At 51.3% G+C, this 230,686-nt stretch carries 210 protein-coding genes, 2 tRNA genes and 3 riboswitches (1 of these 215 cut by a window edge); of the genes, 85 read left to right on the forward strand and 127 right to left on the reverse strand.

The window, feature by feature from the left end; all coding sequences use genetic code 11:
- Positions 1-307: 307 nt before the first annotated feature.
- From H8S18_RS11005 to H8S18_RS11065, 13 genes are all read right to left on the reverse strand, one after another.
- Positions 308-1,417, reverse strand: coding sequence for a sugar ABC transporter substrate-binding protein (locus H8S18_RS11005; protein ID WP_186858325.1), 1,110 nt, complete (start codon positions 1,415-1,417; stop codon positions 308-310).
- 18 nt (positions 1,418-1,435) lie between these two features.
- The gene (locus H8S18_RS11010) at positions 1,436-2,974 is read right to left on the reverse strand and encodes a sugar ABC transporter ATP-binding protein (RefSeq protein ID WP_186858326.1); all 1,539 of its coding nucleotides are present in this window, start codon (positions 2,972-2,974) and stop codon (positions 1,436-1,438) included.
- Positions 2,975-2,984: 10 nt separating this feature from the next.
- Positions 2,985-3,959, reverse strand: coding sequence for an ABC transporter permease (locus H8S18_RS11015; protein WP_186858327.1), 975 nt, complete (start codon positions 3,957-3,959; stop codon positions 2,985-2,987).
- 14 nt (positions 3,960-3,973) lie between these two features.
- Positions 3,974-5,506 (reverse strand): xylulokinase, encoded by a 1,533-nt coding sequence (locus H8S18_RS11020; protein WP_186858328.1) that lies wholly within the window; start codon positions 5,504-5,506, stop codon positions 3,974-3,976.
- Between the two features lie 107 nt (positions 5,507-5,613).
- Positions 5,614-6,387: a DeoR/GlpR family DNA-binding transcription regulator gene (locus H8S18_RS11025; RefSeq protein ID WP_186858329.1), complete on the reverse strand. Its 774-nt coding sequence runs from the start codon at positions 6,385-6,387 to the stop codon at positions 5,614-5,616.
- Positions 6,388-6,638: 251 nt separating this feature from the next.
- The gene (locus tag H8S18_RS11030; protein ID WP_186858330.1) at positions 6,639-7,367 is read right to left on the reverse strand and encodes a hypothetical protein; all 729 of its coding nucleotides are present in this window, start codon (positions 7,365-7,367) and stop codon (positions 6,639-6,641) included.
- Complete coding sequence (gene deoC / locus H8S18_RS11035; RefSeq protein WP_186858331.1) at positions 7,360-8,073, reverse strand: deoxyribose-phosphate aldolase; 714 nt, start codon at positions 8,071-8,073, stop codon at positions 7,360-7,362. The genes H8S18_RS11030 and deoC (H8S18_RS11035) overlap by 8 nt, the downstream gene beginning before the upstream one ends.
- Positions 8,060-9,586: a xylulokinase gene (locus tag H8S18_RS11040; RefSeq protein ID WP_186858332.1), complete on the reverse strand. Its 1,527-nt coding sequence runs from the start codon at positions 9,584-9,586 to the stop codon at positions 8,060-8,062. Before H8S18_RS11040 ends, deoC (H8S18_RS11035) begins: the two co-directional genes overlap by 14 nt.
- A gap of 10 nt (positions 9,587-9,596) precedes the next feature.
- On the reverse strand, positions 9,597-10,613 hold the full coding sequence (locus H8S18_RS11045) for a LacI family DNA-binding transcriptional regulator (RefSeq protein ID WP_186858333.1): 1,017 nt from the start codon (positions 10,611-10,613) through the stop codon (positions 9,597-9,599).
- A 420-nt stretch (positions 10,614-11,033) separates the two neighbouring features.
- Entirely contained in the window at positions 11,034-11,414 is a 381-nt protein-coding gene (locus H8S18_RS11050) for a metal-dependent transcriptional regulator (protein ID WP_186858334.1), read from the reverse strand.
- Positions 11,411-13,156 carry an ABC transporter ATP-binding protein gene (locus tag H8S18_RS11055; RefSeq protein WP_186858335.1) on the reverse strand — a complete coding sequence of 582 codons (1,746 nt, stop codon included), beginning with the start codon at positions 13,154-13,156 and terminating at the stop codon, positions 11,411-11,413. The genes H8S18_RS11050 and H8S18_RS11055 overlap by 4 nt, the downstream gene beginning before the upstream one ends.
- Positions 13,153-14,934, reverse strand: a complete 1,782-nt coding sequence (locus H8S18_RS11060; RefSeq protein WP_186858336.1) for an ABC transporter ATP-binding protein — start codon at positions 14,932-14,934, stop codon at positions 13,153-13,155. The genes H8S18_RS11055 and H8S18_RS11060 overlap by 4 nt, the downstream gene beginning before the upstream one ends.
- A 55-nt stretch (positions 14,935-14,989) precedes the next feature.
- Positions 14,990-15,979 (reverse strand): helix-turn-helix transcriptional regulator, encoded by a 990-nt coding sequence (locus H8S18_RS11065; protein ID WP_186858337.1) that lies wholly within the window; start codon positions 15,977-15,979, stop codon positions 14,990-14,992.
- A 390-nt stretch (positions 15,980-16,369) separates the two neighbouring features.
- On the opposite strand from H8S18_RS11065, the gene H8S18_RS11070 reads away from it, so the two are divergent.
- Complete coding sequence (locus H8S18_RS11070; protein WP_186858338.1) at positions 16,370-16,576, forward strand: heavy-metal-associated domain-containing protein; 207 nt, start codon at positions 16,370-16,372, stop codon at positions 16,574-16,576.
- 77 nt (positions 16,577-16,653) lie between these two features.
- Here the strand turns inward: H8S18_RS11070 and H8S18_RS11075 are convergent, their stop codons facing one another.
- The 7 genes from H8S18_RS11075 to H8S18_RS11105 form a co-directional block, all read right to left on the reverse strand.
- Positions 16,654-17,265 carry a class I SAM-dependent methyltransferase gene (locus H8S18_RS11075; protein WP_186858339.1) on the reverse strand — a complete coding sequence of 204 codons (612 nt, stop codon included), beginning with the start codon at positions 17,263-17,265 and terminating at the stop codon, positions 16,654-16,656.
- A 23-nt stretch (positions 17,266-17,288) separates the two neighbouring features.
- Positions 17,289-17,558: a hypothetical protein gene (locus H8S18_RS11080; protein WP_186858340.1), complete on the reverse strand. Its 270-nt coding sequence runs from the start codon at positions 17,556-17,558 to the stop codon at positions 17,289-17,291.
- 181 nt (positions 17,559-17,739) lie between these two features.
- Positions 17,740-18,303 carry an alkyl hydroperoxide reductase subunit C gene (ahpC, locus tag H8S18_RS11085; RefSeq protein ID WP_186858341.1) on the reverse strand — a complete coding sequence of 188 codons (564 nt, stop codon included), beginning with the start codon at positions 18,301-18,303 and terminating at the stop codon, positions 17,740-17,742.
- Between the two features lie 243 nt (positions 18,304-18,546).
- Complete coding sequence (locus H8S18_RS11090; RefSeq protein ID WP_186858342.1) at positions 18,547-18,732, reverse strand: hypothetical protein; 186 nt, start codon at positions 18,730-18,732, stop codon at positions 18,547-18,549.
- 526 nt (positions 18,733-19,258) lie between these two features.
- A complete protein-coding gene (locus tag H8S18_RS11095) occupies positions 19,259-19,534 on the reverse strand; it encodes a hypothetical protein (RefSeq protein ID WP_186858343.1) in 276 nt (91 codons plus the stop codon).
- A 172-nt stretch (positions 19,535-19,706) separates the two neighbouring features.
- The gene (locus tag H8S18_RS11100) at positions 19,707-20,132 is read right to left on the reverse strand and encodes an EamA family transporter (protein WP_186858344.1); all 426 of its coding nucleotides are present in this window, start codon (positions 20,130-20,132) and stop codon (positions 19,707-19,709) included.
- Between the two features lie 183 nt (positions 20,133-20,315).
- Entirely contained in the window at positions 20,316-21,260 is a 945-nt protein-coding gene (locus tag H8S18_RS11105; protein ID WP_186858345.1) for a CPBP family intramembrane glutamic endopeptidase, read from the reverse strand.
- Between the two features lie 302 nt (positions 21,261-21,562).
- On the opposite strand from H8S18_RS11105, the gene H8S18_RS11110 reads away from it, so the two are divergent.
- Positions 21,563-22,876 (forward strand): DUF1254 domain-containing protein, encoded by a 1,314-nt coding sequence (locus H8S18_RS11110; RefSeq protein ID WP_186858346.1) that lies wholly within the window; start codon positions 21,563-21,565, stop codon positions 22,874-22,876.
- Positions 22,877-22,971: 95 nt separating this feature from the next.
- Here the strand turns inward: H8S18_RS11110 and H8S18_RS11115 are convergent, their stop codons facing one another.
- From H8S18_RS11115 to H8S18_RS11155, 9 genes are all read right to left on the reverse strand, one after another.
- The gene (locus H8S18_RS11115; protein ID WP_186858347.1) at positions 22,972-23,961 is read right to left on the reverse strand and encodes a carbohydrate kinase family protein; all 990 of its coding nucleotides are present in this window, start codon (positions 23,959-23,961) and stop codon (positions 22,972-22,974) included.
- Complete coding sequence (locus tag H8S18_RS11120) at positions 23,954-24,655, reverse strand: D-lyxose/D-mannose family sugar isomerase (RefSeq protein ID WP_186858348.1); 702 nt, start codon at positions 24,653-24,655, stop codon at positions 23,954-23,956. The genes H8S18_RS11115 and H8S18_RS11120 overlap by 8 nt, the downstream gene beginning before the upstream one ends.
- The gene (locus H8S18_RS11125) at positions 24,652-25,716 is read right to left on the reverse strand and encodes a uroporphyrinogen decarboxylase family protein (protein ID WP_186858349.1); all 1,065 of its coding nucleotides are present in this window, start codon (positions 25,714-25,716) and stop codon (positions 24,652-24,654) included. The genes H8S18_RS11120 and H8S18_RS11125 overlap by 4 nt, the downstream gene beginning before the upstream one ends.
- Positions 25,716-26,741, reverse strand: coding sequence for a uroporphyrinogen decarboxylase family protein (locus H8S18_RS11130; RefSeq protein WP_186858350.1), 1,026 nt, complete (start codon positions 26,739-26,741; stop codon positions 25,716-25,718). The genes H8S18_RS11125 and H8S18_RS11130 overlap by 1 nt, the downstream gene beginning before the upstream one ends.
- A gap of 37 nt (positions 26,742-26,778) precedes the next feature.
- A complete protein-coding gene (locus H8S18_RS11135; RefSeq protein WP_186858351.1) occupies positions 26,779-27,933 on the reverse strand; it encodes a uroporphyrinogen decarboxylase family protein in 1,155 nt (384 codons plus the stop codon).
- Between the two features lie 34 nt (positions 27,934-27,967).
- Complete coding sequence (locus tag H8S18_RS11140) at positions 27,968-29,032, reverse strand: uroporphyrinogen decarboxylase family protein (RefSeq protein WP_186858352.1); 1,065 nt, start codon at positions 29,030-29,032, stop codon at positions 27,968-27,970.
- 13 nt (positions 29,033-29,045) lie between these two features.
- Positions 29,046-30,527, reverse strand: coding sequence for a sugar ABC transporter ATP-binding protein (locus H8S18_RS11145; RefSeq protein ID WP_186858353.1), 1,482 nt, complete (start codon positions 30,525-30,527; stop codon positions 29,046-29,048).
- A 10-nt stretch (positions 30,528-30,537) separates the two neighbouring features.
- Positions 30,538-31,536: an ABC transporter permease gene (locus H8S18_RS11150; RefSeq protein WP_186858354.1), complete on the reverse strand. Its 999-nt coding sequence runs from the start codon at positions 31,534-31,536 to the stop codon at positions 30,538-30,540.
- Between the two features lie 110 nt (positions 31,537-31,646).
- Entirely contained in the window at positions 31,647-32,723 is a 1,077-nt protein-coding gene (locus H8S18_RS11155) for a sugar ABC transporter substrate-binding protein (RefSeq protein WP_186858355.1), read from the reverse strand.
- Positions 32,724-32,854: 131 nt separating this feature from the next.
- Here H8S18_RS11155 and H8S18_RS11160 point away from each other — a divergent pair, with 131 nt between their 5' ends.
- Positions 32,855-33,748 carry an AraC family transcriptional regulator gene (locus H8S18_RS11160; protein ID WP_186858356.1) on the forward strand — a complete coding sequence of 298 codons (894 nt, stop codon included), beginning with the start codon at positions 32,855-32,857 and terminating at the stop codon, positions 33,746-33,748.
- A gap of 138 nt (positions 33,749-33,886) precedes the next feature.
- Here H8S18_RS11160 and htpG read toward each other — a convergent pair whose 3' ends face one another.
- Entirely contained in the window at positions 33,887-35,785 is a 1,899-nt protein-coding gene (gene htpG, locus H8S18_RS11165; protein WP_186858357.1) for a molecular chaperone HtpG, read from the reverse strand.
- A gap of 463 nt (positions 35,786-36,248) precedes the next feature.
- A complete protein-coding gene (locus H8S18_RS11170) occupies positions 36,249-36,647 on the reverse strand; it encodes a helix-turn-helix domain-containing protein (protein ID WP_186858358.1) in 399 nt (132 codons plus the stop codon).
- Between the two features lie 273 nt (positions 36,648-36,920).
- On the opposite strand from H8S18_RS11170, the gene H8S18_RS11175 reads away from it, so the two are divergent.
- Positions 36,921-37,832, forward strand: a complete 912-nt coding sequence (locus H8S18_RS11175; RefSeq protein WP_186858359.1) for a hypothetical protein — start codon at positions 36,921-36,923, stop codon at positions 37,830-37,832.
- 92 nt (positions 37,833-37,924) lie between these two features.
- Here the strand turns inward: H8S18_RS11175 and H8S18_RS11180 are convergent, their stop codons facing one another.
- Together H8S18_RS11180 and H8S18_RS11185 are read right to left on the reverse strand one after the other, a co-directional pair.
- Entirely contained in the window at positions 37,925-38,464 is a 540-nt protein-coding gene (locus H8S18_RS11180; RefSeq protein WP_186858360.1) for a hypothetical protein, read from the reverse strand.
- 793 nt (positions 38,465-39,257) lie between these two features.
- Positions 39,258-39,334: transfer RNA gene (locus H8S18_RS11185), tRNA-Arg, on the reverse strand.
- A gap of 480 nt (positions 39,335-39,814) precedes the next feature.
- Between H8S18_RS11185 and H8S18_RS11190 the strand changes: the two genes are divergently transcribed.
- The 5 genes from H8S18_RS11190 to H8S18_RS11210 all read left to right on the forward strand — a co-directional run bounded on the left by H8S18_RS11190 (position 39,815) and on the right by H8S18_RS11210 (position 43,971).
- Positions 39,815-40,372, forward strand: coding sequence for an ECF transporter S component (locus tag H8S18_RS11190; protein WP_186858361.1), 558 nt, complete (start codon positions 39,815-39,817; stop codon positions 40,370-40,372).
- A complete protein-coding gene (locus H8S18_RS11195; RefSeq protein WP_186858362.1) occupies positions 40,365-40,802 on the forward strand; it encodes a DUF1893 domain-containing protein in 438 nt (145 codons plus the stop codon). Before H8S18_RS11190 ends, H8S18_RS11195 begins: the two co-directional genes overlap by 8 nt.
- Positions 40,799-41,944: an aldo/keto reductase gene (locus H8S18_RS11200; RefSeq protein WP_186858363.1), complete on the forward strand. Its 1,146-nt coding sequence runs from the start codon at positions 40,799-40,801 to the stop codon at positions 41,942-41,944. The genes H8S18_RS11195 and H8S18_RS11200 overlap by 4 nt, the downstream gene beginning before the upstream one ends.
- Before the next feature lie 34 nt (positions 41,945-41,978).
- Positions 41,979-43,100 carry an aldo/keto reductase gene (locus H8S18_RS11205; RefSeq protein ID WP_186858575.1) on the forward strand — a complete coding sequence of 374 codons (1,122 nt, stop codon included), beginning with the start codon at positions 41,979-41,981 and terminating at the stop codon, positions 43,098-43,100.
- A gap of 331 nt (positions 43,101-43,431) precedes the next feature.
- Positions 43,432-43,971: a phosphatase PAP2 family protein gene (locus H8S18_RS11210; RefSeq protein WP_186858364.1), complete on the forward strand. Its 540-nt coding sequence runs from the start codon at positions 43,432-43,434 to the stop codon at positions 43,969-43,971.
- Here H8S18_RS11210 and H8S18_RS11215 read toward each other — a convergent pair.
- Positions 43,950-44,156: a heavy-metal-associated domain-containing protein gene (locus H8S18_RS11215; protein ID WP_186858365.1), complete on the reverse strand. Its 207-nt coding sequence runs from the start codon at positions 44,154-44,156 to the stop codon at positions 43,950-43,952. The two genes, H8S18_RS11210 and H8S18_RS11215, sit on opposite strands and share 22 nt — an antisense overlap.
- Before the next feature lie 158 nt (positions 44,157-44,314).
- Between H8S18_RS11215 and H8S18_RS11220 the strand changes: the two genes are divergently transcribed.
- Positions 44,315-44,707, forward strand: coding sequence for a Fur family transcriptional regulator (locus tag H8S18_RS11220; RefSeq protein ID WP_186858366.1), 393 nt, complete (start codon positions 44,315-44,317; stop codon positions 44,705-44,707).
- Positions 44,708-45,125: 418 nt separating this feature from the next.
- On the opposite strand, the gene H8S18_RS11225 is transcribed toward H8S18_RS11220, so the two are convergent.
- The 10 genes from H8S18_RS11225 to H8S18_RS11270 all read right to left on the reverse strand — a co-directional run bounded on the left by H8S18_RS11225 (position 45,126) and on the right by H8S18_RS11270 (position 53,249).
- Positions 45,126-45,620 (reverse strand): RbsD/FucU domain-containing protein, encoded by a 495-nt coding sequence (locus H8S18_RS11225; protein WP_186858367.1) that lies wholly within the window; start codon positions 45,618-45,620, stop codon positions 45,126-45,128.
- An 11-nt stretch (positions 45,621-45,631) separates the two neighbouring features.
- On the reverse strand, positions 45,632-46,552 hold the full coding sequence (gene rbsK / locus H8S18_RS11230; protein WP_186858368.1) for a ribokinase: 921 nt from the start codon (positions 46,550-46,552) through the stop codon (positions 45,632-45,634).
- Positions 46,553-46,571: 19 nt separating this feature from the next.
- Positions 46,572-47,270 (reverse strand): deoxyribose-phosphate aldolase, encoded by a 699-nt coding sequence (gene deoC / locus H8S18_RS11235; RefSeq protein WP_186858369.1) that lies wholly within the window; start codon positions 47,268-47,270, stop codon positions 46,572-46,574.
- 353 nt (positions 47,271-47,623) lie between these two features.
- On the reverse strand, positions 47,624-48,523 hold the full coding sequence (gene pfkB / locus H8S18_RS11240) for a 1-phosphofructokinase (RefSeq protein ID WP_186858370.1): 900 nt from the start codon (positions 48,521-48,523) through the stop codon (positions 47,624-47,626).
- 8 nt (positions 48,524-48,531) lie between these two features.
- A complete protein-coding gene (gene srtB, locus H8S18_RS11245; protein ID WP_186858371.1) occupies positions 48,532-49,350 on the reverse strand; it encodes a class B sortase in 819 nt (272 codons plus the stop codon).
- Positions 49,351-49,356: 6 nt separating this feature from the next.
- Positions 49,357-49,776 (reverse strand): hypothetical protein, encoded by a 420-nt coding sequence (locus H8S18_RS11250; RefSeq protein WP_186858372.1) that lies wholly within the window; start codon positions 49,774-49,776, stop codon positions 49,357-49,359.
- Positions 49,777-49,789: 13 nt separating this feature from the next.
- A complete protein-coding gene (locus H8S18_RS11255; protein WP_186858373.1) occupies positions 49,790-50,533 on the reverse strand; it encodes a hypothetical protein in 744 nt (247 codons plus the stop codon).
- Between the two features lie 10 nt (positions 50,534-50,543).
- Positions 50,544-51,800, reverse strand: a complete 1,257-nt coding sequence (locus tag H8S18_RS11260; protein WP_186858374.1) for a diaminopimelate decarboxylase — start codon at positions 51,798-51,800, stop codon at positions 50,544-50,546.
- Between the two features lie 24 nt (positions 51,801-51,824).
- Positions 51,825-52,598 (reverse strand): metallophosphoesterase, encoded by a 774-nt coding sequence (locus H8S18_RS11265; RefSeq protein WP_186858375.1) that lies wholly within the window; start codon positions 52,596-52,598, stop codon positions 51,825-51,827.
- A 108-nt stretch (positions 52,599-52,706) separates the two neighbouring features.
- Positions 52,707-53,249, reverse strand: coding sequence for an SLOG family protein (locus H8S18_RS11270; protein WP_186858376.1), 543 nt, complete (start codon positions 53,247-53,249; stop codon positions 52,707-52,709).
- A gap of 126 nt (positions 53,250-53,375) precedes the next feature.
- On the opposite strand from H8S18_RS11270, the gene H8S18_RS11275 reads away from it, so the two are divergent.
- The gene (locus H8S18_RS11275) at positions 53,376-53,552 is read left to right on the forward strand and encodes an Arc family DNA-binding protein (protein ID WP_186858377.1); all 177 of its coding nucleotides are present in this window, start codon (positions 53,376-53,378) and stop codon (positions 53,550-53,552) included.
- A gap of 890 nt (positions 53,553-54,442) precedes the next feature.
- Here the strand turns inward: H8S18_RS11275 and H8S18_RS11280 are convergent.
- The 3 genes from H8S18_RS11280 to H8S18_RS11290 form a co-directional block, all read right to left on the reverse strand.
- Positions 54,443-54,784 (reverse strand): TIGR04076 family protein, encoded by a 342-nt coding sequence (locus tag H8S18_RS11280; RefSeq protein WP_186858378.1) that lies wholly within the window; start codon positions 54,782-54,784, stop codon positions 54,443-54,445.
- Between the two features lie 63 nt (positions 54,785-54,847).
- Entirely contained in the window at positions 54,848-55,642 is a 795-nt protein-coding gene (locus tag H8S18_RS11285; protein ID WP_186858379.1) for a dihydropteroate synthase, read from the reverse strand.
- The gene (locus H8S18_RS11290; RefSeq protein ID WP_186858380.1) at positions 55,639-57,381 is read right to left on the reverse strand and encodes a bifunctional homocysteine S-methyltransferase/methylenetetrahydrofolate reductase; all 1,743 of its coding nucleotides are present in this window, start codon (positions 57,379-57,381) and stop codon (positions 55,639-55,641) included. The genes H8S18_RS11285 and H8S18_RS11290 overlap by 4 nt, the downstream gene beginning before the upstream one ends.
- Before the next feature lie 156 nt (positions 57,382-57,537).
- Between H8S18_RS11290 and H8S18_RS11295 the strand changes: the two genes are divergently transcribed.
- The 7 genes from H8S18_RS11295 to H8S18_RS11325 all read left to right on the forward strand — a co-directional run bounded on the left by H8S18_RS11295 (position 57,538) and on the right by H8S18_RS11325 (position 65,381).
- Entirely contained in the window at positions 57,538-59,433 is a 1,896-nt protein-coding gene (locus H8S18_RS11295) for a fructose-1,6-bisphosphatase (RefSeq protein WP_186858381.1), read from the forward strand.
- 509 nt (positions 59,434-59,942) lie between these two features.
- On the forward strand, positions 59,943-60,734 hold the full coding sequence (locus tag H8S18_RS11300; protein WP_186858382.1) for a YdcF family protein: 792 nt from the start codon (positions 59,943-59,945) through the stop codon (positions 60,732-60,734).
- 446 nt (positions 60,735-61,180) lie between these two features.
- Positions 61,181-61,462 (forward strand): FeoA family protein, encoded by a 282-nt coding sequence (locus H8S18_RS11305; RefSeq protein WP_186858383.1) that lies wholly within the window; start codon positions 61,181-61,183, stop codon positions 61,460-61,462.
- The gene (gene feoB, locus H8S18_RS11310; RefSeq protein WP_186858384.1) at positions 61,459-63,456 is read left to right on the forward strand and encodes a ferrous iron transport protein B; all 1,998 of its coding nucleotides are present in this window, start codon (positions 61,459-61,461) and stop codon (positions 63,454-63,456) included. Before H8S18_RS11305 ends, feoB begins: the two co-directional genes overlap by 4 nt.
- Positions 63,457-63,462: 6 nt before the next feature.
- Positions 63,463-63,627 (forward strand): FeoB-associated Cys-rich membrane protein, encoded by a 165-nt coding sequence (locus H8S18_RS11315; RefSeq protein ID WP_186858385.1) that lies wholly within the window; start codon positions 63,463-63,465, stop codon positions 63,625-63,627.
- Between the two features lie 100 nt (positions 63,628-63,727).
- Positions 63,728-64,636 (forward strand): DUF5996 family protein, encoded by a 909-nt coding sequence (locus tag H8S18_RS11320; protein WP_186858386.1) that lies wholly within the window; start codon positions 63,728-63,730, stop codon positions 64,634-64,636.
- A 19-nt stretch (positions 64,637-64,655) separates the two neighbouring features.
- Positions 64,656-65,381: an alpha/beta hydrolase gene (locus H8S18_RS11325; RefSeq protein WP_186858387.1), complete on the forward strand. Its 726-nt coding sequence runs from the start codon at positions 64,656-64,658 to the stop codon at positions 65,379-65,381.
- Positions 65,382-65,705: 324 nt separating this feature from the next.
- Here H8S18_RS11325 and H8S18_RS11330 read toward each other — a convergent pair whose 3' ends face one another.
- Positions 65,706-66,410, reverse strand: coding sequence for a Crp/Fnr family transcriptional regulator (locus tag H8S18_RS11330; RefSeq protein WP_186858388.1), 705 nt, complete (start codon positions 66,408-66,410; stop codon positions 65,706-65,708).
- A gap of 157 nt (positions 66,411-66,567) precedes the next feature.
- Here H8S18_RS11330 and hcp point away from each other — a divergent pair, with 157 nt between their 5' ends.
- Together hcp and H8S18_RS11340 are read left to right on the forward strand one after the other, a co-directional pair.
- A complete protein-coding gene (gene hcp / locus H8S18_RS11335) occupies positions 66,568-68,118 on the forward strand; it encodes a hydroxylamine reductase (RefSeq protein ID WP_186858389.1) in 1,551 nt (516 codons plus the stop codon).
- A gap of 114 nt (positions 68,119-68,232) precedes the next feature.
- The gene (locus H8S18_RS11340) at positions 68,233-68,712 is read left to right on the forward strand and encodes a pyridoxamine 5'-phosphate oxidase family protein (RefSeq protein ID WP_186858390.1); all 480 of its coding nucleotides are present in this window, start codon (positions 68,233-68,235) and stop codon (positions 68,710-68,712) included.
- 647 nt (positions 68,713-69,359) lie between these two features.
- Here H8S18_RS11340 and H8S18_RS11345 read toward each other — a convergent pair.
- Positions 69,360-69,812, reverse strand: coding sequence for a hypothetical protein (locus tag H8S18_RS11345; protein WP_186858391.1), 453 nt, complete (start codon positions 69,810-69,812; stop codon positions 69,360-69,362).
- Positions 69,809-70,093, reverse strand: a complete 285-nt coding sequence (locus H8S18_RS11350; RefSeq protein ID WP_186858392.1) for a hypothetical protein — start codon at positions 70,091-70,093, stop codon at positions 69,809-69,811. Before H8S18_RS11350 ends, H8S18_RS11345 begins: the two co-directional genes overlap by 4 nt.
- Positions 70,094-70,279: 186 nt before the next feature.
- On the opposite strand from H8S18_RS11350, the gene H8S18_RS11355 reads away from it, so the two are divergent.
- The 3 genes from H8S18_RS11355 to H8S18_RS11365 all read left to right on the forward strand — a co-directional run bounded on the left by H8S18_RS11355 (position 70,280) and on the right by H8S18_RS11365 (position 72,891).
- Positions 70,280-71,179 carry a YitT family protein gene (locus tag H8S18_RS11355; RefSeq protein ID WP_186858393.1) on the forward strand — a complete coding sequence of 300 codons (900 nt, stop codon included), beginning with the start codon at positions 70,280-70,282 and terminating at the stop codon, positions 71,177-71,179.
- A gap of 76 nt (positions 71,180-71,255) precedes the next feature.
- Positions 71,256-71,966, forward strand: a complete 711-nt coding sequence (locus H8S18_RS11360; RefSeq protein WP_186858394.1) for an ATP-binding protein — start codon at positions 71,256-71,258, stop codon at positions 71,964-71,966.
- Between the two features lie 283 nt (positions 71,967-72,249).
- A complete protein-coding gene (locus tag H8S18_RS11365) occupies positions 72,250-72,891 on the forward strand; it encodes an HdeD family acid-resistance protein (RefSeq protein WP_186858395.1) in 642 nt (213 codons plus the stop codon).
- A 45-nt stretch (positions 72,892-72,936) separates the two neighbouring features.
- Here H8S18_RS11365 and H8S18_RS11370 read toward each other — a convergent pair whose 3' ends face one another.
- From H8S18_RS11370 to H8S18_RS11385, 4 genes are all read right to left on the reverse strand, one after another.
- Entirely contained in the window at positions 72,937-74,253 is a 1,317-nt protein-coding gene (locus H8S18_RS11370; protein WP_186858396.1) for a Na+/H+ antiporter NhaC family protein, read from the reverse strand.
- Positions 74,254-74,590: 337 nt separating this feature from the next.
- Complete coding sequence (locus H8S18_RS11375) at positions 74,591-76,858, reverse strand: bifunctional diguanylate cyclase/phosphodiesterase (RefSeq protein WP_186858397.1); 2,268 nt, start codon at positions 76,856-76,858, stop codon at positions 74,591-74,593.
- A 198-nt stretch (positions 76,859-77,056) separates the two neighbouring features.
- Positions 77,057-77,788, reverse strand: coding sequence for a nitroreductase family protein (locus H8S18_RS11380; RefSeq protein WP_186858398.1), 732 nt, complete (start codon positions 77,786-77,788; stop codon positions 77,057-77,059).
- 13 nt (positions 77,789-77,801) lie between these two features.
- Positions 77,802-78,689 carry an amino acid kinase family protein gene (locus H8S18_RS11385; RefSeq protein WP_207721753.1) on the reverse strand — a complete coding sequence of 296 codons (888 nt, stop codon included), beginning with the start codon at positions 78,687-78,689 and terminating at the stop codon, positions 77,802-77,804.
- Between the two features lie 141 nt (positions 78,690-78,830).
- Between H8S18_RS11385 and H8S18_RS11390 the strand changes: the two genes are divergently transcribed.
- The gene (locus tag H8S18_RS11390; RefSeq protein WP_186858399.1) at positions 78,831-79,697 is read left to right on the forward strand and encodes an MBL fold metallo-hydrolase; all 867 of its coding nucleotides are present in this window, start codon (positions 78,831-78,833) and stop codon (positions 79,695-79,697) included.
- A gap of 377 nt (positions 79,698-80,074) precedes the next feature.
- On the opposite strand, the gene H8S18_RS11395 is transcribed toward H8S18_RS11390, so the two are convergent.
- From H8S18_RS11395 to H8S18_RS11405, 3 genes are all read right to left on the reverse strand, one after another.
- The gene (locus H8S18_RS11395) at positions 80,075-80,515 is read right to left on the reverse strand and encodes an OsmC family protein (protein WP_186858400.1); all 441 of its coding nucleotides are present in this window, start codon (positions 80,513-80,515) and stop codon (positions 80,075-80,077) included.
- 491 nt (positions 80,516-81,006) lie between these two features.
- Positions 81,007-82,989, reverse strand: coding sequence for a transketolase (tkt, locus tag H8S18_RS11400; RefSeq protein WP_186858401.1), 1,983 nt, complete (start codon positions 82,987-82,989; stop codon positions 81,007-81,009).
- Positions 82,990-83,179: 190 nt separating this feature from the next.
- Positions 83,180-83,389 (reverse strand): Arc family DNA-binding protein, encoded by a 210-nt coding sequence (locus H8S18_RS11405; protein ID WP_243165136.1) that lies wholly within the window; start codon positions 83,387-83,389, stop codon positions 83,180-83,182.
- 132 nt (positions 83,390-83,521) lie between these two features.
- On the opposite strand from H8S18_RS11405, the gene H8S18_RS11410 reads away from it, so the two are divergent.
- The gene (locus H8S18_RS11410; RefSeq protein ID WP_186858402.1) at positions 83,522-83,725 is read left to right on the forward strand and encodes a hypothetical protein; all 204 of its coding nucleotides are present in this window, start codon (positions 83,522-83,524) and stop codon (positions 83,723-83,725) included.
- Here H8S18_RS11410 and H8S18_RS11415 read toward each other — a convergent pair.
- From H8S18_RS11415 to H8S18_RS11440, 7 genes are all read right to left on the reverse strand, one after another.
- Positions 83,698-84,039, reverse strand: a complete 342-nt coding sequence (locus H8S18_RS11415; protein WP_186858403.1) for a hypothetical protein — start codon at positions 84,037-84,039, stop codon at positions 83,698-83,700. The two genes, H8S18_RS11410 and H8S18_RS11415, sit on opposite strands and share 28 nt — an antisense overlap.
- A 114-nt stretch (positions 84,040-84,153) precedes the next feature.
- Positions 84,154-87,264: an isoleucine--tRNA ligase gene (gene ileS / locus H8S18_RS11420; RefSeq protein WP_186858404.1), complete on the reverse strand. Its 3,111-nt coding sequence runs from the start codon at positions 87,262-87,264 to the stop codon at positions 84,154-84,156.
- Positions 87,265-87,695: 431 nt separating this feature from the next.
- Complete coding sequence (locus tag H8S18_RS11425) at positions 87,696-88,289, reverse strand: pyridoxamine 5'-phosphate oxidase family protein (RefSeq protein ID WP_186858405.1); 594 nt, start codon at positions 88,287-88,289, stop codon at positions 87,696-87,698.
- Positions 88,286-88,909, reverse strand: a complete 624-nt coding sequence (locus H8S18_RS11430; RefSeq protein ID WP_243165137.1) for an ECF transporter S component — start codon at positions 88,907-88,909, stop codon at positions 88,286-88,288. The genes H8S18_RS11425 and H8S18_RS11430 overlap by 4 nt, the downstream gene beginning before the upstream one ends.
- An 80-nt stretch (positions 88,910-88,989) precedes the next feature.
- A riboswitch (FMN riboswitch) is annotated at positions 88,990-89,107 on the reverse strand.
- 150 nt (positions 89,108-89,257) lie between these two features.
- Positions 89,258-89,389 carry a hypothetical protein gene (locus H8S18_RS14860; protein ID WP_279288465.1) on the reverse strand — a complete coding sequence of 44 codons (132 nt, stop codon included), beginning with the start codon at positions 89,387-89,389 and terminating at the stop codon, positions 89,258-89,260.
- A 131-nt stretch (positions 89,390-89,520) separates the two neighbouring features.
- Positions 89,521-89,901 carry a hypothetical protein gene (locus H8S18_RS11435; protein WP_186858407.1) on the reverse strand — a complete coding sequence of 127 codons (381 nt, stop codon included), beginning with the start codon at positions 89,899-89,901 and terminating at the stop codon, positions 89,521-89,523.
- Between the two features lie 116 nt (positions 89,902-90,017).
- Positions 90,018-91,334 (reverse strand): replication-associated recombination protein A, encoded by a 1,317-nt coding sequence (locus H8S18_RS11440; RefSeq protein WP_330598768.1) that lies wholly within the window; start codon positions 91,332-91,334, stop codon positions 90,018-90,020.
- A 316-nt stretch (positions 91,335-91,650) separates the two neighbouring features.
- On the opposite strand from H8S18_RS11440, the gene serC reads away from it, so the two are divergent.
- The 4 genes from serC (at position 91,651) to H8S18_RS11460 (ending at position 95,184) form a co-directional block, all read left to right on the forward strand.
- On the forward strand, positions 91,651-92,736 hold the full coding sequence (serC, locus tag H8S18_RS11445; protein ID WP_186858408.1) for a 3-phosphoserine/phosphohydroxythreonine transaminase: 1,086 nt from the start codon (positions 91,651-91,653) through the stop codon (positions 92,734-92,736).
- Between the two features lie 454 nt (positions 92,737-93,190).
- Positions 93,191-94,354: a phosphoglycerate dehydrogenase gene (locus H8S18_RS11450; protein WP_186858409.1), complete on the forward strand. Its 1,164-nt coding sequence runs from the start codon at positions 93,191-93,193 to the stop codon at positions 94,352-94,354.
- A gap of 1 nt (position 94,355) precedes the next feature.
- Positions 94,356-94,565, forward strand: coding sequence for a hypothetical protein (locus H8S18_RS11455; RefSeq protein WP_186858410.1), 210 nt, complete (start codon positions 94,356-94,358; stop codon positions 94,563-94,565).
- Between the two features lie 100 nt (positions 94,566-94,665).
- A complete protein-coding gene (locus H8S18_RS11460; protein ID WP_186858411.1) occupies positions 94,666-95,184 on the forward strand; it encodes a DUF6125 family protein in 519 nt (172 codons plus the stop codon).
- A gap of 134 nt (positions 95,185-95,318) precedes the next feature.
- On the opposite strand, the gene H8S18_RS11465 is transcribed toward H8S18_RS11460, so the two are convergent.
- Entirely contained in the window at positions 95,319-97,484 is a 2,166-nt protein-coding gene (locus H8S18_RS11465; RefSeq protein ID WP_186858412.1) for a penicillin-binding transpeptidase domain-containing protein, read from the reverse strand.
- Between the two features lie 324 nt (positions 97,485-97,808).
- Between H8S18_RS11465 and H8S18_RS11470 the strand changes: the two genes are divergently transcribed.
- From H8S18_RS11470 to H8S18_RS11485, 4 genes are all read left to right on the forward strand, one after another.
- Positions 97,809-99,236: a 3D domain-containing protein gene (locus H8S18_RS11470; RefSeq protein ID WP_186858413.1), complete on the forward strand. Its 1,428-nt coding sequence runs from the start codon at positions 97,809-97,811 to the stop codon at positions 99,234-99,236.
- 122 nt (positions 99,237-99,358) lie between these two features.
- On the forward strand, positions 99,359-100,201 hold the full coding sequence (gene rsmA / locus H8S18_RS11475) for a 16S rRNA (adenine(1518)-N(6)/adenine(1519)-N(6))-dimethyltransferase RsmA (protein WP_186858414.1): 843 nt from the start codon (positions 99,359-99,361) through the stop codon (positions 100,199-100,201).
- A gap of 157 nt (positions 100,202-100,358) precedes the next feature.
- Positions 100,359-101,942, forward strand: coding sequence for a phosphoenolpyruvate carboxykinase (ATP) (pckA, locus tag H8S18_RS11480; RefSeq protein ID WP_186858415.1), 1,584 nt, complete (start codon positions 100,359-100,361; stop codon positions 101,940-101,942).
- Positions 101,943-102,028: 86 nt separating this feature from the next.
- Positions 102,029-102,676 carry an HAD family hydrolase gene (locus tag H8S18_RS11485; RefSeq protein WP_186858416.1) on the forward strand — a complete coding sequence of 216 codons (648 nt, stop codon included), beginning with the start codon at positions 102,029-102,031 and terminating at the stop codon, positions 102,674-102,676.
- 55 nt (positions 102,677-102,731) lie between these two features.
- Here H8S18_RS11485 and H8S18_RS11490 read toward each other — a convergent pair whose 3' ends face one another.
- The 3 genes from H8S18_RS11490 to spo0A all read right to left on the reverse strand — a co-directional run bounded on the left by H8S18_RS11490 (position 102,732) and on the right by spo0A (position 105,269).
- Positions 102,732-103,790, reverse strand: a complete 1,059-nt coding sequence (locus H8S18_RS11490) for a hypothetical protein (RefSeq protein ID WP_186858417.1) — start codon at positions 103,788-103,790, stop codon at positions 102,732-102,734.
- Positions 103,787-104,134, reverse strand: coding sequence for a PadR family transcriptional regulator (locus H8S18_RS11495; RefSeq protein ID WP_186858579.1), 348 nt, complete (start codon positions 104,132-104,134; stop codon positions 103,787-103,789). The genes H8S18_RS11490 and H8S18_RS11495 overlap by 4 nt, the downstream gene beginning before the upstream one ends.
- Before the next feature lie 364 nt (positions 104,135-104,498).
- A complete protein-coding gene (gene spo0A, locus H8S18_RS11500) occupies positions 104,499-105,269 on the reverse strand; it encodes a sporulation transcription factor Spo0A (protein WP_186858418.1) in 771 nt (256 codons plus the stop codon).
- Positions 105,270-105,449: 180 nt separating this feature from the next.
- Between spo0A and H8S18_RS11505 the strand changes: the two genes are divergently transcribed.
- Complete coding sequence (locus tag H8S18_RS11505; protein ID WP_330598770.1) at positions 105,450-106,820, forward strand: TrkH family potassium uptake protein; 1,371 nt, start codon at positions 105,450-105,452, stop codon at positions 106,818-106,820.
- Positions 106,821-106,836: 16 nt separating this feature from the next.
- Entirely contained in the window at positions 106,837-107,502 is a 666-nt protein-coding gene (locus H8S18_RS11510; protein WP_186858419.1) for a potassium channel family protein, read from the forward strand.
- Between the two features lie 46 nt (positions 107,503-107,548).
- Here H8S18_RS11510 and H8S18_RS11515 read toward each other — a convergent pair whose 3' ends face one another.
- From H8S18_RS11515 to H8S18_RS14710, 6 genes are all read right to left on the reverse strand, one after another.
- The gene (locus H8S18_RS11515) at positions 107,549-107,818 is read right to left on the reverse strand and encodes a hypothetical protein (RefSeq protein ID WP_186858420.1); all 270 of its coding nucleotides are present in this window, start codon (positions 107,816-107,818) and stop codon (positions 107,549-107,551) included.
- The gene (locus H8S18_RS11520) at positions 107,815-108,180 is read right to left on the reverse strand and encodes a class I SAM-dependent methyltransferase (protein WP_186858421.1); all 366 of its coding nucleotides are present in this window, start codon (positions 108,178-108,180) and stop codon (positions 107,815-107,817) included. Before H8S18_RS11520 ends, H8S18_RS11515 begins: the two co-directional genes overlap by 4 nt.
- A complete protein-coding gene (locus H8S18_RS11525; protein ID WP_186858422.1) occupies positions 108,171-109,793 on the reverse strand; it encodes a putative polysaccharide biosynthesis protein in 1,623 nt (540 codons plus the stop codon). The genes H8S18_RS11520 and H8S18_RS11525 overlap by 10 nt, the downstream gene beginning before the upstream one ends.
- A 466-nt stretch (positions 109,794-110,259) precedes the next feature.
- The gene (locus tag H8S18_RS11530; protein ID WP_186858423.1) at positions 110,260-110,412 is read right to left on the reverse strand and encodes a hypothetical protein; all 153 of its coding nucleotides are present in this window, start codon (positions 110,410-110,412) and stop codon (positions 110,260-110,262) included.
- A gap of 436 nt (positions 110,413-110,848) precedes the next feature.
- Positions 110,849-114,634 carry an MBG domain-containing protein gene (locus H8S18_RS11535; protein WP_186858424.1) on the reverse strand — a complete coding sequence of 1,262 codons (3,786 nt, stop codon included), beginning with the start codon at positions 114,632-114,634 and terminating at the stop codon, positions 110,849-110,851.
- Positions 114,635-114,691: 57 nt separating this feature from the next.
- Positions 114,692-115,126 carry a hypothetical protein gene (locus tag H8S18_RS14710; protein WP_243165138.1) on the reverse strand — a complete coding sequence of 145 codons (435 nt, stop codon included), beginning with the start codon at positions 115,124-115,126 and terminating at the stop codon, positions 114,692-114,694.
- 336 nt (positions 115,127-115,462) lie between these two features.
- On the opposite strand from H8S18_RS14710, the gene H8S18_RS11545 reads away from it, so the two are divergent.
- Positions 115,463-115,678 (forward strand): DUF6485 family protein, encoded by a 216-nt coding sequence (locus H8S18_RS11545; RefSeq protein ID WP_186858425.1) that lies wholly within the window; start codon positions 115,463-115,465, stop codon positions 115,676-115,678.
- A gap of 83 nt (positions 115,679-115,761) precedes the next feature.
- On the opposite strand, the gene H8S18_RS11550 is transcribed toward H8S18_RS11545, so the two are convergent.
- The 5 genes from H8S18_RS11550 to H8S18_RS11570 all read right to left on the reverse strand — a co-directional run bounded on the left by H8S18_RS11550 (position 115,762) and on the right by H8S18_RS11570 (position 128,026).
- The gene (locus tag H8S18_RS11550) at positions 115,762-116,334 is read right to left on the reverse strand and encodes a C40 family peptidase (RefSeq protein WP_186858426.1); all 573 of its coding nucleotides are present in this window, start codon (positions 116,332-116,334) and stop codon (positions 115,762-115,764) included.
- 116 nt (positions 116,335-116,450) lie between these two features.
- Positions 116,451-117,605, reverse strand: a complete 1,155-nt coding sequence (locus H8S18_RS11555) for a DUF5050 domain-containing protein (RefSeq protein WP_186858427.1) — start codon at positions 117,603-117,605, stop codon at positions 116,451-116,453.
- Between the two features lie 14 nt (positions 117,606-117,619).
- Entirely contained in the window at positions 117,620-118,111 is a 492-nt protein-coding gene (locus H8S18_RS11560; protein WP_186858428.1) for a hypothetical protein, read from the reverse strand.
- Between the two features lie 84 nt (positions 118,112-118,195).
- A complete protein-coding gene (locus tag H8S18_RS11565; RefSeq protein ID WP_186858429.1) occupies positions 118,196-118,771 on the reverse strand; it encodes a hypothetical protein in 576 nt (191 codons plus the stop codon).
- A gap of 57 nt (positions 118,772-118,828) precedes the next feature.
- Entirely contained in the window at positions 118,829-128,026 is a 9,198-nt protein-coding gene (locus tag H8S18_RS11570; RefSeq protein WP_186858430.1) for an RHS repeat-associated core domain-containing protein, read from the reverse strand.
- 398 nt (positions 128,027-128,424) lie between these two features.
- Here H8S18_RS11570 and H8S18_RS11575 point away from each other — a divergent pair, with 398 nt between their 5' ends.
- The gene (locus H8S18_RS11575; RefSeq protein WP_186858431.1) at positions 128,425-129,372 is read left to right on the forward strand and encodes a sugar ABC transporter substrate-binding protein; all 948 of its coding nucleotides are present in this window, start codon (positions 128,425-128,427) and stop codon (positions 129,370-129,372) included.
- A 504-nt stretch (positions 129,373-129,876) separates the two neighbouring features.
- Here H8S18_RS11575 and H8S18_RS11580 read toward each other — a convergent pair.
- Positions 129,877-129,968, reverse strand: a tRNA-Ser gene (locus tag H8S18_RS11580).
- Between the two features lie 140 nt (positions 129,969-130,108).
- On the opposite strand from H8S18_RS11580, the gene H8S18_RS11585 reads away from it, so the two are divergent.
- Together H8S18_RS11585 and H8S18_RS11590 are read left to right on the forward strand one after the other, a co-directional pair.
- Positions 130,109-132,391, forward strand: coding sequence for a pyruvate formate lyase family protein (locus H8S18_RS11585; protein WP_186858432.1), 2,283 nt, complete (start codon positions 130,109-130,111; stop codon positions 132,389-132,391).
- 4 nt (positions 132,392-132,395) lie between these two features.
- Entirely contained in the window at positions 132,396-133,280 is an 885-nt protein-coding gene (locus H8S18_RS11590; RefSeq protein ID WP_186858433.1) for a glycyl-radical enzyme activating protein, read from the forward strand.
- Here H8S18_RS11590 and H8S18_RS11595 read toward each other — a convergent pair.
- The 5 genes from H8S18_RS11595 to H8S18_RS11615 form a co-directional block, all read right to left on the reverse strand.
- Positions 133,267-133,935, reverse strand: a complete 669-nt coding sequence (locus H8S18_RS11595; RefSeq protein WP_186858434.1) for an ABC transporter ATP-binding protein — start codon at positions 133,933-133,935, stop codon at positions 133,267-133,269. The genes H8S18_RS11590 and H8S18_RS11595 overlap by 14 nt on opposite strands.
- A gap of 12 nt (positions 133,936-133,947) precedes the next feature.
- Positions 133,948-135,468, reverse strand: coding sequence for an ABC transporter permease (locus tag H8S18_RS11600; protein WP_186858435.1), 1,521 nt, complete (start codon positions 135,466-135,468; stop codon positions 133,948-133,950).
- A 21-nt stretch (positions 135,469-135,489) separates the two neighbouring features.
- Complete coding sequence (locus H8S18_RS11605; RefSeq protein WP_186858436.1) at positions 135,490-136,992, reverse strand: ABC transporter permease; 1,503 nt, start codon at positions 136,990-136,992, stop codon at positions 135,490-135,492.
- Positions 136,993-137,157: 165 nt separating this feature from the next.
- Positions 137,158-138,627, reverse strand: a complete 1,470-nt coding sequence (locus H8S18_RS11610; protein WP_186858437.1) for an ABC transporter permease — start codon at positions 138,625-138,627, stop codon at positions 137,158-137,160.
- Between the two features lie 14 nt (positions 138,628-138,641).
- The gene (locus H8S18_RS11615) at positions 138,642-140,015 is read right to left on the reverse strand and encodes an ABC transporter permease (RefSeq protein WP_186858438.1); all 1,374 of its coding nucleotides are present in this window, start codon (positions 140,013-140,015) and stop codon (positions 138,642-138,644) included.
- Positions 140,016-140,219: 204 nt separating this feature from the next.
- Between H8S18_RS11615 and H8S18_RS11620 the strand changes: the two genes are divergently transcribed.
- Both H8S18_RS11620 and H8S18_RS11625 read left to right on the forward strand, forming a co-directional pair.
- Positions 140,220-142,247: a hydantoinase/oxoprolinase family protein gene (locus H8S18_RS11620; RefSeq protein WP_186858439.1), complete on the forward strand. Its 2,028-nt coding sequence runs from the start codon at positions 140,220-140,222 to the stop codon at positions 142,245-142,247.
- A 606-nt stretch (positions 142,248-142,853) separates the two neighbouring features.
- The gene (locus tag H8S18_RS11625) at positions 142,854-143,864 is read left to right on the forward strand and encodes a uroporphyrinogen decarboxylase family protein (RefSeq protein ID WP_243165139.1); all 1,011 of its coding nucleotides are present in this window, start codon (positions 142,854-142,856) and stop codon (positions 143,862-143,864) included.
- A 372-nt stretch (positions 143,865-144,236) separates the two neighbouring features.
- Here H8S18_RS11625 and leuS read toward each other — a convergent pair whose 3' ends face one another.
- A complete protein-coding gene (leuS, locus tag H8S18_RS11630; RefSeq protein WP_186858440.1) occupies positions 144,237-146,648 on the reverse strand; it encodes a leucine--tRNA ligase in 2,412 nt (803 codons plus the stop codon).
- A gap of 315 nt (positions 146,649-146,963) precedes the next feature.
- On the opposite strand from leuS, the gene H8S18_RS11635 reads away from it, so the two are divergent.
- Entirely contained in the window at positions 146,964-147,389 is a 426-nt protein-coding gene (locus H8S18_RS11635) for a VOC family protein (protein WP_186858441.1), read from the forward strand.
- A 44-nt stretch (positions 147,390-147,433) separates the two neighbouring features.
- Here H8S18_RS11635 and H8S18_RS11640 read toward each other — a convergent pair whose 3' ends face one another.
- Complete coding sequence (locus H8S18_RS11640) at positions 147,434-148,726, reverse strand: ATP-binding protein (protein WP_186858442.1); 1,293 nt, start codon at positions 148,724-148,726, stop codon at positions 147,434-147,436.
- Between the two features lie 18 nt (positions 148,727-148,744).
- Complete coding sequence (locus H8S18_RS11645; RefSeq protein WP_186858443.1) at positions 148,745-149,506, reverse strand: LytR/AlgR family response regulator transcription factor; 762 nt, start codon at positions 149,504-149,506, stop codon at positions 148,745-148,747.
- A gap of 223 nt (positions 149,507-149,729) precedes the next feature.
- On the opposite strand from H8S18_RS11645, the gene H8S18_RS11650 reads away from it, so the two are divergent.
- The 5 genes from H8S18_RS11650 (at position 149,730) to H8S18_RS11670 (ending at position 155,279) form a co-directional block, all read left to right on the forward strand.
- Positions 149,730-150,125, forward strand: coding sequence for a hypothetical protein (locus tag H8S18_RS11650; RefSeq protein WP_186858444.1), 396 nt, complete (start codon positions 149,730-149,732; stop codon positions 150,123-150,125).
- Between the two features lie 141 nt (positions 150,126-150,266).
- On the forward strand, positions 150,267-151,517 hold the full coding sequence (locus H8S18_RS11655; RefSeq protein WP_186858445.1) for a polysaccharide deacetylase family protein: 1,251 nt from the start codon (positions 150,267-150,269) through the stop codon (positions 151,515-151,517).
- A gap of 32 nt (positions 151,518-151,549) precedes the next feature.
- Positions 151,550-153,517 (forward strand): leucine-rich repeat domain-containing protein, encoded by a 1,968-nt coding sequence (locus tag H8S18_RS11660; RefSeq protein ID WP_186858446.1) that lies wholly within the window; start codon positions 151,550-151,552, stop codon positions 153,515-153,517.
- Between the two features lie 99 nt (positions 153,518-153,616).
- Positions 153,617-154,117, forward strand: a complete 501-nt coding sequence (locus tag H8S18_RS11665; RefSeq protein ID WP_186858447.1) for a hypothetical protein — start codon at positions 153,617-153,619, stop codon at positions 154,115-154,117.
- Between the two features lie 70 nt (positions 154,118-154,187).
- The gene (locus tag H8S18_RS11670; protein WP_186858448.1) at positions 154,188-155,279 is read left to right on the forward strand and encodes a hypothetical protein; all 1,092 of its coding nucleotides are present in this window, start codon (positions 154,188-154,190) and stop codon (positions 155,277-155,279) included.
- Between the two features lie 184 nt (positions 155,280-155,463).
- On the opposite strand, the gene H8S18_RS11675 is transcribed toward H8S18_RS11670, so the two are convergent.
- The 3 genes from H8S18_RS11675 to H8S18_RS11685 are packed head-to-tail and all read right to left on the reverse strand — an operon-like array spanning position 155,464 to position 158,114.
- Complete coding sequence (locus H8S18_RS11675) at positions 155,464-156,555, reverse strand: peptidoglycan DD-metalloendopeptidase family protein (protein ID WP_186858449.1); 1,092 nt, start codon at positions 156,553-156,555, stop codon at positions 155,464-155,466.
- 30 nt (positions 156,556-156,585) lie between these two features.
- Positions 156,586-157,059, reverse strand: coding sequence for a metallopeptidase family protein (locus H8S18_RS11680; RefSeq protein WP_186858450.1), 474 nt, complete (start codon positions 157,057-157,059; stop codon positions 156,586-156,588).
- Between the two features lie 5 nt (positions 157,060-157,064).
- Positions 157,065-158,114 (reverse strand): endonuclease/exonuclease/phosphatase family protein, encoded by a 1,050-nt coding sequence (locus tag H8S18_RS11685; protein ID WP_186858451.1) that lies wholly within the window; start codon positions 158,112-158,114, stop codon positions 157,065-157,067.
- A gap of 209 nt (positions 158,115-158,323) precedes the next feature.
- On the opposite strand from H8S18_RS11685, the gene hxlA reads away from it, so the two are divergent.
- From hxlA to H8S18_RS11730, 9 genes are all read left to right on the forward strand, one after another.
- Positions 158,324-158,959: a 3-hexulose-6-phosphate synthase gene (hxlA, locus tag H8S18_RS11690; protein WP_186858452.1), complete on the forward strand. Its 636-nt coding sequence runs from the start codon at positions 158,324-158,326 to the stop codon at positions 158,957-158,959.
- 17 nt (positions 158,960-158,976) lie between these two features.
- A complete protein-coding gene (locus tag H8S18_RS11695) occupies positions 158,977-159,741 on the forward strand; it encodes a DeoR/GlpR family DNA-binding transcription regulator (protein ID WP_186858453.1) in 765 nt (254 codons plus the stop codon).
- A 75-nt stretch (positions 159,742-159,816) separates the two neighbouring features.
- Positions 159,817-160,914: a zinc-binding dehydrogenase gene (locus tag H8S18_RS11700; RefSeq protein ID WP_207721756.1), complete on the forward strand. Its 1,098-nt coding sequence runs from the start codon at positions 159,817-159,819 to the stop codon at positions 160,912-160,914.
- 599 nt (positions 160,915-161,513) lie between these two features.
- Positions 161,514-162,692, forward strand: a complete 1,179-nt coding sequence (locus H8S18_RS11705) for an iron-containing alcohol dehydrogenase (protein WP_186858454.1) — start codon at positions 161,514-161,516, stop codon at positions 162,690-162,692.
- Positions 162,693-162,795: 103 nt separating this feature from the next.
- Positions 162,796-163,371: a manganese efflux pump MntP gene (locus H8S18_RS11710; RefSeq protein WP_243165140.1), complete on the forward strand. Its 576-nt coding sequence runs from the start codon at positions 162,796-162,798 to the stop codon at positions 163,369-163,371.
- A gap of 78 nt (positions 163,372-163,449) precedes the next feature.
- A riboswitch (cobalamin riboswitch) is annotated at positions 163,450-163,629 on the forward strand.
- A gap of 375 nt (positions 163,630-164,004) precedes the next feature.
- Positions 164,005-164,715 carry an ABC transporter ATP-binding protein gene (locus tag H8S18_RS11715; protein WP_186858455.1) on the forward strand — a complete coding sequence of 237 codons (711 nt, stop codon included), beginning with the start codon at positions 164,005-164,007 and terminating at the stop codon, positions 164,713-164,715.
- On the forward strand, positions 164,708-166,300 hold the full coding sequence (locus H8S18_RS11720) for an ABC transporter permease (RefSeq protein WP_186858456.1): 1,593 nt from the start codon (positions 164,708-164,710) through the stop codon (positions 166,298-166,300). The genes H8S18_RS11715 and H8S18_RS11720 overlap by 8 nt, the downstream gene beginning before the upstream one ends.
- Before the next feature lie 123 nt (positions 166,301-166,423).
- Positions 166,424-167,116: an aspartate/glutamate racemase family protein gene (locus H8S18_RS11725; RefSeq protein WP_186858457.1), complete on the forward strand. Its 693-nt coding sequence runs from the start codon at positions 166,424-166,426 to the stop codon at positions 167,114-167,116.
- 73 nt (positions 167,117-167,189) lie between these two features.
- Entirely contained in the window at positions 167,190-168,602 is a 1,413-nt protein-coding gene (locus H8S18_RS11730) for a VanZ family protein (protein ID WP_186858458.1), read from the forward strand.
- A 5-nt stretch (positions 168,603-168,607) separates the two neighbouring features.
- On the opposite strand, the gene H8S18_RS11735 is transcribed toward H8S18_RS11730, so the two are convergent.
- Entirely contained in the window at positions 168,608-168,970 is a 363-nt protein-coding gene (locus tag H8S18_RS11735) for a hypothetical protein (RefSeq protein ID WP_186858459.1), read from the reverse strand.
- 124 nt (positions 168,971-169,094) lie between these two features.
- On the opposite strand from H8S18_RS11735, the gene H8S18_RS11740 reads away from it, so the two are divergent.
- The 5 genes from H8S18_RS11740 to H8S18_RS11760 all read left to right on the forward strand — a co-directional run bounded on the left by H8S18_RS11740 (position 169,095) and on the right by H8S18_RS11760 (position 171,780).
- Positions 169,095-169,337, forward strand: a complete 243-nt coding sequence (locus H8S18_RS11740) for a helix-turn-helix domain-containing protein (protein WP_186858460.1) — start codon at positions 169,095-169,097, stop codon at positions 169,335-169,337.
- Between the two features lie 87 nt (positions 169,338-169,424).
- Complete coding sequence (gene pap / locus H8S18_RS11745) at positions 169,425-170,897, forward strand: polyphosphate:AMP phosphotransferase (RefSeq protein ID WP_186858461.1); 1,473 nt, start codon at positions 169,425-169,427, stop codon at positions 170,895-170,897.
- Between the two features lie 59 nt (positions 170,898-170,956).
- Positions 170,957-171,058, forward strand: coding sequence for a hypothetical protein (locus H8S18_RS15130; protein ID WP_407926968.1), 102 nt, complete (start codon positions 170,957-170,959; stop codon positions 171,056-171,058).
- Positions 171,055-171,540 carry an amino acid permease gene (locus H8S18_RS11755; RefSeq protein ID WP_186858462.1) on the forward strand — a complete coding sequence of 162 codons (486 nt, stop codon included), beginning with the start codon at positions 171,055-171,057 and terminating at the stop codon, positions 171,538-171,540. The genes H8S18_RS15130 and H8S18_RS11755 overlap by 4 nt, the downstream gene beginning before the upstream one ends.
- Positions 171,541-171,600: 60 nt before the next feature.
- Positions 171,601-171,780 (forward strand): hypothetical protein, encoded by a 180-nt coding sequence (locus H8S18_RS11760; RefSeq protein WP_186858463.1) that lies wholly within the window; start codon positions 171,601-171,603, stop codon positions 171,778-171,780.
- Between the two features lie 203 nt (positions 171,781-171,983).
- On the opposite strand, the gene H8S18_RS11765 is transcribed toward H8S18_RS11760, so the two are convergent.
- The 3 genes from H8S18_RS11765 to H8S18_RS11775 all read right to left on the reverse strand — a co-directional run bounded on the left by H8S18_RS11765 (position 171,984) and on the right by H8S18_RS11775 (position 173,990).
- Positions 171,984-172,400 carry an RrF2 family transcriptional regulator gene (locus tag H8S18_RS11765; RefSeq protein ID WP_186858464.1) on the reverse strand — a complete coding sequence of 139 codons (417 nt, stop codon included), beginning with the start codon at positions 172,398-172,400 and terminating at the stop codon, positions 171,984-171,986.
- Positions 172,401-173,172: 772 nt separating this feature from the next.
- Entirely contained in the window at positions 173,173-173,643 is a 471-nt protein-coding gene (gene mscL / locus H8S18_RS11770) for a large conductance mechanosensitive channel protein MscL (RefSeq protein ID WP_186858465.1), read from the reverse strand.
- 23 nt (positions 173,644-173,666) lie between these two features.
- On the reverse strand, positions 173,667-173,990 hold the full coding sequence (locus H8S18_RS11775) for an MGMT family protein (protein ID WP_186858466.1): 324 nt from the start codon (positions 173,988-173,990) through the stop codon (positions 173,667-173,669).
- 114 nt (positions 173,991-174,104) lie between these two features.
- On the opposite strand from H8S18_RS11775, the gene H8S18_RS11780 reads away from it, so the two are divergent.
- The 12 genes from H8S18_RS11780 to H8S18_RS11835 all read left to right on the forward strand — a co-directional run bounded on the left by H8S18_RS11780 (position 174,105) and on the right by H8S18_RS11835 (position 183,792).
- A complete protein-coding gene (locus H8S18_RS11780; protein WP_186858467.1) occupies positions 174,105-174,368 on the forward strand; it encodes a glutaredoxin family protein in 264 nt (87 codons plus the stop codon).
- Positions 174,369-174,713: 345 nt separating this feature from the next.
- A complete protein-coding gene (locus tag H8S18_RS11785) occupies positions 174,714-175,763 on the forward strand; it encodes a DUF2776 family protein (RefSeq protein ID WP_186858468.1) in 1,050 nt (349 codons plus the stop codon).
- A gap of 49 nt (positions 175,764-175,812) precedes the next feature.
- Positions 175,813-176,028: a DUF3006 domain-containing protein gene (locus tag H8S18_RS11790; protein ID WP_186858469.1), complete on the forward strand. Its 216-nt coding sequence runs from the start codon at positions 175,813-175,815 to the stop codon at positions 176,026-176,028.
- A gap of 141 nt (positions 176,029-176,169) precedes the next feature.
- Complete coding sequence (locus tag H8S18_RS11795) at positions 176,170-177,426, forward strand: cation:proton antiporter (RefSeq protein ID WP_186858470.1); 1,257 nt, start codon at positions 176,170-176,172, stop codon at positions 177,424-177,426.
- A gap of 294 nt (positions 177,427-177,720) precedes the next feature.
- Positions 177,721-178,680, forward strand: a complete 960-nt coding sequence (locus H8S18_RS11800) for a transglutaminase-like domain-containing protein (RefSeq protein WP_243165142.1) — start codon at positions 177,721-177,723, stop codon at positions 178,678-178,680.
- 18 nt (positions 178,681-178,698) lie between these two features.
- Positions 178,699-179,739, forward strand: a complete 1,041-nt coding sequence (locus H8S18_RS11805) for a type II secretion system F family protein (RefSeq protein ID WP_186858471.1) — start codon at positions 178,699-178,701, stop codon at positions 179,737-179,739.
- Between the two features lie 12 nt (positions 179,740-179,751).
- Entirely contained in the window at positions 179,752-180,102 is a 351-nt protein-coding gene (locus H8S18_RS11810; protein ID WP_186858472.1) for a hypothetical protein, read from the forward strand.
- Positions 180,102-180,584, forward strand: a complete 483-nt coding sequence (locus H8S18_RS11815; RefSeq protein WP_186858473.1) for a DUF4860 domain-containing protein — start codon at positions 180,102-180,104, stop codon at positions 180,582-180,584. The genes H8S18_RS11810 and H8S18_RS11815 overlap by 1 nt, the downstream gene beginning before the upstream one ends.
- A 2-nt stretch (positions 180,585-180,586) precedes the next feature.
- A complete protein-coding gene (locus tag H8S18_RS11820; RefSeq protein ID WP_186858474.1) occupies positions 180,587-180,970 on the forward strand; it encodes a type IV pilus modification PilV family protein in 384 nt (127 codons plus the stop codon).
- Positions 180,960-181,427 carry a hypothetical protein gene (locus H8S18_RS11825; RefSeq protein WP_186858475.1) on the forward strand — a complete coding sequence of 156 codons (468 nt, stop codon included), beginning with the start codon at positions 180,960-180,962 and terminating at the stop codon, positions 181,425-181,427. The genes H8S18_RS11820 and H8S18_RS11825 overlap by 11 nt, the downstream gene beginning before the upstream one ends.
- A gap of 52 nt (positions 181,428-181,479) precedes the next feature.
- Positions 181,480-182,547, forward strand: a complete 1,068-nt coding sequence (locus H8S18_RS11830) for a type IV pilus twitching motility protein PilT (protein ID WP_186858587.1) — start codon at positions 181,480-181,482, stop codon at positions 182,545-182,547.
- Positions 182,548-182,568: 21 nt separating this feature from the next.
- A complete protein-coding gene (locus H8S18_RS11835; protein WP_186858476.1) occupies positions 182,569-183,792 on the forward strand; it encodes an AfsR/SARP family transcriptional regulator in 1,224 nt (407 codons plus the stop codon).
- Between the two features lie 91 nt (positions 183,793-183,883).
- Here the strand turns inward: H8S18_RS11835 and H8S18_RS11840 are convergent, their stop codons facing one another.
- The 4 genes from H8S18_RS11840 to H8S18_RS11855 form a co-directional block, all read right to left on the reverse strand.
- On the reverse strand, positions 183,884-184,096 hold the full coding sequence (locus H8S18_RS11840; RefSeq protein WP_186858477.1) for a hypothetical protein: 213 nt from the start codon (positions 184,094-184,096) through the stop codon (positions 183,884-183,886).
- 113 nt (positions 184,097-184,209) lie between these two features.
- On the reverse strand, positions 184,210-184,677 hold the full coding sequence (locus H8S18_RS11845; RefSeq protein ID WP_186858478.1) for a VOC family protein: 468 nt from the start codon (positions 184,675-184,677) through the stop codon (positions 184,210-184,212).
- A 75-nt stretch (positions 184,678-184,752) separates the two neighbouring features.
- Positions 184,753-185,688, reverse strand: coding sequence for a TIGR03915 family putative DNA repair protein (locus tag H8S18_RS11850; protein ID WP_330598772.1), 936 nt, complete (start codon positions 185,686-185,688; stop codon positions 184,753-184,755).
- A 469-nt stretch (positions 185,689-186,157) separates the two neighbouring features.
- A complete protein-coding gene (locus tag H8S18_RS11855; protein WP_186858479.1) occupies positions 186,158-187,480 on the reverse strand; it encodes a putative DNA modification/repair radical SAM protein in 1,323 nt (440 codons plus the stop codon).
- A 352-nt stretch (positions 187,481-187,832) separates the two neighbouring features.
- On the opposite strand from H8S18_RS11855, the gene H8S18_RS11860 reads away from it, so the two are divergent.
- On the forward strand, positions 187,833-188,042 hold the full coding sequence (locus H8S18_RS11860; protein WP_186858480.1) for a hypothetical protein: 210 nt from the start codon (positions 187,833-187,835) through the stop codon (positions 188,040-188,042).
- A gap of 178 nt (positions 188,043-188,220) precedes the next feature.
- Here H8S18_RS11860 and H8S18_RS11865 read toward each other — a convergent pair whose 3' ends face one another.
- Positions 188,221-188,670, reverse strand: a complete 450-nt coding sequence (locus tag H8S18_RS11865; RefSeq protein ID WP_186858481.1) for a hypothetical protein — start codon at positions 188,668-188,670, stop codon at positions 188,221-188,223.
- 12 nt (positions 188,671-188,682) lie between these two features.
- The gene (locus tag H8S18_RS11870; protein WP_186858482.1) at positions 188,683-188,931 is read right to left on the reverse strand and encodes a hypothetical protein; all 249 of its coding nucleotides are present in this window, start codon (positions 188,929-188,931) and stop codon (positions 188,683-188,685) included.
- Positions 188,932-189,224: 293 nt separating this feature from the next.
- Here H8S18_RS11870 and H8S18_RS11875 point away from each other — a divergent pair, with 293 nt between their 5' ends.
- The 3 genes from H8S18_RS11875 to H8S18_RS11885 all read left to right on the forward strand — a co-directional run bounded on the left by H8S18_RS11875 (position 189,225) and on the right by H8S18_RS11885 (position 192,758).
- A complete protein-coding gene (locus H8S18_RS11875) occupies positions 189,225-189,551 on the forward strand; it encodes a helix-turn-helix transcriptional regulator (RefSeq protein ID WP_186858483.1) in 327 nt (108 codons plus the stop codon).
- A gap of 113 nt (positions 189,552-189,664) precedes the next feature.
- A complete protein-coding gene (locus H8S18_RS11880) occupies positions 189,665-190,120 on the forward strand; it encodes an ImmA/IrrE family metallo-endopeptidase (protein WP_186858484.1) in 456 nt (151 codons plus the stop codon).
- Positions 190,121-190,262: 142 nt separating this feature from the next.
- A complete protein-coding gene (locus H8S18_RS11885) occupies positions 190,263-192,758 on the forward strand; it encodes a transporter substrate-binding domain-containing diguanylate cyclase (protein ID WP_186858485.1) in 2,496 nt (831 codons plus the stop codon).
- Between the two features lie 76 nt (positions 192,759-192,834).
- Here the strand turns inward: H8S18_RS11885 and H8S18_RS11890 are convergent, their stop codons facing one another.
- The 4 genes from H8S18_RS11890 to H8S18_RS11905 all read right to left on the reverse strand — a co-directional run bounded on the left by H8S18_RS11890 (position 192,835) and on the right by H8S18_RS11905 (position 197,553).
- On the reverse strand, positions 192,835-193,494 hold the full coding sequence (locus H8S18_RS11890; protein WP_186858486.1) for an anaerobic ribonucleoside-triphosphate reductase activating protein: 660 nt from the start codon (positions 193,492-193,494) through the stop codon (positions 192,835-192,837).
- Positions 193,491-195,590 (reverse strand): ribonucleoside triphosphate reductase, encoded by a 2,100-nt coding sequence (locus tag H8S18_RS11895; protein WP_186858487.1) that lies wholly within the window; start codon positions 195,588-195,590, stop codon positions 193,491-193,493. Before H8S18_RS11895 ends, H8S18_RS11890 begins: the two co-directional genes overlap by 4 nt.
- Before the next feature lie 142 nt (positions 195,591-195,732).
- Positions 195,733-195,896, reverse strand: a riboswitch (cobalamin riboswitch).
- Between the two features lie 143 nt (positions 195,897-196,039).
- A complete protein-coding gene (locus H8S18_RS11900) occupies positions 196,040-196,810 on the reverse strand; it encodes a 4Fe-4S binding protein (protein ID WP_186858488.1) in 771 nt (256 codons plus the stop codon).
- Positions 196,811-196,815: 5 nt separating this feature from the next.
- Positions 196,816-197,553 carry a TetR/AcrR family transcriptional regulator gene (locus tag H8S18_RS11905; protein ID WP_186858489.1) on the reverse strand — a complete coding sequence of 246 codons (738 nt, stop codon included), beginning with the start codon at positions 197,551-197,553 and terminating at the stop codon, positions 196,816-196,818.
- 193 nt (positions 197,554-197,746) lie between these two features.
- Between H8S18_RS11905 and H8S18_RS11910 the strand changes: the two genes are divergently transcribed.
- The gene (locus H8S18_RS11910) at positions 197,747-200,056 is read left to right on the forward strand and encodes an ABC transporter ATP-binding protein (RefSeq protein ID WP_186858490.1); all 2,310 of its coding nucleotides are present in this window, start codon (positions 197,747-197,749) and stop codon (positions 200,054-200,056) included.
- Entirely contained in the window at positions 200,053-201,930 is a 1,878-nt protein-coding gene (locus H8S18_RS11915; protein WP_186858491.1) for an ABC transporter ATP-binding protein, read from the forward strand. Before H8S18_RS11910 ends, H8S18_RS11915 begins: the two co-directional genes overlap by 4 nt.
- A 677-nt stretch (positions 201,931-202,607) precedes the next feature.
- On the opposite strand, the gene alsK is transcribed toward H8S18_RS11915, so the two are convergent.
- From alsK to H8S18_RS11970, 11 genes are all read right to left on the reverse strand, one after another.
- Positions 202,608-203,534, reverse strand: a complete 927-nt coding sequence (gene alsK, locus H8S18_RS11920) for an allose kinase (protein WP_186858492.1) — start codon at positions 203,532-203,534, stop codon at positions 202,608-202,610.
- The gene (locus tag H8S18_RS11925; RefSeq protein ID WP_186858493.1) at positions 203,515-204,480 is read right to left on the reverse strand and encodes a transketolase family protein; all 966 of its coding nucleotides are present in this window, start codon (positions 204,478-204,480) and stop codon (positions 203,515-203,517) included. Before H8S18_RS11925 ends, alsK begins: the two co-directional genes overlap by 20 nt.
- Positions 204,470-205,333 (reverse strand): transketolase, encoded by an 864-nt coding sequence (locus H8S18_RS11930; RefSeq protein WP_186858494.1) that lies wholly within the window; start codon positions 205,331-205,333, stop codon positions 204,470-204,472. Before H8S18_RS11930 ends, H8S18_RS11925 begins: the two co-directional genes overlap by 11 nt.
- A 25-nt stretch (positions 205,334-205,358) precedes the next feature.
- Positions 205,359-205,760: a VOC family protein gene (locus H8S18_RS11935; RefSeq protein WP_186858495.1), complete on the reverse strand. Its 402-nt coding sequence runs from the start codon at positions 205,758-205,760 to the stop codon at positions 205,359-205,361.
- A 28-nt stretch (positions 205,761-205,788) separates the two neighbouring features.
- Positions 205,789-206,907, reverse strand: coding sequence for a PfkB family carbohydrate kinase (locus tag H8S18_RS11940; RefSeq protein ID WP_186858496.1), 1,119 nt, complete (start codon positions 206,905-206,907; stop codon positions 205,789-205,791).
- 71 nt (positions 206,908-206,978) lie between these two features.
- On the reverse strand, positions 206,979-207,839 hold the full coding sequence (locus H8S18_RS11945; protein ID WP_186858497.1) for a class II fructose-bisphosphate aldolase: 861 nt from the start codon (positions 207,837-207,839) through the stop codon (positions 206,979-206,981).
- An 18-nt stretch (positions 207,840-207,857) separates the two neighbouring features.
- Positions 207,858-208,907, reverse strand: coding sequence for an NAD(P)-dependent alcohol dehydrogenase (locus H8S18_RS11950; protein WP_186858498.1), 1,050 nt, complete (start codon positions 208,905-208,907; stop codon positions 207,858-207,860).
- Between the two features lie 167 nt (positions 208,908-209,074).
- Entirely contained in the window at positions 209,075-210,172 is a 1,098-nt protein-coding gene (locus H8S18_RS11955; RefSeq protein WP_186858499.1) for a sugar ABC transporter substrate-binding protein, read from the reverse strand.
- A gap of 70 nt (positions 210,173-210,242) precedes the next feature.
- Entirely contained in the window at positions 210,243-211,214 is a 972-nt protein-coding gene (locus H8S18_RS11960; protein ID WP_243165149.1) for an ABC transporter permease, read from the reverse strand.
- 13 nt (positions 211,215-211,227) lie between these two features.
- A complete protein-coding gene (locus tag H8S18_RS11965; protein ID WP_186858500.1) occupies positions 211,228-212,730 on the reverse strand; it encodes a sugar ABC transporter ATP-binding protein in 1,503 nt (500 codons plus the stop codon).
- A 28-nt stretch (positions 212,731-212,758) separates the two neighbouring features.
- Positions 212,759-213,523, reverse strand: a complete 765-nt coding sequence (locus H8S18_RS11970) for an SDR family oxidoreductase (RefSeq protein ID WP_186858501.1) — start codon at positions 213,521-213,523, stop codon at positions 212,759-212,761.
- A gap of 316 nt (positions 213,524-213,839) precedes the next feature.
- Here H8S18_RS11970 and H8S18_RS11975 point away from each other — a divergent pair, with 316 nt between their 5' ends.
- The 5 genes from H8S18_RS11975 to H8S18_RS11995 all read left to right on the forward strand — a co-directional run bounded on the left by H8S18_RS11975 (position 213,840) and on the right by H8S18_RS11995 (position 216,293).
- A complete protein-coding gene (locus tag H8S18_RS11975; RefSeq protein ID WP_186858502.1) occupies positions 213,840-214,205 on the forward strand; it encodes a helix-turn-helix domain-containing protein in 366 nt (121 codons plus the stop codon).
- Between the two features lie 280 nt (positions 214,206-214,485).
- Positions 214,486-214,920: a hypothetical protein gene (locus H8S18_RS11980; RefSeq protein ID WP_186858503.1), complete on the forward strand. Its 435-nt coding sequence runs from the start codon at positions 214,486-214,488 to the stop codon at positions 214,918-214,920.
- A 31-nt stretch (positions 214,921-214,951) separates the two neighbouring features.
- Positions 214,952-215,425 carry a YbaK/EbsC family protein gene (locus tag H8S18_RS11985; protein WP_186858504.1) on the forward strand — a complete coding sequence of 158 codons (474 nt, stop codon included), beginning with the start codon at positions 214,952-214,954 and terminating at the stop codon, positions 215,423-215,425.
- The gene (locus tag H8S18_RS11990; RefSeq protein WP_243165150.1) at positions 215,404-215,946 is read left to right on the forward strand and encodes a GNAT family N-acetyltransferase; all 543 of its coding nucleotides are present in this window, start codon (positions 215,404-215,406) and stop codon (positions 215,944-215,946) included. Before H8S18_RS11985 ends, H8S18_RS11990 begins: the two co-directional genes overlap by 22 nt.
- A complete protein-coding gene (locus H8S18_RS11995; RefSeq protein WP_186858505.1) occupies positions 215,946-216,293 on the forward strand; it encodes an arsenate reductase family protein in 348 nt (115 codons plus the stop codon). Before H8S18_RS11990 ends, H8S18_RS11995 begins: the two co-directional genes overlap by 1 nt.
- Positions 216,294-216,372: 79 nt before the next feature.
- On the opposite strand, the gene H8S18_RS15135 is transcribed toward H8S18_RS11995, so the two are convergent.
- The 10 genes from H8S18_RS15135 to H8S18_RS12045 all read right to left on the reverse strand — a co-directional run bounded on the left by H8S18_RS15135 (position 216,373) and on the right by H8S18_RS12045 (position 229,642).
- A complete protein-coding gene (locus H8S18_RS15135; protein WP_407926967.1) occupies positions 216,373-216,783 on the reverse strand; it encodes a hypothetical protein in 411 nt (136 codons plus the stop codon).
- A gap of 49 nt (positions 216,784-216,832) precedes the next feature.
- Positions 216,833-221,212, reverse strand: a complete 4,380-nt coding sequence (locus tag H8S18_RS12005; RefSeq protein ID WP_186858506.1) for a DUF7601 domain-containing protein — start codon at positions 221,210-221,212, stop codon at positions 216,833-216,835.
- A 716-nt stretch (positions 221,213-221,928) separates the two neighbouring features.
- Complete coding sequence (locus H8S18_RS12010; protein ID WP_186858507.1) at positions 221,929-222,378, reverse strand: aminoacyl-tRNA deacylase; 450 nt, start codon at positions 222,376-222,378, stop codon at positions 221,929-221,931.
- A gap of 28 nt (positions 222,379-222,406) precedes the next feature.
- A complete protein-coding gene (gene ybaK, locus H8S18_RS12015) occupies positions 222,407-222,886 on the reverse strand; it encodes a Cys-tRNA(Pro) deacylase (protein ID WP_186858508.1) in 480 nt (159 codons plus the stop codon).
- Between the two features lie 130 nt (positions 222,887-223,016).
- Positions 223,017-223,169 (reverse strand): hypothetical protein, encoded by a 153-nt coding sequence (locus tag H8S18_RS12020; protein ID WP_186858509.1) that lies wholly within the window; start codon positions 223,167-223,169, stop codon positions 223,017-223,019.
- Between the two features lie 170 nt (positions 223,170-223,339).
- Entirely contained in the window at positions 223,340-225,136 is a 1,797-nt protein-coding gene (locus tag H8S18_RS12025; protein ID WP_186858510.1) for a M3 family metallopeptidase, read from the reverse strand.
- 158 nt (positions 225,137-225,294) lie between these two features.
- Complete coding sequence (locus H8S18_RS12030) at positions 225,295-226,752, reverse strand: flotillin family protein (RefSeq protein WP_186858511.1); 1,458 nt, start codon at positions 226,750-226,752, stop codon at positions 225,295-225,297.
- Between the two features lie 94 nt (positions 226,753-226,846).
- Entirely contained in the window at positions 226,847-227,596 is a 750-nt protein-coding gene (locus H8S18_RS12035; RefSeq protein WP_186858512.1) for an NfeD family protein, read from the reverse strand.
- A 272-nt stretch (positions 227,597-227,868) separates the two neighbouring features.
- On the reverse strand, positions 227,869-228,405 hold the full coding sequence (locus tag H8S18_RS12040) for a DUF1836 domain-containing protein (RefSeq protein WP_186858513.1): 537 nt from the start codon (positions 228,403-228,405) through the stop codon (positions 227,869-227,871).
- Between the two features lie 289 nt (positions 228,406-228,694).
- Positions 228,695-229,642, reverse strand: a complete 948-nt coding sequence (locus H8S18_RS12045) for an NAD(P)-dependent oxidoreductase (protein ID WP_186858514.1) — start codon at positions 229,640-229,642, stop codon at positions 228,695-228,697.
- A 135-nt stretch (positions 229,643-229,777) separates the two neighbouring features.
- On the opposite strand from H8S18_RS12045, the gene H8S18_RS12050 reads away from it, so the two are divergent.
- The gene (locus H8S18_RS12050) at positions 229,778-230,185 is read left to right on the forward strand and encodes a PadR family transcriptional regulator (RefSeq protein WP_186858515.1); all 408 of its coding nucleotides are present in this window, start codon (positions 229,778-229,780) and stop codon (positions 230,183-230,185) included.
- Positions 230,186-230,615: 430 nt separating this feature from the next.
- Here the strand turns inward: H8S18_RS12050 and H8S18_RS12055 are convergent, their stop codons facing one another.
- Positions 230,616-230,686, reverse strand: partial view of an aldo/keto reductase gene (locus H8S18_RS12055; RefSeq protein WP_186858516.1) — the 3' portion only. The gene runs 781 nt beyond the window's last position; 71 of the gene's 852 nt are visible here — the last part of the coding sequence; its start codon lies off the right edge, out of view — the gene reads right to left on this strand; the stop codon is at positions 230,616-230,618.

Consider the following 230,686-nt stretch of genomic DNA (forward strand, 5'->3'; position numbering starts at 1 on the left):
TTCATCCAGTTCGGAAGCACGTGTACGTTAATAAACTGGTATTCCTTCGCATAGCCTACGATCTCCTCGATATCCGACATCGTATGATGTGTCCTCACCGCGCTGATATCGATCAGGTGCGCCGCTTCTTTTGCATTCATGATAAATCCCTCCTGATTTATTTCGTTTTAAATTTATTTCACAGGCACAGCCTGTCATATACAAATTCGATTCCATCCGATCTGACGGTTTCCCACTCCCATTGCGCGGGGCGAAACCGTCCCGCGCAATGTCCTTACTTGTGGTGGGCCCAAACGATCATTTTCTATTACTCTGGGAATAACTCGTTTACATTATCCTTATCAATAATCATGGAATGGGAAGCAAGCACTGCCTCTTCCGGATCCTGCCCCGCTACTACCTTGTTGTACAGATACATAAACCCATCAAACGACACGCCCGTGGGGTTCTGGCCGATGACCGTCATCTCACCTGTACGCACATAGTTTAGGTTTTCCGCGGTCTCGTCGTGACCGATAACGAATACTTCGCCTGTCTTACCGGCGTCTGCAACCGCCTTCGGCGCACCGTAAGGGCCGCCTGCTACACAGTAAATCGCTTTGACATCTGGATTTGCCGTCAGAATGTCTTTCGTGAGCGTATAGGTCTGGTCTGCACTGTCGTTCGCCTCAAAATCGCCTACACTGACGTAGCCTTTGGATTCGAGGTAATCTTTTACGGTGTTCCGCTTGATCTCAAGATTTTCCATTGTAAAGGAAGCCGTGATGATCGCGAATTTCGCTCCCTGCTCTCCGCCGAGGGCTTCGTCCATTGCTTCCGCAACCGTCTGGCCTGCTTCCTTATTATCCTGGCCGATGAATACGAACCGCTTGCTCGGCTTTTCGCTTTCTCCGTAAAGGGTCACTACGGGGATGCCCGCGTCGACTGCTGCATCAATATAGTTTTCCACACCGGTCACGAAGGGCGTCGTCACGATCCCGTCATACTGCTGTGCAACCGCAGCTTCCAGACCGTTGTTGATGACCGTCGCGTCGATGTTTTCGCCAAGGTTGATGTTGTCGATCGTTACATTGTGTCCGGCAAGGAATTCCGTCGCTTCCGCAACGCCATCCTGTACAAGGTTCCAAAACGGGTTGTTCTGGAAGCCAAGGAAGGCAAAGCGCAGCGGCTTTTCCGGTTCCTGCTGGACGATTTTCACGTTTTCGGCTTCGCCAACCTGCTTCCACTCGTAAGAGCCGGCTTCTGCGGCGCCTGTGGACGATTCCGCATTCGCTGATCCTTCCAGCGCGGCGGGCTCGGACGTCTCCGCAGACTGGGAAGGCCCTTCGCTGGCAGCAGGCACTTGCTGTGCACAGCCGGCGAATGCGACTGCCGTCAGTAGGACTACTACCACAATCAGACTGATAACCTTTTTCATTTTTTCCTCCTAAAGTTTTTATTTTTTTAAGCATTCGCTTAAATTGGATTTCTTTTGCCCAGTAGCGTACATCATGATGTTCTCCTCGGAATAATCCTGCGGTTCCACGATGCCGCTTACCCTGCCCATGCTCATGACGATGATCCTGTCGCTGAGCATTAGCAGTTCTGGAAGTTCGGACGAAATCAGCAGAATGGTAATGCCCTGATCCGCCAGATCCCGGATGATCCCGTAGATCTCGGCTTTTGCCCCTACGTCGATCCCATGCGTCGGCTCATCGAGGATCAGTATCTCCGGTTCTGTTTGCAGCCACCTTGAAAGTACAGCCTTCTGCTGGTTTCCACCCGAGAGGTCGCCAATACGCTTCTTGATATTTGTCGTTTTGATATTCAGCTTTTCTACATATCTTTGGGCCGCTTCCGTTTCCAGCTTCTTATCAATCAGCTTCCCTTTTTTCAATTTTTTGTAGCTTGCGATATTGATGTTGTCGCCCACGCTCAGGTCTGGGAACAAGCCTTTTACCTTGCGTTCTTCCGGCACCAACGCCAACTTATATCGTGCCGCGTCCCAAGGGCTTTTGATCTGTACGGGCCGGCCCTTGATGAGCACCTCGCCGCTATCGGTCTTATCGAAGCCGAAGATTGATTCCATCAGCTCGCTCCGGCCCGCGCCCACGAGGCCTCCGAACCCAAGAATCTCACCTTTGCGCGCGACAAAGCTGATGTCCTCGAACTTTTTCTTCCGGCTCAGGCCGCGCACCTCGAGGACCACCTCGCTGCTGATGCTTTCCGGGGCGCGTTTCTTCATGCTACTCATCTGATTTTCGAGGTCGCGTCCCACCATCAGGCGAACTGCCTCATCGATGTCAATGTTCACCTTGTCGACTGTTTTAATCATTATGCCATCGCGTAGAACGGTAATTTTATCAGCCACCTCGAACACTTCTTCCATACGGTGTGACACATAGACAATAGCGGTTCCTTCCCGGCACAGTTTGCCGATGATGTTCATCAGCGTATGCGTCTCCTTGGCCGTGAGCGCGGCGGTCGGTTCGTCCATCATCAGCAGCTTGGGCTTTAAGGACAGCGCTTTAACGATCTCGACCAACTGTTTTTGTGCCACGCTCAATTTTTCCACCGGGGTATCCGGCCCTATGTCTGGCACCTCGAGTTCACTAAGCAGGTCTGCGGTATTTTCCCGCAACTTGCGTTTGTCGATAAACGCCCCGTTTTTGGGATAATGTCCGAGGTAGATATTATCCATAACGCTAAGGTAAGGGATCAATGAATTTTCCTGATGGATCATGGAGATGCCGATATGCTGCGCTTCAAGCGGCGAATGCAGCGACACTTTTTTCCCTTCCCAGATTAGGTCTCCTTCCTCCGCGCGGTAATAGCCGAACAGGATGTTCATCAGGGTCGATTTCCCGGCACCATTCTCTCCGAGTATTGCATGGACTTCTCCTTTGCGGAAATTAATGTTGATATCGTTTAGCACCTTTACGCCCGGGAACGATTTGGAAATATGTTCTACGCGGAGCAGTTCCGAATTTTCCATACGCGCCTCCTTACTGCTTGCTGCGGCGGAACATATCGAATGCGCAGGCTGCGATGATAACAAGACCGATTGTAATCATCTGCCAATAGTTGGAAACCATCAGCAACACGAAGCCGTTGCGGATAACGCCGAGGATGCCCGCGCCGATTAGTACACCAACGATAGAACCTTGTCCACCCGAAAGGCTGCAGCCGCCGATTACCGACGCGGCGATCACATCGAGCTCCATGCCCGAACCGGCTGCGGTATCTGCAGAGTTCAGATTTCCTGCCGTAATGATGCCAGCAAAAGCGGCAAGCACGCCGATGATAGCATATACCGCAAATTTGATCCGGTCTACGCGGATACCCGAAAGCTTTGCTGCCTTCTCGTTTCCACCCACGGCGAATATGTTGCGTCCAAACTCTGTTTTTGTGAGGACAATATGCCCAACTACAATGATAATGAACATCAGAATAACAGGTACGGGAATTGGCCCGACCGTCCCGCCAAGGACGGCTACGGGATTATCGAAATCGATCGGTAGCCCGCCGGAGATCAGGTAAGAGATCCCCTTCACGATATTGAGCATTGCCAGTGTCGTGATAAACGGGTTGAGCTTCAGTTTGACCACGCACAGGCCGGACGCGAATCCAAGACCCGCCCCCAGCGCGAGTGCAAGGACAAGACCAAGCCACGGGTTGACCCCTGCTACGATCAGCGCGGCGCAGCTTACGCCGCCGAGGGAGATAAAACTGCCGACGGAAAGGTCAATGCCGCTGGTAATGATGACGAATGCCTCGCCCACGGCGATGATACCCATAACAGAGATCTGGCGCAGTACGTTAATTGCGTTTGTCGCAGTAAAAAACACTGGATTAAACAGCCCTATGAATACGCACAGCGCGGCCAACACGATCAGTATTCCAAGTTCGTTAAATGTTTTTTTACCTGTCTTTTTGATGCTGCTTGGAACGGCTTCTGTTCCTGTTGTGAAATTCCACATACACGTTATCCTCCTTAAAATATGAATTGACTGAGTTCTTTATATGCAGGCATCAGGCTTTCGTAAAAATGCTTAAAAGCCGGAAGAAGCTGTCTGTATTTTTCCATCTCCCCGTCATCCGGCTGTGCGCTGTCACTAAACTGAATCATGCCGCTTACCGCATCGAGGCTGCTTATGAGGTCCGCGCCCACGCCCGCAATAAGCGCCGCGCCGAGTGCGCCAATGTATTGCAGGTTTTTCGGACGGATCATTTTAACACCGAACATATTGGATAATATCTGCATCCACAGTCTGTTGTTTGCCCCACCGCCAATGAGCCGTGCTTCATCCGCCATCACGCCCATCATTTTATAGAAATCCACGCCCATCATCAGATCGAACGCCGGGCCTTCCATTGCTGCCCGGAGGATATCTGCTCTGGTATGGTGCATTTTCAGGCCAACGAGGCTGCCTGCAAGGCTGGCGTCGGAATAGAACGTATTGCCGCTGAACATGGAAGGCAGGAAGAAAACGCCGTTCGCCCCGGCACCCGCCTGAATCGCCAGCTCTGTAGCCGTTTCGTAAACCTGTTTCCCGTACTTTTCCCTGAGGTCCGCGCACAAGTTCTGTACCACCCATTCATAGGCTGCACAGGCGGAGTGGGAATGTACGCTTGTGAAATAGGTGCCGTCTCCGACATAGACCACATTGGACATGAATCTGTCCGTAATCAGAGGTGATTCATTATTTACGCCTACCCATCCGGCTGTCCCGAGGCACGTTACAAAAGTATTTTCCTTGCGCACCCCGCCGCCGAGGGCGCAGGCGTAATTGTCCCACGAGCCAAGAACGACCAGCGTATCGGTGGTAAGACCCATCTCTGCGGCAGCCTGCTTCGTAAGGTTTCCGACGGGCGTCGTATTTTCCGCGGGAACCAGGAGCTTTTCTTCATCCACACCGGAGATACGCATCAGCTCTTCGTCCCATCTATGTGTGTTCATGTTATAGAGCCCACTCATCCCGGCCTCACCATAATCTGTATTCCGGTAAGTCCCCGTCATCCGGTAGGCGAGATATTCCTTCGGATTCAGAAACTTAACGGCCCTGTTATAGATCTCCGGCATGTTGCGTTTCATCCACAATAGTTTAGAGGATGGATACAGCGTGACGTCGAAGCTGTTGCCCGTCTTTTCGTAGCGCTGGCGCGCCCCGATGTGCCTGAGTATATATTCCGCTTCCTTTGTACTACGCGCGTCCATCCACGTCATGACCCGGTCAAGCAGGAGATTCCCGTCTTTATCAATGGGGATCGCCGTCATTCCGTGCGAACTGAAGGAAATTGCCTTTACCTCTTTCGGCGCTACTCCAGATTTCGCCACAACCTCATGGGTAGCATCCTTTACGGCCTGCCACCATTCTTCCGGGCACTGTTCCGCCCAGTCCGGCTGGGGATAATATGTTTTAATCGGATAATAGGCCTCCGCAAGAAAATTACCGCCGGTATCGAAAATGCACGCCTTATCGCCACTGGTACCGAAATCGTGCGCCAAAACATACTGGTTACTCATTTTTTCTTCCTTTCTCGTGACTATTATTTTCCATTATGGTTAAATTATTCCACATTTCGGCAAAAAAAAGGAACACTAAAGAAACATTCGCTTAAACATTCGAAATTTCAAACACGTATGACTTTTACACCATGATCTGCAATCTTTTGGAGTTCTTCTTCGTTCTCCGCATAAAAATCTGTAATAAGAGTATGTACCTTATCAATACTGCAAACTTTATAGGCACTTACCTTACCTACCTTGGTATTGTCACACAGCAAAATCAGTTCTTTGCTGTTCTCCACGATCATCGACTTCAGCTCGCTGAGATTCAGCCGCGGGATCGAGTAGCCATTTTTGGCGTTAATTGCCTGGGAGCCTACAAACGCCTTTGTAAAATTATAGCGACTGAGCATATCGATTGTCATTTTCGACGCCATGCTTTCGTCTTCCGCCTCCAGTTCGCCGCCCGGCACTATAATTTTAAATTGCTTATTGCCTACGAAACACCGGGCAATGTTCATTGCGGAGCAAACGATCGTGACCCCATCAAGATCGAACCTCCTACCAAGCAATGCCGCAAATTCGAAGGTCGTTGAGCCGCCGCCAATATAGATAAAATCATTGTCTTCGACTAGCTCCACAGCGGCTTCAGCAATTTTTTTCTTGACCTCGCTGTTTTTCGATGTGCGTTCTATAAAGGAGCCATAGCCCGTATTCACCGACACACCGCCGTGAAACAACTGAATTCGCTTTTCTTTTTCCAACACTTTTAAATCCCTGCGGATCGTGGATGGTGAAAATTTCAACACATCGCTGATCTCTTGAATTGTCGTTACATTTGCATTCGCTATAAAGTCATAGATTTCTTGTTGCCTCTGAGTAATCAGATTATAATCCATGCCGATTTTTCTCCCTTGACGTAATTGTACCAAAGTGACAAAATTTTGTCAACGATCTTTTGAAAAAATTTTGCCATCAGTGGTATTTTTCTTCCACACATCCGAAATACACGCTCTGGATCCTACAAAAAATCCGTGTCCGGATCCATTTTTCTTTCTAGTGCGAAATAAAATAATTTAATTCATTATAACATATTTTCTGCCCTGTTTTCATCAAAAAAAGCGGAGGTCTGCGCCTCCGCCCGAAACAATTATAACCTGTCCTTATATTCCCCGTAGCCGCCCGTCTTGGTTTCAAAATCCCATTGGATGTCCTGTCCGCCCGCGCACATTCTCCGCCACGAGCTGATATGGAAAACCGACGCGCCCGCCGCCTTCATCAGCTCTGCCTTCTCACGCGTGCGGCAGCGCCCCGCAATTTCAATTTCCAGCTTGTCGCCAAAATGCCTGTAGATATACTCCACATGCTCCACCTTCATATCGCCGTGGTGCAGGCCGGGGCTTGTTTTCATGGCGGTGAGGCCAAGGTCGACGTACATGTTGCAGATGCGGTCTACCATCTCGAGCGGCACCTTGATGACCCAACTGATGGGGACCACGGTGCATTTCCCGCCAGCCGCGTCTACCACGGCCTTGAGATCCTGGTAGCAACGGTCATAATCCCCGGAAAGCATAGCGCTGATGTCAATACCAACATTCACCTCATACACGCCCCACTCTACCGCATAGCGCATCAGCTTTACCTTCATTTCCGTGGTCTGCCCGCCGTAAGGATAGCCGATGGTCATGGCGGTGCGGGTAAAACCGTTGCCATACTTTTTGTGCATTTCCATCAACATAGGAATCTGGTAGGGTTCTACAATAATGGAGCGTACCCTGTGCCGATATCCGTCAATGATTTCTTTTTCAATAACGTCATTGCCATAAAAAGACAGAAAAGGTGAAATTACGCTGCATTCATACATTTCACTGTCATACATTTCCGTTTTCCTCCCGTTCCATGAATTCGCGGATCAGTTTTACGGGGCAGGGCGTGGATATTCTGTCTGCCCCGGCCGCAAGAAGTGCGAGCGCAGTTTCCACGTCCACAATGTTTCCTTCGGCCTGCACCTTTACCCGGTTTCCCACCGTCTCTTTTATCAGCCCGACCTCATGCACAGTAGGGACCAGCATTTTGTCGTTCCTGTTTTCGTCGAGCGTACAGTATTCCCCGGTGGAGGTAACGATCCAGTCTACCCCCGCCTCTGCCGCGGCTTCACAGGCAAGTTTTGCTTCTTCGTCCGACAGCATTTCAATTTCAATAATGAACTTCACAGCGACATCGCGGCCCACCGTTTCTTTTACCAGCCGCATTTCATCCACGAGATAGGCGCGGCTTTGCGATTTGGTTTCCCGCGTATTGCCTACAACCTCCATTTCGCTTGCGCCGTGCAAGACCGCATTCGCGCATTCATCCGCTTTTTGCTGCGGCGAAAATCCACCGTGCGGATAGGAGATCAGCGCGCATATTTTAACCGGGGCATCCTTCAGCGTCTCCCGGCACATATCGATCATATTCGGGAACACCGTCACTGTGGGAATGCCATATTCCTTCGCTTCATAGCAAAGGTTTGTCACATTCGGGTAATCTACATCCGTACTTAAAATCCGGCTTTCCAGCCGTGAGATAAATTCAGTTAATTCCATGGGTAAGTACCTCCGTCCGTTTTGCATAAGCGGGTGTGAGCGCCTCATAAAATTCCCGAAACACCGGCAGGAGGCGAAGATAGGCCTCCCTGTCCGCTTCGTTCGGGTCCGTCGTCCGCTGCGGAGTAATCATTCCGCCGGCAACATCAAAATCGCGGATCATCCCCGTTCCCACCATACCGTTCAATGCCGCGCCAAGCGCGCCGATGTGCCGCCTGTTCTTCGGGGCGGACAGGCGAATGCCAAACATGCTGGCAAGAATATCCATCCACACTTCACTGTTCGCACCGCCGCCAATGATGTTGGCCTGCCGCGGAAGCGCGCCCCGGCCGCGGAAAAACTCCGCACCCATCATCAGGTCAAACCCCACGCCTTCCATAGCGGCGCGGATGACATGCGCGTCCGTACTCTGCGGCGTGATGCCAAGGTAAGTACCGCACAGGTTTGCATCCGAGTAAAAACTATTGCCCGCGTAAAGCGCGGGCAGGTAAAACATTCCGTCCGAGCCGGCGGGTACGCCGGCCGCCAGCTCTTCCGCCTTTTTGAAATCCCGGCCCAGGCTGCCGCAGAAATGGTCCATCACCCAATCAAAGGCCGCACACGCCGCATTCGTATTGAAAATCGGGAAATAGGTATCCTGCCCGACATATACATTGTTCACCATGCAGTCCTGCGCCAGCATCGGTTCCGGATGCGTAATGGAAAGCCAGCCCGCCGTACCGAGGTAGACCGCCATATTTCCTTTGGTACGCGCGCCCGCGCCTGTGGAACAGGCAAAATTGTCCCATGAACCGAGCACCACCGGCGTATCCGCCGCCAGACCCATTTCCGCCGCCGCTTTAGAAGTGAGCCCACCCATCACAGCGGTTACGTCCGTAGGCTCGAGCAGTTTTTCCCCGTCCGTTTCGGAAAGCGCAAGAAGCTCGGAATCAAAACAGCGGTTGTGCAGGTCGTAAAACCCGCCAAGGCCCGACTCGGTATAATCTGTTTTGCTGATAATACCCGTCATTTTGTGGATCAGGTATTCCTTGCAGCCTAAAAATTTATATGTTTTTCCGTAAACCTCCGGCATATGTTTTTTGAGCCAAAGTATTTTGGCGGCGGGATACATGGCGATGTCAAAGCCGTTGCCCGTGCGCTCGTAATGACGGCGCGCGCCGAACTCCTTTAAAATATGCTCCCCCTCTTTTTTAGGGCGCGTATCCATCCAGATCATAGACCGCTCGGTAAGCGTCCTGCCCTGCCTGTCCACAGGAATAACCGCCATACCCTGTGCCGAAAAAGAGACGGCCTTTACGTCTTTGGGCAGTGCGTTCGATTTTTCCATGACCGCCCGGGACGCGGATTTTACGGCTGTCCACCAGTCCTCCGGGTTTTGTTCCGCCCAACCGGGATGCGGATAATAAATCGGATAGTCGCAGGTTGCTTCGGCAAGGAAACTCCCCTCCGTATCGAACAGGCACGCTTTATCGCTCGTCGTTCCAAAATCATGTGCTAAAACTAAATCTGCCATGCTTGCCTCCTTATTTCAGCAGCGCTTTGACATAGATTGTCGTATCGGTATAAAAACGGCCTTCCTTGGGTACCGTTTTATGCACCAGGTAATTCCACAGCAGCCGCACCGCTTCGCGGCCCTGCCCAAAGGCTCCCTGATCGATCACGAAATCCACTTCATCCTCCCGCAGCAACCGCTCCGTTTCCCGCGTCAGGTCGAAACAGACAATACGCACATTGCGGCCCTGCTCCTTCACGGCGCGTGCAACCGCGCCTACGCCCGCACCCGTCACATAGATTCCGGCAAGCTTGCGGTCTTCAAGCACCAACCCGGTTTCCCGATAGGCGGTTTCATCATCGTCGTGGATGTCCGCAAAACCGGAAACCTGTACCTGTGGGAACCCTTCGGACAGTTCGTTTTCAAAGCTTTCAATCCGCTGCCGGTGGGCGCTCATGCTGATGGGGCCGTGAAGAATTGCCACACGCCCCTTTTGACCAACCGCCCTGGCAAGAAGCTCCGCCGCAGTACGCGCACCCCGCGGAATATCCTGTCCCACAAAGCAAATCCGCGCCGTATCGGCAATATCGCTGACAAACGTTACCACCGGAATATGTTCTTCCTCTGCCCGCCGGAGCGCTTCGCGCGTAAGGTTTCCGTCAAGGGCCATCACCGCAATTCCGTCCGGATGCGTGTCGATAATTTGGTGCAGGGATTCCGCCTGTTCGTCCTCCCGGAACTCCCGCATGATAAGGACGTCCACACTGCAATTCAGTTCCCGCAGCTCTTTCGCGGCGGCGAGCGCCCCTTCCCGCACTTTTTCCGCAAAGGGATTGAGCGGCGTCATCAGGATGGCGATCCGCCGCTCTTTCATGGACTGGGAAAGCTCTGTGGCAAGGCGGTTCGGAACATAGTCCGCCTTACGGATTACTTCCTCCACGCGCGCGCGCACCTCATCCGACACGCCTTCGCGTCCGTGCAGCACCTTATCCACCGTTCCGCGGGACACCCCCGCAATTTCTGCAATCTGCCTGATTGTAAATGGCATAAAACCTCCTACGTGCCCGGGCACGTTACGATTTGAGTGTAACACCGGCATACGGGAATGTCAAATAAAATTTACAAGGGATGAAAAAACGTCCTGCTGGCAGAACCGGGCACATCTTGGGAAAACAGGAGCCGTTTGCCTTATGGATCGAAACAGCGCAATTCATCAGTCATGCCCCATGTGTCCGGGCAGACCGTATCGCCGTTCACGATGATGCTGAATTGATAATTCATATCCTGCCCTTTCCTGCTGCCCAGCCTCTCCCGCGGAAGCGCATCCCCTTATCGGAACAGGAAAACACAGGGAATATTCCTGCAACGCCGGGCAGGCGGCGGGTAAAAGGGAAAACAAAAGCGGCACGTCCCATCTCTTCGAGGGGCGCACCTATTCATACGGCTGTGTTTTTCGCCGTAAGGTAGCTTAGTCGGAAAGCGCTTCCTTCAGCTTCTCGAAGCTTTCGTCGCTGATTGCATGTTCGATTCGGCATGCATCCTGCTCCGCCACTTCCGGGTCCACACCCGCCGCCGTAAGCCGGTCCGTAAAAAAACGGTGACGTTCGTATACTTTCTGCGCAAGTTCCAGTCCTTTTTCCGTAAATTCCAGGTCGTTGCCCGTATCCGGGTGGAGGAGGCCCTCCGCCCGGAGCGCGGCAACCGCACGGCTGATGCTCGGCCGTGAAAAACCCATATAGCGGGCGAGGTCAACCGGCCGGACCGTTTCTTCCTTTTGTTTCAGGATCAGAACCGCTTCGAGATAATCTTCCCCGGAGGCATGCAGCCGGGGGGATTTGTCTTTTTTCATGAAATACTCCATCCTGCACTTTCCTGTTGTAATTCCACCATACGCGCGAACATACCCCCGCTTTTTGCGAGTTCTTCCGGCGCGCCCGTTTCCACGACCTTCCCGTCTGCAAGCACAACCACCTTATCCGCGCCCATAACCGTCCTCATCCGGTGGGCAATAATGAGTACCGTTTTATTCTGTACCAATCCCGAAATCGCCGCCTGTACCGCGGTTTCATTTTCTACGTCGAGGCTGGCCGTCGCTTCGTCGAGCAGGATCACCGGCGCGTCCTTGAGAAGGGCGCGTGCAATAGAGATACGCTGGCGTTCACCGCCCGAAAGAGTGGAACCGTTTTCGCCGATCATCGTTCCATAACCCTTGGGCAGTTTGTTTACAAATTCATCGCACTGCGCGGCCCGGGCGGCAGCGAAAACCTCTTCATCTGAAGCGTCCCGGCGCCCGAGGCGGATATTTTCCATCACCGTATCGCTGAACAGTACGACGTCCTGGAAGACGATTGCGTAATTTGTGAGGAGCGCTTCCGGCTCTACCGTGGACACATCCACGCCGCCGAGGGTGATCTTCCCCCCGTTTACATCCCAGAAGCGTGCGGCAAGCTTGGCCGCCGTGCTTTTTCCGCCGCCGGATGGGCCAACCAGCGCCGTTACTTCGCCTTGCCGTGCCGTGAAGGAAATATCTTCAAGCACACCTTCATTTTCATTATAGGCAAATTTCACATGATCGAAAACGATATCGTAACCGCGGGGGGAATAATGATCCGCGCCCGTCTGCACCGGTTGTTCTTCAATGGCCCGCATGCGCTCGATCCTGATTTGCGCGCTATATACCGCCGCCATATTCTCGAAAGCCGCTTTGACCGGATCGTAAATGCGCGAAGCCGCAATCAGGTATATAAGGAATACCACCAGGCTGACCTGCCCCGCAACCAAAAGGCCAATTCCCACGAGCACGGTTGTGCCAAGGCCAATCTTGAGGAACGCCTGTGCGGAGGTGACGCACGTTCCCGTAACGAGTTCCGAACGGATGGTCGCGCTTTCCGCCGCGCCGAGCTTCCGTTCGAGGCTGGCAAGGTAGGCCTGCTTTTGGTTGCAGGCTTTGATATCTTTCACCGTTTCCAGGAGTTCCTGCAGGCTGTCTGTCGCTTCACGCTTTACCAGCAGGGTGCGCGTCCCGAACTTATCCTGCACCTTTTTGGACGCAACCACCAAAAGCGCTGCCACCGGGACGACCCAGATCACCGCAAGCCCAAGCCGCCAGTCGAACGCCAGCATACCTGCTGCAATGATTACCGTGGAGATGATCGTCCCGTAGAGCTGGGGGACAAAATGGGAAAACGCCTGTTCGAGGGAACTGCAGTCGGACATCAGCGTCGCCGTAAGGTCTGAAAGGTCCCGCCGTCCGAAAAACGAAAGGGGAAGCCCGCGCAATTTTTCCGCAAGACGGATGCGCCGGTTTGCGCTTTCGTCGTAAACTGCAATATACAGCGCCTTATACTGGATCCAGTGGACAATGTAGATGACCGCGACAAGCACCGCTGCAAGCGCCGTGCTGCTCCATACGCCGTTTGCTGTATCTCCGCCCGCGGAAAGTGCCGTGATAATATCCATCAGCACCATAATCAGCAGGCCGATAGGAACCATCAGACTGAGGTTTGCCGCCACAGTCCACAATGTCGCACGGACAAGATCCTTCGCGCCGCCCTCTGTAAGGGCGTAATGCCTTTGCAATTTCTTAATCATGCGGGTACCTCCTTTCCCACCTTCCACTGTGCCGCCGTTTGGTAATCCTTCCACATTGCGGCATAAATCCCATTTTGTTCCAACAGTTGTTCGTGCGAACCGCATTCGGCTGTTTTTCCGTCCTTAAGTACGATAATCTGGTCGGCGCCGCGCACTGTAGATAACCTGTGTGCAATCATCAACACCGTTTTTCCCCGGGTCAGCGTTTCGAATGCCTTTTGGATAAGTGCCTCGTTTTCGGGATCCGCAAACGCGGTTGCTTCATCCAGCACGACAATGGGCGCATCTTTCAAAATCGCGCGGGCAAGCGCAATCCGCTGCTGCTCGCCGCCGGAAAGATATACTCCCTTTGTGCCGATCACGGTATCGACGCCCTGCGGCATTTTTTCCAGAATATCGTCCGCCTGCGCTGCATGAGCCGCACGAAGCGCTTCCCCGCGCGTTGCATCCGGGCGCGCGGCACGAATATTTTCCAAAATACTCGTTTTGAACAGGTGCGTATCCTGGAACACAAAGGCAACCTTGTCCATCAACTCCCTTGTGGTGATTCGGCGTACATCAGTGCCGCCCACCAGGACTTCCCCTGCCTGCACATCCCAAAACCTGGGAATCAGGCTTGCGGCAGTGGTCTTCCCGCCCCCGGACGGGCCAACCAGCGCCACTGTTTTTCCCTCGGGTACGCGGAAGCTGACGTCTGAAAGCGCGGGAACCTCTGCACCGGGATAGGTAAAGGTAACATGCCGGAGCTCTATATCCGTCCCCTCGGGGGATTCCGGGTTTTCCGGCTCTGGGAGCGGCGCTTCTTCCATGATCTGATCGAGCTTATATACCGCCTCGGACGCTTCCATTGACGCCTGTCCCGCATACATCAGGCGGTTGATCATCATGGCGCACAGCGGCGTAAACAGGATATAAAATATAAGGTCTACCAGCACGCCCCAGCCATCCGCAGAAATCCCGCACAGGATCATCCCCGCCGGGATCAGCAAAAGAAACGTGCTGTTCAAAATCGTCGTGAACGCCGTCATGGGCGTACGGTTCACCATCGCGTATTCCGAGGCCAGCTTGCTGTAGCTCATAATCGAGGAATAAAAGCTCTTGAAAGAATACACTGTTTGCTGGAATACTTTGACGACCGGGATTCCCCGCACATATTCCGTCGCTTCCGCGCTCAAATCTTCGATCGCACGCTGGTAGCGGCTGAAAAATTTTGCCTGCTTCCCACCCATCATCTGGAAAAGCGTTACGATGGAAATTGCGATGGGAACCAGGCATAAAAGGCCCATCCTCCAGTCGAATACAAACAGCAGCGCAACCGCGGCAACCGGCGTTATAACCGCCCCAACGGAATCGGGCAGTTCGTGGGCAAGCAGGGTCTCCGTCATGCCGGCGTTGTCGTCAATCATTTTGCGCAGCCTGCCCGACTGGTTGGACGTGAAATAGCCAAGCGGCAGGTCCACCAGATGTTTCGCCGCGGCAGAGCGCATATTCCGTGCCGTGCGGAAGGCTGCAAGGTGGGTACACATCAACGCCCCAAAATAAACCGCTGCACTTATGAGGGCAAACCACAGCGCTTCCCAGCCGAAGCGGACCAGACCTTGCGCCGACGAAAAATCGGGCATAGCGGTAAAAATGCCCCGGGCCACAAACCAGATCAGGATATAGGGCACCATCGACAACAATGCTGCAATCCCTGACAACGTACAACCGAGTACCGTCAGCTTCTTATGGCTGCCGGCAAACCCAAGAAGCTTTGCAATGTTTCCTTTCTTTTTCAATGTCTTTCTCCTTTTGTTCTTTTGTTAGCATATGCTAACTACCAAATAGTATAACCTATCCGTTTCCGTTTGCGCCAGCTCCAAAAGGTATAGATTGCTCCAAAACGGCATCCTTTTTATATTCCCGGGGTACCGTTCCGTAATAGTCTGTGAACGCGGAGGAAAATTTACTCGGGTTTTGGTATCCAACCGTTTCCGCGACCTCACCCACGCTCATATCCGTTGTTTTAAGCAGCAGCGCCGCCCGTTCCAGCCGCCTGCGTTTCAGATATTGGTAAGGCGTTTCCCCGTAAACTTCCGCAAAACGGGTTTTGAGCGTCGTCATGCTGATATGGTATTTTGCAGCGAGCTCGGAAAGCGTGTAGCGCCTTTTCAGGTTTTCCGTCATTTTACGGGCAATGTCTTCCACTTTGCGGGCGCTGTTCCGACAGTAGCACGGGTGGGCCGGCGCACTTTTATTATCACAGTGGAACGCCAGAAAGAGAATCAGTTCCATCGTTTTCAATTTATAATATCCACTGTGGCCGCCGTCCGGCGCATGGTACAATTCAGATACAATATGCTGGATTCGGGGATCTGTGCGCAGGATCAGTACTCCTTCCCCATAGAGCAGCCTTTCAAAGATATCGGAAAAGGGAATTTGTTCCCCGAGGAAATCATTCAGGGACTGTTCCGCTGTTTCCACATGGATCAGCAGGCTGAGCCCGCAATATTCCCCGCTTACAAAAGAAGAACGTTCCATTGGCCTGCCCATATCGCTGAAGGAAAAATCCTGCATTCCAAGGCTTATATGGCGGCCGTCCGGCAGGACGCATTCATAGCTTCCCTTGAGGCAGTGATTGACCTCAATGAAACCGGGCCGGGTTTTTTCATTCCGAAATCCGCACCGCGTATAAAAGTCATTGAATACCAGCAAAATGCCCGGCAAAACCCGGTGGGCCGTCATCGTACCGGAACCATCCGGAAAATCCACGGTATAGACCGTATACCTGGTTGTTTTTTCTGTTACATGCGATCCTTTTGGAAAAATGGCATCCCAATTCATATGATTCCTCCTGCCGATGGATTGCGGGGCATGGCTTGTATTACGCGCCCACCGGGACATTTGCACCAATCATGCGGTTTACCCGGATCAAAACAATAAGTACGGCTTTTCCTGTATGCCCCCGGCAGTGCCGGCGCCCGCCGCGGCACGTCCCTTTCCGGCGCGCTTTGCCCCCCTCTTTTTTCAACCGCAGCGTTTACGCACCACGCTATGTTTTCTGCATCTGAGAACCTTGTTATCACTGAAATTCTTTCTATTTGCCGTGTTTCCATACTTTACAAAAAATCCAGCGGTTGATATACTGTAGTTAGCATAAGCTAACACCGATAGGTATTACTGGGCCGTATGGTTCGGTACTATATTTTATATTTTATCATGGAGGGAACTTAAATGGAAAAAGTTGAGTTACACGTAGAGGGGATGGCCTGCGGCGAATGCGAAGCGCATGTAAACCATGCAGTTCGCCAGCTTCCTGGGATCAGGAAAGTGAAATCCAGCCGGCGCAAAAAGCAAACCATGGTGGAATACGATCCCGCGCAGGTGACAATAGGCCAAATCAGGGATGCCATCAACGCGACTGGATATGAAGTCAAATAGCGCTGGAGTCCTCGGAAGCAAAAAACGCTTATGCCCAGACCATAGGCGTTTTTTGCGGGAAATCCCCCTTCCCCGCTTTATTCGCTTTTTTCCCCAATCAGGCAAATCCATCCCTTATCTTCCTTTTTCTGGAAAATTTTCCTGAACCCGGCCTGTTCCATCTTTTCCGACAATTCTTCCCCGCTATAGACAGTCATCCCTTCGATCCGGTTCGTCCACGTCGTATCTGTGGGATCGCTTGCCTCGCACACCAGCATCAGCCGCCCGCCCGGTTTCAACACACGCAGTATTTCAGAGAGAGCACGTGGGATATCCGGCCAGAAATAGACGGTTTCAAAACCCGTTACCAAGTCAAACGTATTCTCTTCATAGGGCAATGCGCCCACATCACCCTGTTGGACTTCACAGCGTTTTCCCAAAAATGCCGCATTCCTTTTGCGGCTCACCGCCACGCTGTCCCCGGAATAATCGAGCCCATCCACGAATCCATCCGGGCAGCGCTCCAAAAGCCGCGCGATATTTGCCCCGCCGCCGCAGCCCACGTCAAGCGAACGCGCATCCTTTGGAATTTTTATGTTAGCGAATGCCCATTCTGAAAGCAGGCCGTGCCCTGCGTTCATTCCCCGCAGGACCATGCGCCCCATGATTCCTTTGGGCTTACGGGTATTTTGCAAAATTTTGTGTTTCATACCTGTTTCCTTCCGTTCTTCAATCAAATCCGTTTTGCCGCCAAGTAGCAAAGCGGAATCAGCCTGTACCGGAACGCCCGCCGTTCCGTATCCCCGAACCCGTGCACGGCGATAAAACCGGCAAGTTCCTCCGCATCCCGTCTATAAAACGTACGGGGCCTGACGGGTGCCATCAGTTTTATCCAAAACTGGCTGTGTCCGTTTTCCCCGTGCATGAAGGTTGGCGAAAACAGTCTTCCGCCCGGCTTTAAAACCCGCCCGATCTCCGCGAGGACATTTTCCGGTTCGGGCATGCCGCGCAATTTCCAATGAGCACGGCGTCAAAACGGCAAGTTCCATAGAAGGTCTGCGTGGCGTCCTGCACGGAAAAGCGGGGAGCGTGAAGCTTTCATAGCTACATCCGGGCGCCTGTGTGGTTTCCGGGAAAGGCCATTACGCTGTCCGTTATGCGGGGCAATCCGCCATCTTCCCAGCCTACAGCCGTCCCACCAATTCAAGACCTGGTTTCAACGTTTCCGCACCGGGCCGCCACTTTGCCGGGCATACTTCATCTCCGTGCTCCGCCACAAACTGGCTCGCCTGTACGCGGCGCAAAAGCTCATCCGCATTGCGGCCAACATTACCCGCTGTTACTTCATAAGCGACAATTCTTCCCTGTGGATTCACTATGAAGCTTCCCCGTTCGGCGACGCCCTCCTCCCCAATATACACATCAAAATCTTCCGCAAGCGCGTGTGTCGGGTCGGCCAGCATAGGATACCGAATTTTTTTGATGCGGTCTGAGGCATCATGCCACGCTTTATGCACAAAATGCGTATCGCAGGAAACCGAATATATCTCGCACCCTACCGCTTTGAACTCGTCATATTTGTTTGCGAGGTCTTCCAGTTCCGTAGGGCATACAAATGTAAAATCCGCCGGATAGAAAAAAAATACACTCCATTTTCCCATAATATCCTTTTTTGTTATGACATGGAATGCGCCATCCTGATAGGCCTGCAGCGAAAAATCATTGATTTCCTTATGGATCATTGACATAAGAAAGTGCCTCCTTCTATTAAAATATGTTTTAGTTAGCATATGCTAACTACGTTTATCATATCAAATTTTTTGTCCGATTGCAAGCGGGTCATTTTTCCATAGCATTCTGGTGCCTATATATCAATCTCCCATAAACGATTTTTTATATGTCCGGCTCTTAGCGTCCCAGACGACAAAAAAAGCTCCCGCCGCAGTCAATGCCGCATTCGGTCATTGCAATGGCGGGAGCCAGAGGGGAATTTACGATAACTTTGTGGCGTCTACCACAGAGCCGCACCGGGAACACCGGAATACTCCGGCGTCTTTATCTATGCTTGCCGTTCTGGTCATATCCTTATCCGCAGCAGACCGGAATTTACAGATGATATTACACCTTGGACATACGCCGTATGCTATTAATTCACCGCGGTAAATCGATTGATACATACCGTGCACCTCCTTCTTGACATAGTCTATCCACCATAACACGAAGGCACAGGGAAAGCAAAGGAGAAAGCGCGGTGAAAAGCGCCGCAAAGCGCAGGAAAAACAAGGGAACCCCCTCTAAACCAAATTGCCGCTGCGAACCGGATGGGTTTGGTGAAACCAATCGTATTCTTTTCCATCCGCGCTTTTCTTTGATGGCCAGGGAAGATTACTTGCAGGATACTTCGCGTTCGTTCCCTGTTAAGACTGGCGTGCAGGAAAAAGCGCCCCCTGCTTACATCTTGTTTATCCCTGTTTACATCATTTCCCTTTAGATTTCCAGAGGGATCTTTGCGGCATTATGCTTCAAATAATAACGCCGGGGGTATCTTCGAAATACATACACTGCAACCTGGCGGCCTGCGGGCTGCCCTTTTTAATCCCATTCGCAGGGGAAAAGCTTTATACTGGTGGTATGAATAAATTCCCTCCTGAAATTTATGCCGGCGTTACCACATATACGGATCCCGACGGCAACCTCACTCCCCTATCCATCACCTGGAAGGACAGGCGGGCCTACCGTATTGACTACATCGCCGATATCCGCAGAGCTGTAAGCCGTGCGGGCGGCGGAATACGGTATACCTGCATATTTTCCGGCAGGCAGCGGTATCTGTTTTTCGGGGATGGCCGCTGGTTTTTTGAGCTCCGTTAACAGGTCCATCCTCAGGAAAGCATCTTTCGGGATGCGCCGCCCATGCTGCGCAGCGTTCCATCCTGCAATCGTTACAAACCGTTCATAATTTCTTTGATTTGAGTTCACATGCACAGGTTACTATATAGGTAACGCTACGGCGATTAGATAGAGGGCTTGGAGGTACAAGCCAATGGATTGTTTTTAGAAGTCCCTGATACAGTGTGTCGGGGACTTCGTATTTTATGCGGCCGGACCTGCGGACCTGTTCCTTCAAGCTGTTTTTCCAGTTTCCCCTCTTTTATTTCCCGATCAAAAAAAGGCCGACACCGCATACGATAATGCCTGCTATTTTCCGTGGAGATAGTGTTTCTTTATACAGCCAAAGCCCCACGAAAACCAGTACGCAGGCCAGGATAATATTTGCAACCAGCGAAGCCGTTCCCACCTTCCATCCGGCGCGGTAAATACTGATGTATCCAAATTCAAGAGCTACCACGGAAATTCCCAGTACAAACGACGTCCAGTTTACTTTGGATATTTCTGCCACAAGGTTCTTCTGGTTTGCAGTAACAAAAAACATGGCAATACACAAAACAAAGCACACAAGGTAGGTGACGGCAAGCGAAGCAAACGCGTTTACCCCGCCGGGCGTTGATTTGGTGCTGATGTTATAAAAAGTATTCGCCCCCACAACAAGCAGGATCGGCCAGGCTAAATTCCACATCTGTTTTCCTCCTTAAAATAAAAACCGCAAACAAAAAACCTTTTGTTCACGGTAGGTGTTCACCCGGATTTCAATTCAATTTCGGCTAAATTTTATCATGCATGTTTGCCGATGTCAACGTTTCGCGGTTTTGTTTATAAAAGGCGGCTGCGGGAAATGGGAGCATCCCCGTCCTTCTTCCGTCTAATAGACCAGCCCCATAGCGGCAATGCTGCTGAAGATTACAAGCGCAATTGCAAAGATAAAGCTGCACAAAACGCCTGCGTTCAAAACGGCTATTTTGCTCCAGCCCCGTTCAGGCAGCACGAGGAGCCGCCACGAAAGGCGAATGGCTTTCCTGTTTTTGAAAAACAATACGCAGCCCGCAATCACAAAAGCAAAGGACGCCAAGCTAACCAAAGCGGCTGCCCAAAAGACACCCGCCGCAGCAAACAGCGAATAAAATACGGAAACAGCATTATTGAGGATATGGATCACGATCGTATCAGCGATATTTCCCGTCCGCGTATAAATATATCCAAGAGCGATGCCCAAGGCCAGCGCGGGAATAAGCTGCATCATATTGCCGTGGTAGAGCCCGAACATCAGCGCGGAGACAACGACCGCAAAGAGCTGCCCGTACCGCAGCAGCCGGCTTATCAATATTTTGCGGAAAAACCATTCCTCCAGGATGGGGGCAGCCACAACCATCGCCGCCACAACAAGGACGTTAAAAACCGGTTCTTTTGGCGACAGGTATTCCGCTGCGCTGCCCAGATAAAACCCGTTGGGGCTGATTGAAGACAGGAAGGAAATAATGCCATTGGACGCCAACGCCGTCAGCCAGCCCAGAAAATAACAGACCATAAAAAGCACAAACACTTTTTGAAAGGAAAAGTCCACCGGCGGACGAGGAAGGGCGGGCACTTTCCGTGCGACAAAAGCCGCAAGCGGAATGCCCACCCCGTAGACTACCGTAAATTGAATGGCGAAAACCCCTTCCATTCCCATACGCGGAAAGATTCGGTAAAAAACCAGAACCAAACCAGACGTGCCGATTTGAATTACCGCGAGGAGGACTAAATAAGCAAACCCAAGCCGTGACAGATTCCTGCGTTCAAGTTTTTCATTCACTGTGAGCTCCATCATCGATCCTCGCTTCCCTTCCGGTTCGTTCGGGCCGCCAATTATTTGTCTGTTTTATTTGGCAAAGCAATAAGATTACCTATAGTATAGCTAAAAGTTTTTAAAAATGAAATGGATACCTGCAACTTTTTGCCGCCGCTTCTTTCGGGGACGGATGAAGCCCCTGCCGGCAGAAGCAGTTGACTTTGCCGCCGTGCGGACTCTATAATAAATTAATACGGGATAAGTTTCCCGCACAATACCTTCAGCAGCTATACTTTTTCCCGCCTTTAGGCGAATGATGAAAAACAAGGAGAATAGAAACAATGACCGATCCAATTGCGGCACAGTCCCAAACACTCGAAGAAGCGTACATTTTTGCTTACCCGCTAGTGTTGCTCGACCTAATCCGGGAAATGGCGACCAATACGGAGGCCCCCACCCATGAGAAAGCGCCCATCAACCAGCTTTTCCACGCGCGGGACCTCGCAACCCCGGAAATGGCCAGCCTCACCCGCCCCAATGTTGATACGGTCTATTCTCAGGCCTATTTGGATTTGCGGGAGGAACCCATGCTGTTTTGGAAGCCGGAAGTGTCGCGTTATTGCACCATCCAGGTATTCGACGGGTATTCCAATACGCCGTGCATTCTCGGAACGGGAGAAATCGGCGGGAACGGCGCCGTCACCTATGCGTTTACCGGCCCCAGTTTCAAAGGCACTCTTCCAGATGGCGTCATAATGGTTCCGATGGATACAAACCTTGTGTGGCTTCTGATCCGCACGCGCATACTGGGTAGGGAAGACCTCCCTGTAGTCCATGAAATTCAAAACGCAATGAAAATTTATCCTCTTTCCGCTTATGGCAAGGCCTATACTCCGCCACGGGGCGTTTATACAAAGGAAAAGGATTTTGTTGCGCTCAAGCGGATCGGCACAATGGATGTGCAGGAATTCTTTGACCGCTTCAATCGCCTGGCTGTAGACAATCCCGCTTCCCCCCAGGACGCTCCTGCCCTCGAAAAATTTTCAGCACTCGGCATTGGCCCCGGGCAGAAATTCCGCCTTTCCGCCCTTTCCGTCCCCGCGCAGGAAAAGGCACGGACGCTTCCGGGCATGATCGACACTGATTACAGCAATAAAAACGCCAAAATAGAAGAATATAACCACTGGATGTTTATGGATCCGACGGTAGGATGCTTTGGCACCGACTATAAATTCCGCGCCGTTGTCGCCTATGGAGGTTTTGCCAATCCGGTGAAGATGGCAATTTATCCTTCGATGGTTATGGACGGCGAGTTCCATTTGCTTGACGGGAAATCCCGTTACCGCCTGCATTTTGGAAAAGATAGGCTCCCCCCGCATCACGAAGGGGGCTGGTGGTCCCTCACAGGCTACGACGCTGCGGGGCATTTGATCGATAACGAACTTGACCGTTACCATCTCGACGATAAAAGCGATTTTGTTTTCGAGGAGGATGGTTCGCTCGTCCTTTCCATCCAATCCACCCAGCCGGATGAAAAAGTGTCGAACTGGCTGCCCGTCTGCGAGGACATTTTCAGCCTGACGCTGCGCATTTATCTTCCGGCAGATGCGGCGCTCGAGCACACGTGGATTCCGCCTGTTTTAGAGAGGCTGTAGGGGCCCCTGCAGTTGCTCAGGCAGAAGCGAATCCCGCAGCCCCAAACAGGGGACATCGCATTATCCCATTTTGGATAACCGCTTCCAGCACACGGCTATCCTTCTACTCCAACCAGTTTTCGTATTTCTTCCAGCGATGGCATGGCAGGAATTGCCCCGGCCCTCGTTGTGGAAATCGCTCCTGCCGCGTTTGAAAAATCAAGCGCCGCTGCGATCTTTTTCTCTTCAGGATGCTTGATATCCAGCCCGCCCCGAAGCACCTGGTAAAGAAACGCACCCCAGAACGTATCTCCCGCGCCTACGGTGTCTATGGTTATCACTTTATAAGAAAGCCTTTTCACCAGAATGCCGCCACACAAGCAAAGACTGCCTTCCGCGCCCATGGTAACTACGAGGCAGCTAATGGAATACTTTCGGCACAACGCCTCCATGCCGGCCGTAACAGTATCCGTACCTGTAAGAAATTCCAGTTCGTCCCCCGACAGTTTTACGATATCCGCATCATGCAGCATATGTGAAATTATTTTTCGCGCCTCATACAGGTCATCCCACAGAAACTCCCTGAGGTTTGGATCATACGAAACCATGCATCCGTATTCTTTCGCTTTTTTCACCATTTGCATAGTGGTTGTACGGGAGGGTTCTTTCGTCATGGAGACCGACCCAAAATGGAATATTTTGGAATATGCAAGAACCGTTTCGTCAACTTCTTCTTCCCGAAGCATATAGTCCGCCGTTTGACTGCGGTAAAAACGAAACTCCCGGTCTCCCTGTTCATCCAGCGTTACAAAAGCAAGCGTTGTCAGATAATCTTTCGATACGATCATACCCGCCGTATCAATCCCGCAGTTTTGTATCGTATCCAATAGCAGCCTTCCAAAAGCATCATCGCCTATTTTCCCTATGAAGGCAGTATCCAGTCCGAGCCTGGACGCACAGGCCAGGACGTTCGCAGGCGCACCGCCCGGACAGCCAGAAAAGTTCAGCTTTCCGTCTTCCGCTGCGGGCAGGGGGACAAAATCGATCAGGCATTCCCCTAAGGCGACGATATCTCTTGTATGATTCGTCTCTTCCATATCAATCATGGTCCTTTTTCTTAAAGATCTTATTGTATTCATTACAAAGCGGATAAATCATTTCTTCATCTTCCTCGACCTCTGCAAACCGCGAAACTTGTTCATAATAAAAATTATCCGTATTATCGTCGTTAACAGAAGATACTTCCCCTACAATCAGATCTCCATAGCCTTCCTTCGCCCCAAAAATGTGATACATACGCGGCGTAAGGGAAACGCTGCTCCCTGCGCCGACTAAAAATTCTTCTCCGGGTTTTACGCACCTCTCAATCCCGTCCATATAAACTATTACATTGCTTTCCACATCCGGTTTTCCGTTTTCGAGAGCATTGTAAAGCTTCATGAACATCATACCGCCTCCCCGGTTGATGATATCCTCCGTTTTGTTTTCATGATAATGCATCGGCAAACGTTGCCCCTCATAGATTGGTATCACCTTTTCCGCATAGGGCGTTCCCAGCGCCGGATCGCCCACGCAGCCATTCCGTATTGTAAAAAGAACGCTGCCGATTTCCCGGAAATTTCCCATTCCGTAATCTGTAATATCCCATCCGCGCATTGTTTTCAGAATAACGGAAATGTGCGATTCCCTTTTTTTCCATTCCCGCACAGTCCAGTCCGCGAATTCCGGCAAATAGAAATGGTGTTGCGCCAAGAATTCTTTTGCCCAACGGATTGTTCTTTGTATTTCCGACCGTTTCATAATAGTTCTCCTCCCAGTTTCTCTCCACGCATTATCCGCAATGTTTTCACCATCGCTAAATATCCTTCTGCGGGAACATAATCCGGAACAGAATTCCCGGAGCCAAAAGCAATTCCTCCCTGTTTTCCCGCATTTTCCACAAATACGTTTTCCACATATTTCTTTATTTCCGCAAGGGAATCCCTGCACAGAACATCCGTATCGATCCCGCCAAAATTTCCAATCCGGTTCCCATATTTTTCAACCCAGAGATCGAAAGGAGCAATCGCGTCTTCATTGGAATGCTTGGCATCAATTTTCACTTCAACAATCAAGTCGTCCATCACATCAAAAATACAGCCGCAGCTATGCAGGAGGAATGGTTTTCCAAAGCAGTGAATTTGTTCAACCAATCGTTTATATTGCGGTATCAACAGCGTTTTTATGTCGGCTACGGAAAGCAACGTCTGGGAACGGAAGCCAAGGTCGTCGCCGAACCGGCATACGCAATATATATCCGAAAATTCTTCTAAAAACCGTTTCCATATCTCTAACATCAGATTTGCAACAGTTTCGAAGATCGCGGCATAGAAATTCGGATCATCGGCCGCCATATAACACAGCCCTTCGTATCCGCACAAATCCTGAACGATTTCGAACAAACCGTTTCCTGGTCCGCCAATCGCCTTCATCCCTTCGGGCATAACTTCGCCAAGCATGCGAAAATCATCCGCAAACAATTCATAATACCGGTCCGCCAAGGCGTCCCATGGGTAATTTCTGAAATCTTCATATGTTTTTAGAACGGGGTTGGCATGGCGGTATAAAGCTCCCCCACCCGGCAGCATTTTGGTAATGCATTGCTCGAACGATACCGTATCATAGCCCATCCTGAAAAAAAACTGTGTATAGTATTTAAAATACTCCCGTTTATCCCCGCTCTTCATAAATGCTATGAAATCTGCCTTCATTACTTTTTGCATGACTTCTTCCGCAATAATATGGTCATACAGGGGAATCCGTTTCGGCTTTTTATTTGTAGCCGCATCCACAATATTATTATAATCTGGTTGAAAGGCCATTATTTCCCTCCCCAATCATTCCAGGCTTCGAGAACCGCCGTAATGTTTTCGAGCGGAACGTCCCCGCCTACTTCTGATTGGCCGATCAGTCCGCCGCCGTTGACATATAAATATTTTTTCATCATGTCCGCAGATTTCTTTACATCTTCCGGAGTCCCCGCTGGCAGGGTGTTCTGCCTGCTGATCTCCCCCCAGAATGTTATTTTGCCTGCATACGCGTCCGCAACTTTTTCAACTCCCATGCACCATATCTGGGAATTGACTGCATCAACTCCCAGATCGATCAGCTCGGGATACAAATCAAAGATATATCCGTCGCTATGGAAGAATATTTTTTTCCCCGCTTTTTTGATTTTCTCCATTAGCTCGCGGTACAGCGGTTTGAATATTTCTTTCCACCGTCCGGGAGAAATCAATAGGCTGATCTGCGTGCCCCAATCGTCCCCAAAAGCCACTCCGTCAATATCCATTTCCAACCATGAGTCCAGATAGGCATGCATGTAACCCATCATGATCTCAATCATTTGGAACATAGGAGTCTCTCCAAGGGCAATATCGCAAAACAATTCTTCCGTGCCGCGCAAGAACTGCAGTCTTTCAAAGACACTGATCCAGCCGCCGATAATAAATTTCCCTTTTTCCCGTGCACAGGAGATTTGATTTTTTAAATTCGGTTTATTCTGTTCCCATTCCGCCAGGAATTTTTCTGTCGGAGCACAATAGCCGCTCAATTTTCCATAGTCGTCAATCACCGGGTTTTTGACTTCTCCAATCACGCCAGGATTAATATTGGTCCACACGCTTCCCCACGGATCCATGAATGTCCCCCGCTGATAATATGCCGGTGTGAACCCCATGTCAAAAGGTCCCACAAGGGATATAATATCTCGTTCATGGGCCAGCAAAATGTCCTCAAGCTCTTTTCCATATTTATTTTTGGTTGCGGGCAAGGTCCATAAATCAATCGGGATCCTGTCCGGGTTCCTAAATTCAAGCGCACGAAATACGCGTTCTCTGCTATCCATACTTACCTCCGTTAAGTAATTTTCATTTTGAAGCTATTCAATCATATTTCCCATATTGTGTTACAAGTTCCCTGACACGTTTGATTCGTTCAAAGGAAGCTCCCGGAACTACCTGGTCTGCAACCCCAAGGACAAAACGGTTGTTATTTTTCATCAGCTCAATCGCGCGGATTACGAACGCGTCAAATTCCTCGTCTGATACTTCACCGCTGAAAAATCCGCCCGGAATTCCACCCCAAAGTATCGTTTCGCTTTTCACATACTTTCGCAAATCTTCAAGGGCAATATCACCAACCGGCTGCGGCGTTACGGCCTCGATAACATCAAATCCCGCCTTCGATAGTTCTGTAATTAACGGGGTGAGCGTTCCGTCGAGGTGTACAAAGGAAATTTTTCCGCTTTGCCGTATTTTATCTGTCCAGGTCTTATGGATATCTTTCATATAACTATCGTAGAATAACCCGGCGACCACTTCACTGGATAAATTATCAGGAACCATTATGCATTCTGCCGGGCTTTTGATCGCCAGGTCCAATGCCTCATTATGTTTGTGCAGCATTGCGGAGAGCGTTTCTTCCAGTTCTTCCTGCGCATCCATAAACATATATGTTATGTTTTCGATTCCGGATTTTAATGCGACCAATTCCATAAAGGGACTTTTCGGTGCATAAACCAATACAATACCATCCTCGCCTATGCTGCCGTACCGTTGCTCGGCGAGAGCGTATTCCGGACTGTAGTACATATGCGCATAAAGATAACGCAGGGCTCTTAGATCCTTCCAGTTCTTAACCAGATGTTCGCGCGGCCCCCAACTATGCGTGCTGTAAACATACTCCCACACTTCGTGGAGCTCTCCATGCGGCGTATGGACGGTAGTCGTCCTTAAATTCCCCTTCTCTTCCGTTTCTATTTCAAGATCATATTCAATGATAAACGGGAAGTAGCCCTGCAGGTAAAATCCCACGCCAAGATCCCGGTGCAAGCGATGCAGGCCCGCCCCAACAAACGGGCTGGCCATTCCCTGCGTCTCTGCGCGGCCAACGTCCCCATATTCTGATTTGCGGTATTTTTCCGGCATTTTTCCTTCGTCCAAAAGGTAATCGATCCAGTATGCAAGATCTCCGAACCATGGAACATACTCTGGATTTTCTCCCGCAAAAAGTTTTAATATATCCTTTCTTATGTTCATATTTCCCCTCTTTTTCGCTGTTTTTCCGTACCTGTTAAAGTTGAATGGGATATTTCCTGTATTTCATGACAGCTTCGTGCATATGAAAAACATTTTCCACCGGGATGCCTTGGCTTAAGGAATGGTCAGAAGCAATAATATATCCTCCGTCCTGCGCCGCATCGGCAAGGCATTCTTTTACTTCGGCTTCGATTTCTTCTTTCGTACCGTAAGGTAACGTAGAAGAAGAATTGACATTTCCAATCGGGCATATGAGCTTTCCGTATTTTTGCTTGATTTGTTTCAGGTTCATGTCGGCTTTCCGCTCTATGGGATGCAGGCCGCTTATTCCCAGGCGCGCCACATCATCCAAAATTTTATTGAGGTTGCCATCACAATGCAGTATGACCTTCGCCCCTACCGAACGGAATGTTTCCACCATTCTTCTAATTGGCGGCAGCGCATATTCCCTCATGATTTCCGGGGAAGCAAACAAGCTGTTTGCATATCCCAGGTCGTCGCTGATAATGATCGCATCCGCACCGGCCGCAAGCAGATGCAAGCCTGCTTTTGTGGAAAATTTTTCGCCTTCTTGTATTAAATCCGTTACCAATTCAGGATCCGTATAAAACCCAAGGCTCATTTCCTCCAGCCCCATCAGCATCGTAGCAGCCGTAAAAGGCCCTAACACCCCTGCCAGAATCGCAAGCCTGCCCTTATTGTATTTCAATGCATCCAGCAAGGGCTGCACCCTTTCCTTATCGTCCGGGTTTGGGGCCGTCCAATTTTTATAATCTTCCCGGTTAGCAATTGGATAGGCACTCGGAGCGTCAATCGGCCAGGAGGCCTCGCTCTGAACATAGGTTGTTCCCCATTCATCCTTATAGGAATTTTTCCCTACAGCCTGGGGAGTATAACCCGCATACCCTCCAATGGGTATCCAGATGCCATCCAAACCCAATCTTAGCGCGCATTCTACCGCGTCCACAGCTTCATATGTTTTTACCTTTTTCCCCAGCACTGCTTCAAACAGCGGAGGAGAAAACAGAAAATCAAACAGCGGTACCTTATCGGGCTGTTGTAGATTTAATGCTGTTAAGAATCTTTCTCTTGAATTCATATTATCCTCCTGATTATTTCACTGAATATTTCATGATGCTTGTCTGGTCAGCCTCTTCGTTATTTAATACCGCAGAAATTCTTCCCTCCCGCATTACTATGATGCGGTCACACATATTGGTCAATTCTTCTATTTCCGAAGACATTACCAGAAGCGCGACACCGTTTTGCGCCAGTTGGCTCAGAATCGTATATATCTCAAATTTTGCTCCGACATCGATTCCCCGGGTAGGCTCATCTATAATCAATAATTTGAGCCCACTTTTTAAAAGCCATCTTGCAATGATTGCTTTTTGCTGGTTCCCTCCTGAAAGATTACGTATTTTTTGTTTTAGAGATGGCGTTTTTATCTTTAATTGTGCGACCTGCTCCTGCGAAGACACCATTTCAGCCTTTTTATTGATTACCGGCCCTTTTGTAAATTGGTTGATCGAAGAAACCGACATGTTTTCACCTACGGTTAAATTCAGGAACAATCCATCCGCTTTTCTGTCTTCCGGTACGTAACCGATCCCTTGCTGCATACAACATATTGGAGTTACCTTATCCAAGGTTTTCCCATCCAAGGCAACCGTCCCACAGCGAACCTCATCTAGACCAAATAACGCCCGTGCAATTTCTGATTTTCCCGCCCCCATCAGGCCGGAAAACCCAACGATTTCTCCAGCTTTTACTTCAAACGAAACTTTTTTTATCTTATCGGTCGTCAATTCCTTCACTTGCAATATTGTTTTTCCGCAAGTTGAACAATTTCGCTTATAGTCTATATTGGCTTCCCGCCCTACCATCATCTTAATCAATTCTTCCTTATTGGTCTGTCCTGTCTGGGCTGTTCCAATATACTGCCCGTCCCGCAGAACGGTAATCCGATCGCACACTTCAAATATCTCTTCTAATTTATGCGATATATATATAATAGATATCTGCTGCCGTTTTAATTCCCGGATAATATCAAATAATGTATCAATTTCTTCCGGGCTCAACGAAGATGTGGGTTCATCCATAATAATAACGCGCGCATTCAAGGAAAGTGACTTTCCAATTTCCAGCATTTGCTTTTTTGCGATGCTTAAAAAACGCGCCTTCGTTTGCGGATCCACCTGGAGGCCTATCCTGTCTAAAATTTTTTTTGCGTCACGAACAAGGGATTTGCGGTCTACAAGCCCCCTTTTATTAGGAAGGCGCCCAAAAAATATATTCTCTGCTACGCTTAGGTTGTCTGCAATATTCAATTCCTGATGAATTGTACTGATTCCTAAATCAAGTGCGTCCTTTGCTGAATTTATTTCTGCCGGTTTATCATCTACATAAATTTGCCCACTATCTTGATGATAGACGCCGCACAGTATTTTTATCAACGTAGATTTTCCCGCGCCATTTTCCCCCAAAAGCGCATGAACCTCTCCTTTTTCCAGTTCAAACTTCACATGGTCCAGGGCTTTTACGCCAGGAAAATCTTTTGTAATATTCTCCGCTCTCAGCAATATTTTTCCCATATCTTCCTCCTTATTGAGAAACGGCTCCTTGTTCTACCAATCTGCGGCTAATTTTTTCCCGTTTTTGCGTACGTCTCGTATCGATGATGACCGCAAGTATAATAACGGCCCCTCTGACCACATCTTGCCAAAAAGAGGATACGTCATTAAGCACCAAACCATTATCTAGCACACCTAGAATGAGTACGCCTACCAACGTTCCAATCAGAGTTCCCTGGCCTCCGCTTAAACTGGTTCCTCCCAATATAACCGCAGCAATTACTGTAAATTCAAATCCCTGAGCTAAATTCGGCTGTCCTGAATTAACCCGGGCTGTGAGAATAATCCCGCTTATTACCGCAAATACGCTGCATAATACAAACGTAATTGTCTTAATTTTATTCACATTAATACCGGACGCAAGCGCCGCATTCTTATTATCGCCGCTTGCATAAATGTACCGGCCAAAGGTGGTATATTTCAGCAAGAAATAGCAAAGGACAAATAATACCGCTGCAATAATGACTGGAATTGGTATTGGGCCTACATATCCATTCCCTATAACAGTAAATCCATCTACCGTATTTTGTATTGCGATTGCGTTCGTATAAATATAAGCAAAGCCGCGTACACTGGTCATCACGCCCAACGTAACTATGAGCGAGGCAATATTGAACTTCGTTACCACGAAAGCGTTAAACAGCCCGACGCCTACGCCAATTCCGATCGCCACCAGCACAGCGGGCAATATCGCCTGCGTCATATTCATAACGTCAACCATGATTACCGCGGAAAATGCTGCCAGCGACCCAATTGACAGATCGACTTCTCCTACGAGCAGCAATAAAGTCATACCTGTTGCCGCAATCAACGTTGTGGACGATTGCCGGAGTACATTCATCAAATTTTTTCCGGTGAAAAAATATTCCGACATCAGCGACATAATGATTATGATAACGACCAATGCCACAATCAGCATCAATTCATCTATTTCCGAAATTTTTTTCCATCCTCTTTTTATCCGGTTCACAGAAATTCCCCCCTGTTTCTACAAATATACCGATTCCCCACTCGCATTTAAATTGCGCATCCATTTATAAATTGTCCGGAATCATTTTCTGATTCCGGACATCTTTTCCTCTATTTTTGAATTTCTACCGTATCACGCGGCGTATAGCCGAGTTCTTCGACGGATTCCCATTTAATTTCCCAGCTATCTCCATCCTGTTCATAATATTCCGTTACATTTTCTCCATTCATTACAACCAGCGGCGTCGTAATTGCAACCGGTACTTCCTCTCCATTCGCCGCTTTCGCCGCCATTTCAACGCACAGCCGCCCGATCATTTCCGGGAACATTCCAAGGCCGCCCTTATAGGAGGAATCTGGATTGACAAGTTCATTTTTTGCAGCAATGCCTTCTACGCCAAAGCCAAACCCTGTTACCTGGCTCATGTCCATTCCCGCTGCTTCGCAGGCAAGCAATCCGCCCAGAGTGGAGTCGTCATTGATTCCCATCACCATATTAATATCCGGATTGGCAGTAAGGGCATCTGTGGCAACCGCGACAGCCGTATCTTTTGTGCCGCCTCCATCAACTTCCACCACGATTTCTGCTTCGGGACATACTTCCTGAAGCCCGGTTTTAAACCCTTCTACACGCTGTACGCATACTTCCAATGCAGGTGCGCCGACAACCAAAACCTTGGGAACAATGTTATTTTCATTTGCATATTCTCCAGCGGCTTGCCCGTCAATATACCCGCCATAGAAATCGTCAATCCCTACATAGCAGGTTTGCTTTTCCAACGGAACCGCCTCTGTAATTACGGGCACTCCTGCCGCTTCGGCCTGTTCGATAAGCGGCATCACGCCTTTTGCATCAACCGGCGTTACAATCAACGCGTCTACATCCTTGGCCAACATATTTTCTCCTAACGATATTTGCTTGGAAATATCGCCGTTGGCATCCGCGATTTCGAGGCTCCACCCGTTTTCCTCCGCCGTCTGCTTCATTCCTTTAATAATGTTCTGGTAAAATTCATGGGATGCAAAATTTTCAATATATCCAATGCGCAGCGCTTCTCCATTTCCCGAGGATACTTCCGTGCCTGCACTTCCTGTGGATGTTTCCGTTGCTGGTGTAGCCGCTTGACTGCAAGCGATAAGCGAGATACCAAAAATCACTACCAAAAATATACCTACTAATTTCTTCATTGTTTTCCCCTCTTATTTAATTATTTTTTTGAGAACATTGAAATGATCTTATGGTTGTATTATAGTTATAAATATATAGTATTGCATTCAATTTCATATACCGTACAAAATTATACATATGGAGCTTTGATGTGGATTCTATCAGATGGTTGGACTCCTATTTTGATGATGGGGAGCGAATTGTATTAACACAGAACGAGCTAAAGGTTCCCGGGCTTAGAACGATGGGGAAAAACACCAGTATCAAGGCCACTTCTGGCTTGTCGCTTCATTACCATGAAAACAGTTTCGAGTTTGCGTTGGTGACAAAGGGCAACGTTACTTTTTCGGTGGACGGAAAGAACTATAAACTGTCAGGGGGAGACGTATTTATGTGCTATCCGGATGAGCCGCACGATACCGCCTCCGCCCCCATGACAATCCATGAAATGATTTGGTTCCAATTGGACGTCAGCCAATTAAAAGATTTTCTTTTCCTCAACAAGCAATGTACAAAAGGCATAATGAGCGGTATTTCGAATATTAAGAGCAGGGTAATTAAAACAGAACAGAGGGACATCAATTTGCTTCGCAGCAGCTTCTCCCTTTTTTACAAATTCCAAAAAAGCCAAAATACGGTTTATCTTTACGAGGCCACATCGTCTCTTGTTGTTTTCATATTTCGCCTGATCGAGCGGTCTTGCTTGATACAATTCAAGCTCACGCCGGATATCGGAAGAACTGTAGAATATATTTTAAACAACATATATGAGGTTTTGGATCTGGATGATTTGGCGGCAATTGCCGGTCTTTCCCTTTCCCATTTCAAGCAAAAATTTAAATACCAGATGGGGGATACTCCGCGTGAATTTGTGAATCGAAAAAAAATTGACGAGGCCAAAGAATTATTGCTCCACGGAAAATCTGTGACCGAAGCCGCTATGTCCCTTAATTTCTCCAGCAGCAACTATTTTTCCGCCGTCTTCAAAAGATTTACAAGTTATACGCCAACCGAATTTGTCAAAATTTCCGCCGAAGTTCGTTAGCATATCTTTCGCTTGATCTTGCTTTTAACACCAAAGCAACAAAGCAAGCAACAAAGCGCCCGCTGTCTTCTTTTTTCGCAAACAAACGCAGCCTCCCTGACCCGGAAGGCTGCGTTTCATGCATAGCTTTATGGCGTTTTACATCAGGCCGGCGACCATTTCGCAAAAGGCGGAAGGATCTTCCACCGGCAGCCCGGCCATCAGTTCCGCCTGGTGGTAAAGGATCTTTACATAGGTTTCCGCTTTTTCCGGATCTGTTTTTTGCAGCTCTTTCAATTTTCCGAACACCGGATGCTCCGCATTGAATTCGAGCACCCGCTCAGCTTTCATTTCATTTTCGGGCTGCACCTGTTTTAAATATTTTTCCATCTCAAAAGAAAGAGGCCCTTCCGCCGTCAGGCATACGGGCTGGCTGCGCAGTTTACCGGAAATACGCGCCTCCTTGACCCGGCCTTTCAGCACGTCTGCCGCAAAGCCGAGCAGGTCTTTGTTTTCCTCTGCCTGTTTTTCGATTTCCTTCTTTTCTTCGTCTGTTTTCAGGTCGGCGTCCGCGCGGCTGATGGACTGGATCGGTTTCCCGTCATACGCCATCAGCGCCTGCGCCACAAATTCGTCCACTTCGTCCGTGAAATAAAGGATTTCATATCCCTTCTCCCGGATATATTCCGTCTGCGGCAGCGAAGCGATCATCTGGATATTTTCGCCCGTTGCATAATAGATGGATTTTTGATCTTCCTTCATGCGTCCCACATATTCCGCCAGCGAAGTAAGCTTTTCTCCTGCAGAGGAAGGGAACAACAACAGGTCTTTCAGCTTGTCTTTATGCGCTCCGAAGTCCGCCATAACGCCATATTTGAGCTGGAGGCCAAACGCCTGCCAGAATTTCTCATAGGCTTCGCGGTCGCTTCCCATTATCTTTTCCAGTTCGCCCTGTATTTTCTTTTCGATATTGGAGGCGATCGCCGTCAGGTGGCGGGTCTGCTGCAGCATCTCGCGGGAAATATTGAGCGAGATATCCGGCGAATCCACCACGCCGCGCACGAAGCGGAAATGTTCGGGCACCAGTTCTTCACAGCGGTCCATAATCAACACGCCGCTTGAATAGAGCTGCAGCCCTTTTTTGTACTCCTTCGTGTAATAATCATAGCTGGCCTTCGCAGGAATAAACAGCAGCGCCTTATAACTTATGAGCCCCTCCGCATCCACACGGATGGTTTTGAGCGGATCTTCGAAATCAAAGAACTTTTCCTTATAAAACTGGTTAAGGTCTTCCTCCGTCACTTCGCTTTTATTGCGCTGCCAGATAGGCACCATGCTGTTTAAGGTATCTACTTCCCGGTAGGTTTCCCATTCCGGCTCCGCATCCGCCTGCCCCGCATTTTTGTTGCGGGAATGTTCCATTTCCATCTGGACGGGATAGCGGATATAGTCGGAATATTTTTTTACCAGCGCCGCAAGGCTGTTTTCATTCAGGAAGCGGCTATAGTCTTCTCCATCTGTATCCGGCTTGATCTCCATGATGATTTCGGTGCCCTGCGTTTCCTTTTCGCAGGGGACGATGGTGTAACCGTCCGCGCCGGAAGACTGCCACTTCCAGCCTTCCTCATCCCCATATTTCCTGCTGATGACGGTGATTTTATCGCTGACCATGAACGCAGAATAAAAACCCACGCCAAATTGGCCGATGATGTCGATATCTTCCTGCTCCTTCGCCTGCTCCATATCGCTTTTGAACTGGAGCGATCCACTGCGGGCAATCACGCCGAGGTTGGATTCCAGGTCTTCTTTATTCATGCCGATCCCGTTATCGGACAGCTTAAGCACCCGTTTTTCCCGGTCCGGCTCGATACGGATATAAAAATCGCTCCGCGAGAGCCCCGTGCCGCTGTCTGTCAGCGAAAGATATAGCAGTTTATCAATCGCGTCGCTTGCGTTGGAGATCAGCTCGCGCAGGAAAATTTCTTTATGGGTATAGATGGAATTGATCATCAGGTCCAGCAAACGCTTCGATTCTGCCTTAAATTGCTTTTTTGCCATATTGATATCACCTCTAAAATCTTATTATAAATAAAAATTATACCTCCTTTTCGAGATAATGCAATGCCCTGATCCGTATTCCTGCATAGAAAGCGCCGTTCCCATTCCCACAAATATACGGTTGGGACGCAGATGCCGTTACAGAAGCCGGCCGGATACCGGGTTTACGAAAAGCAATAGGAAAAAACAAATAAGGCACACCAGGGAACTGATGTCAGCAGCTATACTTGCGGCGGTTCCATCTTCCAATTTTCCGAGCGGCATCCCAAAACCGGGGAGGGTAATTTCCGGCTCCTTTACCAAGCGCTTGGCACGGCATAGGGGTTCCCCCGTTGGTTTTCGCCGGAGGTACAGCCGGCTGAAAGGAGATTTGCCGCAAGAGACCGGTTTTTCTGAGGCAGATAAAAAACAAAAAACCGCTTCATCGCGGTTCTTGATTTGCCTTCATAATCATCTGGACAAATTACTTTTTGTGTTCTTTTGCGTTGTAATAATCCGAATAGGAAGATAGCACTGCCTTCATTTTATCTTTTCCGATATTTTTATACACGTCATACATCATCGTAATATCTTCTGGTTCATACTCTTTTTTCAGCATTTCCAAAAACGCTTCCGCAGATTTGTCTTTGCTGTAGTCAATCTGGAAAAAATCCGAAAGTGTGATACCAAAAAATTCACACAGGTCATAAATACTAACAACGGTTGGATTATATTTTTGATTCACCAAATTAGATACAAGATTTTCACCGTGCCCTGTCAGTTGGCTTAGTGTTTTCCTGCTCTTTACTTTATTATCAGCAAGAAGTTCATTCAGCCTGGCGGCAATAAACTCTCCTACATATTTTTTGCTTTCATCACTCATATAGTAAGTATAGTTTGCTTCAAATCTCGTTAGCGCTTTATAGGATTCTATTTCAATTCATTATACAACTATATATTGTTCTTTTTGTTTGTAGGGAGTATAATAATCCTACCAAGCACCCTAAAGGGCGCAAAGCGCATAACTTTACTGGTACTCCTTGTTTTCAGTTTACACCTGCGCGCGCCTCTCGTGGGTTAAATTACGGGAACAGCAGCAAAATTTAATACTTTCATTTTGCCGCTTCCCGGACTTCGAGCAAAGAGAGATAAAAAAATGCTTGCTTGCGCCTTTATGGATAACCGCAGCCAAACAGAGCTGAACCCGCGTGGGAAAGCGGGAACCTTTTTTACCCGTGAAATGCGGGACGCCCTGCTGCTTGAGATCGCGCACCTTTACCGTCGGGACGTCAGGGAGTTTTTTGTGACAGCCCGCTCCCCGTCCAGCGCCGAATTTGTCCGATTGGTCCTTTTGGTGAAAAAGATGCTTGCGGCGGAAGATCTTAAGACGGCTTTCATCACCCCCCGCAACAAAAATACCCCGCTTGCAAAGCAACTGCTGCAGTTAACGGACCGCGTGGCCTGCGTCTGCGAAGAAGCCGTGGCAGGCCGCTCGTTCGAGGTTCAGTACCATAAAATGCTGGCGGACTCCGCCTATCTTATTTTTATCGGCAAAAACAGAAATTCGAAATACTACCGCTGTGCATATACCGGCGGCAAAAAGATACGCTTTTTCGGCAGTGTGGATTCCAGCTATCACATGGATTTCCGGGCGGAATCTACCGTATGCAGCGTGAACCATTGCGGTTCACCGATGAGGTTGGAACATTCCACCTGTTCCCGGCAGCTTAGGTACATAGAGGAATGCGCTCACAGCCTGGACATACGCGGAACGCTTCAGCCAGATGCATACGGTGCGTGTGAAGCGCACATCCGGGAAATCTATACGCCTGTGATTAAGGCCCTGCGTGACCGGCTGCATTGCATAACCTGCTTGATTGACTTGAACGATCCGGCGCTCGACGGAATGTATTGGGCGTGGAACAAGCTCAACAGCCGGGCTGTACAGGCCGAGATCGATTCCAACACAGGCACATCCTGTACACCTGTCGCTGCGGTCCTGAGAAAAAACGCCGACCTACAGTTCGATAAGTTAAAACTGGCCCTGCAAAATGCGTGCGGCAAATAAAACGGAAAGGAAACTATCCTCTTTTCATTTCCCTACCCGACGGGCTGGAACCATTTTGCCTGCTTCCGTTACATTGATCCTAACGCGGCCCATTATGAGGGCGGGCTGCATCTGGAACAGGGGGAATATCCCTGTGCCTGCGCGTCATCGAGCGAAATTGCATGCTTGCTTTTTTTCAGATAGCTACAGCTTCCAGTGTGGTATTTTGCCCCTGTATTTGTGATATAGACCGTTGTTTCGCCGCTGCCGCGCGTGGAATCGCCGTCATCTGAGGTAGCACGGGAAGAAACCGCCGCAGATTTCTGCGCCGATAGATTTTCTATCTGCGTATCCTTTTCAGCGATCTGTGCTTGTAAGGCGCTATTCTGATCCGTTAATTCCCGGACCTTTTGCTCCGCTGCCGCAAGTTGGCTGGTCAAATTACTATTTTGTGTTTTCAAGTCCTGCAATTCCGCGGTAAGCTTATCTGTTTGGGCTGAAAGGTCACTTATGGATTCTTCCAAATTTTGTTGTACTTGTACCGATTCATCACGTTCCTGAACCGCTTGTTCATATTTTTCCGGTGCAACGCCGCAAGCGATCAACCCTATGCACAGCAGGATAACCAGCAGTATTGGCATTATCTTTTTCATTTGTTTTCCTCCGCTTTCCTACAAGTTTAATATTGCTTCGATCCCGGCGGCAGCCTGCCGGAAACTATGCTTTATTGCAATTATATTGTCGCTGAATATACAAAGTCCATTCAATTTTTTTATTCGTTATTGTTCGTATTTTCCTCTTATTTTTCGTTACAGATAAACCGAATTGCATCTGCCAAAAATCCCCCTAATATATGAAAAAAGCCATTTTCCGCACTCCCCGTGCAAGGCGGCGTTTATGTCGTTTGCGGGACTCGGCGCCGCGGCGAAAGCCTAGTGGAATCTGCGCGGAATGGAGGAACAGGCGCAAGGGGAAATTTTGATTTAAATGAAAAAACAGAACAAGGAAAACCTTTTTCCGAAGCAGTGCGCCTGGCGCGCTTGCATGAACCCCCGGGGATTCGAATCCTCCATGACATAAAAATACCATTCCGTACGCTTCGCGCACAGAATGGTATCTGTGTATTACTGACAATATAGATGTTTAACATTGCCGGAAATGGGGCCCCGAAAAGGCGGTAGCGACAGAGAGCCATTGTGAGCGCGCTCGCAAGCGAACAGGCGAACCAAGCGTGCCTTTTTGGGGAGAAGGAGCGGTGATGGAGCGATTAAAAATCCCCCTCGGAATCTTGGAGGATCATAATCGCGGAATCCACCGCGACGTGGTGTGCCAGAAGGGATAGCGCGCGCTGCGCCTTTGGCTTGCGCTTGCATGAACCCCCGGGGATTCGAATCCTCTATGACATAAAAAATACCATTCCGTACGCTTCGCGCACAGAATGGTATTTGGTGTGCCAGAAGGGATTCGAACCCCCGACCTTTTGATTCGTAGTCAAACACTCTATCCAGCTGAGCTACTGGCACAACTATAAAATTTGAAGCTATATTATTGTATAATAAAGCCTCGAAAAAGTCAACGGCTTGATTAAAATCTTTTATACATTGTCAAATGATATGTTACACATTGGCGGCAGGATCGCTGCAGTATTGGAGAAGGGATTTTTTCCCAATATCAACAGCGGAAAACGGTTTTCCTTCTTCTGGTAACGTTTCAGTTGTGTATTTGTGTTTTCTACACTATGAGAAGCTCCTGTCATTATAAAGTTTCTCCTGATTTATTCTGTGTCCCCGTTTCACTTTGCTATTATGCCAGGGCGACACCGTTCATATACGCTTATGCACCATCCCCGCTGCAATATCTTTCAAGCTTTGGGTTCGCCTTTCGCCAATACTTTTATGGCGAAAGGCGGTGAAAAACCTAAAATTACAAAAATGCCTCTTGACTTGGAGTGCACTCCAGATGGTACTCTTATAGCATAATAATCATTTAGGAGAGCTGATATCATGTTACATGCAATTGCGCTTCAAAAGGAAGCAATCAAAACCAAATCCATAGCCATCCTGACAGCTATCATGCTTGCGGTGGCTTTGCCGCAGCTTTTTCACGTGTTGGGCGCTGTATCCGGCATGGGGACATCCCTCGGCCAGGTATTCCTGCCCATGCACCTGCCTATCTTGTTGGTGGGGCTGATTGCGGGGCCAATCGTCGGTACGGTGGCAGGCGCGCTCAGTCCGCTTCTGAGTTTTGCTCTGTCCGGCATGCCCGTTGCCGGGATGGTTCCATTTATGATGATTGAGCTTGCAGGATATGGCCTCGCGGCCGGATTGCTTGGAAAAACCAAAATGCCTGTTATCGTAAAACTCCTGTTGGCACAGATTGCCGGACGGGCGATCCGTGCGGCGGCCGTCCTCATTGCAGTCTATGGTATGGGCAGCGAAGCCGTGTCTATAAGCTCGATCTGGACAACCATTGCCTCTGGACTGCCAGGGCTTGTTCTCCAATGGTGCTTAATTCCGCTGGCCGTCTTTTGGCTGGAGAACCGGGAGAAAGGCCATGCGTGACATAGAGCGCGCAAAAAAGCTGCTGGAAGCGGAAGGCTTTTCCTGCGTATTTACGCAGGGAGACACCATTTATACAAGCCGGAAAACAGGCGTCGCCCCTCTGGTGGAATTCCTCTCTTCGGGCATAAATTTGAACGGTTTTTCGGCTGCGGATAAAATCATCGGCAAAGCTGCCGCCCTTTTGTTTGTGTTGGCTGGGGTGCGCGAAGTATACGCATCCGTAATGAGCGAACCTGCCGTGACAGTATTGCGGCAGAACAAAATCTGCCATTCCTACGGCATACTCACTCCTTCCATCGAAAACCGGACGGGCACCGGGCAATGCCCTATGGAACAGGCCGTCGCCCGGATAGATGATCCCACGCAGGCGCTTACCGCGATCAGGGCCACAATGGAACACCTGGCAAATGGCCGGAAGGAGGATTTATGAACTATCGTACGCTTGGCAGTACAGGAATAAAAGTAAGCGAAATCGGCCTCGGATGCGAGGGCTTTTCCAACAGGGACGAAGCGTTCACCCATGAAATGTTCGGCCTTGCCCGGGAACATGGCGTAAACTGTATGGACCTCTACAGTCCTGATCCGGACTTGCGGAGCAGGATTGGAAAGGCCCTGCGCGGGCACAGGCAGGATTTTGTGATGCAGGCCCATTTATGCACCGTTTGGCAGGATGGGCAATATAAAAGGACGCGCAAAATGGAAGAAGTCCGTTTCGCTTTTGACGACTTGCTCGCACGCCTTGGAACGGATTACATTGACATCGGCATGATTCATTATGTCGATACTGTAGACGCATGGCAAAGCATTGAAAACGGTGGGATCCTGCGGTACGCTGAAGAATTGAAGGCCGCCGGGAAAATCCGGGAAATCGGCCTTTCCAGCCATAACCCTATCGCAGCGCGAAGAGCCGTGGAAAGCGGGCTGATCCGTGTGCTGATGTTCAGCGTCAATCCCTGTTACGATTTGCAGCCCGGAAGCGACAATGTTGAGGATTTATGGGCGGATGAAAGCTATGAAACGGAGCTTTTCAATATGGATCCCGACCGCGAGGCACTTTACGAAACATGCCAGCGTACGGGCGTCGGTATCACCGTAATGAAGGCGTTCGGCGGCGGCGATCTCCTGACCTCCGATTCCCCAGCCGGAGTCGCGCTGACGGTAAACCAGTGTATTCACTACGCGCTCACCCGCCCTGCCGTGGCGACGGTATTTGCGGGTGTTCATTCCCGCGAACAGTTCGAGGCGGACCTTGCCTACGAAACGGCTGGGGCCTGGGAAAAGGATTATGCGGCGGCGCTCGCCTCCTTTCCCAAAATCAGCTGGCAAGGCCATTGCATGTATTGCGGCCACTGCGCTCCCTGCCCTCAAGGCATCGACGTGGCGGCGGCAACTAAATTCCTGAATCTTGCAAAGGCGCAAGGCACGGTTCCGGAAACTGTACGCGAGCACTACGCCGCCCTTCCCCATCACGCCGGGGAATGCACCGCATGCGGCGCGTGCGAAACACGCTGCCCGTTTGGCGTAGCCATCCGGGAAAATATGAAGCAGGCCAAAGAAATTTTTGGCGCATAAACGCGCCGCATACTTTAACAGGAAAAAGAGGCGAATTTTCATGAAAAAATTAGGTTTTGGGTTTATGCGGCTTCCGCTGCTTGACCCGGACAATGCCGAAGCAATCGACCTTGCTACGGTTTCGCGCATGGTGGACGTTTTCCTTGAGCGCGGATTTACATACTTTGACACCGCTTATGTCTACCATGGTCTGAAAAGCGAATGTGCGATCCGGGAAACGCTGGTAAAACGCCATTCCCGCGGCAGTTTCGCGTTGGCAACCAAGCTTCCCATCAGCAGTTTAAAGCAAAAAAATGACCAGAAGCGTATTTTTGACGAAGAACTTAAAAAATGCGGCGTGGATTATTTTGATTATTATTTGCTGCATAATCTGGGTGTGAAAAATTACGAAACCGCTGAGAAAATGGACAGCTTCCATTTTATTTCCCGCAAAAAGCAGGAAGGGTATATCCGCAACATCGGCTTTTCCTTTCATGACAGCGCGCAACTTTTGAACCGCATTTTGACCGAGCATCCCGAGGTTGATTTCGTCCAGCTGCAAATCAATTACCTCGATTGGGACAACGAGAGTATCCAATCCCGTTTGTGCTACGAAACCGCGCGAAAGCATGGCAAAAAGATTATCGTGATGGAACCAGTCAAGGGCGGCATGTTGGCGCAGGTTCCCCCCAGGGCGGAACAACTGCTTTGCGACTTTCATCCAGACTGGTCCGTGCCTTCGTGGGGCATCCGCTTTGCCGCTGGCCTCGAGAACGTAATAGTGGTGCTGAGCGGAATGTCCAACATGGCGCAGCTTCTCGACAATACCGGATATATGCGTGAGTTCCAGCCGCTTACACAGGAGGAGCAGGAAATACTCCGGCAGGTGGCCGGTATTATCAACGAGTCTATTGCCATCCCCTGCACCGCCTGTCAATATTGTGTGGCAGGATGCCCAAAGAACATTCCCATTCCCAAATACTTCGCGCTGTATAACCAGCAAAAACAGGCAAAGTCAACCGGATTTTCTTTGCAGTCAGTCTATTACGACAACTATTCCAAACTCTATGGCAAGGCGTCGGACTGCATCGCTTGCGGGCAATGTGAACAGGCCTGTCCGCAGCATATCGGCATCATAGAGCACCTCAAAGAGGTTGCTTCCATATTTGAAGAATAGCTACAGAGAGTCACAGCCCGGGACACTTCGGTGTTCCCGGGCTTTTTCGTGCAGTTTAAACGCGCTCCTCCGCCTATGCCGGCAGCGAAAGCTTCCTTTGTTTTAGCCGCCATCTTTTTGCCCCGAATAGAAAAAGCACAAAATAGTTTTGCCATTTTAACGGCGGCCGGGCACGGCACGCAGGCTGAACGGCCTTTTCAGCGCGCCGTTTCCTTATAAAGGCATGGCCGCACTTTAGCGGATTGTAAGAAATTATTTAGAAAATGTTTCGTGCATTTGCTTTCCCATTGGATTATAATGGCACTCGAATGCGGAAAGGAGGAACAACCCCATGCCCGACCAAGCCATGCTGCTCAGCACAGCCGCTTTTTCGTGCGGATTCCTCGATGCGCTTATGGCTTCTTTTTCCCTCGCCGGGAATTCCGGACTCATTTGGCTGCTTGCCACCTTGTTTCTGCTTCTTGATAAACGGACGCGCAGGCAGGGGATGACGCTGTTTTTTGCGGTTGCCCTTACCTATGTGATTGGGAATGTGATTCTAAAAGACCTTGTGATGCGGCCGCGCCCATTCCAGCAATACGGCGTAACAGACCTTTTGGTTCCCCCGCCGTCCGGTTACTCTTTCCCATCGGGCCATGCGTCCTCATCCTTTGCCGCGCTGGCTGTGCTCTTTGCCACAGGGAAAAGCGCACGAATCCCAGCGGCAGTCTGCGCGCTCCTCATTTCCTTTTCACGGGTATACGTATTTGTGCATTTTCCGTCCGACGTGCTTGCCGGGGCGCTGCTTGGCTGCGGATGCGCCTACTTGGCGATGGCGCTGATCCGCCGTTTTGAAGTGCCACGCCCCCTTTATCCGATGGACGTCACTTGAAATCCCGCGTTCTCTACGACCGCGCGAAGCGCTTCGTCGCTCACACCCGCCCCAGCATCTACATCTGCGGCATTTTCTTCTAAATAGACCTTTGCGGATACGTTTTCCATCTTGTTTAAAAGACTTTCCACGCGTTGTGCGCAATGTCCGCAAGTCATTCCTTCAATCTTCATAATTCTATGCATGCCGTCCGCCTCCTTTTTTGTTTGTTCTTTGTATATACCAACACTGAAAAATTTTATGCAAAAAATTCGAATTTCTATTGACATTTTTATTTTAGTGGGTATAATCATAATTAAGAATAATTATTATTCTTAATTATGATCTTTGAAAAGGCAACAGCATGATTTATTCGAAACAAAGGGAACTGATTTTGAAGACCGTATTGGAAAATAGGGTACATCCCACGGCGGATGCAGTTTTTTCCTTTTTGAAGCCCGACCATCCGGAATTGAGCCTTGCAACGGTGTACCGGAACCTGAACCAGCTTGCGAAAAACGGGCTGCTTATAAAAATTCCCGTTCCGGGCGGCGCGGATCATTTCGACGCTACGCTCGAACCGCATTACCACATGCTCTGCGAAAAATGCGGCGCAATGGTAGATATTCCAAAGGAGTATGTTCCCGCGTTTGACGAGGAGGTCGGGGAAAAGACAGGCTGCCGGATTTCCGGTCACGCAATCCTTTTTTATGGGATTTGCAAAGATTGTGCTTCATCTGCAAAGGCATCCTCCTAAATTGCCTTTCAGTTAGAAATATATCTAAAAAAGCAGGCGTTTCCGCAAATGATTGGGGGTCGGAAACGCTTGTTTTTTATCTTGTGTGCGATACAGCCCCAGCTATGCCGGAACCGAAATATTCTTTTGCGTTTTTTCTTTCGCTTGGCTGCCGCTGACGCCGCTCCAGGCATCCATGCCGGGGTAAGCAAGTTCCGGAACAGACGGCATTTGTTGGGAATTTTTCGCTCCATGGAACATCATTTTTCGAAAAATTTTCACATTTTACAAAAATTTGACCTGATTTTCCTTTTCATTTTACAAAATTTGTGTAAAATAATAATAGTAAGATAATTTAGTTTTTCATTTCCTCTTTTTATAAAGCAAGGCCCGTTCCCCTTGGGGGATGGGCCTTGCGCATATACGCCGCCGCAGAATATTACAGCTCGGGGACTTCGCCATTTAAGATGCGGTTCCTGCGCTCAATATAAGCGGGAAGAACCGTAATATCTTCTTCTGTGAACCACGCAAACGGATCCGTGCTTGCCGTAAGGGCAAAATTTGCCCACGCATTGAGGGAACCGGAGCGTATGACTACCTTTACCCGGGGAGCGATCTCTTCTACCAGCTGTTCATGGGTAATTCCCCGGAACAGCGCGCCCGAAGCGGTAAAGATATTCTGTACCTTCCTATAAAGTTCCGGATGGTGCGTTTTGACTTCGGGTGCAAAGCCTACTTCCTCGACAAAAATTTCTTTGCGCAGCATGCGCAGGATATCGAGCACATCCGCTTTTCCGTCATAGTAACCGAGGTCTATCCGCACGGCATCCCGCGGGATGGGAAACCCTGCGTCAGTCACTAATATGATATCCGTATGTCCGCACAGTGCAAGCTGTTTTGCAAGCTCTGGATGCAATATTGTATTGGGTTTCATTGTATCCTCCTTTAAACGGCGTATCCTTCCATAAATTCCAGCACTTCTTTCCTTGTATGATAGGAAGGTACGGTCTCCCACTTTGTACAGCACAGTCCTGCTGTCGCGTTTGCAAAAGTCACTGCATCTTGGAGCTTCCTTCCCTCGGCGATCGCCACGGAAAGCGACGCATTGAAACAATCTCCCGCACCGTTGCTGTCCACCACTTTTATTTTATACGCCGGGACATGAACCTCTTTTTCCAGCGTATAAATGCTTACTCCCTTGCCGCCCAGCGTCATGATGACCTTTTTGCAACCGGTTCCAAGCAAACGCTTCGCCGCTTCATCATGGCTGAGCTGTAGTTTTTCATTTTCTCCCGCCGCAATTCCTGCCTCCGTCTCATTTGGCGTAATGATATCGACAAAATCCAGCTTGTTCTCCATCAGATCTACTGCGGGAGCAGGATTGAGGATCGTGGTTTTTCCAAGTTCCTTTGCTTTTTTCAAAGCGTACAGCGCTGTTTCCACCGGAATCTCAAGCTGTGCAAGCACAACATCCGCCTTGCGGATCAAGCCGATATTTGCATCAATATCACTTTCGCAAAACAGGTTATTGGCACCTTTGTCAATCACGATCACATTGCGCGCCCGCTCGTCTTTCACGATAAGTCCGACCCCGGTTTCCTGTTCTTTCGCCACGCGGATCCCGCTTGTATCCACATGTTCTTCCTCCATCAACGAAATAAATTCGCGGCCGAAATTGTCGTCGCCTACCACGCCGATAAAGCTAACATTGGCTCCAAGGCGTGCGGCCTGTACCGCCATATCCGATCCCTTACCGCCGTAACATTCCCTGAAATCACGTCCATTGAGCGTTTCTCCTGGCGCCGGAATGCGTTCTGAAGTCATTACAAGGGCTTTTAAATAACTTCCAATGATACAAACGTTCATGCTGGGTTCCTCCTTATCGTTAATATGCGTTGATATCTCCTTCAAGGCCATCGCATATTTCCGGCCCTGAACTTGTACCGACCAGTTCCGCCCCAGCCTCGAACATTGCTTTCATTTTTTCAAGCGTATTTACTTTTCCGGATACCTTTACGCGGCAGGGCGGCTCGATGTTTTCTTTCAGAATTTTGACATCCTCCACCGTTGCGGCGCATCCGCCGACACCCCAACCGCTTGACTGCTTCACCCAGTCGATCCCCGCCTCGTATGCGAGCCGCGCGGCCTTAACTTTCTGCTGCTCATCCAAGAAGCCAAATTCCAGCATGGCCTTGACGACGATTCCATTGTCGTGCGAAAGATCGGCAATCTGCTTCATTTCCTCAAAATATTCCTTCTCGTATCCGCCTACAAGAAGTCCCGGGTTGGGTGGAAAATCGAACTGATCCGGTCCTACCTTTGCCAACTCCTTCAGCGCCGCCAACTTCATGCCGAGGGTGTCGTTCGCCTGGGGAAAGTTCAGGGTCGTCGCAACTTTGATGCCCGTTCCTTTCAGCACTTCACGGGAAAGCGCTACGAAGCACGGTGGAACCATGGCGGCATCAAAGTCATATTTCATGCAAGTGTCAAGGTGCTTCAAAAGCCCTTCCCGCGTAAGATTCGGATTTACATTTGTGTATTGAATCGCTTTTGCTACTTGTTTCTTATCATTAAAATCAATCATTTTAGGTTCCTGCTCTTTCTCATTTATTTTTCGTGAAACGTTTCATAAGCTAAGCATAGCATACCTCTTTTTTAAATGCAATCTTTTTCTTTAGTGATATTTTTTTATTTTTGATACTATTTTCTTTTATTTTTTAAAAATTGAATTTTTTTCTAAAAGATCGTTTTTTGCCGTTCTTTCCGTTTGAGGAAACTTTTGCGCAAAGCCGCAAAGCTGGTCTTTGGCATATTTGCCGTCATTCCCAAAACCAGGCACAGACGGCAATCTGGTAAAAAATATACTCTTCCCATTTTTGCCAGACAAAAAAATGCGGTTCTGTTCCCAAAGGACCGAACCGCATTGTTGCCTTTTCTTTATCCCAATTCTTTCAAAAGCGCATAGACTTCCTCCCGTGTGGCAAGTTCTTCCGAAAAAGCGCTCGCACTGCCTGCGGCAACACCCATACGAAACGCATATTCAAGACCTTTTCCCGTTTCGCAGCCCGCGAGGAAACCGGCCACCATGGAATCTCCCGCACCGGTGGAACCACGCACCGTTCCCTTGGGAGCGGCGCTCCGGTAGAGCCTCCCGTCCTGCGCCGCCAGCAGTGCGCCCCGGCCCGCCATGGAGACAAGCACATTTTGCGCCCCCTCCTGCCGGAGTTTTTCGGCGCAGTGCGCAATCTCCTCTTCTGTTTCCAATTCCCTGCCGAATAGCTCTCCAAGTTCATGGTGGTTTGGCTTCACGAGAAACGGCCGGTACCGAAGCGCGGCACGCAGGGCGTTCCCCGTGGTATCCACCACGCACTTTGCCCTGCCTGCGCGCATAAGCACTTCGCTGTATGTGTTTTGCGGCAGCCCCGCCGGAAGGCTGCCCGCGAGTACGAGCGTATCGCCTTCTGCGATGCCGTCCATCCGTTTGAAAAACGCTTCCATATCCGCGGGGCGGATCTCCGGCCCCGGTGCATTGAGGTCGCTTTCCTCGCCTGCTACAAGCTTGACATTGATGCGCGACCGATCATGCCCCAGAGGCACAAAATCCGTACAGACCCCGTGCTCCCGCAGCATGCGTTCAATCTCCCGTCCCGTAAAACCCGCGACAAACCCGAGCGCAACGCTCTCGATCCCAAGGTTGTGCAGAACCCACGATACGTTGATTCCCTTGCCTCCGCATAATATTTTTGCCGAGCGGACGCGGTTTACCCCGCCCGCGTGCAGGCCGTCCATATACATGATGTAGTCGAGCGCCGGATTAAATGTGACCGTGTAAATCATAAAGCCTCCTATCGCTCCAACACCGCCTGCACAATATAACGGTTTTCATCCTCATACTGGACGCACGTGGAGAGCGTGATGATCCTATCCTGTGCGGTAAACTCCCGATTGAACGCAGCGGCGGAACGATTTTTCATCTTCGTCAGATAATCCAGGAACGCGTCATCGTCCGCGAAGCTCCGGGTGTAGGCCTCGTCCGTCTCCCCTACGACGTTTGCAGCGAAAATATCGTACACGTTTACCGTGCCGCCGGGCAGGTAGAGGTATACGTACCTGTTTTCACGGAAAAACGCTTCATCTTCGAATTTATGCAGGCTCGCAAACATAGAGCCGTCATTCATGCGGTGCCCGTAAATCACAGTGTTCGCATCTGAAAAATCCGGTTCGTTCTGGTAATCGAGGAAAATTGCCCCGGCGCGGTTTTCTTTCCTGTCCGCGCTGTGGGAGATATAATAATCGTTGTCTTCCCCTATTGTCACTGGGTAATCGATATCCGTATTCGGGATATAGATCCACCCGATAATATCTTCATTCACTGCGCGCAGCGCATCGAAATCAATCTTGCGGCTGCGCGGGTCTACAGCGTTTGAAGCCGCGCCGCCCTGCGTCGCTTCCGTTTCCCCCGTTGCAACCTTCCGCAGCGTTTCATATCCTTGGCAGCTCGCAATATTTTCCCCGCCGATATCAAAAATCTGTAAAAGCGCAAAAACAAGCACCACCGCGGAGACTATGATAATAATCCACGGCAGCAGTTTCGAGCCGCCTTTTTTTCGCTCTTTTTCTGTGCCCGGGTCTTCCCCGACTTTTCTTCCCTTGTTTTCTCCCATAAAAAATTATCCGTTCTGTTTTTCCATATCTTTCAGCAATTTGCCGTTGTATGTACTAAACTCGTTTTTATATTCTTCCATGCTGCGAAAATATTTTTCGCGTTCGCGCCGCGCCCCGTCTTCGTCCATTTTTTCGGTCTTCTCCTTCAGGTGCAGATAACTGCGCTGGAGGAAAAGATTCAGGTCGTTCTGAAAATTCGACTCGATCTGGTTTAAATTCTGCGACGGTAAATTACCTTTAAACACTCCATATTTTTCGTAATCGGTCAATTCACGCAATTTTTGTTCCAGCCCGTGATAATTCTCAAAAAACACCCGGGCCGTAACCGCTTCATTGGCTACCCGCGAACATTCGTTCGCTTCTTTCAGGAGCCGTTTTACCGTGCTGAGTTGTTCCTCAGAAATCTTCTTACGGAATAATCCCATAAATATTCCCCTTTCATACTGACGCGGAACTGCGCGGGACTGCGTCTCCCGTTTTGTCGTACGTAAGCCCCACCGTATAGGCCCCGCCGCGCTCCAGGAGCAGCCACGCGGTCATGACGTTGCCGCCCACCCGGTTCCACGAATAATGGAAAGCGGCCACATTGCCGTTTCGCACGGCTTCCGTAACGTCGCCGTCTTCAAATTCCCCTGCCGGATACAATCCGTCCAGCGAAACGGACTGGCTGACAAACCATTCGTGGGAGGCAGCCTTTCCATATTTTACCTGCAATGTTTCATACAGCTTTTTGTATTCTTTCAAAACCTGCTCGGGCGTGATGCCGCCTGCATCCGCCGTATAGCTATAAATTACCGCATTGTTAATGCCCGCAAGGTTAAAACCCAAGGCAACGGTTCCGTCTTTTCCCATAAAAGGCGTATCTTTCACGTAAAAACCGCCGTCTGAAAGCGAATAGCTCCCTTCTACATCCCCGGCCCGCAGCGCCGGCTGTGAACCCAGAAGGCCTTCCGTATCGATCATCTCATCAAAAAAGGCAAGAACTTCCTCATCCGCTTCGTCCGCTTCCGCAGCGCGTACGGGAACCATTGTGTTCTCCACAGGCAACTCCGGAAGGCCGGAATACCCGGGCGCGCCTTCGTGTTCGGAGAGCACGGCCAGAGCCGCATTCCGCACCAAGCCGCATGCGGAACACAGGAAAAGCGCCAGAAGAAGCAAGATGGCAATCGCGGTTTTTTTCATGGTTCTCCTGTTACCCGAATAAATTCAGGAAATCGAGCGTTGCAAAATAGTCTTCCGGCGTTTCCGCGCGGCGTATGAGTTCGAAACTGCCGTCTTCTTTCAGCAGTATTTCCGCGCTCCGGAGCTTTCCGTTATAGTTATATCCCATAGAGAAGCCGTGCGCGCCCGTATCGTGCAGCACGAGCAGATCTCCTTTATCAATTTTAGGCAGCATGCGGTCAATCGCAAATTTATCGTTGTTTTCACACAGCCCGCCCGTCACATCGTATTTATGGTCGCAGGGCGCATCTTCCTTGCCCATGACCGTGATGTGGTGGTAAGCCCCGTACATAGCCGGGCGCATGAGATTGGCCGCACACGCGTCCACCCCGATATAATCCTTATAGGTATGCTTCTCATGCACAGCGCGCGTCACAAGGCACCCGTACGGCCCCAGCATAAAACGCCCAAGCTCCGTGAACACGGCGACATCGCCCATGCCCGCAGGCTCCAGCACCCTGCGGAATGCTTCCTTCACGCCTTCGCCCACCTTAAGGATATCGACAGGTTCGCCGTCCGGCGTATAGGGAATGCCCACGCCGCCCGAAAGATTGACGAAGCGAATGTCCGCACCCGTTTTATCCCGCAATTTCACCGCGAGTTCAAACAAAATCCGCGCAAGCTCGGGATAGTATTCTTCGGTCTGGGTATTGCTCGCAAGAAACGCATGGATCCCGAAGCGTTTCGCACCAAGCTGCCCGAGTTTCCGGTAGGCTTCCGCCATCTGGCCGTACGTCATACCGTACTTGGCCTCGCCCGGGTTGTCCATGATGCCGTTGGCAGTGCGGAACGTCCCGCCCGGGTTATACCGGCAGCAGATGGTTTCCGGGATACCCGCAACCTCGTTTAAAAACTCTACATGCGTGAGGTCGTCGAGGTTGATGATCGCGCCGAGCTTTTTTGCCAGCCTGAAATCTTCCGGCGGCGTATCGTTGGAAGAGAACATAATATCCGCCCCGCCAAAACCGCACGCATCCGAAAGCATCAGTTCGGTATAGGAGGAACAGTCTACCCCGCACCCTTCCTCTTTGAGAATTTTCATCAGGACCGGATTGGGCGTCGCCTTGACTGCAAAATATTCGCGGAAGCCCTTGTTCCACGAAAAAGCCTGATTCATGCGCCGCGCGTTTTCCCGGATGCCTTTTTCATCATACAGGTGAAAAGGCGTGGGATATTTTGCCGCAATTTCCTCCAGTTTCTCCTTTGTGACAAACGGTTTCTTTTCCATCTTGAATTCCTCTTACTCTAAACTTTATTGCAACTCGCCCGGGTCTGGCTCGATATATACCGCTACCAGTTCCGGCGGATTGTTGATCCTGATTTTTGGGTAGCCGCTCGCCCCGAGGCCGCGGCTGATAATCATTGTAGTCGCGCCGTCCGTGAATTCGCCCTGCACATATTTGGGCAGGAAACCCTGCCCGTTCATGGCGATCGTCCCAATTTTCGGGAAACGGATCTGCCCGGCGTGGGTATGCCCCGAAAGCACAAGGTCAATATTTTTGTGAAGGTACAGCGGATAATATTCCGGACGGTGCGCAAGGAAGATATTAAAGCCCGCGCGCTCCCCTTCGAACACGCGTACCGATTCCAGCACATCCACATGGTCGAACGAGACATCATCCATCCCTGAAAGATTGACTTCGCTTTTTCCCACGGTGACATGGGCCATATCTCCCGCGTGCAGCACCCGGACGCCGCAGTCTTCCATAATATATTCGACGCGCCCGCCGAAGTTACGCTCGTGATTGCCCGTCACAAAATAAGCGGGGGCAATATCAGCAAGGCCGCGCGCAAAGCGCCGTGTATAAACCGCATCGATCTCTTTTTGGTTCTCGTGCGCCACCATATCGCCCGTGACGGCGATGAGGTCCGGCGCGAGGCTCTCCACCTTTTCAAACAACTGGCCGTTATCCTGCCCGAATTCCTTCTCGTGGAGATCGGAAAGGTGGGCTACCACAATTCCGTTTTCTACTTTATCGCTTAAAATCCCATAGGGGACCGTTACTACCGTATTGTTATTGAACATTGTTGCTCCTTTTGCCTTAGAGTTCAATTATAGTATAAAAACGGCGCGGATTCAACAGAATACCACTGAATCGCGCCCTCCCGGACGTTAATATTTTGTGAATTCCGTTCAGGTGAGAAACGGGTCGATGACCGTAACAAACCTGCCGCGCCCGCGTGCGTAATCGATGGTATATTTCGTTCCTCCGCCGGACGCCCCATCATATACGGCAATCAGCCGGGACGAGTGCTCCACCATAAAGCGGTTGCGCGCGGCCGGGCAGCCTTCCGTATATTCCCTTTGCAGCAGAATGTTTTTATCCGCCTGCGAGAGGATACTTTTGTAGCGTGCCTGCGCTTCCTTTGGCCATGCCTGCGCTTGCGAAAGGCAGGGCAAGACGCACACAAGCCTGATGTCATTCCCGTAAATTTTCTTTAGACTCAAAACAATGCCTGCGCACAGCATATCCACGCCGCGCGCCATACCGCACAGAAACGTATCGCAGTGATTTTGAATGATTTCATCGATTACCGCGGCCTCGATTTTTTCCCGCAGGCAAAAGGTGCGCACATCGGTTTCGTTTGCGAGGAAGGGCAGTTTATGCGGGCGCGGACCGGTGAAGCAGCAGGTGTTCTCTTTTTTGGTGTTCTCTTTTTTAATGATTAATTTCATCAGGATTATCCAAAATATATTTTTATATAGCATACATCATATGATATCAAAAAGCAATCATTTTGATTTCTTATATTTCGAATGCAAAAAGATATGATATTGATAGCAAACGGAAGGGGTCAAAAAATGGGTAATTACTTCTCTCCTTTTTCTCTTAGAATACCGGAAGAGCTTTTGGAAAAGATCAAAGTGATTGCAGAGAAAAATAAACGCTCTGCGAATAAAGAAATTGAATTTATTATTTCGGAATATGTCTGCGCCTATGAGGAAAAGAATGGGACAATTAAGACAACTGCGGAATGAAAAAACACTAAGACGTAACTATCAGGATAGACTATTCATGAGGCAGTTTATGATGAAAAAATTATAATTCTGTCACAATACTTAAAGATTACGGAAAGATCCTTGTGAAAGCTAATAAAATCATGGATAAAAAGCAAATGACGCGCAACAAGCTCGCGTAGTTGACGGATGTCAGGTTTGAAGTAATTGACCGGCTTTATAAGGGAAATCTGGAACGGTTATAATTCCGTAATGGCGGGATTTTCCCGAGAGAAGGTGTGTCTTTATATTTTCCAGTTTTGACCTGCCCACAAAACAGATCTTCCGGGGCAATATTTTGCTTGCCGTTTGCTGCGCGTTTTACCTCGCGTGGTGGCTGCTTGCTTTTCATCCGGGCGAAGCCGTCCACAGAATGAAAGTGGGTTGGCTGCTGGTTCCCGCTTTTATTTCCGGGATTCTGAGAGTTATCCTTTCGGTTCACGGCATCGCCACGGCGGCGGTAAGCGGCTCCCTCTTCCCCGGAAAATGGATTTTATGGCGGCATCGCCACATATTTCATCCTTTTGGCAATCACGCTGTTTTTATTTAACCGTCCGGTAACGGTAGAGCTGTTCCTGATCGTCGGCTGAACCGTGCTCGCTCTTTCGGTGGTCAACGCGCTTTACTTTCTCCCGCGAAATATCGGTTGTTTTTGCCATTGTCATCGGCATAGCGGCAACGGTTTCGCTTCTTTACTATATTTTTTATTACCGCCTCGGCAGCGATGCAGGCTATATCGCCGGCATGGTTCCGCTTCTGCTGAGGAGCGCGGTATCTGCCGCACTTTCTATCCGCATGGCGGTTTAGTGCCGGAAAGCGGCTAAAAAATATCCCCGTCTTGACGGCAGGGACGTTTTCCGGGCTTTGGGATTTTATACCGGCTCGTAATCGATTTTCGATTCTTCGTCTGTGGCTTCGATCTTGAAGATGACAGGACGCAGGCCGTCGTTGCAGCTGCAAATAGCAACGCCCGGTTTCCTGATCCAGTCGCCATAATAGAAAAGCTCGTTTCCCGCACCATGGGAAAGCGCAAACACATACTGGTAAATGGCTTTCCACGCTTCGTCGCAAAGACCTTCCGGTTTCGCGTAATCAGCATAGAAAACCTGTCCTTCCCGCAGCATTGGGCAGGCCGCGAGGCCTTCAACGCCATATTCGCGCGCCAGCTCTTCGTCAAATGTTTTTTTGAGAACCGTAATTTTGCATTTTTTCATATTGAACCACCCTTTCCTGTCATACCGCCGTGAAAACGGCATTCCCGTTTTGCGCGGTCTTTCTTATTCTTCCGTTCGCCGGTAGGCTTCGAGATACCCAGCGCAGTATTCATCCCGGCCGAGCAGCATCTCCGTCGCTTTCAGGTGAAGCGCCATCGCCGGATTTGTAATATCCATAATCGCCGTATCTACCCCCTGCACCATTGCGCAGGCAAGGAATGCCTGGTTGATAATCCCGCGCTTTGGGAGGCCAAAGGACACGTTGGATAAGCCCGCCAGCAAATGCACCTTTGGGAACTCGGCGCGCAAGGCCTGCGCAGCCTCGAGCGCTGCGGCGGGCGCATCCCAACCGGTTGCGGCCGCCTCGACCACAATGTCGATATAAATCTCTTCATCCCGCGAACCGTTTTCGCGCAGAAGGCCAATTAGCCTGCGCGCATTTTCCACCCGCTTTTCCGCCGTTTTGGGAATGCCGTCCCCGCCTACGGGCATGCCGACGATTCCCGTTTTGAACTCCCGCACCAGCGGCAATACGCCCGCAAGCCGTTCTTCCTCGAGCGTTACGGAATTAATCACCGCACCGGGAAGCGCCATGCTTTCAAACAGGCGGCGCAGTGCATACGGATTTGTGGAATCCGCCATGAGCGCGCATTCCGGCGCGGCCCGAAGCGCAAGCTCCGCCGCCCATACCAGCATTTCGCTTTCATTTTCGCACATGCCCGTATTGAGGTCAAGATAGCGCGCGCCTGCGCACGCCTGGCGCCGCGCCAGTTCCGTGACAAACGTTTCGCTTTTTTCGTTCAGCCCCTTCAGGGTGGATGGAATTGAACTGTTGAGTTTCTCTCCGATGATAATCATGTTTTCAGCTCCTTTACAATACGGCACACAACATCCGCGCGCCGCAGCGGTGTGATAACGTAATAGCCATCCGCCGTATCCCGAATCAGGTCTGCCGCCAAGAGCGCGGCTTCCACCGCGATTTCTTCCGCCTGTTCCCTATCCGCGTTTTTAAACCGCTCGCACAGGTCCGCGGGAATTTCGATTCCCGCAAGCTCGTTATTGATAAAACAGGCGTTTTTATAGCTCACCACAGGCATAATGCCCGCCCACAGGTCGGCTGACAGCGCCTCTTTTGCCCGGACAAGGTTATCCGCCGCCCGCCGGCCATACACCGGCTGTGTGAGAAAGCATGTGACGCCTGCCTGCTCCTTTTTTTGCGCGCGGCGAAGCTCCGCATCGAAGTTCGCTGCATTCACGTTGAGCGCACCCATGATGCGGAAAGGCTTTTCGGCAAACACCGTGCGGTTGAGGTCACGGATAAAATCCGCATACAGCACGGAATTAAACTGGAATACGCTTTTGATCTCTCCCCTGCGGTTATTGGGAATGGGGTCGCCCGTCACCACGAGCACATTACGCACGCCCTGCATGGAAAGGCCCAAAAGCAGTGCCTTGGACGCATTTAAATTCCGGTCCCGGCAGGTGAGGTGCGGCAGCGCTTCCACGCCGTATTGGTTTTTGAGCATGGCGGCAAGCATGCTGCTGTCGGCACGCGCCCGCCCAATGGGGCAGTCCGCCACCGTAATATAATCCGCGCCTGCCTCTTTAAGCCTGCGCGCCGCATCCACAAAAAACGAGCCGTCCGCATCGAGTGGAGAATCGAGCTCCACGGCAACGGGCTTGCCCGCCGGCACAGGCGGCGCTTCCCTATGTTTGGCAATGGGGATTTTTGCCGTTTCGCACGTTCTGCCAGAGGGTTGTGCAGGCTGTGCAAGGACTTCCCGCGCCGCCCGGATATGCGCGGGCGTGGTGCCGCAGCATCCGCCGAGGATACGCGCCCCCGCCAGATAGCTCTTGCGCAGTTGGTCCGCAAAATAATCCGGTGTGCTTTTGAACACAGTACGTCCGCTTTCCACCGTCGGATAGCCGGCATTCGGCATAATGGAAACCGTTTTCCCATAAAAATTGGTTGTTTCCGCAATATGCGCCATATGCATTGGGCCGCATGTGCAGTTAAAGCCGCAGGCGTCTATTTCCGGCACGTCTTTCATTGCATCCACAATGCCCTGTGCGGCAATGCCGCTCTGCGTATATCCGTCCGGGCTGACCGTGCACTCGCAGATCACGTAGGCATCCGGGCATTTTTCCCTGATATACCGGGCTGCATGGATGAGGACAGGCGCTTGCGCAAAAGTCTCGAACAAAAAGCCCGTTATACCGTTTGCAAGAAAGCGGTCTATGATGCTGCGGCGCTCCGCGTCGCACAATTCCTGATCGTCATAGAGGATAGGCCCCATGCTCGCAAACACCAGCGCCTTGCCGTCCGCGGCTTCCTGCGCGCACGCGCATCCGGCGTCTATGGCGCGCAGCACGGTTTCCGCATCCGCACCCATAGAGAGCGTGTTGGCCCCGAAGGTATTCGTTTTGATAGCCTGCGCACCCGCCGCGATATATTCCCGGTGCGCTTTTATTACGCGCTCCGGGTGTTCCGCGTTATTGAATTCACACTTCCTGATCCCGCCTTCGTATTGCTGGGCAAGGTAGGTTCCCATTGCGCCGTCGAAAAGCAGGATTTCTTCCTTTTGAAACAGGTTCATTGGTCACTCCTTTTTATGTCTACGCCATTATATCATAATTTCAGCACAAGAATTTGATAAAATTCATTCCTATTTCACAATTTTTAGGTTAAACTATACATAAAATGTGAACAGGAAACGGTTCCAAAACACCAGACTCCAGGGAAGAAAGAAGCCATGTCAAGAACAGACCTGAAATATTTAGAACTGCTATCGCAAAAATATCCTACCGTGCAGGCGGCGTGCACGGAAATCATCAACCTCAATGCCATTCTCAATCTGCCGAAGGGCACGGAACATTTTGTGAGCGATATCCATGGGGAAGATGAAGCGTTCTGCCACATCCTGAACAATGCATCGGGCGTGATCCGCGAAAAGGTGGACCGCCTGTTTGAGAAGACGCTGTCTACCCGGGAGCGCACCGAGCTGTGCACGCTGATCTATTACCCGGACCGCAAGCTGGAGGAGCTGCGCCGGGAGATTGACGACGAATGGTACCAGATCACGCTGTACCGCATGATCGAGGTGTGCCGCCTGTGCGCCTCCAAGTATACGCGTTCCAAGGTAAGGAAAGCGCTGCCCAAAGATTTTGAATACATTATCGACGAACTTTTGCATACCTCGGCAGACGACAAGGACAAACAGGGCTATTACGAGCATATTATTTCCACCATCACGGATATTGGCCGCGCAGACGCGTTCATCATTGCGCTTGCGTCCGTTATCAAACGGCTTGTGGTGGACCGCCTGCACGTTGTGGGCGATGTGTTTGACCGGGGGCCGCACGCGGACGTGATCTTAGGCAAGCTGATGGCGCATCACGCGGTGGACATCCAGTGGGGCAATCACGACATCCTGTGGATGGGCGCCGCCGCCGGAAGCGGGGCGTGCATTGCGTGCGTTTTGAACATCAGCACCAAATACTCTAACATCGATTTCGTGGAAACGGCTTACGGCATCAACCTGCGGCCGCTTGCCCTGTTTGCGCAGGAAACTTATACTGACGACACCGACCTTCTCGACCACATGCACAAGGCCATTGCCATTATCCAGTTCAAGTTGGAAGGGCAGGTGATTATGCGGCACCCGGAATATGGCATGGAGGACCGGCTGCTGCTGGATAAAATCGATTTTTCAGATATGACGGTGACGGTGGACGGCATAAAGTATGGCCTGAACGACCACGACTTCCCCACCGTGGATCCGGAGCATCCTTACGACCTCACGCCCGAAGAAGCGGACGTAGTGGCGCAGCTGATCTATTCGTTCACGCAGAGCGAAAAACTCCAGAAGCATGTGAAATTCCTCTTTTCGCAGGGCAGCCTCTACCTCACGTTCAATGGAAACCTGCTGTTTCACGGATGCATTCCCATGACGGAAGACGGCGCGTTTTACGAATTCGACACTGGGGAACGAAAGCTTTCCGGCAAAGCGCTGATGGACTATGCGGACGCGCTCGCCCGGCAGGGATATTATGCCAAGGAAGGGACGGCGGCGCGGCAGTATGGCAGGGATTTCCTGTGGTATTTATGGTGCGGCAGGCGTTCCCCATTATTCGGGCGTTCAAAAATCGCCACCTTCGAGCGCATGTTTATTGACGATAAAGCGGCGTGGCAGGAAGAAAAGGATCCCTATTACCAGTTTATCGAGGATCCGGACATGTGCGTGAAAATCCTTGCGGAATTCGGGCTTACGGGGCAATATTCGCATATTGTAAACGGACATGTGCCCGTGCGCGTGCGTGAAGGCGAGCTTCCCGTGCGTGGCGGCGGCAAGGCCATTGTGATCGACGGCGGGTTCTGCCGGGCGTACCAGGAGCAAACGGGCATCGCAGGATATACGATGTTTTACAATTCTTACGGCATCCGCCTTGTTTCCCATGAACCGTTCCCCGGTCTTTCGGACGCGGTAAAGAGCAATAAAGACATTCTCTCCACTTATGTGGTGTTCGATACGGCGCAGGCCCGCATCACAGTGGGCGAAACGGACGTCGGGCGCGCGCTCCAGCAGGACATCGACGACCTCACCGCCCTTCTTACCGCATACCGCGAGGGTATTGTGAAGGAAAAATAACCGTACTGGACGGCATTGGGGACATCCCCTGCGTCATTCTTAGGGTTTGGCTTCATCCCCGGCGTTTATTTTATCTATACGGGTTTTCGGAAGCAAATTCGCTGGAAAGCACTATTGGGATTGTTTTGGGCTTCGCTTACATAGGCAGTTTGATTGAGGTAGCCAATTTGTCCTGTTGGCCGTTAACACGCTAAAATTTATTGTCCGCTTTTGGAAAGACTGCACATCCCGAAAAAAACACCGCATAAGTGCCGAGAAAGGGTGCTGATACGCTTGCACTACAGCAGCTTATGGGGCACACAAATTATGCTTTTACCGCGAACGTATACACAGCGAAGGATAAGGATTATTTAACGCAAAACCTGAACCGCATATAAAAATGTCTAACAAATACCGCTTTTTCCGCATGGTTAAGCGGTATTAATCTTAACGTTTCATTAACATCCGCCGTATTTGGTTGACATCACTTTTACGTCCCTGTATCATAACAGGAAAAACGGGGCTGGTTTATGGAAAAGAAACGAAACGGAAAACTGCTGCGCATCATACTGCTGGTCCTCGGGCTGCTGCTCGTGGCTTATTCCGGGGTGCTGCTCAGTATGAACAACTTCAACCTCGGCAATGCCCTGCCCGGCTTGTTTGGGCTGCCGCTTTTGATTTATGGAATTTTCGCGCCTTTTTTCAACCGCTGGTTTCGGCACGGCGTGGGAAAAGTAGTCAAATGGATTTTTATCGCCGGTTATCTCTTTTTGATCGCCGTTTTCTCTATATTCAGTATTATAATGGTGAACGCCGCACAGACTTCCCCGCCGGAAAACGCGGATGCGGTGCTTGTGCTCGGCGCGGCTTTAAAGGGCAAAGAGCCTTCCGATACGCTCGCGCGCAGGCTGGATACGGCAATGGAATATGCGCGGCGGAATCCGGACGCTGTAATTGTGGTGAGCGGCGGGCAGGGGCCGCAGGAGGATATTCCCGAAGCACATGCCATGCGTGAGTACCTGATCAGCCATGGAATCGACGAAAGCCGCATCCTGGTGGAAGACCAGTCACGCAACACGCATCAAAATTTTGCCAATTCCAAAGAGATCCTTGACGAACGGTTTGGCGAAGGAACATATTCGACCGTATTTGTCACCAATGATTTCCACATCCTGCGCGGATACCTCAACGCGGAACACGTGGGCATGACGGATGTACACGGCCTTGCGTGGCGGACGCTGATTTATACCGCGCCGCCGGCCTATATGCGCGAATCGCTCGCCCTGCTTGCGACGTATGTGTTCGGGGTGGGGATCACGTAAAACGCATAGCCGTTTGCTTTCATTGACAACGATCTTCAGGAAATAACGTTCCCCGCCGCCAAAGACCAACCCGCGTTTTTGAGCATTCATCATCCGCACAAGCGCCTCAGAAACAGCATCTTCCGCCATGTGTCTGCTCAGACAGATGGATTTTGCGGCACGGTAAGCTTTGGGATATACGTTTTTAAACAGCGTTTCCAGATCGCATTCGTTTTTATCCATAGCGTTCTCCTTCCTATATTGAAAGGCCTTTCTACTTATATTACCCTGCCGTATCCAAAACGGTTACATTTTTTTTGTGAAAATCCTTGTCCCGATTGACAATAAATCTGTTTTACAGTACCATTAGATGCAGGAGAATGGCAGGAGTTTCAATAAATGGGGATTGAAACTCCTCTTTTACGGATTGGCATTAGCTACGGCTAATGCCGGGAGGTCGGTCCAACATGCAAACACTTGATCAATTGAAACCCGGCGAATCCGGCGTGATCCGCTCGGTGGGCGGGCAAGGCGCGCTTCGGCGGCGCCTTCTCGAGATGGGGCTTACACCCGGCACGCGCGTTATGGTACAGAAAACAGCGCCGTCCGGCGACCCGATTGAAATTCATATCCGCGGATACCAGCTCACACTCCGCAAGGAAGACGCTGCCGAAATCGAACTGCTGACCGGCGGTACGGCACAGGAATGTGCGCGCAACCGCCGCCGCAGGGGAGGGTGTACCGCATGAGCATTTTAATTGCGCTTGCCGGGAACCAGAACTGCGGCAAAACCACGTTATTCAACCAGCTCACGGGTTCGAGCCAGCATGTGGGCAATTTTCCCGGCGTTACGGTGGAACACAAGGAAGGCCGGATCAAGGGCGAAAAGGATATGTCCGTCGTGGACCTGCCCGGCATCTATTCTCTTTCCCCTTACACACCCGAAGAAATCGTTTCGCGTGATTTTATCATCAAACAGAATCCCGACGCAATCCTCAACATTGTGGATGCGACGAACCTGCAGCGCAACCTCTACCTGACATTGCAGCTGATTGAGCTTGGACACCCGATGGTCATTGCCCTCAACATGATGGACGAGGTGCGCGCCAGCGGCATTACTATTGATATCAAAAAATTAAGCGAGGAGCTCGGCGTGCCCGTCGTGCCGATCTCTGCCGCCAAAAACCAGGGTGTAGAGGAACTGGTAGAGGAACTGCGCCGCGTAATCAAGGCGCACCAGCTCCCCAAACGCACAGACTTCTGTGAAGGCGAGGTGCACAAGGCGCTGCACGCCGCCAAACACCTGATCGAGGATCATGCCGCGGCGGCGGGCTATCCCGCGCGGTTTGCGGCATCCAAATTGATCGAGGGCGACGCGCCCCTTGAAGAAGCGCTCGAACTTGACGAATCGGACAAAGACATTTTGCAACACATCATCGACCAGATGGAAGAAGGCGCCGGCACCGACCGCGAGGCGGCTCTTGCCGATATGCGTTACCAATTTATCGAGCAATTATACGACGATTGCGTCAGCCAAAAAAGCGGCACGCGCGAAATGCAGCGTTCCGTAAAAATTGACAGGATCCTCACCCATAAAATCTGGGCAATTCCGATTTTTATCGGCATTATGGGGTTCATCTTTTACCTGACGTTCGGCCCCATCGGCGGCTTTTTGTCGGGCGCGTTTGAAGAAGGCATTGCCTTTGTGACGAATGCGGCGGATACCGCGCTTACGGGCGCGGGCGTTTCCCTGTGGATGCATTCTTTTGTTATCGACGGCGTATTTACGGGCGTCGGCACGGTTCTTTCCTTCCTGCCCGTGATCCTGATTCTATTCTTCTTTCTCTCAATCCTCGAGGATTCGGGATATATGGCGCGCGTCGCTTTCGTAATGGATAGTTCCCTGCGGAAGATCGGCCTTTCGGGGCGCTCTTTTGTACCCATGCTGATCGGTTTCGGGTGCAGCGTTCCGGCGATTATGTCTGCGCGGACGCTGGCGAGCGAACGGGACCGAAAGCTTACCATACTGATTACGCCATTCATGTCGTGCGGAGCCAAGGTGCCCATTTATGCGCTGTTTACCGCCGCGTTTTTTTCGCAGAACCAGGCGCTTGTGATGATTTCGCTTTACCTGCTTGGGATTGCCGTTGCCATTTTGACCGGCTTATTGTTCAAAAAGACGCTTTTCAAGGGCAATCCTGTACCATTCGTACTTGAACTGCCCGCCTACCGCCTGCCCTCCCCCAAAAGCGTGCTGCTGCACATGTGGGAGAAGGCCAAGGATTTCCTGGTGCGCGCGTTCACCATCATTTTCCTCGCAAGCATCGTCATCTGGTTTTTACAGTCGTTCGACTTCCAGTTCAATTTTGTGACGGACAACAGCCAAAGCATCCTCGCGGGTATTGGGCAGGCCATTGCACCCGTCTTCGCGCCGCTTGGCTTTGGCAACTGGCAGGCTTCTACCGCGCTCATTACCGGTTTAACCGCCAAAGAAACGGTTATAAGTACATTGTCGGTGCTGACCGGAGGCGAACAGATGCTGACAACGCTTTTCACGCCGCTTTCCGCATACTCGTTCCTGTCATTTGTTCTGCTGTATATGCCATGCATTGCCGCAGTCGCAACGACAAAGCGCGAGCTGGGCGGAAAAAACGCGGTGCTCACGATTATTTACCAGACCCTTGCGGCCTGGGTGGTCGCGTTCATTATTTTCCAGGTTGGCTCACTATTTCTAGGCGGGTAACGGAATATGGCAGATATTATCTTAATGATCGTGATTGCGGCTGCGGTTGCCGTGGCCGTCACGTATATTGTAAAAAAGCGCAAAGAAGGCGAATGCATCGGCTGCAGCGAATGCAACCGGAGCCGCAGCGGCTGTGCAAATTGCCCGCACGCGGACGAGAAGAAGCCCTAAAAGATGTTTTCGAAGCGCATAGTACATACAGCAAGACGAGCCAAACGGCGTGTGTTGCGACGAATGAGCCTCCAAAACAATTAAATTCAGGAGGTTTTTTATGGTAAAAGTAATCAATTATAACGAATGGACAGAGACGGCGTATACGCTGCACATGGCAGCGCAGATGATGGGCAAAGTAAAGCTTGCGCGCATGCCCGCACAGCCCGAATGGGGGCATGTGGTGCTGCACCTTACCCCACAGGGGCTGACGACGGGCCTCATTCCCTACGGTGAACGCAGCTTTGCGATCGCGCTCAACCTCGACACATCCACTGTGTTCGCACAAACGATTTCGGGCGATACCGCCGGTTTTTCGCTGCGCAACAACACATCCGTAAGCGAATATTACAACGATTTCAAAAAAATGTTGGGCACGCTGATGTGTGATACGGCAATCAACGAGGTCCCGCAGGAAATGGGAACAAGAGTCCCTTTTTATGACGATACCGATAAAAGGGATTACGACGGCTGCGCCGCCCGTGATTTTTTCCAGATGTACGCCTATGCCTACAGTGCACTTCTCGATTTTACATCGCCCTTCCGCGGAAAAAAGGTGCTCCCTTCGTTTTTTTGGGGCACGTTTGACGTTTCAGCGATTCTTTTCTCCGGCAAGCCAAGTCCTTACCCGGGCAGCGGTGTGATCGAAGTGAACGGATTCGACGAGCAGTTTATGGAATTTGGTTTTTGGGCCGGGGACGGCAATCTCGCAAACCCTTCGTTTTTTATCATGCCCTATCCCTTCATCAAGGACGATATGGCCGCGCAGGGCGTTGCGCCGGATAAGGCAATCTGGAGTCCGCAAAAAATGGAATATTTCTTCTCGCTCGAGGACGCGCTTTCCTATCCTGATCCCGCGACCGCGATCCGCGAATTCTTCCGCAATGCGTTTGACAAGGTGACAAAGCACGAAAATTGGGAGTGCATCGACTGGTTTACACAGCCGCTTACCATCCCTTCGTGGAAGTAAAATATTCCGGGCAGGTCTTATGAAAAAGAAACATCTCCTGAAAATTATTATTGCAGTTGCGATCGTGATTGCCGCCGCAATGTTCATTTACTTGTTGGCCGGCAACCACACGGCGGCGGATGAAGCCTTGTGGGCGCTTTCAGATACGGACGGCGTAACGGTGGCAAATACCGGAAGCGGGATCACCTTCACGCCTGCTGAAAATCCGCACAGCACCGGCTTTATTTTCTATCCGGGAGGAAAAGTGGATGCGGAAGCCTATGCGCAGCTTGCACACGGGCTGGCAGACGAGGGCATCCTTTCCGTGATCGTAAAGATGCCGTTTGACCTTGCGGTATTTAACAGCGGAGGCGCAGGGAGCGTGATCGACGCGCACCCGGAGATCAAAACATGGATCATCGGCGGACATTCGCTCGGCGGCGTGATGGCGGCGGATTACGCCGCGAAGGACGACCGTATTTCGGGCGTTGTATTTCTTGCGTCCTACCCCAACACCGATCTTTCCGCAAGCGGCTTGAAGGCCCTTTCCCTCACCGCCTCAAACGACGGCGTATTGAACCGCGGGAAATATGACGAAGCGCTGCGCTTCTTCCCCCGCGATACCATTTTCTATGAAATCGAGGGCGGCAACCACGCGGGATTCGGCAGCTATGGCGCGCAGGACGGAGACGGCGGGGCGGCGATCCCTCCCGCAAAGCAGCAGGAGACCGCTGTACGGCAAATCATGGAGTGGATGCAGGGGTAATGATATCTGGGAAATATAAAATGTTATTTCATCGCACATAAACTTTTCTTTCCGGAATTGTTATACTATATCCGGAGGAAAATTTAGATGGAAAAAATAAAATCATGCGGCGGATGCAGGTATTTTGTCCAGCACCATATGAAACGCAAAAATAACATTTACCAAGAGGTATACAGCGGGCACTGTTATCCACGTCTCAGAACGCGGAACTGCGACATGGATGCCTGTGAATTTTGGGAAAAAACGCAGGATGATTCTTTGTGCAAATCTTTTGATATTTGATAATGAATAAAAACAACCGTGATCCGGTTGTTTTTATTTGCTTCAGTTCTTCCTTATTTTTTCAAAATCAAGTATTTTAAAGCTGTTTTTCCAGTAATCAATGACGCCCGCCTGCTTCATGCGCGAAAGCTCGCGCGACATGGCGCTGCGGTCCACCCCCAGGTAATCGGCAAGCTCTGCGCGGTCGAGCGCAATCAGGAACGGATTATTCTTTTGCCTGCCATATTCGGAAAGCAGGTATGCCTCAAGCTTTTCTTTTGTTGTACGGCGGCTCATGAATTCTATTTTGCGGTTGAGCTCAATATTCTTGCGGGCAAGCATCCGCGTAAGGCGGCGGATCAGCCTGCCGTGAAACCCGCAGGCATTGCTGCACACGGTAAGGAGTTTTTCCGCGCTTAAAAAAAGCACTGTGCTATCCGCTCCCGCGCGCACAGCCACTGGGCTTCTTTCCACGCCCGCGCAGGCAAATGCCTCTCCAAATACGCCGCCCGGCGGGATTGCCGCAATGATGCTGCGCGTACCGAACCAGTCTTCACGGATGACTTGCGCCTGCCCTTCGGCTACAATACCGAAACTTTGAGTTTTTGTTCCCACGTTCCAGATCATATCATTTTTGGGATATTGCCTGACCGTATATCCGAGGCATGAAAGCATGGACCGCAATTCCGCATCATCCGTTCCCTCAAACAATTCATTTTTTTGCAGGACTTCAAAATATTGTTCCATCGCTTTTCCTTTTTGTTGCATTTGCAACATCTCATTTTCACATATTGTACTATTCTTGTTTATATCAGGCAAGGGTTGTTTATAAATGGGTAACTTTATACAGTCAAGCAACTCGGCAAAAATATGTATGGCATGGCGGTTTCGCTGTTTGGCGAACTGCAATAAGGAGGATGTAAGAATGGAAATGTTTTGTTTTCAATGTGAACAGACCGCGAACGGATCCGGCTGCACGCGCGGCGGGGTTTGCGGCAAAAAGGTAGATACGGCTCTTTTGCAGGATAAGCTTACCTCAAAACTGGTGGAGCTTTCCTGTGCGGCGGAGGGGAAAACACACGACGCCGAAACGGATGATTTTATTGTGGACAGTCTGTTTGTGACTGTGACGAACGTAAACTTTGATAATGCGGATATCGAAGCATTGTGCAGCCGCGGCGACGCACTGATCCGCAGGTACGGCGGCAATTGCTCGTTTGCGGCGGCAGACGTCTGGCATGCAGACGAGGATATGCGCAGCCTCGAATCCCTCCTTTTATTTGGCATGCGCGGCATGGCGGCGTATGCCCATCACGCCCGCATTCTCGGCAAGGAGGATCCAGAGGTGAACGCATTCTTTTACAAGGGTCTCGCCTCTCTTACAAAGGACCTGACAATGGATGAACGGCTTGCCCTCGTGATGGAGTGCGGGCAGGTAAATCTTAAGTGCATGGCGCTCCTTAATGACGCGAACGTGGGCGCATATGGGAAGCCTGAGCCGACCCCGGTTTCTACGGATGTGGAAGCGGGACCATTTATCATCGTGACGGGGCACGACCTGCATGACTTAAAGCTCCTGCTCGAACAGACGGAAGGAAAAGGGATCAATATTTATACACACGGTGAAATGCTGCCCGCGCACGCATATCCCCAGTTAAAGAAATACGCGCACCTTAAGGGAAATTTCGGCACGGCATGGCAGAACCAGAAGAAAGAGTTTGCGGACGTACCCGCCCCCATCCTCTTCACCACAAACTGCCTGATGCCCCCTATGCCTTCTTATTCCGACCGCGTATTTACGACCTCTGTGGTAGGCTATCCCGGCATGGCGCACATCGACGAGAAAAAGGATTTTTCTCCTGTGATTGAAAAGGCGCTTGCGCTCGGAGGCTACGCGGAAAAGCGTGAGATGAGCGGCTTAAACGGCGGACATGTGCTGACGCCCGGTTTTGGTGTGGATACCGTGCTTTCCGTTGCGGATCAGGTAATAGACGCGGTGAAAGATGGAACGATCAAGCATTTCTTCCTTGTGGGCGGCTGCGACGGCGCGAAACCCGGCCGGAACTATTATACCGAATTCGTCAAACAGACGCCGGACGACTCCGTGATCCTGACGCTGGCCTGCGGGAAATACCGGTTCAACGACCTTGATCTTGGTACGGTGGCGGGGCTGCCGCGCATTATGGATATGGGGCAGTGCAATGATGCATATTCCGCTATCCAGGTGGCAACCGCCCTCGCACAGGCATTCGGCTGCGGCGTGAACGACCTGCCCCTTTCCATGGTGCTTTCCTGGTATGAACAAAAGGCTGTATGCATCCTCCTTACCCTGCTTTCGCTGGGCATCAGGAATATCTATCTTGGACCTACGCTGCCCGCCTTCGTATCGCCGAACGTATTGAACATTCTTGTGGAAAAATTTAATATCAGCCCGATTTCAACGCCCGAAGAGGACCTGAAAAAGATCCTGGGGTAAAACCGGCAGCCTTCGAGTGGGAAAATCCTGCGGGATTTTCCCATTTTTTCATCTTTGGGCGGCAGCTAAAATTTTTATGGTATACTGGTAAAAAAACAAAAGGCGGAAAAAACAATGCGTGAAATGAGACGAAAAGAACGTGCGATGGCGGAAAAAGAGGCGCGCAGGGTGCTTCATGCCTGCGAATACGCGGTGCTTTCCATGGTGGGGCCGGATGGAAAGCCTTACGCCGTGCCCATATCGCCCGCCGGCGTGGGGAATACAGTTTATTTCCACTGCGCGCCTGCGGGCTATAAGCTGGAATGTATGGAGCACGAGCCGGAGGTGTGCCTCGTATGCGCGGAGGATATCGTTCCCCTGCCCGAGCAGTTTTCCACTACCTACAGGAGCGCAATCGCCTATGGCCGGGCAAAGGCCGTGACGGACGATGCGGAAAAAATCCGTGCCCTGCGCCTCATTTGCGAAAAATATGCGCCAAGCAACATGGAAGGGTTTGACGAAGCCATCCGTAAATCACTTGCGCACACCGGCATCGTGAAAATCGAGCTGCGGGAGGTCAGCGGCAAGCAGAAGAAGCATCCGAAGGAAAAGTAACGGAAAGGCCTTGCCAAAAGGTAGGGCCTTCTCCCTTTCCAGGATTCATAGATTGTTCATACTTTTGGTGCTTAGGGTTCATATTTTCCGTTTAATATATAGATAACGCTTCGGCGATTAAATAAATCGGCTTGGAGGTACAAGCCAATGGGTATTTTTTAGAAGTCCCTGATACAATGTGTCGGGGACTTCGTATTTTATTGCGCCGCCCGCAGGCGGTATTGATCTTTACAGTTTGTTAAAATCCGCTTCACACCCGGTTCATGAAACCCGGTTATCCTAAAAGCATACAAATTCTGCCCCAACTAGGCCGCTTCACGGGTTGGGGCAGTCAAAGCATAAAGCCTCGCGCTTTTACATAGATTCCCCACCTTTATCCGGCTCCCGCAAGGGAGCCTTTTTTGACCGGATATTTCCCACAGACTGTGGATCGGAAATCCTTTTTGCTTCCGGCATGCCTTTTCTGTTATTGTAAAAATACATAAATGGAGGCGTTATTGATAAGTAAATAAGAGGACGACGGCATAAAGACCGATACTATTTCCAAAAAAGCGGCCCGCAAGTTCCGCGATTCTGCGGAAAAGCCGGCAAGGCAATACAGTATAAAGCAAAATGAAGGTATTTTATGAGCCGTCCAGGGGCGGCCTTTATGATTTACTGTGCCGTCTGGCTTTAAATTTAATCCCACGTTCCCGCCAATCTGCATAAATAGTTTGAGAATGCCTGTAGGTAACGTAAAGCAGCGGAAATACAACGAAAGGAGCCAGAGCAAGCAAAATACAAAGCAAAGTTTCCGAAATCCTATTTTGAAACAGAGCGGTAAATAGCCGGCTATAAGCCACCGTCAAGCCAGCAACAACCACCATATTCTTTAATATGCCACCGTGTATGAGGTATTGAAAGGTCTTCCCAATGGCCTGAAAAGCCGTTCTTTTGGTAATCACAATCACAAATCCGGTTATAAGGTATAGCACCACAAGAAAGGAAAACCAAAGCGCAAACGCGGTTCCCACAATAGGAGAAAAAGGAGCGAATCCACCACCCATAAAGACGGCAAGCAGGATCCACATACCTATGACGAAAACCAGCAAATAAGTCATTGCCGTTCCAACAAATTTTCCCAGCATGCGGCTTTTATGGACGGTTTTTCATCTTTTAGCCAGCGGTACATCAGCAAATGCGCTGTTATGGAAACGTACCACGGTGGAAAAACGGCCAAAAATGCTAAAAACAACAACGCTCCCCAAAGTGTTTGGATCCATAATAGCATCAGCCAAAAAAGCACATAAAAAATCACCGTTGCCACAACCATCGATACAATTGTATCTTTTAGGGATGAAAAGGCTGTTCTTAAAATGAATGAACCATTGTTTTCATGCATACCCCACCCCTTGCATCTGCTTCTGGCAACAATATAACAAAAAAAACGCCTGCACGCAATCTTTAGGGACAACAATCCCTGCCCCTTTCCTGAAAATCTTAGCGGAATTTTAATACGCAAGCGCTTTTCCTGGTTATAGTAAAAGAGTATGATGATGACAGTTGGCATAGAAGGGAGAGAGATAAGATGGAACTGCGTTCCGGTAAAATAAAGGGATATCTGCTTGACGGCATTTTATTTTTTATTGGAAGCCTGCTGTATGCCGCTTCCGTCAACATCTTTACCGCGCCGAACAACATCGCGCCCGGTGGGCTGACAGGCGTTGCCACCATGCTCAATTACGCGTTCGGCTTGCCTATCGGCACGATGATCCTGGTGATGAACATCCCTCTTTTTGTTCTCGGTTTTTTTGCGTTCGGATTTCAGTTCGTCATCAAGACTGTGATTGCGACGGCGCTTTCCTCCGTGGTGATCGATGCGACGGCGGGCATCATGCCGCAGTATACGGGGCAGCCGCTCATTACCGTGGTGTTCGGCGGTGTGCTCGCAGGCCTCGGCCTGGGGTTGATCCTGATGCGCGGAGGGACGTCGGGAGGCACGGAGCTTGCAGCCAATTTACTTGCGAAGCGGTTTCCCCATATTTCCATCGGCAAGCTGATTATGGTGCTCGACGTCATTGTCGTTGTCATTTCCGCCTGGGTGTATCAGGAATTTGAAAGCCCGCTGTATGCAATTCTCGTTATTTTCATCACATCGCGCGTAATTGATGCGGTACTTTACGGTACAAACCTTGGCACAGGCAAAATGATGTTCATTGTTTCGCCCCAAAACGAGAAAATCGCGCGTGCCATCCTCACCAAAATGGAACGCGGCGTAACGGGCCTGAAAGCACGCGGCGCTTACAGTGGCACGGAAGGCGAGGTCCTGTTGTGCGCGGTACGGCGGCAGGAGGTCTATAAAGTTTACAGGCTGATCCATGAAATCGATCCGGATGCGTTTATCATCGTGGGCGACGCGGGCGAGATCACCGGCGAGGGGTTCCGTGAAATCAGCATCCCTTCGCATCGAAAAAAGGCGCGAAAATAATTTTGTTGCAATTGCAACATATTTTTCTTTTCTATTTGATATGATAGAATCAAGAAAGTAAAGAGGTGGCATACTTATGAAACGAAAAATCATTACGATAAACGAAGAAAAATGTAACGGCTGCGGATTGTGCGCGCAGGCTTGCCATGAAGGCGCGATTGGTATGGTGAATGGCAAAGCGAGGCTGCTGCGGGACGACTATTGCGATGGTCTGGGCGATTGCCTGCCCGTCTGCCCGACGGACGCAATTTCCTTTGAAGAACGCGAGGCAGCGGCGTACGACGCACAGGCCGTTAAAAAGAACATGGAGGCGAAGTCAAAGCCGCTTCCCTGCGGCTGCCCGGGCACACAGTCCAAAACGATAGAACGCGCGTCCCGCGCGCAGGATGCGCCTGCGGCGGCACAGCCCTGCGAAATGGAATCGCAGCTTTCCCAATGGCCGGTACAGCTTAGGCTCGTTCCGGTGAACGCGCCGTATTTCAAAGAGGCGCACCTGTTGATTGCGGCGGACTGCACAGCGTTTGCATACGGTAATTTCCACAATGATTTTATCCGTGGTAAGGTGGCGCTGATTGGCTGCCCAAAGCTCGATGAGGCGGATTACGCTGAGAAACTGACCGAGATCCTAAAACAGAATGATATTAAAAGCGTATCGGTCGTGCGCATGTCCGTCCCGTGCTGCGGCGGCATTGCACAGGCGGCGATGGACGCGCTCAAGAACTGTGGAAAAATGATCCCGTGGAACATCACCATCGTCGATACGGATGGAAGCATCATCCAGCAGTAGGAAGTACAAGCGAAGCTTCTTTCCCTGAGTGGACAGAAGCTTTTTTTGCTCTCCGGCTGTGCCTGCTCTTTTTTTGCGGCAGGCCGCAGATTAACGCATAAAGCATTGCCCGCAGGATTGATATCCTTCCATTTGCCCGTGCAGTATCCTGTTTCGCACGGGAATAAAATGTTTAATAATTCAATAAGCCGGAAATGCTCCATATCAAGCTCCGGCAAGCATTTTATACCAGGCGGGCATGGCGCCAAGGGCGGTATGCTCCGAAAGAGGAGGAATCATTATTATGTCTGACGAAACATTCCACACCAACGACCAAAATCCAAATGAAGAGCCGCCAAAGTCCAGGATAAGCCTGAACAACATAGCGAGGCAGGCCACGGGCGGGAATAAAATTGCAGGAATTGTAATTGCAATCTGTATGGTTGTAATTGGTATCCTGATTTTCGCGGCACCATACACCATGGGGATTGGTATTGGGTATTTTGTTACTGCCGGTTTCATCGTTTATGGTGTTTTTGAGATCATTGCCTATGTGCGTACTCCTGCCGATTACAGGAACGGATGGACGCTCGCAAACGGCATTATCTTCACGCTGATTGGCGTCCTGATCCTTGTGGAAGCGCTCGGCAGCCCGATCGGCAAGCTGAATATGCTGTCCACATTCTCCTTTATCATCGGGTTCTTTGCATTATTCGGGGGCATCACGCAGGTTTCCTCGTATGGCGCGTTCAAAAGTGCAGGCGAGCCCGGCGCAGGCTGGATTCTTGCCAGCGGTATTATTAACCTGATCCTTGGCATCCTGATTATCTGCGCACCCATTACAGGTTGGTTCACGATGCAGTGGATCTTTGCGATTTACCTGATCATCGGCGGTGTTGCATTGTTTGCAGAGGCGCTGTCCGGCAAACTGGCTTGCAGGAAATAACCGGTCCCAGTAAAACGCCTTTCCCTTCGTGGAAAGGCGTTTTTGTTATATTCTTTTCCGTTCCCCGATCCCGAACAAAATCCATATAAGGGCGCTTATGCCCATCAGGATCGGATAAAAGAGGAAGGGTATGATGTCTACGGGCGTCAGCGCCAGCCCCACCGCCGCCGCGCCCGCGGAGGCATATAACAACTGCGCGCCATATGGCAAAATCCCCTGCCATACGGACGTGAAGATGTCCAACAGGGAGGCGGTTCGTTTGGGCTCTATTCCAAATTCATCCGAGATATCTTTTGCAATCGGCCCCGCGATGACAATGGCAACTGTGTTGTTGGCTGTGGAAATATCGACTGCCGAGCTTAAAACCGCAATGCCAAGCTGCGCGCCTTTTTTGGTTTTCACCACTTTGCGGATCGAGCTCAGGATAAAATCGATTCCCCCGTTTGCCTTTACCAACCCGATGATGCCCGCCACAAGGATCGAGATAACTGTAATATCATACATGCCGGCGATTCCCCCGCCGCCGTCCGGGCCGCCGGCAATCACGCCGAACATTTGCTGCGGAAGGATCATGCCCGTAAACAGGCCGACTCCAAGGGACAGTGCCAGCCCAAGCACAAGGACAATAATTACATTCAGCCCGCACAGCGCACTGACAAGAACCGCCAGATACGGAACAATCTTCAAGAAATCGTATTCATAAATTCCATGGATTTCAGTGGGAACATTCATGGTCAGGACGATGAAGATAACAAACGTTGCAACCGCCGCCGGAAGCACAATTTTAAAATTTTCGCGGAATTTGTCTTTCATGTCACAGCCCTGCGTGCGCGCAGCCGCAATGGTGGTATCGGAAATCATGGAGAGGTTATCGCCAAACATTGCGCCGGAAACCACCGCTCCCACGCACAGCGCCCCTGCAAGCCCCGTTTTCTGGCTGATACCCACTGCGATGGGCACGAGCGCGGCAATGGTGCCTACGGACGTCCCCATGGAAAGCGAAATGAAACTCGCAATGACAAAAAGCCCCGCCACAGCCACACCGGGCGGCATAATTGAAAGCGCAAAATTAACGACGCTGTCCACACCGCCCGCTGCCTGCGCCGTACCGGAAAACGCCCCCGCAAGTATAAACACAAGACACATAATCATCACGTTCTGATCGCCCATGCCCGTTGCGATGGTATTCATTTTTTCACCAAAGCTTCGTTTCCTGTTTTGAAAAAACGCGACGAGCAGCGCAATCAAAAATCCGACAACCGCCGGGACTGCGTAAAAATCCCGAAAAATAACCCCGCATCCGATGAACAACGCCAAAAATACGCCAATGGGAACCAGGGCGCTTGCCTTTCCTTTTTCCATCCTCCGCTCCCCCAATCCTGCAACCTCATTTCAGTCCATACCCGCTGTTTCCGGACTGCCGGAAGGAAACGGCGCAGCGCAAACCGATAATTTATATTATCATAAAACACCGGTCCGATTCTACCCTTTTGGACGGGCAGACCGATAGAAGCCTTCTTTGGCGCCATACGGCAAACAGCCAGCATAAAAGGGGTATGCCCGTACCCGCTTTTGCAGGCTGCCGATCATATCCCGGTGTATAATTGACCGCAAAAGCCGGTACGCAGGATATCCGCGGCCATGATCGCGGCCAGCAAAAATACCGGCATGAAAACGCGTCCCGGCCTCTTTTCCTTTTTTATGGCTCTTTATCCGCGGATTCCCGGCCGAAAATAAGCTTTTCAAATTCCGCCGTGGAAACCGGTTTGGAGAATACAAAGCCCTGCACCATATCGCAGTGTGCTTTCCTTAAAAATTCCACCTGCCCGATGTGTTCCACGCCTTCCGCCACCGTTCCCATCCCAAGCTTTTTCGAGAGATCGATCACGCCCTCGACGACACGTTTTCCCCGTTCGCTGATCTCTCCGCGGAAGAAGGCGCGGTCCAGCTTCAGTACATCAACCGGGACATCCTTAAGCATATTCAGCGAAGAATATCCGCTGCCAAAATCATCCAGCGAACAAGTAAACCCGATCTGGTGAATTTGATCGATGATGCTAATTAACGCTTCTATGTTTTCAAATACCAACGTTTCTGTCAGTTCAATTTCCAACAAGTCCGCCGGAATATTATATTTCTCCCATACCCTGCGGAACCGTTCCATAAAGTCCGGGTGCTTCAGGTGCGCGCGGGAAAGGTTTACCGAAACAGGCACTGGCTTTTCGCCGCTGTCTATCCATCGGCGGAGCATCCGGCATATCTCTTCAAACACATAGAAATCCAGCTCCACAATGTATCCGTTGCGTTCGAGCACGGGAATAAATTCACCGGGAAAAACCATGCCTTTTTCCGGGTCATCCCAGCGCACGAGGGCCTCCGCGCCCGCAATGGAGTCGTGCTCAAGTTCGTACTTAGGCTGCAAATAGACAACAAATTCACGGTTTTTAAGAGCCTGTTCCATTTTGTCGGAAATTTCTTTTTCCCGTACCATGCGGAGCCGCTCCAGATCGGAATAAAAAACCCGCGAAACAAACCTTCCGCTGCTGTCCTTGTTGCCCTTCCGCGCCACATTGGCGCGGTCCTGGATTACGATCATGTTAAGCGCCGGATCGTCCACGATATAAACGCCCTGCATGACGGGCAGAATATATTTGTTCTCCCCTGTCAGGTTGAAACTGTTGATTTCTTCCGCAATATGGTCGAGCCGCAATCCGAGCTCTTTAGGCGAGGTGTTTTTCAGCAGCAGGCTGAATGTATCCCCCGAAATCCGCGCGGACAGCTCGTTATGACCCGTCTCGCGTTCCAGCACCTTGGCAATATACCGCAGGGTGCGGTCTCCCTTTTCACTGCCGAACGAATCGTTGATCAATTTAAATTTTTGGATGTCCAGCGAAATCATTGCGTAGGTATCCGGCGCAGCGCCGCGGATCAGTTCCTCCGCTTCCAGTTCAAACTTCAGCCTGCTCGCGCCCCCCGTTACCGGATCGACAAACGCAATATGTTCGAGCCGTTCATTGCTCCTGCGATACGTGTAGTAGAGCAGGAACAGCACGACAATAAAAAGCGCCACCATTACGCAGGAAATGGTAATTGAAAGGGTAATGGCCATTTGGGTCTGCGCGCCGGCGACTGCCGTAGGTACGACGGAGAATAAATACCATTCGGGAACCGCGAGGGAAATATAAATAACCGCGCGGTCTCCTCCATCAGTATAGCTTGCAAAGCGGAATGTTCCGCTTTTATCTTCCGAAATTTTTTCCCGGATCTCCGCGATGGTTCCTCCCTGCTCAAGTGTACCGTTCTCTTCAATCATGGTAAAATAATTATCGTAGCCGCGGATCGCGTTCTTATTTTCGGACCGTACAATATAGTTCCCGTCATAATCGACAATTTGCGAGAAACCCTCGCCTCCGAAGCTTTCCACGCTGAGGATATTTTCAAGGGTTTCGATAGAGCTTGTCCCCGCGAGCACACCCGCAACCTCTCCGCCCGGCCCATAAACCGGGACCGAATAAAAGACCGAGTTCTTTCCGTCTACCGCGACAAATACATTGGATACGTTCTCTTCTCCCCGCAAGGCTTTTCCAATTCCCTCATTTTGCGTATCGATCTGTGTGCCGTCGCTTGTATAGCCGTTTCCCTCGGGATCAATAAACGTAATGCGGGAGAATCCGTTTTCTTCGCTCACCACCTTTAAATAATCCCGCATCTCTTCCTCATCATCAAACAAGTGAAGCGAACGCGCGGTGGTACGCAATGTCTGAAAACCGCTTTCCACACGATAGTCGATCATGGAAGCGGCATGCCTCGATATTTCCCCCAGGTAGCGGTCTGTTTCTTCTTCCATGGAATTCTTCAGCGATGTAACGTAATAAATATTCAGGCATACGACAACTGCCGCAATGGCGAGCAGCCCTGCAATCAGGCTTTTCAGGTTTTTCAGGTGGATCAAGCGGTCAATGCCCATGGTATGGCCCTTCCTTGTACGAAATTTTGCGTTTTCCACAAAAACAATATATTTCAAGTGAAATATGGTATTGATTCTATTGTACCGCTTTCACCATTCAGATTCAACCAAAGACCCTGCTTCCACGTTCGTTTTAACGGTCTCCGCAAAAAAGCCGTATCGGGCAAGCCCGATACGGCCAAATCCAGCAGACCGATATTACGCTTTGTCTGCAATTTCCGCCATGGCCATGAAAATATGTTTTTCCGGAACGGGCTTTTTTTCAAACGAGAAGGAGACTTCCTTGCCCTGGTGCGCAAGCGCAAGCATAAAACAGCAAAGGGCAATACCCGTATCAATCTGATTCAGCTTATCAAGCATCAGAGATTTCTTCCGGCTGACCACCACTTGCTCCGCGTTGCCGCTGAAAAACCACGGCTGTTTGTTCATTGCGGACGGAGCGAGGCGCACCGCCTCGAGCACGTGGTAAAGATCCGTCACAGTTGAAATTTCGTTGAGGCTTTTGCGGTTGAACTGTTCCGCGCCCTCGCGGTGCATGGGCTGCGCGGGCGTACCAAAGCACAGTGTGGCCACCCATTCCGTTCCCGCCGGAGGCGCGGCCTTGCCTTTGTCTGGCTTCGTCATCCCCAGCCAGCACGCGCCGATATTATTTGCAGAGAGATAGAGGTCAACCTGCTCCATCATGAAACCGGCGTTCATGCGCCAGCCGTCTTTTTTCTCGGAATACAGGCACACGGCGTGCGGCGCGTTTGTCTTGATCTCCCCGGGCAGCATCAATTTAAATTCCGTATGGATTCCGGGTATGAGCGGTTTGACCGCGGCCATAAATTCGGCCAGGCCTGAGATGGCCTGATCCGTAAGCGGCGCACTGTCATATTTGCGCACCGACCGCCTGTGAAAAATAGCGCCGTACAAAATTTCGTTATCCATCCTGTTTCCCCTTTTATTTGATGTGTAATAGAGTGCGTTTCACATTTCCCTTGATGATATCGGAAAGCTTGTGCCGCGCGTGCGCAATGATGACCGTCGTGCCGCTTCTAAGCGGGCCTTTAGCAAACTGGAGCTTTGCTTTGGCGCCGTTTGCCCCCTGCCGGGACGCGCCATTGCAGTTTTCCATCATTTCGTCGATCTTTTGTTCCACTTCCTCATAGGTATCGCCCACAACTTCCTCGATCAGCGTGGAAGGATCCCCTGCGTCGGCATAAATACCATCCACACTTGTGAGCAGCACAAGGATACGCGCATTCACAAGCCGGGCGATCACGGCGGCCGTTTCGTCGTTATCCACACACTCCACAACATGATCTGTTTTACGTTTCAGGTCGCGGAGCTCAAGGTGCATATTCTCCGTATCGGAAACCGCGTCGTTATAGTTCACAATCGGGATGGCGTTCTGGTTGGCAGCGGAAAAGAGCAGGTTGCGGATGTGGTTCACCTTGCGCTCATCGTTGAAATGGCTATGCTCCACCAGCACCTGCCGCACCGAATATTTAGGATTCACAAACTGGCGGTACATTTCCATCAGGATTGGCTGCCCCTGCGCGGAATAGGCCGTTTTGATCGCAGCGAGGTTCCCTTTGAGCTCACGCCCGCCGTTGCGTTTCATGTAATCGATACGCCCGATTTCCGTCGCGCCCGATGAAACGAGGATATATCCCGGTTTCAGGCTGGCGGCGAGCCTTGAAAAAATATTGTAATCGATGTCGTTGTCTTCTTTGCGGATGAGCGCCATGGAACCGATCTTCACGACTACGTCAAAATTAATCAGTTCCGTATCGTCCGGGTTCACCGGGAAATTGGAGAAACTCCCCCGCAGCTTCTGTTCTGCCATGTTTTCCTGTCCTTTACAATAAAAATCAAATCAAATTAAATATACAACATTTCTGTGATAAGTACAATAGCGGCCTTGCGCGGCCCGCGGGCCTTGCAGTACAATAAAGGGCGGATATCCATGCAGCGAAAGGAGGACAGGATGTATTCCATTACAAATGTCGGCGGCGCGCCCGGAGGCGAAGCATTTTTGCTGGTAACGGGCGGTAAAACCGCATTGATTGATTCAGGATTCAGCTACAGCGCCGGGCGTATGGCCGCCAATATCAAAGATGTTTTGCAGGGCCGGCCGCTCGATTATGTGCTGCTTACCCATTCGCATTACGACCATGCCTCGGGCAGCGCATATATGCAGGATGCATGGCCGGGCGTAAAAGTCGCGGGCAGCGCATATGCAAAAAAAATCCTCGAAAAGCCGTCCGCACGCGCAGTGATGCGGGAGATGAACGACAATGCCGCCCGGCTTGCGGGCGTGGATACATATGAAGACCGGACTGACCGGCTTCATATCGATATCACCGTATCCGACGGCGATATGATTGACCTCGGCCCTATGAAGCTGCAGGCGATCGCCGCACCCGGGCACACAAAATGCTGTACCGCCTTCTGGTGCGAAGAAGAAAAGCTGCTGCTTTCGTGCGAAACATTGGGCGTAGACGCGGGAAACGGGGTGGTAATGCCCTGCTATATGGTGGGCTACGGTCTTGCGATGCAATCCGTGGAAAAGCTTGCCGCGTTGGGCGCGGAAAAAATCCTTACGCCGCACGGTAGCCTGCTCGAAGGGCGGACGTGTGCAGAATTTATTAAAAACGCCGTTTATTGGAACAAAGAATTCATGCGCCGGGCCGCCGCAGGCGTGCGAAGTGGGAAAGGCGAAGCGGAACTCGCCTGTGAATTCAAGGAATTATTCTATACGCCCTTTATGGCTGAGCTTCAGCCCGAAAAGGCATTCGACCTGAACCTTAGTTATACGGTCCCCATGCTGATGAAGGAGATTCGGGGGAACTAAAAAGCGGTATCTTTCCATAAAAATATGCCGCGTGCAGGCAAAGGCCGCCGCAGGATAAAAAGCGCAGAGATCCTTTTGTACAAATGAAAAAGGAATCTGCACAAAAGATATAGGGGCCGGGTTGCCGGGCCACGCTTTGTTCCCTCCAATCATTCGTTTGACATCCTGGCGCTTACTGCCGCGGGTATTGCGGTTCCCAATCCAGCTTGCTTTTTAGCCGTGACTGCATGGTCTTTTACGCGCCGTATGGAAGTTACAAACCCGTTGCAGACCAAAAACAGGCATGTGCGCGGGCACATGCCTGTTTTTTGCTTCTGCTGCCTTTTCTTACCTGGACAACTTTTTTCATTTTCCTATGCAGGGTCCGCGCTTTCGCATTATTCCACAACCACGCCCGAGCGTACCAGTTTCACGCCATTTTGCAGGCAATCGCCTACCGGACAGCGGCTTTCGATAAAGTCCGCAAACTTTTCCGCCTCTTCCTGGCCCGCATCCGTCTTCATGTGCATCTTGAACCGGATTTCCTGGAACCCGTTGCGTACGGGCGCTTTGCCCTGGAATCCATCCGGGTCGAGGTCTCCTTCCAGCTCCACAAAAAAATCATCGAGCCGAATCCCCTGCGAACGCGCAAACGCCGCTGCGCAAATCGCCTGGCACGCGCCCAGCGCGCACAGCACATCTTCCACCGGATTCAGGCTCACATCCGTACCGCCGAGATTCTTGGGCTCGTCCATCAGAACCTTGAACCCGCGCGACTCCGTTTCCACCTGCAGGCCGTCCGGCAGCTTCTTTGCCGTCGCCTTGAATGTCGTCAACATCGTAAATCCCCTTCTTTCTTTTCAAATGACCCATGAGCGAACTATCCTTCTCTACCCTATTGATAATCTAAACTGAAAAGATTGAAACAGGATTCACCCAAAAAATCCGGGGTATGTGCGCATCCCTGCACACGGATATGCCGGGCCTGCCCGTGCACGCGCCGTATCCTTTCATATACTGGAAAACAGCTTTGAGGATTATCGCCGTTTCTTTGCGGCGCAAGGCCTTTCATGACATCATCACAAAATTCGTTCCCAGCGAGCAACGGATGATGCCCAGGGCGCATCATCCGTTTGCGGGATGCGCGCGCTTTTTCTCTGCGCATTTGGTTTCTATCCAAGCCCGCCGCAGGCCCGCGCAATCCTTTGAAGCGTAACCACCATCTTAACTCTCAAATCATTTCATCATATCTCATCGTCCATGCTACGAAAACATCAAAAAGAAACCCGGAGCAACTGCCCCGGGCCTCTTTTCCAAACCTTGTTTGCGTTTATTTTCCAAGTACTTCTTTCGCTTTGTTCACGACAGCTTCCGTTGTAAAGCCAAATTTTTCAAACAACACACCCGCAGGAGCGGAAGCGCCGAAATGATCGACGGTCACATAGCCGCCGTCGAGACCGACATATTTCGCCCAGCCGAAGGACGTACCCGCTTCTACTGCAACCCTTGCGCGGACCGCGTTCGGGAGTACGCTCTCTTTGTAGGCGGCATCCTGTTCTTCGAACAGGTCCATGCACGGCATAGAAACCACGCGCGCGCTGACGCCGTCTTTTTTGAGTTCTTCCGCAGCGTTCATGCACAGTTCCACTTCGCTGCCCGTACCGATCAGGATTACATCCGGCGTTTCGCCTCCGTCTTTTAAGATATAGGCGCCGCGGAGCGCTCCTTCGCCCGTCTCTTTCAAAAGGGGCAGATTCTGGCGGGAGAGCGCAACTGCCGCGGGAGCATTTTTCGTCATCGCCGCCTTGTAGGCCGCAGCCGTTTCGTGCCCGTCCGCAGGACGCCACATATATACGCCCGGCGTCGCACGCAGCGCCGCGAGATGCTCGATCGGCTCGTGCGTCGCGCCGTCTTCGCCTACGCCGATGGAATCGTGCGACAGCACGTATGTTACCGGCAGCTTCATCAGCGCGGACATACGGATCGCGCTCTTCATATAATCGCTGAACACGAGGAAGGTCGCGCAATAGGGGCGGATTCCGCCGTGCAGCATCATGCCGTTGCAGATTGCCGCCATCGCAAATTCACGGATGCCAAAGTGTACGTTCGTGCCTTTGCGGTCCTGCGGTGAGAACCATGCGCGTTCCTTCATGGTGGACTTATTGGCCGGGCCAAGGTCCGCACTGCCGCCCATGAGGTTCGGCACCTTCGCGGCGAGCCTGTTTAAGATAACGTTGGACGTATCCCGCGTTGCCATCGGTTTATCTTCAAAGTTCCAATATGCGTCATCAAATATATCTTCCGGAACGGGCGCATAGTATGCCTTATACTGCTCTGCAAGCTGCGGGTATTCCGCCGCATATTTCGAGAACAGCTCGTTCCACTGCGCTTCCTCTGCGGAATAGACTTCCTGCAGTTCCGCGATATGCTTCTTCACTTCTTCCGGAACAACGAAGGCTTCTTCATATTCCCAGCCGAGATTCTTTTTCATCGCGTCGATATTGTCCTGCCCGAGCGGCGAACCATGGCTCGATTCGCTTCCCTGCTTGGCCGGGCAGCCGTAAGCAATAGACGTCTTAACGATAATCAGCGACGGTTTCTCCTTTTCTGCCTTGGCTTCCTCGATTGCGGCGGCGATGGCTTTCATGTCTTCGTTGCCGTCCTCTACCTCGAGCACCTGCCAGCCATAGGCTTTATAGCGCTTTTTCACATCTTCGTCAAACGCGCAGTCGATGTTGCCCTCGATGGTGATATCGTTCTTATCATACAGCACGATCAGTTTGCCGAGCTTCTGCGTGCCCGCAAACGAACTTGCCTCGCCGGAAACGCCTTCCTGCAGGCAGCCGTCGCCCGTTAAAGCATAGGTATAGTGGTCTACTACATTATAGCCCGGCTGGTTGAATTCCGCCGCGAGGTGCGCTTCCGCCATCGCAAAGCCAACCGCCATTGCGATGCCCTGTCCGAGCGGGCCGGAAGTCGCTTCTACACCGTCCGTAAGGCCGTATTCCGGATGGCCCGGCGTTACGGATTCCCACTGGCGGAAATTTTTGATGTCTTCCATCGATACTTTGTATCCGAACATATGAAGCAGGGAATACAGCAGCATGGACGCATGCCCCGCGCTGAGGATAAACCGGTCGCGGTTTTTCCACTGCGGATTTTTCGGATTATGTTTTAAGAACTTGGACCACAGCGTATACGCCATGGGTGCGGAGCCGAGCGGAAGGCCCGGGTGGCCGCTGTTTGCTTTTTGGATCGCCTCGGCCGAAAGTACGCGAATGGTATTGACGGCAAGCTTATCAATTTTACTCATATTGGTTGAAATCCTCCTGTGAAATTTTTACAATGAAAGTCAAACCTCAAAAACACTTTCATTATATCGGATTCACAGCCCTATTTCAACCAAAAAAACTGGTCTATTCTTTCTTTGAATGTTATAAATTAACATATTTTGTGCTTATTTGTTCAAAACAGCCCCGCATGTTCATGCGGGGCTGTTTCAATTACTTTATTTTGATTTCTCCATGGTTTTGTTCAAATTCGGCAATATGCCTTTTGATAAGCTGGATGATTTCCATATTTGCGGAACGGCCTTCATAATCAGCAACATAGTGAAGCTGTTCAAGTAAATTTCTTGGCAAACGTAGTGTATAGGTGGCCATACCTGCTTTGGCTGGCTTTTGATTAACCCGCATAAGCGGTTTTACATTCATGCTTCGTTTCCTTCCTTCAACTGAATGATGATTGCATCCATTCTGTTTGCATTATAACTGTATTTCACATCCATTTGGCTAAAACGAATGCAAATATCATTTATAATGAATTCATTAAGGAGGTTATTCCACATGAAAATCCTGGTTTTCACGGAAGAAGATATCGAACTGATCGATTACAACAAAGTCAAATCGCTGATTACGCCCGGGGACGCGCTCAAGACCGCCGACCGTGCTGTGACGATCTGCACGCGCGGCAACCCGCTCGTACAGCAGGTGCGGGAAGCCTGCACGCAGGAGGACAGGCCCTACAACGTGTTTATTATCCAGCGGTAGGTTTTGCCGCACAAAAAGAGCTGCCCCGGGTTAAAGCCCCGGGACAGCCCTCTGCAAATTTTCATTTCTGCTATTTTGCTTTTTTCAGCTCTTCGATATCGGCAAGGGGGTTCCTGGATAAGGGTATGCTTTACCGCTTCTATCTTCCGCCCAGGCGTCACGATTCGGCGGGCTGTCTTTTCGCCGATCTTGCTTTCAATCAATTCAAATTTGAGGTTCATTTCTTCACGCAGAATTCCGCTCTCCCCGCGCGGGGAATCCATATCCTTTTGGGGTTCCTCAAACTTTAAATCCATCTTCCGGCTGATCCCCATAGCCGCTTCCATGACATCATTCAGATTCGTTTCCGCCGTTGCAAAGCCCTTCTTTCGCTTTTCGGATAATGCAGCACGATGGGAAACAAATATCCGCTTTAAACCATGTGTGCCTTACACCTTTTTTACGCCCAGCATGACTTTTTCTCCGTTGATGCTCCATTCCTTTTCATAGCCCTTTGTGACGCCGTACTGCACGCCCCGCGCGAGAACCTCGCTCAAAATCTGGTCTTCATTATTTTCCATGACCGCCGTGATTTTATCGTTGCCCTTTGCGTAAAGCTCAATCTTATCCGTCACCTCGAAGCCCGCTTCCTTGCGCATTGTCTGCACTTTGGAAATGATCTCGCGCACGTTGCCTTCTTCGATCAGTTCGGGCGTTAGCGTCGTATCGATAATCACCGCGAAATCCCCGCCCGTTTCGGCCACAAATCCCTCGCGCTGCGCGGGTTCAACCAGAATATCCTCTTCCATGAGGGAAACGGGGGTTCCGTCCACTTCAAATTCGTAGGCCGCCCCGCCGCGAACCGTGCCGACCACGGCCATGCCATCCGCCTGCGCGAGATGCGTACGGATTCCATTCAGGAGTTTGCCGTATTTCGGCCCCAGCGTGCGCATTTGCGGCTTCAGGTTATAGGTAATATATTCCGCCGCGGCCGCGCCGAGCTCTACTTCCTTTACGTTCAACTCCCCGCGGATCACGGCGAGGAAGGTTTCGTCCAAGTGGTCGATGCCGCTGACAAAGATTTTCGCAACCGGCTGGCGGTTTTTGATATTCGCCGTATTGCGGCAGGCGCGCCCGAGGTTGACTACGCTTTGCACCGCGTCCATATCGCGTTCAAGCTGCGCATCGATCAGTTCCGCGTCTGCTTTGGGCCACTTGCAAAGATGCACGGACAGCGGCGCGTCCTTGTCATTTGTGCGCACGAGGTTCTGGTAAATCGTTTCCGTCATGAAGGGCGTAAACGGCGCAAGCAGGCGCGTGAGCGTCTCGAGCACCGTATACAGCGTCATAAACGCATCAATTTTATCCTGCTCCATGCCGCCGCCCCAGAAACGGTCGCGCGAGCGGCGCACATACCAGTTGGAAAGCTCGTCCACAAACTTATTCAGTTCCCTCGACGGCTCTACAATGCGGTAATTGTCGAGGTCATCCGTCACGGTTTTTACCAACGAATTCAGGCGGGACAGCACCCATTTGTCCATGATGTTCGCAGGCTTCAGTTCGTATTTCGTCGGGTCGAAGCTGTCGATATCCGCATACAGGATATAAAACGCATAGGTATTCCACAGCGTGCCCATGAATTTGCGCTGCATTTCGCTTACCGCCTCGTCATAAAAACGCGAAGGCAGCCACGGCGCGCTCGCCGAATAGAAATACCACCGCACCGCGTCCGCACCCTGCTTATCGAGCACACTCCACGGATCGACGACGTTGCCTTTGTGCTTGCTCATCTTCTGGCCGTCTTTATCCTGCACATGGCCGAGCACAATGCAGTTTTCAAAGGGCGCTTTATCAAAGATCAGCGTGCCGATGGCGAGCAGCGTATAGAACCATCCGCGCGTCTGGTCCACAGCCTCGCTGATAAAATTCGCCGGGAAATGGCTCTCGAATTCCTCTTTATTCTCAAAAGGATAATGCCACTGCGCGAAAGGCATGGAGCCGCTGTCGTACCAGCAGTCGATGACCTCGGGCACGCGGCGCATGCTGCCCCCGCATTCCGGACATTTGAGTGTGAGCGGGTCGAGGAACGGCTTGTGCAGTTCGATATCTTCCGGGACATCCGCCTCCGCCATTTCGCGCAGTTCGGCCCGCGAGCCGACCACATGCACATGGCCGCAGCCGCACGTCCATACCGGAAGCGGGGTGCCCCAATAGCGCTCGCGCGAGATGCCCCAATCGATGACGTTTTCAAGGAAGTTGCCCATGCGTCCGTCACGGATATTTTCGGGCAGCCAGTTTACGCCGGCATTATTCTTTAAGAGATTATCCCTCAGCTCCGTCATTTTGATGAACCATGTGGAACGCGCGTAGTAGATGAGGGGCGTATCGCACCGCCAGCAGAACGGATAGCTGTGCTCGTACGGCATTTCCGCAAAGAGCAGGCCGCGTTCCTTTAAGTCTTCGATAATAAGTTTATCCGCCTTTTTCACAAATACGCCCGGCCACGCGGTTTCCTCCGACATCGTGCCGTCCGGTTTCACGAGCTGCACGAACGGGAGACCGTATTTGCGGCCGACATTCGCGTCGTCTTCGCCGAACGCGGGCGCGATGTGGACGATGCCGCTGCCGTCCGTTAAAGTGACATACGTATCGCATACGATATACCACGCTTTTTTATCCGGATGGACGAAATCGAAGAGCGGCTCGTATTCCTTGAATTCAAGCTCTTTTCCCATAAACTTTCGGACAATGTGCGCATCCTCCCCGAGAAGGGTTTCACACAGCGCCTTGGCAAGGTAATATTGGTCGCCGTTCTTATCCTGCGCGAGCACATATTCCTCGTCCGGATTTACGCACAGGCCCACATTCGACGGCAACGTCCATGGGGTCGTCGTCCACGCGAGGAAATATGCGTCCTCGCCCTTCACTTTGAAACGCACGAAGATGGACGTTTCCTTCACGTCTTTATAGCCCTGCGCGACTTCGTGCGAGGAAAGCGCCGTGCCGCAGCGCGGGCAGTAGGGTACAATTTTGTGGCCTTTATACAGCAGTCCTTTTTTGTGGATCTCTTTCAAGGACCACCACACGGACTCGATATAGTCGTTTTCATAGGTGACGTATGGGTCGTCCATATCCGCCCAATAACCCACGCGGTCGGACATCTTTTCCCACTCGCCCTTATATTTCCATACGGATTCCTTGCATTTCTGGATAAACGGCTCCACGCCGTATTCCTCGATCTGTTCTTTTCCGTCGAGGCCGAGCATCTTTTCCACCTCAAGCTCCACCGGCAGGCCGTGCGTATCCCATCCCGCTTTGCGCAGAACGTTATAGCCCTGCATGGTCTTGTAGCGCGGGATCAGGTCTTTGATGCAGCGCGTCAGGATATGGCCGATGTGCGGCTTGCCGTTTGCCGTCGGCGGGCCGTCGTAAAAAGTAAACTTGGGGCCGTCCCCGTTTTCCTTCATGCTCTGCTCGAATATCTTGTTTTTATGCCAGAAATCAAGCACTTCGAGCTCGCGGTCCCCGAATTTTAAATCCGTTGAAACTTTTTTGTACATTGTTATCCCCCTTCGGTCGATTACAAATTTCCTATGCCGTGGTTTTCCTGCCCGGGCCCGGCCAGCGCATACCGCAGGCCCGCTTTCCCCAGTATTAAAACAAAAAAGCCTTCCCCCCTCATCAGGACGAAAGCTCGCGGTACCACCTGAATTTCCCGGACGGCAAGCCGTGCTTCGGGACACTCTTTTCCGCTGTAACGCGCGGAGCGCGCGGCGCGTGCCATGGACACGTGATAATTTCAGAAAGCGTTGCCGCGGGGCTCCCACCCTCTCCCGCTCGCTTATTGGGCCACTTTCAGAAACGTTTGCCGGTCCCTGCGCCGAAGCATATTTCAGTAACTATCATTATATGGTACGAAACATGCTTTGTAAAGGGTATCTTACCTAAAATCCGGTTGATACAAAGTATTTGGAAGTCTCCTGCCGTAACTTTAATCAAACCGCACGGCACCGCTTGGGCAGACTTTCCGGCACGCGCCGCAGTGCAGGCAGTGCTCCGCTGCGATCCGGTAAGGCACACTGGCGGAGCTGATGCAGCTTTGCGGACAAACGGCAAGGCAGCTTCCGCAACCCGTGCAGGCGTCTATAATATGATAGGAGAGGGCATACGCCGTGCTGCCGGAAAGAGTGAACGCTTCCCGAAACACCGGCTTGCAGGTGAGATCAAAAAACTCCCCCTCTCCTTCATAGATTTGAAAGGCTTCCAGCGCTTTTCTGGTATTGCCGGGATAGATCTCTTTCATATAGGGGTTTTGCTCAAACATTTCGTCGAGCAGAGCCGGATCCGCAATACGCACTTTTCCGCGCAGCGATACGGCTTTCTGATCTTTTACCCCTGTTACGGCAACAAATTGCTGCTCGGTAAGCTGGCGGTAAAATTCCTTTCCCTTTGCTGTGAGGAAATACAGGCTGCTTTCATCACAGAGCATGATATCGATGATGCGTACCTGCGGGCGGCCATCCGCCGCAATTGTCGCAAAGGCCGCCGAGTGGATTTCTTTCTGTAAAAACGCAAGATAATTCATGCTGTTTTCCTCTTTGCTGACGGCCCTGCCAAAACGGGCGCGAGCTTGCGGAACACAGGGAGCGTGATGGCCGAGATCACGATCCCCTTGAGGAAGTTAAACGGGATCACGTTATATAATACAACGTCAAGTTGTGTTTTGATAAATGGAATAAACGTTCCGAACGAGGCTATGACCTGATCGATCGGCATGAACATGCTGAACATAGGCAGCAGGATAAAATAGTTGGTCACCGCCGCAACAACTGCCATAACGGCCGAGCCTACAAGACAGGAGAGCCATGCTTTCCATTTCGCCTTATGATACAACATGCCTGCGGAGAACACAAACGATGCTCCGATGATGAAGTTTGCGAGCTCGCCGATCCCCGCCGTACTGGTACTAAAAAGCTGAAGCAAATTTTTCACCAGCTCTATAATAACGCCCGCGAACGGGTTGATTGCCATAGCTCCGATGAGCGCCGGAAGGTCTGAAATATCCATCATGGCAAAGGGCGGCGAAAGCGGAACATTGAATTCCAAAAATGCCAGCAGATAGGAAACTGCGGCAAGCATAGCCATTCCGGCGATAGAACGTGTTTGCAAGAGAGTATTTTTCTTTTTGACTGCGACTGTGTTCATTGAATCTCCTTCCGAAGATATGGTTGAAATTAAAAAGCCCCGTCCCTTTTTTCGAAAAATAAAAGGGCGAGACTTCCTGCACATATCTTCTTTCATCCAGACTATACTGTCGGCTCCGGAATTGCGCCGGATCTACCGCTTTACGGCTCGTGGGCTATTACCACCGGTGGGGACTTGCACCCCGCCCTGAAGACATTTTATTCAGATGTTCGTGTTATATTTTAGCACCATATTTTTAAAATAGCAAGGAAATACAGGCTTTTTTAGCGGAATTCTCTCCCGCGCCGTCCTTCCGCAAAACGGCTTCTCCCGGCCTTCCAGGAACAGCGGGCTATTTAAACCGTTCCCTCAAATTTTCCGAAGGTTTAACGCGAAAGAAGAGCCGCAGGCCGCACTGCCGCCTGCCCCGCCGCCGATCTGTTTCAGCATATCATCCGTCAGCTCGATCTGTCCCGTTTTTTTGTTTGCCCGTTCCACCATACGGTTCCTCCTGCTCATACTGTGCTATTTTATAGGCTTTCTCATCTTATTGATACGCGGAAAGCAAAAAGCACCCCAATACCTGCCGTCCTCGCGCCAATTCCACCTTGCACAGCGAACTCTTTATTGACTCATATTGCGTTTATAAGCATCAGTATTCCAAATAAAAGGAACCAGACAGAGTAACCGAAAAAAAAGGCCGCCAAGGCAATGTAATACGAATAGGCTTTTTGGAAGCCATAGGCCGCCAAAAATACGTCCGCCGCGAAATAGCCTATTCCTGCCATGAGCATCAAGAGCATATATAATATTTCTATTTCATAAAAAGCGGTATTATATATAGCATATATAGCTTCTATTCCTAAATATCCAATCCCGATACCCAATAATATCCATAAAATAATACGCGGTTTCCGCAAATGGGGATGCTTTTTCAGCGCGGAGCCCATCGCCCCGTTCATCGCCGAAACAATCCCAATGATGATTAAAATAATAAATACAGTCGCTCCCATAACGTCCTCGCCGTCCCGCCCCGGGCTGAAATAAAAAAACCATTTTCTGTTAGATACGGCCGGCGGAAATCAAAATTTTATGATACGCCGTTAGCCCCGCGTCTCTTTTTTCTCTTTTATTCTTCCTGCTTCTTTTCCCTGCCGATGAACCGGCGGTATTCGTGCACTTTTTGTTCGTAGCCCTGCATGGAGGGACGGTAGAACACCCGGTCTTTCATTTCGTCCGGCAGGTATTGCTGCTTTACATAATGCCGCGGGTAATCGTGCGCGTATTTATAGTCTTTCCCTTTTTTTTCATGCTTTGCCTTTTCGAAATTCGCATCCTGCAAATAGGCGGGCACATCCTGCCGCGATGCTTCCCGCGCGGCCTTCGCCGCAGCGTCCACCGCGAGGAGCACGCTGTTGCTTTTGGGCGATTCACACAGATAGATAATGGCCTGCGCGATATTGAGGCGCGCCTCCGGCATGCCGTTAAAATCAAGCGCCTGCATCGCCGCAACGCACTGGTTGAGGACGCTCGGGTTCGCGAGGCCCACGTCTTCCGACGCATGCGCGATCATGCGCCGCACGGGCACGCGCGGGTCTACCCCCGCGTAGATCATGCGCGCAAACCAGAAAAGCGCCGCGTCGCTGTCGCTCCCGCGCAGGGACTTACAGAACGCAGACAGCATATCGTAATATTCGTTGTCGTCCATGCGCACGGCACGCTGCTGGATAGACTGCTCCGCGATCTCGAGAGTAATATGCACCCTGCCCTTTGCGTCCGGCTTTGTGGTGAGCACCGCAAGTTCGAGCGCGTTGAGCGCGCTCCGCACGTCCCCGTTGGAGACGGACGCCCAATGGGCCGCCGCTTCTTCATCAATCGTAAGGTTCATATTGCCAAAGCCGCGGTCCCCGTCTTTTGCCGCGCGGAAGACCGCTTTTTTGATATCCTCTTCGTCAAGCGCATAAAATTCGAACAGGCGGCAGCGGGAAACGATAGCGCCCGTCATTGCGGCCATCGGGTTTTCCGTCGTGGAGCCAATCAGCTTGATGACCCCGCTTTCCATCGCGGGGAGGACGCTGTCCGACTGTGATTTTGACCAGCGGTGGCACTCGTCGAGCAGCAGGAAGCTTTCCCTGCCGTACAACTTCAGGTTGCTTTCCGCCTTGTCGATCACTTCGCGGACGTCCTTGACGCCGCTCGTGACCGCATTGAGTTTATAAAAATCACTGCCCGTCGTATGCGCGACGATCGCCGCAAGCGTGCTTTTTCCGCATCCGGGCGGACCCCAGAAGATGCACGAACCAAGCTTATCCGCCTCGATGGCGCGGCGAAGCAGGGTGTGTTTTCCCACGATATGCTCCTGCCCCAGAAATTCGTCGAGGCTGCGCGGGCGCATCCTGTCCGCGAGCGGGGCGCTTTTTTCCAAATTTCCGGAAAACAAATCCACGGTTTACTCCCTTCGGCCGCTTTGCCGCCGTTTCCTGCCGCGGCGGCCTTTTGCTCCATATCACAGAGCATTTACGGCGGTTTCTTCTTTACTATTTCTATTATATACCATTGCCCGTTCAAATTCAGTGCGTTTCCAAAAATTTTAACCCGCTTGCCTGCAATCCTGAAAAATGAATCCGGTCTCCCGGCAGAAGCTTGGTATTTCTATTGAAAATGCGGCTTTCCCATATTATAATGATATTTGTATATGATATTTGGGACAGAACAGGCTTACTGCACTGTATCCTGTCCTTCAATTTTTAGGAGGTCTTGTAATGGAAGAAAGAGTGTACAACTTTTCGGCCGGCCCGGCGTGCCTGCCTATGGACGTGCTGAAACAGGCGCAGAAAGACTTTATTTCGTATGGCGAGAGCGGTATGAACGTGATGGAAATGAGCCACCGCAGCGCCGAATACCAAAGCATTATCGACACGGCTGGGGCAGACCTGCGCGAGCTGCTGAACATCCCGGACAATTACGACGTGCTGTTTTTGCAGGGCGGCGCATCCATGCAGTTTGCCATGGTTCCTATGAACCTGATGACAAAGCATAAGAAGATCCATGCGGTCAACACGGGCCAGTGGTCGAGGAAGGCGATTGCCGAAGCCAAAAAGTTTGGCGAAGTGAATGTTGTCGCGTCCTCTGAGGACAAGACATTCTCTTATATCCCGAAGCTTTCGGCGGAACTGTTTACGCCGGATGCCGATTATGTACACATTACTTCCAACAACACGATTTACGGAACGAAGTATACGAAGCTTCCCCCGGTGGGGAACCTTCCGCTCGTCTCCGATATGTCCTCCTGCATCCTTTCCGAAGAGATCAACGTGGCGGATTACGGTCTGATTTACGCGGGCGCGCAGAAAAACATCGGCCCCGCGGGCGTAACCATCGTGATCGCGCGCAAGGACCTTGTGGAAAACGCACCGGAAGATATCCCCACGATGCTGCGTTATAAGACGCATGCGGATAATGGCTCCATGTTCAACACGCCCCCTACCTACGCGATCTACATCGCGGGGCTGGTGTTCAAACACCTGAAAAAGCTGGGCGGCGTTTCTGAAATGGAGAAGATCAACCGGGAAAAAGCGGCGATGCTGTATGATTTCCTCGATAATTCGTCCCTCTTCAGCGCAACCGTCTCGGGCGCGGACCGTTCGATGATGAACGTACCTTTTGTGACGGGAGACGCGGAGCTCGATAAGGAATTTGTCGCCGAAGCGAAAAAGGCAGGCCTTGTGAACCTCAAGGGGCACCGCAGCGTGGGCGGCATGCGCGCGAGCATTTATAACGCGATGCCCGAAGACGGCGTGCGCACCCTGATCGCGTTCATGGCGGAGTTTGAAGCAAAACACAGGTAAAAAATCCGGGAGAGGCGCAGCTTCTTCTGAAAGCAAACGCGTCGCAGGGCGCAAAGGGCCCCGGGCGACTCGAATGAGCGAAGCGAATGAGTCGTTTGGGGAAAAGGAGCAGCTGCCCGTAGAGTGAAATTTCCGAAGCGTTAGCGCAGGAAACGAACGAAAAGGGCATGCCGCAGGGCGCAAAGGGCCCCGGGCGACTCGAATGAGCGAAGCGAATGAGTCGTTTGGGGAAAAGGAGCAGCTGCCCGTAGAGTGAAATTTCCGAAGCGTTAGCGCAGGAAACGAACGAAAAGGGCATGCCGCAGGGCGCAAAGGGCCCCGGGCGACTCGAATGAGCGAAGCGAATGAGTCGTTTGGGGAAAAGGAGCAGCTGCCCGTAGAGTGAAATTTCCGAAGCGTTAGCGCAGGAAACGAACGAAAAGGGCATGCTGCGACGTAAGAAAGGAGCAATATTATGCATACAATCAAAAAGCTGAATAAAATATCGCCCGTGATTTACGATTATCTTCCGAAGGAAAACTACAACGTTTCATCCCATCTGGAAGACGACAGCGAAGGGTTCATCGTGCGCAGCGCAGACTGCCACGGCATGGATTTTTCGGAAAATACCGTCGCCATTGCGCGGGCGGGCGCGGGAACGAACAACATCCCGATCGACCAGTGCACGGAAAAGGGTATCGTGGTGTTCAACACGCCCGGCGCGAACGCAAACGGCGTGAAGGAACTGGTGATTGGGGCGATGATCGCGGCTTCGCGCAACCTTCCCGAGGCATACGACTGGGCCAAGACCTTAAAGGGCCAGGACGGCGTTCCAGCGCTGGTGGAAAAGGGTAAGGGCCAGTTTGTGGGCGGCGAGGTCAAAGGCAAGACCCTCGGCGTGATCGGCCTTGGGGCCATCGGCATCATGGTGGCGAACGCGGCTTCGGCCATCGGCATGAACGTCATCGGCTACGACCCGTTCCTGTCAGTGGACAGGGCATGGTCGATCTCCATGTACACGCATAAGGCGGAAAAGCTGGACGAACTGCTTGAAAAAGCGGATTTCATTACCCTGCACATTCCCCAGAACGATAAAACAAAGGGCTTTTTGAGCACACCCGAGTTTTCCAAGATGAAAGATGGCGTGATCGTCCTCAACTTCGCCCGCGGCGGCCTCGTGAAGACGACGTCCCTGTTCGATGCGATGGAGAGCGGCAAGGTAAAGAAATATGTGACGGATTTTCCGGACGACGATATGCTCTGCCACCCGAATGTGCTTGCGATCCCCCATCTTGGCGCTTCTACACCTGAGAGTGAAGAAAACTGTGCGGTGATGGCCGCAAAACAATTGCGCGATTTCTTTGAGACGGGTACGATCGTCAATTCCGTCAATATGCCGGAGTGCATCGTGCCGCCGTCTGATGCGGTACGCGTAACGGTCATCCATAAAAACCTCACAAATATGGTGGGGCAGATTACCAACACCATTGCGAAATACAGCCTTAATATTGCGGATATGGCCAATAAATCCCGCGGGGATATCGCATATACGGTGCTGAATCTCGATCATGAAATTTCGCAGGAAGCAATTGACGAAATCATCTCGATTGACGGCGTCATCAAACTGCGTGTGATCTGACATGAGCGAAAAAAAATGGGGAATTATCCTCATCGCAACAAGCGCCGTTCTCATAACGGCAATTTCCCTGTTGTTCTTTACGCTGAAAAGCCCGGATATGGGCACTGCCGCGCAGTGGGCCATCCGCATTTTTGCGGTTGCAGCCTGTGCGGTGCAGTTCATTGTCTTTATCCTGTTTGCCCGGGCGTTTAAAAAGAACCGGAAGTATTAACCTGAAACAGAGGCGGCGTGGCTTAGGGCTCATCCGGCACCAAGAAACCGGAAGATTCCCGTGCTGCGCCGTCTTTTTCAATGGATTGAAAGGAGCCCTGATGAAGCACAACGAAGCATTGGACGATTTATCAAAAGAAGAGCTGATTCGCCTGGTCGGCCTCTATTCTAAAAACTGGCTGGCGCTCGACGGCGTGTGGTTTCAGTCCATCGAACAGAAGCTGGGTATGGACGAAGCCATGCTGCACGATGCGCGGGCATGGGAGCGGTTTACCGTGATCGAAGCGCGCAGGATCAAAAAATTTCTGGACCTGCCCGAATACGCGGGACTCAACGGCCTCAAAAAAGCGCTTTCCCTGCGGTTTTACGCGAACATCAACGAAGATGAAGCCATCCTGCACGGAAATACGCTTTTATACCGCACCCTCTCCTGCCGGGTACAAAACGCGCGTGGACGCAAAAATATGGAATTCCATCCGTGCAAGCCTGTCGGAGAGATCGAATATGCCGGGTTTGCCCGCACGATCGATCCGCGTATCAGCTGCGAATGCCTGAGTTGTTATCCGGAAATCACGGACGATACGTGCGCATGTTCATGGCTGTTCACACTGCACGAATAAGTTCTACCAAGAGGCGCAAGGGGGCTGTTCCTCAAAGAAACAGCCCCCTTATTTTATTTTGCTTTTTATCTTTCCCGCGCAGCGTTTTTGCTGCCGGAAAATTCCTTATCTGCTTTTTATCCGTTCTTTGCTTTTCATTCCTCTTGAGCCGCTTTTCCGCTGTTCTCCACCCCCGTCAGCATCTCCGAATAGGCGGTTTCGTCTACGAGGCCGCGCAAGATGGACGTTTTGGGGACCGTCCCCTCGTCCGTATCCGTTTCCACGACCACAAGGTACAGCTTCCCGTCATCCTCATTGAGGGCAACGATCCAGTTTACCTCGCGTGAGTTGTTTGCTCCTACCTGCGCGGTTCCCGTTTTTCCGAGGACATTCCTGTCTCCGAGGTGTGCTTCATAGCCCGTCCCGTCCACCATAACGCGCTTTAAGGCGGGCCTGATAATGTCGATGGCCTTTTGGCTCATCGTTCCCTCTTTGAAAGCGGAGGGGGATGTTTCCTCTATCGTTGTCTCTGTCTCGTCCTCCCCTTCGATGGTGAAGGTGCGGTTTACAATATGGGGGTTTACCATAGTTCCGCCGTTTTCAATGGCAGTATACATGCATGCAAGCTGGAGCGGAGTAATTACGAGCTCGCCCGTGCCGTAACCGGTACGTGCCAGCCAGTCCAGCCAGTCGACCTCATCTTCAGACTGGCTCAGCATACTGGAGGCTGTCACCGGCAGTTCAAACTGCGGCGCTTCGCCGATCCCGATCTTTTCCATATAGGATTTAAAGGGATCGACCCCGGCCTGCAAAGCATAGTAAGCGAAAAAGATGTTATCGGACGATTTCATCGCCATTTCGTAATTATAGGGCGATTCCGCAACGGTTTTAGAGAAAATCGCCCCCGAATGCCAGCCTTCAACGTCCGGCGTCCAACTGTAGGATCCGCTTTCGTTGCCCTCGGAATGCGGCTGCTTCTTTGTGATCGGCGGAACGGAATCCGCGTCAAGCAGCCCCGCCTCAATGGCAGGCAGCGAGGAAAACGGCTTGAACGAAGAACCCGGCATATAGGCCGACTGGATCGCGCGGTTGTAAAGCGGGTTGTCTTCGTCGTCATTGTAATAATTCCATGTTTCTTCTTCCAATGGAAAGTTGAACAGGTTATTGTCGAACGACGGATAGGAAACCATCGTTTCTACCGCGCCCGTTGTGTAATCCATCACGATGACCGCGCCGCTTTGCCCGTCCACAAGGTTGGACGCCATCAACGTGTATGCGCGTTCCTGCGTTTTGGAGTTGATGGAAAGCTCAATATTCTGGCCGTCCGTCTTTTCATCTTCGAACAGGATCTGTTTGAGGTTGCCCTTTTCGTCTTCAATATAGATTATCCGTCCGTCGCTGCCGCGCAGGATATCCTCGTATTGCATTTCAAGCCCGGACTTTCCCACGGTGGAATATTCCGACAGGTCTTCGTTTGCCGCCAGCTGCTCTTCAGACGGCGAACCGAGGTACCCGATGATGTGGGCCGCATCGTCTTTCAATGGATAATACCGCACGGGTGAAAAACGGGAATTGTCAAACCCGAGGCCGTTTATGCCCGCAATGGCCTCCTTTTGCTCGTCCGTAATCGTCCCTTTGGGATAGGAGAGCAATACTTCGAGCGGATAGCCTTTTTCTACCGCATTATCATATTTTTTCTGGATTTTTTCCGTGTCCGCCGCAAAATTTTGTGACAGGAAGGATTTTACTTCCTCGATATCCGGCCCTTTTTCAAGGTCGATATACACGCTGTCCGCATAATCGTTTTTGGCGAGCACCGCGCCGTCTGCGGAAAAAATTTCCCCGCGCGCGCCCGTCTGCGTCGTGGACCGCACCTTATCGCCCTCCGAGAGCTGCGGCAGAATAAGGCTTGGGGTATACAGCACCGTATATCCCTGCGGCCCCGCGACAATGTCTGCGGAATACTCGTACGTGAGCACGCCCAGGAGCTTGCTGGTAAGCGCGAGCGAATACTTTAGCTCATATTCGTTATCGGAAACCGGTTCCACGCTGCGGGAGACAAGCTTGACGTCGGAAATTTCCAACGCGTCATAAATATTTGTGAAACGCGCCGCAAATTCTTCCCTCGTATTGACGTCCGACGTAAGCACATACACATAATCGAACGCCCCCGCATAGTCGCGGGAGACAAGCTTGCTGACAAAAGCGCTACCCACGCTGTCGGCGCTTTCCCGGGCGGCGGAACAGCCCGTAAGCCCGGCCGCAGTGGATGAAATAAGCATCAGAAGCACAAGTGTATAAATAAGAAGTTTCTTTTTCATAGGTTTCCTTTTACCAGTAGCCAATCAATGAACAAACCGTCTGCAGGAAAAACGCCGCACACGCAATGGCAAGGGCTATTCCTCCGGCTTTCCGGCCCTTTCCCACAGCTCATTTTTGTACCATTATACTATTATTTCACAATAATTGCAAAAACGTTACATTTTGTTCATACCCGTGTTCCATGCAGATTTATTTTATACAAAATATGCTTTGCAGAGCCATTTCCGCACATGCGCGCCCGTTTGACTTTTGCGGACTTTTGGAGTATAATACCCATACGTTTTGCGGGATAGGGTAATTCCGCGAAAAGACGGAGGAAATTTATGCCTTTTGGAAAACGAAAAAAGGATTTGGATCTTTCGGTCCATCCCGAAACAAAATATAACCGGATTCTTTATACGGCAAACCGCCGTGTGGCGTCGGACGACGAATTACCGCCCGTAACGGGGCGCAGGCGTTCGCGCAGCAAGGGCCCCGGCAAACTCGAGGGGCTGCTTTCTTCTTTTGGCGCGTTCCATGTAAAGCGCTCTAAAAATTCATGCATAAAGCAGGAACCTGCCCAGCAGGGAGCGGGAAGCGGCAGGGTTTTGCGTTCGGGCAGAAGCAACAGGAACGGTAAAAAAACGGGCGGCTTTTTCCATGATACGCTCCTGCGGACAACTTCCCTCGTGTGTGTTGCGGTGGTAGCCGTTTCACTGATTGCCGTACAGACCACGTTTGCCAAACCCGGTACGCCCATTACGCTGATTGACAACGGCCGCGAGCTGCAGTGTGAGACCACCGCCCAGACGGTCGGCGAATTCCTCGAGGACAACGCAGTGGAGCTTGGCGAGGAAGACGTGGTATCCACCGAGCTTGGCGCAGAGATTTACGAGGGGCAAACCATTACGATTTACCGTGCGGTTCCGGTTACGGTGAAAAGCAACGGCACAGAAAAGGAAGTCAGCATTGTGGCCGGGCATACCGTACAGGATGCACTCGACAAGGCGGGCATCGTTCCTGCGGAAAATGACGAAGTATATCCTTCGCCGGATACCATCGTACGTTCGGGCATGATTATCGACCATATTGTAGTTACGACGCAGGAAACAACGGAGGATCAGGCGATTCCGTTTGATAATACCACGAAGGAAGACCCGAATCTGGCCAAAGGCAAACATGAAATCGTCCAGGAGGGACAAGAGGGTGTGCTCCGCATCACCTATAAACAGATTTATAAAAACGGCGTGCTGATTTCCCAGGATTCGATTTCCGAGGATGTAGTGCAGCAGCCGGTGGATCAAGTGATGGCAATCGGTACGTATGTCGAGCCTGAAAAGCCCAAGGAAACGACAAAGAAAACGACAACCAAAAAAAGTTCGTCTTCATCGTCTTCTTCATCCGGAAGTTCATCAAAGGGCAGCGGCAGCAGTTCATCTTCATCGTCCTCCTCGTCCGGCGGCGGTTCGAGCGACGCCGACCTCGATGGCAGCAAGGGCATGAAAATGCAGCTGACCGCATATTGCTCGTACTGCAACAGCGGCAGTAAAACTTCATCCGGCACCTATCCCGCAGCGGGCAGGACGGTTGCATGCAACTCGCTTCCGCTTGGCACGAGAATCTATATCGAGGGCTATGGCGAATATGTCGTTGAGGACCGCGGCGGCATGGGCGGCAATGTGATCGATATCTACATGGGCGAGCAGGAAAATGACGACGTGTGCAACAGCTTCGGGCGAAAAAAGAACGTTACGGTCTATGTGATCGGTTGACGGGATTTCACGGCGGCGGGCACCTGCCCGCCGCTTTTTTATCTGTACCTCCGGGCGGCATGCAGTTTGACGGCCGGAGGCTCTCCCTTCCTGGCAGGGAAGGCACGATATGGGGGGCACTTATGAATATCACTTCCCCGCGGGAAATTACACAGTTGCTTTCGGAGTACCATCTTTCTCCGCTGAAAAAGTTTGGGCAGAATTTCCTGTGCGATGAAAATATTGTGCAGAAGATCGTGGACAGCATAGGGCTTACGCCGGACCGCTGCGTACTTGAAATCGGTACGGGCCTCGGCGCGCTCACGCGCGCCCTCAGCGTGCGCGCCAAAAAGGTTGTTTCCGTGGAAATTGACCGCGGCCTCCTTGCCCTGCACGGGAAAACGCTGGCCGGTCTTCCAAACGTCACGGTCCTTGAAGGAGATATTCTGAAATACGACCTAAAGGGCCTGTGCGCAGACTATTTTGGCGGCAGTCCCTTTCATGTATGCGGCAACCTCCCCTACTACATTACGAGTAAAATCCTGATGCAGGTTTTGGAAAGCGGGGCGCCCGTACGTTCCATCACTGCAATGGTACAAAAGGAAGTCGCGCAGCGCCTGTCTGCCCGGCCGGGGGACACCGATTATGGCGCGCTCACCGCATCCTGCCTGTATTTTTCACAGCCGGAAACACTGTTCACCGTATCGCGCAATTGTTTTTATCCCGCGCCCGACGTGGACTCTGCCATTATCCGCATGGAGCTCTCGCGTCCCGCATGCGGCGTGGCCCGCAGCGACTATACCGCGGTGATCCGCGCGGCCTTTTCCATGCGCAGGAAAACCATCTACAACAACCTCAAACCGCTCGCCGGCAGTAACGCAAAATTTATTTTGGAATCCTGCAAAATAGATCCAAATGCAAGGGCGCAAGAGCTTTCACCCAGCCAATTTTGCGATATTGCAAAATTAATTTTTCAAAAATTGTAAAAAATTTCACAACTTTTTTTATTTTCAGGAAGGATTAAAGGGGTATTTATAGAATAACTATAATATGGGGTACGTTCAAATTGTATCCCATACCGCCTTTTGGCGATTTGAGACTGCACAAAATTATTATTGAAAACATATTTTAGGAGGTACACTGATGGAGACTTACGGTCTGGAAAAATTGGGAATTCTGAATCCTACGGCGGTTCACCGCAACCTTTCCCCCGCCCTGCTGGTAGAGGCGGCTTTGAGAAGGGGCGAAGGCGTGCTGAGCGACAAGGGCGCCCTTACGGTGACAACGGGAAAATATACGGGACGTTCGCCTAAGGACAAATTTATTGTCGACACTCCCGGCGTTCATGATGATATTGCCTGGGGCAGCGTAAACGTGCCGATCACCAAGGAGAAATTCGACGCGATTAAAAATAAGATGGTTGCTTACCTGCAAAACCGTGAAATTTTTATTTTTGACGGCTTTGCGGGCGCGGATCCGGCTTGCACGAAGAAGTTCCGCATCGTAAACGAGCTGGCCAGCGAAAACCTGTTCATCCACCAGCTCCTGATCCGTCCGACAGCGGACGAGCTTGCTTCCTACGGCGACGCTGATTTCACGATCATCGCCGCGCCCGGATTTAAGTGTATCCCCGAGGAAGACGGCGTAAACAGCGAAGCCGCCATCATGATCGACTATGAAGCGAAACTCGTTGTGATCGCAGGCTCCCAGTATGCAGGCGAAATCAAAAAAAGCGTATTCTCCGTTATGAATTTCCTGATGCCAAAAGAAAACGTGCTGCCCATGCACTGCTCGGCGAACATGGATCCCGAGACGGGCGACACGGCTGTATTCTTCGGCCTTTCCGGCACGGGCAAAACGACATTGTCGGCTGACCCGAACCGCAAGCTGATCGGCGACGACGAGCACGGTTGGTCCGAACACGGCATCTTCAACTTCGAAGGCGGCTGCTATGCAAAGACCATTAACCTCGATCCCGAAGGAGAGCCGGAAATTTACGGTGCAATCCGTTTCGGCGCACTGATGGAAAACGTGATCCTCGATCCTGAGACGCGTACGCCCGACTTCAACGACGGCAGCCTTACGGAAAATACCCGTGTGGGCTACCCGGTCGATTTCATTTCTAACGCGGCAATTCCGGGCGTCGGCGACGTTCCGAAGGTTATCATCTTCCTGACGGCAGACGCATTCGGCGTACTTCCGCCCATCAGCCGTCTCGATGAAAACGCTGCGATGTATCACTTCGTAACGGGCTTCACATCCAAGCTGGCGGGTACGGAACGCGGCGTTACCGAGCCGCAGCCGACCTTCTCTACCTGCTTCGGCGCTCCGTTCATGCCGATGGATCCTTCCGTTTACGCGGAAATGCTGGGTGAGAAAATTGCCAAATACAATACGAGAGTATATCTCGTAAACACTGGCTGGTCCGGCGGCCCTTACGGCGTAGGCAGCCGTATGAAGCTGAAATTTACACGTGCAATGATCACTGCCGCTTTGAACGGTACGCTCGAAGATGCCGAATTCAAGCATGACGCGGTGTTCAACGTGGATGTTCCGCAGAGCTGCCCGGATGTTCCGGATGAAATCATGAATCCGCGCGACACATGGGAAGACAAAGCGGCTTACGATGAATCCGCGAAGAAGCTGGCAAAAATGTTCGAAGACAACTTCTCCAAGAAGTATCCGAATATGCCGAAGCATATCGTGGACGCAGGCCCGAAAGGCTGAGCCAGGATCCAATGATACCCAGAATGCAGTGGGAAAATTCCCACTGCATTTTTGTATCGGACAAAAACCGCAAGCAGGAGGATGACATGAAACTTTCAGGCTTCAAGGGCGCGATTTTTGACCTGGATGGAACGCTGCTCGATTCCATGTATGTCTGGTCGGACGTCAATAAGGAATTTTTGAAAAAACGGCACCTGGGCGCGCCCGCCGGATATGTGGAAACCATAACCCCGATGTTTTCCATGGATGCGGCAAATTATGCCATTAAAACATTGAACCTTCCTGACCGCCCGGAAGAGCTGATTGCCGAATGGAATGGCATGGCGCATGATATTTACAGCAATGGCGTGACGCTGAAGGACGGCGCAGGGCAATATCTCCGGCGGCTGAAGCATGCCGGTGTGAAACTTGGCGTGGCTACCGCGCTCACCGCTTACTTGTATGAACCGGTTCTTAAGCGCAACGGGATCTATGAACTGTTCGACGCGTTCGTTTCATCCCACGAGGCGGGACGCAGCAAGGCCTTTCCCGACGTATACCTGCTCGCTGCGGAGCGTATTGGCGTAGAGCCTGCGGACTGTATGGTATTTGAGGATATCCGCACGGGTGTACTCGGTGCAAAAACCGGAGGATTTGCCACTTGCGGCGTATACGAGCCGTGGTCTTTCGACGAGCAGGACGGGCTTCCGGAGGCTGCGGATCACTATATTCGCAGCTTCCGTGAGCTGCTGTAGCTTTCCGGTTCGAAAAAAGCCGTGCGCATGCACTGCTTTTTGAATGCTTCTATTTTTATACCCTCCCGTAGCGGATCCCCTTGTACAGAGATTCCGCGCTGTCCAGTACGAAAGCAAAAATCAGGATGCAGCCGAAGAACTTCGTGAAATATTCCCAAAATATGTTAAGCTGCGCGGCTGCTCCGGCAAAATTTGTATTGATAGCCGCCGCCTGATCAATCAGATTCTGGTTCCACACGCCCGGATCGAAAAAGACCGCACAGGAAAGCCCGAGGGCGATCATATTGAGCACGGCGGTGACAATGCCAAGCCACAGTGTATGCCGTCCGATGGCAACACGCAGGGTTTCGCGCAGGATGCCGAGGGCAAAGCAGACGTTCAGCACCGGCAGGAAAGCGGGCAGCGCCTCCAGGTTGAAGAGGGGAACGGAGTGCATAACGCCTTCCCCATCCGTAAGCCAAAGGCCCATGAGGTAGGGAATCAGGTTGAAGAGAATGATAACGGCAACCGTAAACACGATGCCCGCAACGGATTCACCTTTTTTGACAACCGCTTTTTCTGATGGAATCGGACGGTCTTTTAAGTCCTGCGGTTTCCATGCACTTCCCGATGATTCCTTAAGGTCGAGCTTCACCGAATAACGTTCAACCAACGCAAAGATAAGCGTCACCCAGGCAAACCCCTGCACGAGCCCCAGCACGGTGTTGCCAATCGCCTCTCCCACGCCGAGCGCGGCGCTTCCCACATACTGCGTGCCCGCTGCCGCGGGCGCATCGATCATCCACGCAACTCCCTGCACAATTGCCGCAATTACCATTCCCACAGTAACCGCGATGAGGACAATTTTGAGCACAAACCAGTATTGCTCATAATATTTAGGGCCAATCAGATATTTTTTGTCCCCCCGGTATTTCCCCGCGAGAGCGGAGGGCGCCCCAAGCTCGCGCAGGATATCCTCCGCATTTTCCTGCCGTGTTTTTTCATTGTCTCCGCGTTCCTCCAACATATCGTCCACCAGGCTCCGCAGTTCCAAGCCCGTATCGTTCCGCTGGTCCGCAGGCAACCTGCGCACTACATCGTAAATATACCGTTCGATCATTTCCTCTGTCGTCATTTTTCTTCTCCCCCATCCGTCATATGCCCGATTACCCGCTCCATCTCCTGCCATTGGGCACACAAACGTTTATAAACTTCTTTCCCCATTGGCGTGATTGCGTAATATTTGCGCGGTTTGGCCCCGCCTGTTTCCCATTCGCTCCCGAGAAGCCCTTGTTTTTCCAAGCGCCGCAGCAGCGGGTATAACGTTCCCGCTTCAGTGGGCATTCCCGCCTCGCACAGCCGCTGCACAAGGGAATACCCATATTGCGGCTCCGCAAGCTGGCTCAATACGCACATAACGATTGTTCCCCGCCGTAACTCCTGCGTCAGTCCGCTGACAATTTCTTCCGGTGTTTCCATCATGTGTCACCTCCAATAGTGTGCGATACACACTATATCTGCATTATACTGTGCGCCACACATCATTGTCAAGCCCAGTATCAAAAAACACCCGAAAAAATTTTTCAGGTGTTTCTTTTTGCGTATATTCATAAATGGAAGGCGCATAAACCATTCTTTTTTTTGCATGTTGGGCGCTTCTTTTTCCTCCGCATAATTCATATAAATATGCATTATGCATTTTTGGTTATCCACTTTATTCACATGCTTTTTCATAATTCGCCCTGAAAGGCCTATTTTAAGACTGGGTTATCCACAAACTTATCCACTTTATCCACAATTATACATTTTGTGAAACATTTACGTGAAACATTCTCACGCATAATTATTCATTTTTTTCACTAATCAGCTTATCCGCGATCAGGGCGATCAGCTCCCCGTTCGTCGGTTTTTGCCGGCTGATGCCCGGCGGGAATCCAAGCGCCTCCTGCAGGTGTTGCATTTTGTCCCTGTCATACATAACCTCCGCCGCGTGCCGGATGGCAAGCTCCACCTTTGTAGTCGTTATGCCGTAGGTTTTCGCAATCCTTGGGTACAATTCCTTGGTGATGCTGTAAATAATCATGCGGTCTTGTGCGGTGAGTTTTACAGCCTCTTTCAGGTACTGATATCCTTTCAGGTGCGGCGGGACTCCCATACGCAAAAACAAATCCGTAATACGCTGCTCAAGATTATCCTCCTTGCGGATGACTTCCCCCTTTTGCTCCTCTTCTTCATCATCCAAACGAACGACATCCCAAATCCTGCGGTACAATACGTCTTTCTGGTAGGGTTTAATCATATAATATTTTGCTCCCATTTTAAATGACCGCCGGATTACATCCTCGCTGCTGATTGCCGACACGATAATCGTATTTGGCGCTTTCATTTTTTTTGCCGCTGTTTCAAGGAAACTGAATCCGTCTGCACCGGGCATCACGAGGTCAACCACTGCAACATCGTACGGACAGAGCGAGCAATACTCTATGGCTTCACGCACACAGCAGGCGCAGTCTACCTTGTGAACATCCTCTTGCTGTGTGAGGAACTGCTTCATTTCATGCGCTGTTTGCGTATCATCATCCACCAGCAACACGTCAATCGTCTCTTTCAACATCTCTCTTCACCCTTTCTTTGGCCGTATACCAACCTGTTTATAACATATATTCATGAAAGCCAAAAAATATTCCATATTTTATAAATTTTTTCACAATTTTTTATTGCTTCCCCGGAATGCGGTGTACATTTACAGGAAAGGGTGTATAATGGTACAGAGATTTAGTTCGAGGTATCTATAGTGAGGATCTTACGACGGAAAAGGCCGCTCAATCCTGCGGAAATATTGGTGTTTGGGTTCGGCGGAATGATACTCATAGGCACGATCCTTTTATGCCTGCCGGCAGCTTCTTCCACAGGAGAATCGGTAGGCTTTTTGTCTGCGCTTTTTTCTTCCACATCGGCCGTATGCGTCACCGGGCTTTCCGTGCTTGAAATCGGCACGGCATTCTCGCTGTTTGGCCAGATTGTCATGCTGGTCCTGATCCAGCTTGGCGGTATCGGGTTTATGACGGCGACCTCCATGGTATACATGCTGATTGGCAGGCGCATTACCCTGAAAGACCGGGTGGTGATCAAAGATTCGCTGGGCGAGACAAACTTGCAGGGCGTGGTGCGGATGACGCGGAACGTGCTTATCGTAACGGCAGTGACGGAGGCTGTGGGGATTGTGCTTCTTTCCCTTCGGTTTATCCCGGAATACGGCGCTGCCCGCGGGCTTTATTACGGCGTGTTCCACTCGGTCTCTTCCTTCTGCAATGCGGGATTTGATGTTTTTGGGTTGGGCAACAGCCTCGTATCCTATGCCTATGACCCGCTTGTCACCATCACCATTATGGCACTCATTACCGTGGGCGGCCTTGGTTTTTTCGTAGTGGTGGAACTTTACCGCAAAGCGCTGCTCGGGCATAAATACCGCCTGAAGCTACACACAAAAATTGTTTTGATTGCTTCCGGTATACTTGTGCTTGCAGGTTTCCTGTTTTTCCTGGCCTTCGAGTGGAACAATCCCCGTACGCTGGGTGCGGAGGGCGTCTCTTTGGGAGATAAGGTGCTTGGCGCCATGTTCCAGTCCGTAACGCCGCGTACCGCGGGCTACGCAACCATCCCGCAGGGAGACCTGATGCCCGCGTCCAAAATAGCAACGACAGCCCTCATGTTTATCGGTGCCTCTCCATCCGGCACGGGCGGCGGTATTAAAACCACAACGGCGGTGATGCTGCTTTTCCTTGTGGTGACAATCGTAACCGGGAAAAAAGACACCGTAGTAATGAAACGCCGGATGAATAAGGACGTGATGATGCGCGCCATTACCATCGCCACGATTGCATTTGTATTCGTGGGCTTTATTACGATGCTGCTGTGCATCACGGAACAAGCGCACCTCTCGGCGGCGGACCTGCTGTTTGAAACGGTTTCAGCCTTTGCAACAGTGGGGCTTTCCACGGGGATTACGCACGCCCTTTCCCCCATCAGCCAAATCCTGATTATCATCACGATGTTTGCGGGCAGGGTTGGTGTGTTTACCGTATCTATGGCGGTTGCAAAACGGATGAGCAAGCAGGATATAAGCAATATACGTTACCCTGAAGAACGGGTAATGATCGGATAACGACAGGAGAAGCGATATGAAAAAGCAATATGTGGTAATCGGCCTTGGACGGTTTGGCACGAGCGTTGCAAAAACGCTTGTGGATCAGGACGCGGACGTGCTGGTCATTGACGCCAACGAAGAAAAAGTAGACCAGGCCATCAACTTCGCAACGCACGCCGTGCAGGCGGACGCAACGGACGAACAGGCATTGAAATCCCTCGGCATCCGCAATTTTGACGTGGCCTGCGTTTGCCTCGGCGAAATCCAGTCGAGCATTATGGCTGCCCTGATCTGCAAGGAACAGGGGATTGACCTTGTGCTTGTTAAAGCGCAAAGCGAAGTGCATGCAAAGGTGCTCTATAAAATGGGTGTGGATAAGGTTGTATTTCCCGAACGGGACATGGGCATCCGCGTCGCGCATAACCTAATCTCTTCCAATATCCTCGACTTTATCGAGCTTTCGGACGATTACGGCATTGCCGAAATCGAAGTACATCCCGCATGGGTGGGGCAGACGCTTGTTGATCTTGATTTCCGCAAAAAATACGGCGTGAACATTATCGCCATCAAGGGGCCGGAAAACGCTGTCAATGTAAGCCCGCTGCCCGGCGATGTGATTGCCGAAGACGACATCCTTGTGGTGATCGGCGAAGAGGAAAGCATCGGTAAGCTCGAGCGGCATGGGGAAAAGCAGCGTTGAAATCAAACGAAAAAAGCATCGGATGCCGATGCTTTTTTGTTGGGTTTCATTTTGACTGTTTTTGCGCTTTGAGCACAACGAAGCCGCCTTCCCCGCATCCCTGCTTTACTCCCCGGACTCCGTTCTCAAATACGGCCTGGCAAACGGATGGAGGTTCAAACCCGGCTTCGCAAAGCCATTCTGTCACCTGTGGCACAGTGTAAAAAGACGCGCTGCCATAAAAAACATTATCTTTTTGCTTCTTTTGGCATGCGCGCCCAAGCGCGCTTTCGCGGTCGATCATCGCAATGATGAGGAAGCCTTCTTTTCGGGTCACGCGATGCGCTTCCCGGAAGGCGCGCGGGACATCTTTAAAAAACAAATGGCTGCCCCCATCAGGGCAAAATCGAACGTCCCGTTTTCGAAGGGAAGCTGCTCCGCCGTTCCCCGGCAGACCTCGATTCCCCGCCCGCGGGCAATTTCCGCCATGCGTTCAGATGGTTCCACGCCTGTTGCGATGTGCAAGGGGCCGGCAAAACGTCCCGTCCCCACCCTGATTTCAACGCTATTAAGCCCCGGTGGGATCATACTTCCGGCCGCCGCAAGCTCCTCTTCATATACCGCCGGATTTTCCAAAAACCAATCGTCGTATTCCCGGCTATGATCGTCAAACGCTTTGACGGGGCCGCTTATTTCCATACGTGTATCTTTTTCAGGAAGCGGGCCAGCTTTTTCCCGCCGCGAATTTGTTCGAGCTCACGCGCGGTAATCGCTTTGACAAGAACCAGCATAAACAGGTATACGATTACGCCCACAATTGCACATGCAATGACTCCAACGGCATTGGAGTACGGCGCAATCAGCGAATACACCAAATAGGCCGCGGCGGTCATCACGGCGGTCGCCGCGACCGGCTTTAAAAGGTGTTCGCCGAATTTCATGCGTACACCAGTATATTTTCGTACAAAATAATAGTTCATGCACGCGGCAATGATATAGCATACCACAGTACCAATCACCGCGCCGTAAATGTTGATCTGCGGGAAAGTCATCAGAAAAAGGCTGAGGGCAACCTTCGTGCCCGCGCCTACCGCGAGTGAAACCGGCGGGAGGTTTTGCTTGCCGATTCCCTGCAGGATTCCCGTCATGGTCTGCATAAAGGGCAGGAATACAGCAACCGAGCACATCGTCATCAAAAGCCCTACGGAAAGGGACATTTCATCTTGCGTCGCGCTGGGGTAAAGAAAATGCAGGAGTGGATAAGCGAATACAAAGAAGGCCACCGTCACCGGGATTCCTTCAAGGAACGCAAACTTGATGCCGTGCAATACGTTGGCTTTCACACGCTGCCCGTCCCCGAGTTTCAGCGCTTCGGAGATTGCGGGAACAACACTCATTTGCAGCGCCTGCGATACAATCGCCGCAAGGTTGATGAGCGTCAGCACTCCGCCCGTGAGCGCGCCGTACATACTGCGCACCGTATCCTGGTCGTAACCGAGGTTAAAAAGGCTGCGCGGAATAATGACAGAGTCTACGAATGTAATGATGGGCATCACGAGCCCCGCCACCGTCACCGGCAAGGCAATCACAAGTATTTTTTTCAGCAGAGGCTTTACTTCCGTCCATGAAAGCCTGCTTTTGTAGGCTGTCAGGACTTCTGCCGGCATATTTCGTTTTTCCTTCCCAAAAACGCCCATCACATAGAGAAGCGCTGTAATTTCAGAAATTGTGATGCCGAGCAGCGCGCCCATGGCGCCAAACTCGAGCCGCCCCGTCCACTTAAGGAACAGGTAGGCAAGCGCGAGGCCCATTCCCACCTTGACAAGCTGCTCGATGATCTGCGAGAACGCAGTGGGCTTCATGTTCTGGAGCCCTTGAAAATAGCCGCGGTACGCGCACATTACGGAGACAAAAAACAGTGCCGGAGCAAGGGCCATCAGCGAATAACTCGCATCCGGAAGCTGTTGGAGCGCCGCGATCTGCCCGGCAAAGGCGAACATGAGGACAGACGTCGCAAGCCCGACAATGAGGAGGAAAGAGCGCGCTGTACGGAACACCGCGTATGCGCCGCGGTAATCGTTCATCGTTACGCGTTCGGAAACAAGCCGTGAAATGGCAATCGGCAGGCCGACCGTAGAGATGATGAGAAGCGCAGAATAGACCGGGAACGCCTGTTGGTAATAGCTCATTCCCTTAAAGGTGATGAGGTTTGTCAACACAATCCGGAAGAGCGCGCCAATGATCTTGACGATAACTCCGGCTGCGCCGAGAATCATCGTGCTTTTAATCAAACTTTTCGTCGTATTGGACATACAATACTCCAATCAATATTCAAAGTAATAGGCATGCCGGGCAAAAAGCAGACGCTCTTCCCCGGCATGCCTATTATTATATCACATCTTCCAGAAATGAAAAGGGATGGGAGTTTCTATTTCCCGCCGCTATTTTTTCTCAGCCGCGCGAGCTGCCCCTCGAACATGCTCTCTTTTGCGATCCTGCCATTATGCCATATTTACATTGCAGTTTTGGATGAATCTATAAAATACTATATTAAACAGGTATTTTATTATAACTCATATCATCCTGCTATTTTGCGCATTGTATATGGGGCAGGATTATGCTTGAATGCAGTCGCAGCAGGAAACGAAAAATTGCGAAAAACAGTTTCCTGATTTTTTCGAACCCTTTTTTGTATATCAAGGCGATTCCATGTATAAAACCCGGCGGCCGGCCATCCGCTGTCTGCCGTTTCCTGTAAGGCTGCCCCCATTTCCTTTTTCAGGCCCTATTTCCCTTCTCTTCCTTTTTTTCGCCGTCCGGCCAAACATATACGATGGTATTGCATTTGGGGCAGATGTAGACCTGCGTTGCGTTGGCGGCTTTCTTTGATGTTCTGGCATACATTGTTGCGCCGCATTGTTTACATTCCATGATGTCTCCCTCCACACTTAGATTATACCACAGTTTGCAACCATTTGCGGTCTTTCCGGGGACATTCTTCCCTCATGATCCATCCCGTTCCGGTTTTTCGGGACCCATCAGGCTTCGTTAAGTCCTTTTTCCAAAATCCGGTATATCTTTTCCACATCGAGATGTTCGCGCAGTCCTACAGCCAAAAGGTCATATTACCCTTCGCATTTGTCCTGCCTGGCTTTGCAGGCCGCTTCGATGATCCTCCATGAATCAGCCCAAACAAATTATAATTATAGTGTACAGCGTTACCCCAAACCATAGCATGCCAAGGTCTGCAAACCTGAAACAGACTGCAATGCATCTTGACTTCCGTTTCTTCTATGATATAGCAATAACGGAAAAAGCGCGGCGTCTGCCGCGCTTTTTCCGTATTGTTCTCTGAAATTCCGGTTATTTATGCATGCTCTGCATGAATTCCTTCTTCCGGTTCTTCGTCTTCTTTATCCTTGCGGCTTTTCTTCGTGAAGATTGCCACGACAACCTGTACGATGGCAATCGCCGCCATCAGCAGCGTCCATTTATCTATCCACACCATCGGATTCCAAATGTTTTCCGTGAGGATAAAAGCGATGATGGCAACTACCGCCGGGATAACGCTCAACAGCCGGATAATTCCCTTGCGTTTCAATTTGCCTTGCTCTTCGCCGTCTTCACCGCGCGCCATACGGGACTGCACCGCCTCGTCTTCCTTGTCCTCTTTCTTCTTTTTGCCGAAGAAATAACCGATGAGCAGTACGATCATGATAATTCCCGTGACGATCGCCAAGATCAGGTTTAGAAGCGCCCATGATGCCTGCCCGATTCCGCCCGCGAGAGGCGTCTGATTGTCTTTAATGGTGACAGGCTCTTGCTCCGCATTGTCATCCGTGTTATTGTTGCCTTCGCTGCCCGCAAGCGGCGTCTGGCTTTCCGGAACTGTGACTGTATCGCCTGCCGCAGACGTTGCGCCGCCTGTGGGCGTTGCCGTTGTTCCGCCTGCCGGGGCATCAGGCGTCGTAGGCGTTGTGGGCGTTACCGGGGTTGCCGGTTCAGCCGGAGCTGCCGTAATCGTCAATACTGCATTCACTGTTTTCACAATGTAGTTCGGGTTGCTGCCCGGTATAACGCGAATTGCGTATGCTCCCGCCATTTCGCCCGCGTCGCGGCCCAACTTATATTGGAGCCTATCGCCGACGGCGAGTCCGCTTACCACCGCCGTCAGGGCCGGATCTGCCTGCCCTTCCGTCTTTGTTTTATTGTCTGCCGTTACAGTAATCTCTTTCGGTGTGATTGTGAACGTTGCTGTCCCGGCCTCTACTACGTAATTCGGATTGCTTTCCACTGTTACGCGAACGCCATACTTCCCGACGTTTTCACCCGTTTCACGGGTTACTGTAAAACCGAGCGTATCGCTTCCCACAAGGCCGTCCACCGCCGCGTTAAGCAACGGGTCGGAGGAGCCGTAAACCTTTTGTGCATTTGCCGGCGTTACCGTGATGTTTTTCGGATTCACCGCCAAGGTTCCATCTACAAATGTAATTTCGTAATTCGCGGATTCAAGGCCGCTGGGCACAATCGCATAATCCGCAACCGGAGACGCCGCATTCGCCGTGCTGTCAAACGTCAGCGTGCCCGCGAGGACTGTTTCATCTTCTCCGTTCACAAATCCGCTGTATGCTGCCGTAAACGCAGGATTATCCTCTCCATAGGTCTTTTCCTTGTCTTCCGCCGTGACCGTGAGGCCTGCTTTGCCGATGACCGCGGTCACCCGCGTCGCCGCCGGGTTATAGTTCGGGGCTTCCGCCCTGACATAGACGGGATAGCTTCCCGCATCCGTAAACCGCGGCATATCCGGCGAATAGTTTACGCCGTCTGTGCTGTACGTAATCTCCGCACTTGCGACGGAAGGCGATACACCGATGATCCCATCGTGGCTTTCCGCATCATATGTTCCGTTGTACGCTTCCGCATCCACGGTAAGCGCTGTGCTATACTTTATGGTTAACGTGCCATTCACATAGTTTATAAGATAATTCTTTGTTTCCGCCGCTCCCGAGGGTACGATGTCATATGGACCGACCGGAGACGTCTTGGTTGCCGCGCAGTCAAGTGCCACCGTAAGACCGATACTCTCTGCCGTATCTGTGCCCTTAAGGCCGGATGCAGCGTAGTCGAATGCCGGGTTTTCTTTCCCATATTCCCGTGTTTTATCTTCCGCCGTGACCGTGAGGCCTGCTTTGCCGATGACCGCAGTCACCCGCGTCGTTGCCGGGTTATAGTTCGGGGCTTCCGCCCTGACATAGACGGGATAGCTTCCCGCATCCGTAAACCGCGGCATATCCGGCGAATAGTTTACGCCGTCTGTGCTGTACGTAATCTCCGCACCTGCGACGGAAGGCGATACACCGATGATCCCATCGTGGCTTTCCGCGTCATATGTTCCGCTATAGGCCGTTGCTGCCACTGCCAACACATTGCTGTTGGTGATTTTCAGCGTTCCGTTTACATAGCTTACGTCGTAATTCTTTGTTTCCGCATCGCCCGTAACAGTGATCGGGTAATCTCCTGCTGGAGAGCTTGCCGCTGCCGTGGTGCTGATGGAAGGCGTAAGGCCGATGCCCGCAAGCGTGTCCGATCCTTTAAGGCCGGAAAGCGTATATGTCAGCTCCGGATTTTCCACGCCGTACATCCTCGTCTTGTCTTCCGCCGTGACCGTGAGGCCTGCTTTGCCGATGGTCAGCGTGCCCGTAACATATTCGATTTTATACTGATCGGTTACGTTCCTGCCATTTGCGTCTTTGATGACTGCATTTTTCTGGGTGAACGCTACAGTGTAGATCCCGGCATCTGTGCCGCTTCCCTGCGCTTTGACGCCCGTTATGGTGAGGCCTTCCGGCACGCCTGTATATCCGCTGACCGTCTGTTGGGATCCATTGTAGATTTTGCTGTTATCACTGTTTGCCGTCAATGTGATTTCTGAAACAGGGACGGTTTTCGCATAGACGTCAAAGCTCGAGGAAACACGTTCGAATGAAGCGGATACCACTTCCTTATCTGTCTTGACTCCATTTTCCAGTAAATACCACCCCACAAACGCATATCCGTTTGGAGCCTGGTAAGTGTATTCATTCACCGGTTCCTTATCTTCCACCGTCTGGGAATCGAGCAGCGACGTACCGTCTGCGTCATAGAAGCGAACCGTATGATGTATGGCCTGTTTATAGACAACGCCATCCACATGGTAGCCGTCGGAAGCATCGTACTTCACTACATACCAGCGTACCGTTTCGCCCGCGCGTACCAGCCCCGAACAATCCGGGATATCCACCAAATATTGCAGTATACCGTCCCCTGTATTGTTGTATACCGGGACAGGAGTAGATTTCAGAATGGTACCCGTTCCCACTTTCGTATAGTTTGCTGGTTTATCGGGTTTCGCATCCCCAGGCGGAGTAAGCCCGTCTTTCAGAATATAGTAGGTCGCGGGAGACGTTTCCGCGGCCGGTTGGGGATTCGGATCGATTTCTGGGACCGCCGTTGATCCGAACACCGCATAGAATGTTACGCTGCCATTTCCCATGATGTAAGTATCGCCGCCCGCATAGAACCGCCCTGATGCGATCAACCGCTGGTATTGCGCGGACGTATTGACCATTTTGTCATTTTTACTCGTGCTCCAGCCGATGAAAACATGTTTGCCGCTCTGATCGTGCGCGGCCTTGTCGCCTTCCAGCACGGTTACTTCCTCGCCCTGCGTGTATTTTCCGGAATCGCTGGGCGCAGTGAAATATCCGTTTGAATTATAGGTTACTGTATATTTTCGAGGCTCCGGTTTGCCTTTTCCCAGCATATTCATTTCCGGCGCCGTTGGAGCTTCAGATGGTTCTGCCGCCGCGCTCGGCCCTGCGCTTACTTCCGCATTCGGCGCTGCGCTCGGTTCCATGCTTTCTACAGCGTTTGGTTCCGCACCCGCCGAGACGGACGGTTCCGCGCTCGCCGAAGGGGATGGTTCCACAGTAGGTTCCACGCTTATTTCCACATCAGTCTGTGAAGTATCCTGCACAGCCCGCTCCCCATCCAGCACGCCGCTTTCTTCCGCGGCAAATGCCGATATGTTCAGCGCCGACACAAAAAATACTACTGCCAACGTAAAGACCAGTATTTTTTTGAAATTGATTTTATATCTTTTTCTTGTTCTCATGGCTTACTCCTTTTCCACCTTTGACACTGTGGGGCCAAATTTTTCTCCCCGCCCTGTTTACAAACCGCTTTCTTCCACTGCGCTGTCGATCAGCTTGACCAATTCGAGCGCACTCCTGAATTGCCGGGTTTCATTTTTTTCCGACCAGACTACCTGTCCTTGCCATGTCGCGTTCTGCCGATACATTACCTGCACAATGAACGTTGCCTTTTTTCCGGCCGGACATATACCCGCCGTCTTTTCCTGTGCCATAGCCTGCCTCTCTTTATTTCCTTTGCTGTCCTGTTTTTTTCTTCCAAATGCGCGGCACTTCGTGGAGGCCGCGGGATATTCAATCGCATTGAACACTTCTTCCAGGTTGGACCATAACTGGTTGATATCAGAAAATCGGGCCAACGGCCCGAGGGCCGGATGGTAAGCGCGGCCTTTCAGCCCGCCGCAGCCACATGCGTCAATACAAACCTGGATTTTCTTTGCTGCCGCGTCCGCCATAAATAATACCTTTCTTATATGGTTTATTTTAGAGGTGTGCGGTCTCAAAATCGGTCTCATTTTTCTAAAAACGCTTCTTTTTTTGACAATTTATGTGAAAAAATATGAATGGAGGCACTGCATTTTAACAGCCCCTTACGAATTGCGGTTATTTATGCAACAAAGTTTTCGGATAACGGCAACATTGACGCTTGCCTTATAAAGCAGGATATTGTAAATTAAATCAAGGGAATACAAATGGAGCATGCGCTCCCAAACCGGTTCGTCAAATCTAGTGGATGCGCGGCTGACATATGGCCGTTTAGAGCATTGCCCATCCACATCCGGGAGGACACAATGGATCATTTAAGCGAATTTTGTACTTGCCGGGACACAGCCTGCCCTTTACATCCATCCCGGCACGGGAAGGGCTGCGCGCCGTGCATCAACAAGAACCTGAAAGCAAAAGAGATTCCCAGTTGCTTTTTCCGGCTGCTGGACAGCGGATATTCCAAAGGCGAATATTCTTTTGAGGCTTTTGCAAGGCTTGTATTGGGTGATCCCCAAAAATAAACAGCGCAATAAAAAATGGCAGGATATTTCCTGCCAAAAGAGAAAAATTTATTCCATCAGGAGACATTTGTTTCGATGGCTTTTTATTCCCCGTCCGGTTCCGCGGCATACGGGCGGGCATAAAAGGCAATTTCCCATGTGGTCGTTTCCCACAGGTCCCGCACCACAACCTGACCTTTTGAGCTGCTTGCCTCCGCGACTTTTCCGTCCCCCATATAAATCCCTACGTGGTGGATTTCGTGGGTTCGCCCGCAGGCACAGCCTGTTTTGCTCCAGAAAACAAGATCCCCCACAACGGCGGCTTCGCCTTCCCCTAAAACGTACCCGTTTTCGATGCAGTATTCCGCCTGCGCCGCCGAATACCCCGGAATTTCGATTCCCGCATCCCGCAGGCTGCGCTGCACAAACGAACTGCAATCCACATAGCCCTCTTGATCCCGAAGCGCTTGGCTATACGGCGTGCCGACATAACCGAGCGCCGCATTTGCAACGGCTTCGCCCATCGTCGTCCCGTCCGTCAGCAGGCCCCTTGCCGCTTCTTCGGACAGCGCCTCGCCGCCCCCCGCACCGGAGGCAAGCGCCACGCCGGGGAAAAGCAGCAACGCCGCAACAAGCAAACTCCCCAATAACCGTTTTCCATACCATAGCTTTTTCATGCTATTTCTCCTGCGTGAAACTATGTTTTTATCAATCCGCATCTTTTAATCCCGTGCCCTTCACTCTTACATCCCCCAAGCCCTGTCTTCACTGCTACACACTGCTCCAATCAATATTATGCTATTGGCTGTAGATTAAGATCATACATATTAAGTGTGCCATCATAGACAAAGATCATTCCATCCTGATAAACTACTACCGGATTTCCGCGAAAACTCATTATATCTCGTCGTTCTGCTGGATCTTCTTTGGCTGTAACAAGCATTGATCTTTCTCCGTTCAATGATAATGCCTTCAGCACCGTTGTATCTCCCGAATCCCCCAAAATTTCAAACATCTCATAAGAATCAGCATTATAGAGTTTTTGTTTATCACCAAAACGTACATTATATTCCGTAATTACGCCATAATGATCCATGTAAAACAGTTTATCCCCGTAAAGTTCCAAATGATTGGAATTCAACTGCACCACCTGTTTTATCTCCCCGTCCTCAAATGCAATTGAAAACAGCTTATCATTATTCGTAAAATACAGTACATTATCAACTATATGGAATGAACGCGCGTCTGCATTCATGATTTTCTCTGCCTTATAATCACCTTTCACACCATAAAGGTACGACCTGAATTCACCGTTTGCCCGCGAACTAATGAAAAATGTTTCTCCGTATTTTTGGAAATCCTTGGCAACACCAGAAAAAATCACCGTTTCTGTCCGGCTGTCAAGATTCAGCCTGCAAAACCCCTTCCCTTTTTTGCTGTAATAAATATCCTCACCGATTAAATCCCAACTATAATCCTGTTCCCCGAGCATATACGCTATATCCTCTTGCTGGTCAAAATCCGGCGTCATGCTAAATAAATCATACTGTTCGCCATTGCGGTTCAGATAATAGATTTTATGGTCATGGATGATAAACTTTTCCACCCTCATGTGCTCTTTGACCATGGTTTCTTTCGTCCGCATATTATACCGGCATATGTTATAATTTTCATTGATATAATAAACCGTATCCTCATAAACCGCCAAGGTGGAAAACGGCTCCTTCACGCTCTCTTGCACGTCTGGTTGTATATACTGGGCAACATCTGTTTGCAGCTCAATCTGATTAGAGTTCGTAATCCTCTGCTGCTTAATTTCGCTTACCATCGTAAAATAAATCCACGCTACAGTTCCAATCGCTGCTACAATGCTAAGTAAAACAAGCGCTAAAATATATTTTGATACTTTCTTTTGACGTTGTCTTTCATTTAAATTTATTTGTTTCATAACCGTCATATCCTTCAATCAATATAATATCTATCTAGTTCTTCCATGAGATAATCAAGGTTAATGCTAACACTAGCATCTACTCCAACTAAGAAATATGCTCCGAAAGAAATAATATTAAATGAATGCGAGAGATCCTTTCCATCCGGTGTGTAGGATGTCTTCCTTTTTCGCCAAGCCGGACATGTTTTCCCTTCATTATCCCATTCCCAGCATATACACTCATCCGAAAATTCGTGTTGCCAGTCTTGGAGAGTATAGCTTGTTTTCGCTGGTCCTGCCGATGCACTCGCTGAAATTTTATCCTGCGTCCCTGCCCAGATGTCTGCTTTTGACTGCTGTACTGTAATGACCCTTTTGGCTACTGCACCGATTCCTACATTAACAATTTCCGCTTTAAAGCCTATACCTATTCCAGCACTAGCGCTCGCATCAATTGATTCCAAAAGAATTCTGCCTACGCTTGGTTTTTGTAACGGTAGATAATGATTCTTGTAGCTGTTCACAAGCCCTTCATGCACCCTGTCCCTCGTCTGGTCGAACTGCAAATACTGCGTGGTGCTGCTTGTCTGTGCTGTTTGCCAATCAGCTTAAATGATTCCATAGGGATATACTTCTATTTTTTCCACAATATCGTTCTCGTCATAATAAAATTTTGCGAATCCTCTTGTCCAGTCAGACGCAGCATAGCTGGTTCCCGGTTCTTCCCCCATGCCTTCCTCCCCATAGGCTGCTATCACCTCTTCACGGCTGCTGCCCACCGAGATCTGCTTATTACCCAACTTGATGGTATCACTCTCAAGCACATAGGAATAGAGTGTATCTGTTTTATAAATATCTTCAGGTGTTTTAGTTGACTTGAATATAAAAGTAAAAGTATTTCCCTGAACCTTGATGTCCATTTCCTTGTTTGAGTATCCAATATCCTCAACTTTCACTTCTTCTGGTAGCCCAAAGCGCTGGAATATCTTCTCCGGCGTAATAAACATACCCCAACCCCAAGTTCCCAATTCATCCGCATAGTTCTTAACGTAGGCGTTATTACTGCCATACATCATGCGGCTTTCCTCTTTATAGGCAATCCATGTCAGACCCCATAATATTCCTCCAAGAATGACAATCACGATTAGGCTGATAATAATGCCCTTGCCCCTAGTCACTTTCATTCACACCTCCACATGGTCCAAAATCAGAATTATTCAAATAGCAAAACCGCCCTGTTCCTACTGCTTCCGGTAACTTCCATCCGGATAATATTCATAGGCTCCTTCCGGCCATCTGAACTTACCCTCCGTTTCCTTTACAGTGTCCCAAAAGCTCCCTTGATTAAATGTTGCTAGGCGCGGGGTATAATCACCCGTGAGAAGGGGCCATGAGCCAAAGCCTGTATTTCCATCGAAAGCAACCACCTTACCAATTGTATTGCTGTCCCGGAACGCCATCGCAACATTGCTCCGCGGGCCATTTTGAGCATACCCCAAGTATCCTGCATTGCATGCATAAACATTCAACTGCCCTATTGTTTTTGTCTCAAGGGCATTGATTGGCATCAGATCTGGATCTGGTTTATTATCTTTATCCTTTCCATCTACGGTCAGTGCATTTACATTTTCTCTTCCTCCAAACTGAATTCCAATCGCACTTCCGTGGCAAAGCAATGTCACCTCCGCCGGGTTTTTCAAATGGTTCCATTCCCGAATGAATTCATCCCTACTATCTATTTGCAATACGAGCGTTACTCCCTTGGAATTCTTCCTCAGGAATTCCGCCTGCTTGCTGAAATCCGTGCCTTTTTCCTTCGAATGGAAGATATAGTTCGTTATCGTCTGCGGCTTTAAATAATGATTCTTATAGCTGTTTGCAAGTCCTTCATGCACCCTGTCCCTCGTAATGGTGAAGAAGTGCCCCGTCGGGTCCACATAATTGACCGGGTTGTTCGCGCAGTAGGTGTACAGATTTTGCGTCCGTTGGTCTGCCTTCTCTCCCGCGTAGGTGTCCTGCTGCAGGAACCTGCCCGTCTGCGGGTTATAGTGCCGCGCGTTCATGTAGTACAGCCCCGTCGCCCCATCGTGCACCGCGCCTGTGAACTTTATATCGTTTTTAAACGTGCTCTGGGGTTTGGTTGCTTTTGTTTCCCCGTACTCATCGTAATTATATCCCTGAATCAATTTTATCTCAAGAGGATTTTCCGGCGAAACCGGTTTTGTCTGGTCTTTGCGGTGCGCGCTTACAATCGTCGTCACACTGCCCCGCATATCGTAATGATAGAAATAGTAGGCGCTGTCTTCCGTTCCGTCCTGCGGACGCTTGCTCGCAATGATGTTCCCGTCCAGGTCGAGGATGTTCTGCGTCATTTTCACGGCGTTTTCGTCCGCGGTATACAGCAGCGCGCTGCCCATATAGAAGAACTTTTCCGGCGACCCGTTTACTTCCCGCCGCAGCCGCTGCCCGTCGCCGTTATAACGGTTCGACGTTTCCGGCGTTTTATCTTCATCCTCCGGGTCGGGCGTCACCGTCTTTTTGGTGGTTACAAGCTGGTTGGCGAGGTCGTAGGTGTAGGCCGTTGTTTCCGTGCTTGCTTCCGTCCCCTTATCCTCATCCTTCAGATTGTTTTGCACCAGGCCCGTCTGGTTCCCGCGCTCGTCGTAGGTATACACCTGGAAATTGTCCTGCGTGTTTTTCTTTACATCCGCAATCCGCAGGAAGTTATCCAGATGATAGGTATACGTATCGTTCTGCTTTTTCACTTCCTGCTCCGGCACTGCCAGATTGTTCGTATACTTCAGCTCTTTGCGGTTGCCCGCTTTGTCGTAGGCGTAAATGGAGGTGCTGTCTTCCACCGTCGGCGCCGATGCATCGGCCGCCTTGGTCGTCAGCTTCTCCGTCGTTTTTTTGAGCTGCCCGATGTTGTCGTACACGTGCGTTTTGTTGTGCGTGCTGGCGACGTCGTAATTACTGCTGCTGTTTTCCGTCAGCATATAGCCGCGGTAATCATAAGCCGCGGTATATTTTTCTTTTTCCGTGCCGTTTCCGTCTTTGTGGACGATTGCAGTGACAAGGCCTGCGCTGTTGTACGAATATGTCTGCGTCATCCGAAGCCCCGTTTCGTTGCTTACGTTTGCCTGGTCGAACTGCAAATACTGCGTGGTGCTGGCAAGGTCCGCACCGGAATATGCATACGCCTGCACCGTCTTGCCCGTACCCGCATCTTTCACTTTGCTGACGCGCCCTGCCTCATCGTAGGTATACGCCATGCCTGCCGTGGCGGCGCCGTCGTTGTAGTAGGCTTTGATGATGTTATTCGAATCGTCATAATCATAATACAGGTTCGTATTATCCCCCAGCGTTACCTGCGTTACCCGCCGCGCTTCGTCATACATCCATGCCTGCGTTTCACTTTCGGAAGGAAGCGCCCCCCATTTGGTCAGCATGCTCGTCCTGTCGCCCGCGATGCTGTACTCATATTCCGTATATTTCCCGGAATTGGCGTCTCCTTCATATTTCTTGATGACCTGGCCCATATTGTCGTAGGCATACGTGGCCGTCACAACGTCCCCGCTCTTTGCCTGCAACAGGTTCCCGGCCAAATCGTACTGGTACGTTTTCACTGGGAGGGCGGCCCCGTTTTTCCCTGTCGTTTCCTCTTTTGCCACAAGGCCCATGCTGTTGTAATACGTTTTGGAAACGATTCCTTCCGGATTGGTTGTGGTATCATAGAACATGCCCGTGCCGTCGTAACTATCATACGTATATGTGGTGACTGCCGCAGCCGTGCCGGCCGCTGCGTCTATTACCTGTGACACCGTTTTGATTCGCCCAATCCTGTCGTAGGTATAACTTGTGGTGCTGCTGTCTGTGCTGTTGGCCGCGCTGCCCCCGCCTATTTTTTCAGTTGCTTTATTTCCGGCCGCGTCATAGGTGTAGCTTATCTTGATTGCTTCCGCCCCGGTTCCGCTCTGCATGCCGACCATGCGGTTCAGCGCGTCGTACTGCGCTTCGCTGACGCGCCCGGACGGATCCGTAACCTGTATGGCGTTGCCGTTGGCGTCATATTCATACGTGGTGGTCAGCATTCCCCCCACGGTTTCGCTCTTAAGCCGCCCGGTTTTAGTCAAAACCTGCTTTGTCGTCTTTCCCACTGGATCCGTAACGGTTATCACCGAATTTCCCGCGCTGTCAAACCCATAGACAGCCGTGGTTTTGCGGTTGAAGATATCGGAAGACGTTTTGTTCCCCAACTCATCGTAGGTATATTTGTTGATATACGTCCTATTGCTGTCGATTTTATTCCGGTATTCCGTCAATAGCCCGTTGACATTATATTCCCACTCTTCCTGCCTTCCGTTGGGATGCTGGGTATAAAGTTTCCGTCCCAAGGCATCATAAAAGAAGGAAGTTGTATTCCCAAGGGCGTTCGTGACCGATGCCGGATAGCCGCGCAGGTCATAGGTATAGGTGGTTGTGCTGTTTTGATTTTCATCCATCCTCACCGTCTGCGAAACGACCTGCCCGATTTCGTTGCGCGTATAGTCTATACGGCTGCGCAGGTTCCCGTCCAAATAACTGGCCGCGCCGCTCACAAGGCCCATAGGCGTATATTCGTACTGCGTGATATTATCTTCCGGATCCCTGTATTCAAGCAAATTTCCCCTGGTGTCATATGAATACCACTCCTCCGAACCATCTGGCCGCTGGCAATAGGTGAGCTTGTTCATATCATTATAGGTCATTGCCACCGTCTGACCCAGCGCGTCCACGACCATAACCACATTTCCTCTTTCGTCGTAGGTGTAGTTGGTTCCTTGCCCTTTGGCATCGATAACAAGCTGCGGGCGGCGGTCTTCGTTATAGTCCAGATATTGTGTGATATATCCTTCCCCGTCCTCTATGCCCATAAGGGTGCCGTCGGAATTCAGGTAGAAACCGGACTGTATTTTAGCGTTTGTGAAATCTTCCGAATCACACAGCGTTACAACGGTTCGGCGGGCAGCGCTAACCCCTTGGGTGTCTTGGTTATATTCAATTTTCAGGCTCTCTTTCCTGTTTTCATCTACATCGAACACCACGCCCTGCACGCTCCCGGTTTGGTCCAGCGTATATTGGTGGCTGCGTTTGTTTGCGGGGTCTCCGTTGCTGGGCGACTGCACGGCAAACCGCGTGCCGTCCGGCGCATAAATATATTCCTCCGTGGCTCCGGAGTTTTGGAAATCCATAAATGAAACCATCCGGTTCTCCGGGTCGTATTGCAGCTGATAGCTATCCGCCATGCCTGCCCCGTCTTCCGTGAACCAATTTTTGATTTCTGCAATCTGGTATTTATTGTTGATTTCATCCGGGTTCGGTACCGCCGCACTGCTCAGCCTGTGCAGGAAGGTGATTTCATTATACCTTTCGGCGTCCGGCGAAATAGACTCCCCATACACGTTATGGTGCACGGAGGAAAGAAATCCAATTGAATTGTATTCCAAAACAAACGCGTTCCCATTCGGCTCCGAAAGGCGTACAAGCTGCATATTTTCATTGAATTCATACACTACATTATCCGCACGGGTGATAGTGAACAATCCGTTTTCGTCTTGCGTCAGCGTCATGAAAATTCCTGCGGGCGTATCGAAGGTCCCGTCCGGCAGCTGTGCAAAACGGTGGATTGTGCCGTCCCCGTCCTTCAGGATCATGCCGACTACCCTGTATTTGTCTTCCCCCGGCAGGCCCGGATCGTAGGCATATTCCTCCAGCAGGGCAATGTTAAAGTTGAAATCCCAGCCAAGGCCCATCGGCGTCTCTCCGCTGGACTGGCTGTTGTAGGTACGCCGCAGGATTTGGTCGAACATGGGGGCGCTGTTTGAGAAATCCGTCGCCTGGTAACACAGATTCCCGCTGTCCGCATTGAGGTATGCAGTCCCCTTTCCTACTTCGGAAGTGGTATACGTCCAATAGTCCTGCAAACCAAGCTGCTTTTCCAGTTCATCCGCATCCACTACCCGTGCATTTACGCATTCGGAAGCAACGCTATAGCGCTCGACGTCCCCAAACGTCTTTTTGGCGTAAATCTTATAATAGATCCGTTCCCCATAATTTTTCAGGCGGTGGTCGTACATATAATACTGATTGGTGCCCGCGCCCAATTTGTTCGTATGGTTTTCCAGGTCTGCCGTGAAGTTTTCATCCAGCCCCCAATAGACTTCATAAGTAATTCCGTCCTGCGGCTGCAGATCGCCGTCAGCCTGCGGCGCAAACGTCTCGCCGTCATACTTCTTTTCCGTAGGCGCCCATTTGATCCAGTTGGAATAATTGATCTCCGAGCGCGTAGCCGGGTTGCTCGGCGCGCCGACAAGCTCTACCGTAAAATAATCCTGCGCGAAGGACTGGAAATCAAGATTCATTTTTTCCACGTAAACATCGGCGCCCGGATCGTTCCTCGTCAACGCGACCCGAACCACGAAGTCGCCGATGGCTTCCGGGTATACATACGTCTGCCCATTCGCAAGCGTGACGGCGTTTTCACCGTTCGCGCCGGAGAGCAGGGTGCATGTTGCAGTGGTTCCGGCGGGGCTGTGGCTCGTTTCCGAATAGTCCATGAAGGACAGGCTGCGCAGGCCCTTGATATTGTTTTTGAATGTGATAAAGCCTTCCGTCGCGCCCTCTGCAAGCTCGATTCGCCCGTTGAGCAAAGAAATGTTTTCCGACTCCAGCACTAACGCCGGGGACAGGGAATCAAAGCTTTCATATCTTGCCGCCATTCCCACGCCGGAAGAGGAATAATAGCTTTGGTTCGTGACGGTGTCCACCGTTTTGATGAAGAGGGAATGTTCCGTTTGTTCCCCATAAACAGGCGTGCCGTCCGTTTCTCGGGCCATGTTTTCGGCCAATTCGTCCGGCGTTCCGCTGCACACCAGTTTGCCGTCGATATACAGCTCGCTTTCGAGGTTTGCTTGGTTCACTCCGCCGGGAATCGTGTGCTCGAAGGGTTGGATTTCGTCATGCACGTAGATTTTTCCCGGTTCGGCCGCAACATTTGGAACGGGATTGGTGATATCGATGGTTTTTTCTATGGCCTTTCCTTCCCGTGACAATATGGCGTTGAAGCCCACGCTCGATTGATTTTCCGCTTCGTCATAAACGGTGAACCTGAACTCATAGGTTTTTCCCTCTTCCAGATTCATGGTATTGATTTCGGCGGAATAATTCCCCGCCTCATCCAGCAGTTCTTTGCGCAAGGGCAGGACTGCAAAGGGTTTTTCTGTGCCGTGTTCCCGGTATTCAAGCTTGCTTCCAAGGTAATGGCTCTCGTTCACCTCCGCTTCAAGAGGCTGGTCGTCATAGATGGTCTGCGTTCCTGATGCAGAAAGGTTTTTCAGGGCAACGACCGGCGCAGTCGCGTCCTTTTGATAGGTCACGGCATTGGATTCAGGAGAGATGTTGCCCGCTTCGTCCACAGCGCGCACGAAAATACGGTACTCACCGTCCGGCTGCCCGGAAAGAGGGATATAAGCGCTGTTTTTAAAGCTGCTGCCTTGCTCGAGAAACATATTCGCAGTGAATTCCGTCCAGTCGATTACCGCATTGCCGGACAGGTCACGAACCGTATATTCCAGTTTTTTGATTGCATTTGTCGGATCGGTAATCACGCCGCCTGACTGCCCGCTCCACGAGATTTTGGGGTTGGCGTTCATCCATGTGGAACAATCGATCGTCAGTTTTGGCTGTTCCGGCGGAATCGCGTCCGGCAGGTAGACCGGGGACGTAAGGTTTTTTTCATTTGATACATTCCTGCTTGCGGCCTTGTCAATCGAATAAATAACAAATTTTACATTGGTAAGGTTCAGCGGCGCGCCGCTGTCGTCTATGAGTTTTTCCCGGGGGATCGTGTAGGAATGCTGGACATTCGCGCCGCTGTGCGGCAAGCTGCGCTTCAGCTCTTTCCTGCCGCTGTACGTGTTATCCGGTTTTTGATAATAATAGAAAATTTCATAGGATTGGATCCCGCTGCCAAGGTCTGCGGGATAGTCCACCGCGCCCGTCCATTTCGCAATCACATCTTTTGTGGTTGGGTCTACGCTTGCGGTAAAGGTGGGAGGCATGCCGGGCGGGGTCGTATCCGGAAGCTGCACTTCTGCACGGCTGCATTTATCGATGCCCAGCTTTTGCCCCCACTTATTCGTTGGCTGGACCTTCAGGAAATACCGGTAATCCGTCGGCCACTGGGAATTGTTCTTTTTATATTTTGGCCGCGGATCCTGCGGGAAGTTCTGGCCGTAATCCGACCAATATACCAGATTCTGCGTCGTACCGCTGTTTGCCCCCGCAACCGCCGCCTTTTGCATGGGCTTGGAATCATAGCCGACCCCGTTCCATATGGCCATATTAAAGGTTCCGCCGATGTTGGGGCTTCCTTTGTACGGATTATTCCATGTGTAATCAAAATAGCCTTTTCCTGAATTGGTTCCGGCTCCTTTGGGCGTTACCGCCGGTTTATCCATGCTGTTGATGTAGGTCAGCACAAGAATTGGTTTGTGCCCGGTTGTTCCTTCCGATGCGGTAAACCGTTTGTAATAATTTTGCGACTCGTTCCGCTGCTTGATTAGGAATCCATTGCTTGGATTCCCGCTGATCCATTGCGCATATATCTCTGAAATATCTACTGTATTTGTCTGGCTTGCCCGCGCATTAAAATAAATCGGCGTTCCATAGACCGACGTTGGATGATTATTCCATGTTACCGTCCCTAAATCCCACGCCGGTGACAGTGCCAGAATTTCATACGGTACTTGATCTGAACCGCCATAGCTTTCATATAGTTTTAATTCCGCTTTTAAAAACAGGTCTGCGTTATTTCCCTTGAAGCGCTGCACATATTGCGTCCAAACTGACATCAGCCCCCGGGAGACATAAAAAGTGGCAGAGTTCCCGATTTTAAGATCCGGGTCTGTATGATAGTTGTTACCCGGATATTTTTGCGTTACGAACGTATCCGCAAACGCGGTGCTTCCCGTATAAGTGCTTGTTACCTGCGGGTCGATCATGACGGGATAGATCAAATTCTCATTTTCAAAATAAGCGGAATCCGCCTCGATCGTCAGGATATATTCATCGCTTTCGCCGATTCGTTCGATGCTCTGCCAGACGTCTTCCGAATAATAGTCTTCCGTTCCCGAAGAATCCACCATGTTCGGCTTGGGAATGATCATTTTATGCTGTATTTCCCCTTCCGAACCATTCTTTAGGTATGCCGCATATTCTTGCTTGTCGAATAAGCGAATCGCACCTGTTTCCCATAAAACCGGAGTCAACCCTTTGAGGTTCAAAAGGTATTGGAATTTTGTGACCGACGGTTTTCCATACAGTATGATGTCTTCTTTTACTCCCGCTGTAAGCGGTTTGATTCGGACGTCTACAGCCTGATCCTGCCCGAACGGGTCTTTATATATAATCGCGTCTCCCAGCACCGCCTGTTCTTCCCGCTGTTTTTCCGCTTCCAAAGCACTTTGGGATTTTCCTTCTTCTTCCGCGCGCGGAACGCCCGCTTGTTCGAAGTGCGTATCCGCTTCTATTTGCGCCTCCCCGGACGTTTCTATTTCAAAGGCCGTCTCCTGCATTGGGGCATCTATCTGCGCTGCGGCCCCGGTTTCTTCCGCATGGCCCGTTTCTACATCCTCTGGCGCTTCCTGCAAGGCTGTATCTTCCGCCACTGGCGGTTGCGGTTTCCCGTCCGGCTCTATGGGCGCTTCTGTTTCCGGCTGCAGCGGATTCAATTCCATATCTGCCGACGCTTCCCGCGAACCCGCGTCTTCCGCCTCCAGTGGTTCCCCGTTCAGTCCTGCGGACGCTTCCATTTGCTGCTGCAACTGCGGCAAATTCAGTTCTGCGTCCTGTATTGCCCGGCGTTCCGCCTGTGCGGGCGTATCCGTCCCCTGTTTTTTCGCCTGATATCCTTCGTCCGTCAGCGCGCCGAACGAAACGGAATATTCACCGTCTACAATTTGCACGCTATATTGATCCTGCATATCCTCCGTAAAGAAGATATCCAGCACTCCCGCTTTATTTTGGAATGCAAAATCCTCCCGGTCCAGTTGGAGGGTTTCTTCCACCGGAATCCCGGACAGGTTTTCCGTTTCCACAATGCGGTTATCTATATCCACCCATTCCCCCCGTTCATTCCTGAAACGAATGGGCTCATCGGAAAGATACATGGTTTTTGTACCGTCTTCATTCAAAAAGACCGTTTTTGCTTCCCCACGTTCCTCTTTCAATTCCCGAACCGGAACAGTTTCAAGTAATTCTTCCTGCATTTCCGGTTCCTGTTCTATTCCTTTGGCGGCAGCCCGGGAAATATGAACCGTGCCGCCTGCCGTAAACACCATTGCAAACACAAGAGTCATTGCCACAAACTGCATCCAACGCCTTTTCACCATCGTCAACATTTTCCCGCCCCCACATTATGTTATTTTTTAGACCTGCAATTGATTCGAAAAAAAGCAAAACAAAAACATACTAAACTGTTGCTACCTGAAAAAATTTAATTAGGGATATAGCCTTCGTTTGAAAAAATTTATGTTCCTAGATATAAATATTTAGTGACTTCCTATTACTTCGACCATAACAGGAGGGGCATCTTTTGTCAACGTATGTATTCTTACTTGTTTTAACTGATTTTTATATATTTTAACTGTTTTTTAAAAATGCTATACAGAGGCATTCCCATTTGATATGATGAGGATAATTTCAAGCACGAATTTGATTTCCGGGCGACAACATCATTTGAGAAAAGGAGTGCTGCACTTGCCTTCCGGCAAGAGATCACCTGCCAGCGAAAATTCCTATGAAAAAGAAACGCATTCTTATTTTGATCGGTATTGTTTGTATCGCTGCCGTGCTGCTCGTTTTGGCTTTTTCAACCGGAGTCTTCGGGATTCCTGATATGAATGCCGTTACGGTTGGGTTCATTAATCCCAATAGCAACGACACGTATTACAGCATGGTTGAATCCGCCCTTAGGGCGGCGGTGGAAGAAAAAAACCATGAGTTTATTTCTCTGGACGCCGGCGGGGACAATTCCGCAATTTATGTCAATGCGGAGATGCTCGAAAACCGGCATGTGGATGTAATTGTTACGTTCAATGATATGACACGTTTCCCGAGCGACGCCGCTGACTTTTTAGCGGAAGCGGGCACGCCGTTTATTGTGCTGGATAATCCGCTCGTGGGGGCCGTTTACTGTGGATTTGACCATAGTTCAGCCGGAGAAAAGCTGGGGAAACAGCTTGCATCAAGTGCGCAAAAGCAGCTTGGCGGCGCCGATCTGATCCTGTCACTGCAGGCGGCAGCACCCGGTTATGCACAGAACGTACGGGCCGAAGCTGCCCTTGAGGCGTTGAAAGTCAAGACCGGCATCAACGAAGATTACATGGTTTCCGTTGCATCAGCCGCCGATGAAAAAAGCGTTACCGCACAGTTGAAAACGATCTTTGAAGACAGCCCTTCCTTGGGGAAAATAGTAATCGTCTGTGAAAATGACCAATATGCAAAAGCGGCTTTGGCCGCCGCAGAAACGCTGAATTATTCGGATCAAGTAGTTATTGGCAGTTTCAGCGACGGCATGGACTTTGCTGCCGCAGACAATTTCAAGGCAGGGAAAAACGCTTGGGTATGTTCTGTTCTTCTTCCACCGGATGATTTAACGCAGCATCTGTCCCAAACAGTTTTTAAGGCAGTTAAAGACAAGGATTTATCCGATTGTATTATCGATACCAAATTATTAACGCATTAGACAAAATTAAGCGGCAAAAAATCCTCCGGCATATTCGCTTAGTGGATTTTCGCGCTTCATGCGTGTACCATTGACGCAAAATAGATGCAGGTAAAACGAGACCCCTACGAAACTCGAATGAAGCGTTAGCAAAAGGGGTTCGGTGGGGAAAGTGGTATGATGGAGCGCACTATCTTTTGTGCCGAGAAAAAAAGATGGCGGAAGCGGAAATGGACTTAAATTTCCTTGCATACAACCTGAAACGTGCAATCAATATGGTGGGAACGAGGAAACTGTTGGAAGCGGTGCGGGGATGATATCTCCGCCCTCCATTTCGCGCGCAGGGCCATTTGGAAACAGACCTTGAAAACCGTTTAAAAAGCGGTTTTTTAAACAAATTGCGGCAGAAAAGGAGGGATAGCTCCCGCTTCCCTGTGGCCGCGTTCGCATGAACCCTCGAGGCTTCGAACCTTCCTAATTTCGTTACAACAAAAAAGCCTACGCTTCGCGTAGGCTTTTTTATTGTGGCGGAAAGGGAGGGATTCGAACCCTCGGAACGCTATTAACGTTCACACGATTTCCAATCGTGCGCCTTAGGCCAGCTCAGCCACCTTTCCATCCGTTACAGCATTAATGATTTTACCACAAATAATTCGTGAGGACAAGGCATTTTTTATTCTTTTCTGCTGACAAATTTTTCTGTCTGTGCTATAATACCTATAATCCCTCAGAAAATTTCATACTGGAGGATCCAGCCATGTCTGAACCTAGCATTGCCGTAAAGAATTTGCTCGACCATTTCAGCGATAATTATGATGACGAAAGTCTTACCCTGCGCAAAAATATTTACCGGGAAACGTATCTGGAATTTGCAGATCAAAGCACATACTATAAGCAAGCCCAGGCGTATGCGCGTTTTCTCGCGCAAAAGCCCGTATGTGTGCATCCTTACGACCTGCTTGCCGGGCAAATCCAGCACCATAATTTTACGGGCTCCATGCCCGCCAAATTCGCAGACGATTTTGATCCCCGCGAACATCCTGTGCCGCGCGAACCATCGGTGGACGACGCGCGCATCGAATGGGAGGCGTGCGCGCCTTACCTCGCGGACGCGCCGCAGGAAGACAGGGACGCCGCATACAGCCTCGTTTCCGGGGTGGCAGGCGGCCTTTATACCCACACCTCTATCGGTCATGTAATCACAGGCTTTCGCAAGGTTGCGCATACGGGATGGAACGGTTTACTCGAGGAAATCGAATCGTCCCTTGCCGATTCTGGAAAAAACGCGGAACAGCGCGATTACCTTTGCGCAATGAAAACCGTCCTTACCGCCGCGCAAAATTATATCCTGCGCTATGCCCGCGCCGCCGGGGATACGATAAAAGACGCACAATCGGAAACCCAGGCGCAGAACCTTGCGCGCATTGCGGACGCATGCAGGCGGCTTGCCCAGGGGCCCGCTTCTTCCTTTTTCGAGGCAGTCCAGTCAACGGTCCTTTTGCAGGAACTTGTCACCATGGAAATCCTTTCCGGCTCTATGTCTCTCGGGCGTATGGACCAGCTTTTCGGCCCCTATTATGAGGCCGATCTTGCAGCGGGGCGCATCACGGCGGAAGAAGCGCAGGAATTGATCCACGCATGGCGTATTAAGCTTGCCGGGCTTGTAAACGGCTACCAGAATGTAGCGATCGGCGGATGCGACCGTGACGGGAATTTTTTTGCAAACGATATTACGCGCATGATTTTGCGCTCCACGCACGACGTGCGGCTCGACCAGCCCCTTCTTTCCATGCGTTACAGCAGGAAAATGGACGACGCGCTTTGGGAGGAAACCCTGCGCGTCATCGAGACCGGAAATGGATTCCCCGCGTTGTTCAGCGACGGCGCGATCATCAAATCCCGCGTGGACGCCGGTGTTCCCGCGGATGACGCATGGGATTACGGCCTTGTCGGATGCGTGGAACCGTGCATCCAAGGCCGCGAATATTCCAACACTGAACAAATGCGGCTCAACTGGCCTCTGGTACTCGAGCTGATGCTCCATGGAGGAAAAACCTTGCGGACGGGCGAGGCGTTTCCTTTGGCGAATATCCGCAATTTAGACGAAATCCAAACGTTTGGCGAGTTCCTTTCCTGGTTTAAAAGCGAACTGGCCTTCCACATCCAAAGGGGAGCGCATGCCGTTAATGTAATCGACACAGTGTATCACAAAGCTTTTCCTTCCATCCTGCTCTCCGCAACTCTTGATGATTGTATCATGCGCGGGCAGGACGCGGGAGCGGGCGGTGCGAAATACCGTTTTTCCACTTTCAGCAACACAGGTATGGCAAACGCGGTGGATTCCCTGCTCGCTATAAAACAAATGGTGTTCGAAAACGGTATGGTGACGCTGCCGGAACTGGCTTGTATTCTCGCGCGGGACTTTAAAGGCCAGGAGAAGCTTCGCCTGTACGCCGCGAACCGCTGCCCCAAATTCGGCAATGGCGACCCCGGGGCGGACGGCCTTATGCAGGAACTGGTAGACTTTGCAAGCGGCATCATCACAAATATCAAGAATACACGCGGCTTCCATTTCCTGCCCAGTTACTACAGCGTATACCATCACGCGTCTATGGGCTGGATGACGGGCGCGACGGCGGACGGACGGCACGCGGGCGTATCTCTCGCAAACGCGCTTTCCCCCGTGCAGGGCGCGGACAGCAAAGGGCCGACCGCCGTAATTGGCGCCGTGACCCGCTGCGACCATACGAAGTTTGGCAACGGTATGGTGCTCGATCTCAAATTCTCCCCGAGCTTTTTCCACAATCCGGTTCACCGGGCAAATTTCCGTTCAATGATCGATACGTATTTTGACCAAGGCGGTATGGAGATTCAGATGAACGTTATCGACCGCGAAACTTTGACCGCCGCGCAGAAGGAACCGGAAAAATACAAAAACCTTATTGTGCGCGTATCTGGGTTCAGCGCTTATTTCGTGACGCTCAACCGTACGCTTCAGGACGAGATCATCGCGCGTACGCAATACGACGGCATGGGCTAATCTTATGCAAACGGCGATTACCGACATCCAGAAATTCTCGCTCGACGACGGGCCCGGCATCCGTACCACCGTATTTTTCAAGGGCTGCCCCCTGGCGTGCAAATGGTGCCACAATCCGGAGTGTATTCGGCTGGACGCACAGCTTCGTTTTGCCAAAAACCTGTGCTCCCACTGCGGCACATGCGCGTCCGTATGCCGCAGCGGGGTATTCGGCGCAGACGGAACGATCCGATTTGCAAAATGTACGGCATGCGGGAAATGTGCAGAAGAATGCCCTTCCCGCGCCCTCACAATGGCCGGAAAACAATATACGGTGGATATGCTTTTGCCTGAGCTTCTGGCAGACCGGGCTTTTTATGAAAATTCAGGGGGCGGAGTAACTTTTTCAGGAGGTGAGCCGCTCCTCCATGCTTCGTTTATCGCGCGGGCAGCGCAGGAACTGAAAAAAAGCGGCGTTTCCGTCGCGGTCGATACCTGCGGGGACGTTCCTTTTGAATCCATCGAAGCGCTTCTCCCGCTGGCAGATTTATTTTTATATGATATCAAGGCCTTTTCTTCCGGCCTGCATAAAGCGCTTACCGGGCGCGGCAACGCACGTATTATCGAAAATTTCAAACGACTGCAAAAAAGTGGAGCGCGCATCTGGGTACGAATTCCGCTGGTTGCCGGAGTAAACGATTCCGCTAAAGAGGTGGAACATACCGCAAGGCTGCTGCACGATTTTCCCGTAGAGCTCGTTGAGCTTTTGCCCTATCACAATTACGGTGCCTCTAAATATGGAGCACTCGGCCTTTCCTATCCGGGAGAAGGATTTAGCGCGCCCACGCCCGAAGCCCTTGGAATGCTTGCCGGGCTTTTCCCGTGCAGCGTGCGCATCAAGGAGCAATGACGGTTTGGTTTATGATTTCCTTCCGTGAAATTATCTGCACTTTTCCATCCGCCAGCCGGAACACCACGTCCGCCTGCACCGCAATCTCTCGCGAATGGGAAACTACTACCATGCACTTATTCAATTTCTTTGCGTTTTCTTTCAGCAGGCTCGTAATCTCCCGGGCCGTATCTTCGTCAAGGTTCCCCGTCGGTTCATCCGCAAGAATCACAGGGGCGTCCGACGCGAGGGCGCGGGCTATCGCCACGCGCTGCTGCTGGCCTCCTGACAGTTTCAAAACGTTCCGTTTCGCTTCTTCTTTGGTCAGCCCAACCTGTTTCAATATAGTAATCGGGTCTTTCTTCGCCGTCAGGCACACATTTTCCGCAGGGGTCATATAGTCGATCAGATTATAATTCTGGAATACAAACGCCACGCCGTTCCTGCGGAAGGCTTCAAGCCCAATATCCCGTAGTTCTTTTCCTTCAAACAGAACACTTCCTTCCGTCGGTACATCCAGCCCACCCATAAGGGACAGCAGCGTTGTTTTCCCGCTGCCCGACTGCCCGAGAATTGCATACATCCGCCCCCGCTCAAATTCCATGTCGATTCCCTTCAAAACCGGATTTCCCGGATGATAAGCGTACCATACATTTTTTAGTTCCATTATGCTCATTTCGTTTCCTCCTCAATTTGCAGTATTTAAAATATCCCTCGGTTTCATTTTCAGCACCTTCGCCGACGCGATTCCCACAGATGCGGCGGTTGCCCCGCACATCAGCGCAACCGTAAGTACAAGATTCCCCGTTGTAACCGGGAACGCAAGCTCCGCTTTCTCTCCTGACGTTTTCTCAATCACGATTCCCCGGTATTGGTCGTCTACTACCGTATATTCGTCTTGACCGCTTCCCGGGTAAGACATATTTTGTATTGCATTTCCCACCGTGCCGGATAACGCGCCCGCAAGAAGTGCCGCGCAGATCAGTCCGGCTACTGTTACTAAAAGAATTTCCAGCAATAGTTGCCCGAATATCTTTCCTTTCGTGATACCGTTCGCCATCAGGATACCGATCTCCCGTTTGCGTCCGCGGATCCACATCATGAGCAGGAGAGAAAGCACCAGTAAACAGCAAACGGCTGACAAGATCACGATCACCGCCGAAAGCCCCTGCATCGTCTCAAGCGGCCCGGCCGACGCTTCATATGCGCTGCTGTCCGGCTCGATCATAAAGCGCGACATATCCACACCTTCTATCTCAAGCGCGCGAATCTCCCCAATGATTCGATCCATCTCCAAGGGATCCTCTATAAAGATTGTCGCTTCCTTGTACTGGTCGAGAGGGAAATCTTTACCTTTGGCTATCGTCAGTAAATTCCATACAATCGTGTCGTCATCCACGAACACAAAATTTTCCGGATTTTGATCCTCATAGGTAAATTCCGATACCTCTTGCTTAAAGTTCAGATGATAGATGCCCACAATTTCCAATCCCCGCTCATCCAACAGCGGATACGGGCCGGACGGAACTGCAACGTCGGCTGCGCAAGCCCTAAAGGTGTCTCCCACGGAAAGCCCGCTTCGTTCCGCAACGATGTCCGAAATAAGCGCTTTCCCACTATCTTCGGGTGTAATGTGCCGTCCATCCGTAAGCTCGAACGCCCCGCTGCGGAAGTATTCATACAGGCTGCTGTCGTTCCCGCCAAAACAAAGCGGCGCCTTGCTGTAATAAGAACAGGCGTAATACAAATTTCGGTTCATGTCCGGTAAATTCGAAATATCTCCCACTTCTTCTATCTCCATATGCCCTTGCTCTACTTCGCGCGCCCATTGCCCTTCCGTCATTTTGAGATCTTCTGTGTATAACCACTCCGGAGATCTTTTGACAAAATAGTCCGTTACACCGTCGATTTCCATGATTTTCGTGAGCATCGCGTCGTTCACAGTAGGGCCAATATAAACAGAAGCCACGCTTCCGTTTCCCATATCGATCGTTTCCCACAACCTCGGATCGTCCGGGTCTGCAATGTGCGTGATATACAGACTTGTCCCCAGCGTTTCCCGGTATTCCCGCCCAGCGTTTGCCGCCGCATGCGATACCGCAAGCGCGCACAGCAGAAAGAGCGTGGAAACCAGCAGGACCGCAAACAGCAGCAATGTCCTCCCGCGTTTCCGCATAATATACAGTATGGCTCTTTTAACCGTTCCCATATCCGCACCTCTCTCGCTGCTTTACAGGCGGGAATCTTCTGCGAAGCGCAGAAGGTTCCCCGGCTTTTCGCGGAATATTCCGCGAAAAGACAGGAAAACCGATAACGCCACGATGATAAAGCTGCATATCCCGATCACCAAAATGTCGGCGGCCGTGACCATATATACAAGCTCTGCTTTTTGTCCTCCGACAGGCTCCACCGTAAGGTTTTGTGCCTCGTTATAAAATACCTTGTATGTCTCGGTTACATTTTCGCGGTACATCAGGGACTCCGCCGCATCGCCCATCGGCTGCGCCGCGCAGGATGCCAGCACACACGCGAGTGCAAACGCAATCCCTATAATGATAAATCCTTCCAGCAGCAATTGCCGCAGTACGGCCTGCTTTCCAATCCCGACCGAAAGCAATATCCCGATCTCCCTCCGCCGTCCTTTAATCCATAAGTGAAACAAAAGATACTCTATCATCATACAGCTTCCCGCCGCGAAGACAGTCATAAATGTGCCCAGGGCTTTTACCGCTTCAACAGGTTTGACGAAAGCAAGGTAGCTCGTATCGTCCTTATCAATGGAAAGATACTGCCACGGCAGGTCGAGCTTTTTCACTTCCGCTATTACTGCATCCAGCTCCAGCGGCTCTTCCACGAAAAATGTAAGTGTCTCAAAGGTCTCAGATGCTCCGCCTGCGGCCTCTGCTATTTCTCCTACCGACTTGTTATCCGTCATGATAAAATTTTCCGGCATATCCCATTCACTTGAATATTCGTTCGCCGCCTGTGTAAAGTTCACATCGAATATCCCTACGATTTCATATTCTTTCGGGCCAAAGGGCTGCAGCCCCGGTATAAGCCCATCCATATAATCCACATATGCCTGCGTGATCCCCGCTTCAAAGGTATCGCCTACCTGCAGCCCATTCAGACCGGCAACATAGCTTGAGACGACCGCCTTCCATTCATCTCCCGGCTGTATATGCCGTCCTTCGCGCAGGCTCAGCGCGTTGTTCCGAAAAAACGGATTCAGCGAGCTGTCTGTATTTCCGATCAGCGGTGCAAAATTCCTGTACATTGTAACGGACTCTATCATATCGTCCCGGCCCTCATATTCCTCCGGATATGCGAGATAATCTTCATGAGTGAGGATATGAAACCCCGGCTTCAGCTTCAAACTCGTATATTCCCAACTACTTTTACTTCCGTTATATGCAGATACTCCGGACACCTGCATCACTTGTCCCGCCATCTCGTCCGTCAGCTTTGCGGGATTGTTATATACGCGTCCCTCGTTCCCATCGCCGAGATTTACCGTGATCCACAGGGAATCGTCCTGCGTATCCACAATAGCATTGAAACAAAAACTCGCCCCCATAGACCTGCGGATCTCATCCGCCGCATTTCCCGCCTCGGCAGTCAACATCGTGCCAATCAGCAGAAAAAAGCTCATCGTAAGCAGAATAAAGAAAAGCAGAATGTTCCTTCCCTTTTTCCTGGTTAAATACAGCAAAGAGCGCTTTAATATCGTCATAATTCAACGATTCTCCCCAAAAAAGATTTACCGGTACAAGCGCATCTCCATATCCCGAAGGCCGCCTGCGCGAAAAACACCAGCAACAGGATGATGCTCCGGCCTTTTTTGCGTGTGATGTATAACAGCGCGCGTTTCAGCGTCCCCATATCCGCACCTCTCCTCTCACCGGGACGAAAGAATGTCTTTCGGTTTCATCTTCAACACCTTTGCCGACGCGATCCCAACCGACGCGGCGGCTACGCCCATACCCCCAAGAATAACCAAAACAACATCCCTTCCAGATACGGAGTAGGCAAGGTCTATTTTTTCCACCGCCGTTTTCCGGATGACGTGTCCTTCCAGCGGAACATAATCAACGATATATTCTGCTTCCCTATTGCGCGGTGAAAACAACTCTTGAACGGCCTCTCCCGCTGTGTCCGCCGTTGCGGCAGATACGCACCCAGCCCCTGCGAAAGCGACGGTGGCAAGCAGCAGCGCTTCGATCAGCAACTGTCCGAATATTTTCTTTTTTGCAATGCCAACTGCAAGCAGCAGCCCCATTTCATGCTTCCTGCTTTGCATCCACGCGGTAAGCAGCAAGCCACCCGCCGCTGCAGCTCCTCCTGCCAGAATCACGATAAGTAAGACCGAAAGGCCGCTCATCATATTCAGCGGTTCCGCTACCGCGCGGTATGCCGTGTCGTCCTTCTTCATCCGGAAATACGCGGGATCCATCCAATTGATCTCCCCCACCCGTTCCATCGTTTCTTCCAGCCGCGCAGGGTCGTCTACAAAAAATACCGTCTTGGAATAAATGGGTTCTGTCCGCCCGTAATACTTGTCGTATAACGAATTCGCTTGCGTAACGGTAGCGGCGTCCGTGAAAATAAAATTGCCCGCGTACCAGTCTTCTATCATATTTTCATCCAGCTTTTGTGATGCGTTGACTCGGAAAATCCCCGCGATCTCCAGCGGAAATGGCTCCCCCAGCCTGCGGTCGTTTTCCATATCCCAAGTTACGAGGGCCTCTCTGCACTCAAACGTAAATGTGTCCCCGATCCAAAGCCCGTTCCGTTCCGCCATCTCCTCCGATATCAAAGCCTTCCCGCGGCTATCCGGTGTCAGGTGGGTTCCCGCCGTCAGGGTAAACGCTTCCGTGCGGAAAAACCTGTGCCGCTCGCTATTGCGTACCCCAAACAAGGAAAACGTCCTGTACAGGAAAAGGGTTTCCTGCCTGTTCCTGTCCTCCCCGCCGTCAGAACCGAACAGGTTCGCGTAATGGAGTCCCTTGCCCGGATTCAAATCCTCTGTGTAAACGGGCATATCCTGCTCTGTTTCGTAACCGCTCACGCCTTCCGTTTCCAGCACTTCCGCAATTTTTTCATCTGTAAGCGCCGGCCCAGTATACGTATAAACGCTGCCGCCAGCAGCTTCCTTTACTTCCCATAAATCCGCCGCTTCTTTATTCATAAAGGTAGATACCGTAAAGCTGCTCCCAAGCGTTTTCCGGTATTCCTCTGCCGCCTGCGCCGCGCTGCGCTGAACGGACAATCCCACAAGGGAAAACGCGGACGCGGCGAAAAAAACCAGAAGCAGTATAACGCTTCGGCCCCTGTTGCGCGTAACATATAAGAAAGCCCGTTTCCACATGTCCACCGTCTCCCCTAGCTCATGGAAGAAAGAATATCCCTCGGTTTCATGCGGATAATTAAAATAGAGGAAAGTCCCACAGCAGCCACCACCGCCAACATTCCATAAAAAACGACTTCCGCAAATTCCCCCGGCCCTACCGTAATCTCTATGGCGTCCGCTGCTTCCGAGGAATAATCTACTTCCACCGGGTCTTCCATTAGGGCCGACAGCCCCGTTCCTCCGCCCTGTCCTATGCTCTCCGTTTCTTCAAGGCGGGGTATCAGCAGATTCCCCGCTCCTTGCGCGAGGGGGCCTGCCACGATTCCCGCAAGGCAAAACGCCGCAGCGGCAATCAGGATACATTCAAGCAGCAACTGTCCAACAATCCCGGCCTTCCGGATTCCGATGGAAAGATAGACGCCGATCTCATGCATCCGGTCACGTATGTGCATAATGAGGATCAGGGAAAGCAGGGCTACGCTGACTGCAAGGATCACCAGCACGATCATCATCGTAAAGCCGCCCATTTTTTCCAGCGGGCGTATGGAATCCTGGTAGGCCTTGTCGTTCACTGCCACTTCCAGTCCATCCCAGTTCACCCCGCCGATCTCCTGCGCCCGCGCGATCAGGCTGCCCAACTCCTGTGGATCGCGCGCAAAGAAGGCCGCGCCATACCGGTAGCATTGGACTGGCTGGCCCGTGACCGCTTCCAGCACAGCGCGGCCTGATTTTGTATCCGTAAAAATGAAATTATCCGGAATATCACACTCGGCGGGTATCCCGCTTCCCGATCCCTGTTCCGTTTCCACGCGGAACAGGCCTGCGATCTCATAGGGAAAAGACTGCCCCACCGCGTCCGTTTCTATCCCCGCCGTATTCTCCGTAATTTCCGCGGTGAACGAATCTCCCACCGAAAGGCCGTTTGTTTCCGCGAACGTTTCGGACACCACTGCCTTCCGCTCGTCTCCCGGAGCGATATGCCTTCCCTCCGTAAGCACGAACGCTTTCGTAACGAAATACTCGTGCAGGCTGCTGTCCGTATTGCTCAAAAAGCGCGCCATCTGCGCCTTTTCATCCCCGTCCGAAGTGAAACGCCCGGGTGTGAGCACGAGGCCGTCTTCTACGTTCAGGTATAAAATATCCATCCCGTTATATCCTTTGATTCCGTCAAAGGCCGCGATTTCACCCACCAGCGCATCCGTCACCCGCTGCCCGGTCAAATTTTCTTCGATCTTAAAATATCCGCCCAGAGTTTCGCGCAGGGAAGCCGCCGCGCGTTCCGACGCGTTTCCCACCGCAAATCCGGTCAGTACCAGCGCCGCGATGGTAAACAGTACGGCCAGAAACAAAATGCTTTTTCCTTTTTTGCGCGTAATATACAAAAAGGCCCGCTTCGTAAGCGGCATAACCATCACCTCTTTATATAATTGAACATGATTGATACAGGCTAAGAGAGTTCTCCACTGAAGATGTCTTTTCTGAAATACTTTATTTCCTATATTAATTATAAGAGCATCCTTCAAAATATGCAATGATTTTACAAGATAACGGCATTGCCCGCGCGTATGATTAAATCAGGTATGTTTCATTTTTAAATTGGAGGCGGGAACATGAAACTCGGTATTGGAATCGATACGGGGGGCACCTATACGGACGCCGTTATTTACGATTTTAATTCCAAAAAAATTTTAGCCGCGGCAAAAGCCCTGACTACAAAAGAAGACCTTTCCGTTGGAATTGAAAATGCAATGGGCGGCCTTGACAGCAAATATTTCGATCAGGTGAGCTTTGTCTCCCTGTCTACGACGCTTGCGACAAACGCGTGCATCGAGAATAAGGGCGGCCGCGCAAAACTTTTGTTTTTGGGTGTAGAAAAACGCGTGTTGGACTGGGTCGGGGAGGACTACGGCCTGCACGCGGGCGACGAAATTTATTGTTGTGAACACAAAAGCCGGTACGACGGCGAGATCACGGACCAGCCCGACTGGCCTTTGCTTTTGGAAGACACCCGGAAATGGCTGCGCGACGCGGACGGCCTTGGTATTGTGGAACTATATGCCATGAAAAACGGAGCGGTCTTTGAGCGGAAAGCCAAACAGATTTTTTCGGATCAATACGCTTTTCCCATCGTCTGCGGCCACGAGCTTTTCTCTGAATTGAATTCTTTGCAGCGCGGGGCAAGCACCCTTTTGAATGCAAAGCTTGTCCCGGTCATCCAGGAATTTCTTGCGGCCATTAAAACAGTTCTCGCTAAAAAGGGCATAACCGCACCTGTGGTCATCGTACGCAGCGACGGGACGTTAATGTCCGAAGAATTTTCCCGCCTCCGCCCGGTGGAGACGATTCTCTGCGGGCCGGCGGCAAGCGTACTTGGCGGTGTTCAGCTTGCCGATGAACAGAACAGTATGATTATCGATATGGGCGGCACGACGACAGATATTTCCCTCGTGAAAGACGGCGCGCCCGTGCGTGTGAAAGACGGCGTTTCCATTGGCAAATGGCGGACGTTTGTCAAAGGCGTATTTATCGATACGTTCGGCCTTGGCGGTGACAGCGCGGTGCGCCTCGGCGATTCCGGCCTGATGGTCGATACGCGGCGCGTTACGCCCATGTGCGTGGCGTCAAAGCGCTGGCCCAATATAACAGGAGACCTTCGGGCGCTGCTGGAATCAAACCGCGTCCATGCGACGCTTCCCCTGCACGAATTTTTTTATCTCGTGCGGGATATTCCGGATCCGGCGAATTACTCCGAAAACGAGCTCGCTTTTTGCGCGGCACTCCGCGAGCGACCTCTTTTGATGACGGAAGCGACGGAGGCAACGGGCCTTGACGTATATACCCTCAATACAGAACGTCTCGAGCGCGAAGGCATTGTCATGCGGTGCGGCCTTACCCCCACTGACATCATGCACATCAAAGGCGATTTCAGCGAGTATGACGCGCAGGCCTCACGGCTGGCGGCGCAATTCGTTATAAAAAGCCTGTACGCGCACGCGGACGATACATGCAGCATGGAAGAGTTTTGCGAGATGGTGTATGACCTCGTGAAAAAGAAGCTCTACCAAAACATCGTGCGGATTTTGCTCCAGGATAAATTTTCCCAGATCAAAAAGGATGGCCTTTCAGGGCAACTGGAAATGCTGATTTCCGAAAGCTGGGAAATCAACAAACGCGCGCATGATACAGGATACACCGATTTTGATTTTTCAACCAATGCGACGTTGGTCGGCATCGGCGCGCCCACGCACATTTTCCTTCCAGACGTAGCAAAAGCCCTTGGCACAAAGTGTGTGATCCCGGAAAACGCCGGAGTGGCAAACGCCATCGGCGCAATTGTGGGCAGTGTATCCGCAACCGCAACCATCGAAGTCCGCCCGAACCATACTCCGGGTGGAATTGAAGATTATACCGTGCTTGGCACGGAGAAAAACACAACGGTGGACGAACTCGAGGAAGCTGTGCAAATCGCTTCGGAAGAGGCGGCCGCGGCCGCAAAGGCCGAGGCGCGCAGGCGCGGCGTTCTGGGCAAGGTGGATATCCACGTGGAAGTTATGAATCATTCCAGTACACTCAAAGGCAATATGACCTTTGACCTTGGCACCACCGTCACCGCCACCGCGAGTGGAAAAATTGCATAGCTTTATTTACCGTACTGTCGGCCGCCGGAATTCCGGCGGCCTTTTTTCATAGGTTCTCAGGAAGGCAAAAGCGGCGCGCTCCAAAGCCTTTCTGCCAGACGGCGCTAACTTGCCGCGCCATACGGTTAAAATTCTTGTGCTTTTGTTTTTTGGGGACAGCGGGTTAGAAAAAGGAGGAAAGCAATCCCAAAAGGATACGCTCCGTCACCGCCCATGAAAACAGGTTCCGGGCCGGAAGGCCGCAGCTCCGTCCCCTGAAAAGGCGGGAGTGCATGCGGCCATTTTCCTATAAATGGCTCTCTGAAAGCAAAAAGCGGCAAATCAGCCGTTTTTGCTTATTTTTTTACAAAAAAAACTCTTATTTTACTATAGTAGACATGATCTACTATAGTAAAATAGAGGCATCGAAAATAACACCCTGGAGCGTGGGCCTAACTCTCCCACGTCCGCAGAAAAGGACGGGCATTTGCCTGTCCTTCCTGCTTTCCCGGGGATTTGGCGCGGTGCAAATTTGTACAAAAAATATTTCAATATTACAATATTAGACATAGTCTACCATGTTATGATATGAGCAAAATAAAGCAAAACAAAAAGGGGAGAATCAAAATGAACATGAAACAATGGGTCGAAGATATCAGGGATGCAAAGGTCAAGAAGGCAATGCCCGTCCTGTCCTTCCCGTCTATCCAACTGATGAATATCGGCGTAAAAGAACTGATCGCATCGAGCGACACACAAGCAAAAGGCATGAAGATGATTGCGGACCGCGTAGATTCCTCGGCATCTGTAAGCATGATGGACCTCTCTCTCGAGGCGGAGGCGTTCGGCTCGGAAATCCGGGTATCGGACGACGAGGTGCCTACGGTAATCGGAAGCCTTATTCATTCTCCTGCGGACGCGGATGCGCTTAAGGTTCCCGATGCGCATCAGGGCCGTCCCCAGATTTATATCGACGCAATCGAAAAGGCTTGCAAGCTGATCACCGACCGCCCGGTATTCGCGGGCGTAATCGGGCCGTTTTCACTGGCGGGGCGCTTGCTTGATGTAAGCGAAGCAATGATCTATTGCTATACCGAGCCGGAGATGGTGAAGACAACGCTCGAGAAGGCGACGGAATTTCTGATTAACTATATCAACAGCTATAAGGAGGTGGGCGCGCACGGCGTAGTTATGGCGGAACCGCTTGCGGGAATCCTGTCTCCGCCGCTCATCGCGGAATTTTCCACACCGTATGTAAAACAGATCGTGGAAGCGACGCAAACGGATGATTTTATCGTCATTTACCATAATTGCGGCAACAGCACGATACAGCTCATCGACTCGATTCTGGAAAGCGGCGCAGCCGCATACCACTTTGGCAACGCCATCGACATGGAAGAAATGATGGGGCACATTCCGTCCGATGTCGTCGCCATGGGCAACATCGATCCGTCGAGCCAATTCAAAGATGGTACGCCGGAATCCATCCGTGAAGCGACGCTTGACCTGATGAACCGCTGCTGCGAAAAATACCCGAATTTCGTCATTTCCTCGGGCTGTGATATCCCGCCGATGTCGAAATGGGAAAACATCGACGCGTTCTTTGCCGCTGTAAAGGAATATTACGCAGACAAATAACCAGAACGCAGCGTTTTTCCACTCCTCAAGGCCCTCATTCAAATAAGAAAATCCGGATTTTGAGGGCGGATCTGAAGAATATAGGTTTTTAAAACGGCATAGCGTAAAATCCGCTATGCCGTTTCTTCATTGTGCGCTTAAGCGCACAATCAAAAGACCAGTGGCAAAATCCAATTGCCGCTGGTCTTTTATGCTCTTGTTTGACAGCTATCCGCCTGGCGTTTGTACCGCCTTATGGCCAACCTCAGCTTGAGACTTTTTTACCGCCGCGGGACGGCGCAGATGCTGCTTTCTTTCCACTGCATTCCCGCGAAAACGCAACCCGTACTCCGCAGTTTCCATGCAATATATCCTAAATCTTCCACAGCCGTCTTATTTTACGACAATATTGACAATCCGTCCGGGAACGACGATGAATTTCACAATTTCCCTGCCTTCCCACAGTTCCGCGAACGCGCCGCGCACATACTGCTCAATCTCTTCTTTGCCCGCGTCCGCGGAAATATCAAATTTCGCGCGTACCTTGCCGTTTACCTGCACCGCCATATTTACGACCGGACGCTTAAGCGCGCTTTCGTCGCATACCGGAAATTCCTGATTGAAAACCGAATATTCCCCGCCAAGGCGCGACCACATTTCTTCTGCGAAGTGCGGAGCGAACGGCGCAAGGAGCAGGCACAGTTTTTTTGCAACTTCCTGCAAAAACGCCGCGTCTGGCTGGCCATCCATATATTTATACATGGCGTTTACAAGTTCCATAATGCGTGCAACCGCCGTGTTAAACGAGAACTGCGGGATGTCCCGCGCTACGTTTTTAATTGCATAGTTAAGCTGGTAATTCACATCGAAATCCGGCTTTCCGCTGCCGCCCTGCATGGGGGCCACCGCGTCCACAAGGCGCTCCACGCGCTCAAGGAAACGGTTTACCGCCTTAATGCCGTCATCGTTCCACGGGCCTCCCTCCACATAGTTGAACCCGAACGCGAGGTACATACGCAGTGTATCCGAACCGTATTTTTTAATCAGGTCATCCGGGGAAATGACATTGCCGCGGCTCTTGCTCATTTTCTCGCCGTCCGGCCCGAGGATCACGCCCTGGTGCACGAGGGACGCGAACGGTTCGTCAAAGCCCACATACCCCATGTCGTGAAAGGCCTTGGTGAAAAACCGCGCATACAGCAAGTGCATACACGCGTGCTCCGCGCCGCCGATATATTTATCCACAGGAAGCATACTGTCGATAAGTTCCCTGTTCCATGCCTCTTTTTCGTCTTTGTTGTCTGGATAGCGCAGGTAATACCAAGAGGAGCATACAAAGGTATCCATGGTATCCACATCGCGCTTCGCCGGCCCGCCGCAAACAGGGCAGGTGGTATTCACGAAATCTTCGGCTTTTGCAAGCGGCGAAGTGCCGTCCGGCGTAAAGTCCACGTTGTACGGGAGCTTCACCGGAAGCTCGGATTCGGGTACGGGAACCTCCCCGCATTTTTCGCAGTATACCATCGGGATGGGCGCGCCCCAGTAGCGCTGGCGGGAAACCAACCAATCACGCAGGCGGTAATTTGTCTTAAAGCCGCCGCGCTCTTCTTTTGCGAGATCTTTCAAAATCGCCCGCTTTCCCTCTTCTGTGGTGAGGCCGTCATATTTTCCGCTTCCCGTGAGAACGCCGTATTCCGTAAAGGGAAGCGCGTCGTCCGAACCATCTTTGGATTTGATTACCCGCTCTATGGGGAGGTTATATTTTTCCGCAAAGGCATAATCGCGCTCGTCATGCGCGGGAACCGCCATCACGCAGCCCGTGCCATAGCTTGCGAGCACATAATCCGCCGTCCAGATCGGCACCTTACGCCCGTTTATGGGGTTGACCGCATACGCGCCCGTAAACACACCCGTCTTTTCGCGCGTAGTGGAGAGGCGGTCGATCTCGCTCGCCCGCGCCGCGTATTCCTGGTATTCCTTCACGGCCGGGAGCTGGACGGAGGTCGTGATCTGTTCTACCAGCGGATGTTCGGGTGAAATCACTACGTAGGTACAGCCGAACAATGTATCCGCACGGGTCGTGAACACGGTGAAATCCCCGCCGCCCACGATATCGAACTTCACTTCGCCGCCCTGCGACTTGCCGATCCAGTTCTTTTGCATCAGTTTTGTTTTTTCCGGCCAATCGATGCGGTTAAGGCCCTCTAAAAGCTGCTCCGCATAGTCCGTAATTTTAAAGAACCACTGGGTCAGGTGTTTTTTGGTCACCTGCGTTCCGCAGCGTTCGCAGCAGCCTTCCACGACCTGCTCGTTCGCGAGCACGGTGTTGCACGACGGGCACCAGTTGACCGGAGCTGCCTTGCGGTAGGCAAGGCCGTGCTTATAAAGCTGCAGGAAGCACCATTGCGTCCACTTATAATAGTCGGGCATGCAGGTCTTGACTTCATAATCCCAGTCCCACGTGCCGCCGATGGCTTTGAGCTGCGTTTCCATGGTCTCGATGTTCTGCATAGTGGAATCCTGCGGATGGATGCCCGTCTTGATCGCATAATTTTCCGCGGGCAGGCCGAACGCATCAAAGCCCATCGGATGAAATACATTATAGCCTTTCATACGCAGGAAACGCGCATAGGTGTCTGACAGGCTATAGTTATACCAATGCCCTACGTGCAGCTTTGCGCCCGAGGGGTAGGAAAACATTTCCAATACATATTTCTTGGGTTTTTTACTGCTTTTATCATATTGATAAAGACCCGTCTCCGCCCATTTTCTCTGCCATTTTTTTTCATTCTCTGTGAAGTTCAACTGCTTTCGCCTCCGGCAATCAATAAATTTCGATATACTTTATTATTATCGGATATTTACGGTGCAAAGTCAATTGCGGAAATGGGTGCAAAAAGGGGATTTGGCGCGGACTTTGCGATGACGCGGCGCCCCCGCGCTCCCCGGATGCAAACAGGCCTGCGGCAAAGCGGTCGAAAATGCCTTCCCATGGCTGCACCTTCTTCCCTGTTTTCCCGCCGCGTTTCGTGTTACAATAAACTTATGTCCGGCACGTTGGCTGGGGAAGGCCCCCGGATTGCCCGCCGGATAAATTCCATACCGGGAGATCGTTACAAAATGGATCACGGACTGAACATCAAGATGTACGCTTTCACGCTGGATTGCCCAAACCCGCAGGAATTAGCGGAATTCTATGCAGCGCTTCTCAAATGGGAAATTGTATTTTCCGATGAAGAATACGCGTGCATAGGCGCTCCGGGCGCGCAGCAGGGAAGCTATCCCGGTATAACGTTCCAGCAGAACCCCGGATATCAGCCGCCCGTATGGCCGGACGTGCCTGATGCGCAGCAGCAAATGGCGCATTTGGATTTTGCCGTGGATGATGTGGAAAAAGCGGTTAAATACGCCATCCGATGCGGAGCAAAAATTGCAGGCGAGCAATTTTCCGACGGTTGGACGGTCATGCTCGACCCCGTCGGGCATCCCTTTTGCCTGTGCCAAATGAAATCCGTCATCGAGAGCGAGCACTTTGCCCTGCGGTAGCAGGACGGAAACCGTGAATACAATGTAAAAGGTTCTTGGATGCTTTAAAATAAGAGACGTAGCGTGAACCAACCGTCTTTTGCCTCATAATCTATAATACCCCCATATTTTTTTGAAAACATGGCAATACTATGGGAGCCGTATCCGTGCCCGGACTCACGTGAGCATGGTAGTCCAGTAGAAGGATTAAATGTTACCTCACCGGTAAATGTATTAGATAAGGTAAACAATATTTGCGAGCCGGCAGACTTGCAGCATAATTTTATTTTACGTTGATCTTTGTGTGTGATGCTGCCACAAGCGCGAATCGCATTTTCTATTGCATTAGAAAACATGATTAGAAAATCCTGTTTTTCTACAGGAAAGGGCGTTGGAATATCTAATTGGATATCAACGTTAATCCCGGAATCCACTGCTGCTTTTATATGAAAAGAAATGATGCTATTAATAACAGGATCATCACAATAAATATCATATATCTTCGTTATCCCAAAATTCGTGAGTTCATATTTTTGATTTTCAACAATTTGGCGCGCTGTATCGACTTCTCCGGAACGGAGCAATGTGGCAATAATATTGAACTTATGCTTCATGTCATGACGATAAACTTTCATCTTCCCTACTGATTCAGTAAGAGAGCGATCATAATTTTCCAGCGTAATCATTTGGAATTCAAGAAATTGTTTTTCACGCTTTATCAAGTGGTTCTGATTGTAGAGTTCTAAAAAATCGAAGAAAATATAATATACAACGAAAAGTAAAATCAGCAGGAGAAGAATGGGAATACAGTTTTCTATGTGTTCCACGGTAAGCAGCGAAGGGAATAGTACCGCAATATAGCAGGAAGCAAAGAATGAAATGGGAATGAGGGAAGCGCGCCACCAGCCACGGGGATTGATTTCCATACATTGCCCAATGGTACGCCTTAAAGTCTTGATGGTCAGGAGCAAAAATAATGCGTATGTTCCAAATTTAAATGCGGCATAAACCCAAACATGGGGCATCAGCAAAAGAAATACACAAACTCCTAAAAGATCGCCCGCAAAAATCACACTGTCGACTGTAAAGGCAAGGAAAACGGCACGGGCATCCCTATATTTGCATAGAACAAGCGGGAGGAAAAATCCGGTGACCGACTCGATCAACGGGTATGCAACAGAGCGTATTTCCGGGGAAAGATAAACGGAACCCAGATGGGAACATGACATTTGCAATAAAACAAAAATCAAAATGATCCATACGCTCTTTTTATTGCTATAACGAGAGGGAAACAAAAAATAGATTAATATCCCTGAAAAGGGAGTCGTAAATAATGACCGCAGCAGATCAATTGTCAAAAGAAAATACCCCCGTTATTAGTAATGGTTTTTTAAGGAATTAGTAATAGACTTTTGGCTCTTTGACAGAATGCCCAAGTATTTTTTTTTCACTTCAGGGAATCTGTTTCGGGAAACCGGGATGCAAGAGCCATCGCTCATTTCAAATGTTTTGCCCAAAAACCTTCGTACATGGGATATGTTGATGATATATGATTTATGGGTCTGGATAAACTGTTCTTCGTTGAGCAAGGGCGCAATGGTCGACGTAAAAGAAGATCGGCTGTAACTGCTGATGATTTGCGTGCCATCAGAAAGGTAATAATAAAAAGTATGATTTCTGAACTCTATATGGGAAAGTTCCCTGCATAAAATATTTACAAACCCATGCGGCGTTTTAACAGAAAGAGACTTATTTTTCTGATTCTGATCTATTGCCAATATCTTATCCAGAACCGGAAATAAACTATCTGGCGATATAGGCTTGAGCAAATATTGATAAGCCTGTACACGAAAAGCATCAAGCGCAAAATCTTTACTTGTAGTCAAAAAAATAATCGCTGCATGACTGTTCGATAAACGAATCTGTTTGGCTAGGTCAATCCCATTCATCTTCGGCATTACGATATCAAGTAAAAACAACTGAAATTCGCATAATGGAATTTCACTGTGAAGAAGAGCATGGGGTGAATCAAAATAATCAATATGAAATGTGTGCGGATTTGCCTGTATATAATAGGTCAATAATTCTTTTATTTGTCCTAACTCATCTAGCCTGTCATCACAAACGGCAATCAGCACAACTGTTGACTCCTTCAGCAGAATTACAAAAAACAAAACATGGTTTTATTACTCAATACTTACTTAATATATTCTATCAATTTTTATACTTCAAATCAACATAAGCTGCGATTTGCAGAGGTTATTTGAGTGAAAAGATAGACTGATTAAGTGAAACCTATTGTTGCAAAAGAAGCCATTGCGTATAGTTGTAATAAAAGAGTATTTATAAGGAGATGATAATATGATGAAAAAAATGATTATCTTTATCCTAACCGTTGTATGCGTTGTGTGTGTATTTACGGCGTGCAGCTGTGGAAGAACGGACACACCGGCCACTTCCGCTTCTTCAAAACCGACGACTGCTGTCGAAACAGGAGACCCTGAACCTACAGCAACCTCCCATGATCGTGAGGGTGAAACTTGTCTGGCTGGTACAATTGTTGACGCGGAGCATATGACTGTCACTATAAAAGATGAAAAGGGCAACGAGGTAACGTTTACAAAAGAAGGGGCGGACGTCTCTGGACTGGAAAATGGATTGCAAATTGGCAACGACATCTGTGTGTACTACACAGGACAACTGGATGGAACAGATGCATCCGGCGTAACGGTAACGAGGATAACCGACGAAGATTGACCTCAAAGCGGGATAATAGAATAAAATTGGAATATCTTATTCTATTATCCTGTTTTCGGTTAGAATAAGATAAAAATTCCGGATTGACTGGAAACAAAAATTTAACATACAAGCGATAGAAAAGATGACTCGATTACAGTGATGGAAGAATACAGCAGATATAAGAGAAACCGATATGCCAGAAAAAGAAAAATACGCATCCGGCGCGTTGTTACCGTCCTGATTGTAGCGTTTGCGGTCGTTTTATTAGTATGTTTGATAGGCGGAGGAAAAACATCCGGATCGTCTTTCGATCCTGAATCGACTGCACCAATACAGGAAGATGCGCTTACCCCGGTGATTGTCAGCCCTACCGAAACGCCGGAGATGTCGGCCGCTGTACCGGAACCGGCCGCCACACCGACCGCAACGCCATCCGAACAGAAACTTGTCGAATACACGGGGCCGGTCGAGCATTTTTTCACCCACTATCTGATTGCTTATCCGGAGATCGCGCTGTCGAAAGGAAGCGGGGCGGACGACCTGTGGAACAACTGCATTACGCCGCACGAACTGGAGGCCGTATTGCAGTCGCTTTATGACAACGGATATATATTGGTGGATTACAACACGATCTATGAAACGGATGAGAATGGGAAAAGCCATTTCACATCCTTAATGCTCCCGGAAGGGAAAAAGCCGATGGTTTTTTCCATCGACGACGTGATCGGCACAAAGCGTGACCGTGGCAGAGGTACGATTGATAAGTACATATTGGGCGAAGATGGAAAGATATGGACTTATACCCTCATGGATGATGGCAGCGAATCCATTCGGAATGACAATGATTTTATTCCTATCATAGACGCATTTATCGAAGAACATCCCGATTTTAGCTTGAACGGCGCGCGCGGAATTATTGCGACAACTGGGTTCAACGGGCTTTTGGGATACGATGTGACCAACGAAAGCGAGCGTGCCGAGGTGCAGCCGATCGTGGATTATTTACTCGCCGAGGGCTGGACGTTTGCAAGCCATAGCTTTCATCACTTTCACTGGGAAAAAATTACTGTGGAAAAAGCAGCGGCGGATATTGAAAAGTGGAACGACCAGATCGCCAGTATATGCGGGCCGGTAGAAATGTTCGTATGGCCCTACGGGGAATATATGGAAACAAGCAATGAAAAATATCTTGCCCTGAAAGACGCAGGATTTCGCGTCTTTTGTGGAACCTATGCAAAGGGAGGGCAGATTGAATGGCCGGACGGAACCCTTTTGATGGAACGCCGGATGGTGGACGGTTATGCGCTCGATCATTTCAGAGAGACCTATTTGGCATTTTTTGATGCGAATATAGTGCGGGATGTGAAGCGGCCTGCCAAAGGGGAAGTAATCCCGGAAGCCGGGTATTGAGCAAGCTTTAAGGAAAGGACATTGGATTGGATATGGATAGAAAAATGTGCAGGAACTTTTTGGTATTGGGTATAACGCTTCTATGCGCCTTATCAATCATGCCGTCTACGGCGAAAGCGGCGGAAGAGATTGGCATTAATGAACAGAATTTTCCTGATTCCAACTTTCGGACTGTGTTGGAACAATATGACACAGACCATGACCATATTCTTAGCCCGGAAGAAATGTCAGCAATGGTGTCAACAGCAGGGATTCTCGATGTAAGCAACAAGGATATAACAAATTTACAGGGAATACAACTTCTGCCTGATGTAAAACACCTGTTCTGCAACGGTAATTCTGCATTAAGTACCCTTGACTTATCTGGAACAAAAATAGAGACAGTCAACGCGTACGATTGCAGCGCCCTCAAAACAATTACCGCGCGAGGACTTCAAAGCGAGCATTTTGCTGTGACCCCTAAGGGAGAAACGATTGCTGTTGAAAAAATAGATATAACCGGTTCTTCCATACAAACTCTGGATACCAGTGCGTGCGGGAATCTTGCATTGCTGGATGTATCAAACTGCGCCCTAACGAGCCTAAACTGCGATTCAAATAGAAAACTGACATATTTGAACTGTTCGAATAACGCCATCAGCAATACCACGGGAGAATTGGCAATCGAAAATTGCTCTTTGCTGGAAGAAATAGACTGTTCGGGAAATAAGCTTACATCCCTTGCCGTACCTCCTTTCGTGCGTATTTTAGACTGCTCGGAAAATATATTGGAAACGCTTTCTGTTTCCAACAATAGCAATTTACAATCGCTAAATTGTTCAAACAATCAATTGAAGCAGCTTGATGTTGCCGGAAATCCCAAACTTAAGGAACTATCCTGCGATAACAATCTGCTGGGATCACTGGATGTATCAAACAATTCCCTGTTGGAGAGTCTGGACTGCAGCAACAACAGCCTGTCTGCGCTTGACGTATCGGCAAACACATCGCTGCAAGAACTCTCCTGTGGGAATAACCGTTTATCGGTACTCCATGCAGATCATGTGGCGGATATAGCAGCCGGAGACCAATATCCGGATCCCGTAGACTTTTATGCCAATCAAGGAAAAAGGATCGTCTATCTTACGGATATCATAGGAGAACAAGATGCAAAGCGTGTAGACGGGGCGCGCGGCGGCCAGTACGATAGCAATCAATACGCCCTGCTCCTTGACGGCGGCGGCCTTCCTTCAGTCGGCTATGTTTACGATTCGAATATCAACGGGGCGGGTATTGGAGAAATGAACGTATACCTAAACTTTGCTGACAGAAGGGATTATACTTACGATTTAAAAATAGAAGGCGGAATAAAAGTGCCGCCCTCATTGACCGGGAATACTACGTTCAATACTGTTCAGAAAATTGAAACCGCCTTGGAATCAGAGATTATAAAAACGATTCCCGATGCCAGCATTCGTTATTTTGACGTAACTATGTTGGTAGACAGGAAAAAAGACGGCGGCTGGAGAGCGGCGGAATGGTATGAAATTCCGGAAGATGGCGTGAATGTGACGCTGCCTTTTGCACAAACCGGAGAGAGTAAGGTCTTGATCGCGCATTTAAAAACCGACCGGGAAAACGGCGGCCGTGATCCGAAAATAGAAGTCTTCACTCCGGAAGTGACTGAGGGCGGAGCAAAAGTTAGGGTAGATTCCCTTTCCCCTTTTGCGCTTGGCTGGGGAAAGAATAGTGTTGATCCAAAGCCGGTCGAAACGCCGTCCGGAACGGGCGATCAACCGCAGCAAGGGCTTACATCGCCGGATCAACCGCAGCAAGGGCTTACATCGCCGGAAAAACCTGCTACCGATAAGCCGCAGCAAGGCATCACATCATCGACAAGTTCTGCAAAAAAGGCTCCGCCTACAGGTGATACAGAAGATATGCCAATGTTTCTTCTTGTATTATGCGCGGCATTTTTATGTATTGTCATATGTATGCGGTATATGCGGGTTAAACAATGAATAACTATATTAAGGGAGAAAACGAACCGGCCGGATATTCGGCTAACAAACAAAGCATACAATAATGCACTATATTATTAATATTTAGGAGGAATATCAATGAAAAAGACAGTAGTAACAGTTATTGCGATGTTTTTGGTATTAACCTTGGCCGCATGTTCGGCGCCCGCATCGTCGCCGGAATCATCATCCGATCAGATAGCAAACCCGTGGACACAGGTAAGCAATCCGGATGAAGTGAAGGAAAAAACAGGGATCACAATGAATACGTTGCCGGAAGGGGCAACGGACATCAGTTATTCTGTATTGGAAGCGGATAAAATCGCGCAGGCCGTCTTTACATGGGAAGGAAACGATTATACATTTCGCATGGCGCCCCAAGCGGTTGAGGGGCTATCGGGTATGAGCGTCGATTTCAAGGAAAAAAGCGACGAAGTAGTCGGTGATTCCGCTTATGAAATTGCTTTTAACGAAGGCGCGGAGGGATGCGTGGAATGGCTTGACGAAGCAACGGGTATACGTTGCACGGTCACAATGTCTTCGGGCGCGGCGCAGGATAAACTTACAAAAATAGCGGAAGCGCTTATCGCGGTCGGCTGATCGGCAACGGAAAAGGAAGCTTCAGGGCGGCGGCTCTGAAGCTTCTTTGGATATCGAATGGAAAGACAAGATGGAACAACTTAAATTAAAAGAATGGCAAAAGAAAAAACTTATTTTTTGGGTCGTTTTTCTGCTTACGGTAGCGATGGTCTACCTCGGATGCGTCTCTTGCTTTTTATATTCGGATAAACAGGCCGAAGATGCCTATTGGGATTATTACCTGCACGAATCGACCGAATATACTGAAACGGAAAAAACAACCATGCAGGATGCGACCGTGGTCACGGTCGGCACTTATGTGGAGACGGTCAACTCTATCGATATGAAAAATTCGGAATATACGGTCACCTTCCGCTGTTGGTTCAAATGGCTGGGAGACCCTTCGCTCGATATGTCTAAATATTTTGAGATATATAATGGAACGGTCAACCGCTGTGAACTTTTAGAGACGATCCGTCAGGATGGAGAAAATTATCAGTTGGTACGGGTCAACGCAACGATCTCCAAGACTTTCTGGACGACGCGCTTTCCGCTGAGTTCCTATCAGTTTCGGTTCTATTTGAAACCCATCGCGCCAATACAGGGAATCGTATTCATACCGGATATGGAGCACAGCAGTGTGAATGAAAAATTGAATCTAACAGGATTTGAACTTGAAAGAAACGCCGTAGGGCTCTGTATCGTCAGGGAAGACAGCAGCAAGTTTGGTTCGCCGTTTGAAAGCGATGAAATACTGACCTATTCTGAAGTAATGACCGCGATTGAATTGAACCGGGATACATGGGGACTGTATTTTAAATGTATTATCGCGCTGATCGGCACAAACATCTGGGTACTCATCAGCGTGTTTGTCTGCGCCTATCATAAAGTGGATTCGCTTAATATGATACCGGCAATCCTGTTTGGCACGGTAAGCAACATCCTTGTGGGCGCGAACCTGATACCCGATGCAATGTATACCGGGCTGCTGGAATACGTCAATATTTGGGGTATCTATACGATCTTGATCTCAACCGTCATAATTATTCAGATCAACCGAATCAGAAGCGAATATCAGGATCATGCGTTTGCGCGGAAATTCGGGCATATTATGTTTTCCCTGCTTCTGATCCTCACCGTTTTAGGCTATTTAATATTGCCTGTTTCCGCTTATCGGTTCTGATTGCGGAGATAGAAAATATCTAACAAAAAAGAATCATTGGGCTGCCGGACGACGGTAAAAGAAAATGGCGCCGATCCGGCGCCATTTTTTGATTCCGTTAAAAGCAGCTTTCCTTCCCTGGCAAAGCAGCCGGTTTTGTCCACGGAGCAGCGTTTCCGTACTCCCGTTTCCCCGGCGGCAAATATCATGGCTGCGGGGCGTCTTCCGCGTCGGCCAGATAAGGGTAAGGGTTCACGTAAACCCCGCCGGGCGCAATGACGGCAATATGCAGGTGGTTTGCCGTGCTGTTGCCCGTATTGCCCGCAAGGCCCACCGGATCTCCGCGTTTTACCGTATCCCCGGGCTGCACAAGCTGCGATACCTCTACCATGTGGTAATAGTGGTACTGCGTGCCGTCCGCACCTTCGAGCACCACATAATTCCCCGTCCCTTCCCCGCCGCCTACGGCGAGGATAACGCCGTCCACACAGGCGAGCTCTGGCGTGCCTTCAGGGCACAGGATATCCGTCCCCGTGTGCCGCCGCGCGCCTCCGTCGCGGTCGTCGTACCAGCAGTCATTGAAACCGTACCGCTCGGCAAACGGGAAGGTAAGGCGTTCGGAAAGTTCCACCAGCGCGCCGCTGTTTTCCCGCAGCTCTCCCGCTTCATCATAAACGGTCAAAAGATAGGTGCTCGTAAAAAATTCCGAAGGGATCGGGTCCCCTTTTACGGCAGACAGGGGGAACGCCTCCTGCGGGGTTTTGGGAACCAGTGCGAACTCGAACTCCATTTCCCCTTCTCCCCCTGCGGTTACGGCAACGGAAGGGGTAACGAGCGTCTTGAGCATAGAAAGGAACTCCCCGGGCGTTTCGCACGCGAGCGCCGCCGCGGCGAGTACCTGCCATGGCGGCATTTGCGTTTTTTTGCTGTCTTTCCATATGCAATTTCCATAGCTGGCCTCGAATTGCCGGGCACAATACTCCGATACCTCAGTCATCCATGCGCCGCACGCCTCTTTGAGCCCATCCGTTACGTCCGGGTTGTTGATAACAATTTCGTAGCTGCGTTCCCCGTCCCGCGGGTAAAGCGCGGTCAACGCAGGATATTCAAACGGGAATTCCGCCACCAGTTCCTCTATATCCGGCGGCGCGGCTGGCTGTGGAGCTGAAGTTGGGCGCGCGGCCTCCGGCGCCGATGCCTGCGCGGTCTCCGGCGGTTCCGGCGGAACCGCCGGGCCGCTCGAGCACGCGCCCAAAACCAATGCAGCCGCAAGAACAAACACAACTAATTTTTTCATAGGCCCCTTCACTCCCGCTAATGATTATCTTTATTTTCCGCCGCGCGAACGCAGGTAATTCTGCAAAAAAATCTCGTCTTCTACCTCGAGCCCGTTTTCACCGCACAGGGATTCCACATGGTGACGAAACTCATGCCGCAGGGTTTTACGCAATTCCCTGCGTATCTTCTCCCGGGAAGCGCCCGGGAACACGCGCAGGAACGAACCGTAATAAATTGCGATATAACGGCCCATTTCTCCGCCGGAGAAATAGCACCCCAGCGTATAAAGCCCGCCCTGCCCGCGCGGATGCCGCTCTGTCTGCGGAAGAAGTACAATGCCTCCGTTCAGTTCATGGAAAAATACTTCCGGCAGTTCTTCCGCAAGCCCGTCCAGCATCTGTTCCATTTCATCGAGCGTTACCGGGCCTTTTGCGGACTCCTGCCCGCTGGCCGCGGACGGCACATTCTTTTTATCCAAAGGATCCGGCGTTTTTCCGGACGGATCCATGTCATTCCTGTTCATATTTTTTATTGTAACTCCACATCCAGCAAGACCGGGTTATGGTCTGCATATTCAAAGTCAAGGTCAATGGTGCGTACCGTTTTAAGGGCCACATTGGGCGATAGGATAAAGCCGTCGATTACATAAAGCTGCGTCTGTTCCCTGTCCCCGGTGTAGGGGCCGGAAAGCAGCCGGCACGTAGGCGAAGAAGAATCCACCGCAAACTGCCAGCCCTCGGGCAGCATATCCGCGCTGAGGGCCCCGGGCGTCCAGTTTTCCGTATCGACCACGGGATAACCTGCGATATCCGGGAAAGCCTGGTTGAAATCCCCGCCTGCGATCACATAATTTCCCTTTTCATATTCCGCTGTCAAAAAGTCCATCAGCATATTTGTCTGCGCGATTTTTCCTTCCCCGTCGCCATATGCCTCGAGGTGCAGGTTCACAAGCACGAGTTCATGCCCTTCGTACGGCACGCGGCAAACCAGCAGGCAGCGTTTCAGGTTGCACGTGCTGACGGGCCACGTGAAGGAAGCGGGCAGCGCTACGCGCGAAGCGCTTTCCACCCTGTAATCCGTGAGCGTTAAAAGGCCGCCCTCTACCTTGCCGATCATGGGAATGGGATAGGGCACAAACGCGGCCTTGTAATTATACGCAAAGGCGGCGTTTTTTTTCGTCAGGCCCGCGAGGTATCCGGCCTCGTCGATGTAATACGAACGGTGCGAATCGACGTCTGCCTCCTGTACAAATACTACGTCTGCCGGATGATCCGTCAGCATGCCGCCGATTCCCTTTAAATTCGTTTCCACATCGGTTTTTTGGTCGGGGCGCACCATGCCTCCCCCATCCATGAAGAAGTCCTGGTTTTTCCCCAGGCCCGCATAGCCTATATTGCAGGTAAGCACGCGCACGCGCCCATCCGCAGGCTCATCCGCCGTCCCCGTGACGGAAACCTCTTCGATCGGGGCGGGACGGTATTCCGTTACGGTCAAAAAAAGGAGCAATGCGGCAAACAAAACCGCAACCGCCGCAAGAACAATGCCAATTACGCGCAGCACGCGCTTTGTTTTTGCCATCTAAACGCACCTCTTCCCATCTTTCCGGATATCCCCAGTATACCATAAAAAGCAGGCGGTATTATTTCATTTTTCTAAAATATAATTCACAATAAATTGCAATTATTCCAATATAAATTTATGTAATTCCCAATTGACTCCAATTCCATTTGCATCTATAATAGCATTATAAGTCCTGCACTGATTTCAAAAAAGGTGGTAAATATTGTATGAAACTCCAGGTAGCGTTTGACTGTAACTGCAATACGCAGAAAATTTGCGATTGCGTGGACCTTATTTCCGGGTATATGGATTTTATCGAGGTAGGTACGCCCCTCGTGATTGAAAAAGGGCTCTCCACCGTCCGGGAGCTTCGCCCCCGTTATCCGCATCTTAAAATTCTTGCCGACCTTAAAATTATGGACGGTGGGTTTTACGAAGCGAACGCAGCTTTCGAAGCGGGCGCGGACATTGTGACAGCGCTTGCGGTGGCGGAGGACGCGACGCTTATGGGTGCGATTGAAGCCGCGGCAAAGCACGGCGGAGAAATTATGGTGGATATGATCGCGCACCCGGACCTTCCCCGGCGCATCGGCGAACTGGGCGCGATGGGCGCGGACTATATCTGCCTGCACACCGCCAAGGATATGCAGCAGAGCGGCAAAGATTTCTCTGCGTTCATGCGGGAGATGAAGGGCTTTGTAAAACACGCGAAGCTTGCGCTCGCGGGCGGGATCAACCCCGGTAACATTGAAAGCTATACATCTATGGAACCCGACGTGATTATCATCGGCGAAGGCATTACCGGCGCGGCGGATCCGGCAGACGCAGCGCGCGCGGTGCGCGAAAAAATGGGCGCGCACTGAACCGGGGGGAACCTTCCATGAAAAAGAACCTGCTCGCCGCAGAGCGGCGCAAACAACTGACGGAAATGGTGCGCAGCAACGGCAGCGTCCGCATCGGTGAAATCGCCGAATTTTTCGGCGTATCGTCCGAGACCATCCGTAAAGACCTCATTTACCTGAACAACTGCGGCGCAGTCAAAAAAAGCTTCGGCGGCGCAGTCGCGGTGAGCGAATACCGGGAGCGCCCGGTTTCGGGGCGTTCTATGGAACATGCGGAGAAAAAAGCGGCGGTTGCCGGACGCGCAATGGAATTCCTTTCGGACGGCGGCGTGGTGTTCATTGACTCGGGCAGCACGGTGCTCGAGGCGGCAAAGCTTTTACATGCGGGCATGGATATTGCAGTTGTAACCAATTCCCTTGCCGCCCTGAACGCGCTTACGGAAAAAAACCTCGACATTCATTTTATTGGCGGGGTATTTTCCGACGTGACCATGGCAACCAGCGGTTTTTGGGCGGTGGGCGCGGTCAATACCATTAAATTTGACGTAGCGCTGCTTGGCACGAGCGGCTTCCAGTCGCACAGCGGCCCCAGCGTTAAGACCTTTCCCGACGCGCAGATGAAGCAGGAGGTCCTGAAAAACAGCCGAAAGAAAATCGTGCTCGCAGACAGCAGCAAATTTATCACCAACGCGGTTGTACAGTACACCGAATGGGGCAATATCGACGCGCTGGTGACAGACGCGGACGCGCCCGCAGATGCAGTCAAAGCCCTGCGCGGGACGGTGGACGTGATCACCGTCTGATTTTTCTTTCCGCAGAAGACCGGCCCCGTTTCAGTTTGCGGCCGGCGAAACCCGATAAAGGAGGAACTATGATCCATGAAAACAAACGGTATGATTCCCAAAACAATGAAAGCGCTTATTGCGTATGCTCCTATGGATTTCCGGTATGAGGACTGCCCCGTACCCGAAATTTCGGAGGACGACATCCTCATCAAATCATTTGGCTGCGGCATTTGCGCAGGCGATACAAAATCGTGGCGCGGCGCGTCTATGTTCTGGGGCGACGAGACGCATCCTGCGTGGCTGAAAGCGCCCGTGCGCTGCGGGCATGAATTCTGCGGCGAAGTGGTGATGATCGGCGACCGCGCGGCGGAAAACTTTGGCCTTACGCTCGGCGACTGGTGCGTGCCCGAACAGGCGATTCCCTGCGGCAAATGCCGGTATTGCCTGGACGGCGAACGCTGGCTGTGCGAAGTGCACAACCTCTACGGCTTCCAGGGCGGCATCACCGACGGTGGCATGGCGGAATATGTGAAAATCGACGGCCGGAGCATCGTGCACAAGGTTCCGAAGAGCGTGGGCGTAAAGGGCGGCTGCATGATCGAACCCGTCTCGTGCGCGGCGCATACGGTGGAACGCGCGGGCATTACGCTGCGCGACGTCGTCGTGATTGGCGGCATGGGGCCCATCGGCCTGATGAAGATGCAGCTCGCTAAACTCAAAAATCCCAAAATGGTCATTGCCATCGACGGCAAGCCCAACCGGCTCGCGCTTGCCGAAAAACTGGGAGCGGACCTCGTGATTGACTACACAAAGGAAGATTGCGTAGCAAAGGTAAAAGAACTTACGGGCGGTTACGGCTGCGACGTATATATTGAAAACTCGGGCAGCCCGCAGTCTGTCTTAAACGGCCTTGAAATGCTGAAAAAGCATGGACGCATGGTAGAATTCGGCGTGTTCCTTGAAAAAACGCCTGTGGACTGGAGCATTATCGGCGATAAAAAAGAGCTGACCATCCTCGGCTCGCATATCAGCGGCACAGAGGGCTACGATATTGCCATCGATGCGATTGCAAACAAAAAAGTGAATGTTGAGGATGTGGTGACGCACCTGATTCCCCTGAAGGACTGGCAGAGTGCTTATGAAATGGCGGAACGCGGCGACGAATCCGCAAAGATTGTGCTGGTCCCGTAACGGGGCGCGGCAATTGCCCCAGGCGGCGCGGCGAAAATCCGCCGCGCCGTTTTTTGTTACCATATAAGCTAAAATAAAGAACCGCCTGCAAATGGGTTCATCCGCGAAAAAAGCAGGAAGCGCCGCCCCGGTTGTTTTCCAAAAAATCCAAGTGTTCTTATACGGACTAATGACTGATCAGGTAAGTGAATGTTAAAAGCGCGAGGAGAAATAACCCGAACTGCATTAAATCGCTAAAGCTAAATCTTTTTTTCATGAGCATTTACCTTGCAATTGTGGTTACTTTTCATTAACTATAGCATAGCTAGGTGGTATAGTCAACATTAATATTTTTGCTAAGTGTTTATTTTTTTACAATTTATGATATAATAGATTTGTCAGAGTAACATCTGCGGATTGAAATAGCAAAAATATGAATAAGGAAGGGGATTGCTATTGAATCGACCGGCAAGGCCCTTCTTTATTTTTATCGGGAAATTTTCCCGGCATATACCAGGCCGCAAAACCATTCTGCCAAAAAAAGTTTTTCTTTTTTCCGCAGTCAAAAGCTCCCTGCTGTGATATACTTAGGTTAAATTAACTTTTTCGGAGGGATTGGGATGAAAAGTTTTGTTGCGGATATACCGGAAAAAATCGTGTTTGGCGCAGGCTGTGTGGACACGGTTGGAAAATATGCGAAGCGCCTGGGGAAACGCGCGGCGATTATTGCAGGGAAAAGCGTGCGCCCGGAAAAAACGGCGCTGCTTGAAAAAATACAGGCGCTGCTCGGCGAGCAGGGCGTGGAATCCTTCGTTTATGCGAAAATCAACGAAAATCCCCTTATGCCCATCGTAGATGCGGGCGCGGATTTCGCGCGGGAACACCAGTGTGATTTTGTGATCGGCGTGGGCGGCGGCAGCTCGCTCGATTCGGCGAAGGTCATCGCCATGCTGTGCGCGTCGGGCGGCAGCGTACGGGATTATGTGCTCGATGGGAAATATGCCGGGAAGACAGCGGATGAAATCAAAACGCTGCCTATGATCGCCGTCACAACCACGGCGGGAACGGGCAGCGAGGCTACTCCGTGGGCAGTGGTGACAGACCCGGAAACGGGCAAAAAACCGGGCTTCGGCTGGTCGCCCGTCATGTACCCCGCCATTTCCATCGTAGATCCGGAGCTTACGCTTTCCATGCCCAGGAGCGTCACCTCCAATACGGGCATCGACGTATTTTTCCACGCATATGAATCCTATGTTTCCACACTCTCGAACGACTTTACGGATATGTTCGCGGTACGTTCCATGGAGCTTGTTGCCGAAAACCTAAAAAAGTGCCTCGACAACCCACAGGATATCGAAGCGCGCAGCGCAATGTCTTTGGCGAATACGGTGGTGGGCCCTGCCATCAGCATTTCGGGCACGCACATCATTCACGGCATGGGCCACAGCATCAGCGGCCACTACGATACGCCGCACGGCCTTGCCCTTTCTTCGATTGCGGTGGCGGTAACGGAATATACGTGGAAGAGCGATATGAAAAAATTTGCCAAGGTAGCGGTCATTATGGGGGCCGATCCTTCGCAGGAGGAAGAAACGCTTGCCAGGAACTGCGGAAAGACCATGAAACAATTCCTTGCGCAGTTTGGACAGGGCGTTTCCCTTTCTTCCCTTGGCGTAACGGAAGATATGCTTCCCGTGATGGCGGCGGATGCGTTTGAGGCCATGGGCGGAAATATGAGCGTATGTCCCGTCCCGGTCACGCCGGAAGACGCAATCGCTATTTATAAGGCGTCTATGTAATAAGGCGCACACGCGGCGGGGCCGGTTCCGCCGCGTTTTTTGTTGTAAAAACGGCGCTTCCATATTATAATGGAGTTCATTCAACTTTTTAGGAGACATTGCTTTGGACATCTTATCTTTTCTTTTGCTCGGCGTAAGCCTTTCGATGGACGCGCTCGCTGTTTCGGTGTCCATGGGCATTTGCGTGCCCGACCTCAGAAAACGCGAAGCCGTCAAAATCGGTCTTTACTTCGGCGGGTTCCAGGCGCTGATGCCTACGCTCGGCTGGCTGCTTGGAACTTCGGTTATCGCCTACATCAGCGCATTTGACCACTGGATTGCTTTCGGACTTTTGGCATTCATCGGTATCAAGATGGTGGTTGACGCCGTGCGCGGCAAAGAAGAAAAGCAGGCGTGCGACCGGCGCGGCGATATGCTCTCTCACAAAACATTGTTTTTTATGGCCGTTGCCACCAGTATCGATGCGCTTGCGGTGGGGGTGAGCCTCGCCATGGTCAAGGCCGATATTGCCATAGGCGCAGCCGTCATTGGCCTTACCACGTTCCTGCTGAGCTTTGTGGGTGCGGTGGCGGGCAGGCGCCTTGGCAGCGCTTTTGAGAAAAAAGCCATGATCGCCGGCGGGCTGGTCCTTGTTGCTATTGGCGCAAAAATACTGATTGAACACCTGACAGGAGTATAAAAAAAAATATCTTGTTCCTAAAAAGAAGAAAATATTACATTGCATTTTCCAAAAAACAAGGTATAATAAAGTCATACAATTGAATAACGTCTTTATGGTTGCCCTTGGGCAATAAGGAGGAAGCCGGTTGGAATCCGGCGCTGCAACCACAACTGTAATTGCGGACTGTGAAAGCAAAAGCCACTGCCACGTGCGGGAAGGCGCTTTTTGAAGGGATGATGCATAAGTCAGGATATTCGCCATAGAGACAGCGGTATAACGATTCTTGGGTTGATTGAAGAATACGGTACATGTATAATTATAATTTGTGTATCACAAGCGGCCTATGAGCGGGCCGTTTTTTTGTTGGATGGGAGCTTTGCGCTCCTCCTTGGAAATGATATTTTTCTCCCCACCACATGCGAGCGGCGGGTCCTCCCCGGCCCGCCGCCGAAAACAGCCCGATTTTATGAAATAGGATATACCTGCAAAAAGACAGTTCTTCCCCGGAACTGTCTTTTTGCGTTCGCAAATATTAAAATTTAATTAAATCACATGAAGTTTATTGACAGTCATATGACCATATGATATGATGTGACCATACCGGAGCGCGAAAAGAATGCGCGCCGGGGGTCTTGCGGGAGGAAAACAGACATGCTCAAAATCAAACATTTTACCAAGAGCTACAAAGGCGGAACAAAAGCGGTTGACGACCTGTCGCTTACCGTGGAAGACGGGGATATTTACGGCTTCATCGGGCACAACGGCGCGGGCAAAACCACGACAATCAAGGCCGTGGTGGGCATCATGGATTTTGACAGCGGCGAAATCGAAATAGACGGTATGTCTATCCGGGATAACCCCATCGAATGCAAACGTATCACCGCGTATATCCCGGACAATCCGGACCTTTACGACAGCATGACGGGAATCCAGTATTTAAATTTTATCGGGGACGTTTTCGTTATCCCGAAGGCGGAACGGGAGGCATCCATCAAGCAGTACGCGGATCTTTTTGAGATTACCGCGAGCCTCGGAGACCTTATCTCCTCCTATTCGCACGGCATGAAGCAAAAGCTGGCACTCATCTCGGCGCTGATGCATAAGCCCAAGCTGCTGGTGCTCGACGAGCCGTTCGTAGGGCTTGACCCCAAAGCATCGCATACGGTCAAGCAGCTGATGCATGAAATGTGCGAAAACGGAAGCGCAATCTTCTTTTCCACGCACGTTCTCGAGGTGGCGGAAAAGCTGTGCAACAAAATTGCCATTATCAAAAACGGCAGGCTGCTGCGCGCGGGGAACCTCGAGGACGTCAAGGGAGACGAGAGCCTCGAAGACGTATTTTTGGAGTTAATCGATGAATAATCTTGGTTTATTGCTGAAAACATATATGCGCACCTCCTTTGGGTTCAACAAAGCGAGGTACACGCACGAGAAGCGGTCCAAGTCCGCGGGAATGACAGCCCTGCTGACGGTATGCTATGTGCTCATTATTTTTGCGGTGTTTGGCATGAGCATGGGAATGATGGACAGCCTGAAATCCCTGCACGCGGAATATATCGTACTGAATATTATGATGATGGCCGCGTCCGTCATGGTTTTGTTTACCACGATTTATAAAGTGAACGGTACGCTGTTCGGGTTCCGCGATTACGATTTGCAGATGACGCTTCCCATCAAAACGAGTACGCTGATCGCAAGCCGCATTTTGATTTTGTATCTCCTGAACATCCTGTTCGTCCTTGGCGTGATGGTTCCGGCGGGCGTAGCTTACGCGATTGTTGCACAGCCCGCGCCGGCCTTTTACCCGGTCTTTATCATAACACTGTTTGCAATCCCCATGCTGCCCCTTATTATTGCGACGGTGATCGGCACGCTGATTGCCATGGCGGCTTCCCGCTTTAAACGCAAAAACGGCATGAGCGTAATCCTGACGGTGGCGGCGTTTATGGCGTTTATGATTGTGTGGCTCGGGTTTTGGACGAACTCCGGCGATATCATAGTGAATTTCGCGGATGTGGGCGGCATGGTCAACAATGTCCTTACGGGCATCTATCCTATGACCGGGCTTTACGGAAACGCAGTTGGCAGCTTTGATATCCTCTCGCTGGTTTTATTCCTTGCGATCTCCTTCGGGGCGTTCGCAGCCTTTACGGCGGTGGTGGCAAAGCTGTTCAAAAAGCTCAACACTTCCATCACCACAACCCGTACGGCATCAAACTACAAAATGACGGATCTGAAGGAAGCGACGCCCAAAAAGGCGCTCTACCGCCGGGAAATGAAACGGTATTTTTCCTCTTCCCAGTATGTGCTGAATACGGCGGTCGGCCCGCTGATGCTGATTGTCGTTGCGGTAATCCTCCTTGTTTCGGGTGTGGACGGCTTTGGGGTCTATTCCGAAATTCCGCAGTTCGGCCAGCTTCTTGCAGCAGCCGCGCCCATGGGAATCTCGTTTTTCATTGCCATCGGGTGCACGACGGCTGCCTCTGTTTCACTGGAAGGAAAAAACCTATGGATCATCCGTTCCCTGCCCGTGGATACGCGCCTCATCCTCAAGGCAAAACTCAACGTGGCGATGACGCTGTACATCCCCACTGTGATAATCGGCGGGACGCTGTTCAACATCGCTCTTTCGCCCGATCCGCTGTTCATTGTCCTGATGTACGCAATTCCGCTTGCTTACGGCTATTTCACTGCCTTATTCGGCTTGAAATCCAACCTTAACAATCCGAATTTCGACTGGACAAACGAGGTGACGGTCATTAAACAAAGCAAGCCTACGCTTGTTACCATGCTTGTGGGGATGCTGCTTACCATTGCTCCGGCAGTCCTTGCGCTGTTCTTCGGCCGGCCCGTGATGGTCGCCGCGCTTGTGCTGGTGGCCTTGCTGGACGTTTTGCTTTACCGCAGCCTTATGACCAAAGGGGCGGCTCAATTCGAAAGTTTTTAACGTAAGCGCCCGGTTATACTCTGTAAAAAACAGGACGCGCCGCGGCGCGTCCTGTTTTTTACGTTGACGGAAACGCATGCAGGCGGTACACTGGGAATAAGATATTCACAACGGAGGATCATTATGCAAAAAGCCGGGATCATCGGCGGAATGGGCCCCGCATCCACGCTTGACTATTACAAGGGAATTGTGGACGGGTACCGCGCCGCCAAAACGGACGGCAGCTATCCTGCTTTTACGCTTGAAAACGTAAATATGGCAAAAATGCTTGATTTTGTGGCGCATGAAAACTGGAGTCCGCTCGTTTCCATGCTTCTCGCCGCTGTGCGCAACGTGAAAAACGCCGGGGCGGATTTCGCGGCTATTGCATCCAATACGCCGCACATCGTGTTCCGGGAACTGGAGGAAAAATCCCCCCTTCCCCTCGTCAGCATCGTGGAAGAAACCTGCCGTTATGCTGCCGACGCAGGCTGCGCACGGGTGATTGTGCTGGGCACAAAATTCACCATGACAAGCGGACTATATACGGATATGTTTCCCCGCTACGGCATTGAGGCGCTGATCCCCGACCGGGAGGGCCGGGAATTTGTCCACAGTATACTCTTTCCTAAGCTTGAGGATGGGACCGTAGACCCGGAAGACAAGGAGGACATGATTGAATTTACGGAAGAGCTGATCCGCAATTCCCATGCCGACGCCGTCATGCTTGGCTGCACGGAGCTTCCGTTGATGATCCGTCCGGGCGACCTTTCTGTTCCCACGCTCGATACGGCGCAGATCCATATTGCGGCCATTGTCCGCGAAATACTGAAATAACACTGCCCCATGATACAAAAATTTTACAAAAGTATGCGATCCTGTTTCCATTAAAGTAAAGTTGAGGTGAACCATGTATTTTGGAGATGTGGGCCATACCGTTTACACGATGTTTTTCACCGGGCTGTTTGGCCTGCTGCTGGCAGCGCCCGTTTATGCCCTTGTATGGATTCTCACGCGCAGGCGTTTTCCTGCTAAAGCGGGCATGCACGCGCTGCGTTACCTCTTTTTGACCTACCTTATTTGCGTCGGCATGCTGACGCTTGTGCCGAGCGGTTTCGACATGCAGGGAGGCGTAAACCTCGTGCCTTTTTCGAGCATAGCGGAGGCCTTCCTCAGTACATCGGAAGTGGCGCTCGGGCTTATCTTCCTCAACGTTCTGATGTTCGTCCCTATGGGCATATTCCTGCCGTGGGTGTTTCCCAAGGTGGACAGGCTGTATAAGGCTGTGCTTATTTCCTTCGGCGCAACGCTGCTGATCGAGCTGCTGCAGGTGCTTTTACCGGGCGGACGGGCGTTCGACGTTGACGATATCATACTGAACACCTTCGGCGGAGCGATTGGCTATTCCCTTTTCGCGCTCGGTTCCATGCTTGCGAAAAAAAAGAAACCCCTCCTGCGCGAAAAAATTGCCTGCATCGCGGCGCTTGTTCTTTTGCCCGCCGTTTTGTTCGGCTTCCTGGCCGCGGAAAACGGGCGGGAATTTAAATATGGTTTTCCCTACACCCTTATGGTGCCGGAGGAAGCCGAATTTACGGGGCGGGAGGCTTATCCTGAAACGGCCATGACCTATGTGCGCGTCTTGCAGCCGCAGGAAGAAACTCTGTCTGCGCTGGCAGAAACGTTTTCCCTTTCAGGTACGCCTGAAAAAGAAGGGAATTCTTTTGTTTTGCGCACAGCGGACGCTTATCTTTCGGTTTTTCCCGACTACGGATGGATATATTCCATGCGCAGCCCTACCGGCCTTCCCAACGAACGCCCAGCGGACGAAATCGCCGCGGAAGCGGAGGCGTTCCTGCGGCAGCACGGCCTGTGGGCGGATGGCCTGCAAGCGGCGGAGGTAAACGAAACGCTGGGCGTGGATCCGGACGGCACGGAGCGCTCAAGCGGAAAGCAGGTTGTTTATGCTGCCGACGAAGCGGACCACACGGTTACAGGCTGGCTCTCCGTCTTTTTCGACAACAGCGGAATCTATGAGGTATCTTCCAGCCTTTACCGGTATGCTCCCTACCGTGAGGCGAAGCTGGCTTCCCCGGGCGAGGCGCTCGCGGACGTATTGAAAACGCACCGCTGCTATGTGACCGCTGAATTTGATGCGGTTACCCTGCATCCGCAAAAGGCCGTTTTAGACACGGCTGAGCTTGTTTACGACTGGGGAATGTCTTCTGGCAGGCAAAACCTTCCCGTCTGGAAGCTCTCCGGAACCTTTTATGGTGACGGTGAACAGGCACGGGGCACCATTATGGTTCCCGCCATCCTGGAATAAAGATATTATAGCCTGTTTTGCCGGTCCAACTGAATAAGACGGTCACGGCGTGCCTTAAAGGCCGCAGCTTCCTCATCCAACAGCCGGGCGATGGCGTCCACGGTTTTTTCCGCACCCTTTTCTTCCACTTCCTGCCTGAACCACCGCAAAAACAGTCTTTTCATAGTTCGTTCAATGACAGGGTCGCCGGGCGCGAGCAGCATCACGGGCAGCAGGTATTCATAACCGCACAGGCCGTCCACCCGGATATCCGAGACCAGCTCTTGGTGCGTCAGCTCCTCCCCCATCTGCATGAAATAGTCGAGGATCTGAACCCCCTCGATATGTTGCTCGAAGCATTTCAATACCTGTACATTTTTATCATCCATTTCCGATACCTCATGTAATTAGATTTATTTTGACCTTTATTGAATGTCATTCCGCGCACAATATTAACATATACTTACACTAATAACAAGCACTAAAGGTCAAAATTGAGGTTTGTATCCAGACATGTTTAAAAATAAAAATGTTGATGGAAGCTTAAATGTTTGCGGCCCCAAAATCAAACTGCTTCGAAAGGGTAAAAGCCTTTCCCAACGGGCATTAGCCGATCAAATGCAATTACAGGGAATTGATCTCAACAAGAACGCAATTCAGCAAATCGAAAGCGGCGAAAGGTTCGTAACAGATATTGAAATTAAGGCATTTAGCCATTTCTTTAAAATCAAAGCAGACGATTTATTAGGGTCGTAAATTCTTAATATTTCATCGTAGTATACATATCATAAGCGGTATCTTGTTGTGTTACTATTTTTCTCTCGCAGAAAGAAGGAAACTGCTATGTTAAAAGAACTGGATTTAGGCATGCGCATGCCGAAAGAAGAATACGGCGCGCTGATGGAAGAATTAAAACCCCGGCTGGCGCAGCTCCAACAGGAAATCATCCGCGAGAAGATTCCCGTGGTCATTCTCTTTGAAGGGCTTTCTGCCGCGGGCAAAGGAGAGATCACCAATTCCCTGATCGTTGGTTTTGACGCACGTGGTTTTACCGTATACAACACGCGCCCCCCGGAGCCTTCCGAGCGGCGCCTCCCGTGGCTTGCGCGTTTTGCGGAAAAGATGCCCTCCCGCGGACGCATGGCCATTTTTGACCGCGCATGGTACAGCGCGCTGTCTGTGGAGCCGCTTCCCAAAGAGGAACTGAAGCAGCGCCTCCGGGAGGTAAATAGATTCGAGCGTCAACTGGCAGACGACGGCTGTCTGATCCTCAAATATTTCCTGTACATCAGCAAGAAGGAACAGCGAAAACGCCTTGAAGCTTTGGAGCGGGCAAAGAGCACGGCGTGGCGGGTGACGAAAGAGGACTTTAAAAACCTGAACCGCCACGGCGAGATCACAGACTTTTTCGACTCGATGATTGAAAAAACAAACTCCCCGTACGCCTCATGGAACGCGGTGGCTGCAACAGACAAGCGGTATGTGCGCGCGGCGGTATTTTCCTCCATCGCAGAAAACCTTGAAAAGGCGCTTGCCAAAAAGCGCGAAGGAGCGCCAAAAGCGGCCTTTGCGCCGAAGGTCGATCCCTGTTTCAGGCTGCTTCCCCACACGGGCATTGGGGAGCTTGATCTGAAAAAGAGCGTAGACGAAGAGGAGTACCGCGAACGCCTCAAAGAATACCAGGATAAGCTTTTTAAGCTGCAAAACAAACTATACCTGAAAAAAATCCCCGTGATCGTGGCCTACGAAGGCAACGACGCGGCGGGCAAGGGCGGCAACATCAAGCGCGTGGCGGAAGCGCTCGACGCGCGGGGATACGCGGTCACGCCCATTGCCGCACCCACGCCGGACGAGCTGCAGCACCAATACCTGTGGCGTTTTTGGCGTGCCCTGCCCCGCACCGGGCATTTCGCGATTTTTGACCGCACGTGGTATGGGCGGGTGCTGGTAGAACGCGTGGAAGGGCTAACGTCCACGGCAAGGGTGAATCAGGCATACAACGAAATCAACGAATTCGAATCCATGCTGGTAAGATGGGGCGCGGTTATTTTCAAATTCTGGCTGGCCATCGACAAAGACGAGCAGCTGCGAAGGTTCGAAGACCGGCAAAATACGCCCGAAAAGCAATGGAAAATCACGGAGGAAGATTGGCGTAACCGTGAGAAATGGGACGCATATGCGCAGGCAGTGGACGATATGTTCCGCTACACAAACACGGATTTTGCTCCATGGGTGGCGGTGGAATCGAATTGTAAGCGGTATGCCCGTTTAAAGACGCTTGAAACGATGATTGAGACTTTACAAAACCGGTTATAAGCAGGCATCGCCGGAAGGCGTATGCGCAGGTACGGAGCGGGCCGTTTATTTCCATCATCATCTTTAACTTTATCGGGTTTGAGGTAGTAACGACGTATGCAAGCGATATGCAGAACCCGAAGAAGGAGCTTCCCCGCGCAATTATCCGGAGAGGTCTTTGATTACCGCTTTTTACCTGTTTGCAACGTTTGGTGTTGGCGTCGCCATTCTCACAGACGGGCTTTCCAAGGCGAGCGGGTTTATCGACAGCCTGCGCATTCTTGCCGGGGCTTCGGGCGGGCCGCTGATCCTCATATGCGGGTTCCTTTTTCTGTTTACGTTGATTACCAACATGCTTACGTGGCCGCTCGGTATGAACTATGTGGCCCAACACGCCGCGCAGTATGGCACACTGCCGCATTTCCTTGCCTCCAAAAGCAAAAAGGAGGGCATGCCCCTTGGTACGAACATCACCAATGGCATCTTGATTTCCGCTCTTCCGGCGACTGCCGCCATACCCGAGGTGGCGGGCAGCGGCACGGATGTATTCTGGATGTTTTTTGCGCTCAACGTGGATCTTTTGCTTGCGTGCTGTCTTTTCCTGTTTCCCTCTTTCTGGAAACTGCGCAGGTGGACCCGGACCGTGAGCGCCCCTACCGTGTGAAAGGCGGGAAAGCGCGCGCGTATCTTCCTCATAGCCGCCGTACCGTTTGCGCTGCTGTGCATGACGCTGTTTTTTACCTTTTTCGAGGAAGTGCGGGACGGAACAAATACGGCGAACACACCCCTGATTATCGGCGTAGCCCGCGCGGTGGCCGTAGGAGAAATTGCCGCTGCGCACAGCGTGAAAAAGTACCGGACCGCACTTGCGGCACAAAGGGATCTCCGGAAGACGGGAAGCTGAACCTGTTTCCGCACGGTAAAAACCACGATAAAACGGCGGCTATACAAACCACAGCCGCCGTTTTATCGTGGCTCCGCACTCCGCCTGACGCTGCTTTTTTCCGCGCATCCCGGCAATTCATTGGCAACCAGTTTTACGGAAGATATCCTTGCCAGCGGGGAACCCGGTATTTCTCCGCCATATTTTTTTGCCGCTCCTGCTACTTACTCTGCTACAGCCATTTCTTCCTGCATCATTTTTTCATTTTCTTTCCCATAAACATCCGCAATGGTAAACCGCTTGAGGTTCTTCGCCGCTTCTTCATAAATTTGCTTCATAAAACGGCTGAATGGGTCTCTTTTCAGTTCTTCCCTGTCATTTTCATTGGAATGGTTATACTCAAACAGGTCGAGAATCTCATAAACGCTCACATCTTCCGGCCTTTTTTTCATCCGGTATCCGCCTTTACAGCCCTGTTCCGAAACGAGTATGCCCGCACGTTTCATCTCATTCATTACTTTCAGGCAATACTGGTAGGAAATATCCACATTTTCCACAATTTCCCCCGCCGTCGTCAATGCGTTTCCTTTCATCGTAATATAGCCTAATATCCTCGCCGCATAGATTGTTGTAATTTTCATGTGTCTTACCTTTCTTTTTTATTTTGCCATCATTGTATACTTTTAAAAGCGAAACGCTTCTGTATTTTAATATACGCACCGTCTCTTTTATTATTGACTTTGCCCGTTTCTCCTTTTATAATTCAACTGTATTTTATTTTTTGCTGCATATTTCTATCGCGTTGTCTTCAATACATTCATTTCATATGAATTTTATTTACTACGCGATGTCATATTTCCAGATCCATTCCCCTTTCGCTCTTCCATATCCAAATCCTCCGAAAAATAATCGGCGGTTCACGCGTTTTATTGCGATAATACGCATTAAGCGATTTAAAAAGCAAAAATCAAACAATACTTTTCTAGAGTAATATATCATCGCAAACCTTTGATGTCAATCATTCCATCTGAAACTGTCTGTAAATCCGTTTGGTTTCATTTTAAAAAAGATGAATTCCCCGCTAAAATGATAAAAAATAAAAAAATCCGCATCATTTTTTGCGGATTTTATTTTTTAATGCGTATTATCGCAATGATACAGGTATGGCATTCCCTATCTGTTTTTTCTTTTCATAACCGCTGCCTCATCATAGCACGTTTGCCCTGTTCCCGCAACATGCCTCTTCCCTGTCCAGGCTATATCACGAAGAATAAAACGGTGCAGGCGAACGCGGCGCGGGGCGGTAAGGATATGCTTCTGCCGCAGCGGATGGAACAGCCATGCATTCCGCATACATAAAAATGCCGAAACGGACTTCGGCATTTTTATGCATGCTTCAAAATCCAAAATAAATTATTTTGTTTGTGCTTCGGCCACCGCTTTATCAACACATGCGTCATCCGGCAGGATCGACGTGCAGTGGGGGCAGCGCGTTGCATCGTCCGCGATCTCCGTCCTGCAGTACGGGCACAGGCGGGGTTCCTTTTCCGGCTCTTCCGGTTCGGGCTTTTTCAGGTGAACGCTGTTAATTCCCTTCACAACCAAAAAGATCACAAGGGCGATCAGCAGGAAGTTGATAACCGCCCCAATAAACGAACCCAGCATGAGGGCGGAATCTTCAGTGAGCTTAATATTGAACATTGAAAAATCAAGCCCACCCGTCATCAGGCCAATCAACGGCATTACGATATCGTTCACCAACGAATTGACGATCGCCGTAAACGCAGTACCAATGATTACACCGACCGCGAGATCGATCACGCTTCCGCGCGAGATGAATTCCTTAAATTCCTGTATGAGTCCTTTTTTCTTTTTTCCAGCCATGCTTTCTCTCTCCTTTTTATCACTTATTCCGGGGCGTGTTCCCTGCCGTCCCAGCAATAGTTCTTCAAATCTACACAGCCTTCCCCGCTTACGGGAACGCCCTCCGCTTCGAGCAGGCTTCTTTGCACCTCCGGGCCGCCGAACGCATCCGCCGGGGCGAGCCGCCCCTCCCGGTTCACTACCCGATGGCACGGAATTCCGCTGGATGCAGGACACGTATGCAGCGCACATCCCACAATGCGCGACGCGCGCGGATTGCCCGCGAGACGCGCGATCTGCCCATAGGTGGCGACCCTTCCGCGCGGTATCTTACTTACCATTGTATACACAGTCTCGAAAAAATTCAATCCTTTGTATCTCCTTTGATTATTCAGCACAATTATACCGCAAAAGAAGGGTTTAAAAAAGTGCCGCTATGGGTATCTTTATTAAAATATGAAATTCGGAAGAGAGGATGAAATATGGCAAAACATGTGAAAATGATGGTGCTCGACGGCTGCCCGCATTGCAGGCGCGCGTTTGAATTGATGGATGAGCTGAAAAAAGAGCATCCCGAATATAACCAGGTAGACGTTGAAGTGATCGAGGAAAACCGCGAGGCCGGAAAAACGCAGGGGTATGATTATTGGTATGTTCCTACGTTCTTCGTGGACGATGTGAAGATCCACGAGGGCGTTCCCACCAAAGATAAAGTGGAATGTGTATTTACTGAAGCTTTGAAGTGATTCGAATGCCCATAAGCACAAGCTTGGCGGATGCCTGACGCTCCGCAAACGCGAGTGGCGCGCGCAGTGTGCGCGGGGCAGCGGAAGGCATACAGGCTGGGAGCGCGTAAGATTCCATCAGGAAGGAAAATGGGGCAGCAACGGAGTATGCGAAAAGCCCGCGCGTTCTATGGAAAGCGGAACGCAGGGCGGTTCGCTGCGGCGGGCTCTTCATTCATTTGGTATTTCGTGACAACAAAGGTTTTTTTCCGCTGTGGGAAAAGCCTTTTTTAATGTTACGCCAATATGCCGCGGTTATGATAAAAGCATCCGTTTTCACGAAATATTTTTTATGGGGTGAAGGTTATGAATCTAAAAATCAGTGTATTCTTCCGTGCCATTCCACTCATTATGGGCGCGATTTGTTTCGGCTTTGGCCTCTACGTCCGGGGAATGGGCATTGGCGACGGTTATAGGATCGCGGGCAACGTGTTGATTTCCCTGACGGCGATCTGTATCGCGCTGTTTTCCACTGCGGCGACGATTATACGCCAGATCATCAAGCGCTTTAACCGCGCGGACCGGATCTTTTACCCGCTGCTCGGTTATGCGGCGGGCATCGGCGCGGCGGGCTGCGGCATTGCTTTATTTACATCCGGCGGTATGTCTGCGGATTACGTATCCGGCAACGTCGTATTCGGCGTGGGCCTTATCGCTTGCTGCGTGGCGACAGTTGCCCTTTCTTCCGGAAAATTTTCAATGATCCCGCAAAACTCGGCTAATCTGGCCTATGGGCAGGCGGTCTCCGGCGGCTATTCCAAGGGAACCTGCGGCGTATATTTCGCCATTCCCGTCATTTGCGCGGCGGTCGCAATCATTCGCGGATGCATGCTTCTTTCCGGAGATACAACCCCGGATTTCGTGGCGGGGCACGTGATGGTGGGGCTCGGCCTTGTGTGCGCGAGCCTTATTGCCCTCGTGGCAACCATCCTGCGGCAGATTCAGAACCAATTCGGCCAGCCGGAGCGCTGGAAATGGAGCGTCATGGTTGCCGTGCTGGGAACCGCATGCATCATTTGGGGCATCCTCATTATGAATCCATACAGCGCGGCGGCTGTCGCTCCCGGCTTTGTCCTCATCGGCCTTGGTCTTATTTGCTACAGTATCTCGAGTAAAGTATTGCTGCTTGCGTCCGTATGGCGGCGGAACGCGCCGCTCTCAAAACGTATTCCCATGATTCCTGTGATGACTGCCCTTTCCTGCTTGTTCCTCGCGGCGTTCCTGTTTGAAGCATCCTACGCAAATACAAATTTCTTCGTTCCCGCTCATATTATGGTGGGGCTGGGCGCGGTATGCTTTACGTTGTTCGCCATTGTTTCCATCCTCGAATCGGGCACCTCCAAATCCCAGGCGTGATTTTTACCCGGCGCTATGCTAGAATAGCTATAGAGCGGAGGTGGAAAGTATGCGCTATATCATAGACCGTTTTGAAGAAGGCCGCGCCGTCGTGGAGCTTGAGGACGGCAGCACGGTTTCCCTTCCGGGAAACGCGCTTCCCCCGGAGGCGCGGGAAGGCGATGTGATTTCCGTTTTTGTAGATGACACGGAGACGGCCCGGCGCAGGAGCAAACTCAAAGCCAGAGCGGAGAAGCTGTTCCACAGGGCAGCGACAAACGAATAAAAAATACCCGTTTTCCCGCGGGTCTTTTTTTGTTTAAATTAGTGGTTGCTTTTCCCGGGGCGGGAGGTATAATATATAGGTTGGTATGGGAATGAACCGGCCCTCGGCCGTTCGATAAATTTTTAGTTTGGAAGTGGACATATGGATTACAAATATTTACTCGATCTGGCGCTCATCCTGCTGAGCACCAAACTCCTTGGGCTTGTGACCCGCAAGTTCAAAATGCCGCAGGTTGTGGGCGCGCTGCTCGCGGGCATCATTCTCGGCCCTGCCTGTCTTGGCATCATTGACAACACGAACTTTATCAAGGCCCTTTCCGAAATCGGCGTAATTGTGCTGATGTTCTCCGCGGGTATGGAGTCTGATATCCACCAGCTTAAAAAAGCGGGAAAGGCCTCCTTTATTATTGCGGCGCTCGGCGTGGTGGTTCCGCTTGTGGTCGGTTTTGCGGTTGCGGGCGTATTCAACAACCCGTCCATCATCCAGACCGACCTTGAAACCAACCACTTCCTGCAAAATGTGTTTATCGGCGTTATCCTCACGGCAACGTCCGTCAGCATCACTGTAGAAACGCTGAAAGAAATGGGTAAGCTGAACAGCCAGGTTGGCATCACAATCCTTGGCGCAGCCGTGATTGACGATATCCTCGGCATCATTGCCCTTACGGTAATTACCAGCCTTGCGGATCCATCCGTGGCGGTGGGCATCGTTCTCCTCAAAATCGTCGGCTTTTTCGCATTCGCCATCGGCGTGGGTTTTGTCACCTATATCCTGTTCAAAAAATGGTCCGACCGCCACATTGACGACCACCGCCGTTTTGTGGTCATGGCGTTCGTTATCTGCCTTCTGATGTCCTTCTGCGCGGAGGAATGGTTCGGCGTCGCGGATATCACGGGCGCGTTTATCGCGGGCCTGATCCTTTCCAACACCAGTCACGCAAAATATATGGCGTCACGGTTTGAGACGCTTTCCTATACGCTGCTCTCGCCTATTTTCTTTGCGAGCGTGGGCCTTTCCGTCGTACTTACGGATATGAGTATGATGATTGTGGTATTCGCGTTTGCGCTGCTCGGTGTAGCCATCATCACGAAGATTGTCGGCTGCGGACTTGGGGCCAAAATCGTCGGCTTTAGCAATAAGGAATCCCTGCAAATTGGCTGCGGCATGGTGTCGCGCGGCGAGGTTGCGCTCATTGTCGCCAATAAGGGTGCGGCTGTGGGCCTGATGTCGCCTCTTTTGTTTGGCCCGGTAGTCATTGTGGTTGTGGTAACGACAATCCTCTCGCCCATCCTCTTGAAGCTCTCCTTTGGGAAAAGGAAGAAAAAAGGCGGCGGCACAGGCAATGAGGAACCTGCCCTTTCCCCGCCTAAGCCGGCAGAGGCGCAGAACCAATCATAATATTTTGTCTTGCCGCATAAAACGGAGCAAAGCCAACGCTCCGTTTTTGTTTGCCCAAAACCGCCCGTGCGCAGCTCTGCCCGAACCGGTTTTTAAGGGCTGCGGGCATTTTGCTTTCGCATCGTTTTGCCTGCCGCGCGTCCATTTCTGAGGCAATGTTTTTTCCCGATCCGGCAAACGATTTTCTCGGCTTATGGACCGAAATTTAACCGTTTTCACGCCCTGCCTTGCTTTACATTAAAGGTTTGATCGTTTATACTAAACATAAACAATACATTATTTAGAAGGTATTTAATGAGGTGGCGGTCGAAATTCATAAAACTTTTTCTCAGCACGGCGCTGGCTCTTATGGTAGTCGCGGCTGCCGCGTGCAGCGGCGCACAGCCTTCCGGCGCCCAAGCTTCCGCTGGCAGCACCGTTAAAACGGGCCTGCGCAGCAGCGAGCCTGTCGTCCTTGTCCCCGAGGCGCCGGGAGCGCAGGTGATTGGTTCCGCTCCCGCTGTGATCGATCTGTCAAACGTATCGCAGGGTTATGTCTGCGCATTGTATACAGGGGACAGTGAAAAAGTAAAATTCCAGGTCTCCTGCGGCGGGGCCACTTACAATTATGACCTTTGCGCAGAACGGCAGGATGTGTTCCCCTTAAACTGCGGGGACGGTTCCTATCGGTTTTCCATTCTGGAAAATATTGACGGCGACAAGTACGCCGTGGCGGCGGGAGGTACGGCGGAGGTCGTTTTGGAAAACGAATTCCTGCCCTACCTTTACCCTAACCAGTACGTGAATTTTACGCCGCAAAGCGCGGCGGTGGCGCTGGGCGCTGCGCTTGCGGAAGGCGCTGCGGACGATCTTGACGTTATTGCACGGGTATATGACTATGTGATCGATACCATTGCTTATGATTACGATAAGGCGGACGCTGTGGCAAACGAAACCGGCTATTTGCCTGATATCGATGAAACCCTCGACGCTAAAAAGGGGATCTGCTTTGACTATGCCTCCCTTATGACGGCTATGCTGCGCTCCCAGCGCATTCCCACCCGGCTTGTGACCGGCTACGTGACCACGGGCGGCAAGGAAATTTACCACGCGTGGATCAGCGTATACATCGAGGGGAAAGGTTGGATCGACAATATTATTTATTTTGACGGTACGGATTGGGTTCGCATGGATCCCACGCTCGCCGCGTCAAGCGGAGACAAAGAAAAGTATACGGGCGACGGCGACCAGTACAATGCCATGTACTATTATTAAGGCCGGAGGAACGGTTTTATGGCAGGAACTACAAAGTTGACAAACAGTGAAATCGCAGTTTTCTGCGAACAGCTCGCTTATACCATGGGGGCCGGTATTTCCCTTGAGGAAGGTCTTCTCGTGATTGGCGAAGGCCTGGAACACGCAGAAGGATTCCGTATCACCATGGAACTTGCGGACGCAGTGGGCGCGGGAGGAACGTTCGCGGCTGCGCTGCGCGCATCCGGCAAGTTTCCGCATTATATGGCGCAGATGGTGGAGATCGGTGAAACTTCGGGCAGGCTCGAGCAGGTTCTCTCTTCCCTTGCCGCCTACTATGGACGGCAGGAGGCCCTCGCGCGCAACATCAAAAGTTCCGTTGCCTATCCCCTGGTGATGATCGTTATGATGGTTGCCGTGGTTCTCGTCATCCTCACCCAAGTGCTCCCTGTGTTCCAGGAAGTGTTCCGCGGCCTTGGGAGCGAGATGTCCGGCTTTGTACAGGGCCTTTTGCAATTTGGCAACGCGATAAGCCGGTATACGGCAGTGATTATTATCGCCGCCGCGGCACTGGCCGCCCTGTTTTTTATCCTGCGTACGCAAAAGCGCGGCAGGGATTTCCTTGCTGCCATCCGGGCGCGTTTATTCAAAAAAACCTCCGCCGCCGTTTCCTCTGGCAGGTTTGCCTCCGCCATGGCGATGATGCTTGGGAGCGGAATGGATGTGGATGAGGCGCTTTCAATGGCGGGAGAATTGGTCGAGGATAAACGAAGCCGCCGGAAAATCGCCTTGATGAAGCAAAAAATGGCGAAGGGCATGGGATTTGCGGATGCAACGCAGGAAGCGGGCATGTTTTCCGGCCTTTACGGAAAAATGATTTCCGTGGGATTTAAAACCGGTACGCTGGACAGCGTGATGGACCGCATTGCCGGACGGTATGAGGAAGAAGCGGCGCGGCGGATGGAGGCCATTGTTTCCGCGCTCGAGCCGACGCTTGTCGCAGTGCTCTCCATTATCGTCGGGATGATCCTTCTTGCGGTGATGCTGCCGCTCCTCGGCGTGATGTCTGCAATCGGGTAAGGAGGTTTCGTGATGCGCAACATATTCGCAGCCAACCGGAAAAAACACGCGGCGCCGTGGAAAATCTTGGTTCCCGCTCTATGTTTCGCCATGGTTTTTTTGGTCGTGGTGTTCGCCGTTTCAGACGTATCCCTGTCCGCACGCGCACAGGAACGCGCAACCGCGGAAGAAGCTGTACGCAGGGCGGCCGTCCAGTGCTACGCCATTGAAGGCCGTTACCCGCAGGACGTCGCCTACCTGCAGGAACACTATGGGCTGGTTGTGGATACGCGGCGGTATTCCTACCATTTAAACCCCGTTGGCGAAAACCTGATGCCTGAAATTTTTGTATTTCCGGCGGGTGAAAGGAAAGAGGGATTCTGATGAACCGGAAGCAGCATACCGTAGATATCGTGTTTGCGCTTTCCCTGTTTTGCGTGTTTGCAGTACTTTCCCTTTTTGTAGTGATTTTGGGCGCAAACGTATACAAAGGCATCTCGTCCGAGCTGTCGGCAGGCTGCAATATGCGCAGCTCCCTCGTGTACCTGACGGAAAAAGTACGGCAGGCGGACGGTTCAGGCGGATTTTCCATCGCTGGGATGGAGGGCGGCGACGCGCTGGTGTTGTCTTCTTCCGCAAACGGGAAAGACTATGAGACCTGGATCTTCGTCAGCGGAGGCAAGCTGATGGAAGCAACCGTTGAAACGGGTGTGGAAATCAACGCGGCTTATGGCCAGCCGGTTACGGATCTTTCCGAACTGCGCCTCTCGCAGGACGGACCCCTCCTGCAAATTGGGGTGACGGATACGCAGGGCAACGAATTTGAAAGCGCGGTGTGCGCGAAAGCAGCACCGCAGCGGGGATAGCAATGGGGAAATCGAAGGGCAGGCTGTTTCTGCTGGAACTTGTCATAATCATATTGTTTTTTTCCATCGCGGCGGCCGTATGCGCAACTATGTTCGCAAAGGCAAAAATACTCGGCAATGAAAGCGCGGATCTGGCGGCGGCCGTTATGCTTGTGCAGGAAACCGCGGAAACATTCCGTGCAACCGGGAAGCTTCCGGAAAGCGAAATGTTTTATGATGCGGAGTTTAAGCCCTTGGAGAACGCGGAAGGGGCTGTATATGTGCTGAACACCTGGATTATGGAAAAGGATGGACTTCTTTCGGCGCATCTTTCGGTTGCCAAAAACGGCGCCGGGCTTTTTTCCGTAGATACGGCGAGATATGGGGGGCCGGCATATGAAGGATAAACATACCCGGCCTGCCGGAGTGGGCATCGGCATCGGCGGCGTTTCCATCCTCGCGGTATTCGTGATTTTGTGCCTGACCACGTTCGCTGCACTTTCCCTCACATCCGCACAGGCGGGCCTTACGCTTGCGCAAAAAACGGCGCAGGCGGCGCGTTCTTATTATGACGCCGACCTGGCCGCGGAGCAGCGCCTTGCACAGTTGGCGGCGGCCGCAGGAGAACCCGGCTGGGAGGCCAGCCTCTTTGGGAATGGATATACGGTGGAAAAGCAGGACGGCGGCGTGCTTGTGGGCTTTACGCAACCCGTAGACGATACGCGTGAACTCCATGTGCAAATACGCTTTGCGCTGGGCCCGGACGGCTTGCCCGACGGCAGCTGGGAGCGCGTCCTCTGGCAGGTGCAGGCGCTGCCCTATCCGGAGACAAAGCGGGAAACGGCTCTTTTATCTATGGATTAAAACGCCGGACCGGGATTTCCCGGCAAAACGGCGGCGGAGGAATATGGAAACAATGAAGGCGGAAGAATTACTCAAAGCAGCGGCGGGGCAGCAGGCGTCGGATATTTTTATCGTGGCGGGCCTGCCGTTCTCGCTCAAGATAAACAACCGGATCGAGCGTTATGGCGGGGAAATCCTGCGCCCCGAAGATACGAACCTCGCAATCCGGGAACTGTATGCGCTTGGAAAGCGCGACCCGCAAACCATGCTCGAGCGCGGGGATGACGATTTTTCATTTTCCCTTGCCGGCGTATCCCGTTACCGTGTGAGCGTTTACCGCCAGCGCGGCTCGCTTGCGGCTGTCGTGCGCGTGATTGCATTCAGCCTGCCCGATCCGCATGAACTGGGGATCCCGGAAAGCGTTCTTTCCCTCGGCAATATGCCCAAGGGCCTCGTTTTGGTAACAGGGCCTGCCGGAAGCGGAAAATCCACGACGCTTGCCTGCATCATCGACCGCATCAACCGCACGCGCAACAGCCATGTGGTTACCCTCGAGGACCCGATCGAATATTTGCACCGCCATGAAAAAAGCATCATCAGCCAGCGCGAGATTGCGACGGATACGGAAAGTTATGCGGTCGCCCTGCGTGCCGCGCTGCGGCAGGCGCCGGACGTGATTCTTCTGGGCGAGATGCGCGACCACGAGACGATCAGTGTGGCCATGACCGCCGCGGAGACCGGGCACCTTGTGATTTCCACACTGCACACTATGGGCGCGGGCAACACCATTGACCGGATTATCGACGCTTTTCCGCCAAACCAGCAGGGGCAGATCCGCGCGCAGCTGGCAATGGTGTTGCAGGCGACCATTTCCCAGCAGCTTATTCCCTCCGTTTCGGGGAGCGTGGTTCCCGCATTCGAAATCGTGCGGTGTACCACGGCCATCCGCAACATGATCCGCGAGGCAAAAACACACCAGATTGAAACGGCTGTCGCCTCGTCTGCGGCGGAAGGTATGATTACCATGGATGCAAACCTTTTGAAGATGTGTATGGACGGCGTAATCAGTCCGGAAACCGCTCTTGCGCGCAGTTTATCGCCCGATGTCATGAAGCGGAAATTAGACCAGCGGCCGCTTTGAGGGGAAAGGAGCATTCCAAGGTTGAAAGAATTTACTGTAGAGATGTTTGGGAGCTTCCAAGTATTTTATGACGGAACCCCCATCGTTTCAAAGGACGCACGCAACAGCAAAGTCCTGCAGCTTTTCCAGTATTTATTGTGCCGCCGCGGAAGCCTGGTGCCCCAGGAGGATTTGATTGACGTCCTTTTAGGAGGGAAAGAATGCGGAAATCCGGTTTCCGTTTTGAAAAACCTCGTCTACCGGCTGCGTAAACTTCTGGAGGAACACGGCGCGCCGCGGGACTGCATCCTGTACAAGAAAAGTTCCTACGGTTTTTCAGGGGAAATTCCTTGCAGTATTGACGCAGAACAATTTGAAAAAAACGTGCAGCAAATCGGCGATCCTGCAATCGGGGAGGAAAAACAGTTTGCACTGTGCCTTAAAGCAATGGACCTTTACCAGGGCGGATTTTTGCCCCGCTCATCCGGGGAACCCTGGGTGATGGGTGCTTTCGTGACATATGAAGGGATGTATTGCGAGGTATTCCGCCGGGCCTATCCGCTCGCGCAGGCGCAGGGAGCGCTCGATGCTTTGGTCGTCCGCCTGAAAAAAGCGACCTCGCTTTATCCTTACGAAGAAGATTTGGCGCTGATGTACATCGATTGCCTATATGAGACAAAGCGCATACAGGAAGCGCTTGAAGCATATGACACCGTGACCGCTCTGCTGCTCGATGACCTCGGCCTCAAGCCTTCGGAACGCATGCAGACGCTGCGCGCTAAAATTACGGGCGGCATGCAGGAAGTAGCGCCTTCCATCGTTGAGGTCCGCAACAAAATCGCGGAGGACGCCAGCCCGGCCGGCGCATTCTTTTGCAACCTGGATGTTTTTACCAAATTATACCGGTTTGTCGTCCGTCATATGGAACGCAGCGGACAATCCGTCTTCCTGATGTTGTGTACGCTTTCTAATCTCGACGGAACTCCCTTGGCAAGCGGCGGGCAAACCAAAAAGACGGTGGAGCAGTTTCATGCCGCCGTCAATTCTTCCCTGCGTAAAAGCGACGCTTATGCACGCTACAGCGCTTCCCAGTTTGTGCTGATGCTGATGGAAATCAAACAGGAAAATTGCGGTATTGTAGCAGACCGCCTGCGCTATTTCTTCTACCGCAATTCCAAAATGAACCGCACGCGTCTTACCTGCAAAAGCATTTCTGCCGCAGATATGGATGTCATGATGGAAGATTCGTCCGCGGGAAAATGGTAAATTGTTCTTGCACCCAATCCTTCGCTTCCCGCGGGAGAACCCGGCACAAAACCGTGCCGGGTTCTTTTTACGCGCCATCCTTTGCTGCTTGCTACAGGCCGAGCGCCTCAAACGTCTTTACGGACTTGCGGTAAGCGGTCAGGGTAAAGAGTGCCCAGCCCGCCGCGCCAGCCGCAAGGACTGCGGGCTGGTACGGCAGGCTTTGCGTCCCCTGCGCGTTCAGATAGGGTTCCGCAAAGGGCAGGACGTACCCGCCGGCCCCGGCCCGCACCATCCCCGCCGTAAACGCGATGCATCCGAACAAGGCCGGTATGCCGGCCTTGTTCGGGTCTTTATAATAGTTGGTAAAAACCGGGATTGAAAAGGCCGGGCAGCAAAAAGGCAGCCGGGATGCCCCGGCTGTCTTTTTGCTTTACGCTATTTCATACAGTTTCTGATGAAGCGTTCGGGCATCTGTGTGCGCTCCGCCACCTGCCCCGGCGTCATACCTGCGTCAAGAAAGCGTTTGCACACCACGCGCATGCTTTCGCCCACCTCGATGATGTGGCGGTCCGGGTCATAAATCCGCACGACACGCTGCCCCCAGCCATGTTCCTGCGGCGGATGTACATATTCAATCCCATCCATTCCGCCGAGCCTTCCGAGGAACGTATCCAGGTCGTCTTCCTCAAAATACAGTTCCGCATCGTTCCCGCCAAACGTAATTTCACTTGCAGGTTTGTGGATAAAGCTTTCCCATGACTCCTTTGTTTGCAGGGAAAGTCCGCCAGTGAAGGTGATATTTGCGCCAAAGTCCGAAATGACGCGCAGGCCGAACACCTCCCGGTAAAACGCGCGCGAGCGCGCGAGATCCGTAACGACAAGCAAGGGGCTGCAAAATTTCATAAAAACCCTCCGTGTATGGAATGATTCGGCGGCTCCTGGTTATGGACAGGGAGCCCCGCCGTAAGATACAGTATATCAAAATACGCTGCCTTTGGGCAGGCCCCGCTTTCCTGCGGAAGAGGCGTTTGCAGGCGGCGCGGCCTGCCTTACAAGCACATCTTTTTCTACGGCAAACTCCGTCATATTCTCCCAATAGCGTTTGGGCATCTGCGCCATACGGCAGCGCGGGTTTTCGCGGCCCGGAACGGCGATGGTCTCATAAAACATACGCCACAGTGCGCGGAACCTACGTTCTTCTTCATCCGGATCGGGCAGTGCGAACCGCTCCACTGAAAAAACCTGCGTCTTTTTATGTTCGTACACCAGCACGTCGCCGTGCGTTTTATCGTAGATCAGGAAATTTTCATCCGGGTAGCGTCCGCGAAAATGCGGCGCCAGAATAGGCAGCACGTAGTTTTTCGGCGTGATCTGCGCGACGAGGGCCTTATCGTGGATGGAAAAACGGATGAAACCCGTTAGGAGGTGCGCCTCACCTTCCAGGTGCTTAACCGCTTTGAAAAGCGTATTCACCACATCATCCGCCAGCATGCGCATCACTTTGGAGCCATATTCATACCCCATACGCAAAAACAGAACGATATGTCTTTCTTTCTCCGGCAGGCAGGTCAGGAATGCCTTGCGCACGAAATCGAGCGCCTCCCTTCCCATCTTTTTGGGAATGGACGCCAGCACGCGCCGCGCATGTATGGGATCCGTCTCAATGGTCCGCGTCTCAAACATCGACATCTGGAAATGACCGGGACCGTACACCCCTTCCGGAACCTCTTTGCGGGCAACGCTTTCAAACACGCAGCATAGAAGCCCGTCAAAGCTGCCGTCGTATTGATAGATCATACTACTCCTCACTCGCCCTATGCGCTTCATATCGCCTGTCGGCGCTATTCCGCTTGCCGGGCGTTTCGTCGCCTTCCCCAAGCGACTCGCTTCGCTCGAGTCTCTCGGGGGCCCCATCCCTTCCTCCGCCTCTATCGCTTCGCTTCCTACGTCAGAACACGGTCCTGTTGCTCATTCCCGTCTTCTGCCGGGAATTTCGCCTCTTGCCCGGTTCTTCCTTCACCCCGGCAAACTCATTCTTACGCTCATTCGAGTTTGCCAGGGATCCCTCAATATGAAAAGCTTCGCTTTCCCGGCGCGGCGGGCCTCCCCAAAAGCGTCAGCGAATGGCTGGAGGCACGCCCGCATAGATTTTCCCATAAGCCAAGCCTGCAGGACAGGCGCATGGCTGAAATCCACTGCGTTGTTCCCTTTTTTCTCACAGTAAACAGCACTTCATTTGATTTGCCTATCTTTTCTCATAGCGGCAGTAGGCCGTTCCCATTAACACACCGCCTACGGCTCATGCTCATGGACGTCCCTTGCCCGGGCGCTCTCACTCTGTTCGAGTGCGCCGGGGGCCCATAGGTTTGGACAACATTCCGCGCTACAGTTGCCCGCTGAGGCATTTTTGCAAATCGCCCGCGAGAACTGCCGGCGGTTCAAAAAACGATATCTGCTTGCTGCCGTCCGCGGAATATCCACTCTGCCGGTACATCGAAAGCGTCTTTTGGGACATCATCGCACACAGCACTTCCTCCTGTGAAAAGCGCGGGCCCGCCTCCATCTTTCCCCGGCAGGTAAGGAAATATTTCGCACGTTTCATCACCACGCCGAGCTTTTTCAACCCTTCGAAGGTAAGCGCGCACGTACGCCGCGCGGAAAGGATGCGCCGTGCGCTTGTTACCCCGACGCCCGGCACGCGCAAAAGCTCTTCATATGACGCGCGGTTCACTTCTACCGGAAAATATTCCATGTGGCAAAGCGCCCAATTACATTTGGGGTCCAGAAAGGGATTGAAGGTCTGGTGCTTTTCATCAAGGATTTCATTTGCCGTAAAGTGATAATAGCGCAGCAGCCAATCGGCCTGGTACAGCCGGTGTTCGCGCAGCAGCGGCGGCTTGGTGCCGATCGATGGCAGGAGCGAATTTTCCACCACCGGGATATACGCCGAAAAGAACACGCGTTTGAGCTGGTATTTCTTATATAGCCCTTCCGTAAGGCTTAAGATCTGGAAATCCGTCTCCGGCGACGCGCCGATGATCATCTGGGTGCTCTGCCCCGCGGGCGCAAACCTTGGCGCGTGCTTATAAAGCGCGATCTCCTGCGTATTCTGCCGCTTTTGGTCACGGATAAAGCCCATCGGATTCAAGACCGCTTCTTTGCTCTTATCCGGGCAAAGGAGCTTTAAGCTGCTGCCCGAGGGCATTTCGATATTAACGCTCATCCTGTCGGCAAGCAGGCCAAGCTGCGTAAGAAGCCCCTCTGACGCGCCGGGGATCGCTTTGGCGTGTATATACCCGGAAAAGCGGTATTCCCTGCGCAGGATGCGCAGCGCCTCGATCATCAATTCGCAGGTATCATCCGGACTTTTCACCACTCCCGAACTCAGAAAGAGTCCTTCAATATAATTGCGGCGGTAAAAATGCATGGTGAGGTCCGCAAGCTCTCGCGGGGAAAACATTGCGCGTTTCACATCGTTTGATTTACGGTTTACGCAATATTTGCAGTCGAAAATACAATGATTGGTGAGCAGTACTTTCAAAAGGGAGATGCACCGCCCATCTGCCGCAAAGCTGTGGCAGCAGCCGCCTGAAGTGGCGCTGCCCGTCTGTCCGCGTCCCGCGGTGCGGTCCACGCCGCTCGAGGTGCAGGCGACGTCATATTTTGCCGAATCGGTGAGCAGCTTTAGTTTTGCAAACAGATCCATTCCGTTCCTCCCCTTCTTTATGTTTGCAGGCTCAAACGGCAGCCTGCGCGGGCTTTGCACCTACCCTGCTATAATATAAGCCCGGCCCTTCCCCGCGCGCCATGCCCCGGCCTCTCCATGGCACGCGGCCCGAACCTGCCGATTTTTGCTGTGCCGGACGATTCGCAGGTATTTTCCATATCGTTTATCATACCATGGGAAGTGTACAACCGGCGGTATGTTCACAAATTAAAATAACGCGGACGGCGATTTCGTTTTATTTTTCCTGCTATTTTTTCATTTTTTGGAATAACCAGGCCGGATTTGGGTATCTATATACAAACACTTAACACCGATAAAGGAGGAATGTATCGTGGATTATAAAGTAATTGTAAGAGACCGTGAGACCGGCGAAGAAAAATACATTGAAGGTTTGAGCAAGGCCGCCTCGGAAAAAGAAGCGCTCACGCAGGCAAGAGACGGCGGAAAGCAGGTTTATATCAGTTGGACCGACGCCAAAGGCCGCAGCGGATACCTGAACCGGGACGGCGCAACGGAAAATTGTCCGGGCGAGCCTTGGTAATCATATACAAGTTGCGCATCTCTCTTAAGAAAAGCAGGGCGGCCAGAAGGCCGCCCTGCTTTTTGCAGGAAAAAAATGAAAGATTTTTTCGGGCAGTGTTCCCCCACTGTTCCCGTATGATTATTTTATCATAGGACGCGGGAATTTTCCCGCCGTTTTCCCGCCATCCAGCCGACACTTATGCGTCATATATGCGGTCCATTGATTTCATCAGCTTCTTTTTAAGCCGCAGCATCTGCCGCTCGGAATACCCGATTAATTCGGCAATGGCCGTTACGGTCTCCCTTTCCACATACCGCAGCCGGACATATTCCTTTTCCTCTTTACTGAGATTACCCCTGTTGATCCAGCGCTGCAGTTCATCAAATTCAAAATAAAGGGTGCCCATATATTCGGTTTCTTTGCTAATACGCGCGTCATAGACGTCCACCATTTTCTGCACCACCTGATAAACAGGATCGCTGTGCAGCCATATTTTCTGTTTTTCCCCGTTTAATTTCGGCCCTTTTAGAAGGGTATCCATACAGGCATATTTTTCAGCCGTCATTTCGCGTATGTTTTTTTTGCATTCGTCAATCTCCCGTTTCAGGGCTCCATACCGATAAAAATTTTTTTCTACGTCTTCCATCCCGTCCTCCTCTCAGCGCCGCCTTGCGTGCTCAAAATAGGAAATTGTCCTTTCGCATTCCCGGATCTCCCGGTCATAGTATTCCAGTACGTCTTCCTTCAGGTCGAGGCTGAGGCCTTCCAGCTCTTCCACGTCCCTCCGTTCATCTTCCAGCATACACAGGCGTTCTTCCGCCTCCTCCTGCTGTGCGCACAGCGCGCGCGGATATTCATCCCCCGCTGCCATATAGTGCCTGATATAGGGTGCATCTTCCACTCTCATTTTGCTTCACCTGCCTTTCGTATCCTCCGAACCGGCCTTTTTTTCAACTGTCCGCGGTTTGCGAGCTTCACCAGTGCCTGATCCAATTCCGGCTTTCTCTTTTTCATGTGTTCCTCCAAATATTAATTTTACTAATATTAGTTTACTTAATATTAGCGCCATTTTTCCCATTTGTCAAGAACATATATTAGTTAAACTAATATTTATTTCATTGAAAACAACCATTAAATTCCGTAAAATAAATATATCAATAAAATTAATATAAGTATTCCTAATATTCGAGGTGTTCCCCCATGAATCGAATCAAAGAATTACGTACAGGCAGGGGTATGAAGCAAACCGACCTTGCCCGGCAGCTTGGCGTGACGCAGGGCGCGTTATCCGGCTGGGAAAATGAAAACTATGAACCGGATATCAAGGCCTTGAAAAAGATGGCTGAAATTTTCGGCGTTTCTGTAGACTATATCCTGTGCCTCACAGACGAAGCGGCGCCCGGCAATGTACAAAACGAACCTCTTGTTGCGCTTTCCGCGCCCAAAGGCTACGACCGCCTCACAGAGGACGAACGGCAGGAGATTGAAGAAATTATCGCTATTTATAACAGGCGCCGGGACTCTTGAAAAAATTTTCCTGAAGCGACACAAATCGACATCAGACGGCATCCGCCCCTGCTATAATAAATCCAACGGCAGCAGGCACGCATATTCTTTATGCTTTAAAGGGGTGGAAGAAGATGTTAAGCGACATTTTGGAAGAAGAGCTCAGGAAAAATAATATTACGCTTAAGACTTATACATTTCGCAGTGATTTTAATGCGCTTACCGTCGGAAAAACGATATTGCTCAGCAGCAATATCGACAATACCGCGAAACGCAATGCGGTTACGGCGCACGAACTCGGCCACCAGTCAACCTGTGCCATGAACCTGCTCCATGCGGATAAACATATCCAGAATAAATATGAATATATGGCAGACCGCTGGGCGGCGCAGAAGGTCATGCCTATGGATAAACTTCTGGAAGGATTCAAACGCGGGCTGCGCACCGTCCAGGAATTCTGCGAATTTCTTGAGATCGACGAGCCTTTTTTTCATCGCGGCCTTTCCGTTTATTCCAAGGTATACGGCATGTCCTATACCTATAAAGGGTATTTATTCCGGTTTGACCCCCTGGACATCAGCAATTTATAATTTTTATTCCCTTGTGGTTCCCAGGCAAAAACATTATACTATAGGTATAGTATTGTATCGACGGGTGGCTTGCCCTCCTGTCCGCAATGATTTACAGGCAGGCGCAGCCCTATCGGTGCGTTTACCGGAAACGATGATATAAATGATGCGGATAAAAAGTTTTTACCTATTTAAATTTTTGCTTTGCCTGCTGCTTGCAGTGTGTTTTGTGTTCTCCCTAGGCATCCCGGCTGCGCATGCCATGGCCAAAGACACCCGCACCGTGCGGGTCGCTTTTCCGATCCAAACGGGGCTCACCCAACTAGACGAACACGGAAATTATTCCGGCTATACTTATGAATACCTGGAGGAAATCGCCCAATATACGGGCTGGAACTACGAATTTATCGAAGTTCCCGGCGATCCCAACGAAAGCCTCCTTACCCTGATGGACATGCTGGAAAAAGGGGAAGTCGATCTGATGGGCGGAATGCTCTACAGCGAAGAGCTTGGCCAGCAATATGATTATGCGAGTTACAGCTACGGCTCCGTCGAGACGACCCTACAGGTGCTTTACGAATCGCCGCAGGATATTACCATCAATTCGCAGGTATCGCAGACCTTCCGTATCGCCGTAGCCGGCAAGGGCGGACAGCGCCAGCAGGAACTGGAAGAGTACTGCAAAATGAATTTGATTACCCCAGTATATATCTATTGCGACGGCGTAGAGGAGCAATTAGCCGCTCTTAAAAGCGGCGCCGCCGATATGATGCTCAACGTCAGCATGAATTATGTAGATGGGGTGCGGACCGTGGCGCGGTTTGCGCCCAAGCCTTTTTACCTCGTTACCACCAAGGGAAACGACAGCGGGCTGGTGGAGGAGCTCAATTCCGCCATCCTCAGTGTGGAACAAGCCAATCCTTCCTTTTCCTCCGAACTGTACGAAAAATACTTCTTCCCGCCAAGCGATACGCTGTACCTCTCCGACTCCGAAGCGGCGTATGTCAGCGAAACCGGGAAGCTTCGGGTGGGCGTCCTTACCGGTCAGTCTCCTTACCAATATGAGGATGAAAACGGCAAGCTCACGGGGATTTCCATCGGTCTCCTCGATTATATTTCGCAGCAAACCGGACTTGAATTTGAGTTGATCCCCTTTGTTTCACGGGATGAAATGTATGCTTCCACACAGAAAGGCGGCCTCGATATCGTCGCCGGAATTCCCTATGATTACGATTTTGCCCGCGAGCATGGCGTATCGCTCGCGCAGCCCTATGTGTCCTCCCAATACCTGCTGATGATCGATAAGGATGTGAGTGAAAACTCGATCGAGGGCAAGCGGCTTGCGTCTCTATCAACTGAAAATTACAAGGGAGAATCCGCCGGATCGGTTGTCGTCTGTGATTCCGCGCTCGCTTGCATCCAAGCTGTCGCACGCGGGGAGGCGGATTATACCTATGTGGACGCTTATACCGCGCAGTATTACACCAACCTGCCCCAATACCGGAATTTTAAGCTGATTCCCCAGGCCTACGAACCGCGCAAAATCTGTTTCGGCGTAGTCAAGCCGGGTAGCTGGGATCTCTTGTCTATCCTCAATAAGGTCAACTCCACCATTTCCGAAACGGATATGCAGTCCATCATCAACCAGAATATCACACAGAAGCCGCCGGCTTCTCTGGGGGACTTTCTGTTTGAATATCCGGTGGAATCCGTGGCGGTCATCGTGTGTATCTCCATTGCGATCATTGCGATTTTGCTCATCTTCCTCCGCCAGAGGGCAAAAATGAATAAAAAGAACGCGTTGGAACTGAAAAAACATTTTCAGGTATACGCGCTCATGAACGAGTATTTCTTCGAATACAATTTCAAGACCGGCATTATGATCGTTTCCACTCCGTCAAAGAGCGAGGACGGCCAGCCCTCGCTGCTGGATTTTGATTTCCGGCGCCCTTCAGAGGAAAAAGAAAAGCTGCGCAAACCCTTCATGGACGTAATTCTTTCACAGGAAGACGGCATCCATGAGGTACAGCTTGCGTGCATCGACGGAAAAACCCACTGGCTGCGCATTGCCCTGGAAACGGTATATGACAACAGCAGCCCCGCCTACGCCATCGGCAAAATTAACATCATCGACGAAGAAAAGCTGGAAAAAGATACGCTGCTTAAAAAATCGCAGCATGACAGCCTGACGCATATTTATAATGCGGAAACCAGCTTCGAGCTGATCAGTGAAGCGCTATCGGGTATCGCCCCAGGTGAAATGGGCGCCCTGCTGATTGCGGATATCGATCATTTTAAATTGATCAACGATACCTATGGACACCTGCGCGGGGATGAAGTGCTGCGGCAGGTCGCTTCCCTTCTTAAAAGCAGCTTCCGGAAGGAAGATATTGTCGGCCGCCCGGGCGGCGATGAATTTATCGTCTACATGAGAAATATCCGCGATGTCCGTACACTGACTGATAAATGCGCTTCCCTGTGCGAGCAAGTCCACGGCATCCTTATATATCCGGGGAAACACCTGACTGTCAGCATTGGCGTCGCCATCGCCACGGAAGGCACGACCTACAGCAAGCTTTACCAGCTTGCGGACCATGCGCTTTACAAGGCAAAGGAACTGGGGCGTGACACCTTCCATCTGGCGGACGGATCCGAATAATCCCCGGCCGTTTTCACCCGGACAAACAAAAAAGCGGGCTTCTGCGCACCGGCAGGCAGCCCGTTTTCTTTTTTCTTCAGCACCGTGCGAGCGTATTCGGCTGGATGTCTTTCAGTTCCTCCGCCATCCGCACGATGTCCTGCGGCGTATAGACCCGCAGCTTTTCGATCCGCACCGGACGGTAAAGCTGCAATGCGTACAGGGGCAGCGCCGGGACAGCTTCCGCCATCTCCCGCAGTTCTTCCCCGCCGATCTCCGGGATCATCGTCGTTCGAAGCTCCCATTCGGCGTTCGAATCCCGCAGCAGTGCAAGCGTCTCCAAAAAGCCATCCGCCCCGGCCCCGCAAATCTCCGGATAGCGGGCAAGCGGCGCTTTGTAATCCATGGCTACATAATCCACAAGTCCTCCGTCAAGCAGCTTTCCCACCACCTGCGGATTGCTCCCGTTGGTATCGAGCTTCACGTCGTAGCCAAGCGCTTTTAACATTCCCGCAAATTCCACAAGGTCCTTTTGCAGGGTAGGTTCGCCGCCCGAAATGACGATCCCGTCGAGAAGGCCCGCACGCTTTTCCAGGAACCGCATGACCTCTGCGTTATCGACGTATTTCCTAGTTGTCAGCAGGTCCCGGTTGTGGCAGAACCCGCAGTCATAGTTGCAGCCCGCCGTAAATATCACAGCCGCAAGGCGGCGGGGAAAATCGATAGTCGCCGTTTTCAGCAATCCTGCAATGTTCATAACCCGCTTTCCCTGATCTGGTATTTCAGGCGTTCGTCATATTCCATCTTTTTTCCCTTGTGGAAATTCTGCACCGGGCGCAGGTAGCCAACCACGCGGCTCCATACCTCCGTGTCCTTTCCGCATTCCGGGCAGGAAAACTGCTCGCCGTCAAGGTAGCCATGCTCCTGACAGATGGAGAATGTCGGCGTGAGCGAGATATAGGGCAGCTTATAGTTGGTAAACACCTTGCGGATCAGCTTTTTCGCTACTTCCACATCGGAAATGCGTTCGCCAAGATACAGGTGCAGCACCGTACCGCCCGTGTAAAGGCTTTGCAGCTCGTCCTGCAAATCCATCGTCTCAAAAATATCATCCGTAAAGCCAACCGGAAGCTGTGTGGAATTGGTATAATACGCCACGTTTTCGTCTCCCGCACAGATAATATCCGGATATTTTTTCCTGTCGAGGTCCGCAAGCCGGTAGCTGGTGCCCTCGGCCGGCGTCGCTTCAAGGTTATAAAAATGTCCGGTTTCTTCCTGGATTTCCGTCATCAAATCGCGCAGGTAGTTCATGATGGAAACGGCGAATTCCTGGCCCTTTTCCGTCGTAAGGTCTGTGCCGTCTCCATAGAAATTGAGCAGCGCTTCGTTCATACCAAGCACGCCGATCGTATTGAAATGATTATACCAGTATTCCCCCGTGCGCATTTTAATGTTCCGCAGGTAGTGGGCCGAGAACGGATACAGGCCCCGCTCCGTCTGGTGCTCGATGATCTTACGCTTGATTTCAAGGCTGTTTTTCGCCATCATGACCATCTGCCACAGCCGCGCCCGGAACTCCCCTTCCGTTTTCGAAAGATAACCGATGCGCGGCAGGTTGATGGTGACTACGCCAATCGACCCTGTCATGGGATTCGAGCCAAAAAGACCGCCTCCGCGCTTGCGGAGCTCTTTGGTATCGAGGCGCAGGCGGCAGCACATGGAAAGGGCGTCTTCCGGGGAAAGATCGGAATTGATGTAGTTGGAGAAATACGGAATGCCGTATTTGCATGTGATCTCCATAAATTTATTCACCACCGGGCTGTCCCAGTCAAAATCGTTCGTCACGTTGATAGTGGGGATGGGGAAGGTAAATACGCGCCCATGCGAATCGCCCTCAAGCATCACTTCGCAGAAGCACTCGTTAAAGAGGTTCATTTCCTCCTGGAACTCCCCGTATGTCTCACGCCGCACCTTGCCGCCCACGATCACGGCTTCGTCCTTCAGTGTGCGCGGAACGACGATATCGAAGGTGAGGTTCGAGAACGGGCACTGGAAGCCCACGCGCGTAGGCACGTTAATATTGAAAATAAATTCCTGCAGCGCCTGTTTGACTTCCTTTTTGGTCATGTTGTCATAACGAATGAAGGGAGCGCAATAGGTATCGATGGACGACCATGCCTGCGCGCCCGCGGTTTCACCCTGCGTGGTGAACGTGGAATTCACCACCTGTCCCAAAAAGGAGCGCAGGTGGTTGGCCGGGGAGGATTCTACCTTGCCGGGCACGCCGCCAAACCCGTCCGAGAGAAGCTGCTTCAAATCCCAGCCCGCGCAATACGGTCCGAAAAATCCAAGGTCGTGGATGTGGAACGCGCCGCCCGTGTGCGCCTCGCGGATTTCCTGCGGGTAAACTTCGTGCAGCCAGTATTGCTTGGTAAACGTCTCGCGCACATAATTGTTCATGCCGTTGATGGATTTCTGCGTATTGGCATTTTCCTTGATCTGCCAGTCCTTATCGTCAAGGTAATCGGAAAACATATCGATGGTCGCGCCGATGAGGGCGTTGCTCTCTCTCGCCGCGCGGCGCTTTTCCCGGTAAAGGATATAGGCCTTCGCTGTTTTTGCGTGCCCGCGCTCAATCAGCACCTTTTCCACGAGGTCCTGAATCTCTTCCACGTCTGCAACGTCTGTTTTCAGGCGAAGGTTTGCAAGGTCTACAACTTCGTCCGAAAGCTTTTGCGCCGTATCGAAGTCGTCCCCGCCCACAGCGGTAACGGCGTTAAAAATAGCCCATGTGATTTTTTCCTTCTGGAAGCTTTCCGTGCTTCCGTTTCTTTTTTTGATTTGCGTAATCATGTTGTTGTTTCTCCTTCTCCGGGATGGGTGTTTGATTTGAAGAGCAGTAAAAAGCAGGCGCGCATAGAGTCATGTGCACGCCGGAATATAGATCTTACGCTGTCGATACCGATGGTAGGGACCGGTTTTTGATGCCATACTCCGTGGCGCTGTCGTTTCGGTAAGATATTCTGGCTCAAGCCTCAAACGCTTCGCACGCCTTCCCAGAACTTTTCCAGTGGCATCTGTGCGCCGCTCGGCTTTTACAGCGGCGGGACCGCGCGGGATTTTCACCCGACTTCCCTCATCCGAAACACAATATACTGTGTTTATTTTTTTAATAATACATACATATTGTATTGCTCTCTGCCGCGAAAGTCAACACAAATATAACACGTTTTTTTCGCTTCAAACAAAAAAGCGCTTTGTCCAGCGCTTTATTCGTTCATTAAAATTTGTGTTTTCCCTTCCTACGGCAAAAACAGCCTCGCTTCTTTTTCCGTTTTGGTCAGTTCCTTTTCCAGCTTTTTTACCAGCATGCCATAGACCGGTCCGCCAACCCTGCGTGCATGGACAGGGCAGACATGTACGCATGCAAGGCAGCGGATGCACTTTTTCGCATCCGTCTCCCGCGGCGTTTCCGGTGCAATCGCCCCTGCCGGGCAGGCGCGCGCGCATGCGCCGCACGCCGTACATTTTTTGTCTCCTTTGGGCGTGAAGGGCGCAACCTGAAATGAGCGGTACGGCCGGTTTCCCGGCAGCCGGATTTCCCTTCCGGCCTTTTCCGCCGGCAGCGCTTTTATATTTCTTCCGAATTCTTCGGCGATCAGCAGGTCGTCCGCGTCCGGCCGGCCGCCGGCGATCTTCGCGGAAAAGGTATGCTGTGCAACAAAGGCAGCCGCAGCAGCGCCGTAAAAACCCTGTTTTTCGCACAAACCGGAAAGTTCCAAAAGCGCGTCGTCAAACTCGCGGTTGCCATAAACCGCCACCAGTACGGCGGGCGTATGGTTCCCCCGCAGGCCGCGCAGCAGCCCGTCCGGCAGTTGGGGGACGCGTCCATAGTAAACGGGGACGCCGATCACCACAAGATCGTCCGGCGCAAATGTATGTTCCTGCGCCCTTGTTTCCTTGTCCGTCAGGTCAACCTCCCCATATGCTTTGCCAAGCCCCCGCGCCACCGCGCGCACATACTGCTTTGTCCCTCCGGTGGGGCTGAAATAAATTGCCGTTACGTTCCCCATGATCTTCACTCCTTCTTTGGCGGACGGCTCCGCTCCGCTGTTCTTCCCATTCTTCGCTTCGTGCGCTGCGCGGCTGCTTCCCGTTTTCCGGAGTGTCCGCCGTTCCGCTCCAGCCGCGCCTCGTCACGGCTCCAGATGTCCATAAGGCTAATCTCCGGATAGGCGCGCAGCCCGGGCTTTACATCCAGCATAGCCTCCACGCCGCTGCGGATATAAAGAGGCAGGTCAAACGCGCCGTTGTGCATGCACCACATAAACAAGGTGCTGACAAACGTCTGGTGAATCATCATACAAAGCGTTTTGGGATCGGAGGAATTGCGGATTTCCCCCGCTGCCTGGCCCTTTGCAATGATACTGGCCTGCATTTCCATATGTTCGTTCCGCCGCTTGCCTCCACGGAAAGTTCCCACGTCCTGATTGATATTTTTAATGAAAAGCTGCCGGGAAATTTCCGTCCCGGATTCGCTTATCCGGTCTAAAAAAGGTTTATAAGAAAGCCAGAGCTGTTCCACATAATTTTCCGCGTTGAGGATTTGCACGAAGTATTCGGTGCCGATATCGTATGGAAGCTCGTAATAGTCTTTCAGAAGCTCGTCTTTTGATTTGAAATAATAATAGAAGGTATGCTTGTTTACGCCGCTTTGTTCACAGATTTCATTGATCGTCACATTTTCAAAGCCGCGCTCCTGAAACAGCTTCAGGCCGATTTCCTTAATCTTTGTTTTTGTGTCTTTGCCCGCCATTTTGGTTACTTCTTTCGCAAGATTCTAAAACGAGATTAACACATTTATGCAACCGAGTCAATAAATTTAATAATCTTATTGACATTTTTATGCAACCGCAGTATCATGGACAAACGGAAGTATCGGGGAAAGTATCGCCGCGAGAGATACGCGGCAGGAAAAGGCTCTATCAGAAAGGAAAGAACGACATTTTATGAGGCGTATCATCAAGTATATGAAGCCCTATGCCGCGCTTTTGATTGTCGCGGTCCTGCTCTTGTTCGGGCAGGCATACTGCGATTTGTCGCTGCCGAATTATATGTCTAAAATTGTGGACACAGGTATTCAGCAGGGAGGTATTGAAAATGCGGTTCCGGCCGCTGTGGGCGAGGATACCATGGGCACACTGCTTTCATTTATGGATGAAGGCCAGCAAAAACTCGTGCGCGATAATTACACGCTCATTACCAAAGACAGCCCGGATTATGCCGCCTATGTCAAGGAATATCCGGCGCTTGAACACGAAAATATTTATGTGAAGCAGGATCTCGATGAGCATGATACCCTGCTCATGAATCCCGGTTTTTCAAAGGCGTTTGCTTCGATTTCCACGATTGAGCAGATTATGGAGGCGGAACAAAGCGGTTCCGATACGCTCGCGCTCGATAAGCAGGTGAGCGAGGACGGTTCGGAAAAAGAAGCGGAAATTCCGCCTGTTCTTCTGCAATTTTTCGGATATTATATGCAGCAGCCGGAAGGATCCGGTTTCTTTACCGTCCTGAACGCTTATCCGCAGGCGCAGGACGTTTATTCGGCGCTCAATACCCTGCTGGATGAAAAGCTTGGGGGCATGGATGCAAGCCTGCTCCAGCAGACGGCAATCCCCGCAGTGAAAAGCGAATACCAGGCGCTCGGTATGGATACCACCGCCATCCAGCAGGATTATATCTGGCAGAACGGCGGCTTTATGCTCCTCCTGGCCCTTGGCTCCGCGGCGTGTACGGTTGTGGTGGGCTTGCTCGCGGCGAGGATCGGCGCGGGCCTGGCGCGCGACCTGCGTCAGAAGACCTTTACCAAAGTGGAAAATTTCTCCAATGTAGAATTCGATAAATTCTCCACCGCGTCGCTCATCACGCGCAGCACAAACGATGTGACGCAAATCCAGATGGTGGTTATCCTGATGATCCGCATGGTGATCTATGCGCCGATCATGGGCGTGGGCGGCGTGATTATGGCGCTCAACAAAAGCGTATCGATGTCATGGATTATCGCGCTTGCGGTTATCATTCTTTTGGGCTTTATCGGCTCGATTTTTGCGATTGTAATGCCCAAGTTCAAGAAAATGCAGGCCCTTGTGGACAGGCTGAACCTCGTCATGCGTGAAAGCCTTTCGGGAATTATGGTAATCCGCGCGTTTAACACGCAGCAATTTGAGCTGGACCGGTTTGATAACGCAAACAAAGACCTGACTCACAACCAGCTTTTCGTGGGCAGGGCCATGGCCCTGATGATGCCGGTCATGACGATTATCATGAACGGTATTTCCCTGCTGATTATCTGGGTAGGCGCGAACCAGATTGCCGCATCCTCCATGCAGGTCGGCGATATGATGGCTTTTATGCAATATGCAATGCAAATTGTAATGGCATTCCTGATGATGTCTATGATGTTCATCATGCTGCCCCGTGCATCCGTTTCCGCGCACCGCATCGCAGACGTGCTTGAAACGGAACCGGAGATCCACGATCCGCAAAACCCGAAGCATTTTAAGGACCCGAAAGGCAAGCTTGAATTTAAAAACGTATGTTTTGCCTATCCGGGCGCGGAGGACAACGTACTCACCGATATCGATTTTACGGCCTTGCCCGGCCAGACGACGGCCTTTATTGGGCCGACCGGGTCCGGGAAGTCCACCGTTGCGAACCTGATCCCGCGTTTTTACGACGTATCCTGCGGCAGTGTGGTCATTGACGGCTTGGATGTGCGCGAGGTAACGCGCCACGAGCTGCGCGACCAGATCGGCTATGTCCCGCAGAAAGCCGTCCTGTTCTCCGGAACCATCGCTTCCAACCTGCGCCTCGGGGACGAGGAGGCAAGCGACGCAACGCTAAACAGTGCCGCCGAGGGAGCGCAGGCCATGGAATTCATCAGCAAAAACGCCAAGGGGCTTGACGCAAGCATCTCGCAGGGCGGCGCCAATGTGTCGGGCGGGCAGAAGCAGCGGCTTTCCATTGCGCGGGCGCTCGTCAAAGACCCGAACATCTATGTGTTTGACGACAGCTTTTCCGCGCTGGATTTTAAGACGGACGCCAAGCTGCGCGCCGCAATCCGCGAACAAACGAAGGATAAGACCGTCCTTATTATCGCGCAGCGGGTAGGCACCATTATGGACGCCGACCAGATTATCGTGCTTGACGAGGGGAAAATCGTCGGGAAGGGGACACATACGGAATTAATGGAATCCTGCGGGACTTACCGCGAGATCGCCCTTTCCCAGCTTTCGGAGGAGGAATTACAGTCATGAGCGAAAATACAACAAAGCGGCCTCCTGCGGGGCCAAAGCGCGGACCTATGGGCGGCCCGGGCCCCGGTGTTCCCATAGTCGGCGCAAAAGCAAGGGATTTCAAAGGCTCCATGGGCCGCCTCCTGAAATATATCGGCAAATATAAGATCGCCGTGATCGTCGTGTTCATCTTCGCGATTGCTTCCGCCGTGTTTTCTATCATCGGCCCGAAGCTGATGGGGAACGCCACGACCGTCCTCTTTGAGGGAGTCATGGGGCAGATCAGCGGATCGGGCGACGGCATCGATTTTGTACGCATCAGCCAGATTCTGATTATGCTTGTTATCCTGTATGGGATATCCGCCCTGTTTGGCTACATCCAGGGTTATATCATGACCGGGGTAGCCAACAAGGTCACATACCGCCTGAGGAAGGATATCAGCCAAAAGGTCAATACCCTGCCGCTTTCCTATTTTGACCGCAACAGTCACGGCGATGTGCTGTCCCGCGTGACCAACGACGTGGACACCATCAGCCAAACGCTCAACCAGAGCCTGTCACAGATCATTACGTCGGTCACAATGGTTGTCGGCGTGGTGGTGATGATGTTTACGATCAACTGGGTGATGACCCTTGTGGTGCTGTGCATCGTCCCGATTGCGCTGGCGCTCATTTTCCAGGTGGTGAAGCGCTCGCAGAAGTTTTTCAAGCAGCAGCAGGACTACCTTGGTTCGGTCAACGGGCACGTGGAGGAAATGTTCGGCGGGCACAACGTGATCTCCGCCTATAACGGGGAAGAAGAAAGCATCGACGTTTTTAACGGCGAGAATGAAAAACTCTACTCGGCGGCATGGAAGGCAAACTTTATGTCCGGCCTGATGCAGCCCATCATGGCGTTCATTGGCAACCTCGGCTATGTTGCGGTGTGCGTCCTCGGCGGCTGGTTTGCCGCGCAGGGCACCATTACCGTCGGTAATATCCAGTCTTTCGTGCAATATGTGCGCAACTTCACGCAGCCGTTGTCCCAGCTTGCAAATATTTCCAATATTTTGCAGCAAACGGCGGCAGCGTCCGAGCGTGTGTTCGAGTTCCTGAATGAGCCGGAGGAAGCGCCGGATACGATCCATCCTGTCAAGCTGGATCATGTGGACGGCAACGTGGAATTCAAAGACGTGCATTTTGGTTATACTCCGGACAAAATCATCATCGAGGACTTTTCCGCAAAAGTGAAACCGGGCCAGAAGATCGCCATTGTCGGCCCTACGGGCGCGGGTAAGACCACTATGATTAAGCTGCTGATGCGCTTTTATGATTTAAACAGCGGCGAGATCCTGATTGACGGGCATGATTCTATGGACTTTACCCGCGCAGACCTGCGCCGCCACTTCGGTATGGTATTACAGGATACGTGGCTGTATAACGATACGATCATGGAAAACATCCGCTACGGGCGCATGGACGCGACGGACGAAGAAGTGATTGCAGCGGCAAAGGCCGCGCACGCGCATCACTTCATCAAGGCGCTGCCCCATGGGTATGAGATGATCCTCAACGAGGACGCGTCGAACATCTCTCAGGGACAGAAGCAGCTTCTCACGATTGCGCGCGCCATCCTCGCCGATCCGGATATGCTGATACTCGACGAAGCAACAAGCTCTGTCGATACGCGGACTGAGGCGTTGATCCAAAAAGCAATGGACGCGCTGATGGAAAACCGCACCAGCTTTGTGATCGCCCACCGCCTCTCGACCATCAAGGACGCGGACCTTATCCTTGTGATGAAGGACGGCGATATCATCGAGCAGGGTACGCACGACGCGCTTCTTAAAAAGGGCGGCTTTTACGCCGACCTGTACAACAGCCAGTTTGCCCCGCCCACAGCGGAGGCTTCCTGATCGCGGCAGCCTTATACTGGAGGAGGGCAATTGTCCCCTTCCTACCGCTTGTAGACAAAAAGGGTTCCGGCGGCATGAAAACCGCCGGAACCCTTTTACTGCCGGTAAAGTAATCCGGAAAAAGCATTTATGAATCCGCAATGAACCACATCTGTTTCTTACCGTTCACAGCAGCCCAGCCGTGCTTTTTTTGCATCGCCTGAGATTCTTCCCGGCATTTTCCTGCGTTTGACATAAGGTTCTTTATGTCTTTCGTGCTCTTACCGTTTTTTCCTTTGCCAGTGCGTGCCCGGGGAATACGGTAGGAGGTTCCGTATTCCCGCACACTTCCAAATATTCTGGAGAACCCCTCCTTATTTTTATACAAATGGATTTTCCCGCACGCCCAAACGCAATCGCGCCATGATGCGGATAGTGCTCTCCAATCAGTATATGACGGTAGAAACGTTCCATTTCCGGCTCTGCAACCGCGCCGATCCCGCCAAAAAATGTACCGGCACGGACAGCACCCCACGCCGCGCAATATAAGCCGCAAGGATAGAGTACAATTTCCTTTTGTTCGCGGGCCTTTGCCGCTGCCTTGCGGCGGTATTTCGGAAGGCCTGCGTCAAAACTTCCCTGCTTACGGCCAGGATTCCCAGCCGTACTTCCGGTATGTTTTTCAGGTTATTCCCCTCTTAAAACACATGTGAAAGCGCATACCATGCCGCGCCCCGGACGCCCGCATTCACCGCCGCAGCCCGTTCGATCACCATATTCTCAGCGGGATACGGTTTTTTCACATGTTCGTAAATTTTTCCCGTGAGCTTTTCATACGGAAAATGATCCATCCCGAGTATACCGCCCCCAAGAATTACAAGCGTCGGGTCGAAAATCGTGATTTCGGCTGCCACGGGGATAGCGCAGGCTTCTATAAATTCTGCCAACTCGCGGGCGCCTTTATGTACCCGAAAAAGATCGGCAAGGGCGCAGTCCGCGAAACGCTCTTCCCACAGGGAAGCAAGATACGCCCCCGACGCATAGCATTCGATGCAGCCTTTCTTGCCGCAGCCGCAGGTCCGCGTTCCCCCGAGCACCGGAATATGTCCTGCATCGCAGCCGCTTCCGTGCGCGCCGCGCAGCAGATTGCCGCGGTAATACACACTGTTTCCAACGCCCGTTCCGAAATAGAAAGCAGTCACAATATCCTGCGCCCCCATCTGCCGTTCCATGATCTCCGCCTGGAGCAGCATATCCGTATCCTTGGCAATGGCAATGGGCAGCCCCAGGCTTTCCAGCCTGCTTACCACATCAACGCCGCCAAAACCCTCGTCCGGGTTCTTCAGGTTCGGACAGGGGAATACCGTTCTTCCGTCCGCGGCAACCGGTGCGGGAAAGCCGATCCCAATGGCTTGCGCATCCCGTACCCCATTCGCCTCCATAAACGTCCGTATCTCTTCGGCCAGCAGATCCGCCGCTTTCCCACCTTCGCACAGCGCTTTGCTCGGTTTTTTATCCAGGCAAAGTACCGTGCCGTCTTCGCGCACCCATCCGATACGAAAATTTGTGCCGCCGATATCGACCCCAATCGCACTTTTCATGGTTCTATTTGTATTGAATGACATCTTTTACTGCCGCAATCACGCCCGCCGCGTTCAGGTGGAAGCGCTCCCTCAGGTAATCCATCGGGCCGACCTCACTGAATTCATCGCGTACGGCCAGCTTGCGCATTACGGTAGGCCGTTCCTCCGAGAGCACGGACGCCACCGCATCCCCAAGGCCGCCGTTTACATTATGGTTTTCCGCCGTTACGACCGCTCCTGTTTTTTGGGCGTATTCCACGATCAGTTCCCGGTCGATCGGTTTGATGGTGAACATATCGATCACAGCTGTGGAAATCCCTTCCTGCTCCAGTTTTTCCGCCGCAGCGAGAGCCTCGCTTACCATGATCCCACAGGCAATAACCGTCACGTCGCCGCCATCCTTCAGTACGGCGCCCTTTCCCGGTGTGAATTCGCTGGAATCACTATACACCTTCACGGCCGGCGCGCGGTCCGCACGAAAATAGATTATTCTATTTTCGTCCTTTGTGGCGTGCATCAGGCTCCTGAACATCACGCTGTCCGTGATTTCAAACAGGTAGATATCCGGAATCGTACGCATCATAGCGATATCTTCAAACGTGGTGTGCGTGCCGCCGTTGAATTTCGCGCAAATTCCCGGGTCGCTTCCATAAAGGCGGATTGGGTTTTTCCCGTAAGCTGAAGAAATAAAGATTTGGTCAAAGACCCGCCGCGTAATGAACGGCGCAAACGTATGTGCGTATACCTTTTTCCCCACGCGCGCCATGCCTGCCGCCATGCCGATCATATTCCCTTCCTGAATGCCGACGTTGAGCACGCGCCCCGGAAACCGTTCCTGTATCCTGTCGATCTTGATTGCCTTCATCAGGTCGGCGTCAATGGACACTACGTCCTCGTCGTTTTCCATCAGCTCCGCAATGGTATCCGTATAGGCCGAGCTCAGCGGCGCGGCTTCCGTTTCGTTATGAAATGCAAGTTCAATTTTCATGTCGCTCCTCCTGTCCATATTGTTTCATTTGTTCCCGAAGTTCCGCCATGCAGCGCTGAGCGAGGTCTTCGGGCATATCCATATGATGGTTCAGGCAGCCGAGCGCCGCGATTTCGCTGCATCCATATCCTTTTATGGTATCGAGCAATATCACGCTTGGACGGCCTTTTTCCTTTTTCGCAAGTTCCACCGCCGCAAAGATCGATGCCGGGTCGTTTCCGTTTATCTGCTGCGTATGCCAGCCGAAGGAACGGAATTTCATGAACAGGCTCTTAAGCGGCATGATCTCGTCTACCGTACCGTCAAGCTGAACCTTATTGTAGTCTACAAAACAAATAAGGGCGTCGAGTCCGAATTTCGGTGCGGCAAGCGCGGCTTCCCAAATTTGCCCTTCCTGGCATTCTCCGTCCCCCAGAACCGCATAGACCGTATTTGGTATTCCATCAAGCTTAAGGCCGTACGCCATACCCGCCGCAAGGGAAAGCCCCTGCCCGAGCGAGCCGGTCGTGCAATCAATCCCCGGCGTTTTATTCCCATCGCAGTGGCTTGGGAGGCGCGTCCCGCCCTGGTTGAGCGTATCGAGCCATTCCATTGGGAAAAAGCCTTTAAGGGCAAGCGCTGCGTAAAGCGCCGGGCCTGCATGCCCCTTAGAAACGACCAGCCTGTCCCGCTCTTTTTTCCGCGGATTTTTCGGATCTATATCCATAATCCCGCTGTAAAGGGAAGCGACCACATCTACTACAGAAAGGCAGCCGCCTGCGTGTCCAAAGCCCAGCTTTGCCAACTGGCGGATTACCTGCATGCGGATTTCCACCGCAAATTTCTCCGTATCCCTTATTACCTGATTTTCCATAATTACATTACTCTCCTATCGCCTTCTATAACACTTCTGTAAGTTCCAGGTGTTCATTGTCCGGCCCGCGGAATAGGATCCATTTCGATCCATGAGGGAAAACGTCCGCATTGCAGACGGCCTCCTCTGTCTCGAACACGATCCCACGTGCGGCCAGAGTCCTTTTTACCGTTTCGATATCTTCCACCTTCATTGCGATATGGTCGACCAGTCCATCTGTCCGTTTTTGCAGTTTTTCCAGCCGCACAAGTTCGAGCGTCAGACAGCCGTTCTGTACGAAGGCAACGTCTGTAGTCGTTCCGTCTGCCTCCTTTACCCTGCATTCCCATATCGTTTTAAAATCCAGTATCTTCTCGTAAAATTCCTTTGATTTTTGCAGATCGGATACAAATACGCCAATGTGCGCGAGTCCTTCCAATTTTGCCATATTGTCCTCCTCCGTTCCAAGCCCGCATTCAGCGGTCCAGCTTTCCTCTTTTCCATTCCATCAGGAAACGTTCCATCTCTTCCGCCGTGCCCGTGCGCCCATTCCGCACGTAAAATCCCGACGTGGCTGTTCCGAGCATCAGCGAAAGCGCAGGCTCAAAGCCGCACAAATATCCATAGGCGAATCCCGCGTTGAAATTATCCCCTGCACCCGTGCTGAGGACGGGCTGCGCACAGAACGGACCTTCTACTTCATAATAATTCCCGCCCGTCATACAGGCTGCTTTTTTAACCGGGTGCACGACCAGGCAGTCTATCTTTATCTGTTTCGCAACAAAACGGGTGAGCTCTTCCAGCGGATAGTCACGATACCCTGCAATCGGTCTGCCGAACAGTTCCGCAAATTCGCACGCTTCCTTTTTGTTGAGCCCAAGAGCCGTTTTGATTCCCGCTTCCTCGAAACGCTCAAGCAGCCGGACCGCGCCGAGAATCTCTTCCCCGCTGCGCTTTTCCGGATCGGCAAAATCAATAAACAACGTTTTCCCCGCCCGGTTTTCCACATGGGGGAGAACTTCCTCAAGCAGGCCTTCCCATATCTCACTCATGTGCATAATCATCGACCAGTTGCTGAAGCTCAGAAGTTCTGCTTCGCGGACTAGGCAGATCAGTTCTTCCAGACCCACCGCGCGCTTTACGTCGTCCCAGTCCATCAGATTCAGGGGAACAAGTTTACAACGGATGATCTTTCCGTCTTCAAATTCCACCGCATCCGTCTGTCCTGGATCTGCCACGCCGATAACGCGCGATCCCTCCGCAAGCGGCCCATAAACCGGATCAAGCGCCCCGGTTCCAACCGTTCCGATATAGGTCAGGCCAATCCCATAGTTTTTGAGCCCGATCGACATATTCGGCCCGTTGCCTCCGAGTTTCTTTGCGACTGTCACGATTTCCATGCTGGTACTGAGCCCCGCACCGTTACGGACCATGGTCGCGTAATCCTCTATGGTACGCACGCGTGTATAATGCCCGGGATCCGTGCGTTTATCCACCACATGCACCACTTCGTCGATAAATCCATCGAATCCAATCACGGCGGGGCGGCGCTTTTTGACCGCGTCTTTGAGTTTTTCTACCAGTTTTTCCTGCATATCGGCTCCTTTCCTATTTTCAAAAGAAACGCGCGGAGTTCACAAAAGGCGCGTTTCCCGCGGCCCATATATCACCGTTTTCCAGCAGAGCCGAACAAAATTATTTTTTTCTCCACTTCTGTGCAGACCGCCTCCGCCACTTTGGCACATAGGTCAAGATAGCCGAGGTATTGACTTTCCTCCTCCATACAGTTTTCCTTCAGGCATTTTTTTGCCGCAATATTGAGGTCTGTAAAAATATTTATTTTCGCGATTCCGTTCTGGACCGCATTTTCAAAATCCCCGTCCGAAAGGCCGCTTCCTCCGTGCATCACAAGGGGAACCGGTACCTCCCGCCGCAGTTCTTTCAGCCGCTCGAGGTTCAGTTTCGGCTCTCTCCGGTAGACTCCGTGCACCGTTCCGATGGCTACCGCAAGCGCGTCCGCCCCGGTTTCGCGGATAAATTGCACAGCCTCGCGCACGTCCGTATAGTCGTCCGCGCTCTCCTCGTAGCCGTCCTCATAACCCTCCAGTCCGGCAACGTGTCCGAGTTCCGCTTCGACCGTCACATTCTTCGGGGCGCAAAACCGGACCACTTCCTTTGTACGGCGCACATTTTCTTCAAACGTCTGGTCTGAAGCGTCGATCATAACCGACGTAAAACCTGCGTCCACCGCGCGTTTGATATATTCAAATGATTTGGAATGGTCAAGATGAACGGCAACCGGTATATCCGCCGTCTCTGCCGCCGCGATCATCGCCGGGGCAAATTCTTCGATTGATACCAGTTTCTCAAATACCTCCGCAAATGCGAGGATAATGGGCGAATTATACTTTTCTCCTGCCTTGACCGCGCCGCGCAGCATCTCGATGTTGAACACATTGAAATGCCCTACCGCATATCTGCCTTCCCGCGCATGTTCCAGCATTTCCTTCATATTTACAAGCGACATTCTGTTTCCTCCGCTGTTTTAGTCCGCTATTTTCACGACCGCCTTGACAATGTTCGCCTTGTTTTCTACGCTTTGATCCATCGCGTTCTGGATATCGCCGAACGGGAAAATATCCGTTACGATATTCTTCAGGTCGACTTTGCCCGCTGCAACCGCCTCGATCGCCATTGGATAGATGTTGCGGTAACGGAAGATTGTCTTGAAGGTTAATTCCTTATCGAGTGCGAGGTTCATAGGGATGTTTGCATTGTCTTTCAGGGAATAACCCACGAAAACGACGGTCCCTCCCTTTTTTGCGCCCTTGATTGCCTGCTGCATGGTGATCTCGTTGCCGGCCGTCTCGATCACCAGGTCGCAGCCCGTTCCCGCGGTCAGTTCCATGATTTTACAGACTACATCCTGCTCCGCGCCGTTAATCACGCCTGTCGCGCCGAGCTCCATCGCTTTTTCCAGCCGTTTGGGCATGATGTCCACCACGTAGACCTTTGAAACGCCTTTGGCCCTCAGGGCCATCATGGATACAAGCCCGATACAGCCCGCTCCCATCACAACAGCCGTTTGTCCAAGCTCGGCGCCGCCTTGGTTTGCAGCATGAAAGCCGACTGCCAGCGGCTCGATCAGCGCACCCTCGAGAGTGCTCACATTGTCTGGAAGCTTGAAGCACAGGTCCGCCTCGTGCGCCACATATTCCTGAAACACACCGTCCACCGGGGGCGTCGCAAAAAAAATTACATCCGGGCAGAGGTTATAGCGTCCACTTTTGCAAAATTCACAGTGTCCGCATGTTTTACCCGGTTCCAGCGCGACGCGGTCCCCCGCTTTGAGGTGCTTCACGTCTCTGCCTACTTCCACTACCGTGCCGCCAGGTTCGTGCCCCAAAACGAATGGCGGTTTTACCACATGGCCGCCAATGGCGCCCGCTTCATAAAAATGAAGGTCTGAACCGCAAATCCCTACATATTCCAGTTTTACCAGCACTTCATTGTCTTTTGGCTGCGGGATTGGCCGCTCCGTATAGCCCATTTTTCCTACGCCGTTCATGACGGCAACTTTCATTGTCCCTTTCAATATCCCTGTCTCCTCTCACTATGCGGATTGCCGCGCAAAGGCGGCCATACAGCCGCCTTTCGCATGCAATCCCAATCTTTTCAATCACCCACGCACATCATTTTTCAGTCGGGCCGGGCCGCCTCGCGTCCTGGCCGGATGTTCCGGTTGCAGATGTTTTTGAATGGTCAGGCAGCAGCGTCCTGATGCTGTTTTACTTCGTCTTCTGTAAGCTGTCCATTGTCTATATAGATCTTAATGTATTCATCTACGTTACTCGAATCCACAAGGATCGCTTCGATCGCGTAATCTTCCTGCTCGGTCGCGCCTGTCAGGAGTTCGTAGGCCAGCTTCGTGTTCAATTCGCCGAGTTCGATTGCATTTTGGAGGCAGGTCGCGGTCTGCAAGCCGTCGATTACATTGAGCATTCCGCCTGCCGTGCCGTCCACGCCGTACACGAGAGTGTTCTCAAACGCCGGATTATCTTTTGCCATATTGATGAAACCCTGCGCGAGCGCGTCGGATGTGGTCAGCGTGCAGTCCCACGTGCCGTAGGACTGTGCCCAGTCCTCGAATACCGCCATTGCATCCGCTTCGCTGCCCTGCTCGATAATCTGGTCGCCCAATACTTCGATATCAGGGCGCTTTGCAAGCAGCTCCTCCTGGAACGCTTGATAGCGGGTCGTCGTATGCAAATTGCCCGGCAGGCAGTTCAGTATAACGATTTTGCCATTTTCCGGTATTTTTTCCGCCGCGTCCCTTGCGAGGACCGCGCCCTGTTCGTACGGATCTGCATCAACGCTGGAAGCGCCTTCAAGATCCGGAATTTTAGCGTTCGTGGTGATTACCTTGATACCTGCTTCCACCAGTTTTTCCGCATACGGCCGTTGGAGCTCGCCGTCGTTCGGCTGGATAATCACACAGTCGTATCCTTGGGTGATACAGTTTTCAAGCAGGGAATTCTCCTTTTCCGGATCGCCCTGGGAATCGAGAACGTCGAGCGTATAGGTGTCGGAATATTCTTCCGCCGATTTTTGCATTTCGGATGCAAGCCAGGAAGCAAATTGATCCGAAAGGGTACGGGCCACATAGGCAACCTTATACTTTCCGCCTTCGCCCTCGCTGCCGCTGTCCGAGGCCGCGGACGATTCGGCAGGAGCGGCGGATGCCTGTGTATCCGTTCCGGAATCTGAAGACGCCGCCGGCTGTTCGGTGCTTGCACAGCCTGTAAGGGCAACTGCCGCAAGCATCACGCTTACCAAGATAATGCTAACTAATTTTTTCATACTTTCCTCCTCGTAATTTTATATTTCATTTTTTCTTCCGCTGCGTAGGTATCGGAACCGGAAGAAAACTTTATTTATTTGATTTACTGGTTTGCCGGTCTTTGGAATAGATGTCGATAATAACAGCAACCGCAATGATCGCGCCGCGTACAATTTGTTGTATGTATGAGTCTACTGACATCAGGTTCATGATATTACTTAGAAATCCGACGATCAGAGCTCCGAGCAGCGTTCCTACAGGGTTTCCAACGCCTCCTGTAAAACTCGTGCCGCCGATGATCGTTGCTGTAAGGGCATCAAATTCATAGTCTTTGGCGCCGTTTGGCAGTCCGCCGTTGACGCGGGACATGAACACCAGCGCCGCGACGCCTACGAGCACGCCGTTGACAAGGTAAGCCTTCATTTTGACAGCGTTCACTTTGATACCCGAAGCATTTGCCGCTTCTTCATTTCCGCCGACCGCATAGGTAGAGCGTCCGAAGCGTGTATAACGCATAATATAAATCATGATGGCAAGTGCGATAAGCATGATGACAACGGGGATTGGGATCGGTCCAAAAGAGCCTTGGCCAACTATATTATAGTCGCCGATCTCATAGACGTTTTGCCCGCCCGTAATATAGAGCGCCGCGCCGCGCGCGATCGCCTGCGTCGCGAGGGTCGCGATGAAAGGCGGCGTTTTGAATTTCGTTACCATCAGTCCGTTGAGCGCGTTGATTGCCAGCGCTACGCCGATTGCTACAGCAAAGCCCACGAACAGGTTGGGAACCGCCTTATACGCCAAGACCGATACGACGCCGGCAAACGCGACTACAGAGCCGCAGGATAAGTCAAGCAATCCGGCGATAATCAAAATCATTTCGCCGAGGGCCAGCATGATGACGACCGATTGTTGGCGGAATACGTTAATCAGGTTGGTCGACGTCAAAAAGTTTTCGTTAGCAAACGTACATACGATCATGAATATAATCAGGATAAAAATAAGGCTATATTTGCTAAAGAAATTTTTCTTTCCTTTATTGAGTGTCATTTGTTTTTCCATTGCTTTACTCCTTTTATTGCACAGATTTTACAGCCAACTGCATAACAGCTTCCTGCGAAAGTTCGTCCTTTTCAAGCATGCCTGTCATATAGCCTTCATGCATGACGTAAACGCGGTCGCACATGCCGATGAGCTCCGGGAGCTCGGACGAGACCATGATAATGCTTTTTCCCTGCTTTACCAGTTCCATCATCAACTGGTAAATTTCGCTCTTGGCCCCGACGTCGATGCCGCGCGTCGGTTCGTCGAGGATCAGGATATCGGGTTCGCGCACCATCCATTTCGCGAGGATGACCTTTTGTTGGTTGCCGCCGGAAAGCGAGAACACCTTGGTGTCGAGCGTAGGCGTTTTGACCCGCATTTTTTCGCACATGGAGCGTACTGCGTCAAATTCTTCCTTTTTATACCAGCGGCCTTTCCTGATAAATTTATCCAGAGCCGCCAGCGCAATATTTTCCTTCACGCTCAACAGCGGAACGATGCCGTACCTGCGGCGGTCTTCGGACAGCATGGCGATGCCGCTGCGCACCGCGTCTTGCACGTTCCTTATTTTGACTTCCTGTCCCTTCACGAAGATCGCCCCGCCATCATAGCGGTCAAGGCCAAAAAGCGCGCGCATGACCTCCGTCCGTCCCGCGCCCATCAGTCCTGCAAATCCAACGATTTCTCCTTTTTTCACATAGAAATCCATATCATGGAAGGTTGCTTCGCTGGTGAGGCCTTCCACACGGAGCATTTCGTCCGTAACTTCAACCTCTTCTTTGGGATACTGGTTTTCAATCTTGCGCCCTACCATTAGTTCGATGACCGTTTTTTCATCGATATCGGAGGCCGCGTGCGTCTCGATCACATTGCCGTCCCGCAGGATGGTGATATCGTCCGCGATCTTGAAAATTTCATCCATTTTGTGTGAGATATAGACAATGCTTGCGCCGCGCTGTTTGAGTTGTTCGATCTTTTCAAACAGCCTCTCCACCTCTTTGGAAGTAATCGCCGAGGTCGGCTCATCCATGATAATGATATCCGCATTGAAGGAAACCGCCTTGAGGATCTCGATCATTTGGATATCTGAAACGTTAAGGCTGCGCAGTTTGGTATCCGGCGCATAGGAAAGCCCCTCCTGTTCCAGAAGTTCCGTAGTTTTTTTACGGACAGCCTTCCAATCGATCACGCCCCTGCTTTTCATGGGCCAATGTCCGAGGCAAATATTTTCTTCGAGCGTAAGGTCCGGCACGAAAGACAATTCTTGGTAAATCATCGCGATCCCCATGTTCCGCGCGTGCAGCGGATCGCGGATTTTAACTTTCTGGCCGTCCACGAAAATATCGCCTTCGTCTTCCTTGTAAATCCCGTTGATAATTTTCATCAGGGTGGATTTCCCTGCCCCGTTTTCACCGCATAATACGTGGGTTGTACCGCGGCGGAGCTGGAAGCTCACGTCGTTCAGGGCTTTTACCCCGGGAAATGATTTTGAAATGTGTTGCAGTTCCAACTTAATTGCTGTAGTTTCAGCCATAGTTCCCTCCCCCTTGTTGAAATTGAAATTAAATACATGTATAGGCGCCGTCCACAACCACATCGCTGCCCGACGTATATCCAGCCGCCCTGCTCGCCAGATAGAGGATTGCCGGCATCAGTTCTTCCGGATCTCCCATGCGGTGCATCGGGATCAGCGGCATCCACGCATCCCGCAGTTCCTTTGGCGTATCGGCCGACATTGGCGTTGCGATATAGCCTGGGCTCAAACTGTTTACGCGGATGCCCGTTCCGGCAAATTCTGCCGCAAGGGAACGCGTCATATGGATCACACCCGCCTTCGAGGCATTGTAGGAGACCTGCCACTGGGGTATGTTCGCGATGCTGCCCGACATAGACGCCATGTTGATGATGCTGCCGCCCGTTCCCTGTTCCAGCATAATCCGGATGGCGCTGCGCGCCACAATGAATTCACCCGTCAAGTTTACGTCTACTACCTCCCGAAATTCTTCCACAGCCGCATCCATCGTATCCTGATGCATACAGATGCCCGCATTGTTGAAGACGATGTCGAGCGATCCGGACCGGGCTACAACCTTACGCAGAGCCTTCTCTACCTCGTTTTCACTGGTCACGTCCGTCTTGAGATAATAGGCTTTTCCGCCGTCCTGCTCGATGAGTGCAACTGTTTCATCCGCGCCCGACCGGCACAAAACAGCGACCTCTGCTCCAGCTTTCGCAAGCCCCCGCGCGACCACCTGGCCGATCCCGCGGCCTCCGCCCGTTACAACAGCTACCTTGCCTCCAAGGCCAAATAAATCCTCCAAGTACATCTTCAGTCCCCCTCCGATTATTCATTCGTAAGCTTTATTCAATTCGTTTTTTTCAGATACAAGCCGCTTGATTGGATGCAGCCATGAACATGGTTGCGGGCAGGAGCTTCCGTTCCGCCCGGTAGAATTTTCAAATCCAATTCGTATTATAGTTTCTCATTAGGAAATTGTCAACATAAATATTTCTTATTAAGACATTCGCTATTTATTTTCATCTATTTTCCCTATAATTTAATGGGGATATACCATTGATTGAGATATCATAATAACAAGACCGTTTTTTACGGCAAAACGTGTATAAACAAAGGACGAAATAATGAACCGAATTCGGGATTTACGGCAGAAAAATCACCTGACCCAAGAAGATCTTGGGCGGCTTTTAAATGTCCAAAAATCCGCGATTTCAAAATACGAAACAGGCAAGATTCCCCTGACGGACGAAACGATCCGGCAGATGACGAAGATTTTCGGCGTGAGCGCGGACTACCTGCTGGGGCTTGAAAGCGTCCCGGAGCGTTCCTATTGGGAAACACGGCTTTCCGCTCTTAAGGATGACAGCCTCCGCGATTTGGAAAAATATATTGAATTGCTGGAACTGCGTGACCAACAGGCAAAAAGCTCTCCCGACAAAAAATATGGAGCCTCGAATACGTTCGCATCACAAAAAAAATCTGCGCTATGAGAGGTTTCCCGAAAAAGAAAAAATAGAATTCCCCATTTTATTTCCTGTCAAGGAAGCAAAATGGGGAATTTTTTGATTCTTTTGTTTGGTCAAGCACTGTCGCTTTCGGCGGATCAGGTTTTCATTGAGTTCTTTTTTTGCGCTTTCTTACAAAAGGCGGTTTATCCATTATGGTCGAAACCCGAAATAAACATCCACACGTAAGCGCGCGGCCAGCCCATACATAAAAGAGAGGCCAAACCGTGAAACAAATGGTATAATAAGGAAAAAGGAGATCCGTATGGAAAAGCGCAGCCCCAAAATCACGCTTGCAACCATTCTTGTGACGGCCATTGTCCTTGCTGTGGTGGCCTGCATGTTTATTTATGGAGAAGAGCCGCTTTCCGTAGGCGTGGAGGGAGACGAAATCGTGATCCGCGGAATGTACGGCCTTTCCGTTCCGCTTGCGGACGTGGAATCAGCATCCCTTGCGGAGCAGTCCATCGGGGAAATGTTTCCCCATGCAACGCGTACCAACGGTTACGGCGGCTTCGGCGGTACGCTCAAAGGAACCTTCCATTCCGATGGGGCCGGCAGCTTTATGGTGTTTGCCGGCGAGGGGGCAGCGCCCACGCTTCGCATCGCACGAAAGGACGCTATGGATATTTACATCAGTTTCCCGGACGAAAAAAAGACCCGGGCGCTGTACGATAGGCTGCAAGAGCGCCTTTCCTAACGCAATTATTTTTTATCAGGAGAATCATCTTATGGCAATCGACAAGGTAAAAGAGTATTTTAAAGCATACGGACGGGATGGGGACGTCCTTGAATTCCCCACTTCCAGCGCAACGGTGGAGCTTGCCGCGCAGGCCTTGGGCACCGAGCCTGCACGCATCGCCAAGACGCTTTCCTTTCGCGTAAGCGACAGATGCGTATTGGTGGTATGTGCGGGGGACGCAAAAATCGACAATCCCAAGTACCGCGCACAGTTTTCATGCAAGGCGCGGATGCTGTCCGCAGATGAGGTGGAGAAGATGACCGGTCACGGAATCGGCGGGGTGTGTCCATTTGCCAACCCGGAAGGCACCCGTGCTTACCTGGATATTTCCCTCAAAAGATTTGGTACTGTTTTTCCCGCCTGTGGGAGCGAAAATTCAGCCATCGAACTCACACCGGACGAACTATTCCAATATGCAAATGCCGCCGGTTGGGTGGACGTATGCAAGGGGTGGCAGGAATGATCCTGCAAACGGAGCGTCTTTTGCTGCGCGAAATGACGCAAGAGGATTTCCCTGCCCTATGCCGGATTTTGCAGGACGAAAAGGCAATGTATGCTTACGAGCACGCATTCACTGACAGTGAAGCGCACGACTGGCTCGACCGCCAGATTGCCCGCTACAGGCAGGACGGCTTCGGGCTGTGGGCCGTTGTTTTAAAGGAAACGGGGCAAATGATAGGCCAGTGCGGCATCACATGGCAGGATGCGTTGGGCATCCGTGTTCCGGAAATAGGGTATCTGTTTGAGCGTGCCTTCTGGCACCACGGTTATGCTACCGAAGCGGCACAAGCCTGCCGGAACTATGCGTTCCGCATCCTTGGCATGGACCGGGTTTATTCGATTATCCGCGATACTAACTTTGCGTCGCAAAGCGTCGCAAAACGAAACGGCATGTCGGTCTGCGGCTCGCTCGTCAAACATTATTACGGCATGGATATGCCGCACCTTGTTTTTTGTATTTCCAAACAGAAGGAGGATTTTTAATGTTACTGGTTTGTTATCCCAAATGCAGCACTTGCAAGAAGGCGGAAGCATGGCTGAAGGAGCATGGTTTTTCCTGCGAATACCGCGATATCAAGACGCAGAACCCTACCGAGGCGGAACTGCGCGAATGGCACGCAAAAAGCGGCCTTCCCTTAAAGCGCTTCTTCAACACCAGCGGCCTTGCCTATAAAAACCTGAACCTCAAAGAAAAACTCTCTTCCATGACGGAAGCAGAGCAGTTTACGCTGCTTGCGGCGGACGGAATGCTCGTGAAGCGGCCAATTTTGATCGGCCCGCACGGCGTGCTTGTTGGGTTCCGTGAAAAGGAATGGGAAGCACTGCTGTGACGGCCCCTTGGGGTTTGGCGCGCCCGGTTTTCAAATCACCGGTTCCGTCTGTACGTCTCCCACAAGCCGCGCGATTGTCCTATCCTGCTCCCATGTCCGCAGAAAACTGGCCGCCACACGGTCGTTTTCCGGTACAGCGCCTGCTCTCCGGCGTATTTTTCCATACAGTAAACATTTCCCGGCAGAGCCGGTGGTATTTCATATGCGCCTTAAAGGGCGCATCGGCCTGACGCATGCAGACAGATCGCCTGCTACCCGTACTAAGCGGGCCGCCTGAATACGGTATCTTCAGTTGTTCTCCATACTTACCTCTATCCAATTGCCCTTTGATATATTCTGCTATCTTCTTCTCGTTCTTTCCTACCGTATAATTATCCGGGTTCGCTCCCGCTGCTTTCAGACACGCGTTCACCAACGCTTTCTGCGCATCCGTCAGTTTGTTCCATGCGTCTTCCCCGCCGATGATCTGCGCGTAATTCGCGGCCGTCACAGAAGCGGAGGTTGTCTCCGCTTCTGTGTTGATACAATTCCCTTAGCTGTTATTTTTCCTGATGGGCTGTTTTCTTTAATTTCCGCACTGCGGAAATGAGTGCCGCCATGCCTGCGGCGGCGGCCAAAACGTATTGTAGCACAGACGTTTCGTCTCCTGTTTGCGGCGCGCCGTCCAGTCCGTCAGCCGGTGTTTGCCCGGTTCCTGTTCCTGCTCCGCCTGCCGTCTCTTGCAGTTCTTTATGATTTTCATAGTCCGCTCTTGCAACTCCGCCTGCCGCAATAATTCCGACTGTGCCGGAGGAGCGAACGGAATATCCTTCTGCATTTTCCTGCGTTACTTCATAAGCTGTCCCTTCCGGCAGCCCAACGGCCAGTATGCTCTCTCCCCCTTTCAAGGCAAATGACGCAACGCCGTTTATAAATGTCATATCCCCATAAGTTCCGCTAATTCCGGAATCGTTTAGGGTAACTGTGAAACCAAACTCCCGGTTCGGTTCCGCGCCGTTTCCCGACAACGTGAGGCTTACTGACAGGCTCCCTGTCCCAGTCTCCGGAACTTTTTCTTTCCAATAAACCGCAAAGGGTGAAAAACTCCCGCTGGTTTGGTTTCCTGTTAAATGGAATACCACATTTCCATCCGATATTTCGGCATTAATCACCTCTATTTCGGCCTGTTCCACTTGATTTTCCATATCTCCCCGGTATTCCCTGTGAAGCCCCTTAAAATGCAGTACCTGCGCTGTAAAACCGTTTTCGTTTACCCCTTCCGGGCATGGCCAGTATATCGTGATATCCGCGCCGTCATTTGCGCTTACCCAGGCGTTCCCGTCGTTCTCGTTTACAAGGTCAAGGTACTTGAACTCCGAATTTTCGTTTGTCAGGACGAAGCCATCTTTTGCCGCCCGGTCAATCAGGAGCTGTTTGGTGTCTTCCCCATTTTCCCCGGGAATCAAATCGTCGAACAGCAGGGATATCTGCGGCATGCCGGAAATACTGCTGCCCAGTACGCCCAGTTCTTCCCTCCCGTTCGTATAATAAACGGTTCCCGCCGGGATGAGAGCCGCCCCTATGCCGTCCTGCGTATTGATCTCTTCTTCCAAAGCGGTAACCGGCTTTGTAATGTCGGCTTCTTTCTCAATGACGCCTTCCGGGTCCGATACATTTCTGACGGTCAGCGTCCCGCTCCCGGTCTGGATATCCACGCTGTTTCCATCGGAAGAACTGACAGACAGGCCTTCAGTGTTGACCGTAATCTCATATTCGCCTGCGACCGCATCATTTTCAGCCATTTCGCCGCCGCTGCGGACAAGGCTTCTCATGGAGGCGCTTTCTTTCAGCGTAAATCCGGCGTCCAGCCACGGCAGGATGACAATATCCCCAGATTCGGTTCCATTTTCGAGCGTATATTCCGCACCGTCCACTTCAAACGTGAGCTTTGACAGTTCCACTTCGTCCTCCGCTTCGATTTGATAGCGAACCGTGGGAAAGGTATCGCCGCTTATGGAATCCCCTCCGGTATATGCAATCATGTTCTGCGGGGTGAGAACGACGGTTTGTCCGGTATCCGGTGTTTCCACTTCGCTCCACGACCCCACCAGCGTTACATTTTCGTTGGGCATGATGAAACTGCTGTTTTCAACTTCCGTATAATCCGGGGACTTCACTATCCAGCCGGAAAATTCATAACCTTTCAGGCTTGGCGCCTGCGCGACCGTTACCCGGGAATAATATGGGGCTGCCTCTGTCTCGGGAAGCACGGCCGCCGCCCCCTGCGGTACGTCGCCTTCATACTGATAAATTACATTGTGCAGGGCTGCCCGATAATAAATTTTCAGCGGATTCTCCTCTGTAGCCTCTGCCGCGGTGGCGCTCAAGCGGTGAAACCCGTAGTTTTCATCGTAGACATAGTGAACGCCCAATATCTCAGGCTGGCTTCCTGTAATATCCTCCCAACCTAATTCCTCGCCGTCAAAGGTTAGGTGGCTGATGCTTACTGTATCACCGGGGAGCGCCCATCCCCCCTGGCCTTTCTCGTATTCCATCCAATCTTTTTCATTGGTGTCCGGGTCTATGTATTCGTAATAAACCTCATAATACCACGCCTGTTCCAACGACACCGGCCCTAAGGTCAGCAAATGGTCTTCCGTACTTCCCGAAAACGAAACATAACTGGGGACCTCCGTTTCATGCCCTTCATAGCGCGGAACCGACCCGTCAAGGGAACCGTCTTCAAACCATTTTTCAACGCCCGGCAGCCCGCACGAACTTGCTTCGGGCAGGGTAAATACCGTATTCCCGCCGCCGTAGCTCCCTACGTCCGCCCCGGCGTCTCCCGCCTGGTTATTATAAATGGCTCCGCCCGTCATCGTGAAAGTACCGTTGCTATTTGCCACGCCGCCCCCGGTGGACGCGGCAGTATTCTCCGTTATCGTGCCACCCGTCATGCGCAGCGTGCCGCTGGCCATATTGGCCGCTCCGGCTCCATCGGGAGCGGAATTCCCTGTAATGACCGCTCCGGCAATCTCGGTCTCCGTCCCCACATTCATCAAACCGCCGCCGGCAATGCCCGCAGTATTTTCCGATACAGTTACGCCTTGCCCAAGCACGGTCACGCCGCTCATGCTTTGTATGTGCAGTCCGCCGCCGTAACTTTTGCTGCTGTTCTTTTGCACTACAGTGTTGGAAATATTCAGCGTCGACCCAGTTGTCAGCAGAGCCCCGCCCCCATAACTATCCGCATTGGCCATAGTCGCCGTATTGCCTTCTATCACGCAGTCTGTAAGGCTGACGGAGGCCCTTGTTCCATAAATCCCGCCGCCATGCATCGCCGTATTCCCCGCTATAGTCGTTCCCGCCGCGGCAAATGAACTTCCAGATGCGCTGTATACCCCTCCTCCATAGCTGTAATAACCGGTATGGTCCAAATCATAAAAAGCCATATTGCCGCTGATTTCTCCGCCTTCGATTTCCACCTCGCCTCTGTTGTAGATACCCCCGCCGCCGTTTCCGCTGGTGGTCACCGCCCTATTTCCGTTAATCTGGGCGTCCTTCATGATGAAAGTCCCGTCCACATAAACGCCGCCGCCATGATACTGATGGTAACTATACTCGTCGTTTTCCGTATAAAGGGTATTATCGCTGACAGATGCGGGAAAATTTGCATCGGCCGATTCCATGCGGAAGGTACAGCCGGAGCCCACGTACACTCCGCCGCCGCTTGCTGTAGTATTGCGCGAGCAAAGGGTATTTCCAGTAATACTGCCTCCTGTCATGACAAATTCCGCGCCTGAGGTCAAATAAACGCCTGCGCCGTTGCGTCCTTCGTTGTCAGAAATACTTCCTCCGTTCATCGTGAATTTACTGCCCGATACATATACGCCGCCGCCGAGGGTGCTGTTGTCTCTCCTTCCGCTTTCGCTGGCCCCCTTGCCGTTCCCGCTGATTTCCCCGTCGTTCATAAGGAATGCAGCGCCATCAAGAATCTGCACCGATGAAGTAACCATGCTGTTTGTTACATTTGTGTTTGTATTGCCGGTAATGCTTCCCCCGTTCATGATAAAGGAAGCGTTCGCTCCGGAAATTTTTACTGCCGCGCCCGGGTCGTAGTTAACGTTGTGCCGGTCTGCCTGCTTGTTCTGCGTCCATCCCGTAACCACGCTCCCCGCCGACATGGTCAGTTTCCCACTGCAATCAATGAAGCTTTTGATATATTCTCCATTTCTATCCGTGTTCTGCGTTCCATATTCCGTATTATCCGCCTGCGCTTCCAACCGGGCTTCCAGCGTGAGTTCTCCGCCTTCTTCCACACGGATGAAGTTTGCTCCGTTCAAATTGGTTTCGTGCGAAACAACAAAGGAACCCTGCAACGTCAGCTTCGCGCCGGAAGAAACGATAAACTCTCCTGTCTTGATATTTTGGCGGCTAATATGGCTTCCTGCGCCGTTTGCCGCCAACACGACCTCCGTTCCCTGCGGAATGGTAATAACATTACCCGCCTCTAATGTTTCCGGCAATTCAAAGGTTCCGCCGACGCCCGATTCGATTGCCTGCTTCAATTCCTCCCAATCTGAAACAGCGGCAGAACTGCCCAGCAAAAGGGCATTTGCGCTGCTTTCCGCCGGGAGACCCGACGGCTCCGCGTTTCCATCCTTCTTTTCTTCACCGTCTGCACCATCGCCGGGGACAGGCGGCCCGCTTGCTTCCGGCTCCGTTCCCGCGTTGGGGAGCGCCGTATCTTCTTCCGGCGATACGGAGAACTGCGCCTCCGGACTCTGCCCGGGCGTCAGGTCTCCATCCGCAGGCTCCTCACTTTGACCCATCTGCGCCGAAGAAGAGGGAACGGCGTCCCCTGCATCTTCCGCAAAACCTGTGATTCCCAGCGAAAGAACCAACATAATACAAATCAATACCGCAGTTACTTTTTTCATCGAGTTCATTTCCTTCTTTATCAAATCATTGAGATATTATAAATAAAAAAAACATCTATTTTGCAATGAAAATAGATGTTTACATAAACAGAATATGAAATTATGGGCAGGGTTTACCCCTGTCTGTCTGTCTGTCTGTCTGTCTGTCTGTCTGTCTGTCTGTCTGTCTGTCTGTCTGTCTGTCTGTCTGTCTGTCTGTCTGTCTGTCTGTCTGTAAAGATTATTGCCGACGGAAACATGCTCGTCAACCCTTTATCTATAATAGTTCTTTTGTTTTATTATAGCAAAACCAAATCTGTTTTGTCTATATAGATCTGACTGCAATTTGCATGGATTGAAAAGGTTTTTTCCCCATTTTCGCAAACAAAAAAGAACCACCGTATACAATTCGCTGCAGGCGGCTCTTTTCATGCGGTCATGCTTTCTTTTCCTCATCATGCTGCCTCCTTTTACCCTTCTTTATTGTTAAACACATTTTGCCGCTGCTTAGGTCTTTTCCTTCGCGGGACTTGTGGATTATTCGCGAGCAGGACGCTCGCGCAAAACGGCGCCGTCAGCCTCATCCGGTGCACAAAACTCCATATAAAAAAGAGAGCACGGTTTCCCGTACTCTCTTCACTTTTTTCATATTAGCATTTTATCACAAATTCGCAGTCATTTGCATGACAACTACCCGACATCTTCTGCACCAGCAGGGAAAGGAGGCGCTTTCGCTTTTATTCTACGAACGCCAGCATTTTGTTCAGCCGGATCACGTCCTCCGGCCGCAGTTTAATGGTGTGGCGCGGATCGCCCGTGTTTCCGTAAATATAGTCGTGTATCGTCATTCCCTTATCGAACAGAATGGGAAGGTTGTGCCCGATCAGCGGCAGGAGTTTTGCTTCATACCCCGTCGCCTGTTTTACAAGTTTCGGGTCTGCCATCCCCTTCACTTTATATCCCAACACATAATTGATGGATTCAATATCCATACTGTCCCTGCCGGCGTTCACGACCATGGCGGCCAGTCCACGCTCCGTATTGATCACATAGACGGCAGCGACAAGTTCCGCATCAAAATACCGGATCGCATCTTTGGCCCCTGCAAGCGGCTGTTCATGCTCCTGTAGTTCAAAAACGACTTTGTTCTCCGTGAGATAATCCTTCAGTTGCTCCAAGTTCATCATAATTGCATCTTTCCTTCAGCTATTGTATCTATTCCCGCACAAGATCTGCTGTTTTTGCGTGTACCGCGGCAATCAGGTCTTGTGGGGCAAGCTCTATTTGCTGCCCGACTTTTCCCGCGCTCACCAGCATTTCCGGAAGCTGCCCGCACGAGCGGTCAATGACCGTGCCGTATGCTTTCTTCATTCCAACGGGCGAACATCCCCCGCGGATATAGCCCGTCACTTTGTTTAAATCTTTTACAGGAATCATTTCCACATGCTTCTCGCCCACTGCACGCGCCGCTTTTTTGAGGTCCAGCTCGCGCTCTACCGGCACCACAAACACAAAATATTGCCGGTCCGCACCTTGTGTCACCAATGTTTTAAACACTTTTTCCGGTGCAATACCGAGCTTTTTCGCGGCGGTAATCCCATCGACGGCGCCGTCTTTCACTTCATAGGAATGAGTCTTATAGGCGATTTTTGCGCGGTCCAGCATGCGCATCGCGTTTGTCTTCACAGTTCCCATAAAAACCTCCCCTCTTATTATACCGGGCCGTCATTTTTTTGCAAATACAAACAAGCCGCCGTATATAAAAAACCGTTTGCGCGCATTTTCCTGCGTACAAACGGTTTTTTATGGGTTCTATGATTAATGACTATTTCGAAGTCTTACGCTGCACCGCGTTATTCGCCTTGGTTCCGGCCTCATGCACTTTGGACGACACCTTGCTCACGCCTTCCTTGGTTTTATCCGCTACCTTGGTTATGACTTCATCTACTTTTTTTCCTGCTTTTTCCATCGCTTCCATATTGGGCACCTCTTTTTTTATAAAATTCAAAAGCCGGTAAGACTCAGCGATACGCAATTTATGACGTTCGATTATCCGTGATCCGCCGGTTTTCTGTGCTATAAAGATACACGCTTCCACCGGCCGGAAACATTAAAATCCAAGACCGCAGTAAATTCCCGCCGCCCTTTTTACGCCGCCGCTTCCCCTTCGGTGCTCCAGTCTTCTTCAATCAAATATTTTTGCAGCACCTGCGCAATACGCGGTATTTCTCCTTCGTCAAACGGGCTCGCCAGCCCCGCCGCCTTCACGCCCGCAATAAAATCACCGCTTTCTTCCCGCCTGAGGAGTGCCTGGTATACATCCAGCGCAGCCTGTTCATCCGTAAGCGAAAGCTCCCACAACTGTACCGCGATATCCGCCGACGTCGCATAGGCAAACGTATAATACGGCGACTCGTAAAGGTGCGGTATCGTAACCCAGTCATACGCATACAAATCTTCATAAAAGAGGTCTGTGAATCCAAACCGCTCCGCCTGCCGCCCGGCAATCTCCTCCACCGCCTCGAGCGTAATTTCGTTCTCTCCAAGCGAATATACTTCCTGCTCCACCGCCGTATAGTAGGCCTGCTGGACAAGAGAGTTTATTTTGTCGGACAGCGCATTATACTGCATTTCGTATCCCGTTTCTGCCCCGAAAAATTCTCCGTAGTGGTTGGCCGCCAAAAGCTCCAGAGCCTGCGAGTAAATTTCCGAAACATCCGTCGTTTCCGCAACGGCGCCCATTTCAAGGTAATTATTGAAGTGCCCGAATTCATGAACCAGCGTTGTCATGCTGTATTCATCGCCCGTATAGGACATCAATATAAACGGCGAATAGTAGCTGTCAAGATAGGTCGTATACGCCCCCGGGCTTTTTCCGGCGCGCGGCTGCCAGTCAATCAGGCCGTATTCCCGCATCAACTGGAAATTTTCACCGAGAGCGGCATCCATCCCGTAGAGCGTATCCTGTACAAAATCCGCCCACTCCTCGTATTCTACATCTTCTTCGATCAGGTAGTCGAACGTTTCCGCATATACCGGTGCAAGATAATCCACAATCTCGCTGAGCATATTTTCCATCATTTCCGGCGTATAATCCACACCGTTTTGTGCAAACACCATATCCGTGTAGGTTTCGAACCCAATCTTTTGGGCGAGCTGCGTGCGCGTTTGCACGAGTTCTACATAAATGCCTCCAAGTTCAGGCTCATGCGCCTCATACCACGCGGCAAGCGCATCATAGTATGCTTCCCAATCATCCAGCATTGCAATATCATCGTAGGTCAGTTCCTCCCCGTCCCAGGGAATCGTCAGCGTTGCCCGCTTCTGCGCATATTCGGAAAGCAGTTCCGCCTCTTTTTCGTAAAGGGCCTGCGTTCCCTCTCCATACCATTCTTCATCCTCGACAATCTGATCAAAATAACCCGGCTGCCAGTTCTTTTCAATTTCCGTACGGAACGAAGAGTTGTAAAGCGCTACGTAGTATTCCTCATACGCGATATCCACAGTGGTAAACCCCTGCGTGGTATAAGCCTCCTCCGCCAGCCACGTTTCATCCGTAAGGTTCATTGTGCTCATCAGGGAGGCGAGGCTCATCATCGTATTATAATCCCGGTAGAGCGATTCCCCCTCTTCGAACAGCGCCTTTAATTCCTGCGCGTTTTCACAACCGTATATTTCCTCCGCCAGCTCATAGAGACGCGCGGCCGTTCCTTCTGCATCGGGGCGCACATACTCTATTTCGGAAAAAGGCGTCGCATCCGTATCCTGCGGGTCGAGCTCCGGAAAGGGCTGCGGCGAAAAAGACGGGGACGGCTGCGCGCTGCCGCTGCGTATCTCGTCCACTGCCTCCGTAATGATCGTACGCGCAATGCTGCATCCGCTTACGAGCGCTGCCAGAATAAGAACCGCCGTAACAAGGGCTGTAATCCGTAATTGTTTTTTCATCAAAATGTCCTCCGTGCCACCATTTTACCATAAAACAGCACACAATGTTATGCCAATGGAATACTCATTTCCTGCCCGGAACGCCAAACGCCGCCTGCCCTTTCCAGGCAAGCGGCGTAGCCATTTGCGCCTATGGCAAACCTATACCCCTCTTTTGCTTATTTGTTTTCCTGTGGTTCTTCAGGCCCTGCTTCTTTTGGCATGGCTTCCTGCGCCGCATCCGCTTTCGGTTCTTCCAGTTTCGGCGGTTCTTTCGGTCCAATTTTCTTGCCGAGGAATTCCGGCAGTTCCATACCCGCCATCTCGAAAATCTCGTTCATGGGCGGGATACTCTTCATGAGCCCGGAGAGAAAGTTCGCCGTGGACGATTTTCCGTCCTTGCCTTCTCCGCTGTCCCATACGGTGACTTTATCGATCTTCAGGTCGCGGATCGCTTCCACCTGCACCTTCATCAGGTTTTCCATCTTATCCGCAAGCATCAGCATCAGCGCGTCCTTTGCGCTTCCGCCCGCCGCGTCTACAATATCGGCAAACCCGGCTGCCTGCTTTTTGAGAATTTCTTGCATACCGCGCGCTTCCGCTTCCATTTTTGCATAAATGGCGTCCGCTTCACCGGCTGCCTGCCTGCGCAGGCGTTCCGCTTCCGCCTCTGCGGCCAGCTCGATCTGGCGTTTCTGGATTTCCGCTTTGACGATAACGTCCGCTTCGAGCGTCGCTTTTTCACGCGCCGACCTTGCAAGCTCGGCTTCTTTCTCTGCCGCGTACGCTTCTTCGAGGGCCTTTGCGGACTGCACCTTTTCCGCCGCGGTCGCAAGCCGCATCGCTTCCGCTTCCTTTTCCCTTCTTGCCGCGTCCGACTGCGCAATTTCGATTTTCGCCGTGTTCTCGCCCGTGATTGCCTTGGAGTTTGCGGTTGCGACTTCCACACGCTGGTCGCGCTGGGCGTTCGCCTCGCCGATGGAGCCGTCGCGCACTTTTTCCGCAACCGACTTCTTCGCGTCGTTGATCGCTTTGGCGGCCGCTTCTTTGCCGAGCGCCGTAATGTAGCCCGATTCGTCGCTGATATCCGTTACGTTTACGTTGATGAGCCGCAAGCCAATCTTTTTCAGCTCGGACTCTACGTTCCGGGAAACCGCCTCCAGGAATTTATCCCGGTCTGTGTTGATCTCTTCGATATCCATCGTTGCAATCACAAGGCGCAGCTGGCCAAAAATGATATCCTTGGCAAGCTCTTGCACCTCGCTCATCGCAAGCCCCAGCAGGCGTTCCGCCGCGTTCTGCATCACGCCTTGCTCCGTCGAGATACCCACCGTAAAGATCGAGGGAACGTCGATCCGGATATTCTGGCGCGAAAGCGCATTTTTCAGGTCTACCTGGATGGAAAGCGGCGTCAGGTCAAGATACTGGTATGCCTGGATGACAGGCCATACGAACGCCGCGCCGCCATGGATACATTTCGACGTGCGGTTCGTCCCATCCGTATTCTGCCCCACCTTACCATAAATGACCATAATCCTGTCGGACGGGCATTTTTTGTACCTCGTCAGGAAAATCAACAGGCACATAAACGCCAATACAACGATAACTACGATTAAAATCAGTGATTCAATACTCATTTTGTCTACCCCTTCTTCCGCATTTGCGGAAAACTCAGAACCCACTTTTTATAACAGTTGCAGCGCCCCGGGCCCCACTTCCGGCGGCATTTTCTTACTTTTTTACCACAATCAGCGTATTGCCGTTGGAAATGCCCACTACCGTAACTTCCGCTCCGGTAGGGATTGTCGCCTCTCCATCCGTGACCGCGTCCATCTCCACAAGGCGGTCCTGCACCATAATCGACACCTTACCTGCCGCTCTCCGCTTTTCGTGGATGGGCAGGTACACCGTACCCGACTTTCCAAGCGCGTTGCGGATATCAAGCGTGCCATCCGACTGAAGCCGCATCATGGCGCGCATCGCCACCGCGATAAGCACCATGGCGACGATACCGAACACAATCGCAAGGACTACGCTCGCCACGGGCAGTACGTCTGATTTGAGCATCAAAAGCCCCGACCAGCCGAATACCGCAAAGAACGCCACCAGCCCCTGCAGCGTGAACAGGTGCAGCCCGCTTCCGCCAAAATGCGTGTGCGTATCGTGCGCTCCTGCGGGATCCCCCGTGTCCGCCATGCCGCCGTGCAGATCCGCACCGGATGAAATGTCTACATCGGATATCCCGTCCGCCGTGATATCCCCGATATGGATATCCATATCCTGCGGCAGATAGACATCGCCCTGCGCATCAAAATCAAAATGTGCATCGCCGGGCGCATCCGTCCCTATGTCCGCGTCGCCTCCGTGCCCCGCGCCAATGAGGAGCAGGATCACTTCAATCACAAGGAGCACCGTGGATGCGATGCCAACTACTGCAAAAATCTGCTCGACCAGTGTCATGGCCTCCCACCAAGCCAACATATACCTATACCTCCTTCCTGCGTCGCAACATGCGCCTCTTTGCCCGCTTAACCCCTCCGGGTACAGCTTCGTTTTTGCGCAGTTGTTCTTTCTGCCCGGCTTATAAGCGCCCGCTTCCAAAGAAACAGCCCTTTTGTCCCCATAAGGGCGCTTTTTCCGTTTATTCCCGATACGGCGCAGCTTATGCCGTTTTCTGCGATTGCCCGTGGGAATAGGAAAAACGAAGCCTTCGCCTTTCCCACGCCCGCGCGGTTCATCCCGTGCCCGCTTTTTTATTCCAAAGCGTTCAGGAGCTGGTTCGCCTCTGCCTTGATCTGTGCAGACAGATGTGTCAGCAGGATAATTTTCAATACTTTTTTCAGCCGTTCCCCGGCCTGCGTGCCGCCCGGCATCTTTTCCCCCACTACCCGGGCAATGATATCGTCGACCCCGGTTGCTTCGCGGATTGCGTCCCCCGGCACCTGCCGGAGCAGCTCGACAAAACAGGTGTAGATCAGCGTCGATGCTCCCTTTCCGCACAGGGTTTCCACATAGCGGATCATCCGCGTCACCTGGTCTATCTGGAAGATGTCGTTCATCATATTAATCATCACGATGGTACAAAACTGGTCGCAATCGTATTTTTTGTTCACAGGCGGCGGCACGAATTTCCGCTTGACCCAATTCTGGACCGTATGCGCCGATAATCCCGTCAGCTGCAGCACCTGCGAAAGCACCAGCCCATTTGCCGCGAACAGTGAATTCAGGAAATCCTGTATGCCGTGATCAATATTCATTTCTACCGTAGTGCCCGGCAAAAAACGTATCATTGGCTTTCAGTCCTCCTTTGCCTAAGTCTATCCCCAGGCTTCGCCCCGGCATAAGCGCTCTCTGCCGGGCTTCCCGCACCGGAACGACTCTCCCGGAATTTCGTCCGTTTTTTCCCATGCGGTCCGGCCTTTTTTTGCTCTGCATAGCGTATTTTGCCTTTTTATGCCCATATTATATCATGCAGTCATATGACTGTCAAATAATTTCGTGTGACTCCCAAACTATTTTTTATGCAAAAAAAGCCGCTTCCAAAAACCGGAGGCAGCCCTGTTTGCGCTTCGCCCGCCACTACCGCTGCACCACATTCTGCGGTGTCCCGGCGAGCCACTTTCTTACGTTATCCGTCACAATCAGCGCCCTTTTATAAAGCGCCTCTTTTGTCGCAAAGCCCACGTGCGGAGCAAGAACCGTACGCGGCGCGTACAAAAGGGGTTCGTCTTCCGAAAGGGGAGGTTCCGCATCAAATACGTCGACCGCCGCCCCTCCGATGCGCCCCTCGCGCAGGGCCTGGGCCAGCGCCCGTCCGTCTACAAGCGGCCCGCGCGCCGTGTTGACGAGCACCGCCTCCCGTTTCATCAGCCCCAATTCCTTTTCCCCGATCATGCCGCGCGTTTGCCCGGTCAGCGGCACGTGCAGGGAAACAATATCGCATACGGAAAGCAATTCAGGCAGCCCTGTATAGCGTATGCCCGGAACATCTTTTTCCGTGCGGCTGTATGCAAGCACCTCGCAGCCAAACGCCCCGGCGATCCGTGCTACCCGCAGGCCGATTTCCCCCGTGCCGACTACACCAAACCGTTTCCCTTCGAGCTCACTGCCCACAAGGCCTTCCCTTGTTTTGCCCGCGCGTACCGCTTCGCCGCATTCCGCGAGCTTCCGCTCCAGCGAAATCAGCATGCCGAACACAAGGTCGGCAACCGCCGCCGTCGAATATCCTGCGCTGTTGCACACAGTGATCCCTTTGCTGCGGCACGCGTCAAGCGCAATATGGTCGACGCCCGTAAACGCTATGCTGAGCAGCTTCAGGTTTTCGCATCCGTTAATCACCTCGGCCGAAAGCGGCTGGTTTGCAGCGGCAATTACATCTGCGTCCCGGCCCCTCCGGATCAGTTCTTCCGCATCTGCGGCACGCGTCCTATACAGCACAATTTCCGCGTCCTTTGGCAGCGCACGCGCCGCCATCTCCCGCAGGCTTTCCTCTTTTATGCCAAGCGGCTCGATTGCAACAAATTTCATACCGGTTCCTCCCAGCTCGATTCTTTCCTCCATCATACCATATTGCCGGGGTTTGCAACAAAAATTTAAGGTTGCGGGCCTATGGGCGTGGATGATATGATAAAATTATAAAATATATGTTTGGAAGGGACCAAAATGAAAGAAGTAAAATGTGCCTGCAAAGGCACTTTTCTGGACAAATTTATCCAGCCGGCCATCCTCACCGCGCTGATGGACGGCCCGCTGCACGGCTTTTCAATTTTAAAAAAACTGAACGCCGACGGCCTTCTGTCCGGCGATCCCGACCCGACCGGCTTATACCGCACGCTTAAGAAAATGGAAGCCGCGGGCCTGCTTTCTTCGGATTGGGAAATGGGTGAAAACCGCAAGCCCCGCCGCATTTACGAGATTACCGGGGATGGCAGGGACTGCCTTGGAACCTGGCGGGCAACCCTGCGTGCCTACCAGCAGGACATCGCTTCCCTGATCGGCAAAATCAATGAAAAAATTCCTTCGGATGCGCCCTGCGGATGTTGCTGTTCCAAAGGGGAACAGCCGGTTTGAGCGCATAAAACCAAAAAGTATGCGGTTTGAAACGGCACAGCAGTTTTTGCTGTGCCGTTTTTTCATGCGCCCTGACCGCCCCCGGAAGACCCGGCGGCAGTGCGGATATAAGCGGGCTGGCGCAGCATCAGGGGAAATGGAGTTTATTTGCGCCATGGCGGCTTTGCCACATAGATTGTGCGAATCTTCCTTTTCCACCGCAAAAACCACAAGCTGTTTTTTCCCGCGCTTTTCATACCAAAAGCAAACGGGCCCACCAAGGCAAGGAACGTTTCCCCCGGTATGTCCGAAGGATTTTCTCTTCTCATCTGCATAGTAAAAGACCAGTGCCGTCCGTTTTTTGCCACTGGTCTTTTTCACGTTTACCGGCCGCCTGTCCGCCAGCCGTTTTGTTTTTTATCATTCCGCGCGCTTCTTATGCGCCGGGCCCTTACAGCGGAAAATTATCCGGATCGTTCGTCGTCCCGTCTGGATCAACCATCGCGTCTATGACCGCCATGT

Source organism: Christensenella tenuis, from assembly GCF_014287795.1.
Lineage (GTDB): Bacteria > Bacillota > Clostridia > Christensenellales > Christensenellaceae > Christensenella > Christensenella tenuis.

Coding starts and splice junctions, on each gene's coding strand:
- H8S18_RS11140 (WP_186858352.1), bottom strand. CDS start 29,032: ATGAATTCAAGAGAAAGATTCTTAACAGCATTAAATCTACAACAGCCC.
- H8S18_RS11280 (WP_186858378.1), bottom strand. CDS start 54,784: ATGAAAAAATGCAAAATTACGGTTCTCAAAAAAACATTTGACGAAGAG.
- H8S18_RS11735 (WP_186858459.1), bottom strand. CDS start 168,970: ATGGATGATAAAAATGTACAGGTATTGAAATGCTTCGAGCAACATATC.
- H8S18_RS11785 (WP_186858468.1), top strand. CDS start 174,714: ATGAATCTAAAAATCAGTGTATTCTTCCGTGCCATTCCACTCATTATG.
- H8S18_RS11455 (WP_186858410.1), top strand. CDS start 94,356: ATGAGCGAAAAAAAATGGGGAATTATCCTCATCGCAACAAGCGCCGTT.
- H8S18_RS11260 (WP_186858374.1), bottom strand. CDS start 51,800: ATGGAAAAGAAACCGTTTGTCACAAAGGAGAAACTGGAGGAAATTGCG.
- H8S18_RS11175 (WP_186858359.1), top strand. CDS start 36,921: ATGCTTGCTTGCGCCTTTATGGATAACCGCAGCCAAACAGAGCTGAAC.
- H8S18_RS11070 (WP_186858338.1), top strand. CDS start 16,370: ATGGAAAAAGTTGAGTTACACGTAGAGGGGATGGCCTGCGGCGAATGC.
- H8S18_RS11555 (WP_186858427.1), bottom strand. CDS start 117,605: ATGAAACAAATAAATTTAAATGAAAGACAACGTCAAAAGAAAGTATCA.
- H8S18_RS11385 (WP_207721753.1), bottom strand. CDS start 78,689: ATGGCAGAACAGAAGCTGCGGGGGAGTTTCTCCAATTTCCCGGTGAAC.
- H8S18_RS11900 (WP_186858488.1), bottom strand. CDS start 196,810: ATGGGGAACGTAACGGCAATTTATTTCAGCCCCACCGGAGGGACAAAG.
- spo0A (WP_186858418.1), bottom strand. CDS start 105,269: ATGTTGAAAGAGACGATTGACGTGTTGCTGGTGGATGATGATACGCAA.
- H8S18_RS11715 (WP_186858455.1), top strand. CDS start 164,005: ATGCTCAAAATCAAACATTTTACCAAGAGCTACAAAGGCGGAACAAAA.
- H8S18_RS11145 (WP_186858353.1), bottom strand. CDS start 30,527: ATGGGAAAAATATTGCTGAGAGCGGAGAATATTACAAAAGATTTTCCT.
- H8S18_RS11820 (WP_186858474.1), top strand. CDS start 180,587: ATGGGGAAATCGAAGGGCAGGCTGTTTCTGCTGGAACTTGTCATAATC.
- H8S18_RS11215 (WP_186858365.1), bottom strand. CDS start 44,156: ATGCATAGAATTATGAAGATTGAAGGAATGACTTGCGGACATTGCGCA.
- H8S18_RS11320 (WP_186858386.1), top strand. CDS start 63,728: ATGGTAAAAGTAATCAATTATAACGAATGGACAGAGACGGCGTATACG.
- deoC (WP_186858331.1), bottom strand. CDS start 8,073: ATGGAATTAACTGAATTTATCTCACGGCTGGAAAGCCGGATTTTAAGT.
- H8S18_RS11050 (WP_186858334.1), bottom strand. CDS start 11,414: ATGAAAAAAGACAAATCCCCCCGGCTGCATGCCTCCGGGGAAGATTAT.
- pckA (WP_186858415.1), top strand. CDS start 100,359: ATGGAGACTTACGGTCTGGAAAAATTGGGAATTCTGAATCCTACGGCG.
- H8S18_RS11620 (WP_186858439.1), top strand. CDS start 140,220: ATGAAACTCGGTATTGGAATCGATACGGGGGGCACCTATACGGACGCC.
- H8S18_RS11525 (WP_186858422.1), bottom strand. CDS start 109,793: ATGTCCAATACGACGAAAAGTTTGATTAAAAGCACGATGATTCTCGGC.
- H8S18_RS11565 (WP_186858429.1), bottom strand. CDS start 118,771: ATGAAAGTGACTAGGGGCAAGGGCATTATTATCAGCCTAATCGTGATT.
- H8S18_RS11365 (WP_186858395.1), top strand. CDS start 72,250: ATGTCTGACGAAACATTCCACACCAACGACCAAAATCCAAATGAAGAG.
- H8S18_RS11450 (WP_186858409.1), top strand. CDS start 93,191: ATGCATACAATCAAAAAGCTGAATAAAATATCGCCCGTGATTTACGAT.
- tkt (WP_186858401.1), bottom strand. CDS start 82,989: ATGAGTAAAATTGATAAGCTTGCCGTCAATACCATTCGCGTACTTTCG.
- feoB (WP_186858384.1), top strand. CDS start 61,459: ATGAGCATTTTAATTGCGCTTGCCGGGAACCAGAACTGCGGCAAAACC.
- H8S18_RS11305 (WP_186858383.1), top strand. CDS start 61,181: ATGCAAACACTTGATCAATTGAAACCCGGCGAATCCGGCGTGATCCGC.
- H8S18_RS11995 (WP_186858505.1), top strand. CDS start 215,946: ATGTTACTGGTTTGTTATCCCAAATGCAGCACTTGCAAGAAGGCGGAA.
- H8S18_RS11460 (WP_186858411.1), top strand. CDS start 94,666: ATGAAGCACAACGAAGCATTGGACGATTTATCAAAAGAAGAGCTGATT.
- deoC (WP_186858369.1), bottom strand. CDS start 47,270: ATGATTGATTTTAATGATAAGAAACAAGTAGCAAAAGCGATTCAATAC.
- H8S18_RS12010 (WP_186858507.1), bottom strand. CDS start 222,378: ATGATGAACTTGGAGCAACTGAAGGATTATCTCACGGAGAACAAAGTC.
- H8S18_RS11135 (WP_186858351.1), bottom strand. CDS start 27,933: ATGAACATAAGAAAGGATATATTAAAACTTTTTGCGGGAGAAAATCCA.
- H8S18_RS11545 (WP_186858425.1), top strand. CDS start 115,463: ATGGATCATTTAAGCGAATTTTGTACTTGCCGGGACACAGCCTGCCCT.
- H8S18_RS11805 (WP_186858471.1), top strand. CDS start 178,699: ATGGCAGGAACTACAAAGTTGACAAACAGTGAAATCGCAGTTTTCTGC.
- H8S18_RS11110 (WP_186858346.1), top strand. CDS start 21,563: ATGACCGATCCAATTGCGGCACAGTCCCAAACACTCGAAGAAGCGTAC.
- H8S18_RS11115 (WP_186858347.1), bottom strand. CDS start 23,961: ATGATTGATATGGAAGAGACGAATCATACAAGAGATATCGTCGCCTTA.
- H8S18_RS11940 (WP_186858496.1), bottom strand. CDS start 206,907: ATGCAGGAAAAACTGGTAGAAAAACTCAAAGACGCGGTCAAAAAGCGC.
- H8S18_RS11340 (WP_186858390.1), top strand. CDS start 68,233: ATGCGTGAAATGAGACGAAAAGAACGTGCGATGGCGGAAAAAGAGGCG.
- H8S18_RS11695 (WP_186858453.1), top strand. CDS start 158,977: ATGAAAAAGAACCTGCTCGCCGCAGAGCGGCGCAAACAACTGACGGAA.
- H8S18_RS11830 (WP_186858587.1), top strand. CDS start 181,480: ATGAAGGCGGAAGAATTACTCAAAGCAGCGGCGGGGCAGCAGGCGTCG.
- H8S18_RS11510 (WP_186858419.1), top strand. CDS start 106,837: ATGAAAAAGCAATATGTGGTAATCGGCCTTGGACGGTTTGGCACGAGC.
- H8S18_RS11965 (WP_186858500.1), bottom strand. CDS start 212,730: ATGGCTGAAACTACAGCAATTAAGTTGGAACTGCAACACATTTCAAAA.
- H8S18_RS11255 (WP_186858373.1), bottom strand. CDS start 50,533: ATGAAAAAAACCGCGATTGCCATCTTGCTTCTTCTGGCGCTTTTCCTG.
- H8S18_RS11360 (WP_186858394.1), top strand. CDS start 71,256: ATGAAACGAAAAATCATTACGATAAACGAAGAAAAATGTAACGGCTGC.
- rbsK (WP_186858368.1), bottom strand. CDS start 46,552: ATGAACGTTTGTATCATTGGAAGTTATTTAAAAGCCCTTGTAATGACT.
- H8S18_RS11520 (WP_186858421.1), bottom strand. CDS start 108,180: ATGGAAATAAGCGGCCCCGTCAAAGCGTTTGACGATCATAGCCGGGAA.
- H8S18_RS11415 (WP_186858403.1), bottom strand. CDS start 84,039: ATGGGGATCAGCCGGAAGATGGATTTAAAGTTTGAGGAACCCCAAAAG.
- hxlA (WP_186858452.1), top strand. CDS start 158,324: ATGAAACTCCAGGTAGCGTTTGACTGTAACTGCAATACGCAGAAAATT.
- H8S18_RS11985 (WP_186858504.1), top strand. CDS start 214,952: ATGGCAATCGACAAGGTAAAAGAGTATTTTAAAGCATACGGACGGGAT.
- H8S18_RS11330 (WP_186858388.1), bottom strand. CDS start 66,410: ATGCAACAAAAAGGAAAAGCGATGGAACAATATTTTGAAGTCCTGCAA.
- H8S18_RS11010 (WP_186858326.1), bottom strand. CDS start 2,974: ATGGAAAATTCGGAACTGCTCCGCGTAGAACATATTTCCAAATCGTTC.
- H8S18_RS11890 (WP_186858486.1), bottom strand. CDS start 193,494: ATGAACATTGCAGGATTGCTGAAAACGGCGACTATCGATTTTCCCCGC.
- H8S18_RS12050 (WP_186858515.1), top strand. CDS start 229,778: ATGAAAGAAGTAAAATGTGCCTGCAAAGGCACTTTTCTGGACAAATTT.
- H8S18_RS11315 (WP_186858385.1), top strand. CDS start 63,463: ATGGCAGATATTATCTTAATGATCGTGATTGCGGCTGCGGTTGCCGTG.
- hcp (WP_186858389.1), top strand. CDS start 66,568: ATGGAAATGTTTTGTTTTCAATGTGAACAGACCGCGAACGGATCCGGC.
- H8S18_RS11610 (WP_186858437.1), bottom strand. CDS start 138,627: ATGTGGAAACGGGCTTTCTTATATGTTACGCGCAACAGGGGCCGAAGC.
- rsmA (WP_186858414.1), top strand. CDS start 99,359: ATGAATATCACTTCCCCGCGGGAAATTACACAGTTGCTTTCGGAGTAC.
- H8S18_RS12020 (WP_186858509.1), bottom strand. CDS start 223,169: ATGGAAGCGATGGAAAAAGCAGGAAAAAAAGTAGATGAAGTCATAACC.
- H8S18_RS11375 (WP_186858397.1), bottom strand. CDS start 76,858: ATGGGCATTGACCGCTTGATCCACCTGAAAAACCTGAAAAGCCTGATT.
- H8S18_RS11325 (WP_186858387.1), top strand. CDS start 64,656: ATGAAAAAGAAACATCTCCTGAAAATTATTATTGCAGTTGCGATCGTG.
- H8S18_RS11030 (WP_186858330.1), bottom strand. CDS start 7,367: ATGTATGACAGTGAAATGTATGAATGCAGCGTAATTTCACCTTTTCTG.
- H8S18_RS11195 (WP_186858362.1), top strand. CDS start 40,365: ATGCGTGACATAGAGCGCGCAAAAAAGCTGCTGGAAGCGGAAGGCTTT.
- H8S18_RS11170 (WP_186858358.1), bottom strand. CDS start 36,647: ATGAGTGATGAAAGCAAAAAATATGTAGGAGAGTTTATTGCCGCCAGG.
- H8S18_RS11380 (WP_186858398.1), bottom strand. CDS start 77,788: ATGGATAACGAAATTTTGTACGGCGCTATTTTTCACAGGCGGTCGGTG.
- H8S18_RS11635 (WP_186858441.1), top strand. CDS start 146,964: ATGGATCACGGACTGAACATCAAGATGTACGCTTTCACGCTGGATTGC.
- H8S18_RS11945 (WP_186858497.1), bottom strand. CDS start 207,839: ATGTCGCTTGTAAATATGAAGGAAATGCTGGAACATGCGCGGGAAGGC.
- H8S18_RS11760 (WP_186858463.1), top strand. CDS start 171,601: ATGACGCTGTTTTTTACCTTTTTCGAGGAAGTGCGGGACGGAACAAAT.
- htpG (WP_186858357.1), bottom strand. CDS start 35,785: ATGGCAAAAAAGCAATTTAAGGCAGAATCGAAGCGTTTGCTGGACCTG.
- H8S18_RS11810 (WP_186858472.1), top strand. CDS start 179,752: ATGCGCAACATATTCGCAGCCAACCGGAAAAAACACGCGGCGCCGTGG.
- H8S18_RS11040 (WP_186858332.1), bottom strand. CDS start 9,586: ATGGCAGATTTAGTTTTAGCACATGATTTTGGAACGACGAGCGATAAA.
- H8S18_RS11850 (WP_330598772.1), bottom strand. CDS start 185,688: ATGGGGCCCCCGAGAGACTCGAGCGAAGCGAGTCGCTTGGGGAAGGCG.
- H8S18_RS11685 (WP_186858451.1), bottom strand. CDS start 158,114: ATGGCAAAAACAAAGCGCGTGCTGCGCGTAATTGGCATTGTTCTTGCG.
- H8S18_RS11675 (WP_186858449.1), bottom strand. CDS start 156,555: ATGAAAAAATTAGTTGTGTTTGTTCTTGCGGCTGCATTGGTTTTGGGC.
- H8S18_RS11875 (WP_186858483.1), top strand. CDS start 189,225: ATGAATCGAATCAAAGAATTACGTACAGGCAGGGGTATGAAGCAAACC.
- ahpC (WP_186858341.1), bottom strand. CDS start 18,303: ATGTCAATGATCCATAAGGAAATCAATGATTTTTCGCTGCAGGCCTAT.
- H8S18_RS12045 (WP_186858514.1), bottom strand. CDS start 229,642: ATGAAATTTGTTGCAATCGAGCCGCTTGGCATAAAAGAGGAAAGCCTG.
- mscL (WP_186858465.1), bottom strand. CDS start 173,643: ATGGCTGGAAAAAAGAAAAAAGGACTCATACAGGAATTTAAGGAATTC.
- H8S18_RS11795 (WP_186858470.1), top strand. CDS start 176,170: ATGGATTACAAATATTTACTCGATCTGGCGCTCATCCTGCTGAGCACC.
- H8S18_RS11705 (WP_186858454.1), top strand. CDS start 161,514: ATGAAAAGTTTTGTTGCGGATATACCGGAAAAAATCGTGTTTGGCGCA.
- H8S18_RS11925 (WP_186858493.1), bottom strand. CDS start 204,480: ATGAAAATTGAACTTGCATTTCATAACGAAACGGAAGCCGCGCCGCTG.
- H8S18_RS11570 (WP_186858430.1), bottom strand. CDS start 128,026: ATGTTGACGATGGTGAAAAGGCGTTGGATGCAGTTTGTGGCAATGACT.
- H8S18_RS11295 (WP_186858381.1), top strand. CDS start 57,538: ATGTCAAGAACAGACCTGAAATATTTAGAACTGCTATCGCAAAAATAT.
- H8S18_RS11190 (WP_186858361.1), top strand. CDS start 39,815: ATGTTACATGCAATTGCGCTTCAAAAGGAAGCAATCAAAACCAAATCC.
- H8S18_RS11130 (WP_186858350.1), bottom strand. CDS start 26,741: ATGGATAGCAGAGAACGCGTATTTCGTGCGCTTGAATTTAGGAACCCG.
- H8S18_RS11575 (WP_186858431.1), top strand. CDS start 128,425: ATGAAAAAGAAACGCATTCTTATTTTGATCGGTATTGTTTGTATCGCT.
- H8S18_RS11410 (WP_186858402.1), top strand. CDS start 83,522: ATGAAAATCCTGGTTTTCACGGAAGAAGATATCGAACTGATCGATTAC.
- H8S18_RS11045 (WP_186858333.1), bottom strand. CDS start 10,613: ATGCCATTTACAATCAGGCAGATTGCAGAAATTGCGGGGGTGTCCCGC.
- H8S18_RS11625 (WP_243165139.1), top strand. CDS start 142,854: ATGAACATGAAACAATGGGTCGAAGATATCAGGGATGCAAAGGTCAAG.
- H8S18_RS11915 (WP_186858491.1), top strand. CDS start 200,053: ATGAGCGAAAATACAACAAAGCGGCCTCCTGCGGGGCCAAAGCGCGGA.
- H8S18_RS11740 (WP_186858460.1), top strand. CDS start 169,095: ATGTTTAAAAATAAAAATGTTGATGGAAGCTTAAATGTTTGCGGCCCC.
- ybaK (WP_186858508.1), bottom strand. CDS start 222,886: ATGGGAACTGTGAAGACAAACGCGATGCGCATGCTGGACCGCGCAAAA.
- H8S18_RS12030 (WP_186858511.1), bottom strand. CDS start 226,752: ATGAGTATTGAATCACTGATTTTAATCGTAGTTATCGTTGTATTGGCG.
- H8S18_RS14860 (WP_279288465.1), bottom strand. CDS start 89,389: ATGGTGGAACGGGCAAACAAAAAAACGGGACAGATCGAGCTGACGGAT.
- H8S18_RS11605 (WP_186858436.1), bottom strand. CDS start 136,992: ATGACGATATTAAAGCGCTCTTTGCTGTATTTAACCAGGAAAAAGGGA.
- H8S18_RS11725 (WP_186858457.1), top strand. CDS start 166,424: ATGCAAAAAGCCGGGATCATCGGCGGAATGGGCCCCGCATCCACGCTT.
- H8S18_RS11680 (WP_186858450.1), bottom strand. CDS start 157,059: ATGAACAGGAATGACATGGATCCGTCCGGAAAAACGCCGGATCCTTTG.
- H8S18_RS11180 (WP_186858360.1), bottom strand. CDS start 38,464: ATGAAAAAGATAATGCCAATACTGCTGGTTATCCTGCTGTGCATAGGG.
- H8S18_RS11425 (WP_186858405.1), bottom strand. CDS start 88,289: ATGAATTATCTTGCGTTTTTACAGAAAGAAATCCACTCGGCGGCCTTT.
- H8S18_RS11120 (WP_186858348.1), bottom strand. CDS start 24,655: ATGAAACGGTCGGAAATACAAAGAACAATCCGTTGGGCAAAAGAATTC.
- H8S18_RS11975 (WP_186858502.1), top strand. CDS start 213,840: ATGAACCGAATTCGGGATTTACGGCAGAAAAATCACCTGACCCAAGAA.
- alsK (WP_186858492.1), bottom strand. CDS start 203,534: ATGTCATTCAATACAAATAGAACCATGAAAAGTGCGATTGGGGTCGAT.
- H8S18_RS11265 (WP_186858375.1), bottom strand. CDS start 52,598: ATGTTCAATAACAATACGGTAGTAACGGTCCCCTATGGGATTTTAAGC.
- H8S18_RS11080 (WP_186858340.1), bottom strand. CDS start 17,558: ATGCCCGAACCGGAAAATGTCCTCGCGGAGATCGGGCGGGTTTTAAAG.
- H8S18_RS11930 (WP_186858494.1), bottom strand. CDS start 205,333: ATGGAAAATCAGGTAATAAGGGATACGGAGAAATTTGCGGTGGAAATC.
- H8S18_RS11720 (WP_186858456.1), top strand. CDS start 164,708: ATGAATAATCTTGGTTTATTGCTGAAAACATATATGCGCACCTCCTTT.
- H8S18_RS11370 (WP_186858396.1), bottom strand. CDS start 74,253: ATGGAAAAAGGAAAGGCAAGCGCCCTGGTTCCCATTGGCGTATTTTTG.
- srtB (WP_186858371.1), bottom strand. CDS start 49,350: ATGGGAGAAAACAAGGGAAGAAAAGTCGGGGAAGACCCGGGCACAGAA.
- H8S18_RS11345 (WP_186858391.1), bottom strand. CDS start 69,812: ATGACTTATTTGCTGGTTTTCGTCATAGGTATGTGGATCCTGCTTGCC.
- H8S18_RS11435 (WP_186858407.1), bottom strand. CDS start 89,901: ATGGGAGCGACTGTATTTATTATTTTAATCATCATTGGGATTGTTTCG.
- ileS (WP_186858404.1), bottom strand. CDS start 87,264: ATGTACAAAAAAGTTTCAACGGATTTAAAATTCGGGGACCGCGAGCTC.
- H8S18_RS11535 (WP_186858424.1), bottom strand. CDS start 114,634: ATGAGAACAAGAAAAAGATATAAAATCAATTTCAAAAAAATACTGGTC.
- H8S18_RS11615 (WP_186858438.1), bottom strand. CDS start 140,015: ATGCCGCTTACGAAGCGGGCCTTTTTGTATATTACGCGCAAAAAAGGA.
- H8S18_RS11730 (WP_186858458.1), top strand. CDS start 167,190: ATGTATTTTGGAGATGTGGGCCATACCGTTTACACGATGTTTTTCACC.
- H8S18_RS11430 (WP_243165137.1), bottom strand. CDS start 88,909: ATGAACACAGTCGCAGTCAAAAAGAAAAATACTCTCTTGCAAACACGT.
- H8S18_RS12035 (WP_186858512.1), bottom strand. CDS start 227,596: ATGTTGGCTTGGTGGGAGGCCATGACACTGGTCGAGCAGATTTTTGCA.
- H8S18_RS11590 (WP_186858433.1), top strand. CDS start 132,396: ATGCAAACGGCGATTACCGACATCCAGAAATTCTCGCTCGACGACGGG.
- H8S18_RS11465 (WP_186858412.1), bottom strand. CDS start 97,484: ATGAAAAAGAAACTTCTTATTTATACACTTGTGCTTCTGATGCTTATT.
- H8S18_RS11870 (WP_186858482.1), bottom strand. CDS start 188,931: ATGAGAGTGGAAGATGCACCCTATATCAGGCACTATATGGCAGCGGGG.
- H8S18_RS11650 (WP_186858444.1), top strand. CDS start 149,730: ATGATGAAAAAAATGATTATCTTTATCCTAACCGTTGTATGCGTTGTG.
- pfkB (WP_186858370.1), bottom strand. CDS start 48,523: ATGATTTACACGGTCACATTTAATCCGGCGCTCGACTACATCATGTAT.
- H8S18_RS11300 (WP_186858382.1), top strand. CDS start 59,943: ATGGAAAAGAAACGAAACGGAAAACTGCTGCGCATCATACTGCTGGTC.
- H8S18_RS11210 (WP_186858364.1), top strand. CDS start 43,432: ATGCCCGACCAAGCCATGCTGCTCAGCACAGCCGCTTTTTCGTGCGGA.
- H8S18_RS11595 (WP_186858434.1), bottom strand. CDS start 133,935: ATGAGCATAATGGAACTAAAAAATGTATGGTACGCTTATCATCCGGGA.
- H8S18_RS11895 (WP_186858487.1), bottom strand. CDS start 195,590: ATGATTACGCAAATCAAAAAAAGAAACGGAAGCACGGAAAGCTTCCAG.
- H8S18_RS11220 (WP_186858366.1), top strand. CDS start 44,315: ATGATTTATTCGAAACAAAGGGAACTGATTTTGAAGACCGTATTGGAA.
- H8S18_RS11845 (WP_186858478.1), bottom strand. CDS start 184,677: ATGAAATTTTGCAGCCCCTTGCTTGTCGTTACGGATCTCGCGCGCTCG.
- H8S18_RS11490 (WP_186858417.1), bottom strand. CDS start 103,790: ATGACGACAGAGGAAATGATCGAACGGTATATTTACGATGTAGTGCGC.
- H8S18_RS11905 (WP_186858489.1), bottom strand. CDS start 197,553: ATGGCGGGCAAAGACACAAAAACAAAGATTAAGGAAATCGGCCTGAAG.
- H8S18_RS11935 (WP_186858495.1), bottom strand. CDS start 205,760: ATGGCAAAATTGGAAGGACTCGCGCACATTGGCGTATTTGTATCCGAT.
- H8S18_RS11485 (WP_186858416.1), top strand. CDS start 102,029: ATGAAACTTTCAGGCTTCAAGGGCGCGATTTTTGACCTGGATGGAACG.
- H8S18_RS11880 (WP_186858484.1), top strand. CDS start 189,665: ATGTTAAGCGACATTTTGGAAGAAGAGCTCAGGAAAAATAATATTACG.
- H8S18_RS11885 (WP_186858485.1), top strand. CDS start 190,263: ATGATGCGGATAAAAAGTTTTTACCTATTTAAATTTTTGCTTTGCCTG.
- H8S18_RS11955 (WP_186858499.1), bottom strand. CDS start 210,172: ATGAAAAAATTAGTTAGCATTATCTTGGTAAGCGTGATGCTTGCGGCA.
- H8S18_RS11395 (WP_186858400.1), bottom strand. CDS start 80,515: ATGTTGACGACATTCAAGGCGACGGCAAAGAAGCTGCCGGACGGCCTG.
- H8S18_RS11825 (WP_186858475.1), top strand. CDS start 180,960: ATGAAGGATAAACATACCCGGCCTGCCGGAGTGGGCATCGGCATCGGC.
- H8S18_RS11815 (WP_186858473.1), top strand. CDS start 180,102: ATGAACCGGAAGCAGCATACCGTAGATATCGTGTTTGCGCTTTCCCTG.
- H8S18_RS11290 (WP_186858380.1), bottom strand. CDS start 57,381: ATGAACCTGTTTCAAAAGGAAGAAATCCTGCTTTTCGACGGCGCAATG.
- H8S18_RS11015 (WP_186858327.1), bottom strand. CDS start 3,959: ATGTGGAATTTCACAACAGGAACAGAAGCCGTTCCAAGCAGCATCAAA.
- H8S18_RS11800 (WP_243165142.1), top strand. CDS start 177,721: ATGAGGTGGCGGTCGAAATTCATAAAACTTTTTCTCAGCACGGCGCTG.
- H8S18_RS14710 (WP_243165138.1), bottom strand. CDS start 115,126: ATGGCGGACGCGGCAGCAAAGAAAATCCAGGTTTGTATTGACGCATGT.
- H8S18_RS11065 (WP_186858337.1), bottom strand. CDS start 15,979: ATGAATTGGGATGCCATTTTTCCAAAAGGATCGCATGTAACAGAAAAA.
- pap (WP_186858461.1), top strand. CDS start 169,425: ATGTTAAAAGAACTGGATTTAGGCATGCGCATGCCGAAAGAAGAATAC.
- H8S18_RS12005 (WP_186858506.1), bottom strand. CDS start 221,212: ATGAAAAAAGTAACTGCGGTATTGATTTGTATTATGTTGGTTCTTTCG.
- H8S18_RS11530 (WP_186858423.1), bottom strand. CDS start 110,412: ATGGAATGTAAACAATGCGGCGCAACAATGTATGCCAGAACATCAAAG.
- H8S18_RS11970 (WP_186858501.1), bottom strand. CDS start 213,523: ATGTACTTGGAGGATTTATTTGGCCTTGGAGGCAAGGTAGCTGTTGTA.
- H8S18_RS11405 (WP_243165136.1), bottom strand. CDS start 83,389: ATGAATGTAAAACCGCTTATGCGGGTTAATCAAAAGCCAGCCAAAGCA.
- H8S18_RS11700 (WP_207721756.1), top strand. CDS start 159,817: ATGAAAACAAACGGTATGATTCCCAAAACAATGAAAGCGCTTATTGCG.
- H8S18_RS11005 (WP_186858325.1), bottom strand. CDS start 1,417: ATGAAAAAGGTTATCAGTCTGATTGTGGTAGTAGTCCTACTGACGGCA.
- H8S18_RS11350 (WP_186858392.1), bottom strand. CDS start 70,093: ATGCATGAAAACAATGGTTCATTCATTTTAAGAACAGCCTTTTCATCC.
- H8S18_RS11020 (WP_186858328.1), bottom strand. CDS start 5,506: ATGAGTAACCAGTATGTTTTGGCGCACGATTTCGGTACCAGTGGCGAT.
- H8S18_RS11585 (WP_186858432.1), top strand. CDS start 130,109: ATGTCTGAACCTAGCATTGCCGTAAAGAATTTGCTCGACCATTTCAGC.
- H8S18_RS12025 (WP_186858510.1), bottom strand. CDS start 225,136: ATGAAAAAACAATTACGGATTACAGCCCTTGTTACGGCGGTTCTTATT.
- H8S18_RS11765 (WP_186858464.1), bottom strand. CDS start 172,400: ATGAAAATTACAACAATCTATGCGGCGAGGATATTAGGCTATATTACG.
- H8S18_RS11960 (WP_243165149.1), bottom strand. CDS start 211,214: ATGGAAAAACAAATGACACTCAATAAAGGAAAGAAAAATTTCTTTAGC.
- H8S18_RS11865 (WP_186858481.1), bottom strand. CDS start 188,670: ATGGAAGACGTAGAAAAAAATTTTTATCGGTATGGAGCCCTGAAACGG.
- H8S18_RS11270 (WP_186858376.1), bottom strand. CDS start 53,249: ATGAAATTAATCATTAAAAAAGAGAACACCAAAAAAGAGAACACCTGC.
- H8S18_RS11025 (WP_186858329.1), bottom strand. CDS start 6,387: ATGGATTATAATCTGATTACTCAGAGGCAACAAGAAATCTATGACTTT.
- H8S18_RS12040 (WP_186858513.1), bottom strand. CDS start 228,405: ATGATACGTTTTTTGCCGGGCACTACGGTAGAAATGAATATTGATCAC.
- H8S18_RS11250 (WP_186858372.1), bottom strand. CDS start 49,776: ATGGGATTATTCCGTAAGAAGATTTCTGAGGAACAACTCAGCACGGTA.
- H8S18_RS11100 (WP_186858344.1), bottom strand. CDS start 20,132: ATGTGGAATTTAGCCTGGCCGATCCTGCTTGTTGTGGGGGCGAATACT.
- H8S18_RS11670 (WP_186858448.1), top strand. CDS start 154,188: ATGGAACAACTTAAATTAAAAGAATGGCAAAAGAAAAAACTTATTTTT.
- H8S18_RS11275 (WP_186858377.1), top strand. CDS start 53,376: ATGGGTAATTACTTCTCTCCTTTTTCTCTTAGAATACCGGAAGAGCTT.
- H8S18_RS11090 (WP_186858342.1), bottom strand. CDS start 18,732: ATGTATCAATCGATTTACCGCGGTGAATTAATAGCATACGGCGTATGT.
- H8S18_RS11780 (WP_186858467.1), top strand. CDS start 174,105: ATGGCAAAACATGTGAAAATGATGGTGCTCGACGGCTGCCCGCATTGC.
- H8S18_RS11075 (WP_186858339.1), bottom strand. CDS start 17,265: ATGAAACACAAAATTTTGCAAAATACCCGTAAGCCCAAAGGAATCATG.
- H8S18_RS11155 (WP_186858355.1), bottom strand. CDS start 32,723: ATGAAGAAATTAGTAGGTATATTTTTGGTAGTGATTTTTGGTATCTCG.
- H8S18_RS11470 (WP_186858413.1), top strand. CDS start 97,809: ATGCCTTTTGGAAAACGAAAAAAGGATTTGGATCTTTCGGTCCATCCC.
- H8S18_RS11105 (WP_186858345.1), bottom strand. CDS start 21,260: ATGATGGAGCTCACAGTGAATGAAAAACTTGAACGCAGGAATCTGTCA.
- H8S18_RS11055 (WP_186858335.1), bottom strand. CDS start 13,156: ATGATTAAGAAATTGCAAAGGCATTACGCCCTTACAGAGGGCGGCGCG.
- H8S18_RS11790 (WP_186858469.1), top strand. CDS start 175,813: ATGCGCTATATCATAGACCGTTTTGAAGAAGGCCGCGCCGTCGTGGAG.
- H8S18_RS11980 (WP_186858503.1), top strand. CDS start 214,486: ATGGAAAAGCGCAGCCCCAAAATCACGCTTGCAACCATTCTTGTGACG.
- H8S18_RS11495 (WP_186858579.1), bottom strand. CDS start 104,134: ATGGAAACACCGGAAGAAATTGTCAGCGGACTGACGCAGGAGTTACGG.
- H8S18_RS11125 (WP_186858349.1), bottom strand. CDS start 25,716: ATGGCCTTTCAACCAGATTATAATAATATTGTGGATGCGGCTACAAAT.
- H8S18_RS11990 (WP_243165150.1), top strand. CDS start 215,404: ATGCAAGGGGTGGCAGGAATGATCCTGCAAACGGAGCGTCTTTTGCTG.
- H8S18_RS11355 (WP_186858393.1), top strand. CDS start 70,280: ATGGAACTGCGTTCCGGTAAAATAAAGGGATATCTGCTTGACGGCATT.
- H8S18_RS11550 (WP_186858426.1), bottom strand. CDS start 116,334: ATGAAAAAGCTATGGTATGGAAAACGGTTATTGGGGAGTTTGCTTGTT.
- H8S18_RS11200 (WP_186858363.1), top strand. CDS start 40,799: ATGAACTATCGTACGCTTGGCAGTACAGGAATAAAAGTAAGCGAAATC.
- H8S18_RS11390 (WP_186858399.1), top strand. CDS start 78,831: ATGTATTCCATTACAAATGTCGGCGGCGCGCCCGGAGGCGAAGCATTT.
- H8S18_RS11660 (WP_186858446.1), top strand. CDS start 151,550: ATGGATAGAAAAATGTGCAGGAACTTTTTGGTATTGGGTATAACGCTT.
- H8S18_RS11285 (WP_186858379.1), bottom strand. CDS start 55,642: ATGATTATCATCGGAGAGAAACTCAACAGTTCAATTCCATCCACCCTG.
- serC (WP_186858408.1), top strand. CDS start 91,651: ATGGAAGAAAGAGTGTACAACTTTTCGGCCGGCCCGGCGTGCCTGCCT.
- H8S18_RS11855 (WP_186858479.1), bottom strand. CDS start 187,480: ATGGATCTGTTTGCAAAACTAAAGCTGCTCACCGATTCGGCAAAATAT.
- H8S18_RS11600 (WP_186858435.1), bottom strand. CDS start 135,468: ATGGGAACGGTTAAAAGAGCCATACTGTATATTATGCGGAAACGCGGG.
- H8S18_RS11225 (WP_186858367.1), bottom strand. CDS start 45,620: ATGAAACCCAATACAATATTGCATCCAGAGCTTGCAAAACAGCTTGCA.
- H8S18_RS11910 (WP_186858490.1), top strand. CDS start 197,747: ATGAGGCGTATCATCAAGTATATGAAGCCCTATGCCGCGCTTTTGATT.
- H8S18_RS11665 (WP_186858447.1), top strand. CDS start 153,617: ATGAAAAAGACAGTAGTAACAGTTATTGCGATGTTTTTGGTATTAACC.
- H8S18_RS11655 (WP_186858445.1), top strand. CDS start 150,267: ATGGAAGAATACAGCAGATATAAGAGAAACCGATATGCCAGAAAAAGA.